This window comes from Kurthia sibirica (assembly GCF_003143975.1).
GTDB classification, from domain to species: Bacteria; Bacillota; Bacilli; order Bacillales_A; family Planococcaceae; genus Kurthia; species Kurthia sibirica.
Genome location: NZ_QFVR01000003.1, coordinates 56629 through 227594 on the forward strand (window position 1 = coordinate 56629; position 170966 = coordinate 227594).

Consider the following 170966-nt stretch of genomic DNA (forward strand, 5'->3'; position numbering starts at 1 on the left):
AAAATATGCTGTAATTCATTTTTCGAAAGTTTTCGATTGAGCATTTCCTCCAATTCAGTTACGCACGTTTCGTAATGCTCTTTTTGCCATTCTTCCACTGCCTGATTTAAATCAGTATCTAGCCATTCTCTACGACCGCGTGAGTTAACACCTTGATATTTTAAATTCATACCGATTCCTCCTCGATAGGTTCTAACCAAAAGCCTTTATAATTTTTTTTAGCTAATTCGCGTGCTTTTACCGAATCATATTGTAGCCAGCGTAAAGTCCCTAAAGGCTTCCCTGTGTAATCTGCCAATTCCTGAATCGTACCATCCCAAACCCAGTTTTCTCCTTTGTACAAAGCGAAAATCTTATCCAATCAAACCACCTCCTCAAGTGGTTCTGACATCAACACTTCTAGCACATAACCTTCGCTAGTTGGGTACATTTCGAAAACTACTTGAAGTTCTGCTGCATCGTAGCAAACTTTCTTGAATCGATTGCCAGCAACTCGATTTACAATTACGATTGCAAGTGGTTCTGGACCATCAAACCCCATTAAAATTGGCTTCATTACGTTTGTCATCCTCAATTCCCTCCAATGTTTTTAAGATTTCTTCACGCAATTTATGTAGATCTTGTTGTACTTTATTTAAGATTTCCATAATTCAATAGCACCCTAGTCGGCTTGCCATATTGCTCAAACAAGACTTCCCTTTCCATTTGATGATGCATACGACAATGTACTTTTGTGATGATTGTGTTAGAGTGGCCACAATTCGGATAAGGACAACGCATTAGTCCAACTCCATTACCACTCGCAAATTGCGTATGTGCTGATGAATGTGCCATGACTACACCTCCTGCGATAGATCGAAGACTGAAATTCTTTTATCACGAGTATCTGTGAACTTGATGACCGCAATATTTTTAAGGCAACGAGAAATTAACTTTTTGTCGTACATTAATTCCATTTGATTACGTGACAAATTTGAAGTGATGATCGTCGATTTCGACTGTCTAGCTTCTAAGATTGCCGTCAGAACTTCTAGTGTGAAGTTTGTTGCGGTTTTATTCGTCGTAATAGCCCCTGTTTCTGCCCCTAAGTCATCTAAGCAAAGGTAATCCACTTTCGATAACATCTCGACGAAATAAAGTTGCGTGAACTTTGATTCCTTGTTGTCGAATGAATCACGTATTTTCGCCATCATCTCTCGAACACTAATAAATACACACTCAACATCTAACTTCTCGTTTAAATTGCGTAAGATGGACATGGCCAAGTGCGACTTGCCAACTCCTGTGTCGCCTTGAAGCAATGTAGTGAATGTTTTACCTGATTTGTAATGCTTGAAAGATTGTACTGCCAAATCTTTATTTTTTGATTCCTCACTAGATTCAGCAAAGAATTTGCCAAAACTAGCTTCACGAATCGTTTCGTCTGCAAAAACTGAACGCATATACAAAGTGTTTTTCTTCTTCTTAGCTGCGCGATCTAAGATTTCTTTTTGAAAGCTTTGTTCAAAAGATTGATTTTCTTTGGCGATCTGACACGCTGGGCAAAGTTCTTCACCATTAATCATCATTAACGGAACTGGCTTTGCATGTAACGAACATTCATTAGAAGTTAATGTCATCTGAATAGACTTTGGTAATGCCTGTGCTATTGCCTTCATAACCTCTCACCCTTTCATTTAGATAACTTTCGAATTTTGTTCCGAACAAAGTTGAAGGTCTTAAATATTTACTGAAGTTTGGATCTTGTAGCCAACTGAAGACTTTTTTATCAATGACTGTTTTGAAATCTTCAACAGTGAACGATTCATTCAGTCTTGCTTTGATAAGAGATTGAGTTGATTTAGACGTACTTCTGAATGATGTACCAGCTTTAGAATTAAGATATTCGATGATTTGCTTATATGCGTCATCATGCTTGCATGATAATTCTTTATCTATATCTTCTCTTTTCTCTTTCTTATCTATATCTAATTCTTTATCTATATCTGTACCGTCACGTGACGTCACGCTAACGTCACTCTTTGGTTCGGGTAAAGAATTTAGTTTTTTACGTTCACGATATTTACGATTACGTTCAGCATTTAATTGCTTCACCCTATCCATACCATCGATATTCTGATGATTTTCCCAATTTTTAATGCGAATCGATTCACCTTCTGTTTCAATCATTCCGTACCGGTTAAACGTCTGTAGAGCAAGTCGTACAGTATTTATTGGTCGGTTAAAGATCGTGGCCATCTCCTCGGTATTCATAGGAATTTTTTCCGAAAGCATAATGTACCCATTTGAATTTGCTTTACCTGCAGCTGCTAATAATTTCACCCAAATGATGAGAATCGTATCGCTATCTGGTAATGCTTCAATCAATTTGATTTTGTCATGCTCGAACATATCTGTTTTGAGCTTGATCCATGTTATTTCAGCCATGATAAATCCCCCTAATTAATGACTAGCTTTTTTTAACTTCACTGCAAATTGCAAACTTAGAGCAACCGCAGTGACCGTTGATGATAATACTGCAGTTAGAATTAAATCGAATGTGTCGAAGTACATGAGATAACCTCCGCTTGAATATTTTTATCCTTCAATGACTTTGCAAGCCTTACGAGACGATCATGGTCCTTTTTGGCTTTTGAAAGCATACGGATCTGATTAATATTGTCGTGAAGTTCTTCCGTTGCGATTTCTGCTGCAGCATAATGACCAGCTTTTAAGAACGTTTGAATTTCTGCAAGTGTGTCCTCCGCTGAATCGTATAACCACTGCGCCTTTTGAGCATCTTCTACTTTGAATTTTTCTAACATGATAAATCCCCCTTTAATAGTCCTTCTGAAATTAGGTAATTGTAATGATCTGCATACAATTCTGTGTAACTGATTTTTGATTCCATACAAACTACCGCGACTAAATTACTAATAGCTGTATTTGCTTCAACCAATTCCTCTAACGCTTCACGCAACTCCTGTTTCTCAAACAACTCCATAGCTGCAAGTGGTTTGACTAAGCTCGTCTTTCGTAAACGATTAAACGCTTCTTCTAACTCCTCCAACGTCTTTTCCTTTACTGCAGAGCGATGTAAGTCTGCATTTTCACCATCCAATAGAATTGCACCTGTTCGTGTGTACTGTTGTTGAATTGTCATCGCAAGTCTTGGATCATCGTATTTTTCAGCGTATTTACGTGCTACACCTGCGTTTACTTTGTCTTTCGATGTTTCATAGTGCGAGATTGTTTCTCTTGCTACCGACATCGTTACAGCCTGTTTTTGCTGTGTATTATCTGCTCTAAGTTCTTTCATGATTTCGCCCACTTTTTTCATGAAACAATCTCCTTTCGTTCACATTTTTTTATTTCTATATCTAAAAATCTACCGTCACGATTTCAAATTTAAGTTAAAATTACTAATAGAAGGAATTTAAAACCTCTGTATTATCATCGATCCACTTAAAAACTGCGTCACGCGGATAACGTCCACGTACTTCTCGCAATCTTGGAAATGATGGATTTTTTAGAAGCTTATCTACAGTTGGCATTGCAATATTTAAAATGGCCGATAAATCTTCACGTTTTAAAACAGGTGGGTAGTTATATCGAGTTTGACCTGCGATTACTCCCTGTTCATACGCTTGCTGAACAAGTAGTTCAAGTTTTTGTACAAAGTATGTTTCATCTAATTGCTGCATTAAAGATTCAGGTGTCATTGTTTACACCACCTTCGCCAGTAATTTATCAATAAGATAGATTTGACCTTTACCAGTTACTTTTGTTGTACGTGATACTACAACACTTCCGTCGGGTTTCGGAATTGCTCTTTCAATTACTTCGAACCAGCCACGCTCAACTGCATATTGAGTTGGTTCATTGTAATGCGCACCCTTTTTACCGAGATAACCTTGATCGCGCAATAAAGCGAAAAGTCGATTTTGCCCAATTTTTACGCCATTTTGAGTAAGTAACTTCGCTAGTTGACCGACTAGAATTGAAGTTTCACTCGTTTCAACCGCCTGTGCAAACAATACTTTAGGTTTTTGTTGTTCTAGAACTACTTCTACTTGCATACGCTTCGCTCGTTCTTCTTTAAGCTGCGTAGCAATCTGAATAATCGTGTTCGGATCTGCTAAAACCTTCTCGATAGTTTCTGGTGTCATATGAGTTCCATGCTTTCTGATATTCGGTAGGACCTCGCTTGTAACCCAACGTTTGAATTTCTTGGCTGTTGGTAATTTTGATGAAAGGATTAAACTGTATAATCCTGATTCATTTATTAAAGTTGCACCGCGCTGACCGAAATTCGAAGATGATTTGTCGTTGAGTTTTTTATCTTCATCTTCTACATGCATTGCAATTGCTTTATTTAAATCGCTATAACCTAGAACTTCAGCAACATCTTTTCCGACAAAAAATGTTTCACCATCTGATGCAAACAATGTTCTAACTGATTGCTCGTCATACATAAACGTTTTCAATTCATTCATTTCTCCACCGCTTCCTACAACACATTTCGTGTTGTTTTTAATTAAAAAATATATCTTGAACTGTAGTTTGATAATATTTAGCCAGTTCAATCTTTATACAATCTCTAGGTATTCGTTGCCCATTCTCATACATTTGTAAGGCACTAATACTTATACCTATTGATTCAGCAACATCTTCTCTTTTTTGAGAACCTCTTAATTCAATTAGTTTTTCACCAATCTTATCTTTATTCATAAGCAACCTCCTTCCAACACATTTCGTGTTGCTTATGAATACATATTACAACAACACGTTTTGTATTGTCAACACATTTCGTGTTATTTATTTTTATTTAACACATTTCGTGTTAAAATTACTTATAATTAGTTAGGAGTTGGATATATGAGTACGTTTGGATCTAGGTTACGTAAACTGAGAAAACAAAAAACTCCACATTCAATGAAAGAGTTCGGTAAAATATTTGGACTTAGTGAAAGCGCTATTGGAATGTATGAGCGTGATGAACGCGAACCAGACTTTAAAACATTAAATGAAATGGCCGAGTATCTAGAAGTCTCAACTGACTATCTCTTAGGTCGTTCAGATGATTCTACTGTTTTCTCAAAAGAGGATAAAAATTTCGAAGCTTTTGCTAATGATCCATCATTACAAAAGTGGTACAAGGAATTACCTGAATCAAAAGAAGAAGATTTACGTCGCCTGCGTAAGATGTGGGAGATATTGAAGGATAATGGAGATCTATAAATTTATTTAACTTGCCGAATAACTAAATAATTTAGTTTATTATTTTTTTAACTTTAACTAATACATTATTTTACCGAGCTATTTAAGTCTATTTTTTTATTTATTTTACCTTAATAAATACATTATTCTTCTCGATAAATTCAATTCTATCTTAATATGTATTTAACTTTAATTAATACATAACAAAGATGCACAATTTACTTGTGCTTCTTTTTTTAGCCACTCGATAGGTATATAGAATTAATATTTTTCTATTATTTATATCATTTTCTTTTGAATTACAATTTAATAACGAATGGAGTTTTAAGGATGGGAACATTTTTATCAGTTTTAGGTTTTTTAGGGATTTCAATTGGGGTTATTCTATTAATCCTCGCTCTTTTCAAGAAAACTTCAAAGCGAAATTCAAGCATTATCATAGCTATCTCACTTGTACTATTTATTGTTGGGGCTATTAATTCAGGAACGAAGAATACGAAAAGTGCAGATTCTAAACCTGCAGCTCAAACTGAAAAGAAAAAAGAAATTTCATGGAAAGAAGAAATTAACAAAATAGCTAAATTAAACGGTAGCCCTACTGACAAGTATGATGCTGTCATGATTTACGCTAAAGATTATCAAACCAATGAAAAAGAAGTTAAAGAATTTACAAAAGAAATTATTAAAGAATATAAAACGAAAAAATATGATGCTGATATTACTAACGATCAGTACATGCTTACCAACATCTTCAAAGCAAACGTAATTAACCGCTATATAGGAAAAGTAAATACACCACAAAACGATTTTTCGTTTGATTTCTATCAAAATACAAAATATCTATACCGTGGGGTAGATAAACCTGGTAGCGATGCTGTAAGAGCAAATGAAAGACAGATGGAGAAGGCACTAAAAAAAATGTAAACTACTCATTTAGGAGGTTCATTTTGATAAACGACATTAATGCAGTTTTTAAAGCTGCTGAGACTATTAACATATTTCATAAAACATTCTCTGAAGAATGGTTAAAAAATCAAAGTGACCCTTTTAATTTTAAAAAAAACAAATCAGAGATATCTGTAGCAATAATACTATAGAAAACTGTTTTTACGAATATATGTCAAGTTATTGTGATTCTTTAGTAAGGCTTCAATTCACCGATTATTGTAGTGATATAACTAATAAATTTAGCATGGAAAACAGAGTAAAAGAACCTGACTCTAGGATTTCAAAAATTTTAAAATACAATAATGAAAATGCTGAACAGGGTCAAGTTAATATTAATAAGTGTTTAAATGATTTATTAGGTTTCGAATTATTACTGAGGGAATGGAATATAATGATATTACTAATCAAAGTTTCAATGACAAACTTGGGAATTGCAGATTTGGAATCATTACGATGCAGAAAAAAACTTTGCATCACATAAAGAGTACAAACAAGGTTACACCAAATGGCCATCAATCAGCTTTTTTAGCTCAGAATCAACAAAGGGGGAATAGTTATGCGCTTTCAACATTTTATAGCCATTAAAAGTGTATATTCTAGAGGTGTTAGAATTGCATGGCATTATAGTAGTGAACAATTAGATAATAAAAAAATACAAACTTTTTTATCTCGTTATGAAAGAAAGCATAACAACCTTCAACTTGGTATCCATCGAGTAGTTACTGATGATGACACTTGGGAATCTGTTGTAAAATTCGATCCATATTTTACTGAAGTAATTGCTATAAAAGAATCCGATTTCTTAAATATTTCAGACTACGATAAAAATCTGAAAGCTTTAGATATTGCTAAGGCTATTTTATCTTTTGGAGCTACTACACATTTAAAACTTCAAAAATTAATATATTTAGTTTACGAAAAAACACTTACACAAAAAAATATAAGTATATTTCCAGAGCGTATCTTAACATGGCAACATGGACCTGTCGTTAAAGAAGTCTATGATGAATACAAAAGCTATGGAAAAACACCTATCTATTTAAGTAAAGAAGATGATAATGAGCTTATACACACTCCTGAAAATAGAATAACTCCTATAGCAATGAGAATTTTATCAGCAGAACATGGTAAAGAAATATTACAGATAATAGAAGAAACAGTTCTAGAATATAAATCATTCACTGCTTGGGAATTAGTTGAACTTACACATACAAAAAACTCTCCTTGGCATACAGTAAACCAAATAAAAGGTTTAAATCAACATATTAGCGATGAAATTATTTTAGAATGTACTTGAACCCTACTTTCCAAAAGTAGGGTTTTCCTTTATAATCAAACAGAACATATGTTTGGTAAAGTGAGGGATTATTATGAACTATTTAGAAGACAATATAAAACATTTATACAGTACATTAAAATTAGAAAAGCCTAAGCATTTAAATATTGAGGATATAGCCCATAAACTGCATATACGCTTGTTCTGGTGGGAGGATTCAAGTCTTGCACTCATTCATAATGAACGTCCCTGTATCTTCTTAAAACGCTCTATTCTGCTTAATACAGAGTGGGAAGATTTTTGTCATGAATTGGCTCATATACTTTATCATGCTGGGGATCAGATGAAGTTACCAACGGAATTTATACAGTATCAAGAATACAAAGCGAATAACTTTGCACTTCACGCTGCTATTCCTACTTTTATGTTGTTAGAACTTAATTTACCGAATGATTACTACCAGGCAGTCACCCTCTTACAAAAGACTTTCAAAGTAAGCCTGAAGTTTGCTTGTAAACGCCTTAATCACTTTTTAGATAATTACGTACATAATGGCTCACAAAATACATATATAGCTGATAAAAAACTACCAACCACTACTGACTATTGGTGTTAGGATTTAAGTAATTACAAATAAGGAGGAATTACTATGGCTTCATTCTCGAAATATAAAACTGCTAAGGGCGAGTTTTGGATGATTCGACTTTATCTTACAGATCCAGTCACATTAGAAAAGAAATTGACTACTAGACGTGGCTTTCAAAAACTAAATGATGCAAAGATTGTCGCAAGAAAATTAGAAATGGAAGATTCGAAAGTCAGACTAAATACTAAATCACACTGTACCTTTCGACAAATCTTCACAGAATTCGAACACGAGTATTCTAAACATCTAAAAGCTTCTACAGTCTATCGTAAATCTGTTGATTTCAATAAATGGATTCTACCTAAGTTTGGTGAAAAAAGATTAAAAGACATTACTAAAAAAGATTGCCAAGCTTATATTGATTTTATGGCCACTCAATTAAAATCTTACAAACCAATTGTAATTCAAGCTCGTAATGTTTTTGATTATGCAGTAAGAAATAATTACATTGAATCATCCTCTTTCACTAATACAGTCTATCCGAAAAATACTTTCTTTGAAGAAGAAGATTCTTTGCAGAAATTTTGGGACAAAGAACAATCGCTTTTATTTCTTGAACACTTAAAGAATAATGAAAGCTTAAAATACTATACAATGTTTCGAACGCTCCTTTTAACTGGTATGCGCAAAGGTGAACTACTCGCCCTGCAAGAAAAAGATATTGATGATGAAACTCAAAATATCACGATTAATAAAACACTCTTTTATCGTGCCGATCACACTTATCAAATTTTAAAACCGAAAACAAAAACTTCGATTAGAGAACTCCATTTAGACGATGAAACATATCAGGCATTAAAGGATCTTATACGACAAAATAAAAAGTTACGTCTGCAGTACAATGTTCAGCCAAAAGAGAAGTTCATTTTCATCAAAGAAACTTCTTTTGATCCATTTCGTAACTCTTACACGAATGAAGTATTAACTAAACTCTGTAAACGATATGGCTTACCTAGAATTACTGTACATGGTCTTCGTCATTCATGTGCTTCCCTTTTATTTGCGGCTGGTGTCGATGTCAAGGTCGTTCAAAAACTACTTGGCCATGCCCACATCGAAACGACGATGAATGTCTATACTCACGTGACTACAGAACAAGTTGAAAAAACGACTGATTTGCTCATAAACTTCTTAAATGAACCAACAAAAAATAGTTCATATAGTCAAAATATAGTCACAAGCCCCAAAAAGCAATAAAACGACATAAAAAAAGCCTCCGATTTCTCGGAGGCTTTCTCTTTTTCTCTATTTTTAGAAGTGCTTCAAACCCTTGATACGTAAGGCTTTTCTTATGCTTCTAATAATAAATCTTCTGGGTTTTCAAGAAGATCTTTAACCATTTTCAGGAATCCAACAGATTCTTTACCGTTGATGATACGGTGATCGTATGAAAGTGCTACATACATCATTGGACGTAACGCAATTTCGTCGCCTACTGCGATTGGACGTTTCACAATATTGTGCATGCCTAGGATCGCAGCTTGGTCACCATTAATGATTGGTGTAGACATTAGTGAACCAAAGATACCACCGTTAGTAATAGTGAATGAACCACCTTCAAGATCAGATAATGCTAATTTTTTGTTGCGTGCTTTAACAGCTAATTCAGCAATTGTTGCTTCGATTTCAGCAAAGTTTTTACGGTCTGTGTCGCGTACGTTTGGTACAACTAAACCGTCCGGAGTTGCAACGGCAACACCGATATCAAAGAATTTGTTGAAGTGAATTTCTTCACCAACAATTTTTGCGTTCACTGCTGGGTATTTTTTAAGCGCTGCTGTTACTGCTTTTGTGAAGAATGACATGAATCCAAGTTTTGTACCATCGTGATTTTCTTGGAATGCATCTTTTTTACGGCTACGTAATGCCATAACTGCTGACATATCAATTTCATTGAATGTTGTAAGCATTGCAGTGCCTTGTGATACTTCAAGTAATTTACGTGCTGCAGTTTGTTGACGGCGAGTCATTTTCACTGCTTCAACGCGTGCTTCGTCTACTGCTTTAACAGGTGCTGCTGCTTTAGCTGCTGGTGCTGCTGGTGCTGTACCGTGAGCTGAAACATCTTGAACGCGAACGCGGCCTTGTGGATCTACTGGAGATACTGCTGCAAGGTCGATTCCTTTTTCACGAGCTAATTTGCGTGCTGCTGGACTAGCAATGATTCGTTCATTTGAAGAAGATTCTTCAGCAACTGGCGCTTTTGGTGCTTCTTTTGGCGCCTCTGGTGCTTTTGGTGCTTCTTTTGGCGCTTCTGGCGCTTTTGGTGTTTCTGTTTCTTTTGGTGCTGCCGCTGTTGCATTTGCATCTACTTTTGCGATAACAGCGCCAACTTCTACTACGTCGCCTTCTTGAGCAAGGATTTCAGTAAGAACACCCGCTTCTTCAGAAATGATTTCAGCGTTTACTTTATCAGTTTCTAATTCAACGATGAATTCGCCTTTTTCTACTGTGTCTCCTACTTGTTTTACCCAACGAACGATTTCGCCTTCTGTAATTGATTCTGCTAATTCTGGTACGATAATTTCAGCCATTTTAATTGTTCCTCCTCGATTATATGAAAACCATTGGTTATTTAGATACTGCGTCTTCAATCACAATAGTTTGAGCTACTTTGAATGAATCTGGATCTCCCTCAGCTGGTGAAGCATGCTCTGGACGTCCTACATAGCTGACTGCTTTTTTACCAGCAAGGTCGCGTAGGTATGGGTCAGCAAATGACCATGAACCCATGTTTTTAGGTTCTTCTTGAGCCCAAGCTAAGTTTTTAACATTCGGGAATTTTTCAATAATTGCTGCAATTTTTTCTGATGGGAATGGGTATAATTGTTCAACACGTACTAAGTGTAAGTGGTCGAAGTCTGTACCATCACCTACTTTTTCTGCGATATCGATTGCCATTTTACCTGAAGCAAAGACAAGTTTTTCAACTTTTTTAGCATTTGATCCAGTAGTTGGATGCTCGATAATTGTTTCGAATTTACCAGTAGAAAGTTCTTCTACAGTCGCTGCTACGATTTGATTACGTAGTAATGATTTAGGAGATACTAATACTAATGGGCGAATTGCATCTGTACCTAACATTGCTGCTTGACGACGCAATAAGTGGAAGTAGTTTGCTGCGCTTGAAACATTCGCAACTGTCCAGTTATTTTCTGCTGATGATTGTAAGAAACGTTCTAAGTGAGCAGATGAGTGTTCCGAACCTTGACCTTCTGCTGCATGTGGTAATAGCATAACTAAACCAGATTTAACGCCCCATTTAGCGCGTGCAGCTGATATGAAGTTATCAAAAATTACTTGTGCCATATTTGCAAAGTCACCGTATTGAGCTTCCCAAATTGATAATGCATTTGGATTTTCAACATTGTAACCAAACTCATATGCAAGAATTGAACCTTCAGATAATGGGCTATTCACTACAGTGAATGACGCATGTGAATCTGAAATGTTATGAAGCATTGTTAATTCGTCACCATTTTTTTCATCATGTAATACTAAGTGACGGTGAGCGAATGTTCCACGCTGTGCATCTTGACCAGAAATACGTACGGGATGACCATCTTGGATAATCGTACCAAATGCAAGTGTTTCAGCATGACCCCAATCGATTTTACCTTTACCTACAAATGGATCTTGACGACGCGCAAGAATTTTGCTTAATTTTTTGAAAACGTTGAATTCAGCTGGGAAAGCTAATAGTTCTTCGTTCATTTTTGTTAAGCGTTCAGCAGTTACACCCGTTTCAACTTCTGGGAAGCCATCTAGTACGACTTTAGGAGCTGTATGGTCCACTTCATTTGACTGTTTAGTCGCGCGGACTTCATCAAGTTCTGTTTGTAATGTGTTTTTAATATCTGCTTGTAACTGTTGTACATCAGCGTCAGTAACCACACCTTCAGACACTAATTGTTTGCCATATAAAGCGCGAACCGTTTCGTGTTTGTGTACAATATTGTACATTTCAGGATTTGTGATCATTGGTTCATCCATCTCATTATGACCATAACGGCGATAGCCAATTAAATCAATGATTATGTCTTTTCCAAATTTAGCACGGTATTCAACAGCAAAACGTGCAACTTGAACAACTGCTTCTGGCGCGTCAGCATTTACGTGGATGATTGGAATTTCATAACCTTTTGCTGAATCTGAAGAATAAGTAGTCGTACGAGAATCAAAACGTTCAGTTGTAAAACCAATCATATTATTAGCGATAATATGAACAGATCCACCAGTAGTAAAGCCTTTTGTACCGGCATAGTTAAAGCCTTCTGTTACAACACCTTGACCAGCAAATGCGGCATCACCATGCACTAAGATTGAAACGGATTTAGTAGTGTCTTGAACTGCTAATCCTGGTTTAGATGTGTCATCTTGAACTGCGCGAGTCGCACCGTTTACTACAGGAGAAACAACTTCTAAGTGTGATGGGTTATACGCTAAAGAGATTGTGCTACCAGTTGGTGAGTTGTATTTGGCACCTAAATGGTATTTAGCATCACCTGACCAACCTTTAGTTACGATTAAAGAACCGTCTTTAGGTACAAATGCATCACCTGGTACGTGAGCAAAGTCAGCTAACATCATTTTATATGATTTGTTTACATTGTGAGTCAACACGTTTAAACGACCGCGGTGAGCCATACCGATTTGGATATCTTTTGTTCCTTTTGTTTCAGAACGACGGATAATTTCATCGATTAATACGACTAATGCGTCTACGCCCTCTATAGAGAATCGTTTAACACCTACGAAAGTTTTATGCATGAATTGTTCGAAGCCTTCTACTTTATTAAGTAGATTTAATACTTCTTTTTTCTCATCTGCTGATAGAGAGCCGTTTAGTGAACCGCTTTCAATCTTAGATTGGATCCAAGCATTTTCCTCTTGTCCAACAACTTGGCTGAATTCATAAGCAATTTTATCAGTGAAGATTGCTTTTAAGTAGTTAATTGCATCAAGACCATTTTTAACGCTTGCAGGCACGTCTTTTAATAATAGTGATGGGGAAACTTCTTTTAAATCTTGATCTGATAAGCCATAAGTAGCTGCTTCGATACGTTTTGTATCAACCGCTTGATTATGCAGTGGGTAAATATCTGCTGCAAGATGGCCGAATGCACGGATTGCATCAGCTAATTGAACAGCTGCAAGAATTTTTGTAATATTACCTGACGCTACTGGTGCAGCGTTTACTGATGTAGTAGTTGTTGCAGCGTCCACTACTGGTGCGCCATATTGTTCGAATAATGCTACTAATTCTGCATCTACTTCCTCAGGTGATGTGATGTACAAATCATACATATCCATCACATAGCCAAGGTTAGGTCCTGAAAAAGCAGCCCATGGTGAAACGTTGTTTGACATGAGAATAACCTCCAAGTTTTTTGCCTCGTGGCATCTTTCAATGAAACATGCTCAATTAAGGTGAAAATCCACTCTATATTTTTCCAATTATTCCGAGCCACAGCTTCTAAACTGCATAATTCGGCATAATATTTTTACACTTCAATCTTACTACTCTCCACAAAAAATACAATATTTTTTCACAAATTCAGCATATTTGGGCTTGAAACACATAATAACTCAATTAAATCTATTTGAGTTGGGATTTCACTGGTAAAAGAATGGTAAATTTTGTTCCTTTTCCATAGTCACTGTCAACGCTAATTTTGCCATTATATTTCTCTACGAGCATTTTAACGATGGCAAGTCCTAATCCGGTCCCGCCATGCTCTCTGGAGCGAGCTTCATCCGCGCGGAAAAATCGGTTGAATATTTGTGGAATGGCATCTTTTTGTATGCCGATACCATTATCTTCGACTTCGATTCTGTGGTACTGGGCTTCATTTGTCAAGCATATTCGCACATTTGGAATTTTTTCGGTATAACGTATAGCATTTTGTAATAGGTTGCGAACGATTTGGTTATAAGCATCCTCTGAAATTGCAGCAAAAAATGGGTTATTTTTGTCATATTCTATAATAATTTTAGCTTGTGGGTGTAATTGTTCCGTCTCTCTTGCGATTGCTCTTGTCGCTTCAACTAGATCCACATATTTTGTCTGATCCACAGTTTCTCTTCTTGCGAGATCAAGTAATTCTTCTATTAATGAACGCATACGTGCCACTTCTGCCAAAGAGGTCGATAATGACTCCTCCATAATGGCGGCATCGTCTTTTCCCCAACGTTGAAGCAATTTAAGGTGACCTTCTAGCACTTGAATAGGTGTGCGAAGTTCATGAGAAGCATCTGATATGAATCGCTGTTGTTGTAAGAATGATTCTTCCAACTGCCCCATCATGCGTTTGTATACAGAGATTAATTCCCCAATTTCATCATGCCTAACATCATTTAATTGAATTTGAACATCAAACCCCTTATCGGCTACACGATTCATCTCGCTTGTCAAAGTATCGAGCGGTTTTAATAACCGTGTTGCAAGTGTATACCCGATGGCGGCAGAGGCAATCAATGCGCCGATTCCCATTAAGATCATCGCTGTCAGCAAATAACGCATGAGTGATACCAGTGTCGTTAGTGGATGCGTCAGTTGAATATAGCCTGAAAATTGGCCGAGATTGAGTTTGGCTATTGCCACATAACTTGCTTGACCATCTACTTTGACATGTTCAACTGTATAACCACTGTCTGGCACATTTTCTGGTACTGGCGGAATGGACGTCGCAGTATTGTTGATACGTAGTATTTCAACGCCATCTTTGTTTAATATGCGTGCTGTTTCTTTCTTATCAACAATCGCATTAATTAAGTTATCATTACGTTCTAAATCATCTAAGGATAGTCGATGACCCTGCCCTTCAAAAAAGGTTGTTAAATCAGACATCGAACGTTGTACTGCTTGTTCCTCATCGCTATACAACCATGAATGGAGTGAGATATATAGTACAGTGCAAATTAATAAATAGCTTATAAAAATGACAAAAGCAGACGTTAGCGCCCACTTTTTTTTCAAAGATTGCTTCGTCCACTTATCCATTATTTTGTCTTTCCATGTCATTGTCTCATCACATACCCAACCCCTCGAACCGTTTCGATATAGTCATTATATGGCGGGGGCAACTTGGCGCGAAGATGTCGAATATAAACATCGATGACATTCGTTTCTACTTCGCTGTCATAACCCCAAACAGTCGTCAATATTTGTTCGCGCGTACATACGCGTTCTTTATTACGAATGAGCAATGCCAACAAATCAAATTCTGTTTTCGTCAATTGTAATACTTCGCCATTTACCTGTGCTTGATAGGCCGCTTCATCTATAGAAATCTCTTTATAGCGCAACATTTCTTTTTTGGGAATAACCGTGGATACACGGCGCAATATCGAACGTATACGTGCCAATAATTCTTCAATAGCAAAAGGTTTGACGATATAATCGTCCGCACCTGCATCTAAACCAGCTACACGATCCATTACAGCATCGCGAGCTGTAATCAGAAGGATTGGTGTGTCTGATGTCTTGCGCACCCTTCTGCACACTTCAATGCCGTTTAACTCTGGTAGCATGACATCCAATAAAATAACATCGAATGCTTCTGCCAACGCCAATGCCAATCCACTACGGCCATCATATGCTACCGTCACTTCAAATTGCTCATGGCGCAACTCCAGTTCCATAAAACGAGCAATGCTCTTTTCATCTTCAACAAGTAATATTTTATACGTCATGTCGCACCCTCCTTATTTTTCAGAAGAAATATGATAGGAATCTTTTCCATTAATTTTCTTCGCAATATAAAGTGCATCATCAGCGTGTGCCATTAATTCATTTATTGATTGGCCATTTGATGGATAGCTTGCTACGCCAATTGAAGATGTCGGTGAAAAATGGTGTCCTGCGATCATCCAACCTTTTCTCAGCACTAATTGGATTCGATTGATCGTATTTAATAGTTGAGAATCACGTTTTTTTTCATCTGCGGACATATGCGTCAACATAATAATGAACTCATCGCCCCCGATACGCGCGACAAGATCATCATCACGTACGCTTCTCGTTAAAGCCTGTCCAAATTCTTTAATAAATTCGTCACCAATATCATGACCGTAAACGTCATTAATGCGTTTAAAATTGTCGCCATCTATATAAAGTAATGTAATCGAATAATCAAAATTAATTGCTTGTTTAACAAGCTTAGGAAATTCCGCTGTAATAAACCGACGATTTGGTAATAATGTTAAACTATCATGATACGCCATAAAACGTAGTTCATCTTCTTTTTGTTTACGCTGTGTGATTTCTCGCGCAATGATGACAAATTGATAGACGTCTTCGCGCATCGCATCTGTGACAACCGTTATATGTGCTTCTATCCATACGAAACCGCCAGACTTTGTTAACAACTGCAACTCCACTAAAGAATCTCCTTCTGATGGAAGTAACGTATTTAATTCTGTTCTTAGATACATATTACTTTCATCCGTCAACACTTCAAAATAAAATTGACCAAGCAACTCTTCTTTTTCATAACCTAATCGTGATTCATGATTAGGTGAAACATATAAGATAATACCATCTTCATTTGTAATAACGATAAAATCATTTGTGTTCTCTGTAATTAATCGAAATGTTCTTTCAATACTCCGCAAGTTTGTCATAAGCACTCGCTTTTCTGTAACATCTAAACAAATTGATAAGAAATTACTGATGTCCCCATTCATATCAAACATGGGGACAATCGTCGAATCCAGCCAGTAATGTGTGCCAATTCGTGACATATTACAAATCTCGCCTCTCCAAACATTTCCAGCCTTGATTGTCGACCACATCTCATCATAGAACACAGTTGATTGCTGACGAGATTTGACGATTGCATTTGTTTTCCCAATCATATCAACACTTGGAAAATGAGCTAATTTCGCATAACCAGGGCTAACATATTCAATGATGCCATTATAATCCGTAATACAGAAATTTGCTGCTTCATCAAGCGCCGCTTTGTAAGCATCCAAAACATTACTTGTTTTCATCAAATCATGTTTTAATTCCAGATTTTTGGTATATTCAATCCACTCTACACTAACCGCTACAACTTGTTCTGCTAATATAACCGGATTGAACTTTAATTGAAAATTCGCAAAAGCATGATCGCGTTTTTTCAAATTGAGCTGCATTGATTTTTTCTTTCCTGTTAACGCTTGGTGTAAACAGTCAAAAAATAACTTTAATTGCTCCGAATCTTCCCAGTATAATTCATGGATTGATTTACCATGAATGAGCGCATCTTCCACAAAAAGTTCATGAAATACTTCATTAGTTTTTATAATATTCAATTTTTCATCCATTACAAGAACGGCATTCAATTGATTTTGAAATAAGGACGTCAAATAATGATTTTCTTCTTCTAATACTTTTAATTGTGGAATTTCACGTGTAATAGCTAATATACCTTGACCGTTATTTGTCGGAATTACTGTTGTTTCGTTCGTACGGGTCGTATTGGAAAATAGAAAAAAATCTCTGAAAGTCGTCTGCTGTTGTGTCAGAATTACTTTATCGTAGTTCTCCATTAATAATTCAATTAATTCTACAGATTGAATCATCTTTTCGAGCGGTTGATTGATTGGATTGGCATCTTGAAAAATAATGGACGTTGCAGGGTTAACGTATTTGTAGATATAGGTATTTTGACTTTTTTCCAAGTAGTAAACGAAATCATCACAGTGTTCAAACATCATATGTAGTTGTTGCCCTGTTAATATCCCGTTCTCCATGTACTCACTCCTCATTTACCATTCTATAGATAAGTTTTTATAAACATCATGAATCATCGCATCATAAAGTACTTGTTCCTCTGTAACTTTTGTACGCTGTAGCTCATACGTTTCATCCGTATGATTCAAAATAAATTCACTCGTAAATGTAGCATTTCCAATTAAAGCGAGCTTTGTCTCTAAACCATGTTGTTCTACATGGCAACGTACAAAACCACCTGGATTGTACACAGTAATCAACTCACTATTAACAACATGTAATTTTGAAGCAACTAATGAGGAAGCAGTCATCGCTGTACCACAAGCATTTGTAAAACCAACGCCTCGTTCAAATGTACGTACAAATATTTCGTGTTGCGACAGGGGCAGCACATAACTAACATTGACGCCATCTGGTGTAAAGTCATTCTCTTGATTCAACATTGTTGCAAGCTCTTGCTGCTGAGTAGGATCATCAATCGATTCCTGCGTTACTAAAGCAATCAAATGTGGATTGGGAATCGATAATGCAGAAAAACGTAATTCATTAGAAAATGCTGGTACGATTTCATCGATTAAGGTTTGTTGGCCATTATAAACCATCGGTAATGTTTGTAAATCAAATGATACAGGTGCGATCTCAACTGAAAAAGCATCTACATCCGTTGCTAAACTACCTGCTCGACTTACATGTAAGTCTGCTTTCATCGTTTCAATTAACGCCTCATCTACTTGTAATTTATTAAGTACATAACGCGCCACACACCGTAAACCATTACCACACATCGAAGCTTCTGAACCATCTGCATTTATAACACGCATTTTTGCATCTGTTTTTTCTGACGGTAATACGACAAGTAAACCATCAGCACCATCAAATCGTTGTTTATCGCATAACCACGCACCTAATTCGAACCAATTATATTGTAAATCATCAGTACCTTCTATTAAGTAAAAAGTATTACCCGAACCATGTACTTTCAGTATCTGTGTTGTCATCTTACTACCCCCCCATATTCCTATTCATCTATAATAATTCTTATTAAAAGTCTAGACAACCCTTGCTTCTTTTATCCATAGCAATTTCCTAGTATTTAATATGGAGAAATCGTAATTACCTATCCATTTCACTATATTAAATTAAGTTTACACTAAGTATATAGTATTTAACTTCCTCTTTTTTTCAACATTTTTCTTCGTAAATAGACATATTTTTATCAAAAAACGGGAATACTTATTATAACCAATTGCCCTTCTTTAGCTATATTTATATTATTTGTAAAATTAATGTCTTTTTTTATCATTATTTTACTTATAGATAATATCGAAAAAAAATTTAGAAAATTAACAATTTTTTCTTTTCAAATTAACATTTTTTTTGTATATTTAAATTGCAAAATAATTTCATAAATAAATCGCTAATTATAGTGGATTTAAGGGAAGGCAAATGGTGCGTCACCAGTATTCTGGTTCTAGTGGGTTCGATTCCCACCCCGAGATTTTTTATGCAGCATTAAATGAAAAATTTCGAGGGTGGAAGTGGGTATTTCCGTATCCACCCAAAGGAGGCGTTAGGTATGCTTAAACAACGTGATCTTTACGAGAGTAATGAATTATTCGAATTGTTAAGCCACCCATCTGTCTTTCCTTTTGTTCGTCAAAAGGCTAATTCGGCAGATGAATTATGGTTTATGACACGTCAGCTTATGGATGAAGAAGAACAAGGACTCGTTGTATCTCGCACAATTACAGATGATTGGGGCCAACCCATTGGTACAATCACACTTCATGATATACAAGATGGTGCGGGTTTCCTCGGAACTTGGATTGGACAACCATTTCAAGGAAAGGGCTATAACCAACAAGCAAAACTGGATTTTTTCAATGAGTTATTTTTTGATCTGAATTTCCACACTGTTTTTATGAAAGTGAAAAAGGAAAACATCAAATCTCAACGAGCAGTTTTAAAATTAGGTTATGCACATGACGCAAGCATTAGCCACCCTTCATTATTTTCCCAAATCAATGAAGGTATACAACAATATGAATTATTTAAAATCGATAAAGACAATTTCTACATGCACACATCAAGACTAGCAGAAGAAACAGAACAAGCAATGTAATAAGAAAAACAAAAGTCCATTTGCTCACATCCGAGCGCACTGCAGAAGGCGAAAAGAAAGTACGCGCACCACCACTTTCTTCCGAGCCATCGAAGTGTCGCATAGGATGTAATGGATTTTGCTAGACACCACGAAAAACAAAAGTCCATTTGCTCACATCCGAGCGCACTGCAGAAGGCGAAAAGAAAGTACGCGCACCACCACTTTCTTCCGAGCCATCGAAGTGTCGCATAGGATGTAATGGATTTTGCTAGACATCACGAAAAACAAAAGTCGCCCGCTCAAAAGCGAGCAGGCTGCAGAATTTTGAACTAACCCCAAATAGGAATCACTTTAATAAAAAGTGACCTATTTGGGTTTTTTCTATTTTTGATCCTATTATATAGGGTGAGGTATCGAAACAACTATGTTTTTCCACTGACAAGGACGAGCAAACCTATATGTTAAGAGCATTACTAAAAAAACCACCCATCGATCCGTAGATAGATGGGTGGCAAGTTTTTGTGTATCAAAAGGCGCTAACATATGAATCCACTTGTCGACAATCGCGATTTACTTCGTGAAATACGCTACAAGTAAGCATGGATAACCAACCAACGCAAAACTGTAATTATTTTGTTTTAGCATAGTGTATGATTAAATTAACCATTTCAGCCGGTGTTTTTGGCGCTTCTGCTGCAGTCATTTTTCCAATTAAATCCGCTTCATGTTCTGTTAATAATGCAAGTGCCGTCATAAAGCTCTCCGGCGTTAATTCTTCTTCTTGTATCACTTCTGCTAAACCTTGCTGTTTAAAAATTTTTGCATTCACGAGCTGATCACCTCGTGATTGTGCCAATGATAGTGGAATAAGAAGCATTGGTTTTTTCAGTGCTAAAAATTCAAAAATCGAATTGGAACCAGCACGAGATACAATATAGTCACTTGCATGTAATAAATCAGGTAATTCAGTCGTTACATAATCAAACTGCTTATAACCTGGCAGTTGCAACAATGCATCATCCACATTCCCTTTACCACATAAATGAATCACATTATATGTGACAAGCAGCTCTGTTAAATTATTACGTACAGCATCATTAATAAATTTTGAACCCAGTGAACCACCCATAACTAAAATGGTTTTTTTGCCATTAGTAAAATGACATATCTCAAGGCCTCGCACACGATCTCCCTCAAAAAGTGCTGAACGAATAATAGAACCTGTACAAGTTGATTTATGTGATGGTAAATAGTTTAATGTTTCTTTAAATATCGTAAAAATATGTGAAGCAAATGGTAGAGATAGTTTATTTGCTAAACCAGGTGTAACATCCGATTCATGTGATACAACCGGTATACCAAGGATTTTTGCTGCCATAACAACAGGCACAGACACAAAACCACCTTTAGAAAAGACAATTTGTGGTTTTAATTTTTTGAGTAAAACCAATGCTTGAAACACTCCACCTAATACTTTAAAGGGATCAGTAAAATTTTTAAGGGAGAAATAACGGCGTAATTTACCACTTGAGATTGCATGAAATGGTTGCTCTGGAAATGCTTCTTTAATAATTTCTCTCTCGATTCCATCCTTTGATCCAATATAATGAACGTCATACCCTTGCTCTAAAAAAGAAGGTATGATGGCTTGATTTAGTGATACATGCCCGGCTGTGCCGCCGCCTGTAAGCACAATAGTTTGATTTTTCATTAGTATGATAAACTCCAATCTTTAATATGAGGCAGTTTTTGTTAGTATTTTATAAAAACAATATATTATTGTACTACAATGAATACAAAATAAAAGGTATAATAGAATTATTTTTATGTAGGTTCTTAAAGGAGTTGGTTATTTTGCACGAAACTACTAATCATCGTCAAAAATGGCGTATGATGTTGGTCATTACAGCCCCGATACTTGTCACCCAGATCGCACTGTACCTCATTACTTTTTTTGATGTCTTATTTTCAAGTAAATACGGTACAACTGACCTGGCGGGTGTATCCATAGGTTCCTCTATTTGGATGCCGATTTACGTAGGTATTTCAGGCATACTACTATCCATAACACCTATTGTAGCACATTCTGTTGGTGGGAAAAAATTGAAAGAAGCAACTTTTTCAGTACAACAAGGAATATGGATTGGTATTACTTTAGCAATTTTTGTCTTTATTATTATGCTGACTTCGATGAATCCATTATTACAACTTATGCCACTCGAACCTCATGTCCATCAAGTAGCGCATGATTATTTAGTTGCAATGTGTTTTGGACTCGTGCCACTTTTCATCTATACTGTGTTACGCTGCTTTATCGATGCACTTGGCCAAACACGTATGTCCATGATTATCACATTAATTGCTACGCCGATTAATATTTTTTTCTGCTATGTTTTTGTCTTTGGTAATTTAGGTGCTCCTGCGCTTGGAGGTGTTGGAGCGGGAATTGCTTCTGCAATTACGTATTGGGTAATTTGCATCATCGCCGTGATCATTACATGGCGTGCGCACCCTTTTGCTACCTTCCATCTTTTCAAAGCTATGCCAAAACCACAATTGAAAAAATGGCTTGAAATTTTAAAAATAGGTGTACCTATTGGTTTAGCTTTATTCGCAGAAACAGGTATTTTTGCAGTCGTAACGATTATTATGAGTAAATATACGACAGAAATAATCGGTGCTCATCAAATTGCCATGAATTTCGCATCATTATCCTATATGATTCCACTCAGTATCTCTATGGGGGCAACAATTCTCATCGGTTTTGAGGTTGGAGCGGGACGTATGAAAGATGCACGTGACTACACGAAAAAAGCAATTATTCTTGCAGTCAGCATTTGTCTTGTTACCCTTGGAATTCTCATTGGTTTCAGACAGCAAATCGCTTCTGTATACAGCAATGATGTTGAAGTTGTTCACTTGGCAATGGGCTTTTTAGTTTATGCTGCCTTCTTCCAATTATCAGATGCTGTTCAAGCCCCCATCCAAGGTGCTTTACGTGGGTATAAAGATGTGACAATCACATCGATTATGGCGGTTATTTCTTATTGGGTTATTGCACTACCATTTGGATTTATTGTCGCAGATATATTTAATTTCGGACCTCAGGGTTATTGGATTGGTTTGATTTCTGGTCTAGCCATTGGCGCCATTTCATTGAGTATTCGTTTGAAAATTGTTCAAAATAAATTCGCAAGTCGTTAAGAACAACGAGCCTGAGACAAACGTATTTTCAACAGAGAAAATCCCGTATGATTTTTCGAAATCATACGGGATTATTTATTTCAATCCATTTCCACTTCGAAAAACGCTTTCCGCAGACAGGGCTTCAAACACCTCGTCACTGCTTTCCTGTGGGGTTTTCTGCGCGTTCAATTGATTGGATGATTCGTATGGGAGACAGACTATTTTTGTTCTGTCCCAGGCTCGTTTTTTCTATTTCTCTAGAAGCAATTACATTGTACAGCCCTTACAGTGTCTGAAACTATCTACCAGCAATTCCGGTGGTAACTTGTCGATTATTGTATGTAAGAAAGTCAGCAGCTATTTTCGAGGGCACTGAAAAAGTCCACTTATCCTCGTAGCCGTTGATTCCGTTCCGGCGGACGCTTTTCGCGGGCACGGCTCCAGCCTTCTCCCTCGCTTCGCTCAGTCCGAGTGCTTCCGCTCGCGCTGTTCCCGCAGAAGTCGCCGCCTGCACTCCATCAACTTGTACTATTCATAGGTTAAAATGTGGTCTCGCCCGGTCACGGACCATCCTGTATAATAGTAGTTACTAATTAAAGGTGGTGCGACCATGATTTCCAAACAAGAAACCCTTAACTTAAGTCCCTATATGGCACTATATGATTTAATCATTCCAAAAGATAATATGCTTCGCCAGATTAATGAACTCGTTGATTTTTCATTTATTATAGACGAATTAAAATCAAAATACTGTTTGGATAATGGTAGAAATGCGATTCCACCAATTTTCGCTGTCAATCTTAAGCGGATATTAAAACTGCTAAATGAAAAAGAGTAAGAAATAGACAATGAAATAAGGCACTTTCTGTTCAAATCGAACAGAAAGTGCCTTATTTTTATCTAAAAAATCAACTCGTCATAAAAAACGTAAGTTTTTCAGTGCCCTCGCTATTTTCTGCCTTCTATTTATAAATTTTGTAAAAGCAGCTAAAAATAGTTTTTTCTTTTTTTATTAAAAAAATGCTTCATATTCCGATGTTTATTTAATAAATATCCATTAATTAGCCTTTATGCACTTTTTTTGTACTTGATAGCGCTTTTATGTTGACTAACTATATTACATAGTGTTAAATAGAGATTGTTAAGCGTTACTCAAATTGTTCTTAGGGGGCTATTCAAATGAGTTATATTATTCCAGAAAAATGGGATTTAGAAACAGATGTTGTCGTATTAGGTACTGGCGGTGCGGCACTTGTCGCTGCTGTTACTGCTGCGCAAGAAGGTTCGTCCGTTCTCGCACTTGAAAAAACACATCAAATTGGCGGAACAACTGCTTATTCTGGCGGTGTAGCATGGGTACCAGGTAATCGTTACATGAAAGAAGCTGGAATTAATGACACGAAAGAAATGGCAATAAAATATATTGAAAGACTTTCTCAAGGGCGTGCTGATTCAGACATGATCGAACGTTTCGTCGACAAAGGTCCAGAAATGATTGATTATTTATATGAACATACACCCACTCGCTTTAAAATGCCTGCTGGTTACCCTGAATACTATGGTCACCTTAAAGAAGCATTACCACAGGGGACTCGTTCTTTAGATCCCGTACCATTTTCATTAAGTGAAATTGGTGAATGGGCAGATACATTACGCCAAAACCCAATTTTCCCTCCTCTAACATTAGAAGAAGGTGGGGCAATTGGAGGCGTTGATTTCGGTAAAATTGCCGAACGTATGGAAAATAATATTGTAACAATGGGACGTTCATTGATTGCCTCATTATTCAAAGCTTGTTTAGACCGTGGCGTCGTGACGAAATTACACACAGCTGGTAAAGATTTAATCTTAAATGAAGCAGATGAAGTAATCGGTGTTATTGCTGAAACTTCAGATGGTGAAAAATTATATATTAAAGCAAATAAGGGTGTCATTCTTGCTTCTGGTGGTTTCGAATGGAATAAACAATTAACTCGTTCATTCTTAAAAGGCGATATTACTCACCCTGTATCACCTCCAGGTAATGAAGGCGACGCATTGATGATGTCAATGAAAGCCGGTGCTTCTCTTGGCAATATGTCTGAAGCTTGGTGGTACCCAACTATGGTCGATCCTACGTTTGAGTATGAAGATAAAGTAATGGGGCAATTAGGTGGCGGACGTCAGGGACCTAATTCAATCATCGTCAACAAGCACGGTAAACGATTTGTACATGAAGGTACAACATATAATGATATGCCTCGTTCACTATTTGAATTTGATCCAGTTAAAATGGAATTCGCAAATAAAGGTCCAGTATGGATGATTTTTGATCAACAACTAAAAGACAGTCAAATGATTATTACGATGATGCCTGGTGAAGATGCACCAGACTGGGTTGACCAAGCTTCATCTTTACGTGAACTAGCAGAAAAAATAGGTGTTGATGCAGATGGTTTAGAAGCACAGGTTAAACGTTGGAATGACAACTGTGAACAAGGAATTGATCCTGATTTCCATCGCGGAACAACTAAATTTGAAGCTTTAAACACACCGACTGGTCCAAGTCCAGCATTGAACTTAGGTAAAATAGAAAAAGGACCATTCTATGCCCTACCAATTTACCAAGGTGCATTAGGTACAAATGGTGGTCCTCGTACAGATGGCAACAGCCAAGTATTACGTCATGACAATACACCAATCAAAGGTCTATATGCAGCGGGTAACGCAGCTATGAATCCACTGGGCCCACTTTATCCATCTGCTGGAGGTACGATCGGACCAGGTATGACATTTGGTTATCTTGCAGGAAAACATATCGGTACTAACTAATACACATAGACATCTTAGGGGGAAATCATTATGCCAAACGGCACACACACAGTTGAAGTTCCATTAAATATTAATAAAATCTGGGAATTCGTTCATGATATGAACAATTGGGCACCATTAGTACCCGGCTATATTACGCATGAAATTATAAACGAAAATGAATCAACTTGGCAGTTTAAAGGTGATTTAGGATTCATGAAAAAAACAGTCAAACTAAAAATTGATATTCGTGAATGGAATGAACCTGTATCCGTTATCTTTGATCTAAAGGGTACTTCAGATAACTTTAAAGGCGGCGGTCATTTCAAAGCAACGGTCATCGATGACGCCAATACATCGATGGAAGGTTTCCTAGATATTACCGCAGGTGGTGCTATGGGACCAATGGTTAATGCCATTCTTAAAAATTTCGTACCTAAAACGGCACAGGAACTTACAGATAATATTGTCGCTAAACTAATTGAAGTTAATAAATAGAGCATACAAAAAGAGGAAATCAAATTGATTTCCTCTTTTTGTATGCTCTGACTGTTTTTAGAGCTTGTGTTCATTTTTCAAAGCGATCAACCAAAATTATTCTATAACTTAATCGTCAAAATAAAGTTGCGCCTACTAATTCAAATAATTATTTACTTGTATGGAAGATCCCTTAGATGATTAGAAAAATAACTATTATATCCGTTTTTTTCTGTTGAACTATTGAAGGATAAAGTTTACGATAATTTAAACTTATGCACTTCTCCATTTAACTCTTCTGCCATCGCTGCTAATTGCTCTGTGCTACTGGACATATCTTCCATCGTACTCGTCGTTTCTTCAATTGTTGCTGAAGTTTGTTGTACACCTGCAGCCGACTGCTCCGTAACAGCTGCTATATCGTTGACCGTCATAGCAATGGTTGTTGTCTGATCCGAAATAGAAGAAAGATTGCTCGATATAAAGTGAATAGTATTGCTCATATCATGTACAGCAGTTGAAATATATGTGAATGTATCATTTGTAGAGACCATTTGTTGTGTTCCTTTTTGTACCTCCGTATACCCTGTATTTAAAGAACTTGTTACTTCCGATGTCTCACTTTGAATCATACGAACAATATGAGAAATATCAGCTACAGAATTTTGTACTTGATTAGCTAATTTACCAACTTCATCTGCTACCACAGCAAAACCTTTACCATGTTCACCCGCTCTCGCTGCTTCGATTGCCGCATTTAACGCCAATAAATTCGTTTGACCGGCGATGTCATTTATAACTGACACTAAAGTCGAAATTTGTGCTGATTGTTTGTTTAAACTTTCTACTCGTTCAACAGCTTGTGCAACAATCGTATCAATTACATGCATTTGCTCTGTTGTGTCTTTCATAATCAGTTGCCCTGATTTTGTGAGTGTCTGCACATCATTAGATGCAGTTGACAATGATTGCCCTTCTGTAGCTGCTGCATGCACTCTCTCTTTAAATTCGATCATTTGTTCAGCTAAGTCCGTTGTTTTTCGTGCTTGCATATCTGCACCTTCTGCAATTTCATGCATCGTTTGGGCAATTTGTTCTGAACCGCTAGATACTTCATTTGTAGACTGTGCAAGTTCTTCACTATTTGCCGCTACACGCTCTGATACTAGTTGAATGGCTGTCATACTACTATTCAATTTTTCAGTCAATGTATTCGTTATTTGTAGTAAATTACCGAGTTCATCTTTTCTAGTCGTATTTATTTTCTCTTGGCTAATATTACCTTCTGCAATTTCATGCATTCTCTGTGAAATAATTTTAATGGGATGAACAATTGATTTAGCTGTTACTAACGCAATCAAAACCCCTAAAATTATAATACATATACTAATTGCCGCACCAGTATTTTTAAGTATAAGCGATGTCTCTATTAAAGAATTACTAAGCTGATCTGATGCTTTTATCGTATCATCTGCTAGTTTCTCATAATTGCTACGAACGATTACTTCTTCTTTATTTAATGTTGTTAAATTCGCAATCGCTTGTTTTTTATTGCCTGCGTCATATTCGTCAAATACTTGTTTTTGTACTTCATTATGCCAATTACGTCCTCTTTCAACGTATGACATCCGTTCTTTCATCCCCTCTTTATCGATTTTATTGAGTAATGTTACCTTTTCATCGACAATATTCACCATTTTTTTGTATTCATTCTTAAAAGATTTTTCCCCTGTTAAAACATAATTTGAGGCTGCTGATGAACGAACAAGTAAAGAATTCGCAATCGCTTCAGTCGCTTCTTGAACTGTTTGTTGGTTTTTCATGCTACTCAACTTTTCACTTGAAGAAGAATTAGAACTATAATTAAATGTTGTAAAGCAAATGACCAAAACCATAATAAGTATAAAACCACTTAAAATGCGTAAATTCACTGATTTAAAATTAAATAATTTCACTAGATGCTCTCCTATAATCAAATTTTCTATTTTAAAAATGACCATTCGAGGTAGTCACCATCATAATATCGTCTTCTTCATAAATATATTAATATCTTGTTCTCATTTAATTTTAAAAAAAACGAGACTGAAACAAAAGCTTAATCAAAATTAAAAGGAATACCACATATCTAAATACGGTATTCTTTTTATATACCATAAAAGCTTTCAGAAAAAAATAGCCGACAGCTAGCGCAAAAAAAAAATAGACGTCGAACCCATTTTTGAATGTTGGAAGGTTCATTTGGTTTCATTCGATTTTCAGTTCGTGAGAAACCGAAGATTCGACATGATATTGGCTCTTCATTTTTATTTCCCGTTTCAATTGAGTCCAGATATAAACGGCTCTCTTTGTACTTTATTACTGCTTGTATTTTGACGCTAAATCACTTCAATCGTTTATAGCCCTATTTTTTTGTATTCGATGATCATGTACTTTCGAAGTAATCGACTGACAAACTGAGCAAAAATGAATAAAATAGCGCGCATCGCTGCCGAAAAACAAATAAAAAGGTCAATTGCCGAAGCAATTGACCTTTTTGCATGAACCGAGGCCACTACTGTCCCAGCCTCATTTGATATGTTATTGACTATCTATTACGCTTTACCTATGATAGAGATATCATTTACTTGATCACCTATTATAACTAACTTCGGGGCCATTTTGACATATTCCGGCATCCATTGTGTTAAACCATATGCGTATTGAAAGAGCATCGGTTTGCTATTGCCTTTAATCGGTATATACCCTTTCATACGATAAATTGTCGTTGGTAATGTTCGTAACCAGTCTTCTATTTCCTGTTGTGTGAATGCCAAGCCAGTAAAATCTACAAGTCGTGAACTCAAGTGTAATTGTTTACCTAAATCTGCTTTTTCAATATAATCTGGGCGTGCTGTAGCTTGCATCTCTTGGAGCATTTTCAGTGGTACTTTTGCATTTGTAGTTTGTAGAATAGGCGCATATTCATTGATACCTTGGATTTCGAATGTTGCTGTCGCCAATTCAGTGTCGCTCAACAAATCTGATTTATTGATGAGTAATAAATGGGCATGTCTGATTTGTTCTAAAAAGAGCGAACGACTTTGCGGTGACATGTCATTGCGCGTCAGCCAGCGCTTGCTATCGGCTACCGTAACGATCCCTTTAATATTTAATTCTTCTGCAAATAATGGTGAATACACCGCATCCAATGCTTCAACCGGGTGAGCTGCACCTGTTGTTTCGATTAACAATACATCAAACACTGCTTCAGCTAATAAAGTTTGGATTTGTGCTTCTGTTTTTTCTGAACCACTGCAACAAATACAGCCATTGAGCATTTCTTTTAGTGGTACCCCTTCTTCCACTGCTTGCGAATCAAAATTCAATTCCCCAAGTTCATTCATAATTACCGCTGGCTTAAGCCCCTGTTCTTTAAAATGACCAATCATATTTGCTAATAGCGTTGTTTTACCACTTCCTAAAAATCCACTTAATAGATAAACATCTTTCATCACCATTACTCCTTTAGTAAAAAGAAAAAGGCAACGCGAGGGCTGCCTTCTTTTTTATTTAATTTCTTTTAAAATAATTTTTCTAGCCTTCGCTAATTGTGGATCATCTTTTTTAATTTTTTTACGTAATTCAATCATTAAAGTATTGGTTGTTTTACCTTTTAATATACCATCAATCGTAATCTTCTCATTTTCTTGGAAGCGACTAACTGCATATTGTGTATATTCATCATAAACGCCATCGATTTTACCAGGGTTGTAACCTAGTGCTTTTAGCATTTGTTCGGCAGCTTTCACTTGGTCGGAAACGACACCATACTTCATCGCTTTAGAGTCATCTAAAAACGGTAATTTTGCATAACTAGAATACGTCACTTTCACATCTGGTTTAATTCCTTTTTTATGAATCCAATTGCCTTCTGGTGTTAACCATTTGCCCGTTGTATATTTCATAATAGAGCCATCTGCTTCTGTTTTAGCGCTTTGCATTGTACCTTTACCAAATGATTTTTCACCGACCAGTTGAACATGTGCATTCTCACTCATAGCCGCTGCTAAAATTTCAGATGCTGATGCACTTCCTTTATCGATCAATAAAGTTACCGGTACATTTACTTTACGACCACCTTGTGCTTTCAGTACTTCTTTTTCACCCGATTTGTATTCTACTTGCATTACTGTATCACCCGTTTTAACGAATAAACTAGCAATGCTAACAGCTGTAGTTAACATACCGCCTGGATTTTGTCTGACATCAAGAACTAAGCCTTTCATGCCTTTTTTCTCCATTTTATCGAGTTGTTGTAACAATTCTTTATACGTGTCATCTGCGAAGCTCGTAATTTGGATATGTGCGATTTTATTCTTCGTCATCTCACCATATACGGTTTCGATTGGAATTTCATCTCGTACGAGCGTCAATTTATGTAGCTTCGAATCTTTGCCACGTTGATATTGTAATTCAACTTCTGTTCCTTTTTTACCACGAATCAATTGCACTGCATCATTTGCTGTTTTACCCGCAATTGACTTACCATTAACTGTTTTTATAACATCATTTGGTAGTAAGCCTGCTTTTTCTGCTGGTGAATTACGAATTGGTGACACGATAATAATTTGGCCATCCTTTTCTTGAATCTCAGCACCAATCCCATCAAAACTTGAAGAAATACTATCGCTGAATTGTGATGCTTCCTCACCCGTCATATAATCCGAATAGGGATCACCTAACGATTCAATCATTCCTTTTAAAGCACCATCTACTAGCTTATTTTCATCGACATTTTTATAATATTTTTCGCCTAATTCTTCATACGCGCTAAATAATTTTTGAAATTCTTCATGATTTGGCGTACGTACTTCAACAACTTTTTTCTCGCCTACCGTTAATGCGAAAATTGTAATACCAGATGTACCTAGGATCAGTACGATAATCATCATAATTAGTGTAAACGGCTTTAAGCGCACATATTTGCTTGCTGGCTTAACTTCTTCTTGCTCCGGTTTATCTAATTGTGGTTGCGTATCGTCTTGTGAACCATTATTTTTCTTATCGTCCAATGATCTTCACCACTTTCAATCGTTACGTGTACAAACACACTCTCCCTATTTTAACAGGTTCTGAGCCTAACGAAAAGCAATGTCTGTTAAATTAATTCGTCTTTTAAATATTTTATTGTTATTTGAGGTTTTGTTGCAAAGTTTAAAAAACACAATAAATTTCCTGTTATTTTGTATTTTACGTTCCCTCCATCAACTGCATCCCATTTTCCTGATTTTTTATAGAGAGCATGGACAGTTTCGAACCTTGTAATTATCGAGGAGATGGTCCGTATGAAACGCTATAACCGATGTCTTTTCTCGATGAGCTGTTGTGACGAATACCCCATATTACACCAGAAGAATCAATAGCGTGATACAAATAGCACCATGAACTCTTCTCTTATATATATCTGTATTTATGGTTCTACAGTTTCTTATTTTGTTGTTATTAGTATGAAAAGATGATTATTTGAAAAGATGGAGTTGGTAAATCCACAACTTATTGTCTTACTTCATATTTGCTAGGTAAGAGGCACTATAAAATAATCAGCCTTCCTATAACCACTATTTACAATTCCATCACAATTTTTGATTCTAAATGAAACTTTGTAACAAAGCCTTTTTTCATATATGGAGCTCATTTGCTCTATTAGTATCATTTATTCAACTTAAAAGTCGATAAAATTTAGCTATTTATGTAATATTTTAAATATTTTTTACATAAAAACAAAACTTTTTATTCATTTTTATCCCCTTTAACTATACTAACATTCAATAAAGAAGGATTTTTACAATGAAATGTTCAACATGTGGTAATAATAACGGCGAGGATACAAGGTTCTGCTCAAAGTGCGGTGCGCGAGTCGAATTTGGCATAATTGACAATGACAGCAATCGTAGAACCCCAAAAAGTACTGTACATATTAAAAAATCAACAAAAGTGATTGGGAGTATTTTCGCAATTATCATTATTCTTGCTATTTTATTTATGTCTATTAATATTTTTCAATTACAATCAAAACTAAATACGCCCGTTGATCATAGTACAAAAGAGGTCAGCCCAAAAGTTGAAGTTAAAGCTGACAAAGTAAGTACTGACAAAAAAGTGACAGAGCCGAAAAAACTGAAAGAAACAGTTGTTACAAAATCAGCAACTGCACCTGTAACACAAGTCAACACTTCAAGTAGTAATCTACAATTGGACAGTAAATCAACTGATCAAACAGCGACGAATCAATTTTTCACTACCCATAAAAATCAAGCAGATGACTTTTATAAAAACTTTCGCTCTGATTATGAAACGGCGCTAAATTCTGGTGACTTCAGCCATGTATCCGGTTATTTCTCTGAAAATAATGGCGTAAAATCAAACTATCGAGACTTCGTATCAAAACATATTGGGTGGGATTATGACTATTATTATACTTTTTTGATGAATGATACGACTTTAGAACCTAAAAATGCGAATACAATTATCGTTACTTCTCATGAAACTTTTGAACTTTATAAAGGTGGTTATAAACAAAAAACATCTTTTAATGAACGAATCAAACGCTATACAGTAGCTTATAAAAACCAGTTGTTTTATATTACAAATATTGAAAGTATCGATTCAAATACTTCCGTACAAAATAATTAAACGAGATTGCGACAGAACTCGATTATGTTGAAAAATAGCAAAAATAGCTAACAGCTTTTCCGCCTAACTGAGTTAAATATCTCTTCTTACATCAAAAAAAATGTTAGACCGATTGTATCTTGGTCTAACATTTTTTCTTTTTGTCTCAATCTCGTTTAATCTTGGATTGCTGCGTCAAGAGCGATAACCATCATATCGTTAAACGTTGTTTGACGTTCTTCTGATGTTGTTGCTTCGCCTGTGATTAGGTGATCTGATATTGTTAGTATTGATAAAGCTTGGCGTTTGAATTTAGCTGCTAATGTATAAAGAGCTGCTGTTTCCATTTCGACTGCCAGTACGCCATAATCAGCTAGTTGTTCGTTTGGATTTTTTTCTCCATAAAATAAATCAGCTGTATATACATTACCTACACGTACGTTTAAACCTGCTGTTTTAGCTTCATTATATGCTTTTAGTAGCAAGTCGAAGTCAGCGATTGGCGCATAATCAATACCACCAAAAAGAATTTCGTTCATTTTAGAGTCAGTAGTTGCCGCTTGAGCAATAACAACGTCACGTACTTTAACATCTTCTTTTAAAGCCCCTGCTGTACCTACACGAATTAATTTTTGCACATTATACTCTTGCATTAATTCAGTTGCGTAGATTGAAATTGATGGAACACCCATACCAGTTCCTTGTACAGATACACGTTTACCTTTGTATGTACCCGTGTAACCAAACATATTGCGGACTTCATTATACTGCACGACATCTTCTAAAAATGTTTCAGCGATGTATTTTGCACGTAATGGATCACCTGGTAGTAGGACGATTTCAGCGATTTCACCTTGTTTTGCATTAATATGGATACTCATTTTATTGGCCTCTTTTCTCTATAATCTTTAGTTATTGTACAGTAATGTCAGACATCTGACAAACGAAATCATTCTTTTTCATTCTCTACATATAATATCCATAATTCATCAAAGATCATCGCCGACATATCCGGATGTGCAGCTTCCTCAATATAGCGTGATAATTCATCAAAGCTCTCTGATTGTTTTAAAAAGGTATGATCTTCGAACATGGCCTCAGAAAAAGAAGAAAATGAATCGTTTTTCCCACCTCCTCGGAACTTAATGACATAATGATAGAAACTATGTCTCATAACAAATACCTCCTTTATAGTAAAATAGAATTATTTTTTTTGTGAAATATGTGGCTTTTTCCCTTCTGATTCCGTAATATATAAAATATACTGAATACTCAACAAAGTAGGTGGGGCTATGAATACATTAACTGGTGTGGAAACCAAGAAACGAAAAACAAAATCACCAAAGAAAATTCCAAAGCGCCGTAAAAAGGTCGCAGCTAGTAAATCTAACAGTAAAACACCCATTTGGAAATTGGTTCGTGGTCGAATTATTATTAACTACGCCATTCTTACGATTATTTTAGCAGCAATGTTAGTTGTATCATATACTAATATGAATCGTCTACAAACTGAGCTTAAGTCTTTTACCGGTAAAAGTTTAAGTGAGCAACTAGAAATTAACCAACTTGCAGGAAATATTGCCAAATTATCAAATGTTGAGCAAAGTTTTATCATTACAGGGAGTCAAATTTATTTAAATCAGTACGATGAACAACGTCAGATTATTGACGATTCTATTGCCAATCTACATAAAATTTTCAATAAAAAAGGGGAAGAAAAAGATCGCATTGATTCCATTGATCAGTTCTATGCAAATTATTTAACCTATTCTAAACGTGTAATCGAATCACGTAAAGTAAATGGCTTGGAATCTGCACAAAGGATTGTCTTGGTAGGAACAGGCACAAAAGCAATGTCCTACGTTGATATTCATATTGGTATGATGAATGATGTGCTAGCTAAAAATACAGCTAAACAAATCAAGTCACTTGAAAAAAGCACACAATTTGCTATGATTTTATTCTTTTCATTAACATTACTCTCTATTTTATTAGTTCTTATTTCTGGTACTTTCTTGTTCCGCTCGATTAAGAAAAATACCTTTAAAATTAATTCTTCTATTCAGGAAATGGCCAGTGCAGGTGGTGATTTAACGAAACGCGTCGAAATAAAAAACAAGGATGAGTTTGGTCAAATTGCGACAAGTACAAATAGTTTAATCGAATCGATTGCAAAACTAATTAGAAATGTCCGACAACTGTCTGACAATGTTTCAGCAAGCGGTCAACAATTAACAGCTTCCGCCCAAGAAAATGCTGCTACTATTCAGCAAATTGCTCACTCTACTTCTGAAATAGCAGCTAGTAGCGACCAAACCATTCGTTCGATTCATGCATCTTCTCAAAAAATGTCGTTACTCGAGGAGTCAGCAAAACATTTAAATAATGATGCCGATAATTTGAAAGTAACCGCCGCTAAAATGCAGTCAGCAGCTCAAGCTGGATACAGCTCCGTTCAGCAATCAGCAAATTCTATGTTGCAAATTGAAGAAACGATGGCTAATACCAATCAAACTGTCACGGGACTTGGTGAAAGTTCTGCTCAAATTACGACGATTATTGGCACGATTACAAGCGTTGCCGAACAAACTAATTTACTCGCATTAAATGCAGCAATTGAAGCAGCTCGTGCTGGAGAGCATGGCAAGGGTTTTGCTGTTGTTGCAGATGAAGTTCGTAAATTAGCTGAGCAGTCCCAATTAGCCGCCCGTGAAGTATCTACAATTGTTCATACCATTCAAGACAAAATTTCATTGATTGTTCGTCAAAATGAAGATGGTGTAAAATCTGTCATTCAAGGTGTTGAAGTTGCCAATGCAACGACTGCTACTTTAGATGAAATTGTTAAACAAACGATGGACACTCTCTCGACAATCGAATCGATGGTCGAACGTATTGCAGAAACAGAGGCTGTCAGCCAAGATGTGATGGAATCATTTATTGAAGTGACAACAATTGCTGAACATGCTGCCCATCAAACAGATCAATCTGCTGCTGCGGCAGAGGAGGCATCCGCTTCCATCCAAGAAATTCATGCGGCAGCCGAAGAATTATCACATCAAGCCGATTCGCTGCGCGATGTGGTGAACCAATTTAAAATATAACAGATGCGAATCCCCCCTTCACTGGCGGGGATTTTTTCATATAAAGGTGAATGATTACAATGCTATCTATCTCTAGTAAATAGGTTATTTACATGTTTTCACTTCACTAAAAATGAATAGTAATTCATAATGGTAACTATAATCATATTAGGAGGAATTTAGATGAAAGCAACAACTGTTGGAGAAAGCTTTTTATATGAACGAATGTTTACTGTAGAAGAAGTAAGACAATTTACAGAAATTTCTCGTGATAAAGGAATTCATCATGTCATTCCTGATGACAAAGATAGACTTGTTGTACACGGCTTATTGACTACAACTATTTTAACCGAATTTGGTGGGGAAAATAATTTCATGGCACGTAATGTTAATTTACAGTTTTTACGTCCTGTTTATACAGGTGATTTGATTAGCTGTGTCATCACTTTAGATCAGTATGATAGGCACCCTATAAAACCGCAGTATCAAGTAAAAACATCTTTTATCGGCAAAAATCAAGATGGTAAAGAAGTGGCGACAGGATACTTTGAAGGCGTTATTTTTGCCCGCGATTGATAATTCAATATTTTCATAATTATATATTAATGTACGTCTTTCAAAGCTAGACGGCTGTAGGTGTCATACTTTTTAACATTTTTTAAAAATATAATCATTTTTACACTATGAATTTACTTTTAACGGTGGTACTATGGTCGTCAGAGGAGTGAATCGATATGAAATTAACAAAATATGTTTTATCACTAGGAATTTTAACTGGCGCAACAATGCCATACGTATCACCAATATTTACAGCCAATGCTGCAACTCAAACGAAAGCAGGTGTCGTTTCAAAAGACGTCATTGTACGTGCTGAATCAACACCCAAATCAAAAAAATTAGGTGTTTTAAAAAAAGGTACTAAAATTACTATTACAAAAGAAACAACTTATTGGTATCAAATTAAATTCGCTACTAAAACTGCCTATGTTTCTAAGGATCATGTCAATTTAATAGCGACAAAAACGACGGCTACATCCGACAAGCTTATAACAAAGGTCAAATCTACAAAAACAGCAAATGCCTCTATTAAATCAAATGTCTATTTTTATGCTAAAGCAAGTTCTGCTGGCAAGGCGCTTGGTATTCTACAAAAAGGCGTCCAAATTCATGTGAATAGCACATCGCAATTTGGTTGGGTAGAATTTGATCATAATGGTAAGAAAAACTATGTATACAAAGATTTTGTCACCACTAAAAAAGCAACGACTACCAAACCTGTTAAACCAACAGCAACAAAAAAAACGCCGGTCAATACTACTAAAAAACTAAGCTATGAGCCTTTAACGTCTAAAAAATATTCATTTAAAGCAAACGGTCAAAATGGTGTCTTGTCTTCAGCAAATAAAAAAGCAGCATCAAATTTTATTACTTGGAAATCTACAATCAATAAAAAAGCAACTTCTTTTTACATAAAAGAAACAGCTGCTGGTGTATTCTATGGTAAGTCTACGAAAACAGCAGTAAAAGTATTACCTTATCCATTCAAGGTAGATCAAAGCTATAAAAATGGCAAAGACAGCTACAAAGTAACTGGCGCAAATAAAACCATTAAAACAGCTGCAGGAACATTTAAAAGTGTCGCTACAGTAAAAGGTGACGGTTACGTATTTTACATTGCCCCTAAAGCTGGTATCGTAAAAATGACAAAGAGCGACAAAACTACCTTTGAATTAACAAAAATTAAATAATTTCTATTTATACAGCGCTTAGGCCACTGCCTTCCCGCTCTTTTAACACAACAAAAATGAGAAACTGCCTAAACGCCGTTTCTCATTTTTTTGTCTAGAATATTGAATAGCATATAGTATTTCACTTTTGTGAACGCTTAATAGCGTGTACCCGATATCGTTGTACTCACGCTATTAAGAATTTTTAACTCGTCACTTGATAAGATCACATCTACCGCTTTTACATTATCCTCTAAATAATTCATATGTTTTGTACCCGGAATAGGTACAGCTCCATTGGCTATGGTCCACGCCAATGCAAGTTGAACAATTGTAACATTTTTTGAACGTGCCATCACGGCTAAGCTATTTACTATTTCAACATTCAATTGAAAGTTTTCTTTTTGAAATCGTGGTAATCTACGTCTAATATCATCTTTATTTAAATCATTTATTGTTTTTAACTTACCTGATATAAATCCACGACTTAAAGGACTATAGGCAATATGTGTGATGCCTAGCTCACGTGTTGTCGGCAAAATATCAGCTTCAATTTCTCGACTCCATAGAGAATATTCTGTCTGAAGTACCGCTATTGGATGCGTGTTATATGCCCGTCTAATTTGTTGTGAATTTGCTTCAGAAAGCCCTAATGCCCTTACCTTACCTGCTTGGACGAGCTCTGCCATAGCGCCTACTATTTCTTCAATTGGTATATTTGGATCCATACGATGTTGATAATAGAGATCAATATAATCCAAACCTAAGCGTTGTAGTGATTGATCAATTGCTTTTTTCACATAGTCAGGATGGCCACCTATAAATTGAAAATGAGGCCCAAAAGTAAATTTTGTTGCGACAACTGCCTGATGTCGTTTAACGCCACGCAAAGCCCTCCCCAATAATTCTTCATTATGTCCGCCACCATAAGTATCAGCTGTATCGAATAGGTTTATACCTAATTCTAATGCACGATGAATTATTTTTATTGATTCTGTGTCATCAACTTCACCATATATACCTGGTGACATCCCCATCAACCCTAGGCCCTCTGTTGAAACTTCAATATTGGTATTACCTAATGAACGCATTTTCATCCACATGCAACTCCTTTGTAATATATGGAAATATCATATCATAATAAAATAGACAATTAAAACTTTTATTGTCTATTTCGTACATTTTTATTTCTGATATACTAGATGAAATAGGAGGTTGTTAGACTTGGACGCAACAAAAAAACAACAACAGCAACAAAAACTGATATTACAGGTACTTGCTCATATCCGCACGCATCAATTTACTACTATGAGCATGGAGGATATGGCAAAACTCATGAATATTAGTCGTGCTACTTTATATAAGTATTTTATAAATAAAGAAGATATTTTTAATCATTTTACTAATGGATTCATACAGTATATTGAAAAAAACAGATTGTACCTCATTGATGAAGAAGAAAAAATAATTACAAATTTCATACTCGTATTGGAGCAATCTACATTGCTTGCTCTATTAGTACCTCATTCATTTTTGAAACAATTAAAAGATATGTATCCAGAGATGTATAATCGTTTAACCACAGTACTTGAAGAACGGGATCAACAAACTATTTCTTTTTATCAATTTGGCACTAAAAAAGGATACTTCAGAAACCTCAATCCTGCTCTTATTATCCAACAGCAACAGCTGTACGAAACATGGTTTGATATGAAATTTTTAATGAAAAATAACTTGTCCATCCATCAAGTATTATGGGATTTTTATCAACTGCAAAAAGAACAATTACTATTTGAAAAATATGATAATTTATTTGATGAAGATCTTATGAAACATAAAATTGATTATTTATCAAAAAAAATATCGGACTTACTCTTCAATTAATTTCGTATGTCTATTTTCAATCAATTCTGAATAATTTTTCAATTCATCATTGTATTGTCTGTATGAACATGGTAAGATTCGTTTAATTACTTTTTATTAACAGCAATTGTATAGCTTTCTTATCAAGAGAGATGGAGGGATATGGCCCTGCGAAATCTCAGCAACCTCCTATTATTGGAACGGTGCTAATTCCACTGAGGCTTATTGTCTCTAAAGATAAGAGGATCACACTTTAAACAAGGGTTCTCTTCTTACGATGAAGAGAACCTTTTTATATTATTTAAAAAGGATGATGACAATGACGAAAATTGAGACTTTATTAACGCAGGTTGGTACACAAACAGATGCAAAAACAGGTGCAATTAATACACCAATCTACTTATCGACGGCTTATCGCCATGAGGGGCTTGGACAGTCGACTGGTTTTGATTATACGCGAACTAAAAATCCTACACGTTCTGTATTAGAGCAGGAATTTGCTAAATTGGAGGGCGGAGATGCTTGTTGTGCTTGTAGTAGCGGTATGGCGGCCATTCATCTTGTACTTGCTCTTTTCGAAGCAGGAGATGCGATTATTTATCCAGATGATTTATATGGTGGCACATACCGTCTTGCAACACAATATGATAAACAATATGGTATAACAGCTTTATTTGACCCATTTGATTCGATTGAGGCTGTAGAAGAAAAAATATGCTTGCATCATGTAAAAGCAATCTTTATCGAAACACCTACAAATCCTTTGATGAAGGAAATTTCAATCGAAGCCTATGCTAAACTTGCAGCAAAATACGCTATCTTACTCATTGTAGATAATACCTTTTTAACACCTTATTATCAGCGTCCTCTTGAGCTTGGCGCGCATATTGTCATTCACAGCGGTACAAAGTATATCGGTGGTCATAATGATGTCTTAGCTGGTCTAGTCGTATCAAAGGGTGTCGAATTGAGTGAAAGAATTTTCTTACAGCATAATGCAATTGGAATGACCTTAGCTCCTTTTGATAGTTGGTTGCTTTTACGCGGCTTAAAAACATTGCATTTACGCATGAAACAGCATACGATAAATGCCAAAGAAATCGTTGCTTATTTAGCTCAACAACCGCAAATACGTGACGTGATGTATGCGGGAAGAGGAGGGATGGTCTCCTTCCGATTGCAATCAGGTACTCAGGTCGCACCTTTTTTACAACAACTCAAACTAATTGCATTTGCTGAAAGTCTTGGTGGTGTCGAATCATTCATTACGTACCCAACGACTCAAACCCATGCTGATATTCCACAATATATCCGAGAAGCGCGTGGTGTAGATGATTCCTTATTGCGTTTCTCAGTTGGTATCGAAGAATCTGAGGATATTATTGCAGATTTACAGCAAGTATTCAATTACTTAGAAAGTGAGGCCATCGTACATGACTAAAATAACGCAGCAACTTGACACCTTACTTGTGACAGGCTCTACTCTACATGATTATGAAAAAAAAACCGGTGCAGTAAACATCCCTATTTATGCATCATCTACTTTCGATCAATCTTCATTTGATTCATTTGGTCCTTTTGATTATAGTCGTTCTGGTAATCCTACACGTGATGCGCTTGAAAAAACAATTGCACGCCTAGAAAATGGTCATCGAGGTTTTGCCTTTTCTTCTGGTATTGCTGCAATTACAGCCACCTTATTAACATTAAACGCCGGCGATCACCTTGTTATTACAAATGAAGTATATGGAGGGACATACCGTTTCGTTACTACACTACTACCCAAGTATGGTATTAGTCATAGCTTTGCTGATTTTACTGATTTAGCAGCAGTTGAGGCTGCTATACAGCCAAATACTGTCGTATTATATGCAGAAACACCCGCAAATCCATTGCTCGGTATTACTGATATTCGAGGTGTTGTGGCACTGGCTCAAAAATATCATTTAAAAACATTTGTCGACAATACATTTATGACACCACTATACCAACAACCATTAGCTTTAGGTGTAGATGTCGTATTGCATAGTGCGACAAAATTTTTAGGTGGTCATAGTGAAGTAATTGCTGGTTTAGCTATAACAAAGGATGAAGAAATGAGTAAGGCTATTTATGCTATTCAAAATGGTATGGGGGCTATTTTAAGTCCACATGATTCATTTTCTGTCATTCAAGGTATTAAAACACTGCGTGCACGTCTAGACTTTTCTAGTAGAAATGCTCAAAAAATCGCAGAATTTTTGCATGCTCATGAAGATGTCGTGGACGTATACTATCCTGGGCTTCCATGCCATATTGGCTATGCTATTCATCAGTCACAAAGTACGTCAGCAGGTGCTGTACTTTCCTTTACATTACCTACCAAACAATTTACACAACTTGTCGTTGAACATATGACCATTCCCATTTTTGCTGTTAGCCTCGGTGGTGTTGAATCCATTTTATCGTACCCACCAACAATGAGTCATGCAGCCATCCCCCTTGCAGAACGTCAAGCAAGAGGGATTACGGATGGTCTCCTACGTTTATCGGTAGGTCTTGAGAATGTTGATGACCTCATAGCAGATCTTAGTCAAGCACTTGCCATTGCAGCAACGACTACGGCAAATATGAATACTACAGCCCAGTAATTGTGTATAGTGAATGAATTTTAAAAGCATTAATCATATGTGAAATGCCGCTTGCCATTGGTTTTCAGTGACTGTTATACTAAAAAGTCTTTTCTGACAACCATTTCTTACAAGAGCAAGTAAAGCGACGATGCTTAGACCAGATCACCATGAATGCCTTGAAGCATTCCTATAAAAAAGCAACCGCTCCTCCATTTCTTTGATTTTCGTAATCAAAATATTTTTTAACTCTGGAATATTCATGCTAGACTTCATACAGCACAGCTCACCTTTCACTTACTTATTATGCAGTATGTTAAGTATAGAAGATTTGGTGAACCTGTGCTTTTTTCTGTCTATTTTTCTAAAATATGAATTGTTTTAATACCCCAACATCTATAATAGAACCTTAAAACCCGAATCTAGATAATAGAACGCATAAAAAAACGTTCATGAAGTTTCTGCACCAATCTCAATTGAGACCGGTACTTTTTCTTCATCAACGTTATTTCGTGTAAAGCCACACTACTTGTTGCTACTTTTCCAAAATTATTTAAATAAAGTTAGGTATTCACCATAACCTTGTGCTTCCAATTCATCCACTTTCACAAACGCTAACGCTGCTGAATTGATGCAATAACGCATACCACCTAATTCTTTTGGTCCATCTGGAAAAAGATGACCAAGATGTGAATCTGCATCTGAGCTACGTACTTCAGTACGTGTCATACCAAAACGTTGATCTTTTAATTCTGCTAATTGCGTATCAGCAATCGGTTTTGCAAAAGCTGGCCATCCACAACCTGCATCAAATTTGTCTTTTGATGAAAATAACGGTTCACCTGATACGATGTCCACATAAATTCCATCTTCAAAGTTTTGATCAAATTCATTTTGAAATGGTGCTTCTGTACCCTCTTGTTGTGTAACTTGGAATTGGATAGCTGTTAGCTCTTTTAAACGCTGTTCTTTATTTTCCATCTCGATTGCCCCATTTCTCTAGTTGGAAATCTGCTCTCCCTGAGCCTACTGCATAACGCTCATAGTGAGTTGGATTTTTTCTATAGTAGTATTGATGATATTCTTCTGCGATATAAAACGGCTTCGCTACGAGAATTGGTGTGACGATATTTTTCTTGAATTTACCAGAAGCTTGTAATGCTGCTCTCGATTTTTCAGCTAGTCGTTTTTGGTCTTCGTTTTGATAAAAAATCGCCGTACGATATGAACTACCACGGTCATAAAATTGGCCGCCTTCATCCGTTGGGTCGATTAGTTTCCAGAAAGTCTCTACAATTTTTTCATATGGATAAATTGCTGGATCATATTCGATCTCAACTGCCTCATAATGACCCGTTTGCTCCAAACATACCTCTTCATACGTAGGATCTACTTTCGTCCCCCCCGTATATCCCGACAATACTTTAATAATTCCTGGTTCTTTATCAAAGGGCTTGATTAAACACCAAAAACATCCTCCTGCAAATATTGCTTTTTCAGTCGCCATTGCACTCACTCCCTTTATCCGTTTACGGAACGATTATATCTAATACAATCTTATTGTTCGTTAAGTCAAATTCTTTTGCTTGTAAATGAGCATTCTCAGACCCGATTGGAAGTTCCACTGCTGAAAGGTCCATATAAGCTGTTTTATCACTTGGTTGAACTGTGATCCAATCAGGTAATTTATTTGAGTCACGTAGTAATTTTAATGCAGCTTGTGCAGGTAAATCAAGTAATCCCACTGTGACATTTGTTTGATGTAAGATAATATTACCCTGATCATCCACTTCGGGTTCAAAATCCAGTGTTATTGGAACATTTACCCCTAAAGCTTCCACATTACTCTTGATTTTCACATCATCGTCCACTTTAATATAGGCTTGTAACGCACTACCATTTGTTGCATTACCAATCATTTTATTAGCCATTTTTTCAAAATCTATTGGTTTTGTTGTGATGGTAACTACACTGCCATTATGTACCTTTGGCTCTGGTTTTGCCATATTTTTGCCTCCGCTAAACAACAAGGTCGTCACGAGAATAAGTATGACTAATACAGCTGTAGCTAATGATATAAAAGCTACTTTCCATTTATTTTTCATCTTTATCAACATCCTTAAAATCAATTGTACCGCCTGAAAGTTTTAATAAATTATTTTTTCGTAAAGTATCTTCTATACGTTGGGTCATCAGTTGATACCCTTTTGCATTCGGATGGAAATAATCTTCACTATATACTTCATTGTCATTTGAATCAAATAAATCTTCTACAGCAATGAATTGTGCATATCCATCTTTTTTGGCGATTTTTTGCATATCACCATTCCACTCTTTTAAGATAGCATTGAGCTCAGATGGGTCTTCTGTATAGACCGTTAATGGATTGTATAATCCTAGTAAAATTATTGGCGCTTGCTCATTTCTTTGACGGATTAGATCAAATACTTCCTTATAACGTTTGTTAAAAGTAGCTCTTTCTTTGTCAAAGGTTGCCTTTGTTAAATTGGTCATATTTTCACGAACAATTTTCATCAAGTCGTTTCCACCAATTGTTAATGATATAACGTCTGCTTTCTTCAAATCATCATCAAGATCACCACTCTTGATTTGTGTGATTAATTCATCGGAGCGACGACCTTTTAGTGCCGTATTCGTTACTTTTACATCTTTAACACCATCCATATCATTTGGCATTGCTGATGCCAAGCGACCAATATAACCGCCTTTATCTTCTTCATCACCAACACCAACCGTCAAAGAATCACCCATTGCGACAACATGAATGGTTTTTTTCTCTAAATTTTTCTCGTCTTTAAAATTGCTTACAATGCCACAACCACTCAAAACAACAGCGATTGCCACCATAAATAACACGATCTTTTTCACCGTTTAACTCTCTCCTTTTATAAAACGACAAAAGAGCCGTCTTTAGGCAAATTGCACAAAAAGACAACTCTTTATCCAGAAACAAACTACTTACTCTGTGTAATAGCTAAATCCGATTGCTCCAGGGCCTGTATGTGTACTAATAATAGGCGAAGTGAAGCCAAATTTCAAATCATTGAAGCCAGATTGTTTAATTAATTCGGCAAGTGGTTCAGCCATCTTCATTCCATCGGCATGCTGAATACCAGCACCAATGACTTTTTTACCTGCAGTATCTTCTAAATATTGATTGTAAACATATTTGACAACCGCCTTATAACTGCGGACTTTAGCTACTAAATTATACTCGCCGCCCTCTAAATTAGCGACCGGTTTAATATTTAAAATTGAGCTCATCAAGCTCTTCCCTTTACCAATACGTCCACCTTTTACCATGTTTTCAAGCGTATCAATAATAACGTATAAATGAGTATTGGCACGCACATGATCTAATCGCGCTAAAATTTCATCCATCGATTTGTTAGCCTGTGCCATTTTTGCGGCCTCTAACACTTGAAAACCTAACCCAAATGATGTGAAACGCGAATCGACAACTGTTACTTTAGCATCTGATATAGAAGCCGCTGATTCCGCTGATTTAACGGTACCACTCATACCACCTGTCATCGTAATCACCAACACTTCATCGCCATCTTTACCTAATTCATTAAATAATTCTTCGAAGACACCAACTGCTGGTTGAGAACTTTTTGGCAATTCTTTAGACGTTGCCATTTTAACTAAAAATTCTTCTGGCGATAAATCAACATTATCTTCGAATGTTTCTCCATCAATATGAATCGTTAATGGTACGATATGAATATTATATTTTTCGATTTCTTCCTTTGTAATTCCGCCTGTTGAATCCGATACAATTTTAATTTGTCCCATTTTCAATGCACATCCTTTATGTATGTCTGTCTATTTTAGTTGTATAGTAATCGTTATCTATTATTTTACTTCCTTTTGTCATGTTATACATGTGACAAATGTCAATTCTTTTTGAATTTATTACACTGCATAATAGATTTAACGAAAAAAGTAACGGGAGGGATGCATCATGAACGGTGCTGCAGAAGATTATAAATCAAAAAGTGAAGAATTTTGGAACGCTATTACTCATGGTATCGGTTTTATCCTCGCGATTCCGGCACTTATTTTACTCATTATGCAGGCGGGTAAATATGATTCTGCACTTTATATGACTAGTTTTATCATCTTTGGTGTTTCGATGCTACTATTATTTTTAGCCTCAACTGTACTGCATAGCGTCCCTGAAAAATATAAACGCTTTTGCGCAATACTAGATCACTCTTCCATTTATATTCTAATCGCTGGTACCTATACCCCATTTGCTTTACTTGCAATCGGCGGTAAACTCGGTTGGGCAATATTTTTCATGGAATGGGGATTCGCTGTTATTGGTGTGCTTTTTAAATGTTTTTTCATTCATCGCTTTGATAAGTTATCGCTTTTCTTCTATATTATGATGGGTTGGGTGATTATTTTTGCCTTTAAGCCTATCGTTGCACATATTACATTAAATGGTTTTTGGATTTTATTAATAGGTGGTCTTTGTTATACATTTGGCGCATATTTTTATGCCAATCGTCGCATTCCATACAATCATGCTATTTGGCATCTATTTGTCCTGGCTGGCAGCGCGATGATGTTCGTTTGTATAATCGAATATGTCTAATTAATTTGTTATTTATTATGTCAACTATTGGAGTGGCGTGATTTGGATTTTTCACATCACGCCACTTTTTCTATTTATTCGTTTCAGACAAATGCTTTCCGGCAGGCGTCCCCGTCTTTTACTACACCAATCATTCACCCTAAATGCAAACCCATTTCTTGATTCTCCCTATTCAATCAAATCTTCACTCGAACATAAGCAAAATGTCTACATCCAAATGCATTGTGTTTGAAAACTTTTTTATGATGAATACCTTCTAAAAAGCCCTTTGAATCGCCAAAGTGTACGCATCATCTTTACACTCATCAATAGCAATCACTTTAGGTAATTGAGGCGGTTTAGTTCTTCCCTTTTGAGCGACTTTTTAAAGCGAAGAATTATATGCTTTATTTTTGAATCCGATCATCAGATATGTTAGTTGTTTTATGTAATCAGAATGGACAAATAGGCGTTTTCTTAGGTAGTGTTATAGTAACTGTTAGGGCATCATTTATTTTCTTCAGCTTTGTGATGCGTACATCTTTCAATCCGATGACTGCCATTATTAACATTCATGGCGCACAACAAATCTTATAGAGCCTTTATTATATGAAAGAGATGACCACATAAATTACGTGGTCATCTCTTTTTGTAGTTTGCTAATTATATAATTTGGATTTCCATTTATCTAGCGTTGTGTAGCAAATACCTGAGTAGCAACAGATGAATAGAAACCACCTGCTGTATTTTTCACAACACCAATACCAATACGATTATAATTCGGATTCAAAATATTGTTACGATGACCAGTGGAGTTCATCCACATATTCATATAAGCAGCTCCAGAGCCTGCACCAGCAGCAATATTTTCACCCAATCCCCAATAAGCATAATCCATTTGTTGAACAAGTGTATAAAATGCGCCTGTATTTGGTGATGTATGGCTAAAATATTTATATTTTATCATATCACTAGAACGAATAATGGCTGTTTTCGACAAGGTATCATCTAAGATTAGAGGTTGTGCACCTGTTTTTGCACGTTCATTATTAACAATTTTTAAAATATCTTGCTGTTGTTGTTCTTCACCGGCAGTAGCATAAAGATCAACGTATTCAGGTTTTAATAACCATCCCTCAGGCGTTTTCACCATCCCATTTGATGCTGTAGTCAACACTTTATAAATACCATGCTTCATTATTTTAGTAGACGTTTTCGAAGTCGATTTCGCATAATTTTTCTTCGTTTTCCCTACATAAACATAGTCGCCAACAATACCGTCCTTCACCCAATAACCTGCAGATGTTTTATACCAGCCTCCTGTACTTTTTTCGTAGAAGGATAATTTTGTGCCCTTATTTTTTGTTGCGTGACGACCGTAGCCACCCTTAAAATCAAATTGACGTGTTTCTTGTTTCAAGACATGACTTTTAGCAGCTACAATCACTTTACGTTTCACTGTTTTAGTTTCTTTTTTCGCTGAAGTTACTTTATAAGTATAATAATATACCCCTTTTTTATTAAAATTAGCTTTGCCAGTAATCTTAATTTTTGATGTCAAACTTTTCCCTTTTGAATCTTTAGCTGTGACAGCCGTTTTTGCATTAAAGCTCCCACCTAACACAACTGTTTTCGTGGTAGCTCCTTTTATTGTTGGACTGGCAGCCTGTGCTTCAGCTGCTACTGACCAAGCAACTCCCCCTACTAATGTCATACATGCTAATTGTTTTAATACTTTATTCACTTAAATTCCTCCACTAAAAAATCACTTTACTACTATAGTAGTAAAGTGATTCGTTATTTTTCTAAAACAGTGTAACGAAAAGTAAATCCGTCACCGTTTTGATTTTCAGTTGTAGTCTTTTCAGACCAGTTTTCGTACGCAGGGAAGTATGTGTCCCCTTCAAATTCATGATCGATTAATGTCACATATAAACGATCGGCCAAAGGTAATGCTTCAGTAAATATTTGCTGACCACCAATGATCATTATTTCGTCATGTTCATTTTGTGCTAGATCAATGGCTTCTGTTAAACTATGAACAACCGATGCACCTTGCGCTTCATAGTTTTTATTACGTGTTATAATAATATTTTTGCGTCCTGGTAATGGTCTACCAATCGATTCAAATGTATTGCGCCCCATAATAATCGGCTTGCCCATTGTCATTCGTTTAAAATAAGCTAAATCTCCTGGTAAATGCCATGGCATTTGATTATTTAAACCAATAACTCGATTTTTATCATGCGCTACGATTAATGAAATCATTTATCCACCTCCACTGTATTATTTATAACATTCCTATTATAATAGATTTCTAAGCTAAATTCAGTATTATTGTCCAATCTATACAATTTTGTCTATTATCCCTATATTCATTTCAATAATATTCCATATTAACAGTTATTGCGTCATTATATCAATATAAAAATGGAGGTTTTTTCATGCAGCTACAATTCGAAGATGCTTGGCAGCGAACAATCGCACCACAGGATCGACAAATTATCGAAGAACTTTTTAAAAATGAACATGCCAATTATCGACACCCCATCATTCGAGTTGCTATCAATCATCGTAAGCAACTACTTGTATCTGTACTTGTACAAAATCACAGTGCTAAAGAAATGATCTTTATGAATCGACAAGTCCAATTCCATACACCCACAGCAAATAGAAGCCATCACTTCACAATAAAATCCCTTAAAATCCCCCCATACACAAGTATGCCGTGGACTTTTATTTTTGAACAAGCCCCTGAGAATTACTCAGATGGGCAAATAACTATTGCTACACCCTGAACTACTGACGATGATTTCTGTTCTTCACAACATGCATAAAAATTGTCAGCAACAATCGTTTAATGAAATAAAAAAAGCTCATTTTTCCTCTTTGAGGAATAAATGAGCTTTTATCTTAGTTCTATTATATATGTTGCGGTATTAAAACAATTCATATTTTAGAAAAATAGACAAAAAAAGCATAGGTTCACCAAATCTGATCCATTAAATCACCTCTATTCAAATCAATTAATGAAAAAGATGAATGAAATTGAACATCCAATTTCATTCATCCCAATATTTGACACAGAGCTTTTATCTTATAATCGGTATTTCTAATTGAATCGTTTCTGGTGCTAATGCCTGTAAATAGGAATCTACTCGTTCAGCTAACCGTGCACCTCTATGCGAAAAAAAATCCACTGTATTTTGGCTTGGCGGTGAGCGAATATACAATGCCTCTGCCTCTTTTTCATATGCGATTTGCAGTATTTTTTGCACCATTATGTTACCAATACCTTGCCGGCGATATAACTGATCAATATAAAGTGCTTCAAGATGCAAACGAAAACCTGAAATATATTGTAAATCAAGTACAGCAATACCAACTAATCGTGCTTCTTGATATGCCCCTAAAACAACACCACCATGAAAATAGATATCTTCTATTTTCAAGATGAAATCGGCTAATTTTTGCGGTTCCCAAGCATTTACTTTATAAGGCGTATCTGTTAGGATACCACTCATATTATAGGATTGCATACTAGTTTCCTGGCAATTAATCGCGCCTATTAAAGGTATTTCATGATAAGCTAGCGTACGAATTTGCATGAGTTCCTCCTCTATAAAAATAATCTGCAGCAACAATCTGCTACAGATTATCATACCTATACTGCAATTGGCGCTTTAATGGATGGATGGGGGTCATACCCTTCAATCATCAAATCAGCCATTTCATAATCAAAAATTGATTCTTTGTCCGTATTTAATAGTAATTGTGGTAAAGCACGTGCATCACGTGACATTTGCTCTTGAACTTGTATTAAATGATTTTTATAAATATGAGCATCACCTAATGTATGAACAAAATCACCTACTTCTAAATGGCATTCTTTGGCGATTAAATGCGTGAGCAATGCATAAGAAGCAATATTAAATGGTACTCCAAGAAAAACATCTGCCGATCGTTGATATAATTGACAAGATAATTTGCCATCCGCTACATAAAATTGGAATAGTGAGTGACATGGTGGTAATGCCATATCCTCTACTTCTGCAGGGTTCCACGCTGTCACAAGATGACGACGTGAGTCTGGGTTATTTTTAATGGAGTCAATCACATTTTTAATCTGGTCGATTGTGCCCCCTGTAGCATCTGGCCATGAACGCCATTGCTTACCATATACAGGGCCTAGGTTGCCGTAAATTTGAGCAAAGGTATCATCTTGTAAAATTTTCTCTTGGAAAATAGCCATTTGCTCTTTATATATGGTGTTAAATTGATTATCTATCGCTGCACGATGTCCGAAATTCGTCATATCTGGTCCTCTATAATCTGCACTTTTCACCCATTTTTCAAATGCCCATTCATCCCAAATATGATTGTTTTGTGCAATTAATGTACGAACATTCGTGTCGCCCTTTAAAAACCACAATAGCTCTGTCGCAATTAAACGAAATGCAGTTCGCTTCGTCGTCAATAACGGAAAGCCTTCTTGTAGATTAAAACGCATTTGATAGCCAAATGTACTCCAAGTACCTGTACCTGTGCGGTCACCTTTTGCAGTTCCCTCATCTAATATATGCTTACAAAGCTCTAAATAAGCTTCGTCTACGTGATTTTTCATTTTAATAACTCCCTTAAAACAGTTTGCTCTATTATAGCAAATTTCATGCTTCAAACCTAGCCTGAATCAATACGTCTAATTTTCAAAATACTAGGATTGAGTTGCTTTAACTGCCTCTTCTAGACAAATTTGCACAGCGGTAATGAGATCGCGTGTCGCCCATCCTGCAATACGTCCATGGCTAATTGCTAACTCAAAATTTGCAGGAATATGGATAAAACCGGCAAGCATTTCTGAATTTTGCCGTTGTGCATAGCGAATTCCTTCAAACATGATATTATTGCATAAGTAAGTACCTGCTGAATTGGATATTTCTGCAGGATAACCCGCCTGTTGTAAGGAATTAACCATTTTACGAATCGGTAAATTTGTAAAATAACCATCATTTGCCTGGTCATCAATTACCTCATCCTGTGGCGTATAACCTTTATTATCTGGCTCACCATCACGAATATTAATCGCGATACGTTCTGGTGTTATTTTGGATCTTCCTCCTGCTAAACCTAAAGAAATAATCATCTGCGGTTGCTCACTAGCAATCAGTTGCTGAAGTTGCTCAGCAGATTGTTTAAAATCAACGACCATTGTACGGCCAATAACCTCAAACTCCCCTATTTGCAAACCATCCAATGCTTTAACAACTTCCATTGTCGGATTTATTTTAAAATTTAAAAATGGCTCAAAACCAGTTAGTAAAAGTTTTTTCATTTTCTCATCCCCCTTACTAGTTAGTATGCTTAGTTTAAAGTTTTAAAGCAAATATCCCCTACAGAAAAGACAGCTATATGCCCTAACGGCTGATGTTCATTATTTGCCCCCTAATCCTTGTGTAAGAACGTCAATATTATATTGTAAATACTTCATATAGGTGTCAACTTCATCTCCAGGAGCCCCAATTTCATCAGAATAAATTTCTTGATCGTAGATTGGTACACCGGATTCTTTTGAAACAGTTTCCATCGGTCTCGCATCAACATTTGTTTCGACAAAAACTACTGGTACTTTATGCTCTTTCAAAAATGCTACAAGATTTTTCATCTGGCTTGGTGAACCATTCTCCTCTGTATCAATCGCCCAAATATATCCCTCCCGTAAACCATAATCATCTGCTAAATATTGGAATGCCCGCTCCGAAGTTACAAGTACTCTATCTTCAGACGAGATGCTATTAATGCGCATTGTATATTGCCTATCCATATCATTTAAGCGATCAATATATGCATTTGCTCTTTTTTCAAACAACGCTTTTTTTGCTGGGACAGCATCCATCAAGGCGGCTTTAATATTTTGTGCCATAATAACCCCCACTTGCGGTGAGATAAAGGCATGTGGATTTATTTCTTCATCCTTACCGTCATGACTTGTAATGCGTAGAGGTTTGACTTTTTCTTTAAAGCTCGTTACATTATATGCCTTCTTGACATCCTGCCCTGTTGCTTCAATCATTTTAAAAAACCAACCTTTTTGGCCGCCCTCTAAATTCAAACCATTGTATAACAATATATGTGCATCTGTTGTTTTTTTCAGGTCTTCAGGCTTTGGCTCATACTCATGTGGGTCTTGTCCAGTCGGTACAAGATTATGTACTTCTACTGCATCTCCACCAATTTCCTTTGCCATATCGGTTAACAATGTAAAAGATGAGACAATTTTCACTTGATCATGAGCATCTATTTCACCTTGTTCATGACCACATGCTACGAGTAAAAAAATTGCCGTGACTAAAGCGAATAGTATTCCTATTTTTTTCATAATTGACACTTCCTTCAGATTATTAGTATTTCAATAGAAATTTTTTCCAAATAATGCCTTGTTTCGGCGAAAATAATAAGGCTAAAATAAAGAATAAAACTGTTACGAGTGCAATCACTGGTCCCGAAGGTAAATTGTATTTAAAGCTACTATACAGACCAATAACTGCCGATAACGCACCAAAAAATGCTGATAAAAAAAGCATGGTAGATAATTTATTTGTTAGTAAATAAGCTGTTGATGCTGGCGTAATAAGCATCGATACGACTAAAATAACACCGACTGTTTGCAAAGAGGCTACTGTCGATAAAGTAAGTAGTATCATAATGCCATAATGAATGATCGTCGTATTTAATCCGTAAGCTTTTGCCATTGTTGGATCAAAACTAGAGATGAGTAATTCCTTATAAAAAACAGCCACTACCACTATGACAATTACCCCGACAACAAATGTAATGGTCATATCCGATTCTCTAACAGCCAGTACGTTTCCAAAGAGAATTTGCGTTAAATCAATGGCGCTACCCGCTTTAGAAACCAAAATGACACCTAGTGCAAAAAAAGCAGAAAAAACGATTCCTAATGATGAATCACTTTTCACACGGCTATTTCGACTGATCATTCCGATACCAACTGCACAAAAAATGCCGACGATGACGGCTCCATAAAAATAATTTATACCCACCATATAAGATAGTGCCACACCTGGTAAAATAGCATGGCTAATAGCATCCCCCATTAAAGCCATTCCTCTTAAAATAATGAAACTGCCAATAATACCACAGATTATGCCGACCATTACTGACGTAATCATAGCTTTTTGTAAAAATTCATAGGTCATTAAATCATGCCAAAACATCATAATATTTGTCCTCCAATACGATTGGCAATTGTTACTAAAGGTGATTTATATGCTTTTTGTAACAGTTCATTCGTGAAGACATCCTTTATATCTCCTGCTGCTATTACTTCTTGATTCAATAATATTAACTGATCAAAATAGCTTTCAACTTTAGATAAGTCATGATGAACTACGAATATTATTTTCCCTTCATCACGAAGCTCTCTTAAGATTTTGATCATAATTGTTTCGCTTGCTCCGTCAATGCCTACAAACGGTTCATCCAAAAATAAATACTGTGCTTGTTGTGCCAATGCTCGTGCTAAAAAGACACGCTGTTGTTGCCCACCGGATAGTTCACCGATTTGTCGTGTTGCAAAATCGCTCATACCAACTTTCCCCAAACATTGAGCAGCTAATGCATATTCCTTCTTCCCAGGTCTTCTAATGATCCCTAAATTAGGATATGTACCAAGTAATACAACATCTCTTACGATGATGGGGAAGTCGAAATCTAAGTCCGAGCGTTGTGGTACATAAGCGACTTGACGACGATTCATTTTTAATGTTGTCCCACCAAGTGTTAAAGCAGTGTATGTCGCTGGCATTAAACCTAATAATCCTTTAATCATCGTCGACTTACCAGCCCCATTTGGTCCTAGAATACCAATCAATGCACTTTGTGAAAATTGAAATGATACATTTTTAACAACTTGATGACCAACATAAGAGACGGATAAATTTTCTACACATATTGTATTCATAGTCACTCACCTCATTCTTTCCTCAATAACTTTTTCTTTCCTTAACGCAACTATATTGGATTATAGATTATCTTTTTCCTTAAGTAAACAATTATTTTTCCTACAAGATAAAAAGTTTCTCTAGAGAAACAAAAAAAGTATGACAATATATAAAAAAGAGGCTTTCTTTTCAACTACAAAAAGAGAGCCTCTTCGATTATTTATTTACATGCGTAGAGAATTCAGTCCCCCTATCTAGAGAAATACTGTTTGTTCTTTTATAAGGGCATCTAAATTAAAGTCAATCCTAGCTGAAATTAACCCAATATATCGTGGAAGAATCGCTATTCCTTTATTCACTATCTACTCAAATGCTCTTTTTTTAACTTCTCCACTTTTATTTTACTATTACTTATTTGTTTCTTATCAGTGGAATGATGACATTTAAAAAATTAACAATTCATTAATTCAATAAAAAGCACATAATTATAGATATTTCAGGTAGATTCTTTTTACAATATTTAATATTCAAATAACAACCTAATTAATTTTTAAATGTAATACTATATCTGAAATATAATTGCTTTATGTTCTATTACAAAGGTTGATCTGTGCTTTAAATTTAGAAGAAAAGCTCTCTTCCAAAATTTAGCGTCCTATTAAATAAACGTATTTATTTTTAGAAATTAGAAGCATCATATAAAATTTGGTGCGTTATTAAACTTCCCAACAGAACCAGATTTTACACACAGCCATTTAAGTGTGTGACCTGCATTCTTTTCATGTCACGTACTTTTTGCATTGCCTCTATTCTGTAGTAGTCCATTAGCTTTTTTTCTACAGTAAAAACCACTACTCAGTAGCAAATCATCCATTCCTGATGATTATTCATAGCTAATTGGTGAGTAGTGGCTTAATTTAGTAATCTATTTTTCGTGCAAACCTCCATCTTCAACCAAATCCAATTGACCTGTATTTGGATCGATGATCAAACCATGTACACGAATATCTTTTGGCATAAGTGGGTGGTTACGGATAGTTCCTACACTCATTTTCACACTTGTTTCAACATCGCCAAAACCACGCAAAAAATCTTCTAATTCAATTCCTGCATATTTCAGCATATCGATTGTTTCTTTATTTATACCTCTTTCGACCATTTGATCCAATAGCACATCCGGATTTATAGCACTCATACCACAATCGTAATGTCCGACAACATAAACCTCGTCTGCCTGTAAAGCATATACAGCCACAAGTAAACTACGCATGATGGCACCAAAGGGATGACTAACAACCGCGCCAGCACTTTTAACAATTTTCACGTCCCCATTGCGTAAATCCATTGCCTTCGGTAATAACTCTACTAAACGAGTATCCATACATGATAAGATCACAATATGCTTATCAGGGTATTTAGTCGTTATAAATGGCTCATATTTTCTCTCACCAACAAAGTCTTTATTGTACTTTAAAATATCTTGTAACATCGTCATAATATTTTCCCCTTTATAATACGTGAATATTCAGTTTTTTCATTGTAGATGATGTATGCAACCCGTGTGAACGACACTTTTTGCTTCATATATATATTCAAAATAGCACCAAATTTCCAAACTAGTATACCATATAATACTTTTTTCACTGTATTATTTTCAAAATAAACAGTGAAAAACGCCAAGCATTACAAAGATTAGCGACTTCCATCAATAGTCTGTTAATGAGTTTAAGCGGACCATTTGGCTATAGACAGTTGTATAGTTTGAAAAAACAATTGGTTGCCGGAGCTGTTTGGATTGATTACCTATTGTATCTTTTACATCAACTATCATATTCCTAGCAATAATTTGCGGGTGTTTGAATACTTCATCAAGTGACAAAACTGGTTCGACACAAGCATCGTATCGCGAAAATATTGTCAAAAGTTCGGCGTAATTATGAGCCGAAAATGCTGCTTGTAATAATTTCTTAAAACTATAAATATCTTCTTTTTTCATACTCATACTCAGTGGAATAGCACTGGACATGCCCAATGCCTCGCATAGTGATTGACGAAAAGCTGGTTCCAAACTCCCTACCGAAAAATATCGTCGATCCTTCGTTTGATAAAAACCATAAAATGTTCCACCATTTAATAGTTCTTCTTCTCTTTGTGGTATTTGAGCCTTCATCAAGTAATTCTGAATCGTCAATGCATTATATGTTAACGAGGTGTCCGTCATACTGACATCAATATATTGTCCTTCACCTGTTTTTTGACGATGAATATAGGCAGCCAATATCGCTACTGCACTATACATTGAGCCTCCCCCAATATCTGCAATTTGAGTACCATTATTTAAGGGACCCTCCATGACACTACCGCTTTGACTAGCCAAGCCTGCTAGCGACACATAATTTATATCATGTCCAGCTCGATCACGATAAGGACCATTTTGGCCGTAACCCGTAATGGAACAATAAATTATGTGTTCATTATATTTTTTTAATTGTTCATAACCTAATTGAAGTCTTGCCATAACACCAGGGCGAAATTGCTCGATTACGACATCAGCTCCCTTGATTAATTCGTATAGCTGTTCGATAACAGTCGAATCTTTTAAATCGACCTCTATTACTTTTTTTGAACGTAGTAAATACTCATTCGTTCCCCATGCAACCACGCTGTTTGGTCTGACAATATGTAAGACGTCTGCTCCCAAATCCGCTAATAACATCGTACTAAATGGGCCTGGTAATAATGAAGTAAAGTCAATAATCTTTATATCTTTCAACATGTTAATCCCTCCATTTTAATTCACGTTTAAAAAAGCTGTGATTTCTTCTTTTGACTCTCCAGTAGAAATGGTTTTCGTAAAGCCCTGACGCGTGAATCGCTTTTTTTGGTAAATAACCATAGCCTGAACGACTCTGCGCATTAACATCTCAGCAAGTGCCAAAAACTTCTCTAAAGCTTGACTCTTCAAAATTAGCTGTGTGACAAAATCAATCGTTCAGGCTTCTGGCATGGTTAATCTTTTACTTCAAATATCATTTCCTTCGCTTTAGCCCGATCTAGTAACTTCTTCATTCTTTGAGTACCGCTACTTGTAAGTCCGTTTATATTCCCTCCTGACTATCTCTCATTCAAAAGACAACTTTTTTGTGAAAAAACCTGATTACGGCCCTCATCACTAGTTTCTGCTAACAGACTAAGATGTCCTTGTCGTTCGTCAGCCTAAACTTATTGGCACAAACGATGGAGTGCATCCTATGTAACAATAGGCTATACAAGTAAACTAGCTGTAAGTCCACTATATATAATAGAAGAAAAGATATTACTTTTATCTAATTCCAGCGTAATCCCTCCCTTCAATTCAAGTTTTTTTAATATGCACGCTACTATGTGTATGGTTATTTATATCTTTTAGTTATAAAAAAGGAACAATGGCCACTTCCTCCCATTGTTCCTGTGCATAATCGTCGTCTCAGTTCACTCCTATTATGTAAAAAAATCCGTTATATTAGTATATTTTTTAGTATAACTTTATCAAAATGATTTTGATTCCATTCTATGCATTCATTGTAGCTTATACTAATTCTTTTCGATAGTAAAAACTCGTCGTATTTTATTAAAAAAAAGATATAATTTTCACAAAAATGAATAAAGAATACGCTATTTTTGAATGACATTTTTTAGAAAACAACTTCATTTTTTATGCATTATTTTTTAAAAAAGTCGTTATACGTTGTAAGATAAAGGGATTTATTCGTGTGAAAACAGTAAAAAAACAAGCAAAAAACATAAAAAAAAAATTATTTTTTCTATTGATTTTTTTATTTCTTATAACGGTCACTGCAATTAAATACTTTAATTTACTTTTTTATCAAATTAATAAAAATACTTAATAGTGTATTTTTATTAATGTTCTAAAATATGATTCTATTCAGTTTTTTATACGAATTACTTGCTACCACTTGCTTTTTTTGATGCTAAAATAAGTTCTTTTACATGCCGTTAAACTACCGCTTACATTAACGCTGAATATTTTAACGTTAAAATATTCACTGTTAATGTAAGGAAACAGAAATTTGATATTTAAATATTTTAAAATAGTTATTTTATTGTTATTTTGTAGCCGTTCATACTATTGACACTTTTATTTCTATCCATTAATATTTGTACCGTAATCAGCTGTTACCACACTTTAAAAGAGAAATTTATATGGAATTGCCTATTTCATTAATCATACTAAGAGAACAATTCAGTTATGTACCGTAAATAATCGCTAATTTACAATATCAAATAATTATTATACTTCTATGAAGACTTGCAGGGATTCAGTAGAGTATCCGTTCACTTAGATTTTTATGACATATCGTATTTCCTATTCTTTTCTACTAACAACAGAATTGAGGAAATTACATGAACACAGCTTCAACAACAACTTCTACTAAGAAAAAACTACATTATGCATGGATTATTTTAATCGGTGTTGCATTAATAGTTGGTCTTACTAAAGCTGGCCTTACATCTATTGGAGGACTTTTCATAACTCCAGTAACGACAGATTTAGGCATTGGCGTAGGTAGTTTTTCACTATACTTCTCGATCGCTTCACTTGTCACAATGTTTTCATTACCAATTGCTGGTAAATTAATCGCGAAATATGATGTTCGCGTAGTACTTGTTTCTGCAATTATTTTACAAGCTGGTGGATTTGCAGCATTCGGTTTAATGAATTCTGTTTGGGGTTGGTATATTTTCTGTATTCCCATGTCAATCGGCTCTGTATTTATTACACAGCTAGCAGGACCTATCCTTATTAATAACTGGTTTAAAAAACATAATGGTTTAGCACTAGGAATCATGGTTGCAACTGGTGGGATTATCGGTGCCATTCTACAACCAGCTGCTGGTAACTTAATCAGTGATGTTGGCTGGAGAAATACGTATTTCATCCTAGCTGCAATTGTTGCTGTTGTTGTTATTCCACTTATTATATTCTTAATTCGCTTCACACCGGCTTCAAAAGGTATTCAACCATTAGGAGCCGATGAAGTACAGGTTTCACAAAAAGAGGACGAAGTAGCAGTTGCCCCTTCAACTGCTGGTGTATCGTTTAAAAATGCTAAGAAATCTTCAGCATTTATTGCTTTATTTTTATTCTTCTTTATCATTACGTCGATTGCATCATTTGGCCAATACCTAGCGCCATTCGCAATGTCTAATGGCTTTGATATTAAATTTGCTGGAACAGCACTTGGACTAATGCAATTAGGTATCGTTGCAGGTGCGCTTACTTTTGGTTTCTTGAGCGATAAATTTGGCGCTAAAAACACAGCTATTTTTGCCATGATTCTTGGTGTAATTCCAATGATTTTATTCATTGTTGCACCAACTAATTCAGTCGTATTCATTATAGGTGTTGTTGTATTTGGTTTCATGACTACTTCGCTAGGTACTCTTGTACCACTTTTAACTTCATCACTATTTGGTATGAAAGATTATTCTCAGATTTATTCTTTAGCTGCTATTGGATTAGCTGCTGCAGGAATTATCGCGTTACCTGTTTACGGCTTCATCTTCCAAGCAACTGGTTCTTACTCCTCTATTTTATATGTAATTATTGCATTGTTAATCATCAATATTTTACTTGTATTATGGGCGTTTGTTGGTAAGAAAAAATTACTAGCTAATGGTGCATGGGAAAAATAAGTACGTGTTATAAAAAAATCCAACAGAGATGCCCTCATCTCTGTTGGATTTTTTAGTTCTTTGTCAAATAATGTAGCTGATCTAACTTAAGTACTTGTATTATAGTAGAAATCCCAAAATACAAAATAACATCTATTACCCGATTCAAGAACAAAGTCAGCTTATATGTTTGAATAACCACAAGCAAAACTATCTAAAATCTCTCTTTGCCATTTCTTCGGTTTTTGTGACTAAACTATCTTTTGATCTTGGTCTATTCATCTAGCACAGCTCCCCTTTCTGTATTTGCTTATTATTCAGCATTTTAAGTATAGAAGATTTGGTGAACCTGTGCTTTTTTATGTCTATTTTCAGATATGTTCATCATGATTAAAAGAAATGGCGAGGACTTCTGTCGAAAAACAACTAGGAAAGCTTTCGCTATTTCTACTTGTCTAAAACACGCATTATTTCGATACTCCAATATGATAATAGAACCTAAAAAACGACTAGCTTTAAATGTAGCTAGTCGTTTGAAAATCGATTATTTTAATAGATGTTGCACAGTCTCATATGAAACAATATTTTGTAGTAATTGCTGTAAATACAGTTCCTTTTGCTGGAGATCAAATACTTCAATATCTTCATTAGATTCTATTAAATAATGCATTGGCCAGTCAGTTGTCATTAATTTTCTAACTTCTTTTAAAAGGGTCTTATTCACTGTCATCTGTTCATCCTGCTCGTCAATCGCTTGAATTGTACCTTCTTCAAGTAATTGATTTGCCAATGCCCATTTGCCTTTACTATCCGTAATTGCTTTACGTGATATGTCTATGTACCCTTGTTCTGCTGACGATAATTTTTCTGTTTTTTTATAAAAATAAGATTCGCTATAACCTTCAGAATCTTCAAAAATAATTTCTACTTGAGGATTTTCGCTACTTATTTTTTTCCACTGATCCTTCAACGATGGTGGCAATAACGCCTCATCTGATAATACAACCATTTCTCCACCGTTTTTAGATTGTAAAACATATTTCGAATCGTAATGTTCACGTTGTTTAATCGACCATTTACTCAAAGAATCTACTTGAATACCAGCTCGTAAATCTTCAAAAATAGACGGCATATTTTGATAGATGAAATTTATATTATACGCATTTTCATTCCAAGGATGCCTGCTCTCATCGTAATATGCGGCTTTTAACTTAGGGTATTTTAAAATATATTCATTAAGTTGTTGGAAATATATATCATGTATATACAGCTCTGTTGCTGAAATATTTTTCCAACTTCTTTTATCATAGTCTTCTATGGAGGGTTCCCCTGCTAGATTTGATTCCCCAGCGGCATTAAAACCATCTAGATTAAAACCATTCTTATCAAAACCTAAACGATTAAACCCCTTATCATCAAAACCTGTACGATCAAAACCCAAGCGATCAAAATCCGTACCAAATTGCACGGTACGCCCACTACGGTCTGTGCCGTATTCATTGACACCAGTTAATGTGTAACCGTCTAAATCAAAACCTTGTGCATCCACATGGTTTCGATTATAACCACGGCGATCAAATCCTTTATTATTATAGCCCTCTGCTGAATAACCCTGCTCAGCAATAAAATTAGCAATTGAAGCTGTCATAGCAGAAGAACGTTTTTTCTTATATTGTGTCAAAGACGAATAGGTTTCGCCATTAATTTGAATGGTATTGGACAGTTCATAATAGGTTGTATTTGTTTTTTGAGCTACATTGCGTTCTGCTTTTGTTTGTGATGATTCCGAACAACCAGTTAGCACTAATGTAGCACATAATAAACTAGCTGTAAGTGAATTTCTCATACGGACCTCCTTCTTTATTTGTTACTTTTACAGTACCAAATACATCGAATTAAGTAAACGTAAATCCGTCATTCTTTCATAAATTCCAAAGAAAAATACATTCATTTTCCACTTACTTAATCAGAATTTTTTGTCAATAAATCTATATAACAGTGATTTTCATACAAAATTGTATAGATGGCGTTATGAGGCATCGCATTAAAGTATCTAATTCATAATTTCCTGTACTCTTTTTCAAATTTTTTTATTTCTACCTATTATATACAGCAAATAATTTATGCAAGATAGCTTACATTTTAACATTGTAAAAATGCTCTTTTTTTTTTGTAAAATGTTATTGTATTATCACTTCACTTAATGCTATACTATAGTCACTTAATAACGCACTAATACATTAGCACGCTAAAGTGTTGGTGATGAAGGAGAGAATTACATGAAAAAGCTATCATTTTTGTTTGTTACAATCTTAGTATTTGTTGGCGTATTAGCCGGTTGTTCATCATCTGATTCATCAAAAGATAAGGCTAAAGAACTTGTCGTAGGTGTAGATGATCAATTTGCACCAATGGGCTTCCGTGATGAAGACAATAAACTAGTTGGTTTTGATATCGACTATGCAAAAGCAGCTGCTAAAGAAATGGGCTATACAATCAAATTCCAACCAATCGATTGGTCAACAAAAGAAGCTGAACTTCAAAGTGGTCGAATTGATTTAATATGGAATGGCTATACAATTACTGATGATCGTAAAAAGAAAGTACTTTTCACAAAACCATATCTTGAAAATGCACAAGTAGTTGTCACGAAAGCTGATTCTACCATTACTAGCCTAGCTGATTTAAAAGGTAAAAAAGTGGGTTTACAAGCACAATCATCCGCAGCTGAAGCACTTGATGCTAACGCTATAAAAAATGATGTGAAAAATGTAAGTGAATATAAAGATAATGTTACTGCCTTAAATGATTTAAAAACAGGTCGTACTGATGCTGTTATAATCGATGAAGTGGTCATTGACTACTATATGAAAAAAGATGCTGATTCCTATAAAACATTAGTGGAATCATTAGCTCCTGAACAATACGGGGTTGGTGTTAAAAAAGGCAATGATGATGTACTTAAAAAACTTCAAAAAGCTTTAGATACATTAAATGATAATGGTAAAGCACAGGAAATTTCTGAAAAATGGTTCGGCACTAGTAAAGTACTAAACTGATTGGAATGACAGGTTCCTTACGTAGGAACCTGTTTTATATTTTACAATGATAGGAGGACAAAAACATGAGCTTTGATTATTTTATTACGGTACTAAAACCTATGCTCCATGGCGCACAAATGACGCTACTATTATTTTTCATAACAATAATCGTATCGATTCCACTTGGTTTTTTAGTGATGTTAGCACAAAAGAACAGCTTTAAACCATTATCATGGCTAGCACATATATTCGTATATATTATGCGCGGCACGCCATTATTGTTACAATTGATTATCGTTTGTTTTGGTCTTCCTATGCTCCCTGGCATTGGTGAACACCTAGTATTGGATCGTTTTACAGCAGCTAGTATCGCTTTCATCTTGAATTACGCAGCTTATTTTGCAGAGATCTTTAGAGGTGGTATTCTTGCAATTGATAAGGGTCAATATGAAGCGGCACAGGTTTTAGGTCTGAATAAATTCCAAACAACGGTAAAGATTGTTATTCCTCAAATGTTCCGTATTGCACTTCCCGCTTTAGCAAATGAGTCCATTACCTTGATGAAAGATACTGCATTGATTTATGCCGTTGCAGTGCCTGAAATCTTACACTATGCTCAAACAGCAGTAAATCGAGATTTAAATTTCTTCCCACTTGTTATTGCTGGTGCAATTTACTTACTACTAACCGCAGTTTTAACATTAATTTTCAAACTACTTGAGAAAAAATACGCATTCGAATAGGAGGTCGTCTCGTGGCTATTATCGAAATATCAACATTACAAAAATCTTTTGGATCAAATGAAGTGTTAAAAAACATCTCATTTGAAGTCAATAAAAATGAAGTTGTAGCAGTGATTGGGGCCTCTGGTTCAGGTAAAAGTACAATGCTCCGAAGTATTGTACATCTTGAAAAAGTAGATGGTGGTTCAATTCAAATTGATGGTCAAAACCTCGTAAAAGACGGTCACTATCCAAAGATTAAAACGATTAAAGAAATTACCGCAAAAACAGGTATGGTTTTCCAACATTTTAACCTCTTTCCTCATCTATCAGTGAAAGAAAATTTAGAAATAGCACCAAAACTCGTTAAAAAAACGACAAAAGAAGAACTCGATAAACGCAGCCGAGATATCCTTCAAAAGGTTGGTTTATCAGACAAACTTCATGCCCAACCTGGCAGCTTATCAGGCGGACAAAAACAGCGTGTAGCCATTGCTCGTGCTTTGATGATGGATCCAGATATTTTATTATTTGATGAACCCACTTCTGCATTGGATCCCGAAGTGACAGGTGAAGTATTAAAAGTAATGCGCGATCTTGCAGAAGAAAATATGACGATGATTGTCGTAACACATGAAATGGGCTTCGCGCGAGAAGTTGCAGACCGTGTCGTCTTTATGGATGGTGGCGAAATAATTGAATCTGGTAGACCAGAAGAATTTTTCACTAACCCTCAACATGCTCGCACAAAAGCATTTTTAAGTAAAAATCTCAACTAATTATTTAGTAAAAGAGCCTGGGACAGAACAAAAATAGTCTGTCTCCCATACGAATCATCCAATCAATTGAACACGCAGAAAACGACTCCCGTGGGAATAGCATGGGCTGATAATTCCACAGGAACGCAGTGACGAAGCGTTTGAAGCCCCATGTCCGCGGAAAGCGTTTTTCGAAGCAGAAATGGCTTGAAATGAATAATCCCGTATGATTTCAAAAAATCATACGGGATTTTCTCTGTTGAAAATACGTTTGTCTCAGGCTCTTTTTATACTAGTGTGATGTGATAGCTTGCATTTTTTTCTTAGAAGGCAAGACCAAGGTTAAAATTAAAGCTATAATCCCTAAAATTGTCATAAAGTAATAAGCATCTCCTGCACCTAACATCATAGCTAGCGTTTTTACTGAATCCATCGCCGTACCTGATTGGACCAACTCATTTGCATGGCTCTTCGTCTGAGTAGAAAAGATTGTCACAACAATAGCCGTTCCAATTGCCCCTGCAATTTGTCGTACAGTATTATTCACTGCTGTACCATGACCAATCAATGCTTTAGGCAATGCATTTAGACTAGCAGTTGTTAATGGCATAGTCATAAAGCTCAATCCAATCCGTAAAAAGATTGTTCGTATGACTAAAAATGTGAATGATGTATCAGCTGTTAGATCTGTCACAACCCACATGGAAGGAATAATAAATACCAAGCCAATGATGAAAACAGGTTTTGCTCCTAGCTTATCAAAAATCTTCCCGGCAACTGGCGACATGAAAGCATTAACTATTGCTCCCGGCATTAATAACAGTCCCGCATCCAATGCTGTAAATCCTCGTCCTTCTTGTAAATACATCGGTAATAAAATCATATCTGCATACATAAGCATGGTAATAACCACATTGATTAAGGAAGTGGTTGTAAAAATTCTATTTTTGAAAACACTGAGGTTCAATAAAGGATTCATTGATTTTAGTTGGCGCAAACAAAAAACCACCATAATCACTACTCCGACCGAGATACTCGTTAAGACAAGCCCATCACCCCAGCCACGACTTCCTGCACTACTAAAGCCATAAAGGACAAGTCCTACTCCCATAGTAGATAAAATAACACTGAAGATATCAAGTTTCTCTTTTACAGTTTCTGTCACATTCATCAAATATTTCATTGCAAATAAAATAACAAGAATGGCCAATGGAATCATTCCTATAAATAACCAACGCCAAGAAGTATATTCAATCACAAAACCTGCTAAGGTTGGTGCGATTGCTGGTGCAAAAATCATTGCAAGCCCAATCATTCCCATCATACTTCCTCGTTTTTCTACTGGGAAGATAAACATGATTACGCTCATCATCAGGGGCATAATAATTCCAGCACCTGCTGCTTGGACCATTCGACCGACTAATAATGTAGCAAAGTTTGTCGCTACTGCACTAATGATTGAACCTACTAATAAAAAGAGCATTGCGCTAATAAATAATTGCCTTGTCGTAAAACGTTTCATTAAATAGGCAGTTATTGGAATTAACACACCATTTACAAGCATGAAACCTGTTGCCAACCATTGTACGGTACTTGACGATACATTAAAAATCATTTTAAAATCACTTAATGCTACATTTAATAATGTTTGATTGAGAATTGTTAGAAACCCACCAATTATTAAAACCGTCAATAAAATCTTTTTACTTTTGTCATTGTTCATTGTCATTCCTTCTTTTCATTGCTTTTTTTGACATAGTGTCGATAAAATAGATCATAACAATTATTGATGGGATCGACCATACGCAATTTTATCAATGCTGTCGAGTAAACAACATTATTTAAAATACTGTTAATAAAAGGAGTTATTTATGACAAAAAAAATTGATCCTCGAATAATTCGCACGACCTCTATGTTAAAAAAAGCTGTTTACGATTTATTAGTGGCATCCCCTGATGATATGAGCAAATTAACGGTTACAAAAATCACTGCCCAAGCTGGTTTAAATCGTGCAACATTCTACTTACATTATGCTGATGTTCGTTCACTTTTACGCGCCATCGTTTATGATATTGTAGCTGATTTTTCGAAAGAGTTGGAGCCCTTTTTCAAGACGAAGGCTGAAAGAACACCTCAACAACTCGCCCTTTTTTTACGCTATTTCTATGATAACCGTCAGTTATTTATTATCTTTTCTGCACATCCTCGTTTCACAAAAAAAATACATGTCGAATTACGTGATAAAATTGCATTACTATCTGAAGAATCTATTTCAAATCCTAAATTCAGAAATATTTCTACAGAAATTATGACTGCTTCAATTATTGGTATTATTATGTGGTGGATTACTGAGGGGCTAGAATATGATGCTGCTTTCATCGCTGAAGAAATCAAAAAATTATACCGTTAAAGTAAAACTCAATAATACGACAACAATTCCATTACATGAAAATCATTTCTCCTTCACATACATGCTTTACTATAAGGATATAACTTGAAAGGGAGGCTTTTAAATTGACACTATTTCCGAAGAAACTAATGGCGACCGTTGCCGCATCAACAATGGCATTATCTATGTTTACCGCAGGAGGTGCTGACGTTACTGCAGCTGCAAGCAAAGCACCAGCAAAAAATGATATTCGAAATGTTATATTCTTAATTGGTGATGGCATGGGTAATTCCTATACTTCTGCTTATCGCTATTTAAAGAATAGTGGCTCATCAAAATTTGTAGACAAAACAGCTTTTGACAATTATCTAGTAGGGCAACAAATGACATATCCTGAAGACCCAGCACAAAATGTGACAGACTCAGCAAGCGCAGCAACCGCGATGTCTGCCGGTGTTAAGACATATAATGCAGCGATTGCTGTCGACAATGATAAACGCGCAGTGAAAACCGTACTAGAGGCCGCTAAAGAGCAAGGTAAGTCCACTGGGCTCGTTGCTACATCGGAAATAACGCATGCGACACCTGCAGCATTTGGTGCACATGATGAAACCCGTAAAAATATGAACGGTATTGCCGATGATTATTTCGATGATTTAATCGCTGGAAAACATAAAATCGACGTTTTATTAGGTGGAGGTAAATCTAATTTCGTTCGTAAAGATCGTGATTTAACAAAAGAATTTAAAAAAGCTGGTTATAATTATGTCACGTCAAAAGATGCCCTGAAGAAAAATACGAAAGGGCAATTGCTCGGATTATTTGCTGATGGTGGTATCGATAAGAAAATAGATCGTAACAGTTCAACACCGGGGCTAAGTACCATGACGAACGCTGCCATTAAGCAGCTCGATAAAAATAAAAAAGGCTTCTTCTTAATGGTAGAGGGTAGTCAAATTGACTGGGCTGGTCATGATAACGATATTGTTGGCGCGATGAGCGAAATGTCCGATTTCGAACAAGCTTTTGAAGCAGCCATTGCATTTGCTAAAAAAGATAAACATACATTAGTTGTCGCAACAGCTGATCACTCTACCGGTGGCTTTTCATTGGCACAAGGTGGCGATTATAACTGGAATCCCGAAGCGATTGCAGCATTCTCTCGTACACCCGATTTTATGGCTGAACAAATCGCTGATGGTATGAATGCTGAAAAAGTATTGAAAAAATACATTAACTTAACATTAACTGAAGAAGAAATCACTTCTGTCGTAGCCGTTAAAGACAAAGATATTACAACAATTGATAATGCGATTGAAGCACTTGTCAATAAGCGTTCAAATACAGGTTGGACAACTGGTGGACATACAGGTGAAGATGTAAATGTCTACGCATATGGCCCTGGTTCAGAACAATTCAGAGGTCAAATTGATAATACAGACCAAGCAAAAAAAATCTTTAAAATAATTGAAAAAAATGCGAAAAAACAAACGGTAATTAAAGATAAGTAAATCACATTAACTCGGTTGTTGCATAGCCGGTGAAATAAACAAATAAGGGGCTTTAAATGATGACTAGATTAGTAATAGGTGCTTTGTTACTCGGCGTTCTTACCCTGGCAGGTTGCTCCGAGAGCAATGCTGTAAAAAAAGAGACACCCACTACTGCACTCGCTGTCAATTATGATGCTGACTATGTAGATAATCCACAGCTGACGAGCGATCGTACACTGCATAAAGTAGACGAGGAAGCTCGTAGTGAACTGGGTCTCACTCGTATCGTTCAAGCAGTTGAAACACAGCAAGTGCAACAAATTGGACCCATGAAAGTCACATTTCATAATTTGAAGCAATTATATGTAGAACCTGCTTATAGCATGATCGATTATTTCCATGTGCTTACAGAGCGCGAAAACTTTGATTTAATAAAAACCTTTGTCACCATTGAAAATACAGGCAATAAAAAAGTCCATTTCTCCCCAATTTCTGAAGCATTTACTTCAGACCAAAAATGGAATTGGCAACAGGAGGTCTATTTAGACAATCTAAATGCCGACTATGAACCTGGTGATATAAAAACAGGAAATATTGGTTTTGTTCTCGATGAAAAGTCTCGTCCAACAGCACTGACGATTAGAACATCCGATGTCTTTGATGCAACAAAATCTTCGATTGCACAAGGTCAATCGCTCTCTCTATCTTATGAATAAATAGTGCATATCCATTTAGGTGAGTTCGATTTCTTTCTTGAAATCGAACTCATCTTTTTATCTTGATCACAGGAATCCCTATTCTTCTATTCTCTCTTTTAACAAAATAAGGCTACGTCAAATCACGCTACTTTTGAACGCGCAGAAAACGACTCTTGCGGGAATAGCATGAGCTGCCCCCCCACAGGAACGCAGTGAAGAGGCGTTTGAAGCTATGTCCGTGGAAAGCTTTTTTCGAAGCGGAAATGACTTGAAATGAAAAATCCCATATGATTTCGAAAAATCATACGGGATTTTCTCTGTTGAAAATACGTTTGTCTCAGGTTCTTTGTTTATTTTTATTGACCTTCTGTTGTGAAGATTATACGAATACCGTTCGGATCTAACACTGAAAAGGCTTGTGTTCCACCAAATTCCGGTGCTTCTAAAAATTTGTCTACCACAAAACCTGCTGCTGTTAGACTTTCTTGTACATGCATTGCATAGTCACTATCTTTTAAGACAATTGTATATGATTTCAAACCAATTGCATTTGTTGGTAATGGTGTACCGCCTTGACTGTTCCAAGTATTTAAACCGATATGATGATGATAGTTACCCGTTGAGATAAACAATGCTTGTGCACCATAACGCGTCACGACGTTATAATCTAGCACTGTTGTATAAAATTTTTCCGTAGCCACTAAATTGTTGACAGATAAATGAATATGCCCCATAACGGTTCCTTCTGGTAGACCGTTCCAAGTACCATCCGCTTCTGCTAAGACACTTTCAAAATCAACAGTTTCTGTTGTCATATATACTTGATTATTGTCATCCCATTTCCATTGACTTGCCGGACGATCCGCATAAATTTCAATACCATTACCATCTGGATCATTTAAATAAAGTGCTTCACTCACATCGTGATCGCCAGCTCCTATACGGATCGTATCTTTTATAAAATGTTGTACAATATTCCCTAAATCTTTGCGTGTGGGTAATAGTAATGCAAAATGATATAAACCTGTGTGTCCTTCAAATGGTTGTGCATTAGCCACTTCTACAAGTGAGATAAGACTTGTTTTACCATCAAATGTTAAGTATGCTGTTGTCGCTGTTTGTTGTAATATTTGAAAGCCAATTACATTTGTGTAATACGTTACGGATGTCTGAAGATTAGATACTTTTAATTGAACATGTGAAACATATAAGTTTGGTTTTGCATGAAAGGTATTTGTCATTTTAAAAACTCCTATTTTTTAGTTACTTTATGTAACTTACTATATATTAATAACTAAAACATGTCAACTATACTATCTACTTTTTCAAGAATACATACGACCAGATTCGATTAGACTACTAGTGATTACTATATCTTCACGCCAATAAAAAAAGAGCCTCCATGACGGGAGGGCACTGAAAAACTTATGTTTTTTATGACGAGTTGATTTTTTAGATAAAAACAAGGCACTTTCTGTTCGATTTGAACAGAAAATGCCTTATTTCATTGTCTATTTCTTACTCTTTTTCATTTAGCAGTTTTAATATCCGCTTAAGATTGACAGCGAAAATTGGTGGAATCGCATTTCGACCATTATCCAAACAGTATTTTGCTTTTAATTCGTCTATAATAAATGAAAAATCCACGAGTTCATTGATCTGGCAAAGCATATTATCTTTTGGAATGATTAAATCATATAGTGCCATATAGGGACTTAAGTTAAGGGTTTCTTGTTTGGAAATCATGGTCGCACCACCTTTAATTAGTAACTACTATTATACAGGATGGTCCGTGACCGGGCGAGACCACATTTTAACCCATGAATAGTACAAGTTGATGGAGTGCAGGCGGCGACTTCTGCGGGAACAGCACGAGCGGAAGCACCCGGACTGAGCGAAGCGAGGGAGAAGGCTGGAGCCGTGCCCGCGAAAAGCGCCCGCCGGAACGGAATCAACGGCTACGAGAAAAAGCGAGGACAGGAACGAATTTCGTTCCTGTCCTCGCTTATCTGTGCATAAGTGGACTTTTTCAGTGCCCTCCATGACGGAGACCCCTTTTTCTATCTTCTATTAAATAGGAATTATTGTGCCAATATGCTCTGCCAATGCTTTTTTATAGACGCCAATTGCGACTGCCAAGTCATAGTATGATGCACCAACCGATTTGAAGATTGTAATTTCTTCTGCATGTTGACGTCCGCTAATTTTTTTCATCTCTAATTGCTCCAATGAGCCATGTAAATCATCAAATGACCAGTCCGTCGTGCGCGCTGCATGAATAAATTCACCAGCTTCTTCTTCCACACCATGAAAATCATCGACAATTATTTTGTTAGACGTATTAATTAATGCTTCATCAATTTCTCTCATTGTTGGTAAATAGGAGCCGACCCCATTGATATGACATCCCGCTTTTACATAAGCTGCATCAAATACGGCGGTTGTCGAACGCGTAGCACAATTAATAATCTGTGCTTGTGCCACAGCATTATTGACATCTTCACTGACAATGATCATCATTTTTGGGTAGTGTTTTTGTAATCGTTGTTGGAAAATCACTGCTTTTTCAATTGTACGGTTCACAAGATAAATCGTCTCAATCTCCCGAACTGCAAGTATACCAAGAACTTGTTCAAACGCCATTCCACCTGTACCAATTACAGTCAATACTTTAGCTTCTTCTTGTGCTAAGTAGTCGGTAGCGATCGCGGTCAATGCACCTGTACGAAGTCTCGTTAAGTATGAAGCATTTAGCAAGGCTAATGAACGACCATTTTGAGCATCCGACAGCAAAGTCACGCCCTGTGTTGTCGGTAAGTTTTCCGCGGCATTATTCGGGAAAATGGACACAATTTTATTTGCTGCAAATTGCTGCTCACTATCGGCACTAGGCATATATAAAATAGATGCATCCTGTGCTGGAAAATCGATGACTGTTCTAATCGGTGTCTCGAGCTTATTTAAATACTTCGATTTTAATACTTTCTTCACATCGTCAATAGCATCCTTCATCGTGTAATGCTGTTGTATTTGATGTTCCTCTAATATAATCATAATCAAACTCCTTTTTAGTTAATGCTGTGTCTGCAATGGTTTTTTTCGTTCTTCTTTTTCCTCTGTATCTTGTGAAAAATCATCTAGTTCTTGATGACGTCGATCGCGCACAGCTAATACTGATACTAATGAAATAACAGCCGTTAACATAATATATAGAGCAATCGGAATATAGGAATTATTGAATTCTAATAATAAAGCTGTCGCTACTAGTGGTGCTGTACCACCTGCAATTGCCGCCCCGATTTGATAACCCAATGATACACCTGTATAGCGAACCTTTGCAGAGAAAATTTCTGAAAACATCGTACCTAAGACCGCAGTAATTGGCGCCCAAATTACACCTAACCCAATAATAGTAGCAATAATCAAAGTTGTTAGTGTACGTTGTTCTAACAACCAGAAATAAGGGAAGGCATATACTAACATAGCCACTGCTCCATAAATATACATTTTCTTACGCCCAATTTTATCAGACAAGCTACCCATTATTGGTATAAGAATTGTCGTGACAATTGTTGCAATCATAACTGATACTAATACTTCTGTATTGGAGAAACCTAAATTTGTTGTACCGTAGGACACGATAAATGTACCAAAAATATAAAATGGTGCTGTTTCGACTACTTTACCACCAATTGCAATTAATACTTCACGCCAATGTGTTTTTAATGTTTCGACTAATGGTATCTTTGGGATATCTCCTGATTTTTGAACTTCTTTAAAGGACGGAGTTTCATCGATTCCTTTACGAATCCATAAACCAAATAATACTAATAATGCACTAAATAAAAACGGAATTCTCCATCCCCATGAAATAAATGCTTCCGTTGATACTGTCGTTGTAATCAATGTTAATGCACCTGAACCTAAGAACATACCAATCGGTACACCCATTTGAGGGATTGAACCAAATAACCCTCGTTTTTCCTTCGGTGCGTATTCAACGGCTAGTAGCATTGCACCACCCCATTCGCCTCCAATGCCTAAGCCTTGGACTAAACGCAATGTTACAAGAATAATTGGTGCAGCAATACCAATTGCTTGATATGTAGGTAATAAGCCCATTAACACTGTTGCAACACCCATCAACGATAAAGTCATCACCAATGTTTTTTTCCGTCCTACCCGATCACCGATATGGCTAAATATAATACCACCAAATGGTCTAATGAAAAATGCTAATGCCAATGAAGCATAAGATAATAGCAAACCGATGGTCGGGTCTTCTGCTACAAAAAAGACTTTAGTAAATACTAATGCAGCAACTGTACCGTATAAAAAATAATCAAACCATTCAATGGCACTCCCTACCAAACTTGCAATCCAAACCTTCCTCATTTGCTTCTTTTCCAAATCCAACACCCCTTTATTCAAAATTGAAGTAATACTTCAATCCAATGTACAATTTCCATAATCTATCTGTCAAGTAACTATTTATAATTTTCAGAGAGTTCTTTGTTTACTTTCTCGAAACAGGCTATATAAACATTGAATCCGCTTACATTTTATTTCTCGAAAAAATATTTTCTTTTTGCAAATAGATGATGGTCGGTTACACTTAAAATAAGGAGGTTTTACTATGAATACTGTTGGCGGACAAATTCGTACCATCCGACAAGAACGCAAAAAAACATTAAAAGAGATTTCAGTAGCAACTGGTGTCTCCATTAGTTTTCTCTCACAATTAGAACTAAATAAAACAAACGCTACTTTAGAAACACTTAAAAAAATTAGCATCGCGCTAGAGGTCCACCCAAGTTTATTTTTTAAAGGTATTGCTATTAATAACGATTATCCTTTTCACTATAAAGATTTATCAAATGGTATGACACAAGCAAGTTTTAAACCCATGCATGTGATCATTCGCCCAGGTGAGAATCTGGGAAATGACTTTACACATATTGGTCATGAGTTTATTTACATCCTACAGGGTGAACTGATCGTCACAACTAATGGTGAACGAAATCTACTCAAGGTTGGTGACTCCATCATGATTGATACAACATTAAAACATTATTGGCTAAATGAATCGCCCCACACAACAGAATTCTTAGTCATTACATCCATTTAAAAGAGCCTGAGACAAACGTATTTTCAACAGAGAAAATCCCATATGATTTTTCGAAATCATATGGGATTATTTATGTCAATCAAATTCCGCTTCGAAAAACGGTTTCCACGCGTTCAATTGATTTGATGATTCGTATGTGAGACATACTATTTTTGTTCTGTCCCAGGCTCTTTTTAATACGACTAATGAAGCTATCAGTAGATCAACCTCTAACGTAATTGATATTCTTCAAGACCTATTGCCTTCATTTCTTTTTCCTTTTTCGTATCAAAAAATAAAAATTCATGGCAAATAACTAAAGACCCTGCCTCCACCACTAATCTATGATTATCTATTTTTAGAACTTGGTATATTTAATTGTTCGCGATATTTCGCAACCGTTCTACGCGATATTTCAATGTTATTTTTCAGTAATTCACTAACAATTTGTTGATCACTCAATGGTTTTTCTTTATTTTCATTTGTGATTAACGCGGTTATTTTTGTATGAATCGCATGAACGGATGTGTTACCAACAGATTTTATAAAAAGTTTCTTACACGCTATTTGACCAAAAGGGGTTTGTATATACTTTCCCCTAATTGCTCGACTGACAGTAGATTCATGAATTTCTAATGCCTCAGCAACATCTTTTAAACCGATTGGTTGAAGATATTCACTTCCTCTTTCAAAAAACAATGGCTGTTTATCTACAAAATAATCAAGGATAGCATACATAGTTTTACGTCGATAATCAATTCCTTGTACCATGGTTACATAATCTCTCATGCATTTTTGCAGGTATGCATCTTCCCTGTTCTTTAATAATTCAACATATGTATTATTAAGAGAAATTTGCGGTATTTGCCCATCATTTATCTCAATAATCCAATGCTCATCTAATTTGACGACAGTAGCATCTGGTATGATATATGGAGAACTTTCTTCCAATGACATGGAGGGTGTTCTCGGCAAACTTTTTATATACAAAAATATGTCATGTACTTGTGATGCTGTCAGTTTATAATATTTTTGCAACATTCTAAATTCTTTTTTCGCAAGAGCTTCCATTTCGTTTTCTACAAATAATGCAGCGAATGCTGGCGCATGAAAATCATCGGCAATATGTCTTAATATAAAATCACGATGATTGTACGACGCCACTCCAAAAGGTTCAAAAGATCTTACAATATCAATCAACTCTTGAGCCGATTCCTCATCAATTTCATATTTTTTCATAACATCATCCATCGTTGTCGTCAAGAATAAACGCGCATCTAAAGAATGGATTAAATAGTTTAATATTTCGTACTGTAATTCAGTACAGGTTAGAGGAATCTGCTCTACTAAAAAGTCATAGGTTCGTTCATTTTTTGTGATAAATTCAATTGGCTGAAGCCCACTTGTTCTCCGCTCCTTAACCGCAACAGATTTTAACCAGTCATATGGTTTTTCAAGTGGTCTCTCTTGCACATCAATTAGTGGGTTTTCAAGTGACTTTTCAGCGATTAACGCCATTAGCTCTACTGTCGACAATTGTAAAATCCCTAAATGTTGGATTTGCTGTGGCGATAATTGTTGCATTAATTTCGCATGAATTGTTGTTTGTAATTGCATGAAAAATCCTCCTATCTATTTAAAAATAACCATTAATTGATGTATTTCCTTTATCATGATTTTATTGTATATAAGCTATTATAAGCAAAAGAAAACACTTTTACTAATTGTAACCTTACAGAGGTACAATTAGTAAAAGTGTTTATTTCAAACTATGATAACCATTTTGGCGGTGTGTTTTTACTCCAATATAATTCACCTAAATCATGATGACTAACAAAATCATCATCGCTTGCATGGTAATGGAAATTATAATAGTAACCATCAAATGGACGATTTTCTGTACGCACATGGAAACGAATAAGATCTTCACCCGTTGCTACATTGTACATATTAAAAATTTTTTCTGAATAATTACCACTTGGATTTTCAGTAATTGCAATTGTGCTACTATCCATTTTTTCTTTCATATTTATTAGCGTATCATCCATTGCTTGTTGCATTTTCGGAAAGATGATCGTATCAAAGTCATCTTGAATTTTAGGACCAATTTTAGTGCCGAATTTTTGATAGGCTTGATCTTTGGCTACTGCTATGAGATCAATTTCCTGTACTAGGTCATTTGTTGCGATATAGGCCGTGGTTTTATGCTGAACTGTATGATCAGCATACTGTGATTTCGCACTAGCTTGTTCATCGATTAAATTATTCCAAATTGTATGGCTTGGTGTTATGACACCTAAAGTTACAACTGCAACTGCCGATACTAAGAATTTTTGAATCCAATTCTTCATATTATCACCATCCTGTCATAAATTGAATGTTTTTACTATTAATGTAACGATATTCCAACTAAAAGGTTTCACTTTATACTATTCCATTGTACAATAAGTTATAGAAATATTGTACGCAAAACAGTTTGAAGGGAGTTTTTTCTATGACAACAATTATGTTTGGTCTAGGTTTTCTCGCTTTAATGGCCTTTTTAACGTCAATGTGTATCACTGATTAATAATTAGGACGACAAAAAGATGTAACAGGCTCCCGCCTATTACATCTTTTTTTAATGATATGGAACGTCAATTGCTGGAATAATTTTCGACATCGATTCAAGGTGAATCATACGACCTGCTGCAATATCCTGAATATAAAGACTAATAAAAAAATTCTCAACTGTTTCATCATTATAACGAATTTGCATACGAAATTTCGGTGTACCTAAAATTTTTGAAAACTCATAGAATAACGTATCAATATCGCGTATATCCACTAACATTGTTTCTAATAAATGTCTTGCTAACATAGGTTTTGTAGCAAATGTATCCGGCATTTCCAATAAAAATTTTCCCTGTTCATACCCATTAAACTTTCTATTTTTGTTAACCCAATAGGGCTTTTTTTCTGCAATAAAGGCTGCATTCGCTGCTTGGATCAATTGGCAATCACGCGTTCTAAAAGCCGTTCTCATCACATCAATTTTAAAGACAGTCAAAGAAGTTTCAATCGATACAAATTTAGCTTTATAATTATCTTTTTCAATATTCGTTAGCAAATGAATCGCGGCAAACATACTGACAAAACAAATAGTATATTCTTTATCCGGTGTAAAGAAACGCAATCGTATATTTGCTTTAGTAGATTTTGTAACAAATACCACTTTATCTAATTTACTATTATGAGCAATTTTTTTCATTTCCATCGTGCTAAAATTCAATTTTGGTGAATAGACAACGCCAATTATATTATGACCATTGCACCCTTTTCGAAATACTCGAATAAGATGGACCTTCATCCTTTTTTCTTCACTTCCTATAATTTAATAATCGTACATCCTTCTTTTTTGATATTAAACAAATATCACTTCTTATAAACAATTATAACTAATATAGCTATTTAAAACAGTTATATTATAAAAAACAGTTAATTTCTCCTTATTTATAATCATTAATATCTATTTTTTTAGTAAATCGCATAAAAAACAGACAATAGAAAGCATAATCAGTCAAAACATTCATAGCAAAATGATACCAAAATGAAATTTTGTATTCGGTCTATCCTGCCTAGTAAAACCATATTTTTTAAAAAGTGGTGATTTATAATGTGCTTTTAACAACACACGCTGTTTTGCAACCCTCTTTGCTTCTCTAATCCAGTCATCTGATACTTCATCATGTAGCCCAGCATACCTCAATGGTTGAAAACTAGTTGACTCTTCAATTGTTTCTTCAAACATTGGATCCAAATAAACTACATCAAAACTATCATCTGCTTGCTGTTTTAAATAATCGATGGCATTTTGCGCTACCACTTCAATTGAGCGCATTGCGCTAAGCAATGGTAAATTTTCTGCAATAAAATCATAATTTTTTAAGCCTTGCTGCACGATAAAAGCAATATTGGTATTTGCTTCACAACCAACTACGCGACCTGTAGGACCTACAACTTCAGCAGCAATCATACTATCTGTCGCTAAACCTAACGTACAATCTAGTAATCGATCACCTCTATGTAAATTTGCCATTTCAATAAATGGCTCTACTTCTCCCTTTGCGAGGCGCTTCATACGGAACGCAGCAGAACTAGGATGGAAAAAGAAAGGTTCCGTCATACCAAGCGGATAATAATCAAAACGATTTTTCCCTGCAACAATTAGATGAGCCTGTTGTTCTTCCCCTAGATGTTTAATCGATTTTTTCTTTCGTTCAATAACATCAATATTCAATATTTGACCAACAAAACGCGCCTTCTCTAAAGAAAGCGCGTCCGGTCTACCACCTGTTGTGGCTATTGTTTTTATTTGGCACATACTTGATCAAGAGCACCAGCTAGGTGATCACGAACTTGCTCCATCATATGACCCTCTATTTGTTCACGCGGGATGAAGTAAGCTAGTTCTCCATCTTTCACGACGGCAATTGATGGTGAACTTGGTGGTACTTCACCAAAGAAAGCACGCATCTGTGCTGTCGCCTCTTTATCTTGGCCTGCAAAAACAGTAATAAGATGGTCTGGTTTCGCTGTTGTTTGGGCAACCGCTTCAATAGCTGCTGGACGCGCAAGCCCCGCAGCACAACCACAAACTGAGTTAATAACTACTAACGATGTACCCTTTACTTCTTGCATATGCTCGGCAACTGCATCCGATGTTGTGAGTTGTGTAAATCCAGCATCTACTAATTCTAAACGCATCGGCTCAACAATACCGCGCATATATTCATCATAAGCATTTGTCATGATATCTATTCCTTCTTTCGTTTCATATGTTAGATTTAGCGTGACTTTAACGTCATTTTTATCATAACGTTTTTCACCTATTCTCGCAATTGAATGTGATTTTTGTGTGAGTGTGATGTGATTTTCGTGCAATCACTCACGTAACTTTTAAAAAGTCACATGTTATTTTTTTATCGCTTGCTACATAGTTATTATATCACTATGTATATATAGAAGAAACTAGTTATACTTTTATCATTTTAATCAAACGTATAGTACCTACATTCTTTATTGCTATTGTTAAAATTAAACTATTAAATAAAAAGAGGTAATTACATGAAAAAAGATTAATCACTCTGCCAGTTGTAGGTGCATGTAGTAGCGATGAAACTGTTGAACCAAAAATCGAGAAAACAGAAGTCGGATTTACAGAAAAAGCTGAAACGAAGAAAAGTGTACAAACGAATGAAGCCGTTTATTTTAAAGATAGCGAAGTTAGATGGTCGTACTGTTACGATTACAGAGACAAAAGGAATTCCTGCCGGTAAAAAAGGAAACGACTATGGCGATAAGCCAGTTATAGCATTTTGGTATGACGTAACGACTCATTCGAATAAAGAGATAGAATGGAAATTATTAAGAAAAATGGGCCAGTTAAAAATGCTATTGCTTATCCAATTGGCGATTTAAAAACAAACCCCCGTTACATTAATTGCTAGTCAAGGTATAGGTGGTCAAGAATTAGGTAACCAGACAGATTAGATCAAATCAAATAAGAGGTTTGGTGTTTTGGCATTATATATGTGATTGCGGATTAAAGAAGTATAACATCCATTACTTGAAAAAAAGAGCCTCTTCCATAAAAAAAGATATACATAAGAAGAATCACTTTCGTAATTCTTCTTATGTATATCTAGAATTTATCCTTGCTTTGAGTGACTTCTTTCAACTACTTTTGCCATTTTACGATATTGAGATTGATGTAATTTAACCATCACAAAACGAGCAATTGGCTGAATAATAACTACCTCAGCTACTAGCACTACTAATAGATTACGTGGCCAATTTTCCAAAAACCGATTAAATAAACCTGCTTCAAAACCATTGCCGATAAGATCACCAATGATTGTCATACAAAATGACATACCGATTACTGTGAACAGGATACGAAATAATAGCTTAGCATTAAAACTATCTGTTGGTAATGTGAATTGTGTGACTAATTTCTCCGCAATTTTCCCGATAAACATTGGTTCTATAATCATAACAATTATCCAAATAATCGGTATGACTTTTATAATCTCTCCTGCAATGAAGCTGGCTGATGAACCATCTGGAACACTAAAAAGCACATTCATGGTTGTCATAAAAATAACCGTAATCGTCGAAATAATAGTACCGTACAATAGACCTTCTTTTCCATTTCTAGGTAATTTCATATCATATTTCTTTTTCTCTTGTTCCATCATAGCTGTTTGTTGCATCGTATCTTCCTTCCAAAATTTTATTTATGCTGATGCGTTGAGATAGACAATAAACGGGCAACCGTTTGGAGTGGTATGCTAGAATGCTTTGTTAAACTCAGCATGATTGCTCCTTCAATTGTTGCATTCAACAGTAAAGCTTGATCGCTTGCTTGTTGATGTGAAAAACCATCTGCGCTTAATTTTTCTTGGTATATAGCTTGAATTGCATCATAGGATTCTTCGCAAGTTTGACGTACAACTTCACTAACTGACCCCATTTCACTCACAATGCTATTAAATGTATAACCAATTATTACTTTGTCGCGTTCATACTGTCTGATTAATTCACTTAACATATTATCTATAGCCTCTGTTGTCGTATCATATTGAGCAAATATTTTCTTCATATCATTTGTAATCATTTTATTCATCGTACGTAAACAGGTTATTAATAATTCTTCTTTTCCAGCTGGAAAGTGGTGATAAAAAGCACCTTTTGAAAGTTCACACACTTTCAATAATTCTGATAAACCAACCCCTAAATACCCTTTTTTCCGAAACAAATCCGTTGCTATAGCTATAATTTTTTCTTTTGTATCTACTGCCACCTTCATACCTCCACTTCACTAAACCGACTGGTCGGTTTATACAATATATCAAATATTTCTTTTATAAGTCAAGCTGTTTTCTAGTACTCACACAAATTTTTTATCACCATTACAAGATATTACGTCACTCTAATCCATATGTATTTTGTTTCTACATTTATTTTAGAGGGAATCTCGACATTTGAATAACACAAGAACGCCCTCTAGTCCCCTCATCTTCTAGCATATAAATTGCTGATGTTATGCTTTTTATAGTGAGTTCTGCGAAAAGCGTCAAGTAGAAGTCGTATTGTTTGGAAAACCCAACAAATAATATAAGAATCATTAAAAAAGCATCTTCTACATTAGACCATTTTGTCTGTAGTAGAAGATGCTGTTATTTACTTTTTAGCGATCTAGTCGTTAAATGGCTTTAATCGTTACATCAATATTGCCGGCAGTTGCTTTTGAATAAGGGCAAACTGTATGCGCAATTTTTGCTAAGCGTTCTGTTTCTGCTTGATCCAGATCTGCAATTTCAACTTCTAATTGCACTGCAATTTTAAAACCATTGTCGGCCTCATCTTTTAATAATGATACCGTTCCTTTTACAGTACTTTTAGATTTGATTTTTTCGCCACGCATTACAACTTCTAAAGCGCTATTAAAACACGCGCTATAACCGGCAGCAAATAATTGTTCTGGATTCGTAGCTGTTGATTTTGAACCGGGCGCCGCCACTTCCATATCAAATGATTTATCTTCAGAATAGACCTGACCTTTACGTCCACCTGTATTAATTATTGTCGTTTCATATAATACTGTCATTTTACAACACTCCTATTATTTTAATTTTGTTGTCAATACATGGTTTAATTTCTTCGATAATGTAAGTAATGCTTTATACTCTGCCTCATCATCCATCAGCGACACAACACAACGATCAATGACAGCAGCAATAGTTGATTCTTGCAATTTAGAATGATGGGTTAGAGATATATTGATTACACGCTCGTCTTCATGACTACGGTTTCGCTCAACCCAATTATTCGCCTCCATCCGCTTAAGTAACGGCGTTAAAGTACCACTATCAAGTTCGAGCTTCTCACCTAAATCCTTTATAGATAAATGATTCTGCTCATATAGTGCCAATAGTACAAGGTATTGCGAATAAGTTAAACCAAAATCAGCCAATATTTCTTTATAAAATTTTGTGAATTTCTTCGACGCTGCGTACAGTGCAAAGCAAATTTGATCATCTAAACGTTGTGCCTTCAAATTGCCACCTCTTTTTAAATTGCACACAATTAAGTTGTGTACAATTTAAATTCTACCACTTTTTCTTGAGATTGCAAGTAATATGCTTTGGACAAATTAAAACATAGGGAATTTAATAGCAATACATGCAAAACCAGTATGACCGAAAGTAAGATCATACTGGTTTTTTAGTATTCAACTTTTTCTAATAATTGCTTGTTGGTGCTACACCTTCAAGTATGGAAATGCCATTACTCGTACCAATTCTCTCGACGCCAAGTTCAATATATGCAGCAGCATCTGTGGCTGTTCTTACGCCACCAGAAGCTTTCACTTTCACATTGTCACCAACTGCCTTTTTCATCAAACGAACAGCTTCTTGCGTTGCACCATCCGTACCAAAACCAGTGGATGTTTTCACGTAATCTAAGCCCGCTTTTCGTGCTAACAAACTTACTTTCGTTATCTCATCATTTGTTAAATAACATGTTTCTAAAATAATCTTAATCACAAGTTTTGGATGATTTTTTTTGATGTTTACAAATTGAATCATTTCTTGTAGGACGGCTTCAAATTCACCATTTTTCACATCACTAATATTTAGTACATAATCAACTTCTTCAGCCCCGTCCTCAATAGCCTGAATTGCTTCAAAAAGTTTAACTGCTGTTTTATTAGCTCCAAGTGGAAAACCTATAACTGTACATACTTTAGTAGACGATTCTTTTAACAATTTTGCACCTAAAGCTATATAATGAGGATTGATACAAACAGTTGCAAACTTATACTTTGCCGCTTCTTGGCATAGTTGTTCAATTTGTTCGATTGTAGCATCCGCTTTAAGCAATGTATGATCTATTTTTGTCGATATATTCATCTTTATTTCCTCCTATTATTTTACTACTGCAAATTTATAATTTGAATCTACATACTCTTTGGCATTCGTATCATCGATTAAACCAGTTTCTGCATTTGTAATTTTCTCTACTTTTTCTCCATTAGCAACTTTTTTAGCTGTTTCGATTGCTAATGCACCAAGTGAGATTGGATCATTAATGACAGTCGCTTGGAATGAGCCATCCGTAATTTTCTTAACTGCCTCCATTAAACCATCTACACCAATAACTTTAACATTGGATTTACCCATTTGATTTAGCACTTTTACTGCACCGAGCGCCATGTCATCATTATGTGCATATACTAAATCAACATCTGGATTTGCTTGCATTAAATCTTGCATAGATGAAACAGCTTTTGCACGCAGATAATCGTTATACGGTCCTTCAATAATTGTCACATCTTTTGCATGAATGAAAGCTTCATGAAAACCATCATGACGAGCTTTCATAACTGTGCCACCTGCATCTCCTTGTAACTCAATAATTTTCCCTTTTGCTTTATCGCCACCTAGTAATGCCAGCGCTTTTTCCCCTGCAATTTTACCCATCGCTTTGTTATCGCGTCCAATATATGAAGTAACCTCTTCTTTTGTTGCTCGATCAACTGTGATAACCGGTATATTTGCATTTTTTGCTGCTTTTAGTGCTGGTGCCACTGCTGAAGGATTAACTGGATTGATCAGTAATACATCAATACCTTTTGTAATCAGTGACTGAACATCTGTATTTTGTTTCTCGATATTATTTTGTGCATCAACAACAATTAATTCTACATCTTGCTCTTTTGCTGCTTCTTTTGCACCGTCAACTAATGAAGTATAAAATGGTGACTCTAAAGTGACTTGAGAAAAACCAATAACAATTTTATCATTTTTATTGGCCTTAGCATCCTTGTCACTCTCTTTACCAGTTCCACAAGCTGCTAACACCAATAATAATACTACCCCTAAAACTAAACTTAGCCATTTCTTCATCCCAAACATCCCCTTTATTTTTTATTTGAAATCATTTGATTCATAACTAAAGCTAATACGATAATGACACCCATAAAAATAGATTGATAATACGATGATAATCCAAGAAGATTAAATATATTGACAATCATACTCATTATTAAAACACCTATGAATGTGCCACCAATACTTCCTTTACCCCCCATTAGACTGGTGCCGCCTAAAACGACTGCTGCAATGACATCGAGTTCTAACCCTGTACCTGCTGTTGGTTGACCAACTGTTAACCAAGCACTCATTAAAATACCTGCCACCCCAGCAAGTGTTCCACAGATTACAAAACACCAAGTAATATATCGATTTACTCGAATTCCAGATAGTCTTGCAGATTCGGCATTCCCACCAACTGCATAGATTTTCCGTCCAAAAGTTGTATATTTCAACACAACTATGGCGATGATTGTCAAAACAATCCATATGACTGCAGTTAATGGGATTTTACCGAATATATTTCCACCAAGTACTGTAAAGCTAGCTGGTAAATCATAGATTGGTTCACCATTAGTCGTTAAGAGAGCCAATCCCCTTGCACTGACCATCATTGCTAATGTTGCGATAAAAGCTGGCACTTTAAATTTGGTAGAAATAAAACCATTAACAAAACCTAAAAACGCGCCAAATGCAATGGTTAATGTAATGGCCATAAAGGGATTCATACCTGTGTTTAAGAGAATTGATACGAACATTCCCGTTAATGCTAAAATGGCCCCTACTGATAAATCAATGCCCGCAACTAAAATAACAAATGTCATTCCAATACTGACAATCCCTACAAAGGAAGATTGCTGTAGTAAATTCAGTATGTTTTGTACGGATAAAAACTGATCTGATAATAAACTTCCTATTAAAATAAAAGCGATAAAAATAAAGAATAAATTATATTTTTTTAAAATCGCTTTGATGGCTACTGTATTTTTACGTTCCCCTTGCATTACTTCACTTTTAGTCGTCATACTTTCCCCTCGTTCCCCATTCATAATTAACCTGAAACTGCTGAATTCATGATGTCATTTTTACTTTCCGATGGTCGAGAAAATTCTTTGATTATCTCTCCTTCAAACAGAATGAGTACACGATCACAAATTGCTAATAATTCATCGATTTCTGAAGTTGCGACGATGATACTTGAACCTTCATTGACAATTTCTTTCATGATGCTATAGATTTCATCTTTTGCACCGATGTCAATCCCTTGAGTTGGCTCATCAAATAATAAAAGCTTCGACTTATGAACCAACCATTTCGCAATAATTACTTTTTGCTGATTTCCGCCACTTAATGTACTCATCGGCACATGCATATTATGCGCTTTTATATTTAATTTCTTCATCACATCAAGCATGGCCTGTTTCATCATACTAGGCTTCATAAAGCTCCCTTTTGAATATGAACTGAGAGAAGAAAGCATCGCATTATCCAAAATCGACAAGTCTAAATTAGCCCCTTCCGTTTTACGATTTTCTGGAACTAAACCTATACCAATATCTACAGCATCACTTGGCGATTTGATTTTCTTTTTTTGACCATTCATATAAAAATTACCACTCGCTAATTGATCTGCGCCATAAATGGCACGTAATAATTCGGTACGCCCTGAACCAACAAGTCCATACAAACCAAGTATTTCACCTTTACCTACAGAAAAATCAATATTTTTCAGCTTATTATTTGAAAAATTTTCTATTTTTATAAATTCTTCTTTCAAAATCGTTGAATGTGTTTTTGTACTTTTTCAATAGCACGACCTGTAATATGCTGAATTAATTGTTGTTGTGAAATATTGTCAATATGGTCTGTGATAATCCATCGACCATTTCTTAAAACTGTAATTCGATCGCCAATTGCATATAATTCATCTAATTTATGAGAAATATAGACAATTGTATAACCTTGTTTTTTCAGCAATGCAATAACGTCATATAATTTATGGATTTCATCAGTAGATAATGCCGTTGAAGGTTCATCCATCACAATGATTTTACAATCTGAACGAATGGCTTTAGCTATCTCTGTCATCTGCTTTAAGCCCATACTTGCTTCTGTTGTAGGCATTGTTGGTGATACTTTAACGCCGAGTAAATCAAAGATGCGCTTTGCTTCTTTGTTCATTTTCTGCCAACTAATAAAGCCACCTTTTGGTTTTAAATAATTGCCCAATAAAATATTTTCTGCTAATGTTAAATTTTCTATTAATGATAATTCTTGATGGATTGTCGAAATGCCTAATTGCATACTATCAGAAGGGTTTTTAATCGAAATTTGTTGATTATCGAGTAAAATCTCCCCTTCATCTTTTGTATATACACCTGCTAAAATTTTCATTAGCGTGGATTTCCCTGCCCCATTAGCTCCGATCAAACAGTGAACTTCTCCTTTTTTTAATGAAAAATCCACATTTTGCAATGCTTTCACACCTGGAAATGATTTAGAAATGTTTTTCATTTCAAGAATATTGCTCACTGCGTTGACCTCCTTTTTTCATTTTCTCCATAATTGGAAATAACACATGATTTAGCTCTAAATAATTGTCAAATAGTACATCATATTGCCGTTTCTGCGTCATATTAGGATAAAATGTTTTTTCATTTTTCACCATATTATTTGAAGCATCGATCAAACTATCAAAATAACCAAGTCCATATATGGCAATAATGGATGCACCTTTTGTCCCGATTTCAGCATCTTTTGGAATCGTAATAGGCAAACCTGTTACATTACTAATAATTTGCATCCACGATTCATTAACCGTTCCACCACCACCAGCAATAATTTCATGAACCTCTACGCCAGATGCTTCAAATGTTCGAATAATATTTTTCGTACCAAATGCAATCGTTTCCAAAATTGCACGATAAATATGATATTTTGTATGTGATAGTGTTAAACCAATCATCGCTCCTGTTGCATAAGGCGTTTTATAGGGGGTTCGATTGCCTTTCCAACTATCTAGTATGAGCAACCCATCACTACCAGGGCTGATTAATTTTATTTCTCTTTCTAGTTCAGCATAGATTGCAGATTTGTCGCACTCCGCTGGATAAAACTCTTGTAAAAACCACGAAATTATCGAACCACAAGATAGCTGTCCACCTTCTAATAACCATAGATTTTCAACGAGCGGTTCATCATAGGGACCCCAAAGTGCGTTGTTGAATATAGGTTGATCATGATGTATTAAATGAACAAAACTTGTGCCTGTCGTCATTTTCAACTTACCTGTTTCTAATGCGCCTGCTCCGATCATACCAATATGGGCATCTATGCCACCTTGAAACACTGGCATATTAATTGGTAAATTCAATGAAATTGCTGTTTCTGACGTGATTAAACCGACCTGTTCACCTACTGGTATAATCGTATGTGGCCAGTGTTTTGTAATACCTGCCAAACCAATTTCATCTAAAAAATCTTCCGAAAAACCACCCAACCTTTTCACATAACTCCATTTACAAGTAGCATTACATTGTGAACCAACTAGCCGAGAAGTTAACTTATAATTCAGCCAATCTAGCTGCTCTACAATTCGTTTATCCGTTAAATCATAATTTTTTTTAAACCAAAGTGATTTCGTTAACATCCATTCAATCGATGTTTTTTCACCTGAGTAACGTAAACGGTCACGCACGATTTTTAGAAGATTCTTATTTATGTCATCTTCTTCTTTTGCTGACCGTTGATCCATCCAACAATGTGCCTTATCAATTGGCTTTAAATCTTTATCAGTCAATAATACAGTTGATGATGTAGCAGCTAATGACATGCCTTTAATACACGCTTTATCAATCGTATCTGTCACTCGCTGAAGTGACCGCTGAAGTGCTTGCCACCAGTCATTTGGATCTTGTTCAGAGTGCCCACTACTATTATGCCATGTTGAATATGCCTCACTCGTTTGATACACAAGCTGTCCTTGAATTGTGTAGGCAGCCACTTTGAGAGATTGTGTTCCTACATCCACACCTAGTACATAATTTGTCATCATATTATTCACCCGGATATATTAAGATTTTATTAAATGCTAATTCTTTATTTTTTAATTTCATAAAAATTTCTGGTGTTTCATCCAAATCAAAACGATGCGAAATAATTTCTTCTGTCTTTATACGCCCAGTAGCCATACTTTCAATCGCATAACTCCACTCTTTTCCAGGGAATGGATTTGAAAATGAATTCCATGATCCTTTTAATGAAATTTCATAACGCATTATTTGATCTACTGCTTTTGCCGATAATGTTAATGCTTGATTTGAGATTCCCAGTAACACCACTCTGGCCATCTTGCCTGCTATTAAAATGCCTTGTTCTTGTGCAATTGGAGATCCCGATGTATCTAACACTACATTTATTTGTTTGTTCGCTAGAATATCTTGTACATTTTCAGTTAAAGAATTCACTGTTAGATCCGCTCCTAAAACCTGAGCGATTTCTAATTTTTCATCGAAAATATCAATGGCAATCACTTCTTTTGCTCCTAGTTCTCGAGCGTATTGAACCGCGAACATACCAATTGCACCAAGACCAAAAATCACTACCGTATCACCTTTGGCAATTTCACCTCTCCACAAACCATGAACAGCATTTGCAGCAGGATCGACCATTGCACCTGCATCATATGAGATTGTATCATCAATTTTCAAGACATTCTCTTTACCTACTTTAATATAATTTGCCATCGCACCATCTGTACGCGAGCCATAATAATTATATGTGTCACATAGACCATATTTGCCTTTTTGACAATATTCACAGGTATTACATGGGACAAGCGGTGCAATTGTCACACGATCTCCAATCTGCCATTCCTGTGCTTCCTCGCCGACTTCTACAATTTCCCCTGCAAATTCGTGCCCCAAAGTTAAGCCTTTGTAATATGCGCCTTTAACTAATGCACGTGGAATATCGGAACCACAAATACCCACCGCTTTCACTTTTATTAAAACTTCATGCTGATCAATAATTGGCACTTCTATTTCTTCCACTTTTAAATTACCTGGTTCATATAGCTTTACTGCTTTCATCATTTAACCCCATCTCCCTTTTCCCTAGTTCTATCGCCAATTCTTCATCAATAAACAGTGTATTTACATACCCACCATTTAAAGCCCCTCGTACACTTTGCGCTTTTTCTTTTCCCACTGCTATTGCTATGGAATGTTCTTTATTGCGTAATTCCTCTAATTCCAAACCAATCGTTCTGGCATTTAACGATTCATCTACTATCTGACCAATATGACTAAAGTAGCGTGAACAAATATCGCCGACTCCACCTGTTTTGATGACATCTTCATATGCATTTTCAGTGAAATAGCCACCTTTATACAACACTGATTCATACGATATTGAGCCGATACCAAATAAAGCAATATTACATGTTCTACCTATCTGTAAAACCTGTTGTATACCCGTATCTGTTTTCATCACATCCGCAATTGCTGCAGAATCTACTATTGTTGGCACAGGTAAATGATAGCTTTCTGCTTTATAGACCTGTGCAAAACGTTCCAATAATGCACTTGACCCTGTCGTATAACTACCTTTGGCAATACCACCATTTAATTGAACAATTTTCATTGTTGGTAACTCTTTTTCTTTAAGATATGGGGCTACATGTCCTAAAGTCGTTCCCCAAGAAATACCTAAAATAGAATCTTCTTTACAAATTTCATCTAAATACATAGCCACTGCCTTACCAACATCATTCAAAACTAAGGTTCTCTCTTGTAAATAAACTGGCAAGACAACTACTTTTTGCAAATTATATTTTTCCTGAATCAATGTTTCTAATTTTTGTAACGATGTTAAAGTATAATTAATTTCTACTTTTATGATTCCTTCTTTAAAAGCTGCATCAATAATTCTACTAATGGTCGCCCTTGAATAACTTAAGCGATCAGCAATTTCCTTTTGAGTTAAATTCATCTCATAGTATAATTTTGCAACTTGAATCATTTCTAATTTTGAATACATGGACTTACCTCACAATCACGTGAAATTATGTTCACGCCCTCATATTTTGTTCTTGAATTTATTATAAGTAAAAAAAATAGAAATGATAGCGTTTTCTCAAACTATGAACAGAATTTCAATTGTATTATAAATAAGAAAATTAAGTACTTTTCGAGAATTTATAAGTTAAAAACTAAAATCCGGTTGATTGGAGCACCAGCGAATGCCATCTGAATAACTTTTATTTTAAGTTCATCGGATCACTTATACATATGCCCATAAAAAATACACCCTCAAAGAATAACAGGTATTTATACCCATTTCTTGAAGGTGCTTTTTTGTTTTGTCTAAACCGAAGGGATCAGTCCCAACCATTTTGTTTCATGCTCTTTATACAATTCCAACCTACTCACTCATATAGAGTGAGACACTGCCCAATTGAATCCACCCAATTACCTGATAAATTTCAATCCACTCACTCATATAGAGTGAGACCGCTTACGCTAATGGCCATTTCTAACGCATCGGATTTCAATCCACTCACTCATACAGAGTGAGACCCACGATAATTCGGGTTGGCTTCTGCACGTTTCATATTTCAATCCACTCACTCATATAGAGTGAGACTTGTTACCTCGTATTTACCTTCTGCGATTAGTTCATTTCAATCCACTCACTCATATAGAGTGAGACCAAGAATGGTTACCGACTGTACAATTATTATTAATTTCAATCCACTCACTCATATAGAGTGAGACTTGCTCCGAAAAATACGTTGGAGATGTTAATAATTTATTTCAATCCACTCACTCATATAGAGTGAGACTTTGACGGTATCTCAACTTTGCAGTCGTTTGACATTTCAATCCACTCACTCATATAGAGTGAGACGAAATTTAAAACCGTTTTGCAGCCAAAAGATATATTTCAATCCACTCACTCATATAGAGTGAGACATATATCCGGTGCCAGCTTCAGGAGTCGAATTAGTAATTTCAATTCACTCACTCATATAGAGTGAGACAGAAGATATTTTATACCAACAATTTGAATTAAATAATTTCAATCCACTCACTCATATAGAGTGAGACGAGCTTATCCGACACTTACTATCAAAATATCATGAAATTTCAATCCACTCACTCATATAGAGTGAGACATTTTTCTGTCGTTACGACATTAAGTGTTGAAACTATTTCAATCCACTCACTCATATAGAGTGAGACAATGTACGTTCCATTTTTTTCACCTCTTTCTATAATTTCAATCCACTCACTCATATAGAGTGAGACTTCGATTTCGTATTTTTCGATTGCGTTCATATTATTTCAATCCACTCACTCATATAGAGTGAGACAAAGTAGTTTCATTGTTAAAATTAGGATATGAAATATTTCAATCCACTCACTCATATAGAGTGAGACCGTCGATAATTTTTAGTATCGCTTTGATTAGACACATTTCAATCCACTCACTCATATAGAGTGAGACACCTAAAAATAGAGAAGTGGGTGGATTATGGGGCTGATTTCAATCCACTCACTCATATAGAGTGAGACTTCTTTGCTTAATGCACCGTCACTTCGACGATACGATTTCAATCCACTCACTCATATAGAGTGAGACCAGCTAGGCTTGCTACCATTCCCGTATTTTTTACCATTTCAATCCACTCACTCATATAGAGTGAGACTGCAAAAAAAGTGATAATATAAAGTAAATAAAACAGAAAAATAACATTATTTTTATTTTATTTACTTTTTTTGGATAAATCATCTATTATATATTATCCTTTTTGCTAAAAACAGGTGCGAACCCCCCTAAGATTTTATGAGAGCTTATAGTTCGCACTTAAAAAATAAGTGGTTCATCTAAATCAAATGTATCTTTTGTACCAATATGTTCAACTTTCGATTTGTAATTATTACCTAATCTATAAAATCGTAAGCTATCTTCTGACGCATTTATAATTTTGATTAAATCATACCTTAACTTAACTAACTGTGCAGCATCAATATTACATTCAAAAACTGAATTTTGTACTCTTAAACCGTAGGATTCACATTTTTTAGCGACCTGTCTTAATCTTTTATTGCCACCTACACCTGATGTTTTCACATCATAAGTAATCACAACTAGCATGCGTGTATCCTCCTATTTCCATAAAAAAGGCGGGTATTCTTCTGAATCTCCTCGTAAATGCCTTGCTAGTAATAAGGCTTGCGCATGTGGAACAAGGCCCCAGTTAATTTTTTCTTTTAATCTAGGATGCGTGAGTGATTCCATTTTCTTTTGTTGCCATTTTTTTAAAAATATTTTACGCGCTTCTTCAGTCAGAGAAACAGCCCCATTTTCTTTTATTAAAAAATCATTTGCTTTTATTTCCTTGCGATTAATAAGTGAAATGACAAAACGATCTGCTAATAATGGGCGTAATTCTTCCATCATATCTAATGCTAATGACATTCTTCCCGGACGATCGCGATGTAGAAAACCTACGTATGCATCTAATCCAACATTTTCAAGTGCAGCACCTACTTCAGATGATAAAAGAGAGTAACTAAATGACAGCAAGGCATTTATTCTATCTAAGGGTGGTCGTCTAGATCTTGTCGTAAATGCAAAATCATCATCTTGTTGTAACAATAAATCATTAAAACAACTAAAGTACATACTTGCAGCTTGTCCTTCATAACCTCGAAGTGATTCTAAATTATTACACTGTAAAATATTTTCAAGAACTAATTTTAAATATAATGATGTTTTTTTGAATTTCATATGATCTATACGCATCGGATGATCTCTAATCGCTCTTTCTAGTTGCCATCTTTGATTTGATATTTTACCAAAAATCATATTTTTCGCAATTTTTGTACTTTCTAATTCATCATCAGAAATACGATACTGCACTTTGCGTAATAACACATTCCCCTGACTTTTCCCCGTCACTCTTGCTAAAAATCGACCAGTAGGTGTGAAAAAAGTCAGGTTAATATCTTTTTCTGCACAATATGCCATAAGTTTGGGACTAGCTCCTGCATATCCAAAAGTACAAATCCCTTCTAAATTCAGCAGTGGTATTTGACCAATCTTTTCTTGTTCAACAAGAATGACAACCGTTTCACCTTTTAATGTTAAATAGGTGTTTTCTTGAGTGATAAATAATGTATTCAGTAATTTTCTCATTATAAGTACCTTTGCATATATGACTTTACAGATTCTTGTTCCATCGTATTCGGTAGACAAATATGTTGTAGCGAACAACTTTCACAGTGCTTTCCAACTTTTACTTTAGGTGTATATTTATTATGATAATACCCCCACATTTCCTCAAAAAGTTGTTTGACGGTTGCTTTCATTTCTGTAGTGATTTGAATAGTGACACGTCTTTTTATTTCATCATAGTAAAATGCACCTTCTGAAATATCATATAAAAACATTTCTTCTAAACAAATCGCTTGTGCGACTAACTGAACAACGTCTTCATCATTCTTTTTAGGTTTCCCTCGCTTATATTCTACCGGCAATATCGTGAATTTAGCATCTTCTTTTGGTAAATATACGCCATTTTCATCTTTATTAAACTCTACGACATCACAAATGCCATTTGTTTTTAAAGTATGCGAATGAATAGGTAAAGCTCTCACTACAATTTTATTGCCACGTTTTTCTCGGATAAGTGGCTGATCCACACGTTCATGTATAAGTTGACCTTCCACTGTTTTTACATTTTCTTGCCATTGTTGTTCAATATGAATTAGAGCCCACTGCCTTCGGCAAAATTGAAAATGTTGGATGCCTGATAGCATTAAATATTCTTCTGGAAAATTAGACTTCATATACAAATTCATTTAAATTTTCTAATAGTTCATCCTTTGTCACTTCGAATGGTTCGTCTTGATTACCTGTCAAACTTACTTTTAACGCTCTATGAACTTGTGCTGATGAATATTGCCCCAATTTACTATTATGCTCCCACCAATATACTGCACGCACTTCCATCGAACCTTCTGGACGAGCTGAAGAAGCATCATTATCAAAAAGTGTTTCAAGTGATTTTTTAATAAGCAATGCATCTTCAGCGGTGAATCCCGTTTTCTCTGCCAATTGTGGGTTAATACTGCCAGAAAATTTATACACTCCAAAATCTACTTTATGCTTCATCCCCATTGTATCTGAACCTTTCTTATCTCCAGGTTCCGAATTGACACTTTTAGTAATTTGCATACTATTAATATTTATAGCCTCAAGTGTTTTAGCAGATTGTACAGATACGGGACCTCTAATACCTACAGAAACACCACTATCTTTACCTGTACCTTTAAAAGCAAAAACTTGTCCAAATGCACGCACATCAAACCATGATTTATTGGCTATAATAGCAAAAGCTTTCCGATCATTTTTCACGCTTTTTAACTCTTCATTGCCTTCTGCTCTATCGCGTAAATTATTAAAGTGATCCCTTGTATTATCTTGAGATTGAACAAAAATCGACTGCTCTAAATCTTGTAGGCGATTACGAATTTTACGTTTAATCGCTACATCTGATACTTCACCAAATCCATTAAAATCTTGACGTGGGCGATTACCATTCAGAGGATCTCCATTAGGGTTTGCATCTTTCACTGTAAATAGTACTGTAAAATCGATTTTATTTGATAAGATATTTGTCATTTTATTTGTCTCCCTTTTTTGCATATTCAAATGCACGTTGATTGTAATAGCCAATTATAAATTGTTCATCTAAAGCTTTATTGCAAAAATCATTTTCTGCAAATTGTTCGATAATTTCAGTTATTTTCTTTTGGATTGTATCATTTTCAGTCCAACTACCCATAAAGGTTCTAGTCGATGCTTTTACAAAATATGGTTGTAATTGTGTGAATATCGTTTTCCATACAGTTGCTGGTTTATTGGAAAATGATGTCATATAACGCAATGCATTCGTCGGTCTATTATTCATTGATTCCTTCAACAAACGTTCTTCAAAAACATCTGCCACTGCTAATAAACGGCCATATAAATAACTGCGATTGGTATTCGATTGTTGTAATGTCATACTATAAGCCTCCTGATTATATTTATCTGCAAAAACCACTGTCGATACTTGTAATAATTGTACATACTCCATTTTTTCATATGCTTGTGGCATACAACATCGTACATATAAATTACGTACTAAATCACTTGGAATCTGCGCTCCTGCTAAAACACAATTATATAGTCTTGATATTGCCGCCATGACCATTTCTTTGTCTGCTCTTGGGCTATAAGCACTCGTTGCGATATCACGTAGTGTGAATGTATTAAGCGAATGAAACCATTTCTTTTCTTTAGTATTATAATAGGTTTTATTCCACAACATTCGTTTTTGCCATTTTTTTATCTTTTCCATATAGTCTTCTATACCTAAGCTGCGATAGTTCACAACTGCCATTCTGCCAGCTGTAGCGGCATCCAATTCTACAATATGAACCATTTCAAAATCAGCTGTATGCCATTTTTGATTTGAAATCCCCTGTAGCATTAAATGATAGTTTTGTGCCAAGTGATCATTTGAGTAGCTTTCTATTTCATCCTCAATTAACAAGCCATCCAAGTCAGGTAACTCATCATTTGGAGATGGTAAATCTAATTGTTGATCTCCCCATAATAAATAGACGCGTGAATCAATGGTAAATCCCTGCCGATCAATCAACCATTTCAGCGCATTATGAGCTTTTTGAGAAGCTAGATAACTAATACTCATCGCTTCGCTAGCATTCTTAAAACGTCCTCTGAAGGTGAAACCATCCTTATCATTACTAGAAATCAACTTAGCCATATCTCCAGAATTGCGCAATTTGTTTGGATGCGTTTCCGTCACACCTAATTTTTGACCCATTACAAAGCATAATTCACTTTTTCTTTCTAATGATAAATAATAGCGCGTATATTTTTTGAATAGTTGTTGGTCCAGCCACGGATTTTTATACACTTCATTTGGATAATGTACTTTAAATCTTACAAAAGCTGCACTTTGTTCATTTACTACTTGTTTAAAAATAGCTGGTTTATCGTCTGAATGCCCCGTCCATTTTTTCATTAACTTACCATTCGGTTCTAAAAACAGTACTTTTTTATCAACAAGATCTCGTATTAATTGTGCTTTATTAATATAGTTGTAGATTGCTTCAACTGTTTGTGTAGAAAAACGAGAGTCTACCCATAATTTTAATTGTTGATTATATAAGTGAAATGCTTCTGCTTTTTTTTCTTCACCTGTATATTCTACAAAGTCACCTGCGACATACATTAATTTGTCATGTAGCATATGTGGCTTTAGCGCACTCCCTGCTTTTGAACCAGAAGCTTCTGTAAATGGTATAACTGTTATTTCTTTTTCAATTACTTCGGCATGGTAGAACTCACCACTAGGTGTAACTGTTACTTCAATTTGTGCAGTTTGAGTAGTATGTGCCAATGGTAAAAGCATATAATTTTTTGAATTACCATTTCGAAATGTCTTTGTCATCTGTTCGCCAGCTAGCGATTCATTGTAATCATATGTGTTGACTAAACTTCTCCAAAAACTCAATTTATTCAACTCCTAATTCGATAAATAACGCATCGACTGATTGCATATTCTTACCTATTTCAAAAGTACTTACTTCATAGTCTGTTATTTCTTTACGTAAAGTACATTGTTCTGATGTGATAAAATGAATGATTCCTTTTTCTATTTTAGGTGACCAAAATAACGCTTCGAGTTGTTCTCTTCCACTTTGACTTGGGTAATACAAACTATGAAGCATAGGAGAAAACTGAAGATTGATGGTATCATAATAACCTATAATTTCATCAAATTCACATGGTTCCACATAAGCTTGGCATTCACGTGTTCCTAAAAAGATATCACGTCGCCCACCTTTTTTTACACAACGTTTAGCAATATTATGATGCTTTTCTTCATTAAAATCTTCACTTAAATCTTTCCTATTGAAATTAAATTCAAAATGCGCTCGAATAGCATAGGCAGGATTTAATAAATAAGTATACTGAGCTAATGTATTCCCTCCCTTATACTTAATAGGTCGTATAGATTTTGATTCCATAGCTATTGGATTAATAATTTTGATTTCATCAATGACCCAATAAATAGATGGTTTCCAATAAATGGATTCTACAACACCGATTAGTGCGGAAGCTGTTGGAATTTGATAGGTCATTTTTTCACCACCTATCCGACTAAGTGGATCTGTAAATAATGCATATTCCCCTGAAACTATAAATTCGATTTGATTTCTTTTCTTCATCTAGGTACCTCCTGAATTTTACAGCAATCAAAAATAGAAACCATTTGCTACTGTTTAATCGATTGCTACACCGTATAAATTATGATACGAATTACTATTTAATACGTGAACACCTTTATTGCCAAAGCTAATAGTAGTGATTGCTCCGATTTTTTCTAATGCTTTTTCTTCATGTTTAAACAAATTGACTGCGTATTGCTGCGCGTCTTTCATCAATTGTGAAAAATCAAAAATAGAAGAATGATCAACTAATTTATTAACTATTTCCTGTCCCTCCTTATACGGTACAATCACTGTCACACTGTCGTTACTGATTACCTCATACTCCTCGGAAGCCGTGCCAATACTATTTGAATATTGCATATAACCGAGTGTGTTTTTACCTTTAAAAAACAAATCATAGATTGATGTAAGGCCAATCAAATAATCCAATTTTTTATCAAATGCGTCATAAAGCCTTGTGAAATAGAGCTTCATCGCTTTATTTCCCAGTGGATTTTCATTATTGGCAGCACAATCATTTAAAATAGCATGTGCAATCTTTCCACCAATTTCAATTTGCTTCAATTGTGAGATATTTTCTTCACTATGTTTTACTACATAAACCTGTTTCACAGCATATTCTCCATGTCTATTACATCTGCCAGCTGCTTGAGCTATAGCATCCAGTCCGGTCAATGATCGTATTACACAGTTGAAGCTAATATCTACACCTGCTTCAATAAGCTGCGTCGATACACAAATTACTTTTTTCTTTTTTTCTCTAAGAGCGCTTTTAATATCTATCAATGCATCTCTTCGATGTTGCGGGCACATTGATGTACTTAAATGATATATTTCGAAATTTGTATTTCCTATTAGATTTAATACTAAATCTTTTGCTGCCTTTTTCGTATTCATTATTATGAGAATATTATCTTCATCTTGCATTTTTCTATCTATAAACATTTTTATGTCATCTGTATTCCAACCAGCCGGACGATCTAAATAACAAATTTCAGTTCGTTTGAATTGTTCAATGACATCACCCAAGTTTTGCACTAATTCTAAAGGAGGATTTATTTTTTTTGATATTTTTTCTAAAGCCGGTTGTGTAGCTGTACATAAGACAATGGTTGTATTTGCCATACCAGCTAAAAACTTAATTGATTCATTGAATAGGGACAATGATTCCAATGGTACTGCTTGTACTTCATCAAAAATAATAATGCTATCTACTAAATTATGAAAACGTCTCGTATTTCTATTTTTGGAGTTATAGAAGACATTCAAATATTGAACCAATGTTGTAAAAATAATTGATTCATTCCAATTATCAACGTAATTTTCAGCAGGTAATCTATACTCATTTCTTTTTATTTTTGCTTCATTTTCTATTAAGTTATCTTGCAATACATTGCTATGATGTTCCAATATGACTTTTTTTTCGCCATCACGCCATAGTATTTCATTCATTTCTTTAACATTTTGCTCAATGATTGTAGTAAATGGCACGATATAAATAATGCGTTTTTTATTGTGTTGTTGTAAATGTTCCAAAGCAAATCTAAGACTAGCTAATGTTTTACCACCACCAGTAGGGAGGGACAATGAATAAATAGCTGTTTCACAATTAGCTGTTTGTACAATTTGCTCCGACATTTTTTGGCGTAATTCATCAATTTTATTCTTAACTTCAAATGATTCCAGTTTACTATTTAATCTGTGCTGTAATAATGACCAATTCACTCTTGATATAGTCATTTTTTCACCATCATCAAATGCTTTTGCATCTAATTTATCTGCATCTAACAAACAACTAAAAATGAATTTTGTAAGAAATACAGATAAATGATTAAAAAAATGTAATTTCGACTTAAATGGAATACTCTGTGTTTTTGTAAATTGAAGAAATCGAGTTGTAAAGCGCTTCAATTCTAGTTCTGCTTCAGCAATACAAGCTAAAAAATCATGTTTATTATGTATTTCTTCAAAAAAAAGTTGTTCAATTCGTTCCAACTCCATATTTTCCTTCGTTAATCGATGATAAAATTTATTTGAATTAGATAATGGATCTTCAAAATTCATCAGTTTACTGTGGTGAGAGAAAATTGCATTTATGATTGGGGCAATTAATAATTTATTTTCACTGGTTCTATATAAAATTTGCCCACCTACAGTAGCGTGATCTCCTCCATTCGAAAACTGACTACTACCTGTTTGAACTATTTCTTCTATATAATGTTGAAACTGAGTACTGTACTTCCCGACATCATGTAGCATACCAGCTAAACTACATATATTCTTTAGACCTAGTTTACTACCAAATTCACCAGAATATTGTTCAACATTGAGTAAATGTTCCTTTAAACTTTGTATTTCTCCTCTTTTACTAGTATGAGCAATATACATTTCATCACCTCTTATATAATATAATAACACTTTATACACAGTTTTATGTTATTATATTGAAAATATAGTTTTTTTTATAAATTAATGATACGTACTCTACTTTTAATACATGGGTGAAAATAATTTGCTCCGTCATAAGCAGGTCTAGCTATTTTATTGGTTAGTCTTGGGATGGATTTATACTACTATTATTAATCGATTGTATGAATACATACTTAGCTCAAAATCGATCAAATCATTTATAACTAAAGAGAGTTACTTAATATTTCATTTCACCAATTTTTCATTGTTTTAATCATTTGATAAACAGCGAGAGAACTCAAGATAGACTCCATATGGTATGGCTTATCTCACTTTTGCTTAGATTCAGCATTTTAAGTAGAAAAGATTTGGTGAACCTGCGCTTTTTCAGGTCTATTTTTAGGTATATTCATCATGATTAAAAAAAAAATGGCGAAAGCGCCTACCGATACTTGTCGGCGGAAAGCTTTCGCTATTTTTATTTTTCTAAAACATGAATTGTTTTAATACCCCAACATATATAATAGAACCAAAATTACATATACTATTACAACATGAAGGCAAAATTAAAATGAGTCCGGTGCAATACCGAACTCATGTTAACCAAGCTATCTAAATATGGCTCAGTTTTAGGAATCACTTCACTCATTGAATAAAGTGGAGGATTTTATATTTATGCTGTTTTTCTTCGTTTTGTGCGCATTTGATGGATCAAATAGATCACGATAAATACAGCGATATAAATAATCGATTGTATAATAAAGCGCTGCATTGAAAAATTCTGGGCACTATAGTTTATGGCTTGCATTACTAACATAAATGAAAACCATCCGACAATAAAATTCAGTACAAGTCCTGGCATAATTCAACACTCCTTTTTTTCATTATACACGTTTTGTATCATGAAAAAAATGATGTTATTTTTCGCAGGCAATATTGTCTTTATCACGATCTAAATCCGCGTTTTGTTGCATTGCTTTTTTATAAATACTTGCTGACACTTTTGCAGAAGAAGCACGATATTCTACTTTACCATTTCGTTTTACGACTTTATTTTTAGTTGCGGCTGATTTTTTTACACCGCTTGGATATTTTTCATTAAATACTTTGCAATTGCTATAGACTGATTTTGCTTCTGCTTCCGTAGAGCTGGTTGGCATTGAAATGGATCCTAGTACCATAGTTGCTGATAAAACGCTTAAAATTGCTGTTTTTTTAATGATCATAATAACCTCCAATAAAATTTTGTTCAATCATTGTATGTTCTTTATTTGATACATCAATTAAATAATTAATAGATAGATAAAGTAAAAGTAATATAAGTATAATACCCATAATTTTCTTCAACAGATTAATCCCTCCATATTTAATCGTTAATGCCATACTATCATAATACATTTTTTAACTATTAGATACAAAAATTGACTAGGAGGACTTCGGTGAGCTACCGATTCCTACTAGTCAATCATATGATTATACCGCTATACGCGTTGGATTTGTAATAGCTTTCAGCGATTCTGAATTCAGGCTATAAGATAAAACACTTTTGTCAATTTGTTTGATAACTTCAACTTTTGAATGATCATAGTAAACTGTTAGTTTCATATCCTTTTTGCCTTTTTTCGAATGAATAATATATGGTGTTACTTCTAATTGTGGATCAATATAGTATGCTTCATTACCTTTAAAAATTGAGTTGCGTACTAAAAAACTTGCTTCATTAAAAGAATCGATAAAATTGCTTTTTTCTGTGCCTTCTAAAGTTTTGCCATCAAATGTGACAACCACTTCATCCGCATTAAATTTTTGATGCATAGCGAATTTTGATGTTAGCCACACAACCACAATATTCGGTGGTGCTGTAACGAGTTTTGCAACGCCCGCAATGACGATTACTAACAGTACTGTCCATGACATGATAAAACATCTCCTATGATTAAGTTTATTCGATTTTGTCTATCGGTGTAAGACCGTTATTCAATAACGTAATTATCTTATCATAGTAAAAATGAATTACAATGTACTTTTGAAAATGTTCACGATATAGGCACAATACTCTATCTGCATTTGACCAATAAATGGCATTTGTGAAGTTTTTGAAAAGTGAGCTAGTCCCATTACAGGAATAGCTCACTTTAGAGTATTTAATAGACAAGCTCGATCCATAATTCATCATCAAATAATTTGGTCGTAATCGTTGGTGTCACTATTTTTTTATTATAATTGAAGCGTTTCACGAGCATATTTGCTTGCAATAATGCTTCGAATTTTTTCAAAATCTCTATATTTTCTTCATTGGCTGAAAAGTTTATTTCGATATATTTTTCAACAGGTAGATCTAATGCTTTACGTTTTTCTTGAATAATTCGGATCATTTCACGCATTTGACCTTCCTGTAATAAGTCTTCTGTTAACTGTAAATTCATCAAGACTTCATAACCAGCCTCTTCTTCAAATGCAAAACCTTCTGGTACATGAGATGTTTTTTCAACATGTTCTCGTTTTAAAACAATTGGTTCATCATCTATATGCAATACTAAGCTACCATTTAATTTGAATTGACGTTTTTGTTGTTCTGTTAAGTTTTCGACTAGGGATTTCATCACATTCACATTTTTCCCGAAAGCGATTCCCGCCGTTTTGAAATTTAATTTATAATCTATTTTTTCATAGTCTTCTAATGTTTTAACAAAATGTAACTCTTTTATATTCAGTTCTTCTTTAATAATATGCGCATAATCTTGCAATTCTTCGACTGGTGATACAATAAATAATTCACTCAATGGTTGTTTCACTTTTACAGCCGAGCTATTCCTTATACGACGCCCTAATTCCACAATATTTCGAACGGCGACCATTTGCGCTTCCAATGTCACATCTATCGTTGAGGCATCACCGATTGGGTAGTCTGCTAAATGTACAGATTGACCCGTTAGTGTTGTATAGATATCTTCTGTTATAAATGGCGTAAATGGGGCCGCTAACTGTGCAATCGTTGTTAATGATTCATATAATGTAGCATAGGCTGCTAATTTATCATCCGACATACCTGTTGCCCAGAAACGCGCACGATTTCGTCGGATATACCAATTACTTAATTCTTCAATGAAGGATCCCATTTCACGACTTGCTTGCGTAAAATCATATTGCTCCATCGCCTTGTTAGCGATGACTTTCGTATGTTCTAAGCGCGATAAGATCCATTCATCCATTTTAGTATGAATGCCTTTATTTTGTGCATCATATACATAACCATCTATGTCTGCATACATTTTATAAAAACGGAATACGTTATCAAAAGTATCCACAAATTTAGATTTAGCCTCTTGTACCGTTTTATGAGAAAAACGCTTTGGATTCCATGGCGCACTATCTGTCATAAATGCCCAGCGAAGTGCATCTGCTCCATACGCCTCCATCATCTCTGATGGCTCTAACGCATTTCCTTTACTTTTAGACATTTTACGACCATCTTCATCGAGTATATGTCCAAGTGATAAGACGTTTTTATAGGGTGCTACGCCTTTATACAGCGTTGAAACGGCCAATAAGCTATAGAAAAAGCCTCTTGTTTGATCGATTCCTTCAATCACAACATCTGCTGGGAATGATTGACTAAAATCAATATCCTTATTAAACGGATAATGGTGTTGTGCAAATGGCATAGATCCACTATCAAACCAGACATCGATGACTTCTGGTGTACGATGCATTGTATGTTCACAAAGTGGACATTGACAAACAACTGTATCAATATAAGGCTTATGCAATTCAAGTGTATCAAGAGATTGACCGCTAAGTTGCTGTAATTCGGCGATACTTGCAGGTGCTACTTCATGACCACATTCATCACATTGCCATACATTTAGCGGCGTTCCCCAATAACGGTTACGACTAATATTCCAGTCGAGTACATGATCGAGGAAATTGCCAAATCTACCTTCTTTAATATGCTCTGGATACCAGTTGACTGTACTATTTAATTTCACTAATTCATCACGATGTTTTTGCATATTAATAAACCAGCTATCTGTTGCATAATATAATAATGGAGAATCACAGCGCCAACAATGTGGATAACTATGTTCATATTTTTCTTTTGAAAATAAGCGCCCCGACTGCGCAAGCATTTTAATAATATCTACATCACAATCTTTTACAAAACGACCTGCGAGCGGCGGAACTTCAGCTGTATAACAACCTCTTCCATCGACAATATTAACAAATGATAAACCATTTTCTTTAACGATGCGGTAATCATCTTCACCATAGGCTGGTGCAATATGCACGATACCTGTACCAGATGAGTCCGTCACATAGTCTGCTAAAACGACTTCATGACCTTTTTCAAGTGTCACAAAATTAAATGGTGCTTCGTATTTTAAGCCTTTTAATGCACTTCCTGGCATTGTTTCAACAATTTGAGCCTGTCCTGAAAATAATTTTTCAACAAGCGATTGTACAACGATATAATAATCACCTTCGTATTGCACTTTTGCATATTGTAATGTTGCATTTACTGCAAGAGCTACATTTGCTGGTAGTGTCCAGGGTGTAGTCGTCCAACCTAAAAAATAAACATTTTCTTCATTGACTAGTTTAAATTTCGCTGTTGCAGACAAATCTTTAACATCCTTATAACCTTGTGCCACTTCATGAGAGCTTAATGAGGTTTGACAACTTGGACAATAGGGCGATACACGATGTCCTTTATATAGCTCACCATTTTTATGCACATGACTTAAAATGGACCAAACCGACTCAATATAATTATTTTCAAGCGTAACATATGGATTTTCCATATCTAACCAATAGCCAAGATCTTCTGTAAATACACGCCATTTCTTTTCATAGGTAAAGACGCTTTCTTGACATTTTTTTATGAATTTTTCGATACCATATTTTTCGATTTCTTGTTTGCCAGAAATACCCAACTCTTTTTCTACAGCCAATTCCACTGGCAAACCATGCGTATCCCAACCTGCTTTGCGTTCAACATAAAAACCTTGCATTGTTTTATAGCGTGCAACGATGTCTTTGACTGTTCTACCGAAGGCATGTCCGACATGGGGTAGGCCGTTTGCTGTTGGAGGTCCCTCATAAAAAACGAAGGGTTTCGCTTTTTTGCGCTGTGCTATTGATTGTTGAAATGTATGGTCACTTTGCCATTTCTGTTTGATTCTTTGTTCTTTTTCATAAGCTGATTCTTTTTGTTGCATTATTATTCCTCCTATACTTTTGTACAAAAGGCATACAAAAAACACCACCCCTCGCAAAGAGAGGTGGTGTTTTTTCGCGAACCACCTAAAACTATTGAAAATCCGAGTCAATAGCACTTAGCGACGTACAATCATACGCGTTCTTTTTAACGGTAGAATCCCGAGTTAGCTTACTGTCAATTTCGGCTAACTATCTCAGAGACGATTTTCAATTTGAATTTGTACACTGATTTCCACCAACCATCAGCTCTCTATAGGACAAGACTCAAAAATACTCTTTCTCTTCCACGACTTTGTATGCTTTTATTATTATTAAGTGTAGACTACAGTGATTTTACTGTCAACTATATACATGATGGGGAGGCTATAAGATGTTGATCAACCGTATTTCGAGCACAATTATGTTATTTAAATAAATTAATTGTCGTAATAATAATTGGCATACCAAAAACGTCTATTAAGAACGCACCCACAATTGGTACGATTAAAAAAGCTTTTTGTGATGGGCCATATTTTTTCACGATTGCAGACATATTTGCCATAGCATTAGGTGTAGCACCTAGTCCATGACCAAGGAAACCAGAAATCATAACTGCTGCATCGTAGTCTTTTCCGATAAAGCGGAATAACACGAACACACCAAATAAGAAAATAAAGACGACTTGCACAAAAACAATCACAAAAATTGGTAGTGCTAAATCTGCTACTTCCCATAATTTAATGCTCATTAATGCCATAGATAGGAATATGCCCAGTGAAATATCACCGATTAAATTGATTTCTCTCATATTAATGAAATCAGGTTTGATTCGATCCATCACATTACGAACGATGACCGCAACAAACATAGCGCCTACATAAGCCGGTAACACGAAACCAGTTAGATCCGAGAAGAATTGTCCTACATATGTACCAATGGCCATAGATAGTGTAATTAAAAACACTTGATTCATGAATGATTTCTCCGTCACCGGATGTTCATACACTTCAACATATTTTTCTGATTTTCCTTCATTGGGTTTTAGATTATGCTTTTTAATTAAATATTTTACAGCGGGACCACCGATTAACGCTCCAGCAACCAGCCCTACTGTAGCTGCCGCCATTCCGATCGATACAGCTGAGTTAATACCCATACCTTCAATTGTCGCACCATAGGCTGCAGCAGAACCATGTCCACCTTCCATTGATACTGCTCCGGCCATTACACCTAATAATGGATCCAAATGAAATACTTTGGCTAAACTAACGCCAATAATATTTTGTACCAATGCTAAAAAACCACAGGCAATCCAGTAAATAATAAGAATTTTACCACCCAGTCGAACAAGTGCAAAACTAGCACCTAGACCTACTGTTGTGAAAAATGTAATCATAAAAATACTTTGTAAAGACGTGTCTAGTGATAACTCTACCACGCCAGTCGCCTTTAATAATGTTGCAATTGCTGCAAAGATTAATCCTCCTACAACTGGTGCAGGTATGCAAAATTTATTGAGTAGCTTTACTTTGTTGACGGTAAACGTACCGAGTATGAACATCGCTACCGCTATAAATAATGTAGTAATTTGATCAATTTCAAACAATCTATTTCCCCCTAGTCATACCTACCATCGCTTCATTCGTCAAATATGCACCTAACTTCACCGTTAAGCCACCTTGATCTAAGGATGGATTCACTTCACATATACTGAAGCTCGTTGTTTTATCATTATTCGTTATGAGTTGAATAATTTTCCTCACCGCTTTTGGATGTAGACCAAAAACAGATGGTGCGCTGACACCTGGTGCATGTGCTGCATCAATTACATCCATGCAAAGCGTCATTAATAATACATCACACTGTTGCGAAAAATGGTCAAATTCCATTGCTAAATCAGCTTCTGTCATTGTATCTTCATATAAATACGTAACATCAAACGCGTCCGCACGATTAAATAACGCTTGTGTATTACCATAACGCTGAATACCACAAACGAAGTATTTTGCTTTTTTATCCTCATCAAGAATTTGTTTAAACATTGTTCCAGATGAGGTTTCTTCATCATAGTCACGCAGGTCAAAATGGGCATCGATATTAACTAATCCAATAACCGCTTCTTTCCCATACGCTTCACGAACACCTAGATAATGACCATATAAGGTTTCATGACCACCACCTAATATAATTGTTGCTGTATCCGTTTTCAGCGATTGTGCAACGATTTTACCCAATTCTACTTGTGCTGCTTCTAGTTGACGACCTTCACATTCAATATTGCCTAAGTCAACGATTGACACCATATTTTCTTCAATTAAAGGAATGCTCGACAATCCTTCTCTTAAAGCATTTGGACCTTGAGCAGCACCCAGTCTGCCTTTGTTTCTTCTCACACCTTCGTCACATGAAAAACCGACGATCGCGATATTAGCTTGCGCGTCACTCAATTGTGTTGGCTCAATTACTGACACAGCTTGATGTAATCTATAGCTTTCTTTAATAAGTAAACTGTCCACGCGACCGTTCCAAAATTCAGTCATTTTTGAGTTATACATATATTTTATCTCCCTCATTATTCATGCTTTTAGCTGTATTGTAAGTATAATTTTTATAATCTATAATTACTAATACTGTTTTTTTATATATTTATAGTTTATAACTATATATAGAGGTGAATATTTTTGGATATTAAACAACTTAAGTATTTTATAACAGTTGCAGATGCAGGTAGTTTTTCTAAGGCGGCTTTACTTTTACATATATCCCAGCCGTCATTAAGTAACGCGATTGCCAATCTTGAAAAAAGTATTGGCAGTAGTTTATTGGAACGTTCTACAAGGCATGTGCGACTAACTGACACAGGCATGTTGCTTTATGAACGCTCCATTGAGCTAATCAATCAATTTTCTATCATAAATGAAGAATTACAAGATGTCATTCATGGCAATGAAATAAAAATTGTTTTTGGTATGATTGAAGCTGCACATCGATGGTTTTCTGAAGTTATGCTATTGCATCATGAACAATACCCTGACATTCAATTTTCGATTATCGATACATTGTATAATAAATCAGTTATGGAAGCTTTGGAAAACTATGATATACATGCCGCAATTTCTAATCATTTCATACAAGGGCCCCATATTACTTGTCAGCAATTATATAGTGAAAAATTCGCTGTTATTATGCCCACGGATCATGCACTTGCACATCAACAACAAATTTCTTTACATCATATTAGCAATTACCCACTTATAACAGGTATGCCCACTTTTGAAACATGGAAATTGATTACGGAAGCGTTTGAAAAAGCACAAATCACCCCTAAAATCGCTTATGAAATTGAACGTTTTGAAATGGTGAAAATGCTTGTTTCATCGGGTGCTGGCATTAGTATTTTACCTGTAAATTATGTGCAGAATAATTTACCTACGAACTTAACGTATAAACTATTAACAGATGGACATCTTGAACGACCTGTATATTTATGCTATTTGAAAAATCGTAACTTTCCTGACTCCATCCTCAATTTATTCAAAAAAATTGAAGATTTTTGCAAATAAAACGATACGGAACTTTCCTCTCTCAAATAGACGGCTCTAAAAAGGCGAAGCAGCCATCTAGTGTCGATACATTATTGAATATGCTTTCTTTTTAACGAATTCTTCGCATCAGAATATATAGATGGTAAGTGATTAAATACTTCCAGTAAACCTTCACTTGCGAGACATTGCGAATTGCCTATTTTCTTCTCTAGCTAAATGGCTCTGGCCTATTTCTAATTTCTAGTCATGTGAATGGCAATTATTTTTCTCGACATAGAAAAACCCCATTAAGTAAACTGTTGATCTACAGCGTACTGTAGTTTTTAACAGGATTTACTTAATGGGGATACTACCAAAGCTTCTTTGGATAAGACAGCTTTTTAACTTTTCATTTTTGGATCAAAAGCGTCGCGAAGTCCATCACCCATTAAATTGAAACCAAGGACCGTTAACATGATCGCTAAACCTGGAAAAATCATTGTCCATGGTGCATTAACTAAATAGATACGGGCATCTGACAACATCTTTCCCCACTCTGGATCAGGCGCTCTTGCTCCTAAACCGAGGAAGCCAAGCGCTGCTGCTTCGATAATAGCTGTTGCAATCGCTAACGTCCCTTGAACGATAATTGGCGTCATTGAATTCGGCAGAACATGCGTAAAAAGAATCCGTGAATCCTTCATACCAATGGCTTTTGCTGCTGTAATATACTCTTCTTCTTTAATGCTTAACACCTTTGAACGAATCAACCTACCAAAGTTTGGTACATTGACGATTGCAATAGCAATCAGTGCATTGCGTAATGATGGTCCTAATACCGTAACGATTGCGATTGCCAATAAAATACTTGGGAACGCCAGTATAATATCGAAGATCCGCGAAATAATTGTGTCTACCCATCTACCGTAGTATCCAGCTATAATTCCTAATATACTGCCGACAATGATAGATATTATAACGGAAAAGAACCCAACCGCTAATGATAAACGAGCACCTAATATGACACGTGAGAATATATCACGACCAAAATCATCCGTCCCAAACCAGTGGCTTGCTGATGGCGATAATAATTTTAGTTTAAAGTTCTGTTCATTAACACCCTGTGGTGCAATCCACGGTCCAAATACTGCTAAAAACACGAAGAATGCGACAATGATTGTACCAATAACTGCAATTTTATTTTTTCTAAAACTTTTAAAACCATCTTGAAAAGGACTTCTTGCTTGTGCTTGTTTTTCAACTTCTACTTTTGGTAGCATGCTAGTCAAAGTGCATCCCTCCTTAATTATATTTGATTCGTGGATCGATAATACTATACAATACATCAACTAAAAGATTAATCATGACAAATATAAATGCGACAATCAGTATACCTGATTGAATAACAGGATAGTCACGTGAACTAATCGCTTCATAAATGTAGCGACCAATACCCGGCCAACTAAAGATTGTTTCCGTTAAAATTGCACCACCCAATAGTAGTCCAGTTTGTAGACCAATGACTGTTAATACAGGTATAATTGCATTTTTCAAACTATGCTTATATACAACTAGGAACATTCTTTGCCCTTTTGCGCGAGCAGTACGCACAAAATCCGATCGCATGACTTCTAACATTGTAGAGCGTGTCATACGTGCTATAATCGCCATCGGAATGGTAGCTAAACAAAATGCCGGTAAAATAAGATGTTTCATAACATCGATAAATTGATCGAAACGTCCTACTAATAATGTATCAATTAAATAGAAATTAGTAATGGCTTCAACAGGGTCACGTGCGTTAAATCTGCTTGATGTTGGTAAGATTCCTAATTCAACACCAAATGACCATTGACCCAACAACCCTAACCAAAAAATCGGAATGGATACACCGACCAAAGCTAAAATCATAGCTGTGTAATCGAACCATGAATTTTGGAACCAAGCAGAAATAATACCAGCATTTACACCGATTACAACTGCGATAACCATTGCCACAAATGCTAGCTCCATTGTTGCCGCTAAATATGGCCAAACTTCATTCAAAATGGGTACGCCTGTTTTAATAGACGTACCAAAATCGCCAGTCAACAGCTGCCCTATATAATGGAAATATTGTATGTACCAAGGATTATCAAGTCCTAAGCTTTCACGTAAAGACGCCACAGCTTCTTTAGTAGCTTGTTGACCTAATATGATTTGTGCTGGGTCACCAGGAATGGCTCTAACAATTAAAAAGACAATAAATGTCATACCAAGTAAGACAGGTATTAATTGTAATAAGCGTTTTCCAATATACTGAAGCATATTCCTCTCCTCCTTTAGTGAATAAAAAAGCTGCCAACATCAACGAACTGAGTTGACAGCTTCTTGTTATCTTTATTATTTAATGTCGATTGTATCAAAGCGATCCGAACCAGTTGGATGTGGTTTGAATCCAGTAATTTCTTTAATCCCTGCAATTAGAGGCGTTGAGTACGCAAGTGGTACCCATGGTGCTTCATCATGTAAAATAACTTGTGCCTCTTTATAAAGTTTCTCACGTTTTGCTTCATCTACTTCAATTTGCGCATCTTTTAACAGCTTATGTGTTTTAGAGTTTTTGAAGAATGTGTAATTATTTGAACCAATACTATCTTCATCTAAAAGTGTGTATAAGAAGTTATCGGCATCGCCGTTATCGCCTGTCCAACCAAGAAGGAATGCATCTGCCTCACCTTTAGCAGCTTTTTCTAAATACGTACCCCACTCATAGTTGACGATTTTCGATTTCATACCAACATCTTCTAAATTTTTCTGAATAGCTTCTGCCATTTTTTGACCATCTGGCATATACGGACGTGGTACTGGCATAGCCCATAATTCGATTTCTTTACCATCATAACCAGCTTCTTTTAACAGTGCTTTTGCTTTTGCTGGATCATATGGATAAGCATCGATTTCTTCATTAAAACCAGTAATTACTGGTGGCATAGCATTTGTCGCTACAGTTGCTTGACCTTCATAAAAAGCATCTACTAACCCTTGCTTGTCGATTGCATAGTTGACAGCTTGACGTACTTTTTTGTCATCAAATGGTTTGCGTGTTACCGTCATACCTAGGTAACCTACGTTCATTGAAGGACGTTTGAATAATTGTAATTTATCATTGCTTTCAATCGCTTTTGCATCTGTTGGATTAATACCATCTGCTAAATCAATATCGCCTGTCGTTAATGCATTTAGACGTGCTGAGTTTTCAGGAATTGAGCGGAAGATTACTTTGTCTAATTTAGGTAATCCTTCGATGCGATAATCTTTGTATTTTTCTAAAGTAATCGAATCATTGCGCTTCCAGCTAACAAAAGTGAATGGACCTGTTCCCACTGGATTTTTGTAAAAATCTTTACCAAATTTTTCAAATGCTGTTGGGCTCGCAATTGAGAATGGTGTCATCGCTAAGTTTTTAAGAAATGGTGCTTGTGCACGGAATAAAGTAATGACTACTTTATCTTCACCATCCGCTTTTACTTCTTTAATGACTGCATTCTTCTCACCTTTGAAGCCACCAAACATCGATTGGAAGTATGGTGTAGATTCTGCATTACCACTCATCCAACGCTCAAAATTTTTCACAACTGCTTCTGCATTGAAGTCCGTACCATCTTGGAACTTAACGCCTTTTTCTAATTCAAATGTATACTGTAAGCCATCATCAGAAGTATCCCATTTAGTTGCTAAACCAGGTACTAATTCTGTGCTTTCTTCACCAAAATTAATCAATGTTTCAAAAATATTTTTTGCTACTCCTAGAGATTCACCATCCGTTACAGCTGCTGGATCCAATTTTACTGAATCGGCTCCTCTACCAAACACTAACGTCTTTTCTTTGCTTGAATCTGCGTCTTTTCCTGACTCCTTCTTATCTCCACCACATGCTGCAAGAGCAGTAGATAGAACCAAAATGAGTAATAGGAAGAACATTAAGCTCTTTTTCTTCATGCTTTTTCCCCTCCAAAAATAGATTAATCTTTATTATCATTGTTGCGATCACTATGTAAATGACAGGCAACAGAATGACCAATTTCATATTCCACAATTTCCGGTGTTTGTTGTGAACAAATGTCCATTTTATATGGACATCTCGTATGGAATGCACAGCCTGTAGGGGGATTGGCTGGACTTGGTATATCCCCTTTGATCAAGCTTTCTTTCCGTACGAAATCCGGATCTGGAACGGGTACTGCTGTTAAAAGTGCTTGCGTATACGGATGCATTGGATTTTCATAAAGCATCTCGCTATCTGCTATTTCGACGATTTTACCTAAATACATCACAGCTACACGATCACTAATATGGCGAACGACACCAAGATCATGGGCGATGAAAATATAGGTCAGCTTGAGCTCATCTTGTAAATCACTCATCAGATTTAGTACTTGGGCTTGAATGGATACATCCAGTGCAGAAACCGGTTCATCCGCAATAATCAACTTTGGATTCGTCATCAAAGCACGGGCTATACCAATACGTTGTCTTTGTCCACCACTAAATTGATGGGGGTAACGGCTTGCATGATAGCTACTTAAACCAACAATTTCTAATAATTTGGCAACCTTCTCTTTACGTTCTTCAGGAGTACCAATATTATGAACTTTTAATGGTTCTTCCAGAATTTTCTGAACATTGTGCCGAGGATTCAATGAAGCATATGGATCTTGGAAAACCATTTGAATATCACGTCTTGCCTTACGCATTTCGGATGACGTCATTTTAGTAATACTCTTTCCTTCAAAAATCACTTCACCGTCTGTCGGTTCCAATAAACGCATAATTGCTCGGCCAGTTGTTGACTTCCCACAACCCGATTCACCGACAATTCCAAGTGTTTGACCTTCATAAATTTCAAAAGACACATCATTAACAGCTTTGACACTCCCCGTTGTTCTGCCAAAAAAGCCTGATTTAATAGGGAAATATTTTTTAAGACCATTAACCTTCAGCAATGGTTCTGCCATGTAAATCACTCTCCTTTTGCTCATGTAGGAAGCATCTTGTCAAATGATTTTCCCTTGTTTTATATAAAACTGGTTCATCGACTAGGCATCGATCAAAGGCAAATTCACAACGAGTCGCAAAACGACAACCTGCTTTAATCGTACCGGGCTTCGGCACATTTCCAGGTATAGAATAAAGACGATCCTTTTTCTCACGCATATCTGGTACGGATTTGATCAGACCTTGCGTGTATGGATGCTGCGGATCCTTGAAAATGTCCTTCACATAACCCTGTTCAACAATTTGTCCGCTGTACATCACGATGACACGCTCACAAGTTTCTGCTACAACACCTAAATCATGTGTAATAAGCATAACTGCCGTATTCAAGCGATTATTTAAATCGCGCATCAACTCAAGAATTTGTGCTTGAATCGTCACATCTAGAGCAGTAGTAGGTTCATCTGCTATTAAGACCTTGGGATCTGCAACAAGCGCCATTGCAATCATCACACGCTGTCTCATTCCTCCGGAAAGCTGATGAGGATATTCTTTAATAAGTTCTTCTACCCTCGGTAACCCGACAAGTTTCATCATTTCGATAGAACGGGCAGTTGCCTGTTTTTTTGACCATTTTTTATTATGTAATAACACCGCTTCATTTAACTGCTTTTCAATTGTAAACAATGGATTTAATGATGTCATCGGCTCTTGGAAAATCATCGCAATATCATTTCCTCGAATTTTGCGCAGATCACGCTCTTTCAATTTCGTTAAATCCTTGCCATCAAACATAATTTTACCTTCTGTAATTTTACCTGGTGGTGATGGGATTAAACCCATGACTGATAACGAAGTTACACTTTTGCCGCTTCCTGATTCACCTACGATGCCAAGGATTTCTCTTTCCTTCAACGTAAAAGATACGCCATCTACAGCAGGAACGACTCCATCATCTGTAAAGAAAGTAGTTTCTAAATTTGTAACTTCTAGTAAATTTTTCAACTCTGTCATCGAAAATTCCCCTCTCTCACAAAATTCTGAATTTTCATTATATTTATTTTACAATATCTTTAGGGTAAAAGGCAAATTTTTTATTAAAATGTTATTTATTCTTATTTTAACAATTAATACCATTATTTATCCGATACTACAAACGCTGTTTCTCCAATATTTAACTATATTATAAAAATAGTATGTCTCACATACGAATCATCAAATCCATGGAACGCGCAGAAAACTACTCCTATGGGAATAGCATGAGCTGAAAACCACATAAGCACGAAGTGACGAGAAGTTTGAAGCCATATCCGTGGAAAGCGTTTTCGAAGCGGAAATGGCTTGAAATAAATAATCCCGTATGATTTCGAAAAATCATACGGGATTTTCTCTGTTGAAAATACGTTTGTCTCAGGTGCTACTTTTTTGGGTTAGGCATTTAATGTTATGTCATCCCATGGTTCATCATGCAAGGCAATTAGCCAATTAAAGGCACGCTGTCTTTCCATTATTACACCTTCGTCCAAATCGGCGGGTGCTTCTATACCATTCATGCGATTTTCAATACAAGACCAATGATATAAATAGTTTTCATCCATACGATCCAGTAATTCTGTCGTAGTAACTGGTTGTGCTTCAGCAACTATTTCACTGACATTTGTATTATCTGTAATCAGTTGTAGCAATGCATCGACATCACAAATTTCAGTTGGTTCTTTTAATTCACTTAGTAGACCAATTGACCACAACATGACCCATGCTGCTTCATATAGCCACATACGATTGATTAATTCTTGATTGTCAAAATGATCCTTTTCTAAAAATAATTGTTCGTCGTTCGTTAAATTCATTTTCACACCGTAGCGATTTAAAAATACTTCAGACATACGTTTAGCTGTTGTTATTGCGGTCTTTTCTTCGTCATCTAGTAATTCACGTACAAATTGAATCATAATAATTATAATGGATGCTCTTTTTGCTACATCTACAGTTGATCGCCTTTGCACCATCTTGCTATCCGGTAATAAGGGTAGCGCATCAATATACGGTATTTTATTGGCAGACAGCTTCACTTGGCTAGCCTGTCTTCTCCCTTGATTTTCGATTGTTGCTTCAATAGTTGTTTCATATGCCACTTGTTGTTTTGTAATTGTAGCAGTAAATTTTTTTGCCATAATTTTATTATTTTCATCTACTAGTTCTTCACCACTTCCATCCAAAATAATGGAAGACGGCAATAAAATAAGACCGCCAATCATCGATGTCGTTTCGATAAAACTCCCCCAAAATTCTTCAATATACTGCTCCATAATATCAAATGATATTATGGTAGTTGTGTGACTAGCTTGCCGTACTAAGTTATCTTTAACTACTTGATCACCCGCTACTTCAGCGATTATATAACCGACAAAACCATTCGTAAATTGATTGGCTCCCTCATTTTCCAAGCGTTCTTTCAACTGGATTCTTGCGATTGGTTTCTTTTTAATAAAGCCCTTTTTAACGATGATGAAATGGTCTTCTTGTTGTATAACTTCATATGGAAGCATTGCTTTTGTGAGAATTTTATCGATTGCTACTGATTGATCTCTCGATGCGTAAAGCGTAAAATATGCCATTGGTATAACTCCTATTCTTTTTGAAAATGACGAACTGGATTCTTCTGCTATCTGTTTTAATTTCCCAGGTAATAACGTGATTGCTGTAATAACTGCCATGTTGTTGCCATTTCCAGTGACAATTGGTTCGTCTATGATTTTCTTTGTATAGACTTTGTATTGATTAGCCATGGTTACTGAAAAATCATCGAAAATCGTATGTATTCACTTGCTACTGTGAGACATTTGTACTTATTATACCGTGCCATTACCTTTTCAACTATTTGAGTATTTATGAAGAGTAGCTATAATTTAAGTAAAAGTGTTCATCTACTGTACTAATAAAACGCTCAGATATGTAGACTGCATATAGTGTCTTCATTCTCCTACTCATCTCTACTTGCACATCTGCCATCCATTCAAGCTATTGTATAAGTGAATAAAATCGACTACCTGCTTCAAAAAAACTAGAACATTCGTGGAGATCCGTACACATGGACACCTCGTAAAATCTTGCATGACCTATCACTGTTAGCTGCTGTAAAATAAGGGATTCGCTAGTTTATAAGTTGATCATTTCGGCTTATAGTTTATCCCTATTTAGCGCGCTCTCCAAATAATCAAATAAATCCTGCTGTGTAACCATTCACTTCACCCTATATACTGTATTCCCATTTCACAGTATAGTAGTCATTATAAATGATAAAACAGCTAGAAAGGCCGCCATTGTATCAGTACAATTTGCGGCCTTTTTTTATTTTTTTGACGTGATTATATCAAGATTATATAAGCCGATTTTTTTCTGATCGCCTAAGTATTTTTTTAGGTTTTCAATCTCTATGTGGGCAGTACGTTTTTTAGTATCTAGAGAATAACGATCTAAGTAAAATTCCTTGTTTTTAGTCTCGTAGACATAATAGATCTGACCATTTTTAAATTGCATTTGTGCGTGATTTGCTGGTTCTATTGGTTTTGGTCGAATCGTCATATATGTTTCGGTTGCTGCTGTTTTCGTATGATAACGATAGATTGTACCAACACCATTCATAAAGTAAATTGCCTCATTTACACGATAAATGCTGTTATCAAAAGTAAGAGGCAAACTACTTTCTGTTTCTTGTTCCGAACGATATTGAGCAATCGGTGTTGTTTGAACATCAAATGTTTTTTTATCTACTCGATACAAGTTAATATCTTCATATTTCTCTGTTTCATAATTGGACGCTGCAAAATAGTAGGCCTCTTCATCACTAATTACTTGTGAAACCGCATCAAGATTCCCTGTATTTTTCAACTTTAGTGATGTGATAAGTTTTGTTGTCGGATGATCTTTGAGCTGTAAAGAACGCAGTTGAAACTCACTCGTTATTAAATCCTGCGTTAAAAGTAGCACATGATCTTTTTCTTCCCCTGCTGCCGATACAAAATAGGGGATGAGCGCCGTTTCAAATTCACCTTGTTGGCTTAAATAGCGAATCGTCATTTTATAATCATGTTTTTTACTCAATCCACTATTATAAATAGAATAAAATTGTTTTGTTTGAGGTAATAAACCTGTTTTCAATCCACGATATTCATCTTCAGTAAATGTTTTTGTAATCGCTTGTTTACCAAATAAAGATAATTTATTTGACTGGTCAATAAATACATCGTGCCCATTTACTACAGTGCCACCATATTCAACAGCATTGATAGGAAAACCCTTTGCTTTTCCTTTATGATCTATAAAAACGATAGACCCTTGCTGTTCTTTTTTCTCAAGTAACTCCGCTTCTGGAGAAATATACAAGAGCGCTTGTTGTTTTTCAATAAAGCTTGGATTTTCATAGATGTTTTTAGCTGTAGCGGCAGTATGATCCGTTGGATTTACATACTTCCATATGACAAAAACAGCCACAATGAAGAGAATAATTCATCCGACTGTGGCTGCGATTACTTTCTTTTTCATAAAATCCTCCTTACCCACTGTCACTTCTATTAAGTATATTCTATAGTAGTTCAGCGAGTGAAGTAAAGGAAATTCGAGAAAAGTCAAAATATAAATTATATTGCAATTTTTTGAGAATACCATTTCATGAAATCAACTTGCTCTATTGCATTTAATAAGCAATAGGCATTTTCTCTTCGTTCTAAACTTAAGAGTTCATCCGGGTATTTTTTTTCCGCATATAAAGTAATATAGGGTAATTTGCGCTGGGCTTTTCTTGAGCGGAAATTCTCTACGCGCGCACCAGCAAAAACAGTGTGCATCCGAAGCTCAGTAAATGCAAAAAAGAGCATTTTCTCTTTAGCTAATGTATTATAGCCAAGCCCCCAATACGCTACTCCTAACCATGTACTAATATGACATGTTTTTGAGTGATCATTGCGGTTATTTAATGTAATAACACCAATTAATTCAAAGTCTTCGTTCATGATCATACGTGATATATGATTGCCCATCATCTCTTCTAGATTCATCTCACGAATAAAATCTCGCATAGCGTCCACAGTTGTTTCGTACGGTTGTAACGCCAATGCTGAACTAACTTCAGGCGCACTTAAAAGTTCCGCCATTTTTTCTGCATAATATACATCATGTTTTTGTAAATAAATTTTTCTCATTTTAAAACCTCCAAATCAGTCGATTATTTATCGCTTGCTGATGATTTGGTTGGCTGGCATAAAACGAGTTATTGCCGAGCATTTCGTTCTCCAGTAGAGTTATGCATGCTACAAGTGGGGTATTCGATTCTCATACTACTATGTACGTGAAGCGTTACTTAACTTAAGATGCTTATTGAAATATTCTTCAAATCCTCGTGCTATACTGCTATTTTTTCACTCATTTTTAGTTGTTTGTATGACTGCCGAATACCGATTTCAACTACTTGCATGAAATCGGTATTCATTATACTGGCTTCTAAATCAAGGTTCATCTGCAAGCTCCTTTTTGTTTTATACCCTCATTATACGCATTTGTCACAAAATGTTCAAATTTAAATCTTTTATCGTGAAAAAGTATGCTAATATGCTGGTAATGAAAGGTAGGTTTTTATGCATACATATATTTTCGATTTTGACGGTACCCTTGCAGACTCTAAACAATGTAGTATTCTTGCAACACAACAGGCATTTGCTTCATTAGACTTACCCATTCCAAGTGTGGAAAGCATCGAATATTATATGGGTATTCCAATTGAGCGTTCATTTATACAAATGGCTACGAAATCTTTAGATGAAGAAGAATTCACACAATTACTTATCACATTTCGTATGTATTATAAACAATTTGAAATGGAGTCATTAACTGTTTTTCCTCAAATTCCATTCGTACTTGAACAGTTGGCACAACAAAATATTCGTTGTTTTGTACTATCCAGTAAAAAAACCAATGTATTAGAGCGCAATTTACAAATGCTTGGCATTGATCATTTTTTTGTGGCAGCTATTGGTTCTGATCAAGTAGCCCATTATAAGCCACATCCCGAAGGCATCCAACTTCTTTTAAATAAATATCATATTCATGCAGAAAATGCTTTAATGATTGGCGATGCTATTTTTGACATTCAGATGGGGCAGGCCGCTAATATAAAAACTTGCGCTGTTACATGGGGCAGTCATTCTTCAGAAACCTTAGCAGCAGAAAATCCATCTGTCATGATTTCAAAACCAATAGAGTTATTGCATATAGCACACTAATCGTTGATTGCGGTGTATTTGAACACATCAAAAAGAGCCTGGGACAGAACAAAAATAGTCTGTCTCCAATACGCATCATCAAATCAATTAAACGCGCAGAAAACGACTCCTATGGGAATAGCATGAGCTGAAAACCTCACAGGAAAGCTGTGACGAGGGGTTTGAAGCCATGTCCGTGGAAAGCATTTTTCGCAGCGGACATAGATTGAAATGAATAATCCCGTATGATTTCAAAAAATCATACGGGATTTTCTCTGTTGAAAATATGTTTGTCTCAGGCTCTTTTTAATTTGGTTCACCACTAGTAATCATTTTGCTGTTGCACTTTTGCATTGGTATAGTGAATTTTTGACGTTTAAAAATTGATTTCTTTGTCTTTACCATAACGCTGTACTTTTTTTTGAGAATGCTTGTACTTTTTGTTTATTTCTCGATGCAAAAATTACTTCAATTTCCTTTGTTTGCTGACGGATATTCATTTTTTTGGCTTCTAATAAATAATAATTAATCATGGCATCGGATGGATTATTATTTGATAGATGCTCAAATAATTTCTCGGCTTCCTCCACTTTACCTTGCTGTAAATAATGCGTACCTTTCGCAATTTGTGCTTTGTCATACGCTTTTGGAATAGCCCTTAAAACGAGGGTCAAACTACCCATAATACACGCTATTGCTATCAGATATCGAATACCCTCTCCCCCCTATTATCCTATACCCATTGTCATCTATTATTCTATGACAATAATGTTAATTTTTGATTATGTTTTGTACACTTTATTATCAAAATGTTTCATTTACACTAAATATAGGAATAATATAAACAACTACATTGTATAGAGGAGGAATTTTCATGAAAGATAAAAATACGATTCTTTTTTTAGCAGCGGTTGGTCTACTGCTAAATATAATTGCTATTAGTGCTCCATTTAATACTATTTTTGTCCGTTTAATACTTTTAGTATTTGGTGTGTCTTTACTACTTTTTGGCTATTATAGTTATGTTGTTACAAAGCGCCGAGAAAAATCTGCATTTACTATTTTTCGTGATGTTCCTTTAAAACAACAACAAGCTGAACGTTCGTTTAAAATATAAAATTGTATTTTCCGCATCCATATCATAAAATGCATCTCCAATTTGTAGAATGATTCTACGAATCGGAGATGCATTTTTCAATTAAAAATGAACCCATCAAATGATGGGTCCATGCAACGCGATTTGCCTTTTAGTTTCCAGACTAGAGGAATTATACGTCAGTAAATGACACAAAAATAGGTTCTAGACTTGCCCTATGTTCATCTATGTATGACTGAATTTCCATTTCAATTGCTGAGTTGATATAAAGCTGGCAATTACATTGACTTGCCGGTATGTTTTGAATTGTTAAAACAGTTGAATTAAGTTGGTAGCTTTGAGCAGTTAAGACATTTTTCTTCGTACAATTACATTTTCCACAAATCATTTTATCACTCCTGTATATGTATTATATCGGCTTTTAGAAGCAGAATGTTAATTTTTCGATAAAAATAGGCTCTGTGTCAAATATTGGGGTGAATGAAATTGGATTTTTCAAATCAACTCGCTTTCTGGGGCAGGTGTCCTCGTCCTTTACTACACAAATCATTCACCCTACATGCAAGTCCATTTCTTGATCCTTCCTATTCAATCAAATCCTCGCTCAAAAATGATCAAAGCATCTCCATTCAAATACATGGCGTTTTAAAACCTTTTTTTATGATGAATACCTTCTAAAAAGCCCTTTGAATCGCCAAAATTAACGCTATTTACACGCTACTTGCCCGTTTTCAAGTGTATGAATCGGTAGTGTTGTACTTTTTTGCGTTACATCCCACAAGCTCGCGTCTTCTGCGGAATTAGTTGAAGCGAGACCCACGGAAAACATCATGCAGAGGTGGTATTATTTGAAAACTCAACAACTCATATAGAACCAAAATAAAAAGCACGACAACCGTTTATTTCTAAGGTAGAAATAATGGTCGTCGTGCAGATATTCTATGCTTTATTCTTTGAAGATTGTTGACGCATTTCAGTCATTTGACGCCACATAGAACCTTTAGCAGATTCACCTTGTGAAATACGCTCAATTGCCATTTTCACTTGTAAAGCAACTTCAAATTCCTTGTCGTTCTCTGCTGCTTTTAATGCTTCTAGAGATGCTTCAGTACCTGTTTCATATAGGAACATTGCCGCTCTCCAACGAACAAGCTTATTTTTATCTTTTAATGATTCAATCATTGCCGGCTCGAATTCTACAAAGCTTAAATCACTAATACAATCCCCTGCTGTACGGCGAACAGCAGCACTCTTATCATTTAATGCTTGTACGATATATGGTACAACAGCAAGGTCTTCAATCATACCAAAATATATAGTCGCTAAACGACGAATGGACATTTTGTCATCTTGTAACGCTTTAGCAAGCATCGGAAGATCCTCAACATCGGGATCTGGAATTTGATCGAGTAGTTGGAAACGATGTTCCCAGTCATCGACTGCAAATTCTTCCATCGAAATACGACGCTTATTTAATGGCAATGGTACTGTTTTATTTGTCGCTGCAGTAACTAGTTCTGACAAGCGTTCATCGGTATAGGTCGCCTCTATCTCAAGTGCTACACTTTCGCCGATTTCTTCCTTATCGCCATAACGAACACCGAAATCAACCCATTTACGTTGTAAGATAAAATCATCGTCATCCGAAGTACCGAGTACTTGATTAAATGCTTCAATATATTTTTTCGGTAAAGCGACACGTTTTTCTTCTACACTATCAAAAACCTTTACTTGTAAAGGGATTCCTTTAAACATTTGGATATGAACATATGCCTCACCAAAGCTATCAACAACATCTGCTTCCGTTGTTGTTTTTTGGGATTCTTCACCGAAAACTGCTCGAACCTCCGCTAATATGCCAACCCAGTCAAACTTTGCATTGCGTTCGACCGCTAAAAAGTCAGCTACATGATAAATACCTTTTACACCTTGGATTTTCATAATATCTTGTACTTCCTGTGGTGCCTGATCCAGATTTTCTTTATTATAATTATAAGCTTTTCCAAAAGACAATTCTTGGTCAACTATAACCTTCATTGTATTCGGACTTGGCGTTGGTTCAATCATTTTAATTTTCATATTGAAACCCTCCTTACTGTTTTACCCTTCTACGATATCACTTAAATACTCCCAACGCTCTATCAAATGCTCATATTCTGCATTTAATGTTTCCAACTCATCCGTCGCATTTTGGAGTAATGTAAAATCACTACCTGCCTTTTTCACTTTATCCTCTTGTTCCATAATTGATTTTTCAACTTTTTCAATCATTTTTTGGATAGAAGACCATTCTTTTTGTTCTTTAAATGATAACTTTTTTTTGTCGCTTTTTTCAATAATTTCAGCTTTTGGTTGAACGACTTCCACTTTTGGCTGTTCGATCTTTGCTATTTTAGGACTTTGTTTTTTTTCGTTTTGTTTCGCTAGGAAATCTGTATAAATATCATGACTCTCATCAATACCACCAACACCATCTAATACCCAGAGTTTTTTGGCAATACGGTCAAGGAAGAAACGGTCATGGGAAATAATAATCACAACACCTTTAAAGCCTTCTATGAATTCTTCCAATACAGATAATGTATCGATATCTAAATCATTTGTCGGCTCATCCATCAATAAAATATTCGGTTGGTCCATTAGTAATTTAAGTAGGAAAAGACGTTTTCTTTCGCCACCTGATAATTTACCAATCTGTGTACCATGCGTTTTTAATGGGAATAAGAAACGTTCTAACATGGATGCTGCAGAGTGATGTTCACCTGTATCATCTGTAATATCATTTGCTGTACTACGCACATATTCAATCATACGCTCATTGCTATCCATCTCCGGTAAATGTTGTGTGAAATGCGCAATTTTAACGGTAGAACCGACGTCTAGAAGACCACTATCCGGTTGTAGTTTACCTGCTAGCATATTGAGTAACGTTGATTTACCAGCACCATTGGGCCCAATAATACCAATTCGATCACCCTGTTGTAAGAGGAATGAATAATTATTAATTAAGTGTTTGTCTCCAAATGCTTTGGTAACATCTGTACCTTCAATAACTTTTTTACCTAGTCTTGTTGTAGCTAGACCCATCTCTAACGACGTATTATCATTATCTTTTTGCAATGATTCTGATAGATCATCAAAACGTTGAATACGTGCTTTTTGTTTTGTCGAACGCGCTTTAGCTCCGCGACGAATCCATTTCAATTCAGCTCTAAAACGATTGCGTTGCTTCGCTTCTGAAGCGACGTCCATCTCTTGACGAATCGCTTTAGCTTCTAGGAAATCACCGTAGTTCCCCGAATGTTTGTATAATGTTTTATCAGCAATTTCATACACATGTGTAGAAATAGCATCTAGGAAATAACGATCATGGGTAATAACAATGACCGCGCCTTTAAGATTTTTCACCATCACAGTTAACCACTCTGTAGACTGAACATCTAGATGGTTAGTCGGTTCATCTAATAGGAATAAATCAGCAGGTTCAATCAATGTTTTTGCAAGTGCCACACGTTTTTGTTGACCACCTGAAAGCGATGTAACTTGCTGCTCAAAATGTTCTTGTTTTAAGCCAAGTTTTGTCAATGCTGTTTTAGCTGCTGCATTGATATCCCAACCATCTGTGTCTGTCATTTCTTGTTGGTATTTGAACATAATATCCTGTAATTTTTCAGATTCAGGATCTGCTTGCATTTTCAATAAGCTATCTTCGTATTTACGGTTTAATGCGATGGCAGGGGAATCTCCTTCGAATACAGCATCTAGAACAGTCATGCCTTCTTCAAATTGAGGATCCTGTTTTAAATGTGCAATACGGTATTTATTTGGGTGATCTAACGTGATGGAATCTGCATCAACAATACCTGCTAAAATCCCCAGTAATGTAGATTTCCCTGTACCGTTAATACCGATTAAACCAGCGCGTTGTCCTTCTAAAATTGTAAATTCAATATCTTTAAATAGTGTTTTTTCTCCGACTGTTTTTGTGCAATTTGATACGATTAAATGACTCATAGTTTACCATCTCTTTCATTCTTTAGTTGCTCGATAAATTCCACCATAAATTGATGTCTACCACTAGCTAAGCGTTTGCCCTGTTCCGTTTTCATCAAATCTTTTAACAAAAATAATTTTTCATAAAAATGTGTGACACTAGCAGTTGATTTTCCACGATAATCTTCTTCACTCATATCAAAACGTGCTTCTTCTGAATCATCATATAATGCACGACCTTTTGCGCCCCCAAATGCAAATGTGCGCGCAATGCCCACTGCACCTAAAGCATCTAATCGATCGGCATCTTGTACGATTCTTGCTTCGATTGTCGTTGCCGGTAGCTCATTGCCACCGCGATAAGACACTGAGGCTACAACATTTTGAATATGTACACGTTTTTCTGACGATACATCTAATTGAGCCAATATACGCTCTTCATCTGCTTTATCCGTTGAATATTTTGGATCGCTGACATCATGCATAAGCACCGCAATTTCAACAACCTCATGATCGGCAGTCGGTTCCTCCGCTAAAATTGCTTTTGCGTTCATTAAGACACGCTCTATATGTTGAAAATCATGACTCGCATCAAACTGATCATATATCGTTTTTACGAGGCTTTGACATTGTTCTATCGCATTCATTGTTTTTCCCCCACTTTACAATACGAACTGGTCTAAAAAAACCACTTCATCTATTATAACTGTATTTGCTCGCCATTCATATTATCTTTGCTGTTTATGTATATAAAATAATATTTCTTTTATAAATTCACTACTATTCCTTTTTTTATACACTATCTATTTCCAAATGTTCGTTTATCTACTAAAATGAAGCTATAGATTATAAAATGAAGCAATCTATTATTTATATACTATTTTTACTTGCCGTATCTAGCGAAATGATTCAATTTTCTAACGTCACACTGTATACTACGCATATACTATAAAAAAAAGAGGCGAATTCAATGCATACATTAGCAAATAGTTTAAATGACACGATAAAAAAAGAAAATGGTCATGTATTTGATATGTTATCTTCACTTGGTCAACAAATGTACTTTCCTACTGAAGGCATTTTAAGTCAGTCCGCAGAAGCGAAGAAAAAAGCACATAAGTACAATGCAACAATTGGAACAGCAATTGAAAATGGGAAACCAATGCATTTAAAAGTTATTCAAGACACATTATCTGCATATGATCCTGCTGACTTATACCCATATGCTCCTCCTGCTGGTAAACCTGCTTTACGCGATGAATGGCGTAAAAAGATGCTTGTTGAAAACCCAACTTTAGTTGGTAAAACATTTAGTAACCCCATTGTTACAAATGCTTTAACTCACGGATTAAGTATTGCTGCAGATTTATTTGCAGAACAAAACGATGCCGTTATTATTCCTGATAAAAATTGGGAAAACTACGATATGATTTTTGGCATTCGTCGTGGTGCTGACATCGTTTCTTATCCACTCTACAATATGGATGGGGCATTTAATGCAGATGCGCTTCGCGAAGCTATTATTGCACAAAAAAATCACGGTAAGGCCATTGTCGTATTAAATTTCCCAAACAATCCAACTGGTTATACACCAAATGCTGTTGAAGGCGCTGCAATTGTCCAAGCGATTGTAGATGGTGCAAATGCTGGTGTTAATGTAGTAGTAATTACAGATGATGCCTACTTCTCATTGTTCTTTGAAGACTCTTTACATGAGTCATTATTCGGTGCTCTTGCGAATATTCATGACCGTGTTTTAGCCATTAAAGTGGATGGTGCGACAAAAGAAGAATATATTTGGGGTTTTCGTGTTGGTTTTATTACTTATGGTAGTAAATCATCTACTTTATTACAGGCCTTAGAAGAAAAAACGACCGGCATCATTCGCGCGACCATTTCTTCTGGTCCTCACCCTTCACAAACTTTTGTATTACATGCTTTACAAAGTCCAGATTTTAATAGACAAAAGGCTGAGAAGTTTGACATTATGAAAGGCCGTGCCAACAAAGTAAAAGAAATTCTTGAAAATGGCAAATTCGATGATGCTTGGGACTATTATCCATTCAATTCAGGTTACTTCATGTGCTTGAAATTAAAAACAGTAACTGCTGATCAATTACGTCTAACTGCACTAGAAAAATATGGTGTTGGTACCATTTCACTAAGTGAAACGGACCTACGTGTTGCCTTCTCTTGTATTGAAGTAGAAGATTTAGAAGATATGTTTAACTTAATCTACGGCGCTGTAAAAGCCATTGAAAAAGCGCAAGCCCTTTAATCGCTATACCCTACAGTAAAAGCTTGGCATGAAGAATAGAGTTGTTCCATAAAAGTGAGCTATATTTCATTTATGAAATATAGCTCGCTCTTTTTTTAGATGAATGACCGTACGAGGAGACCCGGCTATTCGTCAGCTGAAAGCATTCATCCGAAACCAATGAATAGAAAAAGTAGCGTGATTTGAAAAAATCAAATCACGCCACTTTTTTATGCAGCATAGTTAATATAGTCCACATTATCGTTGTTTATTTTCTTTTCAATGCTTCAAAAAAAATGCTGAACGTATTGTAGGATTAATCAATTTGTAAAAATCCCTTTAATGCCAATACACGTGCCGTTGCTTGTTTAAAACCCATTTGATAGTTACGATGCATTTGCTCTTCATTTTTTTCAAAACTTTTTAATGCTGAATCCGGCCGATAGACGAATGCTCGACCCTCTGCCTCTAGTTTTTCAACTAATTCCATCGAACGATTATAATGTTCTGCCCTTTTTTCCATCGCTGCGACAAGCTTAGGGTATTTTTTTCTCATCATACGCATCGCAAAGCGTGATTGACGATCGACTGTCTTACGGTAACCTTTTGGTCGCGTTAGTACAATCACATGCTTTTCATAGCCCTCATCAATTGCTTGCTGCACGGGAACAGGCTCCGCCAAGCCGCCATCATAGTAAGGTATATTATTAATTTTGATTTCAGGAAAAAGAACTGGGATTGCGCATGTAGCACGCAACATCAAACATTCCTTGTCCATGTCAAAACCATTCATATATTCGACCTCGCCAGTTTGCGCATTCGTCACACCGAATTTTAAAATACCATCATAGTTATAATAGGTTTCCCAATCAAATAAATCCAATTCATTCGGTACGATATTGTACGCAAAATCCAAGCCAAAAATACTTTTTTCTTTTATAAAATTACGCATGCCTAAATATCTTTTATCATTGCGATAATTTGCGAAAACACGTAATGTTCTTTCCTTTTGTCCCGAAATATAGGAAACGGCAGTAATAGCTCCTGCAGAAATTCCTAAAACATAGGGCATTTTAATCTTTTCATCGATAAAAGCATCCAGAACACCTGCAGAAAATAGTGCTCTAAAAGTGCCACCCTCCATGATTAGAGAAGTTTTATTCATTGATAAATCCATCAGACCAGACACTTCCTTTTTCTTAATACTACTTATTATACAGGATTTTTCAGATTATTAGCTTCATACGATTCGTCAATAGTTTTAATCCCTCAAAATCATCTAAATAGAGCTCTACACTACAAAAATTGTTAGCCAAGCCAAATTTGATACCATTGACATTATCAGCTTCCATATTCATTGTAATAGAGCATAAACCATTCATATCATTAATGGCGCGACGAAGGAGTAAACTGCCAATTTTCTGCCCTTGATATTGCTCAAGCAAATACATGGCAAGCAATTCGCAATTCCCTTCCGTATCAACATGGGAAAAGCTTGAAAATCCAATTATTTCATCCTGTACTTCCACTATGTAAAAATGGGATTGTGACATCCGTTGTTCTAGGCGTTTTGGGGCATACACAAGCTGTAAAAAATTTTCTTGAATAGTTCGAGGAATAATATGTTCGTATGTTACTTCATACACTTTATACGCAATTTCTCGAACCTTTGAAATATCTTCTAATTTCATTTTTCTAATATACACTTTGGCAACAGTCCCTTCACATTATTATTATACAGAAATAAAATGGGAAATTTTACTTTTTAAAGAAAAATATGAATTAAATCTAAAAAATGTAAAATATAGTTATTTAGCTACAGTCGTGATCACATTAGTTAGTTGATTAGTTACTTATGCATATTTCTTGTCTGGGCTATTGCAAGTCGAGGTAGTAGATACAAATAGGTCTAGCCCTGACTGCACAAAACACATTTCTCTCGAGTATCTTACAATTTATAAAGAGAGAGGATTCTGTGGCAATCTAGGTTAGACCTATGATTATTTTTTACTTAGAATAAGCCCACTGCATTACCATGTTCATCAATATCCATACGCAATGCTGCTGGCTCTTTTGGTAGACCTGGCATCGTCATCACATCACCTGTTAAACATACGAGGAAATGGGCACCCAATTTCGGAATCACTTCACGAATCGTTATTGTAAAGTTTTCAGGACGACCGAGTAAAGTTGGCTGATCTGTTAATGAGTACTGTGTTTTCGCCATACAAATAGCTAATTTATCCCAGCCATTTTTCTTAATTTCCACAAGTTGTTTTTTCGCAACATCTGTGAAAACTACATCTTTCCCACCATATACTTTTTGTACGATTGTTGTCACCTTGTTTTCAATCGTATCATTCATCTGATATAACGGTGTGAAATTTTGTGCTGTATGAAGCACTTCAAGAACATTTTTAGCAAGCTCAATACCGCCCTTACCGCCTTGTTCCCACACATTTGTCAATGCCATTTTCACACCATTGTCTTCACACCAACCTACAATAACATCCAGTTCATCTTGTGTATCTGTGATGAAGCGATTTAAGGCAATCACAGGTTCTACACCGAATTGGCGAATGGTTTCAACATGTTTTTGTAGATTGTCAATACCGGCGGCAATAGCCTGTGGATTGCTAGCTTTTAGTTCTTTTTTGTCTACTCCACCATGCATTTTAAGCGCACGTGCTGTTGCAACGATTACGACAGCACTTGGCTCGAAACCACCCTGTACGGCTTTGATATCCATGAATTTTTCAGCACCTAAATCCGCTCCAAATCCAGCTTCTGTCACAACGATGTCAGCAAGTTTACGTGCTGTATTCGTTGCTTGAATTGAATTACAACCATGAGCAATATTAGCAAATGGACCGCCGTGAATAATAGCTGGTGTTCCTTCAATTGTTTGGACTAAATTGGGTTTAAAGGCATCTTTTAATAGCAATGTTAGCGCACCTTCAACAGCCAAATCTTTTACGGTGACCGGCTGGCGATCATATGTGTAACCGATGACAATTTTTGATAAGCGTTTTTTTAAATCTACATAATCCGAAGCAAGACAAAAAATAGCCATAATTTCAGATGCTACTGTAATATCAAAACCATCTTCACGCGGCACACCTTGAGCTGGTCCCCCAAGTCCAATAATAACATGACGTAAAGAACGATCATTCATGTCCAAAACACGTTTCCAAAGGATACGGCGCGGGTCAATATTCAATTCATTACCGCGATGAATATGGTTATCTATAAATGCAGCTAAAGCATTATTTGCTGAAGTAATTGCATGCAAATCACCTGTGAAATGAAGATTAATATCTTCCATTGGTAATACCTGTGCGTAACCACCACCTGTAGCTCCACCTTTAATCCCCATTACAGGTCCCAATGACGGTTCCCGTAAGGCTACGATTACAGATTGTTCTAATTGGCGTAAAGCATCTGCTAATCCAACAGTTACCGTAGATTTACCTTCTCCAGCTGGCGTTGGGTTGATGGCTGTTACTAACACTACTTTTGCTTGTGCTTTTTTATGTGCAAGCTTTGTCGTATCAATTTTCGCTTTGTATTTACCATATAGTTCCAACGCATCTTCGGGTATTCCCGCTCGTTGTGCTATGTCTTGAATTGGAAGCATTGTTGATGATTGTGCAATTTCTAAATCTGAAAGTACCTGTGGCTTATTTGTCATCGCTTTAATCTCCCCTAATCTTCATGATATATCCATAATGTACTATATTATTGTACTTCCTTCAATAAAAGTCCTAAGAATTTTCCAAAAATGATTAAACAGAACTTTCTATTTTATCATCTATTCCTTGCACATATTATAAAATAGATACCTATAACCTTTTTTTAAAAGTAGAGAATTGACAAAAAATTTAAAATTATGCTATAGTTTAGCCAGCCTGTAAGAATCTATATTCTTATGAGGGTAGATTTTTATATGGAGGGATCAGCATGCATACTGGCAAAGTGAAATGGTTTGATACGGTGAAAGGGTATGGTTTTATCGAATCGGAAAATGGGGATGATGTCTTTGTACATTTTACAGGTATTGTAGGCGAGGGTTTCAAAAATCTAGAAGATAATCAAAACGTAGAATTCGACATTACTGAAGGCAACAGAGGTCCACAAGCATCAAATGTTGTTGTAATTAATAAATAAATATCATGTATTCTCTTACAAAATCTACTTTTTGAGAGAGAATTATTTACAATTAAAGAGCCTGAGACAAACGTATTTTCAACAGAGAAAATCCCGTATGATTTTTCAAAATCATACGGGATTATTTATTTCAATTCAATCCATTTCCGCTTCGAAAAACATCGTCCAAAACGAAAATAAATATATACACAAAAAGGAATAGCGCATATATACATGCGCTATTCCTTTTAATTTTGGCTAAGTTTTTGTCTCAGCCCTGTTATTTTTATTCCACTTCTGTGGGGGGGTCTATTTTTCTAATATCAAGACGAACGATTTGATGATTGTTGATTTCCGTTGCTGTAAAGACAAAACCATTATACTCAAATTTTGCTCCAACAACAATAGCATCATTATTTGCCATAAACCAACCACCGACTGTATCAATTTCATCGTCTTCAATATTAATGCCCATAATATCATTCACTTCGTCTAAAAGTAGCTTACCGCTAACATTATAGTGTCCGTCACCTAATTTATGGTGTTCCGGAAGCTCGTCCGCATCAAATTCATCTCGAATTTCACCGACAATCTCCTCAATTATATCCTCGATTGTGACAAGGCCCGAAGTACCTCCATATTCATCCAATAGGATGGCCATATGAATTCGTTCAACTTGAAATTTCACTAATAAGTCACTGATTGGAATTGTTTCAATTACTTGAATAACGGGTTGTACATATTCAACAACCTTTTTATTTACTTGAAAATCACTGCGAATAATCTCTGTTAAGATATGTTTCATATTGACGATACCAACGATATGGTCTTTATCGCCATCATATACTGGATAACGCGTATATTGTTCAACATTCATTTGTTCAAAGATTTCTTTAATATTCAAGTTTTGTTCAAAGCTTGATATCTCCGTACGCGGAACCATTACTTCTTTTGCGATACGATCATCAAACTCGAATATGCGATTCATGTAATTGTATTCAGATGTATTGATTTCTCCGCCCTTTAAACTATCTGTCATAATCATACGTAGTTCCTCTTCGCTGTGAGCTTCTTCACTCTCAGACATCATTTTCAAACCGAATAGACGCGTTAAGAAGCGAGCTGAACCGTTTAAAATTTTAATGGGAACATACATCACTTTATAGAAAACAATTAATGGTCCTGAAAGATTTAATGTAATCATTTCTGCTTTTTGAATAGCTAAGGTTTTTGGTGCTAACTCCCCGACAACAACATGTAAAAATGTTACGAGTGAGAAGGCGATGATAAACGACAATACAGAAGCCGTGCTACCATTTATACCTAGTAATTCAAAAACAGGGTGTAAAATCATTTCAATTGTTGATTCACCAACCCAACCTAATCCAAGCGCTGTAATTGTAATTCCGAGCTGACAGGCAGATAAATATTCATCTAAATGCACTAAGACCTTTTTCGCTCGTATGGCCTTGGTATTCCCTTCGCTAACCAATTGATCAATTCTCGTTGTACGCACTTTTACAATGGCAAACTCTGATGCTACAAAGAATGCAGTAAAAGCGATTAATAAAATAAATAACACAAGTTTTATGGCTATCTCGACGTCCAAATATGTTCTTTACAGTATTTTTTAACTTTTTTCATACTGTAAAGAATTCACCTCCCAAATTAATATACTAATAATTTATACGATTTTAACTATAAAATGCAATTTATATGTATTAAAACCAATAAATAATCTAAAAATTCCAAACAAGTTTCATAATAAAACCGACATATTTTTCTGATTTATTGAATAGAAAGCTAGATTTCATTGCGACACTATGCAGGTAACAATCATTCTAGTATACTTTGTCTGATAATCAAATAAGAAAGAAGGAAAATCCAATGACATTTGAAGAGATTTTACCAGAATTAAGAGCAGGTAAGAAAATTATTCGTGATGGTTGGGGTGGAGCAGAGCTGTATGTCAAATTAGTTGGCAAAAGTGAACTTGATGGTCAACCGTTAAATCCATATTTCGTTATAGATGTCCATGGTGAAGGCTTTACGATGTTCTCCCCCACTGTTTGTGACATTTTAGCGGAAGATTGGTCAATCGTACAATAAATAATAATCGTGGGAGCAAATTTTCTTTCCAGAAAGTTTGCTCTTTTTTCAGGAGGAATAAAGAAATGATTTTTGAGGAATTCAAAAACAAAGTAGTTTTTATGACAGGTGCTGCTTCCGGTATTGGCTTTGCACAGGCTGAAGCATTTTTACAAAACGGTGCCTCGCTTTTTGCTTTAGATATTCAAGAAGGACGAATGGCAGAACTGCAAGTACAATATCAAGAACGTTGCCAATTTATAGTAGGTAGTGTTGCTAATTCACAGCATGTTGCAGAAGCTGTTAAACAAGCCATACGTCATTATCATCAAATCGATATTTTATTAAATACTGCTGGTATATTAGACGGTTTTGCTAAAACATTAGATACAGACGAAACACTCTGGGATCGCGTCATTAATACAAACTTAAAAGGCGTTTATCTCGTAACAAACGCTGTGTTACCTCATATGATCCTCGCTGGTTCTGGTACGATCGTGAACATGGCTTCCATCGCTGGTCTCGTCGCAGGTGGTGGTGGTGCGTCATATACTGCGTCAAAACACGCAATAATCGGTTATACAAAACAATTAGATATGGATTATTGTCGCCAAGGTATTCGTGCTAATGCCATTGCTCCTGGAGCGATTGATACACCGATGAATGCTGCAGATTTTGAAGGTGATGGTAAAATGGCTCAGTGGGTGGCAGAACAAACGCCGGCTGGTCGATGGGCAAAACCACATGAAATAGCAAATGTGTCACTCTTTTTAGCGAGTTGTGCATCCGATTATATGCATGGCACAGTCATTCCAGTCGATGGCGGCTGGATTGCTAAATAGAATTCTGCTATAATAAATTCGCAGTCAAAGCGCTGCACTACGACACTTCAGATCGGGTTATAATCCCTCGCTTCCTTTGGTCGTAGTTATTACTAAAATAGTGATTCCACTATTTTACAAAGGAGAATAAAATTGAATAATACGCTTATTAAAAGCACTTCTACTACGAGAGAAATCTCGAAAACAGCACTTGTTGCTGCTCTTTATGTTGCCGTGACATTGATCTTAGCCGTCTTTAGTTTTGGCGTCATTCAATTGCGCCTTTCAGAAATGTTTAATTATTTAGCGTTGTTTCATAAACGGTATATAATCGGTATTACACTCGGTGTCGTCATCGCTAACCTCTTATCACCAACGTGGTTTCTTGATGTACCTATCGGTGGGATTGCGACGTTTTTAGTCCTTATACTTTGCCGAGTAATCACACAACCAATACACAATTTAGCACTCAAAATGGCGATTACAGCTCTTATTTTCGCGCTATCCATGTTTACTGTTGCTGGTCAATTAACAATTGTTCATGATCTTCCTTTTTTCAATACTTGGCTTATTGTCGGTATTGGTGAACTGCTATCCATGACGGTTGGTGGGCTAACAATATACTTACTTTCGAAAAAAATTGACTTTACAAAATAAATGAACAGGTCAACAGCAGGTTTTCCTGCCGTTGACCTGTTTTTTGCTTCCTTATACTACATGGTCATATAAATACTTCTATTTTTCTTATGACTCATTGCCTCCACGATTTCAGCCTTATGTAAATCCACTCTCATACACGCATCATCTATTATTTGAGGGCGAGAACGTTATTACAATTTATCGATGCTCATCGTGATTAGGTATAAATTGAGAATCTGTTGTTGAGTGACCATCTCCAACTAGTGTCACATCAAAACCATTTACCGTTGCTGTTCTGACTGCTGTATCAATGCAGTGCTCTGTCTCGCACCAGAGCCATAAAAATTTTCTACTCCACAGTTGCACGACTATTCGACATGTTTAATTTAACTCGTTCTCTCATTAAATAAATCATAGATATACTATTCAGTATAATTATTACAAACTGTAAAACCTCTAAATATTTATAAATAGATGAAAAAATCAGTAAAAAGATGGCTCCATTAAGGTATAAAGATTGTAAAACAAATTTACTATCGATAGCTACATTCGCTTCAAGAAAAGTTTTCCTTAGATCAATACTTACTAAAATACCAATAGCCGTTAGTAGACTAAATAAAATAACACCAACCCAAACAAATGGTATATACAACAGATACAGCATAAATAATAGAGATACTATCAAATATACTGCTATAGGTTTTTTAAATATCGTTGAAAGAATATTTCTTTTAACTAGCTCTAAAACGATGAAAATCGCTATACCTGGAAGGACAAATGGCACAAAAGAAAGCTTCTGCATATCTTCCTGTATAAAATCATTCACAAAAATAGGTATCCAAATAGTTGTTGTTGTGGCAAGAACCCCTAAAATAACAAAGTATCTTTTTTTGTTCAAATTTTTAAATCGTGAATCCAATTTTTTTTTCTTCTACATGTTTACGCAAAACAAATTTTTCTTTCAGCAATAAAACAGATGTTGAAAAAATAAGCAGAATAAATGCTATGAAATAATAACTTGGGACATTGATTAATAGCGCCCCTATAGCAAATCCAAATAGTTTAGCTAAATTTCTGACAGAAGCTAAATTTAAAAAGCCATTACTCAAATTTAATTCTTCTGTTAGAATCTCATTTTCAAATAATAAAATAACTACCGAAATAATAATATTTATGAAAAAGTAAAATATTACATATGTATATGCATTTGTTGAAAATAAGGAAATTGCTGCTATGATCCCACAGAGAATAATTCCTAAATAAAAAAATGAGTTCAAACTTATTCTACTTAATAAATGTAACTTCTGTAAATCCACAAAAATTAATAGACTAATGACTGCACTGAGCGCTAAAATAATTAGCTTATTTTCCAGCACACTCTGGGCGACAATAGTTGTCGTATAAGAATAGACTAAACCAGAAGCAATTATAAAAAGAAAATAAAGATTATATTTTAACTTCATTTATATCCCTCCTATCAATTAAAGAGAATATTTGTAAAATATCTACATTGTTTAGATCCAAAATCCCGCTCCCTCTTTTCGAATTTTTTACATCAAAGTAATATAGATTATACTCTTTTTTAAATTATTGTAAAATTTTAAATAGTATGATTAAAAATGGTATTCTCTCTTGCGTTAGCTACACGATATAACTCCCTCCACTGACAAACCATATTCCTCCTCATGTCAACTAAGTGAAGCAAGCTGAAATTGGACCGCAAATATCATGTCACGATTTAGAGTAATAGTGTCACGATCCCTTACTTTAGAAATGGATGGTCGTTATTTATATTTTTTCACTAAAACCCAGTTTTGTGACCATAGAAAAAACTACATCCGCATAATACGAATATAGTTCGTAATTCAACACAATACTTGCAATAGGATTGTCTCTGTAGCAAATATTGTGGAATGGAATGAAATGGAGCACAGATGTAAACGGCTCTCTTTGTACTTTATTACTACCTTCTAAAATCCATTTAATAACCAAAATAGCACAAAAAATAAGAGTTAGCGCTGTTGTGGTCGCTAACTCTTTTGTCCTTACTTATTATTTCAAACAGATACAGCAGAAAAGAATTCTTCGTACAGTTCCTTCAAAATTTCATTTTCGTATTTTTGAAGAACACCAAATGATAGTGAGACCTCAGAAGATCCTTGGTTAATCATTTCGATATTAGCACCTGTTCTAGCGATAGCGGTAGCTGCACTCGCTGCTAAACCAGTCTTATACTTCATTCCTTCACCTACTACAACAATCATTGAAAAACCGTGTCGGAAATTAACATCATCCGCATAAAGTTCTTCTGTAACTCGTTGTAGAATACGATTTTCCTTCGCCTCATCTAATTGGAAACTACGAATGATTACCGAAATATCATCTAATCCAGAAGGCGTATGCTCGTATGATATACCTTCTTCTTCTAATATTTGTAGTAATTTACGTCCAAAACCAATTTCACGATTCATCAAATATTTAGATACATACAAAATCGAGAAGCCCGAATCTGCAGAAATTCCTGTAACCGCACGTTTACTTGCATCGCGCTTTGGCATAATATGTGTACCTGGTGCCGACGGATTATTCGTATTCTTGATATTCACAGGGATACCTTGCTTTACGACGGGCATTAATGCTTCATCATGAAACACTGAAAATCCAGCATATGATAATTCTCGCATTTCTCTATACGTAATTTCTACGATTTCAGCTGGACTATTGACAACTTTTGGATTGGCACTAAATACACAGTCCACATCCGTAAAGTTTTCATACAGTTCCGCTCCGACAGCCGCAGCTAAAATAGCACCCGTTATATCGGAGCCCCCCCTATCAAAAGTACGCAACTGACCGGCTGTTGTAAAACCAAAGAAACCTGGGAATACGATAATTTCAGCTGCATTTTTTAGTGCACTTAACTGATCGTAGGCTTGAGAAATAGCCATCGTACGTTCTGGTGCGTCATTGACGACTAAACCATCTTTAGGACTAACATAACGTGCGGCCATACCAATGCTATTAAAATAAGCAGCAATCATCTTCGCATTATTATCCTCACCCGAAGCTTTTAATAGATCAAATACTTTTTCTACAGATGCTGTTGCCACATCTTTGCAGCGCTGTTGTAAGTCTTCTTTTATCATTTCACAAATCTTCTGATCTAAGCCTAAACCTGCTGCATTGTCTTCGTAACGTTGTAAGACTGCTGCGAGCTTATCATCAACTGGCTGTTTTGCAATAATCGCTTCTGCCACGTCAATGAGTAAATCCGTCACCTTGACGTCATCAGAATGTCTTTTACCTGGAGCTGATACAACGACGATACGCCTTGAAGCATCCGACTGAATAATCGATGCTACTTTTTTAATTTGTTCTGCGCTTGCTACGGATGTTCCACCAAATTTACATACCTTCATGTTATCAGATCCTTACTTAGTCTTTTTGTGTTTTTAAGAAAAACAAATGTATCTTCACAGTGTACAAATTAATCGTGTGTTAGTCAATATTAATTGCTACTATAACACGAAAAATTCTTAAATAGTCGAATATTCAATCAATTTAACTAAAAATTGTTCTTAAACAGATAAAAGAGCCTGGAACAGAACAAAAATAGTATGTCTCACATACGAGTAATCAAATCAATAAATCAATTGAACGCGCAGAAAACGACTCCTGCGGGAATAGTATGAGCTGAAAATCCCACAGGAACGTAGTGACGATGCCGTTGCCGTTTGAAGCCATGTTCGCGGAAAGCGTTTTTCGAAGCGGACATGGCTTGAATTGAATAATCCCATATGATTTCGAAAAATCATACGGGATTTTCTCTGTTGAAAATATGTTTGTCTCAGGCTCTTTAATTTATTATTTGTTTTTAGTATGTGTTTTTAATAGTTCCTGTCCTAAAAATTGGAGCTGTTCGCCAACGGTGCATGTTTCGATACAAAATCGATGCGCATTTGCTTTCCCTTGATCTTTACGAAGCTGTTTTTTCACAAAACATCCCTCGCAAAATTGTTCCGTTAAGTCATCAATATCTTGCACAATTGTCGTGAAATCAAGCAAAAAATTCACCTCTATATACTATTATTTTTCTATTCTACTACTGTCCTATGTTATGATGCAAGTATTCATAATTTTAGAGGGCGGTGGCATATGTTAGAGATTTATGTAGACGGTGCGAGTGCAGGTAATCCTGGACTAAGCGGGATCGGGATCTTCATAAAAGGGGAAGGTCAGTCACTGCAAATAAGTGAGGCGATTGGACAATCGGATAATCACACAGCCGAATTCATCGCTATGATTAGAGGTTTGCAAGAAGCACAGCGGCTCGGCAGTACTTTTGTATCGGTGCGTAGCGATTCAAAAATCGTAGTTGCTTCTATTGAAAAGAGACATGCTAAACACTTTAAAGAATTAGTAGCACAAGTTCTTGAACTAGTCGATTCTTTTGAGCTATTTTTCATCAAATGGGTTCCAAGCGATCAAAATAGAGCAGCCGACAATTTAGCTAGGCAGGGCATCCAAAAAAATAAGCACTAGTTTTTGAACAGTATAGCATTTCACTCTTTTTATACATACTAAAACAAGAGGCCTGAGACAGAACAAAAATAGTATGTCTCACATACAAATAATCAAATCAATTGAACGCGCAGAAAACCCCATAAGAACGCAGTGACGAGGCATTTGAAGCCGTGTCCGCGGAAAGTGTTTTTCGCAGCGGAAATGGCTTCAAATGAATAATCCCGTATGATTTCGAAAAATCATACGGGATTTTCTCTGTTGAAAATACGTTTGTCTTAGGCCTCTTGTTTTTGCATTCTATTCGTAACATATTGAAATATGATACTTTCTATCAAATAGCAACCCACCTGTTTTTAAATGAACTTATTTACTTTGCTAAGTTGTTTGATTCTTCGTTAGTTTATTTTGCGTTAAAAAATAAATCATTGCACCAATTACTAAGACCACCGCAGACACATAATAAATTTGTGCAAAGCCATAATGTACTGAAATTGCACCTAAAATTGCTGAACCACCAGCAATACCAATATCAAATATTGTAAAGAAAGTGGCTGTTGCATAGCCTGAGCGGTGAACATCTGTACTTTGAACACTCATCGCTTGGAAACTTGGAACGAGTGCCCCATACCCTAGACCGATTAGCAAACCAGCTAGTAAAAATGAACTCATATTCGTCATGAGACCCATAATGATTAAACCGATTATAAAAATAAAAAAACCTGGTACAATAATATATTTCGGTCCTTTTGTATCATAAATTTTACCTGTAAATGGACGTGATAATAGCATAGCTGCTGCAAAAACAACATAAAATAAGGATGCGTACGCTAACAAATCTTTTTCCTGTGCATAAATCGTCAAATAAGATAATACACCCGAGTAGGAAAAGGCAACAAAACCTCCGAGTAAAGCAACTGGTAGTACTTTTCTTTCAACTAAATCACTCCAAGTAAATGTGAGTTTTGGTTTTTCAACGTGCTTATTTGCGGGTAATTTTATCGATAGTGCACAGATAGCACCCAGTAAAACAACAGCCGACATCACGATAAATAAAAGATCAAATGTAACATATTGAACGATTAATAACGCTACGAAAGGTCCGAGAACAATTGCTAAATTCTGTGACATCGAAAAATAGCCAAGGCCCTGTCCACGTCTTGCTGGGGGTACAATATCTGCAGCAATTGAATTATTTGCAGTCGTTAAAATACTAAAGGCAATTCCTTGGATAAAACGCAATAGTAATAAGAGTAGGAATGGTTTTATAAAAATATATAAGACCGTTGTTGCTAAGTATAATAATATACTAATTATAAGCATTTTTCGTTTACCGATAATGTCTAAAACCTTGCCAGTAAAAGGTCTTGTCACGATCGCTGATAGTAGAAAAACAGTTAGCAGGAGACCTGCATCACTGCTATTTCTATGTAATTCTCCAGTAGCATATAATGGCAAAACATTAATGAGACCATAAAACACAAAAAACACACTCATATTTGTAAAAAATAAACTCAGAAAACGTTTTGTCCATATTTTTGAATCAGCTGTCAATATCGGTCACCCTTTCAATTTCTGTAGCAACAGTTCAAATTGTGCCACTTCCTCCTTTGTTAGACCTTTAGCAAAATTATTCTCGTATTGTTCAATTTCTTTTTTCACTTCATCATATTTATCTTTTCCTGCTTGCGTGAGTGATACTCTTTTCAAGCGTCGATCCTCTCCTGGCTCATGCTGTAATAAGCCTCGATCCACGAGACGATTGACGGTGCGAGTAGTTGTTGGTGCTTCCACATTCAAATATTTCCAAATTTCTGTCAATGTCATGACGCCGTGTTTTTCAATCGTAAATAACACAGACCACTGAGCACTGAAAAGATCATGTTTTTTTAATACATGATTTGCACCTGTCGTAAATTCTCGTGTTTTTTGCAATAAATTATGAAAAAATAAATTCATTTTAAATACCTCCGAATAATTGTTTACCTAGGTAAACAATATAGTTATTTTAGTCCTCTTTGATTCTTTTGTAAATGGTAGTTATCTTCCAAAGCATAACAAAAAGTAGTTACTCTCCGAGGAAGCAACTACTTTTTCATCTTATTGATCAAGACTTTTCAAAGCTCCGACAGCACCACTGAAGCCATGGTCATTTAAGAATACAGGGGTTTTCTTTTTCAAAATTGTATATTCTTCAATAACATCCTTCAGTACATCATGGTCGGTTAGAGTTGTGCCAATATAAATAATAACATCTGCTTCATGCTGCTCTGATAATTGTATACTTAGTGTCGTGATTACTTCACCTACTAAACGAGCAACGGACGCAAGCATATTATCATTTGAATGTTGCTGTGGTTTCTTAATCCCTATTTTACCAAAATTACTCGCTGTTTGTTCAGGAGATAATGGTGCTGGTATTTCAAGCCCTTGAAATATATCTTCCACTAATAAATCAATGCTTTTCCGATTCCCTCTGCTAGCACTTTCACTAATATCATCATAATTGTACATGCCTGTTAATAGCGCGCCAAGACCAATTAATGTACCACCACCAACACCTGTGCCACCTGCCCTAAATGATGTATTACCACGCATATAGTGAATAGATGTTCCTGAACCAATATTCGTAATAATCGCTTGGTCGAAATGATGATTTTCTTTTTTCAGCAAATGACGTACACCTAACAAAGTTGCTTCAAATTCAACAACATAATTTATGTTATACGGCTTCGACATAAGCTCTTTAAATTGCTCTGCTCGACCACCTGTAATACCAATTACTGCTATGTCTTTGAATTGTTCAACAAAAGCCACTACTTCTGCCATTTTATAAGAGGGGTAGTGTTTTAATATGAGTTGCTCATGCTCATCTATATATGCTAATTTCGTTAGCGTGCCACCTGCGTCTATACCAATTTCTTTAACCATCGTATTCTCCTTTGAAAAACAGTCGTATGTATTTCGTATATAAATATGCTATCAGTGAAATAATAGCGTTTTCAAGACAAATAAACAACATAAAACTCTAAAAAAAGAAAAACCTTTCTTATTATGAAAGGTCACTATTTATTTTGTTGCTGCTATTTCTTGTAATTTTTTTGCTGGATACGTAGTGACACCCTGTTGGGGATTATGTGCAATTTTCAACATAGCTGTGGCTACATCCACCGCTTCAATTCCTAATTTCGCGCTAATTGGTTTACGCGTAATTTTGGTTATCCCTCTTAATAATGCAGTTGATATACTTTCTGCAAATCGAAATTCTAAGCGATCGCCCATCAGTAGAGAGGGATGAATAAATGCTAGACTGTTAAATGGGATTTTTCGCAATCCAGCTTCTAGTTGACCTTTCATTTTTGAATAGGCAAATGGTGAATTTTCACCATTATTTGGTGCACTTATGATAATGAATTGTTGCGCACCCTGTTCGAATGTTTTCTTGGCTAGGTCAATCGGATAATCTCGGTCAACCAAATTCATCGCTGTTCTTGTTTTCGCTTTTTTAATCGTTGTGCCTAAACAACAAAAAACATCATCCACTTTTAAATAAGAGGAAACTTCCTCTAAATTATTAAAATCACATACTACTTCTACAAGTTTTGGATGTCGTTGGGCGATAGAACGTCGCACTAATACCATGATCTGATCATAATGATCGTCTTGGAGCAATTGATGCAGTAATAAATTGCCTACTAATCCACTAGAACCCGCAATTAAAGCCATTTTCCCTGGCATATTCCCATCCTCATTTCGTTCAATTTATAGCTGTAGTTTACCATTAGTTACAAACTACATACACTTCTAACCACTTCAATTTCATAATTCACCATTTTTAGTTTTTCATTTTGCCCAGAATGAAGTACGATAGTAATGTAGATAAACTTAACCAATCGGAGGTCTTTTATTCGTGCCTGATCATAAACAATTAACAAAAGAAGCAATGGCCATTTTAAAAGCCACAAGTCGTACCTTTTTCATCCCAATAACTTTTCTAGAAAAAGACATGAAAACAACTGTCGCAATGGCCTATCTTTGCATGCGAGCTATCGACGAAATTGAGGATCATGAGGCGATACCAGTTGAAGAAAAAGCAGATATGCTTCGTAAAACAGCGGCATTATTGAAGGTTCAACCCTTTGATTCGGTTGCTTATGCTGACGTTATTCATAGCTATCATGATATTTTACCGGAAGTGACTCTTCGACTGCATGACTGGCTCTATTTAACGCCAGAAGGTATTCGAACACAAGTAGCTGCATCTTGTGCTGAAATGGCAGAGGGAATGGCAAAATGGGCTCTAAAACAATGGGTTTGTCATACGCGTGAAGATTTAGATGATTACACCTATTATGTAGCAGGTTTAGTCGGTGTTATGTTGTCAGATGTTTGGCGTTGGGGAGCCGGTATCGAAACTGATCGTGAATTAGCCATTGGTTATGGTCGAGGCTTACAAGCAGTGAATATTTTACGTAATCAAGAAGAAGATGCTGCGCGTGGTGTCAACTATATGCCCGATGATTGGACACGTGATGATCTATTTACCTTTGCTGAGGAAAATTTAGCTAAAGCAGATGCATACAATGCGTCCATTAAAAAACGTAGTATTTTAATGTTCTGTAAAATCCCATTAGCTCTTGCTCATAAAACATTAGCAACGATGCAAAAAGGTCACGACAAAATGACACGTCAAGAAGTAGAACAAACTGTCGCTGAGGTAGATCGCACGACAAAATAACAATGGAAACGACTACTCTCACGAGTAATCGTCTCCATTTTTTTATTTGATTTGTATACTAACTTTTTTCGTCACTTGGTTGGCTGAACGTATAGTAATCGTCGTTTGCCCTTTTGAGACCCCTTTGACACTACCTGTCTTAGACACTGTTGCTATCTTTTTATTAGCACTACTGTATGAAAGTTTTTTGTTTTTTGCAGTAGTTGGTTGTACCGTAGCTTTTATTTTTATACGTTGTCCTTTTTTCACGCTTACATTCTTTGTTGTTTTAATCAATTTAACGATTGATGGGTCCTCAATAACTGTAATTTTGACATTTAATTTATTGTCATTTGTCATTCTTGCATAGTAAACACCTATTTTTCTCGCTATAAATGTATTAGGCGATCGTTTGCTAATTACTTTTTTATCCTTCGTTGAAAATGAAAAATCTGTATCATTCGATGACGTCCAAAATACTGCATCACTTGAATAATTATAATCACGTTTACTTTTTATGGAGAATTTTTCATCTTTAAAAACAGTCATATTGTCTTGAACGGCTATTTCTGGTAGTGATTTTTGCAAGTCAAATAGCGTGATTTTATATTCTATATAAGTAACTTGTCCTTCTTTTTGCAAGCCATCAATATGGATTGTCCACTGATCACCTGCTTTATAATGAATAACATCGCTATTCGGCCTCCAAACAATTGCCTGTAGTTTCCCATAACCAGAAGGACTCACACTGTAATGCTCATTTTTTTTTAGTTTTTCTGAATCAATTGTGATTTGCTGGCCTGTCCTACTATTCGTCATCTGAATAATTGGTTTGTCGAGCGAATAACTCGCACCTAATGATAACGAGAAGGGTAAATCATTTGGACTATATTGAATCGGCATATTTTCTGGTGGCCAGGCAATTTTTATTTCACCATCTACATACTTTGCGGCATTGCGTTCTAGTTGATCTATTGTCCAGTTATATACTGTCGGCAATTCCTTATTTACTGTCGAAATATGATCAAAAACATAGAGTGCTGTATAATGCTTTACTTGCCCAAATCCAACTGCCTGTAAAGTCGGATCCAGTAGCCATTTCCGATGACCAACTACCTCGATATTGGAAGCATCTTCATCGTACATATAACCTGTCATAATGGACTGTACAATATTTTGATAGCCAAACCCAATATTGCTACTACGAGCGGCATGTTTTCCTTTTTTAAATAAAAGATCTTCGCTAGACATCCCTTGGGGTGGCGTCAAATAATGAGAAAACTGATGTCCGCGATTCATTATGTATGAGGCAGATTGCGCTAAATCTGAATAATTTTCATTTTCACTAACTGCTGGTAAGCCACTTAATAAGCGTATAAAATTCAGCATATTTAGCGCAGAATCATTCATTGTTTTTCCAGGATCATTGACACTTGGCTGCTTTTTATATGGCTGTACTTTTGTAAACTCAAAAGGCATTGTTTCAATAAAACGAATAATTTCTTTGTCCGTTGGCACAGGGCGTTCTAATCCTTCTGCTTGAACAGATAATGTAGTAAAAAACAGTACGCTGCATAAAAATAGTAGTAAAGTTATAATTTTATTCATAATAAAACCTCTTTCTTAGTCAATAAACACTATCATAACATATTGATTATGTCTGTCACTAGATTGTCTTATACGTCTAGCAAGATAATTAATAGTTGCTTATGCTAATATAGTAGTATTGAATATTAAAGGAGATTTACGTCATGTTAAATAACGCTGAAATCCAAGAGTATATAAATACACAACCCAAATATAAAGGCTCGGAAGTTGCGCAGGTTGATTCAAAATCCGCAATTGGAGCAAGCCATCTGCTCTATAAACGTGGTTCAGATAAAATGATTTTCATTAAAATTGATGAGACGCTTGTTCGCGCAGGCGACAAAAAAAACAAGAATATTGCACCGATTCAATCGGTATCAGAAGTAGCGGTTTTTTCTTTTCATGCCTTTTCAAAAGCACAGTTTGAAAAATTCGCTTTGGCTCGTCAATACACTTTCACATCAGATGATGGTGATACTTTAGTGTTAAAAACATGGTTATCTACTGTTGAATTGCTTGCGGTTATTCCGAAAAAGCTGAATGTCGAAGTAATCGATCATAAGTGGTATGAAAAAATTGTCGGATTCCGCTCGAAAAATCCATTGAAAATGACAGCGGCTATCGTAATTTATGGTGGGGTACTCGCTTTATTAGCCAATTGGTTACTATTCTAAAAAACATAAAAAAAGCTAGCTCGTATAAATTAATACAAGCTGGCTTTTTTATGGTTCTATTATATATGTTGGGGTATCGAAACAACTCATGTTTTAGACACTTAGAGATAGCAAAAGCTTTCCGTTATTCAAATGGCTTTTAGAAGGAATTAATAACAAAACGAAATACATAGGACTCTAAACGATTTGATCCGTTTAGAGCGAAAATTTTATTAACAGTAAAGAGTAAGGAAGTTGGTTTACATCTGAGCTAAATGAAAAAAGGCGAATGAAATTAAATAACCCATTTCATTCACCCCAATAATTGACACAGAGCTTTTTTATTTTAGATGACAACATTATTAATTAATACTGTAAATACGATGGCAAGCAATGCAACCATATAAACGAGGAACCAATTTATTAACAATCTACTTCTTGAGATGACTCGTTTTTTATACTGTTGGAAAAAACGAACAAAAAGTGCGATGAGAACAACTAAAATGACAAGCATGATAGCAATTAATAAAATAGTATTCATTTCCATAAAATCACATTCCTTTCCTTTACTTATTTCTATTCCCTATATAATACCATGTTTTTTAGTTTTATCTATTAAAAAACACCAAAAAACATGAAAAACTGCTCATTCCCATGCTTTTTCGGTATCATTTAGACAAAATTAAGCTGTTTTACATATCAAAACAAGTGTATAGTAGTCATCTTGAATAAACCCTTCTACTAATTCAATCCTACAATCAATTTCTGAGAATAACTCAGCAAATATACTGGATAGAACAACATGATCTATCGAACCACAAGTAATTCACTACTCTTATTGGTTTTAAATGCTACAACAGAAGTTTTTTATTGTAGATATTACATGGCTACTATCATTTTAGAATAGCCATACGAAGCCACTGCTACTTTTGTGTATATTTTTTAATATCGGGCATTATTTTTGTTGCAATTAGTTCGATGTTTTTCATTATTTTATCGAATGGTACACCACCAAAATCAATTTGAGCTAAAAATCGTTGATGACCAAATAACTCATATTGATAAAGCATTTTCTCTATTATTTGCTGTGGACTACCAATCATTAATGCATCACGATAATCTACAGATTCAGTAAACTGTTGTTGGGGGTATCCACCACCTCTTAACGCCTTCATCCCTTCATTTAAATGGGGATAATATTCGCGTAAAGCATCTTGAGAATTTTCAGCTGTATACATTAAACTGGTTGTCGAAATCGGCAATTCTTCCCAATCAAAACCACTACGCTGCGCCGCTTCACGATAAGCATCCACCGCTATTTTAAAGTTTGATGCGGGTCCTCCAAGTGTTGTCAGCATCATTGGTATGCCTGCATAACCCGCTTTAATCGCCGAAGCTGGTGGTCCACCAACTGCTCGCCAAATCGGTAGTTTTCCATCCTGTGGTTGCGGTAATATAGAAGCATTATTTAATGGTGCTCGAAATTTCCCTTGCCAAGTTATCGATTTTTCTTCATTTATTTGAGTGAGCAATTTTAGTTTTTCTTCAAAAAGTTCTTCATAATCACGTACATCATAACCCAATAAATCATAGGCCCCTACACGTGAGCCACGCCCTGCAACAATCTCTGCACGACCATTGGAGAGTAAATCGAGTGTGGCAAAATCTTCGTAGACACGCACAGGGTCAGAAACACTTAATACTGTAGCTGAACTTGCAATTTTAATATTTTTGGTTGCCTGTGCAACCGCGCCTAAAATAACAGTATGGGCTTGTGTTGTGAAATTTGCTTGATGGCTCTCCCCTACAGCAAAAACGTCTAGTCCTGCTTCATCCGCCAATTGACTGGCCTCGATTAATTCAGCTATCCGTTGCTGTGCACTAATACGTGAGCCTGTAATTGGATTGATTACATGATCACCAATCGAGTAAATACCAAATTCCATTCCCTGTTCTTTATTGATTCTATTTTTCATATGTCAAACTCCCTTCACTACCGTCTCTACTAAATGTACTACCCTGTGTTTTAAAAATCAAAGAAAACATCTTGATTTCAAGATGTTTTCTTACATTACCTATTAATGAACTCCTATTCACTTATCTAGAATGCATAAATATATATTTACGTGAGATTGGTTTAATCTAATATTGATATCATTCAGCGTAGAAAAAACGTTTATTTTGCTCGTTCACAAAGTTGATAAAAATTTTTTTCGTATATTTTATTGACGTCTTTATCCCGCTTTTTTGGTCCTTTTGTCCGACCACCAGCCTGCCTGATTTTTTGACCAAGATGTCTAGTAAAGAGTAATTGGTCTATATTTTCTTGTGTGAATTCTCGTCCATTTTGGTCGATTACTAAAGCATTTTTCGCAAGTGCCATAGCTGCCAATCCATAGTCCTGTGTCACAACGATGTCACCCTTCTCAACGTCTTTCAATAAGGCGAAATCTACTGCATCTGCACCTTTTGAGATGATTTTAGTGACAATTCCCTCAACGGAAATCTCATGTGAGGTATCACAATAAATGACCACTTCAAAATCAAATTTTTTCGCGATATTTACCGTTTGAGATACGACAGGACAACCATCCGCATCGATGTTAACTTTTACCATATACTTATATCAGCTCCTTCATAAATCCCTCTCTATTATACATCATTTTGTCAGGTAGCTGTTATACAATAGATACCGCTTTCATGAATATTTATACATATTTTATGAATAAATATAAAAAACACGCAATTGAAAAATTTCAATTTATTCGCTATAGTTATCAGCATAGTTAAAAATAAATGGGGGTTTTAGTATGGTAACAGTAAATAATGATCAAATTGCAATTGAGTATATCGATGGTGTATATAATAAGCTTCAACAAAGCCACTCACACGAACCAGAATTTTTACAAGCAGTGAAAGAAATCATCTATTCTCTTAAACCTGTTTTTGCACAACGTCCAGAATATATGAAAATGAGTTTACTTGAGCGTATTGTCGAACCAGAGCGTGTCGTAAAATTCCGCGTAGCTTGGCAAGACGACAGTGGTAAAGTACAAGTTAACCGTGGTTTCCGCGTACAATATAGCTCTGCTATTGGACCATATAAAGGGGGCTTACGCTTCCACCCATCCGTAAATGAAAGCATCGTGAAATTCCTTGGATTCGAACAAATTTTCAAAAACTCACTAACAGGACAACCAATTGGTGGTGCTAAAGGGGGATCTGATTTTGATCCAAAAGGAAAATCAGATTCAGAAATCATGCGTTTCTGTCAGGCCTTTATGACTGAATTACATAAATATATTGGACCTCATGAAGATGTGCCTGCTGGGGATATCGGCGTTGGCGCTCGCGAAATCGGCTTTCTATTCGGACAATACAATCGAATTAAAGCTGCCTACCAACCTGGCGTAATTACAGGTAAATTACCGCGCTTCGGGGGTTCACTAGCACGTAAAGAAGCGACAGGCTACGGTACAGTCTACTTCGTTCAAGAAATGTTAAAAGAAATAAATGAATCCTTTGAAGGACAAACGGTGGTCGTTTCTGGTTCTGGTAATGTTTCAACGTATGCAATTGAAAAAGCACAGCAACTTGGTGCAACAGTCGTAGCTTGTTCGGATTCAAATGGTTTTATTTATGATCCACAAGGTATTAATCTTGATACAGTAAAAGATATTAAAGAAGTTCGTGCAGCGCGTATTAAAGAATACATTGATGTTCACCCTCATGCTACTTATACAGAAAATTGCAACAAAATTTGGACAGTGAAATGTGATATTGCTCTTCCTTGTGCTACTCAAAACGAAATAGATGAGCAGTCAGCTCAACTATTAATCACCAATGGCGTCAAAGCAATTGGTGAAGGTGCCAATATGCCATCTACATTAGAAGCAATTAATATTTACTTTAAAAACAATGTGTTATTTGCACCAGCAAAAGCAGCAAATGCTGGTGGAGTTGCTGTATCTGCACTTGAAATGGCACAAAATAGTATGCGTCTTTTCTGGTCATTTGAGGAAGTTGATGAAAAACTTCAAGAAATTATGATTAATATTTACAATAATAGTCGTGAAGCAGCAAAAGAATTTGGTCACGAAAACAATTTATTGATCGGAGCCAATATTGCTGGTTTCATCAAAGTTGCTGATGCTATGATTGCACAAGGCGTTATTTAATCATTCGTCTTTACATTAATAAACACTCATTTTAAATGAGTGTTTATTTTTTTGTAGCCAAAAAGACGAATATTATGATATATTACAGATGAAAACAATCGCTTTTAAACTTTTTTCTAGGAGGAATTTTAACGATGAAACTTACATACGAAGGCAAAACAAAAGATGTCTATGAATTACAGGATGGTTTATTTTTACTAAAATTTAAAGATGATGTTACTGGAGAAAATGGTGTATTTGATCCAGGAGCCAACACCGTTGGTTTAACGATTGATGGCGCGGGTCGTGCTGGCTTAAGCCTTACTACTTTTTTTTATGAAAAACTAAACGCTGCTGGTATTCCTACTCATTTCGTTTCTTCTTCTATTAATGACGCAACAATGACAGTTAAACCTGCGACTGTTTTTGGTAACGGACTTGAAGTTATTTGTCGTTTTCGAGCTGTCGGAAGTTTCTTAAAACGTTTTGGGGCCTACGTTAAAGAAGGACAGACACTTGATTCTTTTGTAGAAGTAACAATTAAAGATGATGATCGTTTGGACCCACCTATCTCACAAGATGCCCTAGAGATGTTACATATCCTGACAGAAGGTGAGTATGCTGTACTTAAAACAATGACTCAGGAAATAGCTCAATTCGTAAAAGCTGAATTAGCTAAAAAAGGGTTAGAGTTATATGACATCAAATTGGAGTTTGGTCGCGATTCACAAACAAATGAGCTTATTCTAATCGATGAAATATCTGGTGGTAATATGCGTGCGTATAAAGATGGGCACTGTATCGAGCCACTTGAATTGGAAAAATTAATGATGGCTACAATAAAATAGCACAACATTATTATCTACATTATTTACAAACCGACGTCATTTTTGTCGGTTTTTTTTTTGTATTTACCAATAGCATGGAAAATGATTTCCAATCGTTTATACTAAATAAAAATCATTTGATCAAGGAGTGTTTCCAATGCTCAGTCATTTTTTACTCTTTTCTATTACTAGTTTTCTTTTAATAATCGTACCTGGACCTGATACCGCTGTTACGACACGCAACACATTATTACATGGCCGAAAAGGTGGAATTCAAACAACCATTGGTACTTGTTTAGCTATTAGCATTCATACGACTGCTGCAGCTATTGGACTTTCTGCCATTATTATGAAATCCGCTCTCGCCTTTTCAATTTTCAAGTATCTTGGAGCAGCTTACTTACTTTTTATGGGCTATAAAGCTTTTCGCGCGATGCGTCAACAAAAACCACTCCCTCAAGTTGCCGAGGCAAGTGAAACACCCTATAGTAAAAAATCATTGATTGCCCAAGGTTTTTATACGAATATTTTAAATCCGAAAGTCGCTGTATTTTTCTTAACATTTTTCCCTCAATTTGTTTTACCTCACACGAATACGACACTGTCTTTCCTCGGACTTGGATTATTGTATATTACTATTAAATTTGTATGGTTCTTGACATATATCTATATTATTAATACAATTCGAATTTGGATTCAAAAACCAGCTGTACAAGCGGCTATGGATGGTATGACTGGTGCAATATTTGTCGCTTTTGGCATTAAACTTGCATTGGAAAAATCTCACTAAATTACACCCCTTCTTATATTAATTTGCATATCGAAAAATAATTTGCTATCGTTCATAGAGTAGAAACTTGAATAGAAATTTCAGACAGGGTGAATAAATGATGCGTATTAATAAATTTATGAGTGAATCTGGTAAATCCTCACGCAGAGGTGCAGATAAGTTAGTGGAAGAAGGCCGTATTACAATCAATGGAGAACTTGCTGTTATGGGGAGTAAGGTAGAACCTGGTGACGTCGTCTTTTTTGATGGTGAAGAAGTATCTATTTCAACTGATTACGTCTATTTAGTTTTAAATAAACCAATCGGGATTACAAGTACAACGGAAAGACATATTAAGGGCAATGTTGTTGATTATGTAAATCATGAACAACGTATTTTCCATATTGGCCGTCTGGATAAAGACTCTGAAGGTCTATTACTTCTAACAAATGATGGTGATATCGTCAATGAAATCCTTCGTGAAGAGAATGGTCATGATAAGGAGTATATTGTCAGTGTTGACCGCCTAATCTCTGAAGATTTTCTCTATGATATGGCCAATGGCGTTGAAATTTTAGATACTGTTACAAAACCTTGTAAAGTAGAACAGCTTTCTGATTTTGCTTTCAAAATAACTTTGCAACAAGGTCTAAACCGTCAAATCCGTAGAATGTGTAATGCACTAGGTTATTCTGTCTATGGTTTACAGCGTATTCGTATTATGAATATTCATTTAGAGAACTTACCATTAGGTCAATGGCGTGAGCTAACAACTGACGAACGTCAAGAAATGTTCCGCTTGTTAGATTACAGCCCAAAATCTTGGTAGTTATGACTGAAGCAAATCATATTGCTTCAGTTTTTTTATTTTTATCAGAATATTCACAAATTATTAATATTATCGTATATATTTTTCCTGTATAATAAATAAAAACCTATAAGGGGGTCGTTGAATCGATGAAAAAAGTATTGGAAGACTCAAATTCTTATTTCAAAAGAGTTCCGCAACTTTTACAAATTATTTTAAACTGTAGCCTCATTATTTTAGCGACAATTCTTTCTATTTTATTGATCAAAGAACTTTGGCAATTCATAATCATTCTATGGCAGGACAATGCCAAGAGCTCAGCAGATTTTCTCCAAAATATTCTTGTCTTTTTCATCTACTTTGAATTTATAACGATGATTGTTAAATACTTTAAAGAGGACTACCATTTCCCTCTTCGTTATTTTATATATATTGGTATAACAGCGATGTTGCGCCTAATCATTATTGAACACCATAATCCATGGGCGACATTAGCATATGCTCTCGTCATTTTGGCGCTTATTATCGGCTATTTCATCATTAATATTACACCACTTGAGCGTCCGAAACGCGATAGTATCTTCACAAATAGAAAAATAAAGTAGTTTAGAGGATATGGCGTTCTATAGCTGCCCTATCCTTTTTTCATTCTTATTATTCTAAAGTTTCTAAATCATTAAAAATGTATTATACTACTTATATACTTCGATTTACGAAGAATACTGGATACATATCAAGGAGGAATTTTTATGCATGCACGTTTTCCATTACGTAAAGATGTACCAACCGATGAAAAATGGGATTTATCCTATTTAGTAAAAGACGAAGCGCAATTTGAAGCGTCGTTACAACAATTAGGACAAGATGTAGATGCTTTCGTCACAAAATGGCAGGGAAAAATAACAACTGCTCAAGATGTGGCACAAGCTATCATTGAATCTGAGAAACTATCAGAAGGTTTTGTCACATTAGGTAGCTATGCTGAATTGGATGCTGAAACAGATCAAACCAATGATGTTGCTCAAATACGTGTTGGGAATTATGGTAATTTCGCTTCTAAAGCCGGTAGTAAATTATCATTTGTTAACAGTGAAATTTTAGCACTGACAAATGACGTGTTAGAAGAAGCCATTACCATTGCACCAAACTACACACATTATATTAATCTCTTAATAAAGAAAAAAGCACATCAATTACATCCAGAGGCTGAGCGTACAATTGCAGCGCTCTCAGAAACATTGAATGCACCCTACTCACTTTATAACACAGCAAAATTAGTAGATTTACAATTTGAAAATTTTGAAGTGAATGGCAAAAGCTATCCATTAAACTATAATTTATTTGAAGGTGATTGGGAATTAGAAGTCGATACTGATGTACGCCGTGCGGCATTCGACTCGTTCTCACAACAAGTAAAGCACTATTTACACACAACTGCAAAAACATATAGCACACATGTTCAGCAAGAAAAAACGCTCTCTGAACTTCGTGGTTATGATTCTGTTTTCGACTACTTATTAGATGAACAAGAAGTAGACCGTGATTTATATAATCGTCAAATTGATGTAACAATGAAAGAATTAGCACCTCATATGCGTCGCTATGCAAAATTACTACAAAAAGTCCATGGTCTTGAAAAAATGACTTTTGCTGACTTGAAAATCTCGTTAGATCCAGAATTTGAACCATCTATTACTGTTGAACAATCACGAAAATACTTAAATGATGCGCTCGGTGTAATGGGTGAAGATTATTTACAAATGATTTCAGATTCCTTTGACCAACGTTGGATTGATTTTGCCAAAAATGAAGGCAAATCAACTGGTGCATTTTGTGCAAGCCCATATGGCTCTCACTCGTATATTTTAATCTCTTGGACGAGCCGTATGAATGAAGTATTTGTTTTAGCGCATGAATTAGGTCATGCCGGACATTTCCGTAATTCAAATCGTGCTCAAACTTTATATAATAGTGAATCATCTACTTATTTTGTAGAAGCACCATCTACGATGAATGAAATGCTCATGGCTAACCATTTATTGAGCACCTCAAAAGATGCACGCTTCAAACGTTGGGTAATTTCTTCAATCGTTGCACGCACATACTACCATAACTTCGTAACACATTTACTAGAAGCAGCATTTCAGCGTAAAGTCTATGAAATCGTCGATGCTGGTGGTAGTTTAACTGCTTCGAAATTAAATGATTTAAAACGCTCTGTCCTTGAAGAATTCTGGGGAGATGCCGTCGAAATAAATGATGGTGCTGAACTTACTTGGATGCGCCAACCACATTACTATATGGGCTTATACCCTTATACGTACAGTGCCGGTCTTACGATTTCAACTGAAGTATCACAACGCATTCTAAAAGAAGGAAAACCGGCTGTAGCTGATTGGTTAGCCACACTAAAAGCTGGCGGTACAAAAACGCCCGTGGAACTAGCACAAATGGCAGGTGTCGATATTACAACGGATCAACCGCTGCAAAATACTATTGCCTTTATCGGTGACATGATTGAGCAGTTGGAGCAACTGACTGCAGAAATTGCGCAGTAATTAGCCTTATTAATTAAATAAAGCATCGAAATCGATTATTGATTTCGATGCTTTTCTTGTATTTCATGACAACAGTGAAGTGTGCGGAAGTCGCTTCACTCTATACTAGCAAGCATGTATTCAGCCTTTGACAATTCGTTATGAAAAACAATCCGTTTGCACATTGATATTTTTCTCGCTCCTGTAATCCATACGCCTTTTCATTTCCCGAGCCCAAAATCTAGTTAATATCATGATTACATAATTATTTAACACATTCTCTCCAGAAAATAGCAGGTAAATCTATCTAAAAAAGACGACGAAATAGTGATTTCGTCGTCTTTTTCATTTATTCATTAAAAGGCAGGTGTTGCTGTTTCATCATATTTTTCTTCTAAAAACTGACGAACTTTTTCACTCGTCATTGCTTTTTTTAGTTTTTTTATAGCATCTGAATCCTTATTATCTTCGCGAGCTACAAGCTGCAATGCATATTCATTGCCCGCTCCCTCCGTCATAATAGCATCTTTTTTGGGCGTCAAACCAAGTGGCGCTGCATATGCTGGATACATCACAACTGCATCCGCTTCATCATACATACGTGCCAACATTAACAAATCTACTTCTTTGAATTTCAAGTTTTTCTTATTATCTACTACATCTTTTATCGTGTAATAAGTATCTGTTTTTTCTTTTAATGTAATGGCTTTATTTGCTTTTAGTAATTGTAATGTTCGATCAATATTTGATAAGTCATTTGCTATTGCTATAGTTGCGCCTGTTGGTAATGCTGCCCACGATTTATATTTCTTCGAATAAATACCGAAGTTTGGGAAGTAAATTTGTTCTAGTGCAACAAGCTTTGAACCATTTGCTTTATTGTATTCTTCCATGAATGGTTTGTGTTGGAAAAAGTTCGCATCGACTTCTTTGTTGGCTAATGCCGTATTCGGTTGGACATTATCGCTTAATACGACAATCTCTAAATCGATATTCTCCTTTGCTAGCAGCGGTTTTGTTTGCTCCAAAATTTCCGTCATGGGCGGGATTAAAGAAGCTACTTTTAATACTGTTTTTTCGTCGCTCTCTTTTTTCTCTTCTTTGCTGCCGCAAGCACCTAGTGCCAATACAATAATTGCTGTGAATAAGATAATGATTTTCTTCATTTTTCTACCTACCTTTTGTCTATTTTTTGTGCAATCGTCGTTCCAATAATTTGGATACTTTGCACGAGTATGATCATAATGATAATCATATACATCATTAAATCTGTTTTGAATTGTTGATAGCCATATCGAATAGCAAAATCACCTATTCCTCCACCACCAACAACGCCCATAATCGTTGAATACGATATGAAGCTAATCGTCGAAGTTGTTAAACCTAATACAAGTCCTGAGCGTGCTTCAACAAATAAGAATTTGACGATAATATCACTTACCGAGGCTCCCATCGATTTAGCTGCTTCAATGACACCTCTTGGAACATCGAGCAAAGACTGTTCAACCAAACGGGAATAATGAGCAATTGCAATAATCGCTAATGGCACCATGGCAGCAGTTGTCCCGATTGCCGTTCCGAGTAGCAAGCGAGTAAATGGAATTAAAAACACAACAAGTAATAAAAACGGGAAGGAACGGATACTATTAACTATCAAACTTACCACTATATAGATATAGCGATTTTCTGCTAACCGTCCTTTTTGAGTACTATATAATAATGTTCCCACGGGTAAACCAACAATAATAGCCGCTAGAACAGATGCACCCACCATCATAAATGTTTCCAGAATGGCTTTAATAATTTCTGTTTGATATAAGAGCAGGTTTTCAGGCATCGCTTTGTTCTCCTCGCTGTAACTCATCTACAAAGGTTTGAGGATGGCGGTTAATACTCTTCACACCTTTTGGTACAATTCCCACTGTTTCATACACTTGACCATCCGCAAGCACACAGACGCGTTCACAAATGCTTTTAATGACATTCATCTCATGACTAACGATGACGATTGTGACACCCAATGTATTATTAATCGATTGTAGCACTGCTAAAATTTCTGCTGTCGTCGTTGGATCCAATGATGATGTCGGTTCGTCGCATAGTAAAATCCGTGGTTTATTCGCTAACGCTCTTGCGATGGCAACTCGTTGTTTTTGGCCTCCACTTAATTGTCTCGGATAACTATCACGCATGTTTTCTAACGCGACAAAGCGCAAACACTCTTCCACGCGTTCACGACGCTGTTCTTTCGGGTAGTTTGCTAACTTCAACGAGATATTAATATTGTCATAGACTGTTTTATTGGCTAACAAATTAAAATGTTGAAAAATCATGCCAATCGATTTTCTTGCTTTATACAATGCTGTCTGCGATAACTGTGTAAGTATTTGACCATCGACATTAACAGTACCCGAATCAGGTATTTCCAATAAATTAATGAGACGCAATAATGTAGACTTCCCTGCGCCACTCGGCCCGATTAAACCAAAAATCTCCCCTGATTGAATGGATATTGTTACGTGATCAATGGCAGTAAATTGCTCATACTTTTTACTAACATTATGTAATTCAATCATTTTCTACCCTCCAACCATTGTTTTGAAAGTTGTCACAATTCGCCTTAGTATAACGTAAGCTGCGCAAAATTTGAATGGATTTTAATACTTTTTTCTATATTCCTTCATTTTTTCTATTTTTCACTGATTAAAACTAATTTTACTATTTTATCTTATTATTCTGTTTTTTATAGACCTTAGCTCATTAAAGATGATCAAGGTATCATACGTACACAAGATGATATCCTTTTAAAGGAGCAAATTTCAACGATACATCAAACACATAAAATGTCTGGATACCCTCTCGCTTTACGCGATAAAGGCTTTCATGTAAATCATAAGAAAGTTTAGTGATTAATGTCTGAGTGGGGTATTCAATCAATTATCCGTAAAAAGCGTAGAGTATGGGCAAATCGTATATCGCGTGTATTTGATAATATGTTAGAGCACCAATTTAAAGAGTGTATAGAAAACGAGGTTGTCGTGACAGATTTTACGTATCTACCAACGAAAAATGATTTTCTCTATCTTTCGGCTATGCACGATTTATATAATAACGAGGTTGTCGCTTGGAAGTTTAGCGAACGTAACGATTTAGAGTTAGTGATGGATACGCTACAGGTATTGACGACAAAAAAAATGTGTATCGAAGCCTCCTCCATTCGGATCAAGGATTTCAATACACATCAATTAAATAGCATCAAACAATAGAACAACTTGGCATGGTAGGTAGCCATTCTCGTAAAGGAAACTGTCATGATGACGTTTGTATAGAGTCGTTCTTCTCACACTTTAAAAGTGAGTACTTGTATCTGTTACACGATAAGTCAGCAGACATAGTGAGACAAGCTGTGAAATAATATAGCTACTTCTACAACTTCCAACGCTTCCAAAAACGACTCAACCACCAGGCACCGATAGACTATCGATACCTGGTGGCTGCTTAGTCTTTTTTAGCTGTCTATTTGACAGGGCTAAGTCCATTACATCAATGTTAGACAGCTTTTTTATTATATATTTCTAGCTTGCAGTTTTTTAGTCCACAATCCTAGTAACAATAACACGATACAAAATAAAATCGGAATAATTTTAGACATGAAAGGAAATGTCCAATCGACTAAATACGAGCCATATTTATCTTCAACAACCATAGAACCGGCTGTGAAAGCAATCAAGAGTGCTCCTATCCAAATAACAATTGGGAATCGATCCATAATTTTAATAATGATTTGGCTACCAAAAATAATAATTGGGATACTAATGATTAATCCCAATACTGCAAGACCAATATGTCCATCTGCCACACCAGCAATAGCTAAAACATTATCCAAACTCATGACAAAATCTGCAATAATGATGGTACGAACAGCTGCCATCAATGTACTGCCGCCTTTAATATCTGAATCTTCACCATTGGATTTCAATAAATCCCAAGCGATATAAAATAATAATAATCCGCCGATTAGTTTTACAAAAGGAATTGCCAATATTTGTACGGCAATCACAGTTAAGACAATCCGTAAAACAATCGCGCCACCCGTTCCAATTAAGATGGCTTTCTTACGTTGTTCTGGTTTCAGTTTTCTCGTTGCAAGAGCAATCACTACTGCATTGTCACCACTAAGTACAATATCTAAAATAATAATTGATAGTACTTTATATAAAAAATCGATATCCATGCTGTTCCTTCTTCCTCACAATTATTCCTTTATTGTACTCCTTTTTTTCAAAATGAAAAGGAATACATTTGTTCTAGGCTAAAAAGAGCAATGTTAGTCAATAAAAAAGAGAAAACGCAACAGATTGCGTTTTCTCCATGATTTTCTTTATCTTTCTTCACCTGTGGCGATTGGGTAATGGGCAACCCACTCACTGTAACTACCTGTATACAATTGAATATGTTCATATCCTAACTCTGTCAATGCTGCAAATACTGGGGATGCTGATACGCCGCTGCCACAGTAGACAATAATTTTTTCTGCGGGATTTACTACTTTTTGGAGCGCATCATTCGCAAATAATCTACCCTCTTTTGCTAACTGTTCCCAGTCAAAATTACGTGCACCGGGTATATGCCCTGCTATCGGATCCATCGGTTCTACTAGCCCAATATAACGATTATGAGCACGTGCATCAAGTAGGACCTTGTCGTGTTGACCTTCGGTTACTTCCTTCACATAAGCTAGATTGACATAGAGGTCATCCTGCCAATTTAAGTTGAGTTTTGTTGGATGTTTTTCAACTTTTTTTGCATTAAATTCAAAACCTGCTGCTAGCAAACCATTCATACCATCTTCTACGACACGAACATTAGGAAATCCAGCATATGTCAATAAATAATAAGCGCGTGTTGCAAAAGGTGCACCACCTTGATCGTAAATGACGATAGCATCTTCTAGTTGCAAGCCTGAACGCTGAAAAAGAGCCTGTAATTGTTGTTTTTCTGGCATCGGATGTCGCCCACTTTGTTCCTTGTTCCTATCAGATAAGTCTTGCGTTAAATCCCAATGCAATGCTTCATCAATATGACCATTATTATACAGTTGACGACCTTCTTCTTGATCCGCCAAATTATAGCGTGCATCAATTAATACAATATCCTCATTTACTAAATCCTGTGCTGCCACAAAAACCTTCGCCATCTACGATTCCCCCTTTAAAATTTAAAATGGTGTGTAAAAATTAATTGTGAAATATGGTTTATTTTCGCGATCAAATGCGACACCAACACCAACATTTGTTAAATTCTTATTTAAGATATTCTCTCGATGTCCTAAACTATTCATCAGACCTTCATGAGCAAATATAGCGCTATATTGACCGTATGCAAGGTTTTCAGCATAGTAATTCTCTTGAACATATCCAGCTGCTTTCATACGACTTTCAGGTGTACTCCCATTCAATCCTTCATGAGCAAAATAGCGATGATCCACCATTTCTTGACTATGAGCCCTCGCTTGCGCAGTAAGACCTTTATCATATTTCAATGGTTTTAATTGATGTTCCACTCGAGCTTGGTTCATCAATTCTATCATTAATTGTTCAAAACCGCGACGTAAGTCATTTGACGAAACACCATAAAAACCTGGTTTTGATTGTTCGACATCCTTTTTTATATATTGAATAGCGCGTAGTTTATTGGCATTATGCACATCGACAAAAAATGTAACATAGTAGCCTTCTAATTCGTAGAGTAGCATTTCTTTTTTCTTGTCGTTATTCGTCAAGTATTTCGTATTTCCCTTTACGATGTCGACAATTGGCTCACCATGTATTTTTTTGATACCTTCATAGGTTGTTTTGCCAATAGTTGTTGCAAATAATTTGCGTCCCTCACCGGCTATATATCCCCCACTATTATTGGGCATTTGTAGCGTGAATGCTTGGTACGCTGTATGAGTCATCGCCCAACTAGTAGCATATTCATTTTTAAAACGGGCAATCTGTTTAGTTGTTGTATCTTTTAGGACAATATTTTTGTCCTTCTGCTGTTCTTTTTTCTCGATGTTTTCTAATTTGTCATCAACATTTCTTTTCACCGTTTCAACTGTTTCTTTGACGACGGGTTGAGATAGCGTATATCGAATAAATTGATAGCTACCTAAAATGATGACAAAAAAGAGAACCCAAGCAAATAATTTTTTCATCCTCTCACCTCAATCTTCTTACTTGAACGATTTTTACGACGTTTGGGATGCATTATTATACGAGTGTTCTCCACTATTTTTTAGGAAATATCTTTTACTAAGCTTTCAAAGATTGCTTTCCATTCTGGCAACTTACTATTTTCCTGCAATAAGCCTCTTTCTGTATCAAGTTGTTCAAGTGCTTGATTTTCAATATGGCGGCTTAATCTAGTCGTAATATCATCAATATTTTTCTCTGCCCACTCTGTCATTCGAGCTGATTGCTCATCCAAATACTGCTGTGCATCTGGTTTTGATAATTCTTCTAATGCATCTCTTAATACAAATCGCTCATTATTTTCAAAGAATGATTTTTGATTTTTATATAATTTATTTACTTCTTTATAATTCATTGGCTCTTTAAATGGACCACTATAGTCTAAAATTGCCGGCTCTTCTAATTCGAAAGGTGTGAAACTAAAGCTCTCATTGACATCTTTCATTTTGCGTGCATCCGCTGTGTAGCGTTCAGCTGTTTTTTGCACGATGAATTTCGAAATACGGAAATTCGTCACGCGCATTTCTTGTTCAAAATCAAAGCTCAAACTTGCCATTAATTCCGTCAGTGCAAATTGGAGGGCATCCGCTGTTGATTTCGTATTAAAAACGGTCGGGTTATACGATTCTTTGAAAAAGTCTGTATAGCGGAAGTATACACGTTGTAGCACATAGTAAATTAATTCTTTTTGCTCGTTGGCAATATCTTTTTTCATCACGGTAGCAGCCGTACTAGCAAATGTTACTTTTACAAAATCTTCAATTTGTTGTAATTCAGCTAAACGTTCTTCTTTACGTGATAAATTGTCCTCTGTTTGCTTAATAAGCAATGAAAGGCGTTCTGTAGTTTTCATTGTTTCTTCTTCTAATGCTTGTACGGCAATCGCCATCAACTCATCCGATAAGAAGTGATGGAAACTTTCTTCAAATGGTTTTAAGCCTGAAGCCAACTCCGTATTCTCCACTTTTTCACGTAATGCTAATAAGCTAGAAACACCGAAAAGACGTGGTTTACGAATACCAAAGCGTAATAACTCATTACGGACATAATCCTTCACATCTTCTGCTTCTTGAGCATCTGTCGCTAAATCAATCGCGTTGACAACAAAGAACATTTTATCCAATTCGAAGGCATCTTTCACACGACCTAATTGAATTAAAAACTCACGATCGGCCTTAGCGAATGCATGGTTGTAGTATGTGATGAATAAAATAGCATCTGCGTTGCGAATATATTCGAATGCAACGCCTGTATGACGAGCATTTATAGAATCTGCTCCCGGTGTATCAACTAGTGTTACACCAAGGCGCGTTAGCTCGCAGTCATAGAAGAAATCGATTGAATCAACGAAACAACTACGATTTTCCTGTGCAACAAATAGTTCGAAGTCGTCTTTTTCAGTACGAATCGTCGTTCCTAGTTGGTCTTTAAACTGCTCATAGCCCTGTGCAAATGCGCGTACGAATGATTTATGAACATGTAGTCGCTCATCTGTTAATTTCACATCAAGGGCTTCTTGTGCCTTATTAAAGGCATCATCTAAAGAAGTCACGCGGATACCAATCGCATTATAAGATGCTTGGATATCTGCTGTCATCGCCTCCACAGTTTTCAACTTGACGTCCGCTGTTTCATGCGGATGATTTTCAGAAACTGGACGTATCTTATTGATGGCTGCTGTCGTAGGGTTTGGCGACACTGGTAATACACGCTGCCCCATTAAAGCATTCGAAAATGATGATTTACCGGCACTAAACGCACCAAATAATGCAATGGTGAAATCTTTTTCTTCCAAGCGTGCAACTTTATTTTTCAAATAGCTAGCTACTTCTTGGAAACCAGCAATTGGTTCAACTGCGTTTGCCGTTGCCAAAGCGTGCGAAATAGCTTTGTCTAGCTGCATATTATAAGCCTGTTGACTATCGTCTTCTCGTTCATCTGCCTCCACCTCTGCTTCTTTAAGCATGAACATTGAGGGGTCAAAGATACGCATATTTTCACGTGCACTTTGTTCTTCTGCTGCCCAACGTTTCATATGAGCATCTGCTTCTTTGTTGAGTGTACGCACATCAACTGATTGTTGAATTTTAAAGTATTTTTGTTGTTCTTCAATTGCTTGTACTTCATGGATCACAGCAACTTTTTCTGTCATCGCTGCTTTTTTCTTTTTCAATGGTTCAATCTTCACTAAAGATAATTGTTTAATATAAGCTTTTTTCTCCAATTTCCAATCATCTGTCGCGCGTTTGAACCACATACGTGTCGCTTGTTGCACACGATTAGCAAAGTTTAGTAATGCATCGCCTGCCAATGCATTTGAACGCATTTCATTTTCAATGACAGCAAATGGAATATCAAATTGGAAATCATCTATTTCTAATGATAGTTCATCTGTTAAAGCACCTACTTCTTGTAGAGATGTTTTCATCAATTTCAGCATATGTCCTGAAATTTGTGCACCCACAATTGATTGATAACGGTCATATAAATCATCTTTTCGACGTTGACGTTCCGCCTCCGTTTTCTTCGCAGCAAATAATAAGCCTACCTTGAAATCTTTTTGCATACCTTCTACAAAAGTAGCAAGACGATCACGTAATTCGAAAGGCATTAACACAGCATTTTCAAGCAGTTCATCACGACGTTCATTGAAGGTTTGTTCCCATTTCTCAACGGAGTACAATTCCAACTGACGAACAACCGAACCATATTCATCTAAAATATCATCGCGACGCTGCCAATCATTTGCTGATAAAAGTTCTTCGTTGCCATCGATTAAATCTTGCTTGTTTTGTTCTAAAAATAAGCCATGTTCATCATGCATTTGTGCCAATGTATTTTCAGCATTGATGACAAGTTGTTCTTGCCATCCATCGATACTGTTCATGACGATGGCTTGCACTTCTTCAAAATCATTGTAAGTTAGATTTTTTTCACGTAGTGATGTGAAAAAAATATTTTTTGGGAACACGCCCCAATTACCAAAAGAATCGCTAACGGATTGCTTGAAATCAGTAAATGATAATTCTTCATCTTTATGTTTATCTACTTGGTTGACAATTAAATAGACATTTGGATTGTATTTCATTAGTGTTTTAGTGAATTGGAAGTTTAACTCAGATTGTACATGGTTATAATCCATAACATAGAAAACAATATCTGCAAGATGCAACGCCGATTCTGTTGACATTCTATGCGCATCATCCGTCGAATCAACTCCCGGTGTATCCATCACTGTAACGCCCATTGGTAGCACGGACTCACTATGTCCAATTTCAATTTGTGATACAAGCGCACCATTTTTGGATAATTCCTTTACTGTTTTAATATCATAATCGGCATTAAAACGGATGGGTTCTTCAGAAGTTAAGTAAGCGATTGCATAGTTTTCCTGTGATTTATGGACTTTTACCACATTGGCACTCGTTGGGATTGGACTCGAAGGTAAAAGTTGTGAACCTGTCAAAGCATTAATCATACTTGATTTACCTGCTGAAAAATGCCCTGCAAAACCGATAGTATATTCTTTTTTAATTAACTTATTTGCAAATAATACTGTTTTTTCTAAACGTTCTAGATCCTCATTCTTTTTGTAAATCATATACTGTAATGCTGTTTTCTTTAGTAACAATTGAATTTTATCATCAAAATCTATCATGAAAGGGCTTATCTCCTTCTTGTATGTAAGTACATCTATTCTATCACGAGCATGTAAAAGGAAAAACAAAAAAATCCTCCAATTCGGGAGGATTTTAATATTTCATGCAATTATTTTGAATATACGGTCGTATTTGAAAGAACATATTTTGCGATTGCTCCATATACAACAACTGTTGCGCCGACGAATGCGAATACCATTTGAACCGCTCCTTCATTAAAATTATATTTTTTCGTTCTTGATTATCATTCTCATTGATTATCATTATCATAATCAATAATTTGACCAAAGTCAAGTTAATTGAAAAACATTCTCATTACAAAGTAGTGATTTTTTACTGAAGCCGTGCTATTATAGATTAAAAGTCTTACTTTAAAGGAGCACACTATGAGTACTTCGATTCAATTTCAAACTTTATTAAACGGTACAATTAGTGCATTCAAAACTGTATTCTCAGATAAAGTGACTATACAATCTCCAACTATGTCCAATGATTCTCATGTAAGCTTAGAATTAGGTGTATTAATTAGCGTCATTGGTGATGTACGTGGGCGACTTATCATAGATGGTACACCAGCTACCTTTTCTAAAATTGGTGAGTCCATGTATGGTATGCAACTAGAAGGAGAGATGCTCGAATCATTCGTAGGTGAGTTCGGCAATATTATCGGAGGAAAGATTTGTATTTTCAGCTCCGAAAAAAATATTGATTTAGATATTACTCCCCCTACTGTGATGGTGGGTCATACACAACTATCTGGCTTTACTAAAACAATTCGAATGCCTATTTCTCTTTTAGATTTCGGTAATATTCACCTATTGCTTGCCATAGACGAATAAATTTTCTCATGCCCATTCAATCAAAAAACCCTAATTACCCAATAATTGGTAATTAGGGTTTTTTGATTACTTTTTACACTTACAGGGAATATTTATTTCATTGAGATGTTTTCACACATTATTCACATATTTTTACATCAGTAGTGATAAAAGTCACATCATCTCCATGATCAATTCTTTAAAATGAATGAGAGAACAAACTGTTACATGAATTTACGCTATAGAGGAGGCATGAGAACATGACCAAAAAAGATGAGACGAATGAAAAATTGAAAGGCACATTTTACCTATCTATGACACTTGGCGTATTTATCGTCATTGTCTGGGGGATTTGCTTTGGTATTTTTATGGGTCGTTTCTAACTAATTTTATGATGGAAGGAAGGGATAAGTATGCATCTTCACAAGTATGAAAAATACTGGCTTACTTTTGGCGTAGGATCACTGATCGTATTCTTATTGATTACTGGTATTATGGCATTCCACAACGGCAGTCATCCACCAAGCGCTAAAAAGACCATCAATTATGAAAAAGTTGATGAGCTAGCACCTTTCAATAACCCTGGTGTGCATAGAGTGTCCGGTAAAGATTGGGATTATGAAGTCGTTGTCATCGCTTCAGCATTCGCATATATAAAACCTGTTTTAGAAGTACCTGTTGGCGCAAAAGTAAAATTTATCGCTACAACAAAAGATGTAGTTCATGGTTTTGAAATTGCAAAGACGAATATCAATATGATGTTAGAGCCTGGCTATGTTTCAGAATTTGTTACAACTGTAAATAAAAAAGGTGATTACTTAATCGTCTGTAATGAATATTGCGGCGTAGGTCATGCTCAAATGCATTCTATGCTTAAGGTGGTGGATAAAAAATGACGGGAAAATCATTCGAATCAGCAAGTGCAAATAACGTACATCCAAAACAAGTGGATCCTCGAGATGCTCGACTGTCTATGGCCCATATCTACGTTGCTTTCATTGCGCTATTTATCGGTGGATTAGCTGGTTTACTACAAGTATTAGTACGTGCCGATACAATTAAATTGCCCGAACCAATTAATTATTATCAAGTTTTAACTGTCCATGGTGTTTTACTCGGATTAATTTTAACGATATTCTTTATTTTTGGATTCCAAACTGCCGCGATGAGTCGCGCTGTTGGGACATTAACTGATCAACAAAGATTATTAGGATGGATCGGTTTTTGGGTGATGACAGTAGGTACAGTAATGGCAGCAGTTATGGTGCTTTTAAATGAAGCAACTGTACTTTATACATTCTATGCACCATTACAAGCGCATTGGATTTTCTATGCTGGTCTTGCACTTGTTGTCATCGGGACATGGCTAGCTGCACTGTCAGAGTCTTTACGTTGGATACAATGGCGGAAAGAAAATCCAAACCAAACATCACCCTTGATTGGTTTTATGATTATTTGTAATAATTTAATGTGGTTCGTGGCAACAATTGGTGTCGCAACAGAAGTCTTATTCCAATTATTACCTTGGTCACTAGGTATCGTCGATCGTGTGGATGTATTATTATCACGTACATTATTTTGGTCATTTGGACATGCTCTTGTCTATTTTTGGTTACTACCAGCCTATATGGTGTGGTATGTTGTCGTGCCTAAAGTAATAGGTGGTAAAATTTTCTCTGATTCCCTCGCTCGCTTATCATTTATCATGTTCGTGTTATTCTCTGTTCCTGTCGGTTTACATCATCAATTAACAGAACCTGGTGTAGATGCTTCATGGAAATTTTTCCAAGTTGTCTTGACGATGATGGTTGTTATTCCATCGTTATTAACGGCATTCTCTTTATTTGCTACATTTGAATTACGCGGTCGAGAACTTGGTGCAAAAGGTGTATTTTCATGGCTTAAAAAATTACCTTGGGGAGATGTTCGTTTCTTCGCCCCATTCATCGGTATGCTCGTGTTCATCCCTGGAGGCGCAGGCGGTATTGTCAATGCTTCTAATCAGATGAACCAACTCATTCATAATACAATTTGGGTGACAGGTCATTTCCATTTAACAGTGGCAACAGCCGTTGTACTAACATTCTTTGGTGCTACTTATTGGTTGGTTCCCCATTTAACTGGTCGTCAACTTACGAAAGAAATGAATAAACTTGGTATAATTCAAACAATTCTGTGGGCTCTTGGTATGGGTATTATGTCTATTTCCATGCATGCAGCGGGTCTTTTAGGTGCACCACGTCGTTCTTCTTTCTCTGATTATGGCGGTGCAGATCTTGCTAAAACTTGGCTGAGCTATCAAGTTGGGCAAGCCGTTGGTGGCACACTTCTGTTTATTGCGATTCTACTATTTCTTTATATTTTCATCAAATTACGTTGGTCTAGTACCCATAAAGGTTTCGAAGAATTCCCAATCGGTACTGTCTCTGAACATGCTCAAAAAACACCACCGATTTTAGAAAACTTCAAACTATGGATTGTTATATTAGTAGCACTTGTACTGATTGCTTATACCTATCCAATTTATGATATCATTTCAAATTCACCACTTGGTTCCAAAGGATACAAATTGTGGTAAAACGATCTTACCTTCTTTGCTAAGTTGCAAAGAAGGTATTTTAATATAAGTTTGATTTTTTTGATTATTAAATATAGACTAGTGTTAACTTAAATTTTGGAGGTTGAAAGCGCACACAAAATAAGGTAAAAATGTCCAATTATTGTGTTTCAAGTATGTTTTTTGTTTATTGGCACGCAAAAGTCATTAGCTAAAGTACTTTGTACAATCCATGCAAAATGAAACTGCTTGCTTTTGGACCCATCTAGTTACTTGCAAAACGATAATAATCGACTCATGATCATCCTGTTTTTACATGATGCAACTAAATTTCTTTTTATCACTACATAGTAATTTACTTCTTTTGAGATAAAAAATTATTTATTGTTAGTGCAGATAGTCATATTTTACAGTTCATTGAATGACTATGAAAGTAGATTAATTAAATCAAGCTGGTGTCTTTGACCTAGTATTTTGGCCATTACCAACCTAAACATTATATTTACTTACAAAGGGAGAGATTACGATGATTACCATTTCAAACGAATACAAAGAGTCCAATAAGAGCATTTTAGATGTACCAAAGCATTATTTTGAGTACTTCCATGTGAATTTAGTTGAAATCCCTTTACTTGAGCAACTTTTATCAGAGAGAAAGGAAACGACATCTTATTACCCTTCGCTGTATCGAGATTTATGGTTTATGCTAGATCAATCTTTTAACACGATTGAATTTTCTGAAGAAATTGATTTTTCAAATGAAGTTTTAGCCGTTGTTTTAAAAAAGCTACATGATCATCCTACTTTCCATATTATTCACGATCTATCACATGATGTGCATGGCAATCCCTTCATAAGTGCTTTCTTTTTATCAGAGATGGTGTCCCTTATGATTGATGCAGAGATTAAACAATCGATTGATGGACCATTTACAGATGAAAAAATTTCCTTACGTCATTTTGTACAACAGCAGTTAGATGTTAGTAATTGCTTAGAAGGAGCAGCACAGGCAATCCTTCATACAAATCGAGAATTACCACTTTTTGTTGATATTATTCAACATAATTTGCTACCACTACCAGAGAAAACGACATTATCCCTTAATATTTTAAATGAGACTTTTATTAAAGACGATATTAAACCATTCATCTCCATTTAATACGACTAACTTTCCAGCGAGTTGAGCTTTTATTCAACTCGCTTTTTTTCATTCTATTATATTGCTTTGGGTTTTAAAACAATTCATATGTTGGACTTTTAGAAATAGCCATTACTTTCTACCGACAAGTATCGTACTAGTTATTTCCTCTTTTTTTACGGTAGCTATGCACGTATTCCATTCATTCTTGCTTCATTTATCAGTCGATTACTTCGAAAGTACATGATGATCGAATACAAAAATTAGCCCGTTAAAATGGTTTGACAGACGAACTGTTCTCTACTAGAAGCTCCGTCTCTCTATTTGCTCTTGCGGGAAATATTTATACATGTTTTTTCGAAAGAATGGCATCAAGCGATTATATGTGAATCGTTTAATTTAACTACAATAGCGATCGATATGAACTAGTTTCACTTTTGGCCCTTCAAAAGAACAAAATAAAAAAGGAAATTGCCTGAGCGAGGGCACTGAAAAACTTACGTTTTTTATGACGAGTTGATTTTTTAGATAAAAATAAGGCACTTTCTGTTCGATTTGAACAGAAAGTGCCTTATTTCATTGTCTATTTCTTACTCTTTTTCATT

At 35.7% G+C, this 170966-nt stretch carries 161 protein-coding genes, 3 pseudogenes, 1 CRISPR repeat array, 1 riboswitch and 1 other annotated feature (1 of these 167 running past the window's edge); of the genes and pseudogenes, 51 read left to right on the forward strand and 113 right to left on the reverse strand.

From position 1 onward, the window contains the following. From DEX24_RS03135 to DEX24_RS03185, 11 genes are all read right to left on the reverse strand, one after another. On the reverse strand, positions 1–170 hold the 5' portion of the coding sequence (locus tag DEX24_RS03135) for a hypothetical protein (protein WP_109304949.1). Its footprint begins 70 nt before the window's first position; the window shows 170 of its 240 coding nt (coding positions 1–170); it begins with the start codon at positions 168–170; its stop codon lies beyond the left edge, outside the window. Next, on the reverse strand, positions 167–361 hold the full coding sequence (locus tag DEX24_RS03140) for a hypothetical protein (RefSeq protein ID WP_109304950.1): 195 nt from the start codon (positions 359–361) through the stop codon (positions 167–169). Before DEX24_RS03140 ends, DEX24_RS03135 begins: the two co-directional genes overlap by 4 nt. Further along, positions 362–568: a hypothetical protein gene (locus DEX24_RS03145; protein ID WP_109348753.1), complete on the reverse strand. Its 207-nt coding sequence runs from the start codon at positions 566–568 to the stop codon at positions 362–364. Between the two features lie 62 nt (positions 569–630). Beyond that, the gene (locus DEX24_RS03150) at positions 631–834 is read right to left on the reverse strand and encodes a hypothetical protein (RefSeq protein ID WP_109304952.1); all 204 of its coding nucleotides are present in this window, start codon (positions 832–834) and stop codon (positions 631–633) included. A 2-nt stretch (positions 835–836) separates the two neighbouring features. Next, positions 837–1658 carry an ATP-binding protein gene (locus DEX24_RS03155; RefSeq protein ID WP_109304953.1) on the reverse strand — a complete coding sequence of 274 codons (822 nt, stop codon included), beginning with the start codon at positions 1656–1658 and terminating at the stop codon, positions 837–839. Then, positions 1603–2427, reverse strand: a complete 825-nt coding sequence (locus DEX24_RS03160) for a phage replisome organizer N-terminal domain-containing protein (RefSeq protein ID WP_109304954.1) — start codon at positions 2425–2427, stop codon at positions 1603–1605. The genes DEX24_RS03155 and DEX24_RS03160 overlap by 56 nt, the downstream gene beginning before the upstream one ends. 101 nt (positions 2428–2528) lie before the next feature. Next, positions 2529–2804 carry a hypothetical protein gene (locus DEX24_RS03165; protein ID WP_109304955.1) on the reverse strand — a complete coding sequence of 92 codons (276 nt, stop codon included), beginning with the start codon at positions 2802–2804 and terminating at the stop codon, positions 2529–2531. Further along, on the reverse strand, positions 2798–3319 hold the full coding sequence (locus DEX24_RS03170) for a helix-turn-helix domain-containing protein (protein ID WP_109304956.1): 522 nt from the start codon (positions 3317–3319) through the stop codon (positions 2798–2800). Before DEX24_RS03170 ends, DEX24_RS03165 begins: the two co-directional genes overlap by 7 nt. Before the next feature lie 82 nt (positions 3320–3401). Further along, a complete protein-coding gene (locus DEX24_RS03175; RefSeq protein WP_109304957.1) occupies positions 3402–3701 on the reverse strand; it encodes a hypothetical protein in 300 nt (99 codons plus the stop codon). Positions 3702–3704: 3 nt separating this feature from the next. After that, positions 3705–4475, reverse strand: a complete 771-nt coding sequence (locus DEX24_RS03180) for a phage antirepressor KilAC domain-containing protein (RefSeq protein WP_109304958.1) — start codon at positions 4473–4475, stop codon at positions 3705–3707. 37 nt (positions 4476–4512) lie between these two features. Further along, the gene (locus DEX24_RS03185; RefSeq protein WP_109304959.1) at positions 4513–4710 is read right to left on the reverse strand and encodes a helix-turn-helix transcriptional regulator; all 198 of its coding nucleotides are present in this window, start codon (positions 4708–4710) and stop codon (positions 4513–4515) included. 147 nt (positions 4711–4857) lie between these two features. On the opposite strand from DEX24_RS03185, the gene DEX24_RS03190 reads away from it, so the two are divergent. From DEX24_RS03190 to DEX24_RS03210, 5 genes are all read left to right on the forward strand, one after another. Beyond that, complete coding sequence (locus tag DEX24_RS03190) at positions 4858–5220, forward strand: helix-turn-helix domain-containing protein (protein WP_109304960.1); 363 nt, start codon at positions 4858–4860, stop codon at positions 5218–5220. Between the two features lie 309 nt (positions 5221–5529). Further along, positions 5530–6123 (forward strand): hypothetical protein, encoded by a 594-nt coding sequence (locus DEX24_RS03195; protein WP_109304961.1) that lies wholly within the window; start codon positions 5530–5532, stop codon positions 6121–6123. 580 nt (positions 6124–6703) lie between these two features. Further along, complete coding sequence (locus DEX24_RS03200) at positions 6704–7444, forward strand: Panacea domain-containing protein (RefSeq protein ID WP_109304962.1); 741 nt, start codon at positions 6704–6706, stop codon at positions 7442–7444. A 73-nt stretch (positions 7445–7517) separates the two neighbouring features. Further along, on the forward strand, positions 7518–8039 hold the full coding sequence (locus DEX24_RS03205) for an ImmA/IrrE family metallo-endopeptidase (RefSeq protein ID WP_109304963.1): 522 nt from the start codon (positions 7518–7520) through the stop codon (positions 8037–8039). A 33-nt stretch (positions 8040–8072) separates the two neighbouring features. After that, positions 8073–9266, forward strand: a complete 1194-nt coding sequence (locus DEX24_RS03210; RefSeq protein ID WP_109304964.1) for a tyrosine-type recombinase/integrase — start codon at positions 8073–8075, stop codon at positions 9264–9266. Positions 9267–9358: 92 nt separating this feature from the next. On the opposite strand, the gene odhB is transcribed toward DEX24_RS03210, so the two are convergent. From odhB to dapF, 6 genes are all read right to left on the reverse strand, one after another. Beyond that, the gene (odhB, locus tag DEX24_RS03215) at positions 9359–10603 is read right to left on the reverse strand and encodes a 2-oxoglutarate dehydrogenase complex dihydrolipoyllysine-residue succinyltransferase (RefSeq protein ID WP_109304965.1); all 1245 of its coding nucleotides are present in this window, start codon (positions 10601–10603) and stop codon (positions 9359–9361) included. Between the two features lie 37 nt (positions 10604–10640). Further along, entirely contained in the window at positions 10641–13439 is a 2799-nt protein-coding gene (locus tag DEX24_RS03220) for a 2-oxoglutarate dehydrogenase E1 component (protein ID WP_109304966.1), read from the reverse strand. 229 nt (positions 13440–13668) lie between these two features. Further along, positions 13669–15093 (reverse strand): HAMP domain-containing sensor histidine kinase, encoded by a 1425-nt coding sequence (locus tag DEX24_RS03225; RefSeq protein WP_109304967.1) that lies wholly within the window; start codon positions 15091–15093, stop codon positions 13669–13671. Next, positions 15090–15764: a response regulator transcription factor gene (locus DEX24_RS03230; RefSeq protein ID WP_109304968.1), complete on the reverse strand. Its 675-nt coding sequence runs from the start codon at positions 15762–15764 to the stop codon at positions 15090–15092. The genes DEX24_RS03225 and DEX24_RS03230 overlap by 4 nt, the downstream gene beginning before the upstream one ends. A gap of 12 nt (positions 15765–15776) precedes the next feature. Beyond that, complete coding sequence (locus DEX24_RS03235; protein ID WP_170112824.1) at positions 15777–17810, reverse strand: diguanylate cyclase domain-containing protein; 2034 nt, start codon at positions 17808–17810, stop codon at positions 15777–15779. A gap of 15 nt (positions 17811–17825) precedes the next feature. Beyond that, positions 17826–18788, reverse strand: a complete 963-nt coding sequence (gene dapF / locus DEX24_RS03240; RefSeq protein ID WP_109304970.1) for a diaminopimelate epimerase — start codon at positions 18786–18788, stop codon at positions 17826–17828. Between the two features lie 578 nt (positions 18789–19366). Here dapF and DEX24_RS03245 point away from each other — a divergent pair. Next, positions 19367–19912: a GNAT family N-acetyltransferase gene (locus DEX24_RS03245; protein WP_109304971.1), complete on the forward strand. Its 546-nt coding sequence runs from the start codon at positions 19367–19369 to the stop codon at positions 19910–19912. A 610-nt stretch (positions 19913–20522) separates the two neighbouring features. Here the strand turns inward: DEX24_RS03245 and DEX24_RS03250 are convergent. After that, the gene (locus tag DEX24_RS03250) at positions 20523–21605 is read right to left on the reverse strand and encodes an undecaprenyldiphospho-muramoylpentapeptide beta-N-acetylglucosaminyltransferase (RefSeq protein WP_109304972.1); all 1083 of its coding nucleotides are present in this window, start codon (positions 21603–21605) and stop codon (positions 20523–20525) included. A gap of 143 nt (positions 21606–21748) precedes the next feature. On the opposite strand from DEX24_RS03250, the gene DEX24_RS03255 reads away from it, so the two are divergent. The 4 genes and pseudogenes from DEX24_RS03255 to DEX24_RS03275 all read left to right on the forward strand — a co-directional run bounded on the left by DEX24_RS03255 (position 21749) and on the right by DEX24_RS03275 (position 26368). Next, positions 21749–23098: an MATE family efflux transporter gene (locus tag DEX24_RS03255; protein WP_109304973.1), complete on the forward strand. Its 1350-nt coding sequence runs from the start codon at positions 21749–21751 to the stop codon at positions 23096–23098. A 592-nt stretch (positions 23099–23690) separates the two neighbouring features. Continuing rightward, a pseudogene (locus tag DEX24_RS03265) lies at positions 23691–23867 on the forward strand (transposase); the annotation flags it as partial. Between the two features lie 392 nt (positions 23868–24259). Continuing rightward, positions 24260–25891: an FAD-dependent oxidoreductase gene (locus tag DEX24_RS03270; protein ID WP_109304975.1), complete on the forward strand. Its 1632-nt coding sequence runs from the start codon at positions 24260–24262 to the stop codon at positions 25889–25891. Positions 25892–25921: 30 nt separating this feature from the next. After that, positions 25922–26368: an SRPBCC family protein gene (locus DEX24_RS03275; protein WP_109304976.1), complete on the forward strand. Its 447-nt coding sequence runs from the start codon at positions 25922–25924 to the stop codon at positions 26366–26368. 236 nt (positions 26369–26604) lie between these two features. Here DEX24_RS03275 and DEX24_RS03280 read toward each other — a convergent pair whose 3' ends face one another. The 3 genes from DEX24_RS03280 to DEX24_RS03290 all read right to left on the reverse strand — a co-directional run bounded on the left by DEX24_RS03280 (position 26605) and on the right by DEX24_RS03290 (position 31398). Further along, positions 26605–28302 (reverse strand): methyl-accepting chemotaxis protein, encoded by a 1698-nt coding sequence (locus DEX24_RS03280; protein ID WP_170112825.1) that lies wholly within the window; start codon positions 28300–28302, stop codon positions 26605–26607. A gap of 636 nt (positions 28303–28938) precedes the next feature. Beyond that, positions 28939–29838 (reverse strand): CobW family GTP-binding protein, encoded by a 900-nt coding sequence (locus tag DEX24_RS03285; protein ID WP_109304978.1) that lies wholly within the window; start codon positions 29836–29838, stop codon positions 28939–28941. Between the two features lie 54 nt (positions 29839–29892). Then, positions 29893–31398 carry a lmo1851 family serine protease gene (locus DEX24_RS03290; RefSeq protein WP_246131425.1) on the reverse strand — a complete coding sequence of 502 codons (1506 nt, stop codon included), beginning with the start codon at positions 31396–31398 and terminating at the stop codon, positions 29893–29895. A 775-nt stretch (positions 31399–32173) separates the two neighbouring features. On the opposite strand from DEX24_RS03290, the gene DEX24_RS03295 reads away from it, so the two are divergent. Continuing rightward, entirely contained in the window at positions 32174–33019 is an 846-nt protein-coding gene (locus DEX24_RS03295) for a zinc ribbon domain-containing protein (protein ID WP_109304979.1), read from the forward strand. A 155-nt stretch (positions 33020–33174) separates the two neighbouring features. Here DEX24_RS03295 and deoD read toward each other — a convergent pair whose 3' ends face one another. Beyond that, a complete protein-coding gene (deoD, locus tag DEX24_RS03300) occupies positions 33175–33879 on the reverse strand; it encodes a purine-nucleoside phosphorylase (protein ID WP_109304980.1) in 705 nt (234 codons plus the stop codon). Between the two features lie 68 nt (positions 33880–33947). Then, a complete protein-coding gene (locus DEX24_RS03305) occupies positions 33948–34172 on the reverse strand; it encodes a YozE family protein (RefSeq protein ID WP_109304981.1) in 225 nt (74 codons plus the stop codon). Positions 34173–34290: 118 nt separating this feature from the next. On the opposite strand from DEX24_RS03305, the gene DEX24_RS03310 reads away from it, so the two are divergent. The 3 genes from DEX24_RS03310 (at position 34291) to DEX24_RS03320 (ending at position 37829) form a co-directional block, all read left to right on the forward strand. Beyond that, entirely contained in the window at positions 34291–36102 is a 1812-nt protein-coding gene (locus DEX24_RS03310) for a methyl-accepting chemotaxis protein (protein WP_109304982.1), read from the forward strand. A 162-nt stretch (positions 36103–36264) separates the two neighbouring features. After that, entirely contained in the window at positions 36265–36657 is a 393-nt protein-coding gene (locus DEX24_RS03315; RefSeq protein WP_109304983.1) for a hotdog family protein, read from the forward strand. 158 nt (positions 36658–36815) lie between these two features. Next, positions 36816–37829 carry an SH3 domain-containing protein gene (locus DEX24_RS03320; protein WP_109304984.1) on the forward strand — a complete coding sequence of 338 codons (1014 nt, stop codon included), beginning with the start codon at positions 36816–36818 and terminating at the stop codon, positions 37827–37829. A 137-nt stretch (positions 37830–37966) separates the two neighbouring features. Here the strand turns inward: DEX24_RS03320 and DEX24_RS03325 are convergent, their stop codons facing one another. Further along, entirely contained in the window at positions 37967–38905 is a 939-nt protein-coding gene (locus DEX24_RS03325; protein WP_109304985.1) for an aldo/keto reductase, read from the reverse strand. A 127-nt stretch (positions 38906–39032) separates the two neighbouring features. Between DEX24_RS03325 and DEX24_RS03330 the strand changes: the two genes are divergently transcribed. The 3 genes from DEX24_RS03330 to DEX24_RS03340 all read left to right on the forward strand — a co-directional run bounded on the left by DEX24_RS03330 (position 39033) and on the right by DEX24_RS03340 (position 42301). Further along, positions 39033–39692 (forward strand): TetR/AcrR family transcriptional regulator, encoded by a 660-nt coding sequence (locus DEX24_RS03330; RefSeq protein ID WP_109304986.1) that lies wholly within the window; start codon positions 39033–39035, stop codon positions 39690–39692. A 116-nt stretch (positions 39693–39808) separates the two neighbouring features. Next, positions 39809–39915, forward strand: a riboswitch (SAM riboswitch). A 69-nt stretch (positions 39916–39984) separates the two neighbouring features. Further along, positions 39985–41112, forward strand: coding sequence for a PLP-dependent transferase (locus DEX24_RS03335; RefSeq protein WP_109305101.1), 1128 nt, complete (start codon positions 39985–39987; stop codon positions 41110–41112). Continuing rightward, the gene (locus DEX24_RS03340; RefSeq protein ID WP_186819614.1) at positions 41105–42301 is read left to right on the forward strand and encodes a PLP-dependent transferase; all 1197 of its coding nucleotides are present in this window, start codon (positions 41105–41107) and stop codon (positions 42299–42301) included. Before DEX24_RS03335 ends, DEX24_RS03340 begins: the two co-directional genes overlap by 8 nt. A 528-nt stretch (positions 42302–42829) precedes the next feature. Here the strand turns inward: DEX24_RS03340 and msrB are convergent. The 5 genes from msrB to DEX24_RS03365 all read right to left on the reverse strand — a co-directional run bounded on the left by msrB (position 42830) and on the right by DEX24_RS03365 (position 46099). Then, on the reverse strand, positions 42830–43261 hold the full coding sequence (gene msrB / locus DEX24_RS03345) for a peptide-methionine (R)-S-oxide reductase MsrB (RefSeq protein WP_109304987.1): 432 nt from the start codon (positions 43259–43261) through the stop codon (positions 42830–42832). Then, positions 43251–43787: a peptide-methionine (S)-S-oxide reductase MsrA gene (msrA, locus tag DEX24_RS03350; protein ID WP_109304988.1), complete on the reverse strand. Its 537-nt coding sequence runs from the start codon at positions 43785–43787 to the stop codon at positions 43251–43253. Before msrA ends, msrB begins: the two co-directional genes overlap by 11 nt. A gap of 22 nt (positions 43788–43809) precedes the next feature. Beyond that, positions 43810–44385 carry a YpmS family protein gene (locus DEX24_RS03355; protein ID WP_170112826.1) on the reverse strand — a complete coding sequence of 192 codons (576 nt, stop codon included), beginning with the start codon at positions 44383–44385 and terminating at the stop codon, positions 43810–43812. Then, on the reverse strand, positions 44375–45169 hold the full coding sequence (locus DEX24_RS03360) for a GDSL-type esterase/lipase family protein (protein WP_109304990.1): 795 nt from the start codon (positions 45167–45169) through the stop codon (positions 44375–44377). Before DEX24_RS03360 ends, DEX24_RS03355 begins: the two co-directional genes overlap by 11 nt. 90 nt (positions 45170–45259) lie before the next feature. Then, the gene (locus DEX24_RS03365; protein WP_109304991.1) at positions 45260–46099 is read right to left on the reverse strand and encodes a DegV family protein; all 840 of its coding nucleotides are present in this window, start codon (positions 46097–46099) and stop codon (positions 45260–45262) included. Positions 46100–46268: 169 nt separating this feature from the next. Between DEX24_RS03365 and trhA the strand changes: the two genes are divergently transcribed. Continuing rightward, on the forward strand, positions 46269–46907 hold the full coding sequence (trhA, locus tag DEX24_RS03370) for a PAQR family membrane homeostasis protein TrhA (RefSeq protein ID WP_109304992.1): 639 nt from the start codon (positions 46269–46271) through the stop codon (positions 46905–46907). A gap of 667 nt (positions 46908–47574) precedes the next feature. On the opposite strand, the gene DEX24_RS03375 is transcribed toward trhA, so the two are convergent. Together DEX24_RS03375 and DEX24_RS03380 are read right to left on the reverse strand one after the other, a co-directional pair. Next, on the reverse strand, positions 47575–48630 hold the full coding sequence (locus DEX24_RS03375) for a CAP domain-containing protein (protein WP_109304993.1): 1056 nt from the start codon (positions 48628–48630) through the stop codon (positions 47575–47577). Positions 48631–48683: 53 nt separating this feature from the next. After that, entirely contained in the window at positions 48684–49154 is a 471-nt protein-coding gene (locus DEX24_RS03380; RefSeq protein ID WP_109304994.1) for a dihydrofolate reductase, read from the reverse strand. Positions 49155–49330: 176 nt separating this feature from the next. Between DEX24_RS03380 and DEX24_RS03385 the strand changes: the two genes are divergently transcribed. Then, positions 49331–49684, forward strand: a complete 354-nt coding sequence (locus DEX24_RS03385) for an SLAP domain-containing protein (protein ID WP_109304995.1) — start codon at positions 49331–49333, stop codon at positions 49682–49684. Positions 49685–49978: 294 nt separating this feature from the next. On the opposite strand, the gene DEX24_RS03390 is transcribed toward DEX24_RS03385, so the two are convergent. The 8 genes from DEX24_RS03390 to DEX24_RS03425 all read right to left on the reverse strand — a co-directional run bounded on the left by DEX24_RS03390 (position 49979) and on the right by DEX24_RS03425 (position 57623). After that, a complete protein-coding gene (locus tag DEX24_RS03390; RefSeq protein ID WP_170112827.1) occupies positions 49979–50494 on the reverse strand; it encodes a GNAT family N-acetyltransferase in 516 nt (171 codons plus the stop codon). A gap of 56 nt (positions 50495–50550) precedes the next feature. Continuing rightward, the gene (locus DEX24_RS03395; protein WP_109304997.1) at positions 50551–51510 is read right to left on the reverse strand and encodes a thymidylate synthase; all 960 of its coding nucleotides are present in this window, start codon (positions 51508–51510) and stop codon (positions 50551–50553) included. Between the two features lie 90 nt (positions 51511–51600). Next, positions 51601–52218: a pyroglutamyl-peptidase I gene (locus tag DEX24_RS03400; RefSeq protein WP_109304998.1), complete on the reverse strand. Its 618-nt coding sequence runs from the start codon at positions 52216–52218 to the stop codon at positions 51601–51603. A 99-nt stretch (positions 52219–52317) separates the two neighbouring features. After that, complete coding sequence (locus DEX24_RS03405; protein ID WP_109304999.1) at positions 52318–53262, reverse strand: metal ABC transporter solute-binding protein, Zn/Mn family; 945 nt, start codon at positions 53260–53262, stop codon at positions 52318–52320. A gap of 22 nt (positions 53263–53284) precedes the next feature. After that, a complete protein-coding gene (locus tag DEX24_RS03410) occupies positions 53285–54124 on the reverse strand; it encodes a metal ABC transporter permease (RefSeq protein ID WP_109305000.1) in 840 nt (279 codons plus the stop codon). After that, on the reverse strand, positions 54121–54867 hold the full coding sequence (locus DEX24_RS03415; protein WP_109305001.1) for a metal ABC transporter ATP-binding protein: 747 nt from the start codon (positions 54865–54867) through the stop codon (positions 54121–54123). The genes DEX24_RS03410 and DEX24_RS03415 overlap by 4 nt, the downstream gene beginning before the upstream one ends. Before the next feature lie 905 nt (positions 54868–55772). Further along, on the reverse strand, positions 55773–56342 hold the full coding sequence (locus tag DEX24_RS03420) for a beta-class carbonic anhydrase (protein ID WP_109305002.1): 570 nt from the start codon (positions 56340–56342) through the stop codon (positions 55773–55775). Between the two features lie 210 nt (positions 56343–56552). Beyond that, positions 56553–57623, reverse strand: a complete 1071-nt coding sequence (locus DEX24_RS03425) for a CaiB/BaiF CoA transferase family protein (protein WP_109305003.1) — start codon at positions 57621–57623, stop codon at positions 56553–56555. Positions 57624–59251: 1628 nt separating this feature from the next. On the opposite strand from DEX24_RS03425, the gene DEX24_RS03430 reads away from it, so the two are divergent. Further along, positions 59252–60544 carry an MFS transporter gene (locus tag DEX24_RS03430; RefSeq protein WP_109305004.1) on the forward strand — a complete coding sequence of 431 codons (1293 nt, stop codon included), beginning with the start codon at positions 59252–59254 and terminating at the stop codon, positions 60542–60544. Between the two features lie 523 nt (positions 60545–61067). Here the strand turns inward: DEX24_RS03430 and DEX24_RS03435 are convergent. Then, complete coding sequence (locus DEX24_RS03435; RefSeq protein ID WP_109305005.1) at positions 61068–62369, reverse strand: hypothetical protein; 1302 nt, start codon at positions 62367–62369, stop codon at positions 61068–61070. Between the two features lie 433 nt (positions 62370–62802). Between DEX24_RS03435 and DEX24_RS03440 the strand changes: the two genes are divergently transcribed. The 3 genes from DEX24_RS03440 to DEX24_RS03450 all read left to right on the forward strand — a co-directional run bounded on the left by DEX24_RS03440 (position 62803) and on the right by DEX24_RS03450 (position 65065). Next, positions 62803–63582: an amino acid ABC transporter substrate-binding protein gene (locus DEX24_RS03440; RefSeq protein ID WP_109305006.1), complete on the forward strand. Its 780-nt coding sequence runs from the start codon at positions 62803–62805 to the stop codon at positions 63580–63582. Between the two features lie 65 nt (positions 63583–63647). Further along, positions 63648–64307, forward strand: a complete 660-nt coding sequence (locus tag DEX24_RS03445; protein ID WP_109305007.1) for an amino acid ABC transporter permease — start codon at positions 63648–63650, stop codon at positions 64305–64307. 11 nt (positions 64308–64318) lie between these two features. Beyond that, the gene (locus DEX24_RS03450; RefSeq protein ID WP_109305008.1) at positions 64319–65065 is read left to right on the forward strand and encodes an amino acid ABC transporter ATP-binding protein; all 747 of its coding nucleotides are present in this window, start codon (positions 64319–64321) and stop codon (positions 65063–65065) included. A gap of 271 nt (positions 65066–65336) precedes the next feature. On the opposite strand, the gene DEX24_RS03455 is transcribed toward DEX24_RS03450, so the two are convergent. Continuing rightward, positions 65337–66767 carry a DHA2 family efflux MFS transporter permease subunit gene (locus DEX24_RS03455; RefSeq protein WP_109305009.1) on the reverse strand — a complete coding sequence of 477 codons (1431 nt, stop codon included), beginning with the start codon at positions 66765–66767 and terminating at the stop codon, positions 65337–65339. A 148-nt stretch (positions 66768–66915) separates the two neighbouring features. Between DEX24_RS03455 and DEX24_RS03460 the strand changes: the two genes are divergently transcribed. From DEX24_RS03460 to DEX24_RS03470, 3 genes are all read left to right on the forward strand, one after another. Further along, positions 66916–67455 carry a TetR/AcrR family transcriptional regulator gene (locus DEX24_RS03460; protein WP_109305010.1) on the forward strand — a complete coding sequence of 180 codons (540 nt, stop codon included), beginning with the start codon at positions 66916–66918 and terminating at the stop codon, positions 67453–67455. 104 nt (positions 67456–67559) lie between these two features. After that, positions 67560–68945 carry an alkaline phosphatase gene (locus DEX24_RS03465; protein WP_373863570.1) on the forward strand — a complete coding sequence of 462 codons (1386 nt, stop codon included), beginning with the start codon at positions 67560–67562 and terminating at the stop codon, positions 68943–68945. A 59-nt stretch (positions 68946–69004) separates the two neighbouring features. After that, positions 69005–69643 (forward strand): hypothetical protein, encoded by a 639-nt coding sequence (locus DEX24_RS03470; RefSeq protein ID WP_146192961.1) that lies wholly within the window; start codon positions 69005–69007, stop codon positions 69641–69643. A 338-nt stretch (positions 69644–69981) separates the two neighbouring features. Here DEX24_RS03470 and DEX24_RS03475 read toward each other — a convergent pair whose 3' ends face one another. From DEX24_RS03475 to DEX24_RS03495, 4 genes and pseudogenes are all read right to left on the reverse strand, one after another. Further along, complete coding sequence (locus DEX24_RS03475) at positions 69982–70866, reverse strand: VOC family protein (protein ID WP_109305012.1); 885 nt, start codon at positions 70864–70866, stop codon at positions 69982–69984. A gap of 328 nt (positions 70867–71194) precedes the next feature. Further along, positions 71195–71371, reverse strand: a pseudogene (locus DEX24_RS03480) (transposase); the annotation flags it as partial. A gap of 324 nt (positions 71372–71695) precedes the next feature. Continuing rightward, the gene (locus DEX24_RS03490) at positions 71696–72679 is read right to left on the reverse strand and encodes an ornithine cyclodeaminase family protein (RefSeq protein ID WP_109305014.1); all 984 of its coding nucleotides are present in this window, start codon (positions 72677–72679) and stop codon (positions 71696–71698) included. Between the two features lie 18 nt (positions 72680–72697). Continuing rightward, positions 72698–74035: an MFS transporter gene (locus DEX24_RS03495; protein ID WP_109305015.1), complete on the reverse strand. Its 1338-nt coding sequence runs from the start codon at positions 74033–74035 to the stop codon at positions 72698–72700. Between the two features lie 226 nt (positions 74036–74261). Between DEX24_RS03495 and DEX24_RS03500 the strand changes: the two genes are divergently transcribed. Then, positions 74262–74753, forward strand: coding sequence for a helix-turn-helix domain-containing protein (locus DEX24_RS03500; protein WP_109305016.1), 492 nt, complete (start codon positions 74262–74264; stop codon positions 74751–74753). Positions 74754–75080: 327 nt separating this feature from the next. Here the strand turns inward: DEX24_RS03500 and rpoN are convergent, their stop codons facing one another. The 5 genes from rpoN to DEX24_RS03525 form a co-directional block, all read right to left on the reverse strand. Continuing rightward, positions 75081–76349, reverse strand: coding sequence for an RNA polymerase factor sigma-54 (gene rpoN / locus DEX24_RS03505; protein ID WP_109305017.1), 1269 nt, complete (start codon positions 76347–76349; stop codon positions 75081–75083). A 152-nt stretch (positions 76350–76501) separates the two neighbouring features. Further along, a complete protein-coding gene (locus DEX24_RS03510; RefSeq protein ID WP_109305018.1) occupies positions 76502–77083 on the reverse strand; it encodes a YpjP family protein in 582 nt (193 codons plus the stop codon). Positions 77084–77352: 269 nt separating this feature from the next. Further along, the gene (locus DEX24_RS03515; RefSeq protein WP_109305019.1) at positions 77353–78081 is read right to left on the reverse strand and encodes a PhzF family phenazine biosynthesis protein; all 729 of its coding nucleotides are present in this window, start codon (positions 78079–78081) and stop codon (positions 77353–77355) included. Positions 78082–78300: 219 nt separating this feature from the next. Then, on the reverse strand, positions 78301–79095 hold the full coding sequence (locus DEX24_RS03520) for a class I SAM-dependent methyltransferase (protein WP_109305020.1): 795 nt from the start codon (positions 79093–79095) through the stop codon (positions 78301–78303). Then, complete coding sequence (locus DEX24_RS03525; RefSeq protein ID WP_109305104.1) at positions 79083–79523, reverse strand: BrxA/BrxB family bacilliredoxin; 441 nt, start codon at positions 79521–79523, stop codon at positions 79083–79085. Before DEX24_RS03525 ends, DEX24_RS03520 begins: the two co-directional genes overlap by 13 nt. Before the next feature lie 444 nt (positions 79524–79967). Here DEX24_RS03525 and DEX24_RS03530 point away from each other — a divergent pair, with 444 nt between their 5' ends. Beyond that, the gene (locus tag DEX24_RS03530) at positions 79968–80192 is read left to right on the forward strand and encodes a DUF4352 domain-containing protein (protein ID WP_146192962.1); all 225 of its coding nucleotides are present in this window, start codon (positions 79968–79970) and stop codon (positions 80190–80192) included. 230 nt (positions 80193–80422) lie between these two features. On the opposite strand, the gene DEX24_RS03535 is transcribed toward DEX24_RS03530, so the two are convergent. From DEX24_RS03535 to hutG, 26 genes are all read right to left on the reverse strand, one after another. Further along, a complete protein-coding gene (locus DEX24_RS03535) occupies positions 80423–80986 on the reverse strand; it encodes a DUF2798 domain-containing protein (RefSeq protein ID WP_246131354.1) in 564 nt (187 codons plus the stop codon). Positions 80987–81006: 20 nt separating this feature from the next. Beyond that, complete coding sequence (locus tag DEX24_RS03540) at positions 81007–81576, reverse strand: TetR/AcrR family transcriptional regulator (RefSeq protein WP_246131355.1); 570 nt, start codon at positions 81574–81576, stop codon at positions 81007–81009. A gap of 402 nt (positions 81577–81978) precedes the next feature. Beyond that, positions 81979–82383 (reverse strand): organic hydroperoxide resistance protein, encoded by a 405-nt coding sequence (locus tag DEX24_RS03545; RefSeq protein WP_109305023.1) that lies wholly within the window; start codon positions 82381–82383, stop codon positions 81979–81981. A 15-nt stretch (positions 82384–82398) separates the two neighbouring features. Continuing rightward, on the reverse strand, positions 82399–82833 hold the full coding sequence (locus tag DEX24_RS03550) for a MarR family winged helix-turn-helix transcriptional regulator (protein WP_109305024.1): 435 nt from the start codon (positions 82831–82833) through the stop codon (positions 82399–82401). 184 nt (positions 82834–83017) lie between these two features. Beyond that, positions 83018–83695, reverse strand: coding sequence for a deoxyribose-phosphate aldolase (gene deoC, locus DEX24_RS03555; protein ID WP_211310114.1), 678 nt, complete (start codon positions 83693–83695; stop codon positions 83018–83020). Positions 83696–83704: 9 nt separating this feature from the next. Further along, positions 83705–84685, reverse strand: coding sequence for a substrate-binding domain-containing protein (locus tag DEX24_RS03560; protein WP_211310112.1), 981 nt, complete (start codon positions 84683–84685; stop codon positions 83705–83707). 14 nt (positions 84686–84699) lie between these two features. Continuing rightward, positions 84700–85677 (reverse strand): ABC transporter permease, encoded by a 978-nt coding sequence (locus tag DEX24_RS03565; protein ID WP_109305027.1) that lies wholly within the window; start codon positions 85675–85677, stop codon positions 84700–84702. 26 nt (positions 85678–85703) lie between these two features. Continuing rightward, positions 85704–86429, reverse strand: a complete 726-nt coding sequence (locus DEX24_RS03570) for an ATP-binding cassette domain-containing protein (protein WP_170112828.1) — start codon at positions 86427–86429, stop codon at positions 85704–85706. Beyond that, positions 86426–87184, reverse strand: coding sequence for an ATP-binding cassette domain-containing protein (locus DEX24_RS03575; protein ID WP_109305029.1), 759 nt, complete (start codon positions 87182–87184; stop codon positions 86426–86428). Before DEX24_RS03575 ends, DEX24_RS03570 begins: the two co-directional genes overlap by 4 nt. Continuing rightward, on the reverse strand, positions 87168–88703 hold the full coding sequence (locus tag DEX24_RS03580; protein WP_170112829.1) for an FGGY-family carbohydrate kinase: 1536 nt from the start codon (positions 88701–88703) through the stop codon (positions 87168–87170). Before DEX24_RS03580 ends, DEX24_RS03575 begins: the two co-directional genes overlap by 17 nt. Before the next feature lie 4 nt (positions 88704–88707). Beyond that, entirely contained in the window at positions 88708–89745 is a 1038-nt protein-coding gene (locus DEX24_RS03585; RefSeq protein ID WP_211310113.1) for a galactitol-1-phosphate 5-dehydrogenase, read from the reverse strand. Continuing rightward, entirely contained in the window at positions 89720–90691 is a 972-nt protein-coding gene (locus DEX24_RS03590) for a sugar-binding transcriptional regulator (RefSeq protein ID WP_109305031.1), read from the reverse strand. The genes DEX24_RS03585 and DEX24_RS03590 overlap by 26 nt, the downstream gene beginning before the upstream one ends. Before the next feature lie 376 nt (positions 90692–91067). After that, positions 91068–92363: direct repeats of the CRISPR family, unit length 32 nt; unit sequence ATTTCAATCCACTCACTCATATAGAGTGAGAC. 158 nt (positions 92364–92521) lie between these two features. After that, positions 92522–92812 (reverse strand): CRISPR-associated endonuclease Cas2, encoded by a 291-nt coding sequence (cas2, locus tag DEX24_RS03595; RefSeq protein WP_109305032.1) that lies wholly within the window; start codon positions 92810–92812, stop codon positions 92522–92524. A 12-nt stretch (positions 92813–92824) separates the two neighbouring features. Next, positions 92825–93856 carry a type I-C CRISPR-associated endonuclease Cas1c gene (gene cas1c / locus DEX24_RS03600; protein ID WP_109305033.1) on the reverse strand — a complete coding sequence of 344 codons (1032 nt, stop codon included), beginning with the start codon at positions 93854–93856 and terminating at the stop codon, positions 92825–92827. After that, a complete protein-coding gene (cas4, locus tag DEX24_RS03605) occupies positions 93856–94509 on the reverse strand; it encodes a CRISPR-associated protein Cas4 (protein WP_109305107.1) in 654 nt (217 codons plus the stop codon). The genes cas1c and cas4 overlap by 1 nt, the downstream gene beginning before the upstream one ends. Further along, positions 94499–95344 carry a type I-C CRISPR-associated protein Cas7/Csd2 gene (gene cas7c / locus DEX24_RS03610; protein WP_109305034.1) on the reverse strand — a complete coding sequence of 282 codons (846 nt, stop codon included), beginning with the start codon at positions 95342–95344 and terminating at the stop codon, positions 94499–94501. The genes cas4 and cas7c overlap by 11 nt, the downstream gene beginning before the upstream one ends. A gap of 1 nt (position 95345) precedes the next feature. Further along, complete coding sequence (gene cas8c / locus DEX24_RS03615; RefSeq protein ID WP_109305035.1) at positions 95346–97247, reverse strand: type I-C CRISPR-associated protein Cas8c/Csd1; 1902 nt, start codon at positions 97245–97247, stop codon at positions 95346–95348. Position 97248: 1 nt separating this feature from the next. Next, a complete protein-coding gene (gene cas5c / locus DEX24_RS03620; protein WP_109305036.1) occupies positions 97249–97965 on the reverse strand; it encodes a type I-C CRISPR-associated protein Cas5c in 717 nt (238 codons plus the stop codon). Positions 97966–98019: 54 nt separating this feature from the next. Beyond that, positions 98020–100356, reverse strand: a complete 2337-nt coding sequence (cas3, locus tag DEX24_RS03625; RefSeq protein ID WP_109305037.1) for a CRISPR-associated helicase Cas3' — start codon at positions 100354–100356, stop codon at positions 98020–98022. A gap of 694 nt (positions 100357–101050) precedes the next feature. Continuing rightward, the gene (locus DEX24_RS03630; RefSeq protein WP_109305038.1) at positions 101051–101239 is read right to left on the reverse strand and encodes a hypothetical protein; all 189 of its coding nucleotides are present in this window, start codon (positions 101237–101239) and stop codon (positions 101051–101053) included. Between the two features lie 55 nt (positions 101240–101294). Then, positions 101295–101603 (reverse strand): excalibur calcium-binding domain-containing protein, encoded by a 309-nt coding sequence (locus DEX24_RS03635; RefSeq protein WP_109305039.1) that lies wholly within the window; start codon positions 101601–101603, stop codon positions 101295–101297. Continuing rightward, positions 101593–101775: a hypothetical protein gene (locus tag DEX24_RS17005; protein WP_146192963.1), complete on the reverse strand. Its 183-nt coding sequence runs from the start codon at positions 101773–101775 to the stop codon at positions 101593–101595. Before DEX24_RS17005 ends, DEX24_RS03635 begins: the two co-directional genes overlap by 11 nt. Before the next feature lie 75 nt (positions 101776–101850). Further along, positions 101851–102294 carry a YfmQ family protein gene (locus DEX24_RS03640; RefSeq protein WP_109305040.1) on the reverse strand — a complete coding sequence of 148 codons (444 nt, stop codon included), beginning with the start codon at positions 102292–102294 and terminating at the stop codon, positions 101851–101853. Positions 102295–102521: 227 nt separating this feature from the next. Then, positions 102522–105596 carry an isoleucine--tRNA ligase gene (gene ileS, locus DEX24_RS03645; RefSeq protein WP_109305041.1) on the reverse strand — a complete coding sequence of 1025 codons (3075 nt, stop codon included), beginning with the start codon at positions 105594–105596 and terminating at the stop codon, positions 102522–102524. A 57-nt stretch (positions 105597–105653) separates the two neighbouring features. Next, positions 105654–105893: a binding site (T-box leader), on the reverse strand. Between the two features lie 107 nt (positions 105894–106000). Then, positions 106001–107182: a sodium/glutamate symporter gene (gene gltS, locus DEX24_RS03650; RefSeq protein ID WP_109305042.1), complete on the reverse strand. Its 1182-nt coding sequence runs from the start codon at positions 107180–107182 to the stop codon at positions 106001–106003. A 1-nt stretch (position 107183) separates the two neighbouring features. Further along, on the reverse strand, positions 107184–108131 hold the full coding sequence (gene hutG, locus DEX24_RS03655) for a formimidoylglutamase (protein ID WP_109305043.1): 948 nt from the start codon (positions 108129–108131) through the stop codon (positions 107184–107186). A 126-nt stretch (positions 108132–108257) separates the two neighbouring features. Between hutG and DEX24_RS03660 the strand changes: the two genes are divergently transcribed. Next, entirely contained in the window at positions 108258–109139 is an 882-nt protein-coding gene (locus DEX24_RS03660; protein ID WP_109305044.1) for a LysR family transcriptional regulator, read from the forward strand. Positions 109140–109501: 362 nt separating this feature from the next. Here DEX24_RS03660 and DEX24_RS03665 read toward each other — a convergent pair whose 3' ends face one another. The 8 genes from DEX24_RS03665 to DEX24_RS03700 all read right to left on the reverse strand — a co-directional run bounded on the left by DEX24_RS03665 (position 109502) and on the right by DEX24_RS03700 (position 119278). Beyond that, positions 109502–110380, reverse strand: coding sequence for an ABC transporter permease (locus DEX24_RS03665; RefSeq protein WP_109305108.1), 879 nt, complete (start codon positions 110378–110380; stop codon positions 109502–109504). Positions 110381–110402: 22 nt separating this feature from the next. Then, positions 110403–111407, reverse strand: coding sequence for an ABC transporter permease (locus DEX24_RS03670; protein WP_109305045.1), 1005 nt, complete (start codon positions 111405–111407; stop codon positions 110403–110405). Positions 111408–111482: 75 nt separating this feature from the next. Next, positions 111483–113081 carry an ABC transporter substrate-binding protein gene (locus DEX24_RS03675; RefSeq protein ID WP_109305046.1) on the reverse strand — a complete coding sequence of 533 codons (1599 nt, stop codon included), beginning with the start codon at positions 113079–113081 and terminating at the stop codon, positions 111483–111485. Positions 113082–113104: 23 nt separating this feature from the next. Beyond that, entirely contained in the window at positions 113105–114097 is a 993-nt protein-coding gene (locus tag DEX24_RS03680; RefSeq protein ID WP_109305047.1) for an ABC transporter ATP-binding protein, read from the reverse strand. Continuing rightward, positions 114072–115091, reverse strand: a complete 1020-nt coding sequence (locus DEX24_RS03685; RefSeq protein WP_109305048.1) for an ABC transporter ATP-binding protein — start codon at positions 115089–115091, stop codon at positions 114072–114074. The genes DEX24_RS03680 and DEX24_RS03685 overlap by 26 nt, the downstream gene beginning before the upstream one ends. Before the next feature lie 416 nt (positions 115092–115507). Next, positions 115508–116695 (reverse strand): DUF4272 domain-containing protein, encoded by a 1188-nt coding sequence (locus DEX24_RS03690; RefSeq protein WP_170112830.1) that lies wholly within the window; start codon positions 116693–116695, stop codon positions 115508–115510. 733 nt (positions 116696–117428) lie between these two features. After that, a complete protein-coding gene (locus DEX24_RS03695) occupies positions 117429–118571 on the reverse strand; it encodes a hypothetical protein (protein WP_109305050.1) in 1143 nt (380 codons plus the stop codon). A 146-nt stretch (positions 118572–118717) separates the two neighbouring features. Then, on the reverse strand, positions 118718–119278 hold the full coding sequence (locus DEX24_RS03700) for a GNAT family N-acetyltransferase (protein WP_109305051.1): 561 nt from the start codon (positions 119276–119278) through the stop codon (positions 118718–118720). Between the two features lie 432 nt (positions 119279–119710). Between DEX24_RS03700 and DEX24_RS03705 the strand changes: the two genes are divergently transcribed. Continuing rightward, entirely contained in the window at positions 119711–120355 is a 645-nt protein-coding gene (locus DEX24_RS03705; RefSeq protein ID WP_109305052.1) for an HAD family hydrolase, read from the forward strand. 377 nt (positions 120356–120732) lie between these two features. On the opposite strand, the gene DEX24_RS03710 is transcribed toward DEX24_RS03705, so the two are convergent. Further along, a complete protein-coding gene (locus DEX24_RS03710) occupies positions 120733–121017 on the reverse strand; it encodes a hypothetical protein (RefSeq protein ID WP_109305053.1) in 285 nt (94 codons plus the stop codon). Between the two features lie 191 nt (positions 121018–121208). On the opposite strand from DEX24_RS03710, the gene DEX24_RS03715 reads away from it, so the two are divergent. Next, positions 121209–121451, forward strand: coding sequence for a hypothetical protein (locus tag DEX24_RS03715; RefSeq protein ID WP_109305054.1), 243 nt, complete (start codon positions 121209–121211; stop codon positions 121449–121451). Between the two features lie 151 nt (positions 121452–121602). On the opposite strand, the gene DEX24_RS03720 is transcribed toward DEX24_RS03715, so the two are convergent. The 4 genes from DEX24_RS03720 to DEX24_RS03735 form a co-directional block, all read right to left on the reverse strand. Then, entirely contained in the window at positions 121603–121818 is a 216-nt protein-coding gene (locus tag DEX24_RS03720; RefSeq protein ID WP_109305055.1) for a hypothetical protein, read from the reverse strand. A gap of 551 nt (positions 121819–122369) precedes the next feature. Continuing rightward, a complete protein-coding gene (locus tag DEX24_RS03725; RefSeq protein WP_109305056.1) occupies positions 122370–123509 on the reverse strand; it encodes a conserved virulence factor C family protein in 1140 nt (379 codons plus the stop codon). A 21-nt stretch (positions 123510–123530) separates the two neighbouring features. Then, a complete protein-coding gene (locus DEX24_RS03730) occupies positions 123531–125444 on the reverse strand; it encodes an ABC-F family ATP-binding cassette domain-containing protein (RefSeq protein ID WP_109305057.1) in 1914 nt (637 codons plus the stop codon). After that, positions 125441–126070 (reverse strand): HD domain-containing protein, encoded by a 630-nt coding sequence (locus DEX24_RS03735; protein WP_109305058.1) that lies wholly within the window; start codon positions 126068–126070, stop codon positions 125441–125443. The genes DEX24_RS03730 and DEX24_RS03735 overlap by 4 nt, the downstream gene beginning before the upstream one ends. A gap of 323 nt (positions 126071–126393) precedes the next feature. On the opposite strand from DEX24_RS03735, the gene DEX24_RS03740 reads away from it, so the two are divergent. Next, entirely contained in the window at positions 126394–127701 is a 1308-nt protein-coding gene (locus DEX24_RS03740; RefSeq protein ID WP_109305059.1) for an aminotransferase class I/II-fold pyridoxal phosphate-dependent enzyme, read from the forward strand. A gap of 295 nt (positions 127702–127996) precedes the next feature. Here the strand turns inward: DEX24_RS03740 and DEX24_RS03745 are convergent, their stop codons facing one another. From DEX24_RS03745 to DEX24_RS03755, 3 genes are all read right to left on the reverse strand, one after another. After that, on the reverse strand, positions 127997–128857 hold the full coding sequence (locus DEX24_RS03745) for a patatin-like phospholipase family protein (protein ID WP_246131356.1): 861 nt from the start codon (positions 128855–128857) through the stop codon (positions 127997–127999). Positions 128858–128906: 49 nt separating this feature from the next. Next, positions 128907–129386, reverse strand: coding sequence for a GNAT family N-acetyltransferase (locus DEX24_RS03750; protein WP_146192964.1), 480 nt, complete (start codon positions 129384–129386; stop codon positions 128907–128909). 305 nt (positions 129387–129691) lie between these two features. Beyond that, a complete protein-coding gene (locus tag DEX24_RS03755; RefSeq protein WP_109305061.1) occupies positions 129692–131371 on the reverse strand; it encodes a formate--tetrahydrofolate ligase in 1680 nt (559 codons plus the stop codon). Between the two features lie 269 nt (positions 131372–131640). On the opposite strand from DEX24_RS03755, the gene DEX24_RS03760 reads away from it, so the two are divergent. Then, positions 131641–131847, forward strand: a complete 207-nt coding sequence (locus DEX24_RS03760) for a cold-shock protein (protein WP_109305062.1) — start codon at positions 131641–131643, stop codon at positions 131845–131847. A 265-nt stretch (positions 131848–132112) separates the two neighbouring features. Here the strand turns inward: DEX24_RS03760 and DEX24_RS03765 are convergent, their stop codons facing one another. Continuing rightward, complete coding sequence (locus DEX24_RS03765; protein ID WP_109305063.1) at positions 132113–133435, reverse strand: hemolysin family protein; 1323 nt, start codon at positions 133433–133435, stop codon at positions 132113–132115. A gap of 278 nt (positions 133436–133713) precedes the next feature. Between DEX24_RS03765 and DEX24_RS03770 the strand changes: the two genes are divergently transcribed. From DEX24_RS03770 to DEX24_RS03780, 3 genes are all read left to right on the forward strand, one after another. Further along, positions 133714–133935, forward strand: coding sequence for a DUF2829 domain-containing protein (locus tag DEX24_RS03770; protein ID WP_109305064.1), 222 nt, complete (start codon positions 133714–133716; stop codon positions 133933–133935). A gap of 65 nt (positions 133936–134000) precedes the next feature. After that, positions 134001–134756 carry a 3-oxoacyl-ACP reductase gene (locus DEX24_RS03775; RefSeq protein ID WP_109305065.1) on the forward strand — a complete coding sequence of 252 codons (756 nt, stop codon included), beginning with the start codon at positions 134001–134003 and terminating at the stop codon, positions 134754–134756. Between the two features lie 132 nt (positions 134757–134888). Beyond that, entirely contained in the window at positions 134889–135392 is a 504-nt protein-coding gene (locus DEX24_RS03780) for a QueT transporter family protein (RefSeq protein ID WP_109305066.1), read from the forward strand. A gap of 204 nt (positions 135393–135596) precedes the next feature. Here DEX24_RS03780 and DEX24_RS03785 read toward each other — a convergent pair. The 5 genes and pseudogenes from DEX24_RS03785 to DEX24_RS03805 form a co-directional block, all read right to left on the reverse strand. After that, positions 135597–135704, reverse strand: a pseudogene (locus DEX24_RS03785) (cysteine hydrolase); the annotation flags it as partial. Positions 135705–135723: 19 nt separating this feature from the next. Continuing rightward, complete coding sequence (locus DEX24_RS03790; protein WP_109305067.1) at positions 135724–136293, reverse strand: hypothetical protein; 570 nt, start codon at positions 136291–136293, stop codon at positions 135724–135726. Then, the gene (locus DEX24_RS03795) at positions 136277–136837 is read right to left on the reverse strand and encodes a hypothetical protein (protein ID WP_109305068.1); all 561 of its coding nucleotides are present in this window, start codon (positions 136835–136837) and stop codon (positions 136277–136279) included. Before DEX24_RS03795 ends, DEX24_RS03790 begins: the two co-directional genes overlap by 17 nt. Positions 136838–137431: 594 nt before the next feature. Next, complete coding sequence (locus DEX24_RS03800) at positions 137432–138793, reverse strand: aspartate kinase (protein ID WP_109305069.1); 1362 nt, start codon at positions 138791–138793, stop codon at positions 137432–137434. 445 nt (positions 138794–139238) lie between these two features. Next, complete coding sequence (locus DEX24_RS03805; protein WP_109305070.1) at positions 139239–139439, reverse strand: zinc-finger domain-containing protein; 201 nt, start codon at positions 139437–139439, stop codon at positions 139239–139241. Positions 139440–139529: 90 nt separating this feature from the next. On the opposite strand from DEX24_RS03805, the gene DEX24_RS03810 reads away from it, so the two are divergent. Beyond that, complete coding sequence (locus DEX24_RS03810; protein ID WP_109305071.1) at positions 139530–139916, forward strand: ribonuclease HI family protein; 387 nt, start codon at positions 139530–139532, stop codon at positions 139914–139916. Positions 139917–140273: 357 nt separating this feature from the next. Here the strand turns inward: DEX24_RS03810 and DEX24_RS03815 are convergent, their stop codons facing one another. From DEX24_RS03815 to DEX24_RS03830, 4 genes are all read right to left on the reverse strand, one after another. Then, positions 140274–141449, reverse strand: a complete 1176-nt coding sequence (locus DEX24_RS03815; protein WP_246131357.1) for an MFS transporter — start codon at positions 141447–141449, stop codon at positions 140274–140276. A gap of 6 nt (positions 141450–141455) precedes the next feature. Continuing rightward, positions 141456–141854: a MarR family winged helix-turn-helix transcriptional regulator gene (locus tag DEX24_RS03820; protein WP_109305072.1), complete on the reverse strand. Its 399-nt coding sequence runs from the start codon at positions 141852–141854 to the stop codon at positions 141456–141458. Positions 141855–141995: 141 nt separating this feature from the next. Further along, positions 141996–142826: a type II pantothenate kinase gene (coaW, locus tag DEX24_RS03825; protein WP_109305073.1), complete on the reverse strand. Its 831-nt coding sequence runs from the start codon at positions 142824–142826 to the stop codon at positions 141996–141998. Between the two features lie 138 nt (positions 142827–142964). After that, positions 142965–143633 carry an NAD-dependent epimerase/dehydratase family protein gene (locus DEX24_RS03830; protein ID WP_109305074.1) on the reverse strand — a complete coding sequence of 223 codons (669 nt, stop codon included), beginning with the start codon at positions 143631–143633 and terminating at the stop codon, positions 142965–142967. Positions 143634–143838: 205 nt separating this feature from the next. Here DEX24_RS03830 and DEX24_RS03835 point away from each other — a divergent pair, with 205 nt between their 5' ends. Next, entirely contained in the window at positions 143839–144633 is a 795-nt protein-coding gene (locus DEX24_RS03835; RefSeq protein ID WP_109305111.1) for a squalene/phytoene synthase family protein, read from the forward strand. 42 nt (positions 144634–144675) lie between these two features. On the opposite strand, the gene DEX24_RS03840 is transcribed toward DEX24_RS03835, so the two are convergent. Beyond that, positions 144676–146220: an Ig-like domain-containing protein gene (locus tag DEX24_RS03840; RefSeq protein WP_109305075.1), complete on the reverse strand. Its 1545-nt coding sequence runs from the start codon at positions 146218–146220 to the stop codon at positions 144676–144678. Between the two features lie 143 nt (positions 146221–146363). Between DEX24_RS03840 and DEX24_RS03845 the strand changes: the two genes are divergently transcribed. Then, positions 146364–146873, forward strand: a complete 510-nt coding sequence (locus DEX24_RS03845) for a hypothetical protein (RefSeq protein WP_109305076.1) — start codon at positions 146364–146366, stop codon at positions 146871–146873. A 325-nt stretch (positions 146874–147198) separates the two neighbouring features. Here the strand turns inward: DEX24_RS03845 and DEX24_RS03850 are convergent, their stop codons facing one another. The 3 genes from DEX24_RS03850 to DEX24_RS03860 form a co-directional block, all read right to left on the reverse strand. Beyond that, positions 147199–147399, reverse strand: a complete 201-nt coding sequence (locus tag DEX24_RS03850; protein WP_109305077.1) for a hypothetical protein — start codon at positions 147397–147399, stop codon at positions 147199–147201. A 376-nt stretch (positions 147400–147775) separates the two neighbouring features. Further along, positions 147776–148828 (reverse strand): LLM class flavin-dependent oxidoreductase, encoded by a 1053-nt coding sequence (locus DEX24_RS03855; RefSeq protein WP_109305078.1) that lies wholly within the window; start codon positions 148826–148828, stop codon positions 147776–147778. A gap of 200 nt (positions 148829–149028) precedes the next feature. Continuing rightward, on the reverse strand, positions 149029–149469 hold the full coding sequence (locus DEX24_RS03860; RefSeq protein ID WP_109305079.1) for a YaiI/YqxD family protein: 441 nt from the start codon (positions 149467–149469) through the stop codon (positions 149029–149031). Positions 149470–149662: 193 nt separating this feature from the next. On the opposite strand from DEX24_RS03860, the gene gdhA reads away from it, so the two are divergent. The 6 genes from gdhA (at position 149663) to pepF (ending at position 155971) form a co-directional block, all read left to right on the forward strand. Then, on the forward strand, positions 149663–151030 hold the full coding sequence (gene gdhA, locus DEX24_RS03865; protein WP_109305080.1) for an NADP-specific glutamate dehydrogenase: 1368 nt from the start codon (positions 149663–149665) through the stop codon (positions 151028–151030). Positions 151031–151164: 134 nt separating this feature from the next. After that, on the forward strand, positions 151165–151857 hold the full coding sequence (locus DEX24_RS03870; RefSeq protein ID WP_109305081.1) for a phosphoribosylaminoimidazolesuccinocarboxamide synthase: 693 nt from the start codon (positions 151165–151167) through the stop codon (positions 151855–151857). Positions 151858–151993: 136 nt separating this feature from the next. Further along, positions 151994–152626 (forward strand): LysE family translocator, encoded by a 633-nt coding sequence (locus tag DEX24_RS03875; RefSeq protein ID WP_109305082.1) that lies wholly within the window; start codon positions 151994–151996, stop codon positions 152624–152626. Between the two features lie 100 nt (positions 152627–152726). Further along, the gene (locus tag DEX24_RS03880) at positions 152727–153434 is read left to right on the forward strand and encodes a pseudouridine synthase (protein WP_109305083.1); all 708 of its coding nucleotides are present in this window, start codon (positions 152727–152729) and stop codon (positions 153432–153434) included. Between the two features lie 128 nt (positions 153435–153562). Continuing rightward, a complete protein-coding gene (gene psiE, locus DEX24_RS03885) occupies positions 153563–154018 on the forward strand; it encodes a phosphate-starvation-inducible protein PsiE (RefSeq protein ID WP_109305084.1) in 456 nt (151 codons plus the stop codon). Between the two features lie 144 nt (positions 154019–154162). Further along, entirely contained in the window at positions 154163–155971 is a 1809-nt protein-coding gene (gene pepF / locus DEX24_RS03890) for an oligoendopeptidase F (RefSeq protein ID WP_109305085.1), read from the forward strand. A gap of 335 nt (positions 155972–156306) precedes the next feature. On the opposite strand, the gene DEX24_RS03895 is transcribed toward pepF, so the two are convergent. Genes DEX24_RS03895 through DEX24_RS03905 form a run of 3 tightly spaced genes read right to left on the reverse strand, consistent with a single transcriptional unit; the run spans position 156307 to position 158526 of the window. Next, positions 156307–157116: a MetQ/NlpA family ABC transporter substrate-binding protein gene (locus DEX24_RS03895; RefSeq protein ID WP_109305086.1), complete on the reverse strand. Its 810-nt coding sequence runs from the start codon at positions 157114–157116 to the stop codon at positions 156307–156309. A gap of 8 nt (positions 157117–157124) precedes the next feature. Next, complete coding sequence (locus DEX24_RS03900; protein WP_109305087.1) at positions 157125–157787, reverse strand: methionine ABC transporter permease; 663 nt, start codon at positions 157785–157787, stop codon at positions 157125–157127. Then, positions 157780–158526, reverse strand: coding sequence for a methionine ABC transporter ATP-binding protein (locus tag DEX24_RS03905; RefSeq protein ID WP_109305088.1), 747 nt, complete (start codon positions 158524–158526; stop codon positions 157780–157782). The genes DEX24_RS03900 and DEX24_RS03905 overlap by 8 nt, the downstream gene beginning before the upstream one ends. 336 nt (positions 158527–158862) lie before the next feature. Between DEX24_RS03905 and DEX24_RS03910 the strand changes: the two genes are divergently transcribed. Continuing rightward, complete coding sequence (locus DEX24_RS03910) at positions 158863–159216, forward strand: DDE-type integrase/transposase/recombinase (protein ID WP_109305089.1); 354 nt, start codon at positions 158863–158865, stop codon at positions 159214–159216. A gap of 299 nt (positions 159217–159515) precedes the next feature. On the opposite strand, the gene DEX24_RS03915 is transcribed toward DEX24_RS03910, so the two are convergent. From DEX24_RS03915 to DEX24_RS03930, 4 genes are all read right to left on the reverse strand, one after another. Beyond that, complete coding sequence (locus DEX24_RS03915) at positions 159516–160184, reverse strand: TerC family protein (RefSeq protein ID WP_109305090.1); 669 nt, start codon at positions 160182–160184, stop codon at positions 159516–159518. A gap of 147 nt (positions 160185–160331) precedes the next feature. Then, positions 160332–161147: a sulfurtransferase gene (locus DEX24_RS03920; protein ID WP_109305091.1), complete on the reverse strand. Its 816-nt coding sequence runs from the start codon at positions 161145–161147 to the stop codon at positions 160332–160334. Positions 161148–161168: 21 nt separating this feature from the next. After that, positions 161169–162152, reverse strand: a complete 984-nt coding sequence (locus DEX24_RS03925; RefSeq protein WP_109305092.1) for a CAP domain-containing protein — start codon at positions 162150–162152, stop codon at positions 161169–161171. Positions 162153–162232: 80 nt separating this feature from the next. After that, positions 162233–165847 carry a dynamin family protein gene (locus DEX24_RS03930; RefSeq protein ID WP_109305093.1) on the reverse strand — a complete coding sequence of 1205 codons (3615 nt, stop codon included), beginning with the start codon at positions 165845–165847 and terminating at the stop codon, positions 162233–162235. A gap of 387 nt (positions 165848–166234) precedes the next feature. On the opposite strand from DEX24_RS03930, the gene DEX24_RS03935 reads away from it, so the two are divergent. The 5 genes from DEX24_RS03935 to DEX24_RS03950 all read left to right on the forward strand — a co-directional run bounded on the left by DEX24_RS03935 (position 166235) and on the right by DEX24_RS03950 (position 170382). After that, positions 166235–166687, forward strand: a complete 453-nt coding sequence (locus DEX24_RS03935; RefSeq protein WP_109305094.1) for a chemotaxis protein CheX — start codon at positions 166235–166237, stop codon at positions 166685–166687. A gap of 239 nt (positions 166688–166926) precedes the next feature. Then, positions 166927–167049: a hypothetical protein gene (locus DEX24_RS17665; RefSeq protein ID WP_281288154.1), complete on the forward strand. Its 123-nt coding sequence runs from the start codon at positions 166927–166929 to the stop codon at positions 167047–167049. Between the two features lie 30 nt (positions 167050–167079). Then, on the forward strand, positions 167080–167562 hold the full coding sequence (locus DEX24_RS03940; RefSeq protein ID WP_109305095.1) for a cupredoxin domain-containing protein: 483 nt from the start codon (positions 167080–167082) through the stop codon (positions 167560–167562). Beyond that, a complete protein-coding gene (locus DEX24_RS03945) occupies positions 167559–169244 on the forward strand; it encodes a b(o/a)3-type cytochrome-c oxidase subunit 1 (protein ID WP_109305096.1) in 1686 nt (561 codons plus the stop codon). Before DEX24_RS03940 ends, DEX24_RS03945 begins: the two co-directional genes overlap by 4 nt. A 505-nt stretch (positions 169245–169749) precedes the next feature. Beyond that, positions 169750–170382 (forward strand): hypothetical protein, encoded by a 633-nt coding sequence (locus DEX24_RS03950; protein WP_109305097.1) that lies wholly within the window; start codon positions 169750–169752, stop codon positions 170380–170382. The last annotated feature ends 584 nt before the right edge of the window (positions 170383–170966 follow it).

Bases quoted from the DNA above. Each gene is read 5' to 3' on its own strand.
- DEX24_RS03145 (WP_109348753.1), bottom strand. From the start codon at position 568: ATGACAAACGTAATGAAGCCAATTTTAATGGGGTTTGATGGTCCAGAA.
- DEX24_RS03150 (WP_109304952.1), bottom strand. From the start codon at position 834: ATGGCACATTCATCAGCACATACGCAATTTGCGAGTGGTAATGGAGTT.
- DEX24_RS03155 (WP_109304953.1), bottom strand. From the start codon at position 1,658: ATGAAGGCAATAGCACAGGCATTACCAAAGTCTATTCAGATGACATTA.
- DEX24_RS03160 (WP_109304954.1), bottom strand. From the start codon at position 2,427: ATGGCTGAAATAACATGGATCAAGCTCAAAACAGATATGTTCGAGCAT.
- DEX24_RS03165 (WP_109304955.1), bottom strand. From the start codon at position 2,804: ATGTTAGAAAAATTCAAAGTAGAAGATGCTCAAAAGGCGCAGTGGTTA.
- DEX24_RS03170 (WP_109304956.1), bottom strand. From the start codon at position 3,319: ATGAAAAAAGTGGGCGAAATCATGAAAGAACTTAGAGCAGATAATACA.
- DEX24_RS03175 (WP_109304957.1), bottom strand. From the start codon at position 3,701: ATGACACCTGAATCTTTAATGCAGCAATTAGATGAAACATACTTTGTA.
- DEX24_RS03180 (WP_109304958.1), bottom strand. From the start codon at position 4,475: ATGAATGAATTGAAAACGTTTATGTATGACGAGCAATCAGTTAGAACA.
- DEX24_RS03185 (WP_109304959.1), bottom strand. From the start codon at position 4,710: ATGAATAAAGATAAGATTGGTGAAAAACTAATTGAATTAAGAGGTTCT.
- DEX24_RS03190 (WP_109304960.1), top strand. From the start codon at position 4,858: ATGAGTACGTTTGGATCTAGGTTACGTAAACTGAGAAAACAAAAAACT.
- DEX24_RS03195 (WP_109304961.1), top strand. From the start codon at position 5,530: ATGGGAACATTTTTATCAGTTTTAGGTTTTTTAGGGATTTCAATTGGG.
- DEX24_RS03200 (WP_109304962.1), top strand. From the start codon at position 6,704: ATGCGCTTTCAACATTTTATAGCCATTAAAAGTGTATATTCTAGAGGT.
- DEX24_RS03205 (WP_109304963.1), top strand. From the start codon at position 7,518: ATGAACTATTTAGAAGACAATATAAAACATTTATACAGTACATTAAAA.
- DEX24_RS03210 (WP_109304964.1), top strand. From the start codon at position 8,073: ATGGCTTCATTCTCGAAATATAAAACTGCTAAGGGCGAGTTTTGGATG.
- odhB (WP_109304965.1), bottom strand. From the start codon at position 10,603: ATGGCTGAAATTATCGTACCAGAATTAGCAGAATCAATTACAGAAGGC.
- DEX24_RS03220 (WP_109304966.1), bottom strand. From the start codon at position 13,439: ATGTCAAACAACGTTTCACCATGGGCTGCTTTTTCAGGACCTAACCTT.
- DEX24_RS03225 (WP_109304967.1), bottom strand. From the start codon at position 15,093: ATGACATGGAAAGACAAAATAATGGATAAGTGGACGAAGCAATCTTTG.
- DEX24_RS03230 (WP_109304968.1), bottom strand. From the start codon at position 15,764: ATGACGTATAAAATATTACTTGTTGAAGATGAAAAGAGCATTGCTCGT.
- DEX24_RS03235 (WP_170112824.1), bottom strand. From the start codon at position 17,810: ATGGAGAACGGGATATTAACAGGGCAACAACTACATATGATGTTTGAA.
- dapF (WP_109304970.1), bottom strand. From the start codon at position 18,788: ATGACAACACAGATACTGAAAGTACATGGTTCGGGTAATACTTTTTAC.
- DEX24_RS03245 (WP_109304971.1), top strand. From the start codon at position 19,367: ATGCTTAAACAACGTGATCTTTACGAGAGTAATGAATTATTCGAATTG.
- DEX24_RS03250 (WP_109304972.1), bottom strand. From the start codon at position 21,605: ATGAAAAATCAAACTATTGTGCTTACAGGCGGCGGCACAGCCGGGCAT.
- DEX24_RS03270 (WP_109304975.1), top strand. From the start codon at position 24,260: ATGAGTTATATTATTCCAGAAAAATGGGATTTAGAAACAGATGTTGTC.
- DEX24_RS03275 (WP_109304976.1), top strand. From the start codon at position 25,922: ATGCCAAACGGCACACACACAGTTGAAGTTCCATTAAATATTAATAAA.
- DEX24_RS03285 (WP_109304978.1), bottom strand. From the start codon at position 29,838: ATGAAAGATGTTTATCTATTAAGTGGATTTTTAGGAAGTGGTAAAACA.
- DEX24_RS03295 (WP_109304979.1), top strand. From the start codon at position 32,174: ATGAAATGTTCAACATGTGGTAATAATAACGGCGAGGATACAAGGTTC.
- deoD (WP_109304980.1), bottom strand. From the start codon at position 33,879: ATGAGTATCCATATTAATGCAAAACAAGGTGAAATCGCTGAAATCGTC.
- DEX24_RS03305 (WP_109304981.1), bottom strand. From the start codon at position 34,172: ATGAGACATAGTTTCTATCATTATGTCATTAAGTTCCGAGGAGGTGGG.
- DEX24_RS03310 (WP_109304982.1), top strand. From the start codon at position 34,291: ATGAATACATTAACTGGTGTGGAAACCAAGAAACGAAAAACAAAATCA.
- DEX24_RS03315 (WP_109304983.1), top strand. From the start codon at position 36,265: ATGAAAGCAACAACTGTTGGAGAAAGCTTTTTATATGAACGAATGTTT.
- DEX24_RS03320 (WP_109304984.1), top strand. From the start codon at position 36,816: ATGAAATTAACAAAATATGTTTTATCACTAGGAATTTTAACTGGCGCA.
- DEX24_RS03325 (WP_109304985.1), bottom strand. From the start codon at position 38,905: ATGAAAATGCGTTCATTAGGTAATACCAATATTGAAGTTTCAACAGAG.
- DEX24_RS03335 (WP_109305101.1), top strand. From the start codon at position 39,985: ATGACAATGACGAAAATTGAGACTTTATTAACGCAGGTTGGTACACAA.
- DEX24_RS03340 (WP_186819614.1), top strand. From the start codon at position 41,105: ATGACTAAAATAACGCAGCAACTTGACACCTTACTTGTGACAGGCTCT.
- msrB (WP_109304987.1), bottom strand. From the start codon at position 43,261: ATGGAAAATAAAGAACAGCGTTTAAAAGAGCTAACAGCTATCCAATTC.
- msrA (WP_109304988.1), bottom strand. From the start codon at position 43,787: ATGGCGACTGAAAAAGCAATATTTGCAGGAGGATGTTTTTGGTGTTTA.
- DEX24_RS03355 (WP_170112826.1), bottom strand. From the start codon at position 44,385: ATGAAAAATAAATGGAAAGTAGCTTTTATATCATTAGCTACAGCTGTA.
- DEX24_RS03365 (WP_109304991.1), bottom strand. From the start codon at position 46,099: ATGGGACAAATTAAAATTGTATCGGATTCAACAGGCGGAATTACAAAG.
- trhA (WP_109304992.1), top strand. From the start codon at position 46,269: ATGAACGGTGCTGCAGAAGATTATAAATCAAAAAGTGAAGAATTTTGG.
- DEX24_RS03380 (WP_109304994.1), bottom strand. From the start codon at position 49,154: ATGATTTCATTAATCGTAGCGCATGATAAAAATCGAGTTATTGGTTTA.
- DEX24_RS03385 (WP_109304995.1), top strand. From the start codon at position 49,331: ATGCAGCTACAATTCGAAGATGCTTGGCAGCGAACAATCGCACCACAG.
- DEX24_RS03390 (WP_170112827.1), bottom strand. From the start codon at position 50,494: ATGCAAATTCGTACGCTAGCTTATCATGAAATACCTTTAATAGGCGCG.
- DEX24_RS03395 (WP_109304997.1), bottom strand. From the start codon at position 51,510: ATGAAAAATCACGTAGACGAAGCTTATTTAGAGCTTTGTAAGCATATA.
- DEX24_RS03400 (WP_109304998.1), bottom strand. From the start codon at position 52,218: ATGAAAAAACTTTTACTAACTGGTTTTGAGCCATTTTTAAATTTTAAA.
- DEX24_RS03405 (WP_109304999.1), bottom strand. From the start codon at position 53,262: ATGAAAAAAATAGGAATACTATTCGCTTTAGTCACGGCAATTTTTTTA.
- DEX24_RS03410 (WP_109305000.1), bottom strand. From the start codon at position 54,124: ATGATGTTTTGGCATGATTTAATGACCTATGAATTTTTACAAAAAGCT.
- DEX24_RS03415 (WP_109305001.1), bottom strand. From the start codon at position 54,867: ATGAATACAATATGTGTAGAAAATTTATCCGTCTCTTATGTTGGTCAT.
- DEX24_RS03420 (WP_109305002.1), bottom strand. From the start codon at position 56,342: ATGACGATGTTACAAGATATTTTAAAGTACAATAAAGACTTTGTTGGT.
- DEX24_RS03425 (WP_109305003.1), bottom strand. From the start codon at position 57,623: ATGTTGAAAGATATAAAGATTATTGACTTTACTTCATTATTACCAGGC.
- DEX24_RS03430 (WP_109305004.1), top strand. From the start codon at position 59,252: ATGAACACAGCTTCAACAACAACTTCTACTAAGAAAAAACTACATTAT.
- DEX24_RS03435 (WP_109305005.1), bottom strand. From the start codon at position 62,369: ATGAGAAATTCACTTACAGCTAGTTTATTATGTGCTACATTAGTGCTA.
- DEX24_RS03440 (WP_109305006.1), top strand. From the start codon at position 62,803: ATGAAAAAGCTATCATTTTTGTTTGTTACAATCTTAGTATTTGTTGGC.
- DEX24_RS03445 (WP_109305007.1), top strand. From the start codon at position 63,648: ATGAGCTTTGATTATTTTATTACGGTACTAAAACCTATGCTCCATGGC.
- DEX24_RS03455 (WP_109305009.1), bottom strand. From the start codon at position 66,767: ATGAACAATGACAAAAGTAAAAAGATTTTATTGACGGTTTTAATAATT.
- DEX24_RS03460 (WP_109305010.1), top strand. From the start codon at position 66,916: ATGACAAAAAAAATTGATCCTCGAATAATTCGCACGACCTCTATGTTA.
- DEX24_RS03470 (WP_146192961.1), top strand. From the start codon at position 69,005: ATGACTAGATTAGTAATAGGTGCTTTGTTACTCGGCGTTCTTACCCTG.
- DEX24_RS03475 (WP_109305012.1), bottom strand. From the start codon at position 70,866: ATGACAAATACCTTTCATGCAAAACCAAACTTATATGTTTCACATGTT.
- DEX24_RS03490 (WP_109305014.1), bottom strand. From the start codon at position 72,679: ATGATTATATTAGAGGAACATCAAATACAACAGCATTACACGATGAAG.
- DEX24_RS03500 (WP_109305016.1), top strand. From the start codon at position 74,262: ATGAATACTGTTGGCGGACAAATTCGTACCATCCGACAAGAACGCAAA.
- rpoN (WP_109305017.1), bottom strand. From the start codon at position 76,349: ATGCAATTACAAACAACAATTCATGCGAAATTAATGCAACAATTATCG.
- DEX24_RS03510 (WP_109305018.1), bottom strand. From the start codon at position 77,083: ATGAAGAATTGGATTCAAAAATTCTTAGTATCGGCAGTTGCAGTTGTA.
- DEX24_RS03515 (WP_109305019.1), bottom strand. From the start codon at position 78,081: ATGAAGGTCCATCTTATTCGAGTATTTCGAAAAGGGTGCAATGGTCAT.
- DEX24_RS03520 (WP_109305020.1), bottom strand. From the start codon at position 79,095: ATGTGCCAAATAAAAACAATAGCCACAACAGGTGGTAGACCGGACGCG.
- DEX24_RS03525 (WP_109305104.1), bottom strand. From the start codon at position 79,523: ATGACAAATGCTTATGATGAATATATGCGCGGTATTGTTGAGCCGATG.
- DEX24_RS03530 (WP_146192962.1), top strand. From the start codon at position 79,968: ATGAAGCCGTTTATTTTAAAGATAGCGAAGTTAGATGGTCGTACTGTT.
- DEX24_RS03535 (WP_246131354.1), bottom strand. From the start codon at position 80,986: ATGCAACAAACAGCTATGATGGAACAAGAGAAAAAGAAATATGATATG.
- DEX24_RS03545 (WP_109305023.1), bottom strand. From the start codon at position 82,383: ATGACAGTATTATATGAAACGACAATAATTAATACAGGTGGACGTAAA.
- DEX24_RS03560 (WP_211310112.1), bottom strand. From the start codon at position 84,685: ATGAAGAAATGGCTAAGTTTAGTTTTAGGGGTAGTATTATTATTGGTG.
- DEX24_RS03565 (WP_109305027.1), bottom strand. From the start codon at position 85,677: ATGACGACTAAAAGTGAAGTAATGCAAGGGGAACGTAAAAATACAGTA.
- DEX24_RS03580 (WP_170112829.1), bottom strand. From the start codon at position 88,703: ATGACAAATTATGTACTAGGTGTGGATGTAGGAACACAATCTCTCAAA.
- DEX24_RS03585 (WP_211310113.1), bottom strand. From the start codon at position 89,745: ATGATGAAAGCAGTAAAGCTATATGAACCAGGTAATTTAAAAGTGGAA.
- DEX24_RS03590 (WP_109305031.1), bottom strand. From the start codon at position 90,691: ATGTATTCAAAATTAGAAATGATTCAAGTTGCAAAATTATACTATGAG.
- cas2 (WP_109305032.1), bottom strand. From the start codon at position 92,812: ATGCTAGTTGTGATTACTTATGATGTGAAAACATCAGGTGTAGGTGGC.
- cas1c (WP_109305033.1), bottom strand. From the start codon at position 93,856: ATGAGAAAATTACTGAATACATTATTTATCACTCAAGAAAACACCTAT.
- cas4 (WP_109305107.1), bottom strand. From the start codon at position 94,509: ATGAAGTCTAATTTTCCAGAAGAATATTTAATGCTATCAGGCATCCAA.
- cas7c (WP_109305034.1), bottom strand. From the start codon at position 95,344: ATGACAAATATCTTATCAAATAAAATCGATTTTACAGTACTATTTACA.
- cas5c (WP_109305036.1), bottom strand. From the start codon at position 97,965: ATGAAGAAAAGAAATCAAATCGAATTTATAGTTTCAGGGGAATATGCA.
- cas3 (WP_109305037.1), bottom strand. From the start codon at position 100,356: ATGTATATTGCTCATACTAGTAAAAGAGGAGAAATACAAAGTTTAAAG.
- DEX24_RS03630 (WP_109305038.1), bottom strand. From the start codon at position 101,239: ATGCCAGGACTTGTACTGAATTTTATTGTCGGATGGTTTTCATTTATG.
- DEX24_RS03635 (WP_109305039.1), bottom strand. From the start codon at position 101,603: ATGATCATTAAAAAAACAGCAATTTTAAGCGTTTTATCAGCAACTATG.
- DEX24_RS17005 (WP_146192963.1), bottom strand. From the start codon at position 101,775: ATGTATTATGATAGTATGGCATTAACGATTAAATATGGAGGGATTAAT.
- DEX24_RS03640 (WP_109305040.1), bottom strand. From the start codon at position 102,294: ATGTCATGGACAGTACTGTTAGTAATCGTCATTGCGGGCGTTGCAAAA.
- ileS (WP_109305041.1), bottom strand. From the start codon at position 105,596: ATGCAACAAAAAGAATCAGCTTATGAAAAAGAACAAAGAATCAAACAG.
- hutG (WP_109305043.1), bottom strand. From the start codon at position 108,131: ATGTATAACTCAAAAATGACTGAATTTTGGAACGGTCGCGTGGACAGT.
- DEX24_RS03665 (WP_109305108.1), bottom strand. From the start codon at position 110,380: ATGCTACCAAAAGTAGAAGTTGAAAAACAAGCACAAGCAAGAAGTCCT.
- DEX24_RS03670 (WP_109305045.1), bottom strand. From the start codon at position 111,407: ATGCTTCAGTATATTGGAAAACGCTTATTACAATTAATACCTGTCTTA.
- DEX24_RS03675 (WP_109305046.1), bottom strand. From the start codon at position 113,081: ATGAAGAAAAAGAGCTTAATGTTCTTCCTATTACTCATTTTGGTTCTA.
- DEX24_RS03680 (WP_109305047.1), bottom strand. From the start codon at position 114,097: ATGGCAGAACCATTGCTGAAGGTTAATGGTCTTAAAAAATATTTCCCT.
- DEX24_RS03685 (WP_109305048.1), bottom strand. From the start codon at position 115,091: ATGACAGAGTTGAAAAATTTACTAGAAGTTACAAATTTAGAAACTACT.
- DEX24_RS03690 (WP_170112830.1), bottom strand. From the start codon at position 116,695: ATGGCATATTTTACGCTTTACGCATCGAGAGATCAATCAGTAGCAATC.
- DEX24_RS03700 (WP_109305051.1), bottom strand. From the start codon at position 119,278: ATGAGAAAAATTTATTTACAAAAACATGATGTATATTATGCAGAAAAA.
- DEX24_RS03705 (WP_109305052.1), top strand. From the start codon at position 119,711: ATGCATACATATATTTTCGATTTTGACGGTACCCTTGCAGACTCTAAA.
- DEX24_RS03710 (WP_109305053.1), bottom strand. From the start codon at position 121,017: ATGGGTAGTTTGACCCTCGTTTTAAGGGCTATTCCAAAAGCGTATGAC.
- DEX24_RS03715 (WP_109305054.1), top strand. From the start codon at position 121,209: ATGAAAGATAAAAATACGATTCTTTTTTTAGCAGCGGTTGGTCTACTG.
- DEX24_RS03720 (WP_109305055.1), bottom strand. From the start codon at position 121,818: ATGATTTGTGGAAAATGTAATTGTACGAAGAAAAATGTCTTAACTGCT.
- DEX24_RS03725 (WP_109305056.1), bottom strand. From the start codon at position 123,509: ATGAAAATTAAAATGATTGAACCAACGCCAAGTCCGAATACAATGAAG.
- DEX24_RS03730 (WP_109305057.1), bottom strand. From the start codon at position 125,444: ATGAGTCATTTAATCGTATCAAATTGCACAAAAACAGTCGGAGAAAAA.
- DEX24_RS03735 (WP_109305058.1), bottom strand. From the start codon at position 126,070: ATGAATGCGATAGAACAATGTCAAAGCCTCGTAAAAACGATATATGAT.
- DEX24_RS03740 (WP_109305059.1), top strand. From the start codon at position 126,394: ATGCATACATTAGCAAATAGTTTAAATGACACGATAAAAAAAGAAAAT.
- DEX24_RS03745 (WP_246131356.1), bottom strand. From the start codon at position 128,857: ATGGATTTATCAATGAATAAAACTTCTCTAATCATGGAGGGTGGCACT.
- DEX24_RS03755 (WP_109305061.1), bottom strand. From the start codon at position 131,371: ATGACAAATAAGCCACAGGTACTTTCAGATTTAGAAATTGCACAATCA.
- DEX24_RS03760 (WP_109305062.1), top strand. From the start codon at position 131,641: ATGCATACTGGCAAAGTGAAATGGTTTGATACGGTGAAAGGGTATGGT.
- DEX24_RS03770 (WP_109305064.1), top strand. From the start codon at position 133,714: ATGACATTTGAAGAGATTTTACCAGAATTAAGAGCAGGTAAGAAAATT.
- DEX24_RS03775 (WP_109305065.1), top strand. From the start codon at position 134,001: ATGATTTTTGAGGAATTCAAAAACAAAGTAGTTTTTATGACAGGTGCT.
- DEX24_RS03795 (WP_109305068.1), bottom strand. From the start codon at position 136,837: ATGAAGTTAAAATATAATCTTTATTTTCTTTTTATAATTGCTTCTGGT.
- DEX24_RS03800 (WP_109305069.1), bottom strand. From the start codon at position 138,793: ATGAAGGTATGTAAATTTGGTGGAACATCCGTAGCAAGCGCAGAACAA.
- DEX24_RS03810 (WP_109305071.1), top strand. From the start codon at position 139,530: ATGTTAGAGATTTATGTAGACGGTGCGAGTGCAGGTAATCCTGGACTA.
- DEX24_RS03820 (WP_109305072.1), bottom strand. From the start codon at position 141,854: ATGAATTTATTTTTTCATAATTTATTGCAAAAAACACGAGAATTTACG.
- coaW (WP_109305073.1), bottom strand. From the start codon at position 142,826: ATGGTTAAAGAAATTGGTATAGACGCAGGTGGCACGCTAACGAAATTA.
- DEX24_RS03830 (WP_109305074.1), bottom strand. From the start codon at position 143,633: ATGCCAGGGAAAATGGCTTTAATTGCGGGTTCTAGTGGATTAGTAGGC.
- DEX24_RS03835 (WP_109305111.1), top strand. From the start codon at position 143,839: ATGGCCATTTTAAAAGCCACAAGTCGTACCTTTTTCATCCCAATAACT.
- DEX24_RS03840 (WP_109305075.1), bottom strand. From the start codon at position 146,220: ATGAATAAAATTATAACTTTACTACTATTTTTATGCAGCGTACTGTTT.
- DEX24_RS03845 (WP_109305076.1), top strand. From the start codon at position 146,364: ATGTTAAATAACGCTGAAATCCAAGAGTATATAAATACACAACCCAAA.
- DEX24_RS03850 (WP_109305077.1), bottom strand. From the start codon at position 147,399: ATGGAAATGAATACTATTTTATTAATTGCTATCATGCTTGTCATTTTA.
- DEX24_RS03855 (WP_109305078.1), bottom strand. From the start codon at position 148,828: ATGAAAAATAGAATCAATAAAGAACAGGGAATGGAATTTGGTATTTAC.
- DEX24_RS03860 (WP_109305079.1), bottom strand. From the start codon at position 149,469: ATGGTAAAAGTTAACATCGATGCGGATGGTTGTCCTGTCGTATCTCAA.
- gdhA (WP_109305080.1), top strand. From the start codon at position 149,663: ATGGTAACAGTAAATAATGATCAAATTGCAATTGAGTATATCGATGGT.
- DEX24_RS03870 (WP_109305081.1), top strand. From the start codon at position 151,165: ATGAAACTTACATACGAAGGCAAAACAAAAGATGTCTATGAATTACAG.
- DEX24_RS03875 (WP_109305082.1), top strand. From the start codon at position 151,994: ATGCTCAGTCATTTTTTACTCTTTTCTATTACTAGTTTTCTTTTAATA.
- DEX24_RS03880 (WP_109305083.1), top strand. From the start codon at position 152,727: ATGCGTATTAATAAATTTATGAGTGAATCTGGTAAATCCTCACGCAGA.
- psiE (WP_109305084.1), top strand. From the start codon at position 153,563: ATGAAAAAAGTATTGGAAGACTCAAATTCTTATTTCAAAAGAGTTCCG.
- pepF (WP_109305085.1), top strand. From the start codon at position 154,163: ATGCATGCACGTTTTCCATTACGTAAAGATGTACCAACCGATGAAAAA.
- DEX24_RS03895 (WP_109305086.1), bottom strand. From the start codon at position 157,116: ATGAAGAAAATCATTATCTTATTCACAGCAATTATTGTATTGGCACTA.
- DEX24_RS03900 (WP_109305087.1), bottom strand. From the start codon at position 157,787: ATGCCTGAAAACCTGCTCTTATATCAAACAGAAATTATTAAAGCCATT.
- DEX24_RS03905 (WP_109305088.1), bottom strand. From the start codon at position 158,526: ATGATTGAATTACATAATGTTAGTAAAAAGTATGAGCAATTTACTGCC.
- DEX24_RS03910 (WP_109305089.1), top strand. From the start codon at position 158,863: ATGTCTGAGTGGGGTATTCAATCAATTATCCGTAAAAAGCGTAGAGTA.
- DEX24_RS03915 (WP_109305090.1), bottom strand. From the start codon at position 160,184: ATGGATATCGATTTTTTATATAAAGTACTATCAATTATTATTTTAGAT.
- DEX24_RS03920 (WP_109305091.1), bottom strand. From the start codon at position 161,147: ATGGCGAAGGTTTTTGTGGCAGCACAGGATTTAGTAAATGAGGATATT.
- DEX24_RS03925 (WP_109305092.1), bottom strand. From the start codon at position 162,152: ATGAAAAAATTATTTGCTTGGGTTCTCTTTTTTGTCATCATTTTAGGT.
- DEX24_RS03930 (WP_109305093.1), bottom strand. From the start codon at position 165,847: ATGATAGATTTTGATGATAAAATTCAATTGTTACTAAAGAAAACAGCA.
- DEX24_RS03935 (WP_109305094.1), top strand. From the start codon at position 166,235: ATGAGTACTTCGATTCAATTTCAAACTTTATTAAACGGTACAATTAGT.
- DEX24_RS17665 (WP_281288154.1), top strand. From the start codon at position 166,927: ATGACCAAAAAAGATGAGACGAATGAAAAATTGAAAGGCACATTTTAC.
- DEX24_RS03940 (WP_109305095.1), top strand. From the start codon at position 167,080: ATGCATCTTCACAAGTATGAAAAATACTGGCTTACTTTTGGCGTAGGA.
- DEX24_RS03945 (WP_109305096.1), top strand. From the start codon at position 167,559: ATGACGGGAAAATCATTCGAATCAGCAAGTGCAAATAACGTACATCCA.
- DEX24_RS03950 (WP_109305097.1), top strand. From the start codon at position 169,750: ATGATTACCATTTCAAACGAATACAAAGAGTCCAATAAGAGCATTTTA.